This is a genomic window from Microbispora sp. CA-102843 (assembly GCF_050936215.1).
Lineage (GTDB): Bacteria > Actinomycetota > Actinomycetes > Streptosporangiales > Streptosporangiaceae > Microbispora.
Window position 1 is genome coordinate 7,408,965 of the sequence record NZ_JBNJNF010000001.1, and the last position, 226,225, is coordinate 7,635,189.

217 protein-coding genes, 1 tRNA gene, 1 pseudogene and 2 riboswitches (2 of these 221 only partly in view) are annotated in these 226,225 nt (G+C 71.3%); of the genes and pseudogenes, 80 read left to right on the forward strand and 139 right to left on the reverse strand.

Annotated features, from left to right (window positions below; all coding sequences use genetic code 11):
• A protein-coding gene (gene tsf, locus ACQEVJ_RS34265; protein ID WP_433108358.1) for a translation elongation factor Ts crosses the window boundary here: on the reverse strand, positions 1-481 show its 5' portion. 353 nt of this gene lie to the left of the window's left edge; 481 of the gene's 834 nt are visible here — the first part of the coding sequence; the start codon lies at positions 479-481; the stop codon falls past the left edge of the window.
• 193 nt (positions 482-674) lie between these two features.
• The gene (gene rpsB / locus ACQEVJ_RS34270) at positions 675-1,640 is read right to left on the reverse strand and encodes a 30S ribosomal protein S2 (RefSeq protein ID WP_433108360.1); all 966 of its coding nucleotides are present in this window, start codon (positions 1,638-1,640) and stop codon (positions 675-677) included.
• 369 nt (positions 1,641-2,009) lie between these two features.
• On the opposite strand from rpsB, the gene ACQEVJ_RS34275 reads away from it, so the two are divergent.
• Positions 2,010-3,422 (forward strand): WGR domain-containing protein, encoded by a 1,413-nt coding sequence (locus tag ACQEVJ_RS34275; protein ID WP_433108362.1) that lies wholly within the window; start codon positions 2,010-2,012, stop codon positions 3,420-3,422.
• Between the two features lie 47 nt (positions 3,423-3,469).
• Here the strand turns inward: ACQEVJ_RS34275 and ACQEVJ_RS34280 are convergent, their stop codons facing one another.
• Positions 3,470-4,951, reverse strand: a complete 1,482-nt coding sequence (locus ACQEVJ_RS34280; RefSeq protein WP_433108364.1) for a CoA transferase — start codon at positions 4,949-4,951, stop codon at positions 3,470-3,472.
• 311 nt (positions 4,952-5,262) lie between these two features.
• On the opposite strand from ACQEVJ_RS34280, the gene ACQEVJ_RS34285 reads away from it, so the two are divergent.
• From ACQEVJ_RS34285 to ACQEVJ_RS34300, 4 genes are all read left to right on the forward strand, one after another.
• Positions 5,263-5,616: a YraN family protein gene (locus ACQEVJ_RS34285; protein WP_433108366.1), complete on the forward strand. Its 354-nt coding sequence runs from the start codon at positions 5,263-5,265 to the stop codon at positions 5,614-5,616.
• Position 5,617: 1 nt separating this feature from the next.
• Complete coding sequence (locus tag ACQEVJ_RS34290) at positions 5,618-7,294, forward strand: YifB family Mg chelatase-like AAA ATPase (protein ID WP_433108368.1); 1,677 nt, start codon at positions 5,618-5,620, stop codon at positions 7,292-7,294.
• Positions 7,294-8,565: a DNA-processing protein DprA gene (dprA, locus tag ACQEVJ_RS34295; RefSeq protein ID WP_433108370.1), complete on the forward strand. Its 1,272-nt coding sequence runs from the start codon at positions 7,294-7,296 to the stop codon at positions 8,563-8,565. The genes ACQEVJ_RS34290 and dprA overlap by 1 nt, the downstream gene beginning before the upstream one ends.
• A 351-nt stretch (positions 8,566-8,916) precedes the next feature.
• Positions 8,917-9,837 (forward strand): tyrosine recombinase XerC, encoded by a 921-nt coding sequence (locus ACQEVJ_RS34300; protein ID WP_433108372.1) that lies wholly within the window; start codon positions 8,917-8,919, stop codon positions 9,835-9,837.
• A gap of 51 nt (positions 9,838-9,888) precedes the next feature.
• Here the strand turns inward: ACQEVJ_RS34300 and ACQEVJ_RS34305 are convergent, their stop codons facing one another.
• The 10 genes from ACQEVJ_RS34305 to rpsP all read right to left on the reverse strand — a co-directional run bounded on the left by ACQEVJ_RS34305 (position 9,889) and on the right by rpsP (position 16,331).
• Positions 9,889-10,629 (reverse strand): M23 family metallopeptidase, encoded by a 741-nt coding sequence (locus tag ACQEVJ_RS34305; RefSeq protein WP_433108374.1) that lies wholly within the window; start codon positions 10,627-10,629, stop codon positions 9,889-9,891.
• Positions 10,630-10,699: 70 nt separating this feature from the next.
• Positions 10,700-11,023: a DUF2469 domain-containing protein gene (locus ACQEVJ_RS34310; RefSeq protein WP_433108376.1), complete on the reverse strand. Its 324-nt coding sequence runs from the start codon at positions 11,021-11,023 to the stop codon at positions 10,700-10,702.
• Positions 11,024-11,077: 54 nt separating this feature from the next.
• Positions 11,078-11,803, reverse strand: a complete 726-nt coding sequence (locus ACQEVJ_RS34315) for a ribonuclease HII (RefSeq protein ID WP_433108378.1) — start codon at positions 11,801-11,803, stop codon at positions 11,078-11,080.
• A 78-nt stretch (positions 11,804-11,881) separates the two neighbouring features.
• A complete protein-coding gene (gene lepB, locus ACQEVJ_RS34320; RefSeq protein ID WP_433108380.1) occupies positions 11,882-12,592 on the reverse strand; it encodes a signal peptidase I in 711 nt (236 codons plus the stop codon).
• 20 nt (positions 12,593-12,612) lie between these two features.
• Positions 12,613-13,467, reverse strand: a complete 855-nt coding sequence (lepB, locus tag ACQEVJ_RS34325; protein WP_433108382.1) for a signal peptidase I — start codon at positions 13,465-13,467, stop codon at positions 12,613-12,615.
• Positions 13,468-13,575: 108 nt separating this feature from the next.
• Positions 13,576-13,941, reverse strand: coding sequence for a 50S ribosomal protein L19 (rplS, locus tag ACQEVJ_RS34330; RefSeq protein ID WP_433108384.1), 366 nt, complete (start codon positions 13,939-13,941; stop codon positions 13,576-13,578).
• A 154-nt stretch (positions 13,942-14,095) separates the two neighbouring features.
• Positions 14,096-14,944, reverse strand: a complete 849-nt coding sequence (gene trmD / locus ACQEVJ_RS34335; RefSeq protein WP_433108386.1) for a tRNA (guanosine(37)-N1)-methyltransferase TrmD — start codon at positions 14,942-14,944, stop codon at positions 14,096-14,098.
• Positions 14,945-14,953: 9 nt separating this feature from the next.
• On the reverse strand, positions 14,954-15,472 hold the full coding sequence (gene rimM / locus ACQEVJ_RS34340) for a ribosome maturation factor RimM (RefSeq protein WP_433108388.1): 519 nt from the start codon (positions 15,470-15,472) through the stop codon (positions 14,954-14,956).
• A gap of 159 nt (positions 15,473-15,631) precedes the next feature.
• Positions 15,632-15,874 (reverse strand): RNA-binding protein, encoded by a 243-nt coding sequence (locus tag ACQEVJ_RS34345; RefSeq protein WP_079320659.1) that lies wholly within the window; start codon positions 15,872-15,874, stop codon positions 15,632-15,634.
• Between the two features lies 1 nt (position 15,875).
• On the reverse strand, positions 15,876-16,331 hold the full coding sequence (gene rpsP / locus ACQEVJ_RS34350; RefSeq protein WP_433108391.1) for a 30S ribosomal protein S16: 456 nt from the start codon (positions 16,329-16,331) through the stop codon (positions 15,876-15,878).
• Between the two features lie 266 nt (positions 16,332-16,597).
• Here rpsP and ACQEVJ_RS34355 point away from each other — a divergent pair, with 266 nt between their 5' ends.
• The gene (locus tag ACQEVJ_RS34355; RefSeq protein WP_433108393.1) at positions 16,598-17,233 is read left to right on the forward strand and encodes a DUF4232 domain-containing protein; all 636 of its coding nucleotides are present in this window, start codon (positions 16,598-16,600) and stop codon (positions 17,231-17,233) included.
• A 123-nt stretch (positions 17,234-17,356) separates the two neighbouring features.
• Here ACQEVJ_RS34355 and ffh read toward each other — a convergent pair whose 3' ends face one another.
• The 5 genes from ffh to ACQEVJ_RS34380 form a co-directional block, all read right to left on the reverse strand.
• Positions 17,357-18,904 (reverse strand): signal recognition particle protein, encoded by a 1,548-nt coding sequence (gene ffh, locus ACQEVJ_RS34360; protein WP_433108395.1) that lies wholly within the window; start codon positions 18,902-18,904, stop codon positions 17,357-17,359.
• Between the two features lie 126 nt (positions 18,905-19,030).
• Positions 19,031-19,582 carry a GTP-binding protein gene (locus ACQEVJ_RS34365; RefSeq protein ID WP_433113135.1) on the reverse strand — a complete coding sequence of 184 codons (552 nt, stop codon included), beginning with the start codon at positions 19,580-19,582 and terminating at the stop codon, positions 19,031-19,033.
• A gap of 7 nt (positions 19,583-19,589) precedes the next feature.
• Positions 19,590-20,024, reverse strand: a complete 435-nt coding sequence (locus tag ACQEVJ_RS34370; RefSeq protein ID WP_433108397.1) for a DUF742 domain-containing protein — start codon at positions 20,022-20,024, stop codon at positions 19,590-19,592.
• A gap of 3 nt (positions 20,025-20,027) precedes the next feature.
• Positions 20,028-20,456, reverse strand: a complete 429-nt coding sequence (locus ACQEVJ_RS34375) for a roadblock/LC7 domain-containing protein (protein ID WP_433108399.1) — start codon at positions 20,454-20,456, stop codon at positions 20,028-20,030.
• Positions 20,453-23,227 (reverse strand): sensor histidine kinase, encoded by a 2,775-nt coding sequence (locus ACQEVJ_RS34380; protein WP_433108401.1) that lies wholly within the window; start codon positions 23,225-23,227, stop codon positions 20,453-20,455. The genes ACQEVJ_RS34375 and ACQEVJ_RS34380 overlap by 4 nt, the downstream gene beginning before the upstream one ends.
• Positions 23,228-23,641: 414 nt before the next feature.
• On the opposite strand from ACQEVJ_RS34380, the gene ACQEVJ_RS34385 reads away from it, so the two are divergent.
• Genes ACQEVJ_RS34385 through ACQEVJ_RS34405 form a run of 5 tightly spaced genes read left to right on the forward strand, consistent with a single transcriptional unit; the run spans position 23,642 to position 28,084 of the window.
• Positions 23,642-24,625 (forward strand): ABC transporter substrate-binding protein, encoded by a 984-nt coding sequence (locus tag ACQEVJ_RS34385; protein ID WP_433108403.1) that lies wholly within the window; start codon positions 23,642-23,644, stop codon positions 24,623-24,625.
• Positions 24,622-25,395 carry an ABC transporter permease gene (locus ACQEVJ_RS34390; RefSeq protein ID WP_433108405.1) on the forward strand — a complete coding sequence of 258 codons (774 nt, stop codon included), beginning with the start codon at positions 24,622-24,624 and terminating at the stop codon, positions 25,393-25,395. The genes ACQEVJ_RS34385 and ACQEVJ_RS34390 overlap by 4 nt, the downstream gene beginning before the upstream one ends.
• The gene (locus ACQEVJ_RS34395) at positions 25,392-26,216 is read left to right on the forward strand and encodes an ABC transporter permease (RefSeq protein WP_433108407.1); all 825 of its coding nucleotides are present in this window, start codon (positions 25,392-25,394) and stop codon (positions 26,214-26,216) included. Before ACQEVJ_RS34390 ends, ACQEVJ_RS34395 begins: the two co-directional genes overlap by 4 nt.
• A gap of 12 nt (positions 26,217-26,228) precedes the next feature.
• Positions 26,229-27,074, forward strand: coding sequence for an ABC transporter ATP-binding protein (locus ACQEVJ_RS34400; RefSeq protein WP_433108409.1), 846 nt, complete (start codon positions 26,229-26,231; stop codon positions 27,072-27,074).
• A gap of 5 nt (positions 27,075-27,079) precedes the next feature.
• Positions 27,080-28,084 (forward strand): methyltransferase, encoded by a 1,005-nt coding sequence (locus ACQEVJ_RS34405; protein WP_433108411.1) that lies wholly within the window; start codon positions 27,080-27,082, stop codon positions 28,082-28,084.
• Positions 28,085-28,112: 28 nt separating this feature from the next.
• On the opposite strand, the gene ACQEVJ_RS34410 is transcribed toward ACQEVJ_RS34405, so the two are convergent.
• From ACQEVJ_RS34410 to ACQEVJ_RS34515, 22 genes are all read right to left on the reverse strand, one after another.
• Positions 28,113-28,676 (reverse strand): GTP-binding protein, encoded by a 564-nt coding sequence (locus ACQEVJ_RS34410; RefSeq protein ID WP_433113138.1) that lies wholly within the window; start codon positions 28,674-28,676, stop codon positions 28,113-28,115.
• Positions 28,677-28,683: 7 nt separating this feature from the next.
• Positions 28,684-29,121, reverse strand: coding sequence for a DUF742 domain-containing protein (locus ACQEVJ_RS34415; RefSeq protein ID WP_433108413.1), 438 nt, complete (start codon positions 29,119-29,121; stop codon positions 28,684-28,686).
• Positions 29,122-29,239: 118 nt separating this feature from the next.
• Positions 29,240-29,662, reverse strand: coding sequence for a roadblock/LC7 domain-containing protein (locus ACQEVJ_RS34420; RefSeq protein WP_433108415.1), 423 nt, complete (start codon positions 29,660-29,662; stop codon positions 29,240-29,242).
• A complete protein-coding gene (locus tag ACQEVJ_RS34425; protein ID WP_433108417.1) occupies positions 29,659-32,460 on the reverse strand; it encodes a sensor histidine kinase in 2,802 nt (933 codons plus the stop codon). The genes ACQEVJ_RS34420 and ACQEVJ_RS34425 overlap by 4 nt, the downstream gene beginning before the upstream one ends.
• A 359-nt stretch (positions 32,461-32,819) precedes the next feature.
• Entirely contained in the window at positions 32,820-33,377 is a 558-nt protein-coding gene (locus tag ACQEVJ_RS34430; protein WP_433108419.1) for a GTP-binding protein, read from the reverse strand.
• Between the two features lie 7 nt (positions 33,378-33,384).
• Positions 33,385-33,783, reverse strand: a complete 399-nt coding sequence (locus ACQEVJ_RS34435) for a DUF742 domain-containing protein (RefSeq protein WP_433113141.1) — start codon at positions 33,781-33,783, stop codon at positions 33,385-33,387.
• Between the two features lie 136 nt (positions 33,784-33,919).
• A complete protein-coding gene (locus ACQEVJ_RS34440) occupies positions 33,920-34,342 on the reverse strand; it encodes a roadblock/LC7 domain-containing protein (protein WP_076434898.1) in 423 nt (140 codons plus the stop codon).
• A complete protein-coding gene (locus tag ACQEVJ_RS34445) occupies positions 34,342-37,533 on the reverse strand; it encodes a nitrate- and nitrite sensing domain-containing protein (RefSeq protein WP_433108421.1) in 3,192 nt (1,063 codons plus the stop codon). Before ACQEVJ_RS34445 ends, ACQEVJ_RS34440 begins: the two co-directional genes overlap by 1 nt.
• A 269-nt stretch (positions 37,534-37,802) precedes the next feature.
• Positions 37,803-39,077, reverse strand: a complete 1,275-nt coding sequence (locus ACQEVJ_RS34450; RefSeq protein ID WP_433108423.1) for a glycosyltransferase — start codon at positions 39,075-39,077, stop codon at positions 37,803-37,805.
• Between the two features lie 20 nt (positions 39,078-39,097).
• Complete coding sequence (locus tag ACQEVJ_RS34455; RefSeq protein WP_433108425.1) at positions 39,098-40,102, reverse strand: polyamine ABC transporter substrate-binding protein; 1,005 nt, start codon at positions 40,100-40,102, stop codon at positions 39,098-39,100.
• Positions 40,103-40,474: 372 nt separating this feature from the next.
• A complete protein-coding gene (locus ACQEVJ_RS34460) occupies positions 40,475-41,014 on the reverse strand; it encodes a GTP-binding protein (protein ID WP_433108427.1) in 540 nt (179 codons plus the stop codon).
• Between the two features lie 28 nt (positions 41,015-41,042).
• A complete protein-coding gene (locus ACQEVJ_RS34465) occupies positions 41,043-41,402 on the reverse strand; it encodes a DUF742 domain-containing protein (protein ID WP_433108429.1) in 360 nt (119 codons plus the stop codon).
• Between the two features lie 15 nt (positions 41,403-41,417).
• Positions 41,418-41,837: a roadblock/LC7 domain-containing protein gene (locus ACQEVJ_RS34470; protein WP_433108431.1), complete on the reverse strand. Its 420-nt coding sequence runs from the start codon at positions 41,835-41,837 to the stop codon at positions 41,418-41,420.
• The gene (locus ACQEVJ_RS34475) at positions 41,834-45,259 is read right to left on the reverse strand and encodes a nitrate- and nitrite sensing domain-containing protein (RefSeq protein ID WP_433108433.1); all 3,426 of its coding nucleotides are present in this window, start codon (positions 45,257-45,259) and stop codon (positions 41,834-41,836) included. The genes ACQEVJ_RS34470 and ACQEVJ_RS34475 overlap by 4 nt, the downstream gene beginning before the upstream one ends.
• A gap of 230 nt (positions 45,260-45,489) precedes the next feature.
• Entirely contained in the window at positions 45,490-47,841 is a 2,352-nt protein-coding gene (locus tag ACQEVJ_RS34480; protein ID WP_433108435.1) for a [protein-PII] uridylyltransferase, read from the reverse strand.
• Between the two features lie 4 nt (positions 47,842-47,845).
• Positions 47,846-48,184: a P-II family nitrogen regulator gene (locus ACQEVJ_RS34485; RefSeq protein ID WP_030510869.1), complete on the reverse strand. Its 339-nt coding sequence runs from the start codon at positions 48,182-48,184 to the stop codon at positions 47,846-47,848.
• Entirely contained in the window at positions 48,181-49,497 is a 1,317-nt protein-coding gene (locus ACQEVJ_RS34490; RefSeq protein WP_433108437.1) for an ammonium transporter, read from the reverse strand. Before ACQEVJ_RS34490 ends, ACQEVJ_RS34485 begins: the two co-directional genes overlap by 4 nt.
• Positions 49,498-49,768: 271 nt before the next feature.
• Positions 49,769-50,701: a sigma-70 family RNA polymerase sigma factor gene (locus tag ACQEVJ_RS34495; RefSeq protein ID WP_433108439.1), complete on the reverse strand. Its 933-nt coding sequence runs from the start codon at positions 50,699-50,701 to the stop codon at positions 49,769-49,771.
• A 225-nt stretch (positions 50,702-50,926) separates the two neighbouring features.
• Positions 50,927-52,075, reverse strand: coding sequence for an imidazolonepropionase (gene hutI / locus ACQEVJ_RS34500; protein WP_433108441.1), 1,149 nt, complete (start codon positions 52,073-52,075; stop codon positions 50,927-50,929).
• Positions 52,076-52,128: 53 nt separating this feature from the next.
• Entirely contained in the window at positions 52,129-53,472 is a 1,344-nt protein-coding gene (locus ACQEVJ_RS34505) for a formimidoylglutamate deiminase (protein ID WP_433108443.1), read from the reverse strand.
• Positions 53,473-53,545: 73 nt separating this feature from the next.
• Positions 53,546-54,232 (reverse strand): SDR family oxidoreductase, encoded by a 687-nt coding sequence (locus tag ACQEVJ_RS34510; RefSeq protein ID WP_433108445.1) that lies wholly within the window; start codon positions 54,230-54,232, stop codon positions 53,546-53,548.
• Between the two features lie 40 nt (positions 54,233-54,272).
• The gene (locus tag ACQEVJ_RS34515; RefSeq protein ID WP_433108447.1) at positions 54,273-54,620 is read right to left on the reverse strand and encodes a hypothetical protein; all 348 of its coding nucleotides are present in this window, start codon (positions 54,618-54,620) and stop codon (positions 54,273-54,275) included.
• A gap of 38 nt (positions 54,621-54,658) precedes the next feature.
• Between ACQEVJ_RS34515 and ACQEVJ_RS34520 the strand changes: the two genes are divergently transcribed.
• From ACQEVJ_RS34520 to ACQEVJ_RS34530, 3 genes are read left to right on the forward strand one after another with little or no spacing between them, the layout of a single operon-like run.
• Positions 54,659-55,204, forward strand: coding sequence for a PadR family transcriptional regulator (locus ACQEVJ_RS34520; RefSeq protein ID WP_433108449.1), 546 nt, complete (start codon positions 54,659-54,661; stop codon positions 55,202-55,204).
• Positions 55,205-55,223: 19 nt separating this feature from the next.
• Positions 55,224-56,186 (forward strand): ATP-binding cassette domain-containing protein, encoded by a 963-nt coding sequence (locus ACQEVJ_RS34525; RefSeq protein ID WP_433113144.1) that lies wholly within the window; start codon positions 55,224-55,226, stop codon positions 56,184-56,186.
• Between the two features lie 28 nt (positions 56,187-56,214).
• Entirely contained in the window at positions 56,215-56,964 is a 750-nt protein-coding gene (locus ACQEVJ_RS34530) for an ABC transporter permease (RefSeq protein WP_433108451.1), read from the forward strand.
• On the opposite strand, the gene ACQEVJ_RS34535 is transcribed toward ACQEVJ_RS34530, so the two are convergent.
• The 6 genes from ACQEVJ_RS34535 to ACQEVJ_RS34560 form a co-directional block, all read right to left on the reverse strand.
• Complete coding sequence (locus ACQEVJ_RS34535; RefSeq protein WP_433108453.1) at positions 56,961-57,779, reverse strand: alpha/beta fold hydrolase; 819 nt, start codon at positions 57,777-57,779, stop codon at positions 56,961-56,963. The two genes, ACQEVJ_RS34530 and ACQEVJ_RS34535, sit on opposite strands and share 4 nt — an antisense overlap.
• Positions 57,780-58,072: 293 nt before the next feature.
• Positions 58,073-59,860, reverse strand: coding sequence for an ABC transporter ATP-binding protein (locus ACQEVJ_RS34540; RefSeq protein WP_433108455.1), 1,788 nt, complete (start codon positions 59,858-59,860; stop codon positions 58,073-58,075).
• A gap of 240 nt (positions 59,861-60,100) precedes the next feature.
• Positions 60,101-60,295 carry a hypothetical protein gene (locus ACQEVJ_RS34545; protein WP_433108457.1) on the reverse strand — a complete coding sequence of 65 codons (195 nt, stop codon included), beginning with the start codon at positions 60,293-60,295 and terminating at the stop codon, positions 60,101-60,103.
• A 78-nt stretch (positions 60,296-60,373) separates the two neighbouring features.
• The gene (locus ACQEVJ_RS34550) at positions 60,374-63,898 is read right to left on the reverse strand and encodes a serine/threonine-protein kinase (protein ID WP_433108459.1); all 3,525 of its coding nucleotides are present in this window, start codon (positions 63,896-63,898) and stop codon (positions 60,374-60,376) included.
• 70 nt (positions 63,899-63,968) lie between these two features.
• Positions 63,969-64,829, reverse strand: a complete 861-nt coding sequence (locus ACQEVJ_RS34555; RefSeq protein WP_433108461.1) for a hypothetical protein — start codon at positions 64,827-64,829, stop codon at positions 63,969-63,971.
• 44 nt (positions 64,830-64,873) lie between these two features.
• Complete coding sequence (locus tag ACQEVJ_RS34560) at positions 64,874-65,662, reverse strand: FadR/GntR family transcriptional regulator (RefSeq protein ID WP_433113147.1); 789 nt, start codon at positions 65,660-65,662, stop codon at positions 64,874-64,876.
• Positions 65,663-65,813: 151 nt separating this feature from the next.
• Here ACQEVJ_RS34560 and ACQEVJ_RS34565 point away from each other — a divergent pair, with 151 nt between their 5' ends.
• The 9 genes from ACQEVJ_RS34565 to ACQEVJ_RS34605 all read left to right on the forward strand — a co-directional run bounded on the left by ACQEVJ_RS34565 (position 65,814) and on the right by ACQEVJ_RS34605 (position 75,049).
• Positions 65,814-67,151: a glutamine synthetase family protein gene (locus ACQEVJ_RS34565; protein WP_433108463.1), complete on the forward strand. Its 1,338-nt coding sequence runs from the start codon at positions 65,814-65,816 to the stop codon at positions 67,149-67,151.
• The gene (locus ACQEVJ_RS34570) at positions 67,118-68,503 is read left to right on the forward strand and encodes an aldehyde dehydrogenase family protein (RefSeq protein ID WP_433113150.1); all 1,386 of its coding nucleotides are present in this window, start codon (positions 67,118-67,120) and stop codon (positions 68,501-68,503) included. Before ACQEVJ_RS34565 ends, ACQEVJ_RS34570 begins: the two co-directional genes overlap by 34 nt.
• 4 nt (positions 68,504-68,507) lie before the next feature.
• On the forward strand, positions 68,508-69,272 hold the full coding sequence (locus ACQEVJ_RS34575) for a 3-oxoacyl-ACP reductase (RefSeq protein WP_433108465.1): 765 nt from the start codon (positions 68,508-68,510) through the stop codon (positions 69,270-69,272).
• A gap of 9 nt (positions 69,273-69,281) precedes the next feature.
• Positions 69,282-69,971, forward strand: a complete 690-nt coding sequence (locus ACQEVJ_RS34580; protein WP_433108467.1) for a gamma-glutamyl-gamma-aminobutyrate hydrolase family protein — start codon at positions 69,282-69,284, stop codon at positions 69,969-69,971.
• Positions 69,972-70,034: 63 nt separating this feature from the next.
• Positions 70,035-72,185, forward strand: a complete 2,151-nt coding sequence (locus tag ACQEVJ_RS34585) for a peptidase domain-containing ABC transporter (protein WP_433108469.1) — start codon at positions 70,035-70,037, stop codon at positions 72,183-72,185.
• A 136-nt stretch (positions 72,186-72,321) separates the two neighbouring features.
• The gene (locus ACQEVJ_RS34590; RefSeq protein ID WP_185949397.1) at positions 72,322-72,474 is read left to right on the forward strand and encodes a hypothetical protein; all 153 of its coding nucleotides are present in this window, start codon (positions 72,322-72,324) and stop codon (positions 72,472-72,474) included.
• 10 nt (positions 72,475-72,484) lie between these two features.
• The gene (locus ACQEVJ_RS34595; RefSeq protein ID WP_179155182.1) at positions 72,485-72,640 is read left to right on the forward strand and encodes a hypothetical protein; all 156 of its coding nucleotides are present in this window, start codon (positions 72,485-72,487) and stop codon (positions 72,638-72,640) included.
• Positions 72,641-72,915: 275 nt separating this feature from the next.
• The gene (locus ACQEVJ_RS34600; protein ID WP_433108472.1) at positions 72,916-73,902 is read left to right on the forward strand and encodes an MvdC/MvdD family ATP grasp protein; all 987 of its coding nucleotides are present in this window, start codon (positions 72,916-72,918) and stop codon (positions 73,900-73,902) included.
• 49 nt (positions 73,903-73,951) lie between these two features.
• On the forward strand, positions 73,952-75,049 hold the full coding sequence (locus ACQEVJ_RS34605; protein ID WP_433108474.1) for a TIGR04500 family putative peptide maturation system protein: 1,098 nt from the start codon (positions 73,952-73,954) through the stop codon (positions 75,047-75,049).
• 67 nt (positions 75,050-75,116) lie between these two features.
• On the opposite strand, the gene ACQEVJ_RS34610 is transcribed toward ACQEVJ_RS34605, so the two are convergent.
• A complete protein-coding gene (locus ACQEVJ_RS34610; protein WP_433108476.1) occupies positions 75,117-75,923 on the reverse strand; it encodes a DUF4240 domain-containing protein in 807 nt (268 codons plus the stop codon).
• Between the two features lie 247 nt (positions 75,924-76,170).
• On the opposite strand from ACQEVJ_RS34610, the gene ACQEVJ_RS34615 reads away from it, so the two are divergent.
• The 5 genes from ACQEVJ_RS34615 (at position 76,171) to ACQEVJ_RS34635 (ending at position 82,039) form a co-directional block, all read left to right on the forward strand.
• Positions 76,171-77,043, forward strand: a complete 873-nt coding sequence (locus tag ACQEVJ_RS34615) for an AfsR/SARP family transcriptional regulator (RefSeq protein WP_433108478.1) — start codon at positions 76,171-76,173, stop codon at positions 77,041-77,043.
• 347 nt (positions 77,044-77,390) lie between these two features.
• Positions 77,391-77,488: riboswitch (glycine riboswitch) on the forward strand.
• A riboswitch (glycine riboswitch) is annotated at positions 77,489-77,584 on the forward strand.
• 42 nt (positions 77,585-77,626) lie between these two features.
• Complete coding sequence (gcvT, locus tag ACQEVJ_RS34620) at positions 77,627-78,718, forward strand: glycine cleavage system aminomethyltransferase GcvT (RefSeq protein WP_433108480.1); 1,092 nt, start codon at positions 77,627-77,629, stop codon at positions 78,716-78,718.
• Positions 78,715-79,107, forward strand: coding sequence for a glycine cleavage system protein GcvH (gene gcvH, locus ACQEVJ_RS34625; protein WP_433108482.1), 393 nt, complete (start codon positions 78,715-78,717; stop codon positions 79,105-79,107). Before gcvT ends, gcvH begins: the two co-directional genes overlap by 4 nt.
• A gap of 33 nt (positions 79,108-79,140) precedes the next feature.
• The gene (locus ACQEVJ_RS34630; RefSeq protein WP_433108484.1) at positions 79,141-80,514 is read left to right on the forward strand and encodes an L-serine ammonia-lyase; all 1,374 of its coding nucleotides are present in this window, start codon (positions 79,141-79,143) and stop codon (positions 80,512-80,514) included.
• 46 nt (positions 80,515-80,560) lie between these two features.
• Positions 80,561-82,039 (forward strand): hypothetical protein, encoded by a 1,479-nt coding sequence (locus ACQEVJ_RS34635; RefSeq protein ID WP_433108486.1) that lies wholly within the window; start codon positions 80,561-80,563, stop codon positions 82,037-82,039.
• Here the strand turns inward: ACQEVJ_RS34635 and ACQEVJ_RS34640 are convergent.
• On the reverse strand, positions 81,968-82,459 hold the full coding sequence (locus ACQEVJ_RS34640; RefSeq protein WP_433108488.1) for a hypothetical protein: 492 nt from the start codon (positions 82,457-82,459) through the stop codon (positions 81,968-81,970). The two genes, ACQEVJ_RS34635 and ACQEVJ_RS34640, sit on opposite strands and share 72 nt — an antisense overlap.
• Before the next feature lies 1 nt (position 82,460).
• Positions 82,461-83,192, reverse strand: coding sequence for a DUF6286 domain-containing protein (locus tag ACQEVJ_RS34645; RefSeq protein ID WP_433108490.1), 732 nt, complete (start codon positions 83,190-83,192; stop codon positions 82,461-82,463).
• Positions 83,193-83,393: 201 nt separating this feature from the next.
• Between ACQEVJ_RS34645 and ACQEVJ_RS34650 the strand changes: the two genes are divergently transcribed.
• Positions 83,394-84,569: an amino acid deaminase/aldolase gene (locus ACQEVJ_RS34650; RefSeq protein WP_433108492.1), complete on the forward strand. Its 1,176-nt coding sequence runs from the start codon at positions 83,394-83,396 to the stop codon at positions 84,567-84,569.
• Between the two features lie 95 nt (positions 84,570-84,664).
• Here the strand turns inward: ACQEVJ_RS34650 and ACQEVJ_RS34655 are convergent, their stop codons facing one another.
• The gene (locus ACQEVJ_RS34655) at positions 84,665-84,991 is read right to left on the reverse strand and encodes a DUF3618 domain-containing protein (protein WP_433108495.1); all 327 of its coding nucleotides are present in this window, start codon (positions 84,989-84,991) and stop codon (positions 84,665-84,667) included.
• A gap of 131 nt (positions 84,992-85,122) precedes the next feature.
• Between ACQEVJ_RS34655 and bcp the strand changes: the two genes are divergently transcribed.
• The 4 genes from bcp (at position 85,123) to ACQEVJ_RS34675 (ending at position 87,716) form a co-directional block, all read left to right on the forward strand.
• Positions 85,123-85,590, forward strand: a complete 468-nt coding sequence (bcp, locus tag ACQEVJ_RS34660) for a thioredoxin-dependent thiol peroxidase (protein ID WP_433108497.1) — start codon at positions 85,123-85,125, stop codon at positions 85,588-85,590.
• Positions 85,591-86,118: 528 nt separating this feature from the next.
• A tRNA-Leu gene (locus tag ACQEVJ_RS34665) sits at positions 86,119-86,192 on the forward strand.
• 76 nt (positions 86,193-86,268) lie between these two features.
• Positions 86,269-86,406, forward strand: coding sequence for a hypothetical protein (locus ACQEVJ_RS34670; RefSeq protein WP_433108499.1), 138 nt, complete (start codon positions 86,269-86,271; stop codon positions 86,404-86,406).
• Between the two features lie 101 nt (positions 86,407-86,507).
• Entirely contained in the window at positions 86,508-87,716 is a 1,209-nt protein-coding gene (locus tag ACQEVJ_RS34675) for an esterase-like activity of phytase family protein (RefSeq protein ID WP_433108501.1), read from the forward strand.
• 148 nt (positions 87,717-87,864) lie between these two features.
• Here ACQEVJ_RS34675 and ACQEVJ_RS34680 read toward each other — a convergent pair whose 3' ends face one another.
• Positions 87,865-88,296 carry a hypothetical protein gene (locus ACQEVJ_RS34680; protein WP_433108503.1) on the reverse strand — a complete coding sequence of 144 codons (432 nt, stop codon included), beginning with the start codon at positions 88,294-88,296 and terminating at the stop codon, positions 87,865-87,867.
• Between the two features lie 562 nt (positions 88,297-88,858).
• Between ACQEVJ_RS34680 and ACQEVJ_RS34685 the strand changes: the two genes are divergently transcribed.
• The 4 genes from ACQEVJ_RS34685 (at position 88,859) to ACQEVJ_RS34700 (ending at position 94,182) form a co-directional block, all read left to right on the forward strand.
• Positions 88,859-90,043 (forward strand): sensor histidine kinase, encoded by a 1,185-nt coding sequence (locus tag ACQEVJ_RS34685; protein ID WP_433108505.1) that lies wholly within the window; start codon positions 88,859-88,861, stop codon positions 90,041-90,043.
• A 123-nt stretch (positions 90,044-90,166) separates the two neighbouring features.
• The gene (locus tag ACQEVJ_RS34690) at positions 90,167-90,832 is read left to right on the forward strand and encodes a response regulator (protein ID WP_433108507.1); all 666 of its coding nucleotides are present in this window, start codon (positions 90,167-90,169) and stop codon (positions 90,830-90,832) included.
• 113 nt (positions 90,833-90,945) lie between these two features.
• Positions 90,946-91,689 carry an ABC transporter ATP-binding protein gene (locus tag ACQEVJ_RS34695; RefSeq protein WP_433108509.1) on the forward strand — a complete coding sequence of 248 codons (744 nt, stop codon included), beginning with the start codon at positions 90,946-90,948 and terminating at the stop codon, positions 91,687-91,689.
• Between the two features lie 3 nt (positions 91,690-91,692).
• Positions 91,693-94,182: an ABC transporter permease gene (locus ACQEVJ_RS34700; RefSeq protein ID WP_433108511.1), complete on the forward strand. Its 2,490-nt coding sequence runs from the start codon at positions 91,693-91,695 to the stop codon at positions 94,180-94,182.
• 132 nt (positions 94,183-94,314) lie between these two features.
• Here ACQEVJ_RS34700 and ACQEVJ_RS34705 read toward each other — a convergent pair whose 3' ends face one another.
• Positions 94,315-94,935, reverse strand: a complete 621-nt coding sequence (locus ACQEVJ_RS34705) for a TetR/AcrR family transcriptional regulator (protein WP_433108513.1) — start codon at positions 94,933-94,935, stop codon at positions 94,315-94,317.
• Between the two features lie 86 nt (positions 94,936-95,021).
• Between ACQEVJ_RS34705 and ACQEVJ_RS34710 the strand changes: the two genes are divergently transcribed.
• Complete coding sequence (locus tag ACQEVJ_RS34710) at positions 95,022-95,978, forward strand: alpha/beta fold hydrolase (RefSeq protein WP_433108515.1); 957 nt, start codon at positions 95,022-95,024, stop codon at positions 95,976-95,978.
• 126 nt (positions 95,979-96,104) lie between these two features.
• On the opposite strand, the gene ACQEVJ_RS34715 is transcribed toward ACQEVJ_RS34710, so the two are convergent.
• From ACQEVJ_RS34715 to ACQEVJ_RS34745, 7 genes are all read right to left on the reverse strand, one after another.
• Complete coding sequence (locus tag ACQEVJ_RS34715; protein ID WP_433108517.1) at positions 96,105-97,997, reverse strand: toxin glutamine deamidase domain-containing protein; 1,893 nt, start codon at positions 97,995-97,997, stop codon at positions 96,105-96,107.
• A 159-nt stretch (positions 97,998-98,156) separates the two neighbouring features.
• On the reverse strand, positions 98,157-99,947 hold the full coding sequence (locus tag ACQEVJ_RS34720; protein ID WP_433108519.1) for a molybdopterin-dependent oxidoreductase: 1,791 nt from the start codon (positions 99,945-99,947) through the stop codon (positions 98,157-98,159).
• A gap of 47 nt (positions 99,948-99,994) precedes the next feature.
• Positions 99,995-100,597 carry an RdgB/HAM1 family non-canonical purine NTP pyrophosphatase gene (gene rdgB / locus ACQEVJ_RS34725; protein WP_433108520.1) on the reverse strand — a complete coding sequence of 201 codons (603 nt, stop codon included), beginning with the start codon at positions 100,595-100,597 and terminating at the stop codon, positions 99,995-99,997.
• 29 nt (positions 100,598-100,626) lie between these two features.
• Positions 100,627-101,343 (reverse strand): ribonuclease PH, encoded by a 717-nt coding sequence (gene rph, locus ACQEVJ_RS34730; protein ID WP_433108522.1) that lies wholly within the window; start codon positions 101,341-101,343, stop codon positions 100,627-100,629.
• Between the two features lie 5 nt (positions 101,344-101,348).
• Complete coding sequence (locus tag ACQEVJ_RS34735) at positions 101,349-102,101, reverse strand: MBL fold metallo-hydrolase (RefSeq protein ID WP_433108524.1); 753 nt, start codon at positions 102,099-102,101, stop codon at positions 101,349-101,351.
• Positions 102,098-102,934: a glutamate racemase gene (gene murI, locus ACQEVJ_RS34740; RefSeq protein WP_433108526.1), complete on the reverse strand. Its 837-nt coding sequence runs from the start codon at positions 102,932-102,934 to the stop codon at positions 102,098-102,100. The genes ACQEVJ_RS34735 and murI overlap by 4 nt, the downstream gene beginning before the upstream one ends.
• Positions 102,935-103,020: 86 nt before the next feature.
• Positions 103,021-103,815: a thioesterase family protein gene (locus ACQEVJ_RS34745; protein WP_433108528.1), complete on the reverse strand. Its 795-nt coding sequence runs from the start codon at positions 103,813-103,815 to the stop codon at positions 103,021-103,023.
• 189 nt (positions 103,816-104,004) lie between these two features.
• Between ACQEVJ_RS34745 and ACQEVJ_RS34750 the strand changes: the two genes are divergently transcribed.
• A complete protein-coding gene (locus tag ACQEVJ_RS34750) occupies positions 104,005-105,645 on the forward strand; it encodes a DUF3352 domain-containing protein (RefSeq protein ID WP_433108530.1) in 1,641 nt (546 codons plus the stop codon).
• A gap of 96 nt (positions 105,646-105,741) precedes the next feature.
• On the opposite strand, the gene ACQEVJ_RS34755 is transcribed toward ACQEVJ_RS34750, so the two are convergent.
• From ACQEVJ_RS34755 to clpS, 5 genes are all read right to left on the reverse strand, one after another.
• The gene (locus ACQEVJ_RS34755; protein WP_433108532.1) at positions 105,742-106,689 is read right to left on the reverse strand and encodes a PLP-dependent cysteine synthase family protein; all 948 of its coding nucleotides are present in this window, start codon (positions 106,687-106,689) and stop codon (positions 105,742-105,744) included.
• Complete coding sequence (locus ACQEVJ_RS34760) at positions 106,690-106,968, reverse strand: MoaD/ThiS family protein (protein WP_433108534.1); 279 nt, start codon at positions 106,966-106,968, stop codon at positions 106,690-106,692.
• 260 nt (positions 106,969-107,228) lie between these two features.
• Positions 107,229-107,645 carry a Mov34/MPN/PAD-1 family protein gene (locus ACQEVJ_RS34765; RefSeq protein WP_433108536.1) on the reverse strand — a complete coding sequence of 139 codons (417 nt, stop codon included), beginning with the start codon at positions 107,643-107,645 and terminating at the stop codon, positions 107,229-107,231.
• A gap of 9 nt (positions 107,646-107,654) precedes the next feature.
• Positions 107,655-108,179, reverse strand: coding sequence for a DUF2017 domain-containing protein (locus tag ACQEVJ_RS34770; protein WP_433108538.1), 525 nt, complete (start codon positions 108,177-108,179; stop codon positions 107,655-107,657).
• Complete coding sequence (gene clpS / locus ACQEVJ_RS34775) at positions 108,179-108,466, reverse strand: ATP-dependent Clp protease adapter ClpS (protein ID WP_433108540.1); 288 nt, start codon at positions 108,464-108,466, stop codon at positions 108,179-108,181. Before clpS ends, ACQEVJ_RS34770 begins: the two co-directional genes overlap by 1 nt.
• A gap of 45 nt (positions 108,467-108,511) precedes the next feature.
• On the opposite strand from clpS, the gene ACQEVJ_RS34780 reads away from it, so the two are divergent.
• The 4 genes from ACQEVJ_RS34780 to ACQEVJ_RS34795 all read left to right on the forward strand — a co-directional run bounded on the left by ACQEVJ_RS34780 (position 108,512) and on the right by ACQEVJ_RS34795 (position 111,417).
• A complete protein-coding gene (locus ACQEVJ_RS34780) occupies positions 108,512-109,789 on the forward strand; it encodes a nicotinate phosphoribosyltransferase (RefSeq protein WP_433113153.1) in 1,278 nt (425 codons plus the stop codon).
• A 64-nt stretch (positions 109,790-109,853) separates the two neighbouring features.
• Entirely contained in the window at positions 109,854-110,426 is a 573-nt protein-coding gene (locus ACQEVJ_RS34785) for a nicotinamidase (protein ID WP_433108542.1), read from the forward strand.
• Positions 110,427-110,555: 129 nt separating this feature from the next.
• The gene (locus tag ACQEVJ_RS34790; RefSeq protein WP_433108544.1) at positions 110,556-111,206 is read left to right on the forward strand and encodes a hypothetical protein; all 651 of its coding nucleotides are present in this window, start codon (positions 110,556-110,558) and stop codon (positions 111,204-111,206) included.
• Positions 111,207-111,276: 70 nt separating this feature from the next.
• Positions 111,277-111,417, forward strand: coding sequence for a hypothetical protein (locus tag ACQEVJ_RS34795; RefSeq protein WP_433108546.1), 141 nt, complete (start codon positions 111,277-111,279; stop codon positions 111,415-111,417).
• Positions 111,418-111,607: 190 nt separating this feature from the next.
• Here ACQEVJ_RS34795 and ACQEVJ_RS34800 read toward each other — a convergent pair whose 3' ends face one another.
• The 7 genes from ACQEVJ_RS34800 to ACQEVJ_RS34830 form a co-directional block, all read right to left on the reverse strand.
• Entirely contained in the window at positions 111,608-113,365 is a 1,758-nt protein-coding gene (locus tag ACQEVJ_RS34800) for a DEAD/DEAH box helicase (protein ID WP_433108548.1), read from the reverse strand.
• A gap of 290 nt (positions 113,366-113,655) precedes the next feature.
• Positions 113,656-114,243 carry a hypothetical protein gene (locus ACQEVJ_RS34805; RefSeq protein ID WP_433108550.1) on the reverse strand — a complete coding sequence of 196 codons (588 nt, stop codon included), beginning with the start codon at positions 114,241-114,243 and terminating at the stop codon, positions 113,656-113,658.
• Positions 114,244-114,545: 302 nt separating this feature from the next.
• The gene (locus ACQEVJ_RS34810; RefSeq protein ID WP_433108552.1) at positions 114,546-115,139 is read right to left on the reverse strand and encodes a hypothetical protein; all 594 of its coding nucleotides are present in this window, start codon (positions 115,137-115,139) and stop codon (positions 114,546-114,548) included.
• A gap of 365 nt (positions 115,140-115,504) precedes the next feature.
• Positions 115,505-116,593 carry a hypothetical protein gene (locus tag ACQEVJ_RS34815; protein ID WP_433108554.1) on the reverse strand — a complete coding sequence of 363 codons (1,089 nt, stop codon included), beginning with the start codon at positions 116,591-116,593 and terminating at the stop codon, positions 115,505-115,507.
• 150 nt (positions 116,594-116,743) lie between these two features.
• Positions 116,744-118,015, reverse strand: a complete 1,272-nt coding sequence (locus ACQEVJ_RS34820; protein WP_433108556.1) for a M43 family zinc metalloprotease — start codon at positions 118,013-118,015, stop codon at positions 116,744-116,746.
• A gap of 71 nt (positions 118,016-118,086) precedes the next feature.
• Positions 118,087-118,347 carry a DUF3039 domain-containing protein gene (locus tag ACQEVJ_RS34825; RefSeq protein ID WP_030510937.1) on the reverse strand — a complete coding sequence of 87 codons (261 nt, stop codon included), beginning with the start codon at positions 118,345-118,347 and terminating at the stop codon, positions 118,087-118,089.
• A gap of 87 nt (positions 118,348-118,434) precedes the next feature.
• Complete coding sequence (locus tag ACQEVJ_RS34830; protein ID WP_433108558.1) at positions 118,435-120,000, reverse strand: DHA2 family efflux MFS transporter permease subunit; 1,566 nt, start codon at positions 119,998-120,000, stop codon at positions 118,435-118,437.
• A 135-nt stretch (positions 120,001-120,135) separates the two neighbouring features.
• Here ACQEVJ_RS34830 and ACQEVJ_RS34835 point away from each other — a divergent pair, with 135 nt between their 5' ends.
• Positions 120,136-120,777 (forward strand): TetR family transcriptional regulator, encoded by a 642-nt coding sequence (locus tag ACQEVJ_RS34835; protein WP_433108560.1) that lies wholly within the window; start codon positions 120,136-120,138, stop codon positions 120,775-120,777.
• Positions 120,778-120,792: 15 nt separating this feature from the next.
• Here ACQEVJ_RS34835 and ACQEVJ_RS34840 read toward each other — a convergent pair whose 3' ends face one another.
• Complete coding sequence (locus tag ACQEVJ_RS34840) at positions 120,793-121,800, reverse strand: leucine-rich repeat domain-containing protein (RefSeq protein ID WP_433108562.1); 1,008 nt, start codon at positions 121,798-121,800, stop codon at positions 120,793-120,795.
• A 289-nt stretch (positions 121,801-122,089) separates the two neighbouring features.
• Between ACQEVJ_RS34840 and ACQEVJ_RS34845 the strand changes: the two genes are divergently transcribed.
• Positions 122,090-123,499: a cellulase family glycosylhydrolase gene (locus ACQEVJ_RS34845; RefSeq protein ID WP_433108565.1), complete on the forward strand. Its 1,410-nt coding sequence runs from the start codon at positions 122,090-122,092 to the stop codon at positions 123,497-123,499.
• A gap of 87 nt (positions 123,500-123,586) precedes the next feature.
• Here the strand turns inward: ACQEVJ_RS34845 and ACQEVJ_RS34850 are convergent, their stop codons facing one another.
• From ACQEVJ_RS34850 to ACQEVJ_RS34860, 3 genes are all read right to left on the reverse strand, one after another.
• A complete protein-coding gene (locus tag ACQEVJ_RS34850; RefSeq protein ID WP_433108567.1) occupies positions 123,587-124,162 on the reverse strand; it encodes a YqgE/AlgH family protein in 576 nt (191 codons plus the stop codon).
• Positions 124,163-124,264: 102 nt separating this feature from the next.
• The gene (locus ACQEVJ_RS34855) at positions 124,265-125,674 is read right to left on the reverse strand and encodes an NAD-dependent malic enzyme (protein ID WP_433113156.1); all 1,410 of its coding nucleotides are present in this window, start codon (positions 125,672-125,674) and stop codon (positions 124,265-124,267) included.
• Positions 125,675-125,911: 237 nt separating this feature from the next.
• A complete protein-coding gene (locus ACQEVJ_RS34860) occupies positions 125,912-126,826 on the reverse strand; it encodes a co-chaperone YbbN (RefSeq protein ID WP_433108569.1) in 915 nt (304 codons plus the stop codon).
• A gap of 128 nt (positions 126,827-126,954) precedes the next feature.
• On the opposite strand from ACQEVJ_RS34860, the gene ACQEVJ_RS34865 reads away from it, so the two are divergent.
• Positions 126,955-127,461 (forward strand): DinB family protein, encoded by a 507-nt coding sequence (locus tag ACQEVJ_RS34865; RefSeq protein WP_433108571.1) that lies wholly within the window; start codon positions 126,955-126,957, stop codon positions 127,459-127,461.
• Positions 127,462-127,478: 17 nt separating this feature from the next.
• Here ACQEVJ_RS34865 and ACQEVJ_RS34870 read toward each other — a convergent pair whose 3' ends face one another.
• Positions 127,479-127,946 carry an Lrp/AsnC family transcriptional regulator gene (locus ACQEVJ_RS34870; protein WP_433108573.1) on the reverse strand — a complete coding sequence of 156 codons (468 nt, stop codon included), beginning with the start codon at positions 127,944-127,946 and terminating at the stop codon, positions 127,479-127,481.
• 66 nt (positions 127,947-128,012) lie between these two features.
• On the opposite strand from ACQEVJ_RS34870, the gene ACQEVJ_RS34875 reads away from it, so the two are divergent.
• Entirely contained in the window at positions 128,013-129,404 is a 1,392-nt protein-coding gene (locus ACQEVJ_RS34875) for a pyridoxal phosphate-dependent decarboxylase family protein (RefSeq protein ID WP_433108575.1), read from the forward strand.
• Between the two features lie 27 nt (positions 129,405-129,431).
• On the opposite strand, the gene ACQEVJ_RS34880 is transcribed toward ACQEVJ_RS34875, so the two are convergent.
• Positions 129,432-130,343, reverse strand: a complete 912-nt coding sequence (locus ACQEVJ_RS34880; RefSeq protein ID WP_433108577.1) for a hypothetical protein — start codon at positions 130,341-130,343, stop codon at positions 129,432-129,434.
• Positions 130,344-130,613: 270 nt separating this feature from the next.
• Between ACQEVJ_RS34880 and ACQEVJ_RS34885 the strand changes: the two genes are divergently transcribed.
• Entirely contained in the window at positions 130,614-131,186 is a 573-nt protein-coding gene (locus ACQEVJ_RS34885; RefSeq protein WP_433108579.1) for a hypothetical protein, read from the forward strand.
• Positions 131,187-131,298: 112 nt separating this feature from the next.
• Here the strand turns inward: ACQEVJ_RS34885 and ACQEVJ_RS34890 are convergent, their stop codons facing one another.
• Positions 131,299-132,993: an acyl-CoA mutase large subunit family protein gene (locus ACQEVJ_RS34890; protein ID WP_433108581.1), complete on the reverse strand. Its 1,695-nt coding sequence runs from the start codon at positions 132,991-132,993 to the stop codon at positions 131,299-131,301.
• Between the two features lie 206 nt (positions 132,994-133,199).
• Here ACQEVJ_RS34890 and ACQEVJ_RS34895 point away from each other — a divergent pair, with 206 nt between their 5' ends.
• Positions 133,200-134,930 (forward strand): S8 family serine peptidase, encoded by a 1,731-nt coding sequence (locus ACQEVJ_RS34895; protein ID WP_433108583.1) that lies wholly within the window; start codon positions 133,200-133,202, stop codon positions 134,928-134,930.
• 92 nt (positions 134,931-135,022) lie between these two features.
• Here ACQEVJ_RS34895 and ACQEVJ_RS34900 read toward each other — a convergent pair whose 3' ends face one another.
• A complete protein-coding gene (locus ACQEVJ_RS34900; protein WP_433108585.1) occupies positions 135,023-135,721 on the reverse strand; it encodes a response regulator transcription factor in 699 nt (232 codons plus the stop codon).
• Complete coding sequence (locus tag ACQEVJ_RS34905; protein WP_433108587.1) at positions 135,714-137,483, reverse strand: sensor histidine kinase; 1,770 nt, start codon at positions 137,481-137,483, stop codon at positions 135,714-135,716. The genes ACQEVJ_RS34900 and ACQEVJ_RS34905 overlap by 8 nt, the downstream gene beginning before the upstream one ends.
• Before the next feature lie 259 nt (positions 137,484-137,742).
• On the opposite strand from ACQEVJ_RS34905, the gene ACQEVJ_RS34910 reads away from it, so the two are divergent.
• Positions 137,743-139,101, forward strand: coding sequence for a serine hydrolase (locus ACQEVJ_RS34910; protein ID WP_433108589.1), 1,359 nt, complete (start codon positions 137,743-137,745; stop codon positions 139,099-139,101).
• On the opposite strand, the gene ACQEVJ_RS34915 is transcribed toward ACQEVJ_RS34910, so the two are convergent.
• Entirely contained in the window at positions 139,091-139,636 is a 546-nt protein-coding gene (locus ACQEVJ_RS34915; protein ID WP_433108591.1) for a MarR family transcriptional regulator, read from the reverse strand. The genes ACQEVJ_RS34910 and ACQEVJ_RS34915 overlap by 11 nt on opposite strands.
• A gap of 377 nt (positions 139,637-140,013) precedes the next feature.
• On the opposite strand from ACQEVJ_RS34915, the gene ACQEVJ_RS34920 reads away from it, so the two are divergent.
• Together ACQEVJ_RS34920 and ACQEVJ_RS34925 are read left to right on the forward strand one after the other, a co-directional pair.
• On the forward strand, positions 140,014-142,068 hold the full coding sequence (locus ACQEVJ_RS34920; protein ID WP_433108593.1) for a hypothetical protein: 2,055 nt from the start codon (positions 140,014-140,016) through the stop codon (positions 142,066-142,068).
• Positions 142,069-142,288: 220 nt separating this feature from the next.
• Positions 142,289-143,011: a DUF4230 domain-containing protein gene (locus ACQEVJ_RS34925; RefSeq protein WP_433108595.1), complete on the forward strand. Its 723-nt coding sequence runs from the start codon at positions 142,289-142,291 to the stop codon at positions 143,009-143,011.
• 45 nt (positions 143,012-143,056) lie between these two features.
• On the opposite strand, the gene meaB is transcribed toward ACQEVJ_RS34925, so the two are convergent.
• The gene (gene meaB / locus ACQEVJ_RS34930) at positions 143,057-144,070 is read right to left on the reverse strand and encodes a methylmalonyl Co-A mutase-associated GTPase MeaB (protein WP_433108597.1); all 1,014 of its coding nucleotides are present in this window, start codon (positions 144,068-144,070) and stop codon (positions 143,057-143,059) included.
• Between the two features lie 12 nt (positions 144,071-144,082).
• Positions 144,083-145,276, reverse strand: a complete 1,194-nt coding sequence (locus ACQEVJ_RS34935; protein ID WP_433108599.1) for an acetyl-CoA C-acetyltransferase — start codon at positions 145,274-145,276, stop codon at positions 144,083-144,085.
• A 105-nt stretch (positions 145,277-145,381) separates the two neighbouring features.
• Here ACQEVJ_RS34935 and mce point away from each other — a divergent pair, with 105 nt between their 5' ends.
• A complete protein-coding gene (gene mce / locus ACQEVJ_RS34940) occupies positions 145,382-145,804 on the forward strand; it encodes a methylmalonyl-CoA epimerase (protein WP_030510471.1) in 423 nt (140 codons plus the stop codon).
• 181 nt (positions 145,805-145,985) lie between these two features.
• On the forward strand, positions 145,986-147,287 hold the full coding sequence (locus ACQEVJ_RS34945; RefSeq protein ID WP_433108601.1) for a DivIVA domain-containing protein: 1,302 nt from the start codon (positions 145,986-145,988) through the stop codon (positions 147,285-147,287).
• Between the two features lie 93 nt (positions 147,288-147,380).
• Here the strand turns inward: ACQEVJ_RS34945 and ACQEVJ_RS34950 are convergent, their stop codons facing one another.
• The 3 genes from ACQEVJ_RS34950 to ACQEVJ_RS34960 all read right to left on the reverse strand — a co-directional run bounded on the left by ACQEVJ_RS34950 (position 147,381) and on the right by ACQEVJ_RS34960 (position 149,300).
• On the reverse strand, positions 147,381-148,151 hold the full coding sequence (locus tag ACQEVJ_RS34950) for an alpha/beta fold hydrolase (RefSeq protein WP_433108603.1): 771 nt from the start codon (positions 148,149-148,151) through the stop codon (positions 147,381-147,383).
• A 79-nt stretch (positions 148,152-148,230) separates the two neighbouring features.
• The gene (locus tag ACQEVJ_RS34955) at positions 148,231-148,962 is read right to left on the reverse strand and encodes an alpha/beta hydrolase (RefSeq protein WP_433108605.1); all 732 of its coding nucleotides are present in this window, start codon (positions 148,960-148,962) and stop codon (positions 148,231-148,233) included.
• 20 nt (positions 148,963-148,982) lie between these two features.
• On the reverse strand, positions 148,983-149,300 hold the full coding sequence (locus ACQEVJ_RS34960; RefSeq protein WP_433108607.1) for an ATP/GTP-binding protein: 318 nt from the start codon (positions 149,298-149,300) through the stop codon (positions 148,983-148,985).
• A gap of 212 nt (positions 149,301-149,512) precedes the next feature.
• Between ACQEVJ_RS34960 and nucS the strand changes: the two genes are divergently transcribed.
• The 7 genes from nucS to ACQEVJ_RS34995 all read left to right on the forward strand — a co-directional run bounded on the left by nucS (position 149,513) and on the right by ACQEVJ_RS34995 (position 155,404).
• Positions 149,513-150,187 carry an endonuclease NucS gene (gene nucS, locus ACQEVJ_RS34965; RefSeq protein ID WP_433108608.1) on the forward strand — a complete coding sequence of 225 codons (675 nt, stop codon included), beginning with the start codon at positions 149,513-149,515 and terminating at the stop codon, positions 150,185-150,187.
• A gap of 105 nt (positions 150,188-150,292) precedes the next feature.
• Positions 150,293-151,117: an ABC transporter ATP-binding protein gene (locus tag ACQEVJ_RS34970; protein ID WP_433108610.1), complete on the forward strand. Its 825-nt coding sequence runs from the start codon at positions 150,293-150,295 to the stop codon at positions 151,115-151,117.
• 67 nt (positions 151,118-151,184) lie between these two features.
• The gene (locus ACQEVJ_RS34975) at positions 151,185-152,027 is read left to right on the forward strand and encodes an ABC transporter permease (RefSeq protein ID WP_433108612.1); all 843 of its coding nucleotides are present in this window, start codon (positions 151,185-151,187) and stop codon (positions 152,025-152,027) included.
• Entirely contained in the window at positions 152,024-153,316 is a 1,293-nt protein-coding gene (locus ACQEVJ_RS34980; protein ID WP_433108614.1) for a sensor histidine kinase, read from the forward strand. The genes ACQEVJ_RS34975 and ACQEVJ_RS34980 overlap by 4 nt, the downstream gene beginning before the upstream one ends.
• 4 nt (positions 153,317-153,320) lie before the next feature.
• Entirely contained in the window at positions 153,321-153,938 is a 618-nt protein-coding gene (locus tag ACQEVJ_RS34985) for a response regulator (protein WP_433108616.1), read from the forward strand.
• 213 nt (positions 153,939-154,151) lie between these two features.
• Positions 154,152-154,760, forward strand: coding sequence for a TetR/AcrR family transcriptional regulator (locus ACQEVJ_RS34990; protein WP_433108618.1), 609 nt, complete (start codon positions 154,152-154,154; stop codon positions 154,758-154,760).
• 53 nt (positions 154,761-154,813) lie between these two features.
• Positions 154,814-155,404, forward strand: coding sequence for a cob(I)yrinic acid a,c-diamide adenosyltransferase (locus ACQEVJ_RS34995; protein ID WP_433108620.1), 591 nt, complete (start codon positions 154,814-154,816; stop codon positions 155,402-155,404).
• A gap of 30 nt (positions 155,405-155,434) precedes the next feature.
• Here ACQEVJ_RS34995 and ACQEVJ_RS35000 read toward each other — a convergent pair whose 3' ends face one another.
• The 23 genes and pseudogenes from ACQEVJ_RS35000 to thrC all read right to left on the reverse strand — a co-directional run bounded on the left by ACQEVJ_RS35000 (position 155,435) and on the right by thrC (position 178,351).
• Positions 155,435-155,833: a DUF2550 domain-containing protein gene (locus ACQEVJ_RS35000; protein ID WP_433108622.1), complete on the reverse strand. Its 399-nt coding sequence runs from the start codon at positions 155,831-155,833 to the stop codon at positions 155,435-155,437.
• 21 nt (positions 155,834-155,854) lie between these two features.
• Complete coding sequence (locus ACQEVJ_RS35005; protein ID WP_079320504.1) at positions 155,855-156,256, reverse strand: F0F1 ATP synthase subunit epsilon; 402 nt, start codon at positions 156,254-156,256, stop codon at positions 155,855-155,857.
• Between the two features lie 71 nt (positions 156,257-156,327).
• Positions 156,328-157,755 carry a F0F1 ATP synthase subunit beta gene (gene atpD, locus ACQEVJ_RS35010; protein ID WP_433108624.1) on the reverse strand — a complete coding sequence of 476 codons (1,428 nt, stop codon included), beginning with the start codon at positions 157,753-157,755 and terminating at the stop codon, positions 156,328-156,330.
• 1 nt (position 157,756) lies between these two features.
• Entirely contained in the window at positions 157,757-158,656 is a 900-nt protein-coding gene (locus ACQEVJ_RS35015) for a F0F1 ATP synthase subunit gamma (RefSeq protein ID WP_433108626.1), read from the reverse strand.
• Positions 158,657-158,659: 3 nt separating this feature from the next.
• Positions 158,660-160,309 (reverse strand): F0F1 ATP synthase subunit alpha, encoded by a 1,650-nt coding sequence (gene atpA, locus ACQEVJ_RS35020; RefSeq protein ID WP_433108628.1) that lies wholly within the window; start codon positions 160,307-160,309, stop codon positions 158,660-158,662.
• Positions 160,310-160,333: 24 nt separating this feature from the next.
• Positions 160,334-161,143 (reverse strand): F0F1 ATP synthase subunit delta, encoded by an 810-nt coding sequence (locus tag ACQEVJ_RS35025; protein WP_433108630.1) that lies wholly within the window; start codon positions 161,141-161,143, stop codon positions 160,334-160,336.
• Positions 161,143-161,691 (reverse strand): F0F1 ATP synthase subunit B, encoded by a 549-nt coding sequence (locus tag ACQEVJ_RS35030; protein ID WP_433108632.1) that lies wholly within the window; start codon positions 161,689-161,691, stop codon positions 161,143-161,145. The genes ACQEVJ_RS35025 and ACQEVJ_RS35030 overlap by 1 nt, the downstream gene beginning before the upstream one ends.
• A gap of 29 nt (positions 161,692-161,720) precedes the next feature.
• Positions 161,721-161,951: an ATP synthase F0 subunit C gene (gene atpE / locus ACQEVJ_RS35035; RefSeq protein WP_346226161.1), complete on the reverse strand. Its 231-nt coding sequence runs from the start codon at positions 161,949-161,951 to the stop codon at positions 161,721-161,723.
• A gap of 82 nt (positions 161,952-162,033) precedes the next feature.
• The gene (atpB, locus tag ACQEVJ_RS35040; RefSeq protein ID WP_433108634.1) at positions 162,034-162,825 is read right to left on the reverse strand and encodes a F0F1 ATP synthase subunit A; all 792 of its coding nucleotides are present in this window, start codon (positions 162,823-162,825) and stop codon (positions 162,034-162,036) included.
• Between the two features lie 132 nt (positions 162,826-162,957).
• Complete coding sequence (locus ACQEVJ_RS35045) at positions 162,958-163,173, reverse strand: hypothetical protein (protein WP_079320510.1); 216 nt, start codon at positions 163,171-163,173, stop codon at positions 162,958-162,960.
• A gap of 63 nt (positions 163,174-163,236) precedes the next feature.
• Entirely contained in the window at positions 163,237-163,710 is a 474-nt protein-coding gene (locus tag ACQEVJ_RS35050; protein WP_433108636.1) for a hypothetical protein, read from the reverse strand.
• A gap of 380 nt (positions 163,711-164,090) precedes the next feature.
• A pseudogene (locus ACQEVJ_RS35055) lies at positions 164,091-165,218 on the reverse strand (MraY family glycosyltransferase); the annotation flags it as partial.
• A gap of 63 nt (positions 165,219-165,281) precedes the next feature.
• On the reverse strand, positions 165,282-166,544 hold the full coding sequence (gene glyA, locus ACQEVJ_RS35060) for a serine hydroxymethyltransferase (protein ID WP_433108638.1): 1,263 nt from the start codon (positions 166,542-166,544) through the stop codon (positions 165,282-165,284).
• Between the two features lie 91 nt (positions 166,545-166,635).
• Positions 166,636-167,025, reverse strand: a complete 390-nt coding sequence (locus tag ACQEVJ_RS35065; protein WP_433108640.1) for a hypothetical protein — start codon at positions 167,023-167,025, stop codon at positions 166,636-166,638.
• Positions 167,022-167,291, reverse strand: a complete 270-nt coding sequence (locus tag ACQEVJ_RS35070) for a hypothetical protein (protein WP_433108642.1) — start codon at positions 167,289-167,291, stop codon at positions 167,022-167,024. Before ACQEVJ_RS35070 ends, ACQEVJ_RS35065 begins: the two co-directional genes overlap by 4 nt.
• Before the next feature lie 93 nt (positions 167,292-167,384).
• Positions 167,385-170,399: a hypothetical protein gene (locus ACQEVJ_RS35075; RefSeq protein ID WP_433108644.1), complete on the reverse strand. Its 3,015-nt coding sequence runs from the start codon at positions 170,397-170,399 to the stop codon at positions 167,385-167,387.
• Positions 170,400-170,543: 144 nt separating this feature from the next.
• A complete protein-coding gene (locus ACQEVJ_RS35080) occupies positions 170,544-171,191 on the reverse strand; it encodes an L-threonylcarbamoyladenylate synthase (protein WP_433108646.1) in 648 nt (215 codons plus the stop codon).
• A 66-nt stretch (positions 171,192-171,257) separates the two neighbouring features.
• Complete coding sequence (gene prmC, locus ACQEVJ_RS35085; protein ID WP_433108648.1) at positions 171,258-172,112, reverse strand: peptide chain release factor N(5)-glutamine methyltransferase; 855 nt, start codon at positions 172,110-172,112, stop codon at positions 171,258-171,260.
• 149 nt (positions 172,113-172,261) lie between these two features.
• Positions 172,262-173,308: a peptide chain release factor 1 gene (prfA, locus tag ACQEVJ_RS35090; protein ID WP_433108650.1), complete on the reverse strand. Its 1,047-nt coding sequence runs from the start codon at positions 173,306-173,308 to the stop codon at positions 172,262-172,264.
• Positions 173,309-173,415: 107 nt separating this feature from the next.
• The gene (gene rpmE, locus ACQEVJ_RS35095; RefSeq protein ID WP_139575864.1) at positions 173,416-173,634 is read right to left on the reverse strand and encodes a 50S ribosomal protein L31; all 219 of its coding nucleotides are present in this window, start codon (positions 173,632-173,634) and stop codon (positions 173,416-173,418) included.
• Positions 173,635-173,890: 256 nt separating this feature from the next.
• Positions 173,891-175,909 carry a transcription termination factor Rho gene (gene rho / locus ACQEVJ_RS35100; RefSeq protein ID WP_433108653.1) on the reverse strand — a complete coding sequence of 673 codons (2,019 nt, stop codon included), beginning with the start codon at positions 175,907-175,909 and terminating at the stop codon, positions 173,891-173,893.
• Between the two features lie 413 nt (positions 175,910-176,322).
• Positions 176,323-177,249, reverse strand: a complete 927-nt coding sequence (gene thrB, locus ACQEVJ_RS35105) for a homoserine kinase (protein ID WP_433108655.1) — start codon at positions 177,247-177,249, stop codon at positions 176,323-176,325.
• A 43-nt stretch (positions 177,250-177,292) separates the two neighbouring features.
• Positions 177,293-178,351 carry a threonine synthase gene (gene thrC / locus ACQEVJ_RS35110; protein WP_433108657.1) on the reverse strand — a complete coding sequence of 353 codons (1,059 nt, stop codon included), beginning with the start codon at positions 178,349-178,351 and terminating at the stop codon, positions 177,293-177,295.
• 187 nt (positions 178,352-178,538) lie between these two features.
• Here thrC and ACQEVJ_RS35115 point away from each other — a divergent pair, with 187 nt between their 5' ends.
• Positions 178,539-180,086, forward strand: a complete 1,548-nt coding sequence (locus ACQEVJ_RS35115; RefSeq protein WP_433108659.1) for a glycosyltransferase — start codon at positions 178,539-178,541, stop codon at positions 180,084-180,086.
• 78 nt (positions 180,087-180,164) lie between these two features.
• On the opposite strand, the gene ACQEVJ_RS35120 is transcribed toward ACQEVJ_RS35115, so the two are convergent.
• The 4 genes from ACQEVJ_RS35120 to ACQEVJ_RS35135 form a co-directional block, all read right to left on the reverse strand.
• Entirely contained in the window at positions 180,165-181,826 is a 1,662-nt protein-coding gene (locus ACQEVJ_RS35120) for a glycosyltransferase (RefSeq protein ID WP_433108661.1), read from the reverse strand.
• Positions 181,823-182,938, reverse strand: coding sequence for a glycosyltransferase family 2 protein (locus tag ACQEVJ_RS35125; protein ID WP_433108663.1), 1,116 nt, complete (start codon positions 182,936-182,938; stop codon positions 181,823-181,825). The genes ACQEVJ_RS35120 and ACQEVJ_RS35125 overlap by 4 nt, the downstream gene beginning before the upstream one ends.
• Before the next feature lie 120 nt (positions 182,939-183,058).
• Positions 183,059-183,928, reverse strand: a complete 870-nt coding sequence (locus ACQEVJ_RS35130; protein ID WP_433108665.1) for a polysaccharide deacetylase family protein — start codon at positions 183,926-183,928, stop codon at positions 183,059-183,061.
• Between the two features lie 82 nt (positions 183,929-184,010).
• Entirely contained in the window at positions 184,011-185,504 is a 1,494-nt protein-coding gene (locus ACQEVJ_RS35135) for a glycosyltransferase family 39 protein (protein ID WP_433108667.1), read from the reverse strand.
• A gap of 192 nt (positions 185,505-185,696) precedes the next feature.
• Between ACQEVJ_RS35135 and ACQEVJ_RS35140 the strand changes: the two genes are divergently transcribed.
• Positions 185,697-186,158, forward strand: a complete 462-nt coding sequence (locus tag ACQEVJ_RS35140; protein WP_433108669.1) for a hypothetical protein — start codon at positions 185,697-185,699, stop codon at positions 186,156-186,158.
• Entirely contained in the window at positions 186,152-186,514 is a 363-nt protein-coding gene (locus tag ACQEVJ_RS35145; RefSeq protein WP_433108671.1) for a GntR family transcriptional regulator, read from the forward strand. Before ACQEVJ_RS35140 ends, ACQEVJ_RS35145 begins: the two co-directional genes overlap by 7 nt.
• Before the next feature lie 47 nt (positions 186,515-186,561).
• Here the strand turns inward: ACQEVJ_RS35145 and ACQEVJ_RS35150 are convergent, their stop codons facing one another.
• Together ACQEVJ_RS35150 and ACQEVJ_RS35155 are read right to left on the reverse strand one after the other, a co-directional pair.
• Positions 186,562-187,584 (reverse strand): peptidase, encoded by a 1,023-nt coding sequence (locus ACQEVJ_RS35150; RefSeq protein ID WP_433108673.1) that lies wholly within the window; start codon positions 187,582-187,584, stop codon positions 186,562-186,564.
• A complete protein-coding gene (locus ACQEVJ_RS35155) occupies positions 187,577-188,173 on the reverse strand; it encodes a hypothetical protein (protein WP_433108674.1) in 597 nt (198 codons plus the stop codon). Before ACQEVJ_RS35155 ends, ACQEVJ_RS35150 begins: the two co-directional genes overlap by 8 nt.
• A 284-nt stretch (positions 188,174-188,457) precedes the next feature.
• Between ACQEVJ_RS35155 and ACQEVJ_RS35160 the strand changes: the two genes are divergently transcribed.
• Together ACQEVJ_RS35160 and ACQEVJ_RS35165 are read left to right on the forward strand one after the other, a co-directional pair.
• Entirely contained in the window at positions 188,458-189,024 is a 567-nt protein-coding gene (locus ACQEVJ_RS35160; protein ID WP_433108676.1) for a hypothetical protein, read from the forward strand.
• A 157-nt stretch (positions 189,025-189,181) separates the two neighbouring features.
• A complete protein-coding gene (locus ACQEVJ_RS35165; protein WP_433108678.1) occupies positions 189,182-190,315 on the forward strand; it encodes a Vgb family protein in 1,134 nt (377 codons plus the stop codon).
• Between the two features lie 77 nt (positions 190,316-190,392).
• Here the strand turns inward: ACQEVJ_RS35165 and ACQEVJ_RS35170 are convergent, their stop codons facing one another.
• The 4 genes from ACQEVJ_RS35170 to ACQEVJ_RS35185 form a co-directional block, all read right to left on the reverse strand.
• Positions 190,393-191,700, reverse strand: a complete 1,308-nt coding sequence (locus ACQEVJ_RS35170; protein ID WP_433108680.1) for a homoserine dehydrogenase — start codon at positions 191,698-191,700, stop codon at positions 190,393-190,395.
• 42 nt (positions 191,701-191,742) lie between these two features.
• Complete coding sequence (gene lysA, locus ACQEVJ_RS35175; RefSeq protein WP_433108682.1) at positions 191,743-193,149, reverse strand: diaminopimelate decarboxylase; 1,407 nt, start codon at positions 193,147-193,149, stop codon at positions 191,743-191,745.
• Positions 193,150-193,277: 128 nt separating this feature from the next.
• Positions 193,278-194,000, reverse strand: a complete 723-nt coding sequence (locus ACQEVJ_RS35180) for an anticodon-binding protein (protein ID WP_433108684.1) — start codon at positions 193,998-194,000, stop codon at positions 193,278-193,280.
• The gene (locus tag ACQEVJ_RS35185) at positions 193,997-194,665 is read right to left on the reverse strand and encodes a TetR/AcrR family transcriptional regulator (RefSeq protein ID WP_433108686.1); all 669 of its coding nucleotides are present in this window, start codon (positions 194,663-194,665) and stop codon (positions 193,997-193,999) included. Before ACQEVJ_RS35185 ends, ACQEVJ_RS35180 begins: the two co-directional genes overlap by 4 nt.
• A 128-nt stretch (positions 194,666-194,793) precedes the next feature.
• Between ACQEVJ_RS35185 and ACQEVJ_RS35190 the strand changes: the two genes are divergently transcribed.
• Complete coding sequence (locus ACQEVJ_RS35190; RefSeq protein ID WP_433108688.1) at positions 194,794-195,720, forward strand: zinc-binding dehydrogenase; 927 nt, start codon at positions 194,794-194,796, stop codon at positions 195,718-195,720.
• Between the two features lie 26 nt (positions 195,721-195,746).
• Here the strand turns inward: ACQEVJ_RS35190 and ACQEVJ_RS35195 are convergent, their stop codons facing one another.
• Both ACQEVJ_RS35195 and ACQEVJ_RS35200 read right to left on the reverse strand, forming a co-directional pair.
• Positions 195,747-197,768 carry a glycosyltransferase gene (locus ACQEVJ_RS35195; protein ID WP_433108690.1) on the reverse strand — a complete coding sequence of 674 codons (2,022 nt, stop codon included), beginning with the start codon at positions 197,766-197,768 and terminating at the stop codon, positions 195,747-195,749.
• A gap of 299 nt (positions 197,769-198,067) precedes the next feature.
• A complete protein-coding gene (locus ACQEVJ_RS35200) occupies positions 198,068-198,547 on the reverse strand; it encodes a hypothetical protein (RefSeq protein WP_433108692.1) in 480 nt (159 codons plus the stop codon).
• 201 nt (positions 198,548-198,748) lie between these two features.
• On the opposite strand from ACQEVJ_RS35200, the gene ACQEVJ_RS35205 reads away from it, so the two are divergent.
• Together ACQEVJ_RS35205 and treS are read left to right on the forward strand one after the other, a co-directional pair.
• Complete coding sequence (locus tag ACQEVJ_RS35205) at positions 198,749-200,437, forward strand: asparagine synthetase B family protein (RefSeq protein ID WP_433108694.1); 1,689 nt, start codon at positions 198,749-198,751, stop codon at positions 200,435-200,437.
• Positions 200,438-200,646: 209 nt separating this feature from the next.
• The gene (gene treS / locus ACQEVJ_RS35210) at positions 200,647-202,398 is read left to right on the forward strand and encodes a maltose alpha-D-glucosyltransferase (RefSeq protein ID WP_433108696.1); all 1,752 of its coding nucleotides are present in this window, start codon (positions 200,647-200,649) and stop codon (positions 202,396-202,398) included.
• Between the two features lie 4 nt (positions 202,399-202,402).
• On the opposite strand, the gene ACQEVJ_RS35215 is transcribed toward treS, so the two are convergent.
• From ACQEVJ_RS35215 to ACQEVJ_RS35225, 3 genes are all read right to left on the reverse strand, one after another.
• The gene (locus ACQEVJ_RS35215) at positions 202,403-204,676 is read right to left on the reverse strand and encodes an ABC transporter permease (RefSeq protein ID WP_433108698.1); all 2,274 of its coding nucleotides are present in this window, start codon (positions 204,674-204,676) and stop codon (positions 202,403-202,405) included.
• Positions 204,677-204,752: 76 nt separating this feature from the next.
• Positions 204,753-205,502 carry an ABC transporter ATP-binding protein gene (locus ACQEVJ_RS35220; protein ID WP_433108700.1) on the reverse strand — a complete coding sequence of 250 codons (750 nt, stop codon included), beginning with the start codon at positions 205,500-205,502 and terminating at the stop codon, positions 204,753-204,755.
• On the reverse strand, positions 205,499-206,005 hold the full coding sequence (locus ACQEVJ_RS35225) for a PadR family transcriptional regulator (RefSeq protein ID WP_079317111.1): 507 nt from the start codon (positions 206,003-206,005) through the stop codon (positions 205,499-205,501). The genes ACQEVJ_RS35220 and ACQEVJ_RS35225 overlap by 4 nt, the downstream gene beginning before the upstream one ends.
• Before the next feature lie 135 nt (positions 206,006-206,140).
• Here ACQEVJ_RS35225 and ACQEVJ_RS35230 point away from each other — a divergent pair, with 135 nt between their 5' ends.
• The 6 genes from ACQEVJ_RS35230 to ACQEVJ_RS35255 all read left to right on the forward strand — a co-directional run bounded on the left by ACQEVJ_RS35230 (position 206,141) and on the right by ACQEVJ_RS35255 (position 212,401).
• Entirely contained in the window at positions 206,141-207,403 is a 1,263-nt protein-coding gene (locus tag ACQEVJ_RS35230) for an ABC transporter substrate-binding protein (protein WP_433108702.1), read from the forward strand.
• Positions 207,404-207,405: 2 nt separating this feature from the next.
• Positions 207,406-208,731, forward strand: a complete 1,326-nt coding sequence (locus ACQEVJ_RS35235; protein ID WP_433108704.1) for an ABC transporter substrate-binding protein — start codon at positions 207,406-207,408, stop codon at positions 208,729-208,731.
• Between the two features lie 178 nt (positions 208,732-208,909).
• Complete coding sequence (locus ACQEVJ_RS35240) at positions 208,910-210,277, forward strand: ABC transporter permease subunit (RefSeq protein WP_433113159.1); 1,368 nt, start codon at positions 208,910-208,912, stop codon at positions 210,275-210,277.
• The gene (locus tag ACQEVJ_RS35245) at positions 210,274-211,161 is read left to right on the forward strand and encodes a carbohydrate ABC transporter permease (RefSeq protein WP_433108706.1); all 888 of its coding nucleotides are present in this window, start codon (positions 210,274-210,276) and stop codon (positions 211,159-211,161) included. Before ACQEVJ_RS35240 ends, ACQEVJ_RS35245 begins: the two co-directional genes overlap by 4 nt.
• Positions 211,162-211,348: 187 nt before the next feature.
• On the forward strand, positions 211,349-212,026 hold the full coding sequence (locus ACQEVJ_RS35250) for a uracil-DNA glycosylase (RefSeq protein WP_433108708.1): 678 nt from the start codon (positions 211,349-211,351) through the stop codon (positions 212,024-212,026).
• A gap of 24 nt (positions 212,027-212,050) precedes the next feature.
• The gene (locus ACQEVJ_RS35255; RefSeq protein WP_433108710.1) at positions 212,051-212,401 is read left to right on the forward strand and encodes a hypothetical protein; all 351 of its coding nucleotides are present in this window, start codon (positions 212,051-212,053) and stop codon (positions 212,399-212,401) included.
• Between the two features lie 144 nt (positions 212,402-212,545).
• On the opposite strand, the gene ACQEVJ_RS35260 is transcribed toward ACQEVJ_RS35255, so the two are convergent.
• The 4 genes from ACQEVJ_RS35260 to ACQEVJ_RS35275 form a co-directional block, all read right to left on the reverse strand.
• Positions 212,546-213,088: an MOSC domain-containing protein gene (locus ACQEVJ_RS35260; RefSeq protein WP_433108712.1), complete on the reverse strand. Its 543-nt coding sequence runs from the start codon at positions 213,086-213,088 to the stop codon at positions 212,546-212,548.
• An 11-nt stretch (positions 213,089-213,099) separates the two neighbouring features.
• Positions 213,100-213,267, reverse strand: coding sequence for a hypothetical protein (locus ACQEVJ_RS35265; RefSeq protein ID WP_433108714.1), 168 nt, complete (start codon positions 213,265-213,267; stop codon positions 213,100-213,102).
• Positions 213,268-213,349: 82 nt separating this feature from the next.
• Positions 213,350-214,291 carry a hypothetical protein gene (locus ACQEVJ_RS35270; RefSeq protein ID WP_433108717.1) on the reverse strand — a complete coding sequence of 314 codons (942 nt, stop codon included), beginning with the start codon at positions 214,289-214,291 and terminating at the stop codon, positions 213,350-213,352.
• 227 nt (positions 214,292-214,518) lie between these two features.
• Positions 214,519-215,451 carry an NADP-dependent oxidoreductase gene (locus ACQEVJ_RS35275; protein ID WP_433108719.1) on the reverse strand — a complete coding sequence of 311 codons (933 nt, stop codon included), beginning with the start codon at positions 215,449-215,451 and terminating at the stop codon, positions 214,519-214,521.
• Positions 215,452-215,591: 140 nt separating this feature from the next.
• Between ACQEVJ_RS35275 and ACQEVJ_RS35280 the strand changes: the two genes are divergently transcribed.
• Positions 215,592-215,999 (forward strand): winged helix-turn-helix transcriptional regulator, encoded by a 408-nt coding sequence (locus ACQEVJ_RS35280; RefSeq protein WP_433113162.1) that lies wholly within the window; start codon positions 215,592-215,594, stop codon positions 215,997-215,999.
• A 14-nt stretch (positions 216,000-216,013) separates the two neighbouring features.
• Here the strand turns inward: ACQEVJ_RS35280 and ACQEVJ_RS35285 are convergent, their stop codons facing one another.
• The 7 genes from ACQEVJ_RS35285 to ACQEVJ_RS35315 form a co-directional block, all read right to left on the reverse strand.
• Positions 216,014-216,982 carry a hypothetical protein gene (locus ACQEVJ_RS35285; protein ID WP_433108721.1) on the reverse strand — a complete coding sequence of 323 codons (969 nt, stop codon included), beginning with the start codon at positions 216,980-216,982 and terminating at the stop codon, positions 216,014-216,016.
• A 247-nt stretch (positions 216,983-217,229) separates the two neighbouring features.
• Positions 217,230-217,682, reverse strand: a complete 453-nt coding sequence (locus ACQEVJ_RS35290; RefSeq protein ID WP_433108723.1) for an NUDIX domain-containing protein — start codon at positions 217,680-217,682, stop codon at positions 217,230-217,232.
• Between the two features lie 47 nt (positions 217,683-217,729).
• The gene (erm, locus tag ACQEVJ_RS35295; RefSeq protein WP_433108725.1) at positions 217,730-218,506 is read right to left on the reverse strand and encodes a 23S ribosomal RNA methyltransferase Erm; all 777 of its coding nucleotides are present in this window, start codon (positions 218,504-218,506) and stop codon (positions 217,730-217,732) included.
• 239 nt (positions 218,507-218,745) lie between these two features.
• Entirely contained in the window at positions 218,746-219,705 is a 960-nt protein-coding gene (locus tag ACQEVJ_RS35300; RefSeq protein ID WP_433108727.1) for a GNAT family N-acetyltransferase, read from the reverse strand.
• Positions 219,706-219,841: 136 nt separating this feature from the next.
• On the reverse strand, positions 219,842-221,110 hold the full coding sequence (locus tag ACQEVJ_RS35305; protein WP_433108729.1) for a YibE/F family protein: 1,269 nt from the start codon (positions 221,108-221,110) through the stop codon (positions 219,842-219,844).
• Positions 221,111-221,247: 137 nt separating this feature from the next.
• A complete protein-coding gene (locus ACQEVJ_RS35310; protein ID WP_433108731.1) occupies positions 221,248-221,709 on the reverse strand; it encodes a hypothetical protein in 462 nt (153 codons plus the stop codon).
• A gap of 124 nt (positions 221,710-221,833) precedes the next feature.
• Positions 221,834-222,001, reverse strand: a complete 168-nt coding sequence (locus tag ACQEVJ_RS35315) for a hypothetical protein (protein ID WP_433108733.1) — start codon at positions 221,999-222,001, stop codon at positions 221,834-221,836.
• A gap of 13 nt (positions 222,002-222,014) precedes the next feature.
• On the opposite strand from ACQEVJ_RS35315, the gene ACQEVJ_RS35320 reads away from it, so the two are divergent.
• Both ACQEVJ_RS35320 and ACQEVJ_RS35325 read left to right on the forward strand, forming a co-directional pair.
• Entirely contained in the window at positions 222,015-222,233 is a 219-nt protein-coding gene (locus ACQEVJ_RS35320; protein ID WP_433108735.1) for a hypothetical protein, read from the forward strand.
• A gap of 21 nt (positions 222,234-222,254) precedes the next feature.
• Entirely contained in the window at positions 222,255-222,521 is a 267-nt protein-coding gene (locus tag ACQEVJ_RS35325) for a hypothetical protein (RefSeq protein WP_433108737.1), read from the forward strand.
• A gap of 154 nt (positions 222,522-222,675) precedes the next feature.
• Here the strand turns inward: ACQEVJ_RS35325 and ACQEVJ_RS35330 are convergent, their stop codons facing one another.
• Positions 222,676-222,903, reverse strand: coding sequence for a DUF397 domain-containing protein (locus tag ACQEVJ_RS35330; RefSeq protein ID WP_433108739.1), 228 nt, complete (start codon positions 222,901-222,903; stop codon positions 222,676-222,678).
• Positions 222,894-223,673, reverse strand: coding sequence for a helix-turn-helix domain-containing protein (locus ACQEVJ_RS35335; RefSeq protein WP_433108741.1), 780 nt, complete (start codon positions 223,671-223,673; stop codon positions 222,894-222,896). Before ACQEVJ_RS35335 ends, ACQEVJ_RS35330 begins: the two co-directional genes overlap by 10 nt.
• A 132-nt stretch (positions 223,674-223,805) precedes the next feature.
• Between ACQEVJ_RS35335 and ACQEVJ_RS35340 the strand changes: the two genes are divergently transcribed.
• Positions 223,806-224,276, forward strand: a complete 471-nt coding sequence (locus tag ACQEVJ_RS35340) for an ATP-binding protein (protein ID WP_433108743.1) — start codon at positions 223,806-223,808, stop codon at positions 224,274-224,276.
• 176 nt (positions 224,277-224,452) lie between these two features.
• Positions 224,453-225,046, forward strand: a complete 594-nt coding sequence (locus ACQEVJ_RS35345; RefSeq protein WP_433108745.1) for a hypothetical protein — start codon at positions 224,453-224,455, stop codon at positions 225,044-225,046.
• A gap of 56 nt (positions 225,047-225,102) precedes the next feature.
• On the opposite strand, the gene ACQEVJ_RS35350 is transcribed toward ACQEVJ_RS35345, so the two are convergent.
• Together ACQEVJ_RS35350 and ACQEVJ_RS35355 are read right to left on the reverse strand one after the other, a co-directional pair.
• Positions 225,103-225,459: a nucleotide pyrophosphohydrolase gene (locus ACQEVJ_RS35350; RefSeq protein ID WP_433108747.1), complete on the reverse strand. Its 357-nt coding sequence runs from the start codon at positions 225,457-225,459 to the stop codon at positions 225,103-225,105.
• Between the two features lie 11 nt (positions 225,460-225,470).
• On the reverse strand, positions 225,471-226,225 hold the end of the coding sequence (locus ACQEVJ_RS35355) for an N-6 DNA methylase (RefSeq protein ID WP_433108749.1). Its footprint extends 1,240 nt past the window's final position; only the last 755 of its 1,995 coding nucleotides appear in the window; the start codon falls outside the window, past its right edge; its stop codon occupies positions 225,471-225,473.

The window sequence follows — 226,225 nt, forward strand, 5'->3', positions numbered from 1 at the left end:
GCTGCGGGTCGGTCTTGTGCATGTAGGAGGTGATGAAACCACCCTCCAGCAGCGCGAACCGGCGGATCTCGATCTTCTCGCCGAGCGCCGCGTTGGCCTCGTCGAGCAGCTCCTTGACGGTCTTGCCGCTCAGCTCGGACTCGAGCAGCGTCGGCACGTCGGCGGGCTTGGTCGCGACGATGTGGGCGACGATGTCGGCGGCGAGCTCCTGGAAGCGCTCGTTCTTGGCGACGAAGTCGGTCTCGCAGTTGAGCTCAAGCAGCGCCGCGAGGGAGTCGCCCTCGTGCTTGACGGCGACCAGGCCGTTCGACGCGGTGCGGGCCTCGCGCTTGCCGACGTCCTTGGCGCCCTTCAGGCGCAGGATGTCGACGGCCTTGTCGAAGTCGCCCTCGGACTCCTCGAGCGCCTTCTTGCAGTCCATCATGCCGGCGGCGGTCAGCTCACGAAGCCGCTTGACGTCGGCCATGTTTACGGAAGCCATTGTCCAATTTCCTCTTCGGGACCCGGATGCGAATCGTCTGGGGGGTGGGCACCCGTGCCGGGCGCCCACCCGGTGAAGCCCTCGGCGCGGCGGGCGTCGCCCTACCGCACCGGAACCAGGTCGTTCCCTGGGAGATCCCCGCCGTCGCGGCCGGCCGGAGGCGCCGCGCTCGGCAGGGATCCGCAGTCGTTCGTCAGGCCTGCTCGCCCTGCGCGGGCTGCTCGGCGGCCGGAGCCTCAGCGGTCTCGGCAGCCTCGGCAGCCGGAGCCTCAGCGGTCTCAGCGGCCTCGGCAGCCGGAGCCTCGGCGGTCTCAGCGGCCGGAGCCTCGGCGGTCTCGGCTGCCGGAGCCTCGGCGGTCTCGGCTGCCGGAGCGGCCTCGCCGCCCTCGAGGAGCTCGCGCTCCCACTCGGCCAGCGGCTCGGCGGCGGCGACACCCGCGGGCTTCTCGTCACCGCGGCCGGCGCCCGCACGGGTCATGAGGCCGTCGGCGACGGCGTCGGCGATCACGCGAGTGAGGAGGCTGACGGCGCGGATGGCGTCGTCGTTGCCCGGGATCGGGTAGTCGACCTCGTCCGGGTCGCAGTTGGTGTCCAGGATCGCGACGACCGGGATGCCAAGCTTCTTGGCCTCGTTGATCGCGATGTGCTCCTTCTTGGTGTCCACGACCCAGACCGCGCTCGGGACGCGGGCCATGTCACGGATACCGCCGAGGGTGCGCTCCAGCTTCTCCTTCTCGCGGCGGCGCATCAGGAGCTCCTTCTTGGTGAGCCCGGAGCCGGCCACGTTGTCGAAGTCGAGCTCCTCGAGCTCCTTCAGCCGCTGGAGCCGCTTGTGCACGGTGGAGAAGTTGGTGAGCATGCCGCCCAGCCAGCGCTGGTTCACGTACGGCATGCCGACGCGCGACGCCTGCTCGACGATCGACTCCTGCGCCTGCTTCTTCGTGCCGATGAACATGATGGTGCCGCCGTGCGCGACGGTCTCCTTCACGAAGTCGTAGGCACGGTCGATGAACGACAGCGACTTCTGCAGGTCGATGATGTAGATGCCGTTGCGCTCGGTGAAGATGAAGCGCTTCATCTTCGGGTTCCACCGGCGGGTCTGGTGGCCGAAGTGGACGCCGCTCTCCAGCAGCTGCCGCATAGTAACGACAGGGGCCATGGTGATGGTCCTCCATGGTCGTGTGCCCTTGGGCACGGTCTCGGTTGGTCACGCGGGCGTCTTGCCCGCGCCCTGACGCCCCGGGCCGCTTTCACCGGACGCGGTCCGGACCGAGAAGGCGGCTCGTGAGTGGGCGTGCGAATTCGGCCCGCCTAGCAGGCCGTCGAACAGTCTACCCGGATCCGCCCCTTCAGTTGACCCTTGCCGGATCAGCACGCCGCCACACCACACGTCCTGGTGCGCGGCCGGCATGGGCGCACGGGCACGCGCCCGCCGACGGTGAAGCCGGACGCTCGCCGCGGATTGTCGCCGCCGTCCTCTAGCCTCCCGACCAATCGATCAAGCCGGTCTTAACTGGAGAAGGCGGACATGACCTACCTTGAGCTGTCCGAGGACGGCGGCGGAGCGCACAAGTTCTACGAGACCATCGTCTCCGGAACGCGGGTGACCATCACGTATGGGCGCATCGGCGAGGCGGGGCAGACCAAGGTCACCGACTTCCCCACCGAGGACAAGGCGCGGGCCGCGGCGGCCAAGAAGATCAACGAGAAGCTGCGCAAGGGCTACGCCCCGTCGGTTCGTGGCGTGCGCCAGCGCAGGCCGGTCACCCGCAGGACCATCGCGAGCACCCGCTCCACCGCCCGGCAGGCACCGGTCCTGTGGCGCTTCGACAGCGGCGCCTCCGCCTTCGGCATCTTCGTGGACGAGGAACGCTGCTGGGTCGGCAACCAGCGCGGCGACGTGTACACGGTCACCCACTCCGGCACCGTGACCGGCCGTTTCCGCCTGCCGGACGGCGTCAAGTGCATCGTGGCCGACGACTTCTGGATCTACGCGGGCTGCGACGACGGCAAGGTGTACGACCTCAGCGGCAAGGTGCCCAGAGTGGCCTACGAGATCGCCTCCGACGTCGACATCTACTGGCTCGACATCCACGACGGCGTCCTCGGCGTCTCCGACCGTGCCGGGCGGATCACCACGATCGACTACGAGGACGAGTTCCAGTGGGCGCGCACGGGCCAGGGAGACTACGCCTGGATGGTGCGGTGCGACGAGGACGCGGTCTACCACGGCCACTCCGGTGGTGTGGCCCGCTACGACACCTCCGACGGCGCCCTCGTCTGGCACACCTCCTCGGCCGACCAGGTGCTGTTCGGCTGGCAGGAGGAGGACGCCGTCTACGCCGCGACCGCTCGCCGTACCGTCCACCGGTTGGCCAAGAGCGACGGCCGGGTCGAGGCCGTGTACCGGTGCGACGGTCCCGTCTACTCCTGCGCGACCTCGCCGGAGGGCCGTTACGTCTTCGCGGGCGACAGCCACTCGTCGGTGTACTGCTTCGCCGCGTCCGGAGAGCGACTGTGGAAGCTCGGCACCGGCTGCGGATCGGCCTTCTCCATGCAGTTCCTCGACGATCGCCTCTACATCGTCACCACGGACGGATCTTTGGCCTGCATCGACGCGAGCGAGGCCGCGATCGCCGCCGCGCGTGGGGGTTCGGTGCCCGAGCCCGTCGATGTGAAGGCCGCCGCCTCGCTTCCGGTGGTGGAGCCTTCGATCGTGCTGGAGACCGTCAGCCACGCCGGCGACGGAGTGGTCGTGGAGTGCGTGCGCGAAGGTGAGCGGTTGCGCGTGCGCGTGACCAGCCCGGGCTACGAGGCGTGGAACGTGCAGTTCCCCAAGGACATCCGCGAGCCCGGCGCCCGCTACCTGGTGGAGGGCGTACGCTCCTCCGGCCGGGGTGGCTTCTACCGGACCTACGGCGAGATCAGGCGGCTGCTGTAGGCGCGGCGCGGCCGCGATCGTCCCGCGTCTCGGGCCGCCGGCCGTCGTCACGAGGACGGCGCCCATGCCGCGGGGTGCTCCCCCTCGCGGGGCGGCGGGCTCGTCCAGCGCGGCCGGTCCCCGTCGACGGCACCCGGTGGCGTCACGTAGGTGAGCGTGCCGAAGGGGCTGTCCATCGTCGCCAGCAGGTCCTCCACCCTGGGCTGCCGCACCCCCGCCCCGTCGATCCTGCCGAGATCGTCGAGCCACGCCGCGGTCCTCGCCAGCGACACCTCGACGTGCCAGGAGCCGCCCTCGGCCGCCCGCCTGAGCAGCGCGGCGACCGCGCCGAACGCGGCCAGGTAGCCGGTGCCGTGGTCGAGCGCCTGCGCGGGCAGCGGGCTCGGCCGCAGGCCGTCGCCGTTCTCGTGGGCGATCCCGCATGCCATCTGGACGAGGCTGTCGAATCCTCTCCTTGAGCCCCACGGCCCGCGCGCGCCGTACGCGGAGATGTCGACGCAGACGACGCCGGGCCGCAGGGCGGCGAGGTCGTCCGGCCCGAAGCCCCTGGCCCGCAGGGCCCCGGGCCGGTAGGCCTGGATGACCACGTCGGCCTGACGGACCAGCTCTCGCAGCTTGTCCGCCTCGGAACGCAGGTCGATGTGGCACGACCGCTTGCCGAACGCCGTCTCCACCACGAGCCCCGGCACTTCGGGCAGGTGCGCGGCGCCCACACGCAGCACGTCCGCGCCGTACGCCGCGAGCGCCCGCGCGGCCACCGGCCCGGCGATCACGCGGGTCAGGTCGAGCACCCGCACGCCGCCGAGCGGCCGATCCGGCCCGGCCGTGCGCCCCTTGCCGAAGCCGCCGAGTGCATGGCCGGCCCGCGTGCGGCCGGCCTCGCCGCTGCCGGTCCCGTCCCCGCCCGCCTGACCGTCCCCGTCAGGCAGCCGGGACACGCCGACGAGAGGAAGGCCGGCCAGCGCCCGCGCCTGGGGGTGCGCGAGCCACTCGGCCCTGCTCCGCATCGCCGCCGCACAGCCGCCCTGGCGGATCACCGCCTCCTCGATTTCCACCGCCGTGCGGCCGGCGCACACCCTGCCGACGTCCTCCTTGCCCGAGCCGGGCGGCAGCCCGAGCGCGCGTACGGCGGCATCACGGTGGTGGTCGAAGTTGCAGTGGAGCCGGACCCAGCCGTCCGAGGTGCGGTAGTCCCCCGACAGCGCGGCCCAGACGTCCATGGCCTTCCCGTCGGCGCGGAAATGCCGCTCGCTCTGGAAGGCCACGGCGGCGTGGCGGACATCGATCGTCACGTCCGGATCGCCGTGCGCGCCGCGAGACGGTCGCCGGCCGCCGGACCCTTCCTCGTCGCTCTCCCCGGTCATGGCGGCGTACGCCGCGACGGCGGCGGCCAGGGCGCCGGCCGAGGCCGCGGCCATCGCGCCGAGGGGAAAGACGGACGGCAGGACGGGGTCCTCGCCGGTGACCCGGACCTCGGGCAGGGCAATCCCGACGCCCGCGCCCAGCTCGCTGATCAGTTTCGCGGTCACTGCCGACTCCTCACTTCCGACGTGCTGCGGCGCCCGATGCCCGGCGGCGTGCTCCTTCACGGCGGAGCCGCCGCCCGCCTCCCGGGAACCGGGGCAAGTATCCGTGCCGGTCGCAGTCTGCCCGCGGCCGCCCTCCCGCTTCCGCTCCCGGCCTCGGCTGTGGATGACGAGAGCGTTCTCACCGGGCCCACCTGCGGTTTCCTCCGCCCGTCCACAGCGGCCGATTCGTGGCGCGGGCTTTTCCACAGAAAGAGGTTCGGTGGCACGGGCCGGGGGCCGCTTCGGCGAGTGTCTGCGCCGGAGGTGGTCCCATGGCGGCGAAGGATCGGCTGGGCAGGCAGGGTGAACAACTGGCCGTGACCTTTCTGACGGCGAAGGGCATGCGCATACTCGACCGCAACTGGCGCTGCGCGGAGGGCGAGGTCGACATCGTCGCCCGCGACGGCAACGCGCTGGTGATCGTGGAGGTGAAGACCCGCTCCGGGCGCAGCCACGGCACCGCCTTCGAGGCGGTGACCGGTGAGAAACTGCTGCGCCTGCGGACGCTGGCCGTCAGATGGCTGGCCCTGCACACGGAGCGTTTCGACACGATACGGGTCGACGTGATCGCGATCGAGCGGTTCGCCGGCGACTTCTCGCTCAGGCACGAGCGCGGGGTGGTCTGAGATGCCCGTCGCCCGGACCCACTGCGTCGGCCTCGTGGGCGTCACCGGACGCCTCGTGGAGGTCGAGGCCGATGTGGGCCCCGGCATCGCCGGAACGCACTTCATCGGGCTTCTCGACACCGCGATCAGCGAAGCCCGGGGCCGCGTGAGATCAGCGCTGATCAACAGCAGGTTCGCCTGGCCCGACGCACGGGTCACCGTGAGCCTGTTCCCGGCCACGTTGCCCAAGCGGGGATCGATCTTCGACCTCGCCATCGCGATCGCGGTGCTCGGCGCGGCCGGCGCCGTGCCGGCGCAGCGGATCGCGGCGCCGATGTTCCTCGGCGAGCTCGGTCTCGACGGGCGTGTCCGGCCGATCAGAGGCGTGCTGCCGGCCGCGCTCGCCGCCGCGGAGGCGGGGGTGCGCATGGTCGTGGTGCCCGCGCTCAACGCCGCCGAGGCCGCTCTCGTGCCCGATCTCACCGTGGTTCCCGTCGCCACTCTCGGCGAACTGGTGGGGTGGCTGCGCTCGAGCGACCTGCAGCGGCTTCCGGTGGTGGCGGACGCCGCCTCGCTCACGCAGGACGCCGAGCGTATCGGCCACGACGAGCGCACGGAGCACATGAAGCAGAGTGAGCACACCGGACACAGCGGGCACAACGGTCGCGCTGATCACCTCGATCACGCCGGGTACGCGTCGCGTCTGACGGGACCGTACGACGGCGACCGGGGCGTGCCGGGGCCGGACCTGTGCGACGTGGCCGGGCAGCCGATGGGCCGCAAGGCGCTGGAGGTGTGCGCGGCCGGAGGGCACAACCTCTGGATGCTGGGCCCTCCGGGGAGCGGCAAGACCATGCTCGCCGAGCGCCTGCCGACCCTCCTGCCGCCGCTCGACCAGGAGAAGGCCCTGGAGGTGTCGGCCATCCACTCGGTGGCGGGAACGCTGCCGGCGGGGCGTCCGCTGCTCACCCGGCCCCCCTTCATGGCCCCGCATCACAGCGCCACGATGGCGGCCGTCGTGGGCGGTGGGAGCGGAGGCGTCGTGCGGCCCGGAGCGGTGTCGCTCGCGCACCGAGGCGTGCTCTTCCTCGACGAGGCACCGGAGTTCGCGACGACTGTGCTCGACTCCCTGCGGCAACCCCTCGAGTCGGGAACGGTGACCATCGCACGGGCTGTCGGCACGGTCACGTTCCCCGCCCGGTTCATGCTGGTCCTGGCGGCCAATCCGTGTCCGTGCGGCCTGCAGGGAACGGTTGGACATCCCTGCAGGTGCACCCCAGCAGGCCGGCGCCGCTATCTCGACCGGCTCTCCGGGCCACTGCTGGACCGCGTCGACGTGAAGGTGAAGATCGGCCGGGCCACCCGCGCCGAGTTGCTCGCGGACCGGCACTTCGTGGAGACGAGCGCGACCGTGGCCGAGCGGGTGAGGCTGGCGCGCGAGCGGGCCGCGAGGCGGCTGGCCGGCACCCCCTGGCGCACCAACGCGGAGGTGTCGTCATCCGCGTTGCATCGTGACTTCCGCCTGCCCGACGCCGCGATGGCCCCGCTCCATCGAGGTCTCGACGTGGGCACACTCAGCGCACGCGGCCTGGATCGCGTGCTCCGCGTCTCCTGGACGCTCGCGGATCTCGCGGGCGATGACCGTCCGGGCCGGACCGAGACGTCGGCGGCCCTCGCACTGTGGCTCGGAGTGGATTGATGGAAACGACTGAGTTCTCCACCGCCGGCGACGCGCCGACCGGCGAGGCCGTCTCGCAGGCGGCGGGCGCCTCCGGCCCGGCCGAAGACGTTGGTGGCGCGGCCGGGCCCGAGGGGGCGGAACGGCTGGCCCGCGTGGCGATCATGCGGATGGCCGAGGCAGGCGACGCGGTGATGGGCCGGTTGATCGCCCGCTGCGGTCCGGTGGGCGCGATGGAGCAGGCGAGACGCGGCGTGCTGGACCCTGGCTTCGCGCGTGACGAGCGGGACCGCGCCGAGGCTTCCAGACGCCACCTGGATCTCGGTCGGCACGCGGCCGCATGGGCGGCCCGCTACACCGACCCGGCAGGCGACCTGGCGCAGGGCACGCGGCGAGGAGCGCGGCTCGTCGTTCCCGGTGACGTCGAATGGCCCACTCAGCTCGACGACCTCGGGGACGCACGGCCGTTCGGGCTGTGGGTGGACGGACAGGCGAACCTGCGGTTCTCCTGCCTGCGTTCGGTCTCCGTCGTCGGGGCCAGGGCCGCGACCGCGTACGGCACGACCGTGGCGGCCGAGTTCGCCATGAGTCTCGGCGGGCGCGGGTGGACGGTGATCAGCGGCGGCGCCTACGGGATCGACGGCGCCGCCCATCGGGGCGCGCTGGCCTCCGGAACGCCGACCGTCGTCGTGCTCGCCTGTGGGACGGACGTGTGTTATCCCAGCGCGCACGAGGACCTGTTCCGTGCCGTGCGCCGGCAGGGCGTGGTGATCAGCGAGTGGCCGCCGGGCGCGCACCCCACCCGGCTGCGGTTCCTCATCCGCAACCGGGTGATCGCCGCTCTGTCCCGGGGCACCGTTGTGGTGCAGGCAGCCGCGCGCAGCGGTGCGCTCAACACGGCCACTCACGCTTGGGGCCTGAACCGGCAGTTGATGGCCGTGCCCGGTCCCATCACCACCGAGGTCTCCACGGGCTGCCACGTCCTGATCCGTCAGGGCAAGGCCGTCTGCGTCACCTCGGCCGAGGAGATCATCGAGTTGGTCGGCTCCATCGGAGACGACCTCGCACCGGAGCAACGGGGGCCCGTGCGGCCTCGTGACGGCCTGAACGACGAGACCAGACGTGTGCTCGAAGCGATCCCCGCGCGCGGCGCCACGGGTCCCGCCGCGATCGCCGTCGCCGCCGGTGTAGACATCGGGACGGCAGTCGCCTGCCTCGGCGCTCTGGCCGCCGCGGGGTTCGTCGAGAACGTGGACCGAGGGTGGCGGCTGAGGCCTGCCGCGCGCCGATGAACGGGCGGCGCGCGCCAATGCGCGGGCTGCACCGCGCGCCGGTGCGGCCGTCGCTCCGGGATGAGACCGGTCGATAGCATGCGGATCGTGGCCGTGTCTCCTCCCCCACCCGGGGCCCCCTCCCACGCATCGGATGCCGTCCCGGGGAAAAAAGGACGCGGTGAAACAGGACACGGCGAAACAGGACACGGCGAAACAGGACACGGCGAAACAGGACACGGCCGGTCCACGTCGTCGCGGGGCGGCGACTATGAGAGTCACGGGCCCCGGCTCGCCCGCAGGGCGGCGTCGGCCGCACCCGCACCGGGCTGGGCCGGGCCGGGCTGGGCCGGAAGCGAGGGGAAGGACGTCGTGACAGTGGGCGAAGGGCAGGGGCTCGGGGAGTTCGACGCCGTCCTGGAGCAGTTCGAGCGGCATCTGCGTCTCGAACGGGACCTGTCGCCGCACACGCTCAGGGCGTATCTCGGGGACGTCTCCTCGCTGTTCGCGCATATGAGGACCGCCGGGCACGACGACGTGTCCGCTCTTGACGTCGCCCTCCTGCGCGACTGGCTGGGGGACCAGCACCAGGCCGGACGATCGAGGGCAACGCTGGCCCGCCGTTCCGCCTGCGCCCGGGTCTTCACCGCCTTCTGCCACCGGCGGGGATGGCTGGCGAGTGACCCCGGGTTGCTCCTCGGCACGGCGAAGGCCGAACGCCGGCTGCCGAAGGTGCTGGACCAGACCGAGGCCGAGGCCGTCTTCGCCACGCAGGGGCCGGGAGACGCCAGGGACCTGCGCGACCGGGCGATGCTGGAACTGCTGTACGCCACCGGCATGCGGGTGAGCGAGTTGTGCGGCCTCGACGTGGACGACGTGGATCGGGACCGCCGGACGGTCCGCGTGCTGGGCAAGGGGCGCAAGGAGCGGACGGTTCCCTTCGGGCTGCCCGCCCTGCACGCCCTGGACGCGTGGTGCGTACGAGGCAGGCCTTTGTGGGTTCGCGAAGGAAGCGGCCCCGCGCTCTTCCTCGGCGTCCGAGGAGGCCGGATCGACCAGGGCACCGTCCGGCGTGTCGTGCACGCCCGTCTGGCGCAGGTCGAGGGAACCCCAGACATGGGCCCGCACGGACTGCGCCATACCGCCGCCACCCATCTGCTCGAAGGCGGGGCCGACCTGCGATCCGTGCAGGAGATGCTCGGGCACGCCTCCCTGGCCACCACACAGATCTACACCCACGTGTCCATCGAGCGGCTGCGGGCCGCCTACCGCCAGGCCCATCCCCGCGCCTGAGCACTGCGCCTGAGCACCGCGCCTGAGCACTGGGCCTGACCACTACCCGCCTCAGACGGGCCAGCGGGGCAGAAGACGAACCTGCCCCAGGCCGAACAGGAGGAGCGGGTCCAAGTAAAGACGTCCGCGCAAGAGTCCCCAGTGCAGGCACGGGGCGGTGCAGTGGGCGGCGGCGTCCTCCTCGAGGATGCCGATGACCTGACCGGCCGCGACGACGTCACCGGGCCGGACCAGGGCGCGCACCGGCAGATAGGTGGTGCGCAGGCCATCGGAGTGCGAGATCGTCACGACCCCCCGGCCTGCGACCCGCTCCGCCAGACCGACGACTCCTGGTCCTGCGGCCACGACCTTCTCACCGGGCCGCGCGGCCAGGTCCACGCCCCGGTGCCCGGCCAGCCACCGCTGTGGGGGCGGATCGAAGCGCCTGATCGGACGTGTGGGCCCGGAAAGCGGCCACCGCCAGCGGGACGCCTTTCCACGCGGCCCCATCGGGCCCGGCGCTCGCCCGGCGCTGGCGACCGGCCCCACCGGCACGGCTTCCACAGCCCGGTCCGGCCCAGCCGGCACGGCTTCCACAGCCCCGTTCGGCCCGACCGGCGATGCGTCTGTCGGCCCGGCCGTCCTGACGCCCGCGGACCGGGACGCCGCGACCCCCACAGCCGCCGACGCCCTCGCCGTCAGGACGGCCGGCTCCATGGGACCTCTGGTCGCCACGGGCCGGACAGCGCCGGATGGCCGGGTGAGGGCGGCGGTCAGCAGGACCGGTACAAGCACGTACGCGACGAGACGCATGCCACGACGATGCGCCCCGAAGCCTCGCGCCGAGCGGCCGAACGCCGTTCTGGGGACAGACCGCGCACGATCAGCTCGAGAAGCCCTCCTTGGGCATCTCGAGGTCGGGCTTGGCCAGTTCCTCGACGTTGACGTCCTTGAAGGTCACAACCCGCACGTTCTTGACGAAGCGGGCCGGGCGATACATGTCCCAGACCCAGGCGTCCTGCATCTTCACGTCGAAGAAGACATCGCCGTTCTCGGCGGTGCGGACGTCGAGATCGACGGTATTGGTGAGATAGAAGCGCCGCTCGGTCTCGACCACGTAGGTGAACAGGCCGACCACGTCACGGTACTCCCGGTAGAGCTGCAGCTCCATCTCGGTCTCGTACTTTTCGAGATCTTCCGCGCTCATCCCGGTCCTCCTCTTCCGCTCCCCGTCGGGATCCCACTGTCGAGGCCGACCCGTTCAGACGACACCGGTCCCAACCTCATTCTCGCGCATGTCCTCATCCTGCCCCGTCCACAGGCCCCCGGCCGGGATTCTTGTCCCACGAGTCACCCTGGCCACCGTCACGAACGAGAACCGATGGTGGGGGCTCGGCCCGTGCCGGGCCAGGGCCTGCCGATGGCCAGGGGTCACATAACCCTTGTGCAGGGCGAAGCCGTACTGCGGGTAGGCCTCGTCGAGGCCGTGCATCATCCGGTCCCTCGTCACCTTCGCCACGATCGAGGCCGCCGCCACGCACGCGGCGACCTGGTCGCCCTTCCACACGGCCAGCGACGGCGCGGGCAGCCCGGCCACCGGGAAGCCGTCCACGAGGACGTAACCGGGAATGAGCCCCAGCCCGGCGACGGCCCGCCGCATCCCCGCGATGTTGCACTTGTGCAGGCCGCGCGAGTCGATCTCCTCGGGAGGGATCACGACCACGCTCACGGCCCGGGCGGTCGCCATGATCCGCTCGTAGAGGCGCTCGCGCACGGCCTCGGTCAGAAGCTTGGAATCGCTCAGCCCGTCGATCTCCCGCCCCAGCACGACCGCGGCGACGACCAGCGGCCCGGCGCAGGCGCCGCGACCGGCCTCGTCCACCCCGGCGACCGGCGTGAACCCCCGCCGGGCCAGGGCCCGCTCGTAGCCGTAGAGTCCGGAGTCCCGTCGTACGACACTCGGGCGCGGGCGATAGGCAGTTGTCATGACGACAAGCAGATTACGCCCCATTCGGGACCGGCGATACGGCCGGAACCATCGCCGACGGCAAAGCCGCAGGTGAGATCAGCGTACGACGGAGAAAGTGTCGGGCTGCGACAGGAACGAGATCCGGTTCAGCGGCCAGTAGCGCAGGAACGCCCGCCCGATGACGTCGTCCTCGGAGATCGTGCCCTGGTGCCCGTCGTCCGTGTAGAAGCGCGAGTCCGCCGAGTTGTTCCGGTGGTCGCCCATCAGCCACAGGCGCCCCTTGGGGACCTTGACGTCGAACTCCATGCTGGAGGGATGGACCCCCGGGTAGAGGTACTTGCCCTCCTCGTCCAGCGGCGTCCCGTTCACGGTGATGCGGTGCTTGGCGTCGCAGCACTTCACGTGGTCGCCGCCGACGCCGATCACCCGCTTGATCGTGTCCTCGCCGTCCCAGCCCTTGAAGACCACGATGTCGCCGCGCTCCACCGGCCCGAGCTTGTACGCGAGCTTGTTGACCACCACGTAGTCGTTGACCAGGAGCGTGTTCTGCATCGACTCGGACGGGATGTAGAACGACTGCAGCAAGAAGGTGTGGACCAGCAGGGCGACGACGACCCCGCCGAGGGTGTACATGAGGGTCTCCAGAAGGCCGGAGCCCTTCTTCTTCGCGGGCCGGTCCTTCTTCTCGCCGGCGGTCCGCTCGTCCTCGCCCGCCGGCTCCGCCGGTTTCTCCGGTTCCGCCGGAACGTCGTCCGCGGATCCGACCGGCCCGGCGGTGCCTAAGCGACTCTCGTCGGACTCTCCCACGGCTGCCTCCTCCGGCTTTGTCACGTCCTACGTCGCCTCACCAGCCGCCGGCGCAGGGTCACCAGCGGCACGGCCCCCGCGAAGCCCGCGACGAACGGCGCGGCCCCGAGGGCTGCCTGGAGCGCCGGCTGCGCGAACGTCTCCGGAATCGGCAGGATCTTGGCCCGGTTGAACGGCCAGACGATGACGAACGCGCGGCCGATCACCTTGTCGGCGGGAATGGTGCCGCCTCCCGGGTCGCCCATGTGCAGGCGGGAGTCCCAGGACACCGAGCGATGGTCGCCCATCACCCACAGGCGGTCCGGCGGGACGGTGACCTCGAACTCGCGCCCGGACGGCTCGTCGCCGGGATACAGGTACGACTTCTCGCTCAGCGGCACGCCGTTCACCGTGACCCGGCCCTGCTCGTCGCAGCATTTGACCTTGTCGCCCGGCACGCCGATGACCCGCTTGATGTAGTCCTTCTCCCCCGGCACGACCCCGAACGCGGTGCCGAGCCAGCGCAGCCCGGCCGCGATGGGGTTGGACGGCTCCTCGAGCTTCACCTCGGGGTCCCAGGAGTCCACGCCGGAGAACACGACGATGTCGCCGCGCTCGATGTCGCGTACGTGGTAGACCAGCTTGTTCACCAGCACCCGGTCGTTGATGAGAAGCGTGTTCTCCATCGACTCGGACGGAATGTAGAACGCCTGGACCACGAAAGACTTGATCAGCAGGGCCAGAGCGAGGGCGACCACAATCAGGACGGGCAATTCCCGCCAGAACGAGCCTTTCTTCTTCCCGTCCTCGGCGTTCTGCTTGACGTCTTCGGCGACCACGTCCACCCCGTCCTCGGCAGGGCGACGCGTGCCCGGCCCCTGTCCCTCGCTAGCCATCGCTGCTGAGCCTAGATGATGTCCACGACGGCGAGCGCCGAGGACACCGCATCACCGGCAAAAAGAAAGTGGCCCGCGCCTGAGGCACGGACCACGATCCCCACAGCCTTACTTGGCGGCCGGGTGCGCCTCGCGCTTCTCGCGGATGCGGGCGGCCTTCCCGCGCAGGTCGCGCATGTAGTACAGCTTGGCCCGGCGGACGTCGCCGCGGGTCACCACATTGATCTTCTCGATCACGGGGCTGTGAACCGGGAAGGTGCGCTCGACGCCGACGCCGTAGCTGACCTTGCGGACCGTGAACGTCTCACGGATGCCACCGCCCTGGCGGCGCAGGACGAAGCCCTTGAACACCTGGATGCGGGACCGGTTGCCCTCGACGACGCGGACGTGGACCTCCAGCGTGTCACCCGGGCGGAAAGCCGGTACGTCGCTGCGAAGGGCAGCCTTCTCGATCTCCTGGATCTGCGTGTGCATGGCGGCGGTTCCTCATTCACATGGGCACACGGAGGTCCACCCGGCCGGCCCGTGGGCTCGGCGACGAGGGGGACACGCGTGCTTGGCTTGATACGTCTTGTCTGCCACGTGCAGGCCGGGGACACCCGGCCACGCCGAAATAGGCAGCAGCGATTCAGTCTGCCACATCTTCCGGCGCCGCGCGAAACGCGGCGGCGGAACGGCCCTCTTCGGAATGCTCCTCGCGGCGCTCGCCGAACTCCTCGATGACGCGCCGGTCGTGCTTGTCGAGGCCGTCCCGGTCGAGCCGGGCGGCCAGTTCCGGCCTCCTGGCCAGCGTGCGGCGCAGCGCCTCGTCGCGCCGCCAGCGGGCGATCCTGCCGTGATGGCCCGACAGCAGGACCTCCGGCACCTCGTGCCCCCGCCACACGGGCGGCTTGGTGTAGACGGGACCTTCCAGCAGGTTGGCCATGGCCCCGGGCGCGAAGGAGTCGTCGGCGACGGAGCGCGCGTTGCCGAGGACCCCCGGCAGCAGCCTCCCCACGGCCTCGACCATCACCAGGACGGCCGCCTCTCCCCCGGCTAACACGTAGTCGCCGATGCTCACCTCGTCGGCGCGCAGCCGCTCGCCGTACTCGGCGACGACGCGGGAGTCGATGCCCTCGTAGCGCGCCGGGGCGAACAGCAGCCACGGCTCCTTGGCGTACTCCAGCGCCACTTCCTGGGTGAACGGCCGGCCGCTCGGCGTGGGGACGATCAGCCGGGGCAGCGCGTCCTCCCCGGAGGCGGCGCGCCCGTCCTCGATCACCGCGTCGACGGCCTCGCCCCAGACCTCCGGCTTCATCACCATGCCGGGGCCCCCGCCGTACGGCGTGTCGTCCACGGTCTTGTGGACGTCGTGCGTCCAGTCGCGGAGCTGGTGGAGGTGGATGTCGAGGATGCCGCGCTCGCGGGCCTTGCCCATGAGAGAGACGTCGAGCGGGGCGAAGTACTCGGGGAAGATCGAGATGATGTCGACGCGCATGTGCGGCCCCTACTCCGCCTCTGGGGCGTCGAGCAGGCCGGGCGGGGCGTCGACGACGAGGATTCCCTTGCCGAGGTCGACCTCGGGCACGAGCGCCTTGACGAACGGGACGTACGCCTCGTCGCGGGAGGGCCGGGCCACCACGAGCAGGTCCTGTCCGTGGTGCAGGACGTCGCTGACCTCGCCGACCCGCTCTCCCTCGGTGGTGACCACCGTCAGGCCGATCAGTTCGTGGTCGTGGAACTCGTCGGGGTCCTCGATCGGCGGCAGGTCCGCCGAGTCCACGACGAGCAGCGTGTCGCGCAGTGCCTCCGCGGCGTCCCTGCCCTCCACTCCGGCCAGGGTCAGCAGCAGGATCCCCTTGTGCCACCGCGCCCGCTCAACCGTCAGCGGACCTGCCGACGCCGGGTCGGTGACCAGCGTCGCCCCCGCGGCGAAGCGCAGATCGGGCTCGTCGGTGCGCACCTCGACCGTGACCTCGCCCCGCACACCGTGCGGGCGGCCGATCCTGCCCACGACTAGCTGCACTTGTCGCCTACCTCCGCTACCGCTCCAACGCGACTTCTACGCGACGGCCCGAACGCCACCGCCCGAACCGGTATGTCAAACCGCCCGGAAGAGACCGGTCCGAAGCCGAAAACACGCCGGGGGACCCCGGTGCGGGGTCCCCCGGACGCGTCGTTCGGCTCAGCGCGCCTCTTCCAGGTCAACCAGGTCGATCCGCACGTACTTGCCGTTCGACAACGCGTTCACGACGGTGCGCAACGCCTTCGCCGTACGGCCGCCGCGGCCGATGACCTTGCCGAGGTCGTCGGGGTGGACCCGGACCTCGAGAACACGCCCGGTGCGGATGCGCCGCGCGCGGACCCGGACGTCGTCCGGATGCTCGACGATGCCCTTGACCAGGTGCTCGAGGGCCTCCTCGAGCACCTCAGGCCTCGCCTTCCGGCTTCTCCTCCGCGGCCGGGGCCTCGGTGGTCTCTTCGGCCTTCACGGTCTTCTTGGCCTTCTTCGGCGTGGTGGCGGCGGCGGCGGTGTCACCCGAGAGCGACTCCTTGGCCGCGGCCTCGTACGCCGCGTGCCGGTCGGGCTTGGGCTCGGCGACCTGGAGCGGCGTGGCGGGGGCGGGCTCGCCCTTGAACTGCTGCCAGTCGCCGGTCAGCTTGAAGATCTTCAGAACCGGGTCGGTCGGCTGCGCGCCGACGCCCAGCCAGTACTGCACCCGCTCGGAGTTCACCTCGATGCGCGAGGGGTTCTCCTTCGGGTGGTACAGGCCGATCTCCTCGATGGCACGGCCGTCCCGCTTGCTCCGGGCGTCGGCGACGACGATGCGGTACTGCGGGTTGCGGATCATACCGAGCCGCTTGAGCTTGATCTTGACTGCCACGGGTGTGGTCTCTCCTGCATTAGAGCGTGGGTGAGCGGTGTCTCATCGAGTGGGGCACGACGGGAGCCCGCCCGAGGGACAGGCGCGACCGGCGGGGGTGAGAGGGCACCCGCCTAGTCACGATGTTCCAGCCTGACATTCTGCCAGATGATTCCCCATGCTCCGCAAAGGACGGCTCCGCCGCCGCCCCGATTTCGGCACGGATGCGCCCATGGCTCCGGAACGGACATGCGAACTGATCGGGCGGGCGGGCCGTCCAACCAGATATGCGAGTTACGAACAGGACCCTCACGGCAGGAGTTGCGGCCCTCGCCCTGCTGGCCGCCGGCTGCGGCACAAGCACCACGCCCGCCGCGGCCGCCGCTCCCCCGGCCAGGACGACGACCCCGCACACGACCACGACCCCGCGCGCCGCGGACACGGGACGGGCCACCGCCGCGGGCGCGGCGTCCTTCCGGTACGGCGCCACGGCACGAACCACGGGCACCGCCCCCGAGCGGTGCCGTACGACCGGATTGCGGGCCCGCGTGGGCCGGCAGGACGCGGGAGCGGGCAATCGCTACGCGCCGCTCGTGCTGACCAACACGTCGGCGAAGACCTGCTGGGTGTACGGCTTCGTCGGGCTCGTCCTCATCGACGGCCGGGGCGACGTGCTGCGTACGCGCACCCTCCGCGAGAGCGTCACCCCCCACCGGGTAACGCTGCGCCCCGGCGCGAGCGCGCACGCCCGGCTCCACTGGACCGTGGTGCCGAGCGGGCACGAGACCCGGTGCCCCGCCTCGGCCCGGCTGATGATCATCCCGCCGGACGAGGTGGCGCACCTGGAGGTCCCGTTCGGCGCGACGGTGTGCGACGACGGCAGGATCGACGCCACACCGATGGCCCCAGGCGCGAGCATCTGAAAACACAGCCGCGAGCCTCTGACGGCGAGCATCTGACAACACAGCGCGAGCATCTGAGAATCGGGCCTCTGACGGGACCGCGCCGCCGCCCGCCGGGGAACGGCGGGCGGGCGGTCCGGTGCGTCAGTTCTGGCCGGGCAGCTTCAGCTTCGACGGGTCGAAGCCGGGCGGCAGCTCCAGGCCGGGGGGCAGCTGGCCGCCGCCGAGGTTGCCCAGCAGGCCCTTGGGCACCTTCGGGGCGTCGTCCGGCGACGCGTTCGCGCCGGCCTTGCCGAGCGCGGCCTTGCGCGGGTCGCCGCTGACGCGGCGGCCCTTCTTGGGCTTCTGCGCCTTCTGCTTGCGCCCGCCGGGCATGCCGGGGATGCCCATGCCCTGAGTCATCCGCTTCATCATCTTCTGCGCCTCGAAGAAGCGGACCACCAGGTTGTTCACCTCGGTGACCGTCACACCCGACCCGTTGGCGATGCGCGCCCGGCGCGAGCCGTTGATGATCTTCGGGTCCTGGCGCTCGCCGGGCGTCATGGAGCGGATGATCGCCGCGATGCGGTCCAGGTCGCGGTCGTCGACCTGGTTGAGCTGGTCGCGCATCTGTCCCATGCCCGGCATCATGCCGAGCAGGTTCTTGATGGGCCCCATGCGGCGCACCATCATCATCTGCTCGAGGAAGTCCTCCAGCGTGAAGCCGTCCCCGGAGACGAGCTTGCCCGCCATCTTGGCGGCCTCCTGCTCGTCGAACGTCTTCTGCGCCTGCTCGATCAGGGTGAGGATGTCACCCATGTCGAGGATCCGGCCCGCCATGCGGTCGGGGTGGAAGGCGTCGAAGTCCTCGAGCTTCTCACCGGTGCTGGCGAACATGATCGGCCGGCCGGTGACGTGCCGCACCGACAGGGCGGCGCCGCCTCGGGCGTCGCCGTCGAGCTTGGTCAGCACCACGCCGTCGAAGCCGACGCCGTCCATGAACGCGCGGGCCGTGCTCACCGCGTCCTGGCCGATCATGGCGTCGAGCACGAACAGGACCTCGTCGGGGGTGACCGCGTCGCGGATGTCGGCGGCCTGCTTCATCAGCTCCTGGTCGATGCCGAGGCGGCCGGCGGTGTCGACGATGACCACGTCGTGCTGCTGACGGCGCGCGTGGTCCACCGACTGCCGGGCCACCTCGACCGGGTCGCCCACGCCGTTGCCCGGCTCGGGGGCGTACACCGCCACCCCGGCCCGCTCAGCCATGACGGCGAGCTGCTGCACCGCGTTGGGCCGCTGCAGGTCGCAGGCCACGAGCAGCGGAGCGTGCCCCTGGTCGCGCAGCCACCTGGCGAGCTTGCCGGCCAGGGTCGTCTTACCGGAGCCCTGGAGACCGGCCAGCATGATCACGGTCGGCGGGTTCTTGGCGTAGCGCAGCCGCCGCGTCTCGCCGCCCAGCACCTCGATGAGCTCGTCGTTGACGATCTTCACGACCTGCTGCGCGGGGTTGAGCGCCTGGGAGACCTCGGCGCCGCGGGCCCGCTCCTTGACCCGGGCCACGAAGTCCTTCACGACCGGCAGCGCGACGTCCGCCTCGAGCAGCGCGATGCGGATCTCGCGGCAGGTCGCGTCGATGTCGGCGTCGGAAAGCCTGCCTTTGGACCGAAGGGAGGAGAAGACCGAAGTCAGCCGGTCGGAAAGCGTCTCGAACACGTGTTTGGCCAGCCTCGAAGCGAGTGGACGGGTCGGTGAACCATCAGTCTCCCCAGACTATCCGCCCGCACGCCCTTCACGCCCGTGCCGCCGTGGCGAGATCGCCGGTCCGGTCCGTTCCCGCCCTCATCGGACCGCGCCCACGTGGGACGTCAGCGCGTGTTCGACGAGCGTGATCAGGGCGGTCTTGACCGATTCGCGGTCGCGGGCGTCGGTGCGGACGATCGGGACCCGAGGGGACAGCGTCAGGGCCTCGCGGAGTTCGTCCTCCCCGTGGGTGTACTCCCCGTCGAAGCCGTTGACGCCGACGACGAAGGGCAGGCGCGCCTCCTCGAAGTAGTCCACCGCGGGGAAACTGTCGGCCAACCGCCGGGTGTCGACCAGCACCACCGCGCCGATCGCCCCTTTCACCAGGTCGTCCCACATGAACCAGAACCGATGCTGACCCGGCGTACCGAACAGATACAAAATCAGTTCCCGGTCCAGCGACACCCGGCCGAAGTCCATCGCCACCGTCGTGGTCGTCTTGTACGGCACCAACCCCACATCGTCCACACCCGCCGACGCGTCGGTCATCACCGCCTCGGTCGTCAACGGGACGATCTCCGACACCGCCCCCACGAAGGTCGTCTTCCCCACGCCGAAACCCCCGGCAACCACGATCTTCGCCGAGGTCAGACCCGGGCTAGAGCCTGCGTAGTCCACTGAGCACCCTTTCCAGCAAGTTCAGATCCGGCTTACCGGCCTCCAACTGCGGCTGATGCACATGCACCAGCCCCTCCGCCGCCATGTCCGCGATCACCACGCGAACCACACCCAGCGGAATCCGCAGCAACGCCGACACCTCAGCCACCGACCGCACCTGACGGCACAGGGAGGCGATGGCCCGATACTCCGGGGGCCTCGTGGACAGGTCGTAGTGCGTGGTCGTGGCGGAGGAGACCAACGCCTCCAGCGCGAGTTGCATGCGAGGCGTCGTACGCCCGCCGGTGACGGTGAACGGGCGGACCGGGGACGCGGGCTCCTGGGGGATCGGGGCGCCGGGCTGCTGTCCCCACGGGTCCGCACCGGGTTCCTGACCCCACGGTTCCGCGCCCGGCGGCTGTCCCCACGGATCCATCCGTCACCTCCGGGGATACGACATGGCTTGGAGCTCGGCGCGGACCGCGGGGGTCAGCACCTGACCCGCCCGCTCCACCAGCAACGTCATCTGATAGGCCACCAGACCCAGATCGGAATCGGCCGCCGCCAGCACCGCAAGACAGGACCCGTCACTGATCGACATGATCAGCAACAACCCCCGCTGCATCTCCACCACCGTCTGCGTCACCGGGCCACCCTCGAACACCCGCGACGCGCCCTGCGTCAGACTGATCAACCCGGCCGCCACCGCCGCCAGCTGATCCGCCCGGTCCTTGGGAAACCCGTGCGAGTACGCCAGAGGCAACCCGTCGGAGGAGACGACGACGGCGTGCGCCGCGCCGGGCACAGAACTCACGAAATCATCGATTAGCCAGTTCAGGCCGCGTGCGCCCTGGCTCAACTCACTCATGCGCCGTCCCCTTTCGCGGTCGGATAGCCCTCGTCCTCACTCAGTTCGCCCCGAGCCACCGCCCGGCCCTGCCGTACGCCCTGCTGCAGGCTCGCCAGCCGACTGCGGGCCCGGTCGGGCGACAGGAGCGGCGGCGAAGGTGCGGGCGCCGCCGGCGCCGCGGCCGCGTCGGCCGAACCGGGCACCAGGTTGGCCTTCGGCACCCGCTTGGGCAGACCCGAGGCGGTGGTGCCGTCCGAGGCGGGCTTCTCCGCGGCCGCCGCCGCGGCCTGCCACCCGGCGTCCACCGACGGGGTGTGCTGCCAGCCGGATCCGGTGTCGGCGGCGGGAGTGCGCCGGAACCAGGCGGACTCGACGGAGGCGAAGATCGGCAGATACTCCTCGGCGGGCGGCCCGGCCTGTGCCCCGCTCTGAGGGACCGGGGCGCCGTGTATCGGACCGGAGATCGAGACCGGCCCGGTGGTCACCGGCGACGCCCCCGGGCCCAAGGTGACGGGCCCGGTGATCGTGGGCAGCGGACCGGTGGCCGCCTCGTCCGGCACCGAGTCGAACCGGCGTCCGCGCAGCCGCGTGAGCGGGTCCTGCGCGGGAATCGGCGGGGAGATGGACGGAGGAGCCGACGAGGAGATCGACGGGGAGGGCCCGCCCCAGGACGACTGGCCGGACTGGGAGCTCCAGGCAGGGGTGAAGGCGCCCGAGTAGGACTGCTGCGTATGGGCCTGACGGCCCATCAGGGTCTCCGGCATCAGGACCATCGCGGTCAGCCCTCCCCCGTCGTGCGGCCTGAGCTGCACCCGGATGCCGTTGCGCATGGCGAGGCGGCCGACCACGAACAGGCCCATGCGGCGGGACACCGAGACGTCCACGACCGGCGGGTTCGCCAGTCTCCAGTTGGCCTGGGAGATCTCCTCCGCGGTCATCCCGATGCCGGAGTCGGTGACGGAGATCATCACGCCTCCGCCGTCGATCCGGTTGCCCGACACGACCACGCGGGTGTCGCGGGCCGAGAACGACAGCGCGTTCTCCACCAGCTCCGCCATCAGGTGGATGACGTCGTTGACGGCCTGACCGGCGATCGAGACGTCCGAGGGGAAGTTCAGCACCACCCGCTCGTAGCCCTCGACCTCCGAGAGCGAGGCCCGCAGGACGTCGGTGATCTCGACGGGCTGGCTCCAGCGGCGCGCGGGCTCCTGCCCGGCGAGGACCAGGAGGTTCTCACTGTTGCGGCGCATGCGGGTGGCGAGATGGTCGAGCTTGAACAGGTTCCCGAGCCGTTGCTCGTCCTGCTCACCCTGCTCCAGCCCGTCGATCAGGGTGATCTGCCGCTCCACCAGCGTCTGCGTGCGCCGCGACAGGTTCACGAACATCGCGTTGATGTTGCCGCGCAGCTGGGCCTCGTCGCCCGCCAGCCGTACGGCCTCGCGGTGGACCTCGTCGAAGGCCCGCGCGACCTCGCCGATCTCGTCCGCCGACACCACCCCGATCGGCTGCACCTGCTGGGGGCCCGCCGAATCGGACTCGCGCAGACGCTGGACGAGGTCGGGCAGCCGGTGACCGGCGATCTCCAGCGCCTCGCCGCGCAGCCGCCGCAGCGGGCGTACGACCGAGCGGGCCATCACCGAGGTGATGAGCAGGACCACCAGCAGGACGGCGGCGACCAGGATCACGTTGACCGCGGCGACCCTCTGGTCGGACCCCTGGAACTCCACGCTGCGCGTGATCACCGAGCGGGCGAGCGCCAGGTTGACCTTGTGCATCTGGTCGCCGGTCTCGGTGATCGCGTCGAACCAGGTGTCCACCGCCTGGCCGCCGGGCTCGATCCGGCGCAGCGACAGGCCATCGCGGGTGAGGCTCAGGGCGAGGGCGCGCAGATATTCGGCCCGGTCGACCTTCTGGCCGGTGACGGTGTCCGAGAAGAGCTGCCGCTGCCCGGATGTGGCCTGCGCGAGGAACGCGTTGCGCTCGCTGACCTCACGGGCGCGGGCGGCGGTGAAGGCGTCGATCTCCGCGGTCTCGAACCGGTCCCGCACCAGCGCGGCGGCCAGCAGCGCGCGCTGCTTGGAGATCTCCTCCTCGGCCCGCGCGAGCGAGGCCATCGACTTGAGGCCGGCGATGACGCCCTCGTCCACCGCGCCCTGCACTGTCTCGTCGTAGAGCCGCAGCGCGTCGGCGACGAACAGCGAGTACTTGTCGATCGCGGGCAGGGCGGGGAGTTTGCTCTGCAGGATCGTGCCGCGCAGCGCGGTCAGCTCGTCGAGGCGGCCGCGCAGGCGGACGAGGTCGGCGCGGCCGATGTCGCCGAACGTGTCGCCCGCGGTCTCCGCCTTCGACCGCACCCGCTGCGCGGCCGCGTCGACCGCCGCCTGCTGGTCGTGGATCAGAGAGAGCATCGTGCCGCCGTGGCGGTCCAACGCCACATAGCGGGCCGTCAGGTCGCGTTCGAGCTGCAGCTCGTGGACGAAGTCGCCGATGCCGACGATCAGCTCGGCCACGTCCTGCACCCGCTGGTACTCGGCCGCGCTGCCGATCGAGGAGGCCACCCGCAGGCCGCCCAGCGTGACCGCGACGGCGGTCGGCACCAGGATCAACGCCAGCAGCCGGGTGCGCAGCCGCCAGTTCTTCAGCGCCAGCGGGCTGCCGGCGCCCTGCCCGGGCGGCTCGGGCCGCTCCGGGTGTTCCCCCTGCTCCGCCGCGGGCGCCCCGGAGCCGGCCGGCAGCGGGGGCGGCTTCCGTTCACTACGACGACCGCTCTCGACTGTTGCCGTCCTCACAGGTGCAACCTCACGCGGTTCTTCTAGATGGGATTCGGACCTATCAGTCGGGATACCTCCCACAAGACATCGGCAATTGGAGCATAAGGCGACGAGATAGACCAACCTGTCGAATCATTTAGCACGTTCCAAGCGATGAGACTTTCGTGCGACGATGCACAGAGAAGGCCTTTCCCGTGCATCGCCGGGCGCCGAGCAACATTCCCGAATGGGGTTCTGGACATGTAGCGGTCCAAACCGCCACACCCCAGGTTACGGGGCATAGTGGATTTACTGACAAGTTTGGTGACATAGGACTCTTAATCCTGTTATCTCGGTTTAAGTCCCGCTACGCTTCTCGCCCGTCGCCCGGTGCCGCCATCTGCCGCCATCTCCCGCCCGGGCGCCTTCACTTCCCCCACCTGAGGAGAATCCATGAGGCTGACGGGTCGCAGGACCGTCATCGGCGTCATAGCAGCGTTGACACTCACCGCCTGTGGCGGTGCGGGCACGGATACGGATACGGCAGCGGCCGGCAATAACGGACTGGAAAAAACCACCCTTAAAGTCGGCATTCTCCCCATCGCGGACGTCGCGGCGCTGTACATCGCAACGGAACGGGGTTTCTTCAAGGACGAAGGGCTGACCGTAAAGCCCGAAATTGTGCCGAGCACCGTCGTCGCCATCCCGAAGCTGGTGAGCGGCGCGGTGGACATCGCGCTCGGAAACTACTTCTCGGTGCTTTCGGCGCAAGAGGCGAAGATGGCGAACTTCCGCGTCCTCGCCGACACTTTCCAGGCGAAACCGGATGTCTTCGACATCGTGGTCAAGAAGGACTCACCAATCCAGTCCATCAAGGACCTCAAGGGCAAGAAGATCTCGGTCGCCTCGCTGAACAGCATCGGCACGCTCGCCGTCGACCAGACCCTGCGGGCCAACGGGCTGTCCCCCAAGGACGTCGTGTACGCGCCCATGGGCTTCCCCGACGCGCCGGGCAAGCTGGCGTCGGGCCAGACGGACGCCGCCTGGCTCACCGAGCCGTTCCTGACCGGCGTGCAGAAGGACATGGGCGCCCGGAAGATCGCCGACACGATGACCGGCGCGATGGCGGACTTCCCGATCGCCGGCTGGACCACGACCGAGCCCAGCCTGTCGAAGTACCCGAAGACGATGGCCGCCTTCCAGCGGGCGATCGTGAAGGCGCAGCAGATCGCCGACTCCGACCGCAAGGCCGTGGAGAAGGTGCTGCCGACGTACACGAAGATCACTCCTGACGCGGCATCGATCATCACGCTCGGCGCGTACCCGTCCACGCTGAACGCGACGCGCATCCAGCGGGTGGCCGACCTGATGCTGGAGTACGGCTACCTGAAGGCCAAGATGGACGTGAACCCGCTGCTGGTGCCGATGCCGCAATGATCCTCAGCAGAGTGGCCCGCGGCGCCGCCGGCGTCGCGGTCCTGCTCGTCGCCGCGGAGGTCGCCGGACGCACCGGCCTCCTGGACACCCAGATCATGCCCCTCGCGTCCACCGTGCTGGCGGGGACCGCCGGGCTCGCCGTCGATTACGAGTTCCTGCGCGACGTCTCGGCCACCGTCGAGGTGTGGGCCGAGGGCCTCCTCCTCGCCACCCTGCTGGCCGTGCCGGCCGGAGTGCTGCTGGGCAGCCTGCCGAGGGCGGAGACCGCGCTGCGGCCGGTGATCGAGTTTCTCCGGCCGATCCCCTCGGTCGCGCTGATCCCGCTGGTCGCGCTCATCGCGGCCGCCGACGGCGCGATGAAGGTCACGGTCATCGTGTACGCCGCCTGCTGGCCGGTGCTCGTCAACACGATGTACGGCCTGCACGACGTGGACCCCGTCGCCAAGGACACGATGCGGGTCTTCGGCTTCGGCCGCCTGGCCGTCCTGCTGCGGGTGACGCTGCCGAGCGCCGCCCCGTTCGTCCTGACCGGCGTACGGCTGGCGGCCTCGGTCGCGCTGGTGGTGGCGATCAGCGCGGAACTGCTCGCCGGCGGCGAGGGCGGCATCGGCGTCTACATCGTCAACGCCGGGTCCGGCTACCGGATCGACCTCATGCTGGCGGCCACGGTGTGGGCCGGGCTGATCGGCCTGGTCGTGAACGCGCTGCTGGTCCGGGTCGAACACGGCCTGTTCCGCTGGCACGCCGCGCGGGCGGGGGTGGCCCAGTGACGGACACCGCCGCGAACGGCGGCCGGTTGCGCGGGCTCCCCGGGCTGGCCGGGCGGCTGTGGACGGTGCCCGTCGTCGTCGCCGTGTGGGAGGCCGCCGCGCGCGCGGCGGAGTCCGTCTACTTCCCGCCGCCGTCGGCGATCCTGGCCCGGCTGCGCGAGCTGTGGTTCTCCGGGCCCCCGGCCCGCCTGTTTCTCAGCGACGCCGCCCTCGCCGACTTCCTGCCCAGCCTCGGCCGGATGTTCGGCGGCTGGGCGCTCGCCTGCCTGGGCGGGATCGCCCTCGGCGTGGCGATCGGCCGGTCCAGGACGCTGGCGGGCTACGTCGACCCGCTGATCGAGTTCGGGCGGGCGATCCCGCCGCCGACGCTCATCCCGCTGTTCGTCGTGCTGTTCAAGGCGGACACGCGGATGCAGGTCGCCACCATCGTGTACGGCGTGATCTGGCCGGTCCTGGTCAACTCGGTGGACGGCGCCCGCTTCGTGGACCGCCTCCACATCGAGACGGCGCGGGTCTTCGGCCTGTCGCGGACCGAGCGGCTCACCCGGGTGATCCTGCCGGCGGCGGCGCCGAAGATCTTCGCGGGGCTGCGGTTGAGCCTGTCGCTCGCGCTCATCCTGATGGTCGTCGCCGAGCTCGCGGGCAGCGCGACCAGCGGGATCGGCTACGAGCTGCTCTACACGCAGCAGAACTTCGACCTCCCGGGGATGTGGGGGACGATCGCGCTGCTCGGCGTCCTCGGCTTCCTCCTCAACTCGTCGTTCCTCGTCGTGGAACGGCGCACGCTGTCCTGGCACCGGCGTGCCGGGCGGACGAAGTGAGGTGACATCACCGTGCTCGACGTCGTCAACCTGACCCACACCTACGGCAGCGGCCCGGATGCCCACCGGGCGCTCGGCGGAATCGACCTCAGCGTCCCGGAGGGCCAGCTCGTCTGCGTCGTCGGCCCGTCGGGCTGTGGAAAGTCGACGCTGCTGCGGTCGATCGCGGGACTCGTGCGGCCGACCGGTGGCGAGGTGCGCGTCAAGGGCCGGCCGGTCACCGCGACGCCGGACGACCTCGCGGTGGTCTTCCAGGACTACAGCAGGTCGCTGTTCCCCTGGATGTCGGTCCGCGACAACGTGGCGCTGCCGCTGCGGCGGCGCGGCCTCGGCCGGACGGCACGCCGTACGGCGGCGGCCGAGGCGCTGGCGGCGGTGGGGCTGGAAAGCGCCGCGGCCAAGTATCCCTGGCAGCTGTCCGGCGGCATGCAGCAGCGGGTGGCCATCGCCCGTGCTCTCGCCTACCGTCCCTCGCTGCTGCTGATGGACGAGCCGTTCGGCTCCGTCGACGCCCAGACCCGCGAGGACCTGGAGGACCTCGTCCTCGCCGTACGCGGTCACCACCGCATGACGATCGTCCTGATCACCCACGACATCGACGAGAGCGTCTACGTCGGCGACCGGGTGGTGGTGCTGACCCGGGCGCCCGCCGTGGTCGCCGCCGACCTGCGGGTGGACCTGCCCGGCCCCCGCGACCAGATCGGGACCCGGGAGCTGCCCGCCTTCGTACACCTGCGGAGCGAGGTGAGCCGCCTGGTGCGCGGCAGACCCGAGTTCAGCATGACCCCGCCTCACATAATGCCGCCTCACATAATGCCGCCTCACATAATGACCCCCTCACATATGGAAAAGGATTAGTGGACGTGACAGAACCCAGCAACGTCGTGTGGGAGCTCCTGCGCGGGGCCTACCGGGCCGCGGCGCTCGGCGCGATCGTCGACCTCGACTGCGCCGGCCACCTGAAGGACGGGCCGCTCACCGTCGAGGAGCTCGCCGCGCGCTGCGGCGCGCACGCGCCGTCCCTCGCCCGCCTGCTGCGGACGTGCGCCGCCAGCGGGCTGTTCACCTCCGTCTCCCCCGGCACGTACGCCCTGACCGACGCGGGCCGGCTGCTGGTGGACGGCGTCCCCGGCTCTCTGCGCACGGCCGTCCAGACCAATACCACGCCCACGCTCTCGTACGGCATGCACAACCTGGCAACGACGGTGCGCGAGGGACGGTCGGCGTTCGTCGAGAAGTACGGCGTGCTCTACGACCACCTGGGGACCGACCCCGAGCTGAACCGGATCTTCAACGACTTCATGACCCAGCGGTCGCAGCCGATGGCCGACGGGGTGGCCGCGAGCTACGACTTCTCGTCGGTGAAGACGCTGGTGGACGTGGGCGGCGGCCGGGGCCACATCCTGGCGACGGCGCTGCGGGCCAACCCGCACCTGCGCGGAGTGCTGGTGGAGCTGGCGCACGTGCTGCCGGACGCGCGGGCCGCCTTCGACGAGTGGGGGCTGTCGGAGCGGGTGGAGCTCGTCGAGGGCGACTTCTTCGCGTCCGTCCCCGCGGGTCACGACGCCTACCTGCTGGGCAGTGTGATCCACAACTGGGACGACGAGGACGCGGCCCGGATCCTGCGGGTGGTCCGCGAGGCCATGAGCGACGACGGCCGGGTGCTGCTGGTGGAGATTGTCCTGCCGGACGACGACTCACCGCACTTCGGCAAGGACCTCGACATGCGGATGCTCGGCCTGTTCGGGCAGGGAAGGGAGCGCAGCAGGTCGGAGCACGACGCACTGCTGCGGGCCGCCGGGCTGCGACTGTCCGGCACCTATGACCTGCCGTTCCACGCCACCCTCATCGAGGCGGTCCGCGCCTAGACAGGTGACTCCCGAGCCGGGGGCCGCGTCAGGCGCGCCCCCAGCCGGGTACGGCGGCCCGCATGGTCAGCGCGTGTTCGACGAGCGCGATCAGGGCGGTCTTGACCGATTCGCGGTCGCGGGCGTCGGTGCGGACGATCGGGATATGCGGCGACAACGTCATCGCCTCACGCACCTCCTCCTCGGCGTGCGGGTAGTGCCCGTCGAAGCCGTTGACGCCGACGACGAAGGGCAGGCGCGCCTCCTCGAAGTAGTCCACCGCGGGGAAACTGTCGGCCAACCGCCGGGTGTCGACCAGCACCACCGCGCCGATCGCCCCTTTCACCAGGTCGTCCCACATGAACCAGAACCGATGCTGACCCGGCGTACCGAACAGATACAAAATCAGTTCCCGGTCCAGCGACACCCGGCCGAAGTCCATCGCCACCGTCGTGGTCGTCTTGTGCGGCACCAACCCCACATCGTCCACACCCGCCGACGCGTCGGTCATCACCGCCTCGGTCGTCAACGGGACGATCTCCGACACCGCCCCCACGAAGGTCGTCTTCCCCACGCCGAAACCCCCGGCAACCACGATCTTTGCCGAGGTCAGACCCGGGCTAGAGCCTGCGTAGTCCACTGAGCACCCTTTCCAGCAAGTTCAGATCCGGCTTACCGGCCTCCAACTGCGGCTGATGCACATGCACCAGCCCCTCCGCCGCCATGTCCGCGATCACCACGCGAACCACACCCAGCGGAATCCGCAGCAACGCCGACACCTCAGCCACCGACCGCACCTGACGGCACAGCGTGCTGATCGCCTGGCGTTCCGGGGTGAGCGTGGAGAGGTCCTGGTGCATCACCGTGGCGGAGGACACGAGTGCCTCCATGGCGAGCTGGAGCCGCGGTGCCGTACGCCCGCCGGTGACGGCGTACGGCCGCACCAGTGAGCTCTGCTCCGCCGGCGCCGGCGTCGGGACGGGGTTCGTGCCGCCGTACTGCCGGTGGGCGTCGTCCACCGGCGGATAGGCCTCGTTGTTCCAGCCGCCGCCTGCCACAGCGTCCTCCTGACTTCTCGCTCTCGCTCCGGAACCCGGCGGCCGCCCCGGCCGCCCCGCTCAGGGCGTGTTCCCCGATCTGTCCTCCACCGCGTGCCTCACTTCGCGGAGTCTTCCGTCACCGCGGGTGAGATGCCTGGAGCTCGGCGCGGACCGCGGGCGTCAGCACCTGACCCGCCCGCTCCACCAGCAACGTCATCTGATAGGCCACCAGACCCAGATCGGAATCGGCCGCCGCCAGCACCGCAAGACAGGACCCGTCACTGATCGACATGATCAGCAACAACCCCCGCTGCATCTCCACCACCGTCTGCGTCACCGGGCCACCCTCGAACACCCGCGACGCGCCCTGCGTCAGACTGATCAACCCAGCCGCCACCGCCGCCAGCTGATCCGCCCGGTCCTTGGGAAACCCGTCCGAGAACGCCAGAGGCAACCCGTCCGCCGACACCACCACGGTGTGCGCCACACCCGGCACGTTGTTCACGAAGTCCGTGATCAACCAGTTCAGGCCGCGTGCGCCCTGGCTCAACTCACTCATGCGCCGTCCCCTTTCGCGGTCGGATAGCCCTCGTCCTCACTCAGTTCGCCCCGAGCCACCGCCCGGCCCTGCCGTACGCCCTGCTGCAGGCTCGCCAGCCGACTGCGGGCCCGGTCGGGCGACAGGAGCGGCGGCGAAGGTGCGGGCGCCGCCGGCGCCGCGGCCGCGTCGGCCGAACCGGGCACCAGGTTGGCCTTGGGCACCCGCTTCGGCAGACCCGAGGAGGTCACCCCGCCCAGGGCCGGCTCACTGGCCGCCCTGGCCGCCTGCCAACCGGCATCCGCCGGAGACGACCAAGTCGTCTTGATGTCCGCACCGGTCTCGCCGTCGGAGTCGCTCTTGTCCGCCGGGACGTCGACCTTCTTGAACCAGTCCGACTCGACCGCGGCGAAGATCGGCAGGAACTCCTCCCCCGACTCCAGCGGCGAACTCCGCACCACCGGCAACGGGCCCGTGTTGTCGTCACCCTGCAGGGTGCCGGGCCAGGAACCGCCTCCCGGAGGAGGCAGGTGACCGGGCCAGGGCGTGTCCACCGGAGCCTCGCCGACATGACCCGGGCTGACGGGGGTGGTGTCGAAGGGGCTGAAATCGAACGGCCCGGACTCAAACTCGCTACGGGCGAACGGGTCGGGGTCGAAGTCCACGGTCTCCCGCGGGAAGGACTCGAACGGCCCACGCTCGAAGGGATCAGCGCCGGGAGTGCCCACGCCGGGCGCGTCCGCGCCGAACACCGGAGTACGCGGCGGATTCTCAAACGGCGTCGGACTGGCCAAGGCCGGCGCACCACCGAACACCGACGCCCCGAACTGCGGCCCGGTCCCAACCGCCGGCATCGGACTGGTCAGCTCAGGCTGCGGCATCCCCGGCACACCGGGGAACCCCGCACCGGCATTGGCCAGCAGCGCCTCAGGCAACAACACCATCGCCGTCAGGCCACCGGCGTCCTGCTGGCGCAACTGCACACGGATGCCATGACGCAGAGCCAGGCGGCCGACCACGAACAGGCCCATGCGGCGGGACACCGACACATCCACGACCGGCGGGTTGGCCAGCCGATAGTTGGTCTGAGCCAGCTCCTCAGGCGTCATACCGATGCCCTGGTCACTGACCGAAATGATCAAACCGCCGCCATCGATACGATTGCTCGACACCGTGACCTTGGTGTCACGAGGCGAGAAGGAAATGGCATTCTCCACCAGCTCCGCCACGAGGTGGACGACGTCGTTGACCGACTGACCGACCACCGACGCCCCGGCCTGCACCCGGATATCCACACGCTCGTAACTCTCGACCTCCGACAACGACGCGCGCACCACATCGACAATGGGCACCGGCTGACCCCAGCGACGCGCGGGCTCCTGCCCCGCGAGAACCAGAAGGTTCTCACTATTACGACGCATGCGGGTCGCCAGGTGGTCGAGCTTGAACAGGTTGCCGAGCCGCTGCTCGTCCTGCTCACCCTGCTCCAGCCCATCAATCAGCGAAAGCTGCCGCTCCACCAGCGTCTGCGTACGCCGCGACAAGTTCACGAACATCGCGTTCACATTGCTGCGCAACCGGGCCTCGTCACCCGCCAGCCGCACGGCCTCGCGATGCACCTCATCAAACGCCCGCGCCACCTCACCAATCTCGTCGCGGCCCACCACCTGAATCGGGGCGATGGGCGGGACCTCGGCGGCGTCGCCGGCCTCCCGCAGCTTCTGCACCGTGTCGGGGAGGCGGCTGCCGGCGATCTCCAGCGCTTCGCCGCGCAGGCGCCGCAGCGGGCGTACGAGCGAGCGGGCGACGACGGCGGTGACGAGCAGGACCGCGATCAGCAGGAGGGCGACGGCGGCGGCCACGATGATGGCCCGCTGCTGCTCGTCGTCCTTGAGCGACTGGCTCCGCGCCACGATGGAGGAGGTCAGCTTGGCCTCGACGGTGCGCATCCGGTTGATGGGCTGTGACATCGCGTCGTACCAGAGTTGGGTGTCGTCACGTACCGACAGGTCGAAGCCCTTGAGCGGGAAGCCCGCGTTGGCGCGGTCGAGCACCAGCGTGCGGATGAACTCGGCCTGGTCGACCTTGCCGCCTGTGACCGTGCTGTCGTAGTCGGCGCGCTCCTCGGCGGTGGCGCTCTTGCGGAAGGCGCGCAGCTCGCTCTCCTCGGCGGACACGGCGCCGAGGAAGTTCTGCAGCTGGGTCTGTTCGAAGCGGGTGACGGGCAGCACCGTGGTCAGCAGGCCGCGCTGCACGGAGGCGTTCTCCTTCGCGCGGGCGAGCGCGGCCAGCGTGACGGACGAGGCGGCGAGCCGGTCGTCCTGCGTGCTCTTGGCCAGCTCGTCCTGCAGGGCCAGCAGGGTGTCGATGACGAGGGTGTACTGGCCGATCACGGCGCTCGGCTGCAGGTTCCCCTGCATGGCCTGGTTCCCCTGCATGGCCTGGCTCCGCAGAACCTCCACGCCGTCGAGCTTGCCCATGATGTGGTCGATCTCGTCGGAGGTGCGGCTGCTCACCTTCGTCCTGACCTCGTTCGCCAGGTCCCGGACGGCGGTGGCCGCCTTGTCGGTGAGAAGGGTCTGCGCCTTGACTGCGGCGGTCGCCTTCGCCGCGTGGCCGCGCGTCGCGTTCCAGGCGGCCAGGTCGCGTTCCGACTGCAGCTCGTGGGTGAGGCCCGCGACCTTGTCCACGAGCCGCGCCAGGTCGCTGGTCTGCTGGTATTCGGACGCCGTGTTGACCGAGGTGACGACCCGCAGGCCGCCCAGCAGCAGCGCCGCCAGTGTCGGGATGAGGATCAGCGCCACGAGCCTGGAGCGCACACGCCAATTGCGCAGGAGGAATCGGCTTCCTTCTTCAGGCCTCCGCTCGGGAACCCCGGTCCCGGGGCTCTCATCGGGCCTGGGGTCTTGTGTCCTCACGGGCCTCGCAACCTCCACCGTACGTGCGCCCAGGGGGGAGCGCCTCGTCACTCATGTGGTTGCCGTGACATCGGAGACGTCCTGCGGGCAAGGGTAATTGCAGCACGCCGATTGCGTAGAGGCCAAGCAAAAGATCCTGCGCGAATGGCAGGAGAAAGCTCCTGAATGGGGATAATTAGCCAAGAACGGTGCCCGTCTTATTACCAGACTCTGTCCTTACGGCAAGCCGATGAAATACATCTCCTGCCGACCGACGGGCTTCAGGGCGTCCTCTCGTAGGCGGCGCGGAACGTCAGGACGTACTCCACCAGGCTGATGAGAGTGTTCTTCACCGCCTCGCGGGACCGGGCGTCCGTGCGGACGATGGGCACGTTCGGCGACAGGGAGAGGGCTTCGCGAATTTCGTCCTCCGCGTGGATGAATTGCCCCTCCCAGCCGTTCAGGGCGACCACGAACGGCAGCCGGGCCTCCTCAAAATAGTCAATTGCGGGAAAACAGTCCGCCAGTCGCCTGCTATCCACAAGGACGACCGCGCCGATCGCCCCTTTCACCAGGTCGTCCCACATGAACCAGAACCGATGCTGACCCGGCGTACCGAACAGATACAAAATCAGTTCCCGGTCCAGCGACACCCGGCCGAAGTCCATCGCCACCGTCGTGGTCGTCTTGTGCGGCACCAACCCCACATCGTCCACGCCCACCGAGGCGTCGGTCATCACCGCCTCGGTCGTCAACGGGACGATCTCCGACACCGCCCCCACGAAGGTCGTCTTCCCCACACCAAAGCCCCCCGCAACGACGATCTTCGTCGAGGTCAACCCCCGGCTAGAGCCTGCGAAGTCCACTGAGCACCCTTTCCAGCAAGTTCAGATCCGGCTTACCAGCCTCCAACTGCGGCTGATGCACATGCACCAGCCCCTCCGCCGCCATGTCCGCGATCACCACGCGAACCACACCCAGCGGAATCCGCAGCAACGCCGACACCTCAGCCACCGACCGCACCTGACGGCACAGCGTGCTGATCGCCTGGCGCTCCGGGGTGAGCGTGGAGAGGTCCTGGTGCATCACCGTGGCGGAGGACACGAGCGCCTCCATCGCCAACTGCACGCGCGGTGCCGTACGCCCCCCCGTCACCGCGTACGGCCGCACCAGCGAACTCCGCTCCCCCGCCCCTGAAGACGGGGCGGCGTTCGCGTCGCCGTAACGCCGGTGGGAGTCGTCCACCGGCGGATAGGCCTCGTTGTTCCAGCCGCCGCCTGCCACAGCGTCCTCCTGACCTGCTAGCTCTCACTCCGGACCTCGGCGACGCCGTGGCCGCCTCGCCTCAAACCTTCTCGCCCGTCCTGTTTCTCACCGCTCATCATCTCGGGTGGGAGGCCTGGAGTTCGGCGCGGACCGCGGGCGTCAGCACCTGACCCGCCCGCTCCACCAGCAACGTCATCTGATAGGCCACCAGACCCAGATCGGAATCGGCCGCCGCCAACACCGCAAGACAGGACCCGTCACTGATCGACATGATCAGCAACAACCCCCGCTGCATCTCCACCACCGTCTGCGTCACCGGGCCACCCTCGAACACCCGCGACGCACCCTGCGTCAGACTGATCAACCCAGCCGCCACCGCCGCCAGCTGATCCGCCCGGTCCTTGGGAAACCCGTCCGAGAACGCCAGAGGCAACCCGTCCGCCGACACCACCACGGTGTGCGCCACACCCGGCACGTTGTTCACGAAGTCCGTGATCAACCAGTTGATGCCGCGTGCGGCCTGACTCATTTCCCTCATCAGTCCTCCTTCTCACTGTCCTGGGCATCGGGCATGCCCAAAGCCGCCGCCCCGGGGTATCCCTGACCCTCCCCGGCCTCCCCGCGAGCGACCGCCCGGCCCTGCCGTACGCCCTGCTGAAAGCTGGAGAGCCTGCTGCGCACCCGCTCGGGCGAGAGCACGGGCGGGGGCGACGGCGGGGAAGCCGCCGCGGCGGGCTCCGCGGAGGGAGCGGGAGCCGTGGCCGAACCTGGCACCAGGTTGGCCTTGGGCACCCGCTTCGGCAGACCCGAGGAGGTCACCCCGCCCAGGGCCGGCTCACTGGCCGCCCTGGCCGCCTGCCAACCGGCATCCGCCGGAGACGACCAAGTCGTCTTGATGTCCGCACCGGTCTCGCCGTCGGAGTCGCTCTTGTCCGCCGGGACGTCGACCTTCTTGAACCAGTCCGACTCGACCGCGGCGAAGATCGGCAGGAACTCCTCCCCCGACTCCAGCGGCGAACTCCGCACCACCGGCAACGGGCCCGTGTTGTCATCGCCTTCGAAGGCGCCGCGGCCGGTCCGCCCGGGCCAGCCGGCGCCGCCGTCCTGCGGGGTGCCGGGCCAGGAGCCACCCCCCGGAGGAGGCAGGTGACCGGGCCAGGGCGTGTCCACCGGAGCCTCGCCGACATGGCCCCGGCTGAAGGGGTTGGTGTCGAAGGGGCTGGACTCGAACGGTCCCGAGTCGAAGTTCGTGGTCTCGAACGGCGTCTTGTCGAAGGCCGCCCGGTCGAACGGCCCGGACTCGAACGGGCTGCGAGCGAACGGATCGGACTGCCCGCCCTGTCCTGTCGCGCCCTGTCCTGTCGCTCCCTGTCCTGTCGCGCCCAGTCCTGCCGCGCCCTGGCCGAAGCCGCCGGTGTCGAAGGGGTTGCGGGCGAAGGGATCGGACTCGCCCGGCCGTCCCGCACCGCCCGTCTCAAACGGGTCGCGCGCGAACGGGTCGCCGCCGGCGCTCCGGCCCGGCGGCGGCTCGAAGGGGTTGCGGGCGAACGGGTCGGGGTCGAAGTCCACGGTCTCCCGCGGGAAGGACTCGAACGGCCCACGCTCGAAGGGATCAGCGCCGGGAGTGCCCACGCCGGGCGCGTCCGCGCCGAACACCGGAGTACGCGGCGGATTCTCAAACGGCGTCGGACTGGCCAAGGCCGGCGCACCACCGAACACCGACGCCCCGAACTGCGGCCCGGTCCCAACCGCCGGCATCGGACTGGTCAGCTCAGGCTGCGGCATCCCCGGCACACCGGGGAACCCCGCACCGGCATTGGCCAGCAGCGCCTCAGGCAACAACACCATCGCCGTCAGGCCACCGGCGTCCTGCTGGCGCAACTGCACACGGATGCCATGACGCAGAGCCAGGCGGCCGACCACGAACAGGCCCATGCGGCGGGACACCGACACATCCACGACCGGCGGGTTGGCCAGCCGATAGTTGGTCTGAGCCAGCTCCTCAGGCGTCATACCGATGCCCTGGTCACTGACCGAAATGATCAAACCGCCGCCATCGATACGATTGCTCGACACCGTGACCTTGGTGTCACGAGGCGAGAAGGAAATGGCATTCTCCACCAGCTCCGCCACGAGGTGGACGACGTCGTTGACCGACTGACCGACCACCGACGCCCCGGCCTGCACCCGGATATCCACACGCTCGTAACTCTCGACCTCCGACAACGACGCGCGCACCACATCGACAATGGGCACCGGCTGACCCCAGCGACGCGCGGGCTCCTGCCCCGCGAGAACCAAAAGGTTCTCACTATTACGACGCATGCGGGTCGCCAGGTGGTCGAGCTTGAACAGGTTGCCGAGCCGCTGCTCGTCCTGCTCACCCTGCTCCAGCCCATCAATCAGCGAAAGCTGCCGCTCCACCAGCGTCTGCGTACGCCGCGACAAGTTCACGAACATCGCGTTGACATTGCTGCGCAACCGGGCCTCGTCACCCGCCAGCCGCACGGCCTCGCGATGCACCTCATCAAACGCCCGCGCCACCTCACCAATCTCGTCCTTAGACGTGACACCGATGGGCTGGATATTGGTCGTTTCCGACATCTCACCGGAATCGCGCAACCGCTGGACGGTGTCCGGCAGCCGGTGACCGGCGATCTCCAGCGCCTCGCTGCGCAGGCGCCGCAGGGGCCGGGTGAGCGAGCTGGCGACGACGGCGGTGATCAGGAGGACCACGACCAGCAGCGCCAGGATGGCGACACCGGAGACGATGGCCCGTTGCCGCTCGGCTGCCTCCAGTGCCTGGGCCTGGGCGACCACGGAACCGGCGATCCGCTCCTCGACCTTCCGCATCCGGTCGATCTCCGTGCCCGTGGTGTCGAACCACAGGCGGACGTCGTTGCCCGGATTGGTCCGGTCGAGGTCCCGGATCGCCCGGTACTCGCGCAGCTGGGCCAGCGCCCCGGCTCGGAGGGAGTCGGCCTTCTCGACCTGCAGGCCGCGCACGGTCTGCTTGTAGAACTGGGCATCGGAAGCAGACGCCTCGGCCTGGAAGCTGGCGAGCTGGGTGTCCTGGGTCTTCCCGGATCCGAGGAAGTCCGCGAGGTCGTCGTAGTCGAGCTTGCCTTCGACGAGCGCGACCGTGAGGATGCCCTGCTGCCTGGACTGCTCCTCCTTCGCCTTGTTCAGGGCGTCGAGCGCGAGACTGTCGGCGAAGAGTCGTTCGTCGTTGCTGGTGGTCCCCACGTCCTCGTGCAGCGACGAGAGGGCCGCGATCATTCGGGTGTACATGCCGAGCGCGGCTCGCGGCGCCACCTCGCTGTCATCGATCAGCTTCCGCAGACCTTTTAGTCCCTGGAGCCATCTTTTGACCTCGGCCGCCTGGGTGCGAACGCGCAGCGGCTGGGACGCATCGAGGGTGGCCAGCGAGGCCAGCACCTTGCCGCTGGCCGCGTCGACCTGGCTCTGCTGCTCGGTGACCGTGCCGCGCCTGGACGGCCGGCGGTGGTCCGCGATGTACCAGGCCGTGTAGTTCCGCTCACGTGCGACCTTGTGCGTGAGGTCGTCGAGCTCGGCGACGAGGCCGGCCACCTCGGTCAGGCGCCGGTACTCGGACGCCGTACCGATCGCCTGGGTGAGCTGGACACCGGCGAACAGCACGCCGACCACGGTCGGCAGCAGGATCAGGGCGACCAGCCGGGAGCGCACCCGCCAGTTGCCCAGCCGCATAAACGAGGCGCCCGCACTCGGCGAGACCTCCGGAGCCGCGGACTCCGGCTCTCCCTGAACTCGACCATCTTGCTGGTCGTGCGTCCTCACTGCTTTCGCAACCTCTCGGCCTTGTTGCCGTTCTGCCGATCTGTGGCTTCCGTGACCCATGTGCTGTCGGAGATTTCACGAAGCGATGGCAATTGGAGCACACCATTACCAGATCGGCGAATAGTACATTTTGGTGGAATGCGTCCTAAATACGGCCAGCAGCGGCGGTAAAGGACACCTCACTTGGCGGCGATCTTCTCGATGACGTCCGCGGCCAGACGCAGACCGTCCCGTCGGCGGATCTCCCGCCCCGCATCCTCTACCCGGGCCCGCAACTCGTCGTCGCTGAGCAGCCGATCGATCGCTTCGGCCAACTCCTCATCCGCGAACCCGTAGGTGTCCAACCGGACACCGAACCCCATCTCCTGCACCCGCTGCGCGTTGTCGTACTGATCCCAGAACAACGGAAGCACGACCATCGGCCTACCGAAATGCACCGCTTCCGTCGTCGTGTTGTTCCCGCCATGGGTGATCACCAGATCAACCAACGGGATGATCTTCGTCTGCGGCACGAACTCCGCGCCCCACATGTTCGGCGCCAGCTCGATCTCAGCATGCAGCGGGCCCTTCGACACGATGTAGCGATGCGGCGTCCGAGCGAGCACATCGATCACCCGCCGCATCAACTCCACATCCGCGGAGCCCAGCGAGCCGAGGGAGAAGTACACCAGCCGCCCCTCCCCCGGGATGTCGGGCAGGGTGAACTCCCCATCGGTCTCCCGCACCGACGAGTCCAGCCGCGTCCACGACCCGTCCAACGGCCGCTGCTCGGTGTAGTCCAAGGCCTCCGGATACACGTACAGGTTGGCGTCCCCATCGTGGATGAACTCCAACTCCGGCAACGCCGGAGCCCCCTGCTCCACCACCCAGGCGTTGAACGCCTCCCACAGCCCCCGATGTGTCCGGTCGTACTCCGCCCGGAACTCCACCCACCCGGCCCCGTCGGCCGCGAGCCCCGAAAACGGCGGCGCCACCCCCGGCCCCTTGACCTCCAGCGGATTGCACGACACGACCCGCACGAACGGCACTCCCGCCGTCATCAACGCCGGGAACGTGATCACGTTGTCCTCCACGATCACGTCCGGCCGCACCCGCTCGATGATCGCCTTCAACTGCGGCTCGCAGTACCGCGCTCCGTCGATCAACGCCTCCCAGATAGGCTTGATCACCGTCTCGAGCTGCTCGGCCGTGCTCTTGCGATACTCCGGCGCCGTGTCGCGGATGAAGTCCTTCCAGAACTGCCCCGCGTCCTGCTCCTCCTCGGCCGGCGGCGCCAGGTCGACCAGATCCTCCTCGAAGCCCAGCGCCGAAAGCTTGCCCTTCCACGACGCCTCGGCGGCGAACACCACGCGGTGGCCGCGGCGGCGCAGCACGTCGCCGACCCCCACGCAGTTGTTCGTCGGCCCGTACGCGCTCTCCGGCATGAACAAGATCGTCAACCGATGCTCGGTCACGTCCACTCCCTGTAGAGATGTCACCGCTTGCCCGCGACCTCGGTCGCCAGGCGTGTGTACTTCGCCGAGTCCTGGCCGAGGTCGATGATCGACTCACCCTGGAGCAGGTCCGCGGGGGTCATCTTCAACGGCGGGTTCTGGGCGAGCAAGGCGGGGTCGACCTTGTCCATGGCCGCCTTGTTGGGGACCTTGTAGAGGATGTTCGCGGCCATCCAGCCGTGGATCTCCGGGTCCAGGACGTAGTTGATGAAGGCGTGCGCCGCTTCCTTGTTCTTGGAGCTCTTCAGGATCACCATCGTGTCGGCCCAGAGGTCGCTGCCCTCTTTCGGCACCACGAACTTGATGTTCTTCTCCGACGTCGGGCACCAGCCGTCCCATGCCTCGACGATGGCGGCCTCGCCGGACTTCAGCCGGTCGCCGAACGTGGTGTCGTCGTAGGCCAGCAGGTTCTTCTTCGCCTTGATCAGAAGGCTCTTGGCCTTCTTGAGCTGCGAGTCGTCGCTCGTGTTGATGGAGTAGCGGAGGTACTTGAGCGCCGGCAGGGCGAGCCAGCGCTCCGTGGTCATCATCGTGACCTTCCCGCGCAGCGCGGGGGGCGGATTGAGCAGATCGTTCCAGCTCGTCGGCGGGGTCTTCACCAGGTCGTCGCGGTAGCACAGCCCGGTCGTCCCCCACGTGTACGGCACCGAGAACTTGTTGCCCTTGTCGTAGGAGAGGTTGGCCGCCTCGGGGTAGAGGTTGGCCAGGTTCGGGATGAGCTCGGGGTGGAGGGGCTCGAGCAGACCGGCCTCGTTGAGCGCCTGCGCGTACTGCCCCGACACGAAGGCGACGTCGATCTCTTTGGCGGCACTGCTGTGGATCTTGGCCAACGCGTCCTCGTTGGTGTCGTGGAGCGTCACCTTGAGGTCGAAGCCGAGCTTCGTCTTCACCCGCTGCGGCAGGTCCTTCGGGCTGTATCCGTCCCAGATGGTGATGGTCAGGCTCTGCTTGGTGAGGTCGGCGTTGGGGTCGAGCGTGGCCGCCACCGATTCCGGGACCGCCTCGGTCGCCCCTGAGCCGCCAGAGCATCCGGCGAGCGTCAGAGCGAGACCGGCGGCCAAAACTGTGGACAGATGTCGGATATGCCGGTTTTGAGGCATGGCCTCAACTTTCTTCGGATTCATCCCTGAACCTGCGAGCAGCGGTCAAATGGGATAGGGGGCTTTTCGGAGTGGACATCAGCATAGATCATGGGTTGCCCGATATTGGCAGTACACCCAGGCTCGCGTAGATCTCCACAGATCGGCGACGCGGAGGGCGGGGCATCTTCGGCCGGCTCGCCGCGCACCGGGCGCCGTCGTCGAGCCGCCGGCAGCCCGGCCGTCCGCCGAACGGCCGGGATCCCACAGGCCCGGCCCTTAGTAAGCCCGGCCCCCATAGGCGGCGCGCACGGTCAGCACGTACTCGACCAGGCTGACGAGCGTGGACTTGACGGCTTCCCGCGAGCGCGCGTCCGTACGGACGACCGGGACGTGCGGAGGCAGCGACAGCGCCTCACGAACCTCCTCCTCCGCGTGGAGGAAGTGCCCCTCCCAGCCGTTCAACGCGACCAGGAAGGGAAGCTGGGCCTCCTCGAAGTAGTCGATCGCCGGGAAGCAGTCGGCGAGCCTGCGGCTGTCGACGAGCACGACCGCCCCGATGGCACCGCGGACGAGATCGTCCCACATGAACCAGAAGCGGTGCTGACCCGGCGTGCCGAACAGGTAGAGGATGAGGTCCTGGTCGAGCGAGAGCCGGCCGAAGTCCATGGCGACCGTCGTGGTCGTCTTGTTCGGCGTGAGTCCCAGGTCGTCGATGCCCGCGCTGGCGTCGGTCATCACGGCCTCGGTCGTGAGCGGCAGGATCTCGGAGACGGCACCGACGAAGGTCGTCTTCCCGACGCCGAACCCACCCGCCACGACGATCTTCGTCGAGGTAAGACCACGGCTAGAGCCTGCGTAGTCCACTGAGCACCCTTTCGAGCAGGTTGAGGTCTGGCTGTCCCTGGTTCAGCTGCGGCATGTGCAGGCGGACCAGACCCTCGTCGGCCATGTCGGCGATGAGCACACGGGCCACGCCGAGCGGGACTCGGAGCAGTGCCGAGATCTCCGCGACCGATCGTACGGAACGACATAGCATCATGATCGATTCCTGCTCAGGGCTGAGCAGGGAATAGTCATTGCTCTTCAAGGTCACCGATGATACGAGGGTTTCCATCGCCATGTGGTAACGCGGCTCGGATCGGCCACCGGTGACGGTGTACGGACGGAACAGAGGCTCTTCCTCTGTCCCGTCACGATCACGCATGGCCCTCTCCCATGGTCATCGCCGCGACGTCTGCAGCTCGGCGCGCAGCGCCGGGGTGAGCACCTGACCCGCCCGCTCGACGAGCAGGGTCATCTGGTAGGCCACCAGGCCCATGTCGCACGCCGGCGAGGCGAGCACGGCGAGGCAGGAGCCGTCGCTGATCGCCATCACGAGCAGCAGTCCCCGCTGCATCTCGACGACGGTCTGCGTCACCGCGCCTCCCTCGAACACCCGCGCGGCGCCGGCGGTGAGGCTGAGCAGGCCGGCGGCGACCGCCGCGAGCTGGTCGGCGCGGTCAGGCGGAAAGCCGTCCGATTGGGCCAGCCGCAGGCCGTCCGACGACACCACCACCGCGTGCGCCACGCCAGGCGTGCTGCCGACGAACTCGGTGATCAGCCAGTCGAACCTGCGTGCTTCCACGCTCAGCTCATTCACGAGCCCTCCTCCTCCTTACCCGACCCTTCGGCGAGACCTCCGGCCGCCTGGGCCCGGCCTCGCCTTACACCCTGCTGGAAGCTGGACAGGCGGTTGCGCACCGCCTCGGCCGAGACCGGGGGGCGCGGGGCGGCGGCGGGGGCGTCCGCGCCAACCGAGCCGGGCACCAGGTTGGCCTTCGGCGTGCGCTTCGGCAAGCCCGCCGCGGTCACACCGCCCAGCAGGGGGTCCCGGGCGCTCGCCGCGGCCTGGAAGCCGCTGTCGGCCCGGGATCGCCACCCGCCGGGGTTTCCGCCCTGCGCCTGCGGGGCGGGGGCGGAACCGGGCACCCTCGCGATCTCCCCGGTGCTCTCGCCCGGTGCCTCCGCAACCTTCTCCGCGTCCTCCTCCGCGCCGGTCCGCGCCGCGGGCGCGGCCTGCGGGCCGGTGTTGGAGGGGCGCCGGAACCACGCCGACTCGACCGAGGCGAAGATCGGCAGGAACTCCTCGCCCTGCTCCAGCGTCGACTCCTCCACCGACGGCAGCGGCCCGGTCGACGACACCGGCTCCTCGGCCCCGAAGGCCCCGAAGGCCCTGGATCCGCCGACGGACGCCGGCGTGCTCCCCGTCGGGGGTGAGAACGCGGTCGGCCCGGTGCTCGACGGGGAGAACGCCGTCGGCCCCGTGCTCGACGGGGAAGCCGGCTGCGGGAACGCGGTCGGCCCAGTGCTCGACGGGGAGAACGCCGTCGGCCCCGTGCTCGACGGGGAAGCCGGCTGCGGGAACGCGGTCGGCCCAGTGCTCGACGGGGAGAACGCCGTCGGCCCGGTGTCCGACGGCGAGAACGCGGTCGGCCCCGTGCTCGACGGGGAGAACGCCGTGGGGCCGGTGGACGCGCCCCGCTGCGGGAGTTCCGTCGGCCCGGTGGGCAGCGACGGCCACGAGTGCTCCGAGCGGTCGTCGCCGCTCCCGCTCGCGGCTCCGCCCTGTGATCCGCCCTGTGATCCGCCCTGTGATCCGCCCTGTGATCCGCCCTGTGATCCGCCCTGTGATCCGCCCTGTGATCCGCCCTGTGATCCGCCCTGTGATCCGCCCTGTGATCCGCTCTGTGGATACGCCGAGGGCCCGGCGTGCGCCGGTGGCCACGACGACTCGGACTGCTCGCCGAACGCCGGGCGGCGGGTGTCGCCGTCCGGCGCCCTCCTGGGCAGGCCCGGCATCGAATGCGGCCCCGAGTGCTCGGTGAACGTGCTTTCCCCGTACGTGTTCTCCGCGGGCGGCGCGTCCGCCGTCGGCGCGCCGAAGGCGGCGAACCCGCCCGCGCCGTTGCCGCCCGCCCCGATTCCGCTGAGTCCGCTTCCGCCGGGCCCGCTTTCGCCGGTCGCCGGGGTCCTGCGCGATCCGGCGCCGCCGCCCGCCGCGCCGTTGCCGGAGCTCCAGGGTTCGAACGAACCACCCCCCGGTGCGGAGCCGAGCGGGTTCTGCTCGGCGAACGCCTGCCGGGCCGGCAGTCCTGCCGCCGTCTGCCCGGGCGGAACGGAGGGACGCGGCATGACGGGCTGGTCGGCGTTGGAGATGAGCTGGGCGGGGAACAGCACCATCGCGATGACGCCCGCGCCGTCGCCCCGGCGCAGCTGCACCCGGATGCCGTGGCGCAGCGCGAGGCGGCCGACCACGAACAGGCCCATCCGGCGGGACACCGAGACGTCGATCGTGGGCGGCTCTGCGAGACGGCGGTTGATCTCCGCGAGCTCCTCCGGCGACATGCCGATGCCCGCGTCGGTGACGCCGAGCATCACGGCGCCGCCCTCGACGGGGCTGCTGGAGACGACGACCTTGGTGTTGCGCGGCGAGAAGGCGATGGCGTTCTCGACCAGCTCGGCCAGCAGGTGGACGACGTCGTTGGCGGCGTGCCCGGCGATCGCGATCGTACGCGGGATCCGGACGACGACCCGCTCGTAGTCCTCGACCTCCGACAGCGAGGCGCGGACCACGTCGACCAGCCGGGCGGGCTGGCTCCGCTTGCGCGGCGGCTCGTGACCGGCCAGGACCAGGAGGTTCTCACTGTTGCGGCGCATGCGCGTGGCCAGGTGGTCCAGCTTGAACAGGTCGGCCAGGCGCCGGCCGTCCTCCTCGCCCCGCTCCAGGCCGTCGATCAGCGAGATCTGCCGCTCCACCAGCGTCTGCGTGCGCCGTGAAAGGTTCACGAACATCGCGTTGACGTTCGCGCGCAGGCGGGACTCCTCCGCGGCCAGGCGCACGGCCTGCGTGTGGACCTCGTCGAAGGCCTGCGCCACCTCGCCGATCTCGTCGGTGCTGTCGACCGCGATCGGCTGCACGTGGGACTCGCGCCCGGGGTCCTCGGACTCGCGCATCTGCTGCACGATGTCCGGCAGCCTCCGCCCGGCGATGTCGAGCGCCTCCGCCCGCAGGCGGCGCAGCGGCCGGACCATCGACCGCGCGATGAGCACGGTCGTGGCGAGCACGAGCACGAGGAGTGCGAGGATCAGGCCGCCGGCGATGAGGGCGTTGCGCTGCTCGGCCGACTGCAGGTCGCGGGCGCGGTTCTGCACCAGCTCGGACACGCGGCCCTCGACGGCCGCCATCTGCTCGATCGCCTTCGTGCTGTCCTGGAACCACTGTTCCGCCCTGTCCCTGCCCCGGTAGCGGCTGAGGGACTGGTTCTGCAGGCCGAGCGTGAGTGCCCACGACTTGGTCAGCTCGCTGTTGACCACGTCCCTGTCGCCGAGGAGGGTGACCAGGCGGCTCGCCTCGGCCGCCGGGGCCTCGGTGTAGAACGTCGCCAGGTAGTTCTGCTGGCGCGACTGGGAGGCCAGGAAGTCCTGCAGCTCGAACGTGGTGAAGGTCTGGTTGCGCTCCAGCAGCTCACGGGTGAGGGTGGCCCGCTGCAGCGCCGCCTCCTCCTTGGCGTGGGCGAGAGCGCCGAGGGCGCGAAGGTTGCCCACGATCGCAGCGTTGTCGTCGTTGTTGCCCAGTTCGTCCTGCAGGCGCAGGGTGTTGGCGATCACGGCGCTGTAGTCCTCCGCCGCGCCGTTCTCGCGGATCCCCGAGAGGCTCGAGATACGGCTCGCGAGCTGCTGCGCCTGCTCTACGGCACGTATACCGTAGTCCGCGTTGATGTTCTTGAGGTCGGCCTTCACCTGCTGGACAAGGGGGTCGACCGCCGCGCGCTGCTGGGCGCGGGTCACCTCGGTCTCCCCGTCGATGTTGAACTTGCGCTTGCTGTTGCCACCCCAGACGAACAGGTCACGTTCGAGAGCAAGCTGCTCGGCCAGATCCCGCAGGTGCACCGAGTATTCCGCCGCCGACCTGGTCCGCTGGTAGGCCGTCAGGCTGTCGATCGAGCCCACGACGCGGACACCGGCGAGGAGTACGGCGACGATCGTGGGGGCGACGATCAGCGCGGTCAGGCGTGTGGGCACTCGCCAGTTGCGCGGCGAGAGACGACTCCGCCGCCTGCGGTTATCGGTATTCGACTGCTCCATGCTCACCGGCCCCGCCATTGTTCGGCCTGCCTTCACGCGTCTGGACAGCATGAAGTGACACAGCTGTATAAGCGGGGACAATTCGACCACAAGGTCACGACGGCGAGCGGCCCTACCCCTGCCGCAGCACCCCAATTGTTACCAAGAGGTGAGGATCGGTACCCGCCTCATCTGAGGGCGGCGAGCACGTGCTCTCGCACCTGGATTCGCTGCTGCTCATCGAGTATGGGACGGCCTGTGCGATCCGCCACATAGAAGACATCCACCGCTTCTGCGCCCAGAGTCTCCACACGCGCGGCGCGTACGTCAAGACCGCATTCGCCGAACGCACGGCCGATCCGCCACAGCAGGCCGGGTCTGTCGTGCGCCCGCACCTCCACCACGCTCGCGGTGAGCGACGCGTCGTCCACCAGGGTGACCCGGGGCGGCGCGACCGGCACCCTGGACGGGCGCATCGACCTCGCCCGCCGGGCCAGGCGCTGCTCGATGTCGAGCCGTCCCGCCAGGACGAGGCGCAGGTCGGCCTCCAGCGTCGCGGGGTCGGGCGGCGTGCCGTACTCGGGGACGACGACGAACTCGATGACGGCCGTCGATCCTGCGGACGCGGCGGAGGCGGAGCGGACCGCCATGCGGTGCGCCGCGAGCACCCCGGCCGCCCGCCACAGCAGGCCCGGCCGGTCGGGCGCGACCACGGTGACCGCGCTCCCGTTCACGCGCACCGCGCCGCCGCCGTGCCGGGCGAGCGCCGCCTGATCGGGGGAAAGGGCCGGCGCGGGCGCCGGCGGCGTGCCGGACAGCACCGACCGCACCCGCCGGACCAGATCGGAGACCAGGGACGCCTTCCAGGAGTTCCACGCGGCCGGGCCGGTTGCGTTGCCGTCGGCCACCGCCAGCGCGGACAGCAGTTCGAGCACCTCCCTGGACCCGACGGCCTCCGCGACCCGGGAGATGGTGACCGGGTCGTCCAGGTCCCGCCGGGTGGCGGTCTCCGGCAGCAGCAGGTGATGCCGCACCACGGTCGAGAGGATCTCCACGTCCGCCGGGGGCAGGCCCATCCGGGTGCCGATGTCCCTCGCGACGATCTCGCCCGTGGTGGAGTGGTCGCCAGGCCAGCCCTTGCCGACGTCGTGCAGCAGCGCCGAGATCAGCAGCAGGTCGGGGCGGGACACCTCGCGGGTGAAGGCCGCGGCCCCTGCCGCGGTCTCGATGAGGTGCCGGTCCACCGTGTAGCGGTGGACCGGGTTGCGTTGAGGGCGGTGCCGTACGCGCTCCCAGTCGGGGATGAGCTTCACGAGCACGCCGGCCTGGTCGAGCTCCTCCCAGACCGGTACGGCCGCGCGCCCCGCACCGAGCAGGGCGACCAGCGCGCCGCGTGCCTCCGGGGGCCACGGCACGGGCATCTGCGGCGACTGGGCGGCGAGCGCGGAGACCGTCGCGGGCGCGAGCGGCAGCCCGGCCTCGGCGGCGGCCGCGGCCGCGCGCAGCACGAGCGTGGGGTCGGTGCGCGGTTTGGCGCCGCGGGCCAGCACGACCTCGCCGCCGTGCTCCACGACACCGTCGGCGAGCGGCCGGCGTCCCCGGGGCGCGGGACCCGTGAGCAGCCGGTCGACCGTCCGCCAGGTGGCGTCGAACGCGTGGGAGATGGTCCGGCCCGCCTCGGCCAGGCGGCGCATCAGCGCCTCGGCGTCCAGCAGGCCCAGCGTGCCGGCGACCGCGTCCTGCTCCTGGAGCACCAGGCGGTCGGTGCCGCGCGCGGTGACGAGGTGCAACCCGTGCCTGATGTCCAGCAGCAGTTCGTACGCCTCGCGGACCCGCGGGCCGGGGGCCGAGGCGACCCAGGCGGCGGCCACGGCCTGCATCGCCTGCACGTCACGCAGCCCGCCCCTGGCGTCCTTGATGTCGGGTTCGAGCAGGAAGGCCAGCTCGCCGCCGGACTCGGCGCGCTTGTCGGCCGACGCGCGCAGTTCGGCCAGCCTGCGCCGGGAGTCCGACCGCCACTCGGCGAGCACGGTCTCCCGCACAGTTCTAGTCAGCTCGGGGTCCCCCACCACGTGCCGCGCCTGGATCAGGCCCAGCACGGCCTTGAGGTCCTCCCTGGCGACCTTCACCGCCTCGTCCACCGTACGGACCGAGTGGTCGAGGCCGATCCCGGAGTCCCAGATGGGATACCAGATGCGGTCGGCGATCCTCGCCACATCGTCGCGGCCGTCGTGCAGCAGGACCAGGTCGAGGTCGCTGCCCGGGGCGAGCTCGCCCCGCCCCAGGCTGCCGACCGCGACCAGGGCGACCCCGCTGATCCCGTTGGGTCCGGCCCCGCTGTGCCCGATTCCAATGGGGCCGGTCCCTTGGGAGGCGGCGGGGCCGCGCTCGTCGGGGAAACCGCCCTTCCCTCCCGATCCCCCCTCCCGCGCGTACGGCCGCGTGGCCGCCGTGCGGAACAGATCGGTGAGCCATCTGTCGATGTCCGCGGCCCGGTCCTTGCGTACCGCGGCGAACGAGCGCGCCTCCCCTCTCATCATCCGGTTACAGCGCCTCCGGCCCGCGCTCCCCGGTGCGGACCCGGACGACCGTGTCCACGGGGACCGACCAGACCTTGCCGTCGCCGATCTTGCCGGTCTGGGCCGCCTTGACGATGACGTCGATGACGTCCTCGGCGTCGTCCTCCTCGGCGAGGACCTCGACCCGGACCTTGGGCACCAGGTCGACCTGGTACTCGGCGCCGCGGTAGACCTCGGTGTGGCCGCGCTGCCGGCCGTAGCCGCTGGCCTCCGAGACCGTCATGCCCTTGATGCCGAACTGCTCCAGGGCGGCCTTCACGTCGTCCAGCTTGAACGGCTTGATGACTGCGGTGATGAGTTTCATGCGTCGACCTTCTTCGCAGGCGCGGGCACGGGCCCGTTGACGGAGGCCACTCCCGAGGAGTGAACGGTGCCGAGGTCGTACCCGGTCTCGGCGTGGGTGGTGATGTCGATGCCGGTGACCTCGTCCTCCTGGTTGATCCGGAAGCCCATCGTCTTGTCGATGATCTTTCCGATGACGTACGCCATGATGAAGGAGTAGAGGCCGACCGCGACAGGACCGAGGACCTGCACGCCGAGCTGGGAGATCGGGCCGCCGTAGATGAGGCCCTCGTTCTGGCCGTCCGCGAAGGGGTAGCGGGCGATGATGCCGAGCGAGACCGCGCCGATCGCGCCGCCGACCAGGTGCACGCCGACCACGTCGAGCGAGTCGTCGAAGCCGAGGCGGTACTTCAGGCCCACCGCGTACGCGCAGACCGCGCCGGCGATGAGGCCGAGCACGATCGCCGCCCACGGGTCGACGAAACCACAGGCGGGGGTGATGGCGACGAGGCCGGCGACCGCGCCGGAGGCGACGCCGAGGGTGGTGGAGTGGCCGTCGCGCAGCTTCTCCACGAGGATCCAGGCGCCGGCGGCGGCCGCGGTGGCGACCTGGGTGTTCATGAACGCGAGACCGGCGGTGCCGTCGACGGCGAGCTCGGAGCCTGCGTTGAAGCCGAACCAGCCGAACCACAGCAGGCCGACGCCGAGCAGCACCAGGGTCAGGTTGTGCGGCCGCATCGGGTCCTTGCGCCACCCGGTCCGCTTGCCGAGCACCAGCGCGAGCGCGAGGCCGGCGGCGCCCGCGTTCACGTGGACGACCGTGCCTCCGGCGAAGTCCTCGATGCCGAGGCTGGCCAGCCAGCCGCCGCCCCAGACCCAGTGGGCCACGGGGAAGTAGACGAGCGTCGCCCAGGCGATGGCGAAGACGACCCACGCGCCGAACTTCGCCCGGTCGGCGATCGCACCGCTGATGAGGGCCACGGTGATGATGGCGAAGGTGAGCTGGAAGGCCGAGAACACCAGGCTCGGCATACCGGTGCCGTCGTCCTTGGTGGCCGTGTCGATGAGGCTCTGCAGCCCCAGGGCGTCCCCGCCGCCGATGAGCTTGTTGACGAAGTTGTCACCGTCGCCGAAGGCGTCGAAGGCCAGCGAGTGGCCGTACAGGACCCAGGCGATGGTGACGGTGATGATGCTGACGAACGACATCATCATCATGTTCAGGACGCTCTTCGCCCTGGTCATGCCCCCGTAGAAGAACGCGAGCCCGGGGGTCATCAGCAGCACCAGAGCGGTGGCTGTGATCATCCAGGCGGTGGTGCCGGTATCGATCTTCACCGACGCGGCCCTCCTTACATTTGGCGTGTGGCCGGTTATCACTCCCTCAGTGGCTTCGCTCGGGGCACCCTCGGCCGGCTGGCGCACTGACGTTGGCCACAGCGTGTTCTTCCACGGTTTCAGCCCACGACCATGCGTGTTTCACATGTGTGAAACTCGCCGCCGACGTGTTTCGGGCCGGTTTCGGATGTGCTCGGAACGACAAAACGCGCACCCGAAGGGGTGCGCGTCGTCACGGCCGGGGTCACCGGCCACCGTCGGGCGCCGCGGGCTACGCGGCGCTGGCCATCTTGCGCAGCCGCACCAGCGCGTCGCGCTCGAGGCGCCGGGCGCGGTCACGGCCGATGCCGTAGCGCTCCCCCACCTCGGTGAGGGTGTGCTCGCGGCCGTCCACCAGGCCGTACCGCCAGCGCAGCATGTCGCGGATCTGGCCCTCCAGGCCGGTCAGCCACTGCTCCAGGCGCTCCTTCTCCAGCGTGGCCATGGCCTGCTGCTCGGGGTCCGCCCAGGTCTCGTCGGCGATCATGTCGCCGAGCTCGGTCTCGTCCTCGTCGCCCACACCGAGCTGGAGGGAGACCGGGTCGGAGGCCCAGCGGCGCAGCTCCTGCACCCGCTCGATCGGCAGGTCGAGCACCTCGGCGAGGTCGGCGTCGGTCGGCTCGGCGTCGAACTCCGCCAGCATGTCCCTGCGCACCCGCATGAGCCGCGTCATCTGCTCGCCCGCGTGGGTGGGCAGCCGCACCGGCCGCGCCTGCTCGTGGATCGAGCGGCCCACCGACTGCCGGATCCACCAGGTGGCGTAGGTCGAGAACTTGTACCCCCGGCGGTAGTCGAACTTCTCCACCGCGCGGACCAGCCCGAGGTTGCCCTCCTGCACCAGGTCGATCAGCGGCATTCCCCGTCCGGAGTACTTCCTCGCGACCGCGACCACGAGACGCAGGTTGGCCTGGATGAACTCGTCCTTCGCCCGCCGCCCCGAGATCGCGATGCGCTCCAGCTCCTCGTCGGCCGCATCCGCGATCTTCGGCTCGGGCCGCCCGGCGTCGAGCAACTGCTCGGCGAACAACCCCGCCTCGATGCGCTTGGCCAGCTCGACCTCCTGCTCCGCGGTCAGCAGCGGGACACGGCCGATCTCGGCCAGATACGTCCCCAGCAGATCCCGGTCAGAGACGTGCTGTTCCTGCGTCCGATTCCCCGTCGCCATCCGATGGCACCTCGTTCCGCCGCCGCGATATGCAATATGTGAGCCGGCGAACCGGACGTGTCCGCCCCGCTCGGCACGGCCCCCGGCTTCCTGCTCCCTGACCCGCACAACGGCCGGTCCGAGGCAAAGATTCCCCAAATAGATACGACCCAGGAATGGTTTCGTTTTCCTCCCCAAGGAGGATGCGAGGCCAGGAAAAAAGGCGATTACCCAGGTTACGAGGGCTCAAACGAGGCGGCGCCCCATCCGCCACACCTGCGCCACCAGCGGCACTCCCGGCCGGTAGGCGAGGTGGACGTACGACGGCGCCTCCAGGATGACGAGGTCCGCGCGGGAGCCCTCGGACAGGGTGCCCACGTCGGTGCGCCGCAGTGCCCGCGCGCCGCCGCGGGTGGCCGCCCGCACGGCCTCCAGCGGCGTCATGCCCATCTCGCGTACGGCCAGGGCGACGCAGAACGGCATCGAGGTGGTGAACGAGGAGCCCGGGTTGCAGTCGGTCGCGAGGGCCACGGCGACGCCCGCGTCGAGCAGCCGCCGCGCGTCCGGGTAGGGCGACCTGGTGGAGAACTCCGCGCCAGGCAGCAGGGTCGCGACCACTCCGCCGGCCGCGAGCGCGTCCACGTCGGCGTCGGTGAGATGGGTGCAGTGGTCGGCCGAGGCCGCCCCCATCTCGCAGGCCAGCCGCACGCCCGGCCCCGGTCCGAGCTGGTTGGCGTGGACCCTGAGCTGCAACCCGGCCTTGCGGCCCGCCGCGAGCACCTCCCTGCTGTGCTCCTCGCCGAACGCGCCGCGCTCGCAGAACACGTCCACCCACTTGGCGTACGGCGCGCACGCCTCCAGCATCGGGCCGGTCACGAGCTTGACGTAGTCGTCGGCGGTCGTCTCCGGCGGCACGACGTGCGCCCCGAGGAATGTGGTCTCCTCGGTGAACTGCCGGGCGATCTCCAGGCTGCGGCGCTCGTCCTCCACGGTGAGGCCGTAGCCGCTCTTGATCTCGAACGTCGTCGTGCCCTGCAGGGTCATCTCCGAGACCAGCAGCGCGGTCGTGGACACCAGCTCGGGGATGGTGGCCCGGCGGGTGGCGGCGACGGTCGAGCGGATGCCGCCCGCGGTGTAGGGCCGTCCGGCCATCCGCGCGGCGAACTCCTCGGTGCGGTCGCCGGCGAACACCAGGTGCGCGTGGCTGTCCACGAACCCCGGGATGACGGCGCGTCCCTCGACGTCGACCCGCTCGTCGGCGGGCGGGGCGTCGGCGGTGCGCCCGATCCACCGGACCACGCCGTTCTCCGCGACCAGCGCCGCGTCCTCGATCTCCTCCCGCTCGGGGTCCGCCGTGTACAGCAACCCGATCCCCGTGAAAACGACTGATGTCATGCCGCTCGGCCCCACGTCTCCTGATCCTCGCCACCCCGCGAAGGGAGCAAACCTCACCGGTGCAGCGGGGCGAGCGCGTCGCGCAGCAGCGCGCCCACGTCCCCGAGCACGTGCCGCCCGTCCTCCACGATCCGCCGCCCGCCGGCGACCACCGAGTGCACGTCCGCCGAGGTGGCGGCGAACACCACGGACTCCACCGCCGACGCCTTGGTCGCGCCGGCCGTACGGACCGAGTCGAGCCGGACGGAGACGAGGTCGGCCCAGGCGCCGGGCACCAGGCACCCGGCGTCGGGGAAGCCCAGCGACGCCTGCCCGGCGGCGGTCGCGGCGTGCAGGAGCTGGGCGGCGGGCCAGTGCCCGCGCTCGCCGGTGACCAGCCGCTCGTCCAACTCCACCGCCCTGGCCTCCTCGAACAGGTCGATGACCGCCTGGCTGTCGGTGCCGAGCGTGACGGGCGACCCGGCCTCCAGGAGCCTGCGGGCGGGGCCGACGCCGTCGGCGAGGTCGCGTTCGGTGGTGGGGCACATGCACACGTGGGTGGTGGAGCCGCCGAGCAGCGCCACGTCCACGTCGGACAGGTGGGTGGCGTGGACCGCGGTCGAGCGCGGCCCCAGCGCGCCGTGGTCGTGCAGCACCTGGACGGGTGTGGCCGAGTAGACCTCGACGCACGCCTCGTTCTCGGCCGGCTGCTCCGACACGTGCACGTGCAGCGGCCCGGTGTGCCGGTGGGCGAAGTCGACGACGACGTGCATCTGCTCGGGGGGCACCGCGCGCACGGAGTGGATGGCCGCGCCGATCTCCACGTCCTCCTCGCCCTCGTGCGCCCGGGCGAGGTCGTCGGCCCTGGCAGCCCAGCGCTCGGCGTCCCCGTCTCCGAAGCGCAACTGGGGGCCGGCGAGCGCGTCGCCGATGCCGCCGGTGAGATAGCAGGTGTCCAGCAGGGTGATGCGCAGCCCGGCCCGCCTGGCCGCCTCGACCAGCGCGTGGCCCATCGCGTTCGGGTCCGCGTACGGCCTGCCCCCGGGGCCGTGGTGCAGGTAGTGGAACTCGGCCACGGTGGTGATCCCGGCGAGCGCCATCTCGGCGTACGTCGCGGTGGCCAGGGCGAGGTAGCGGTCGGGGTCGAGCGCCTCGGCGACCGTGTACATCCGCTCGCGCCAGGTCCAGAAGCTGCCGCGGCCGGTCTGGGTGTGGCCGCGCAGGGCGCGGTGGAAGGCGTGCGAATGGCAGTTGGCCAGGCCGGGCACGGTGAACCCGGCCAGCCGTACCGCCCCCGGGGGAGGCGGCACCTCGGGCCTGATCTCCACGATGCGGCGGCCCTCGACGCCGACGACCACGCTCTCGACGACCTCGCCGGGCGGCAGCCACGCCATCTCGCACCAGTAAGTCACGTGCACCGGTCCTCCAGGTGGGCGGGGTGGCGGTGTTGCCACTCTAGTGAACGTCCGTCCCCCGCGCCTCGCGCGGCCGTCAGCGGGTGGGCCCCCCAGCCGGCCGTACGGTGATCTCGGTGACGTGGGCGTCGGGCGTGGCCGTCAGCGCGGCCAGCACGGCCCGCGCCACCGATTCCGGCTCCAGGTATCTTCCCGGCTCGTAGGGCCCTCCCTCCTGAGCGCGGATGCCTCTTTGCATATCCGTGCCCACCCGCCCGGGGAAGATCGCGGTGACCCGGACGCCGTTGGCGTGCTCCTCCTCGCGCAGCGCGTCGCCGAACGCGCGCAGCGCGAACTTGCTCGCGGCGTAGGCGCCCCAGTTGGCGTTGGCCCGCTGCCCGGATCCCGAGTTGATCAGCACGACGTGCCCGCGGGCCGCCCGGAGGGCGGGCAGCAGCAGCCGGGTCAGCTCGGCGACCGCGATGACGTTGACCTCCATCATCCGCCGCCACTCGCCGGCCGGGGTGTCGGCGAGCCGCCCGACACTGGCGATTCCCGCGCTGTGGACCAGCAGGTCGAGCCGGTCGATCCCCTCCACGTCTGCCGGGGTGAGCTCGGTGAGCTCCACCGCCCAGGGGCGGGCCGCCGGCAGTTCGGCGCACATCGCGTCGAGCGCCGTGCCGTCCCGCCCGCCGAGGAAGAGCTCGTACTCGGGGGCGAGGGCACGGGCGATCGCCGCCCCCACGCCCCGAGAGGCGCCGGTGATCAGAGCCGTGGGTCGCATGGACCTCACGATAGGCCGTCCGGAGGATCTTGCGCGCACTTCACCGCTGCGGGCGCAGTGTCTCAGGGGTGGGACGCTCCAGGGTCAGGGCGTAGAGGTGATGCGGGTAGCGGTGGTCGGCCGGGCGCACCCGCACCTCGTCTGCGGCGGCCTCCAGGATCACGCAGCGGTACCACTCGCCGTTCTCGAGGAACTCCCACTGCCCGGCGAGCACGTCGAGCCCGGCTCGGCGCACCTCCTCCTCGGCCCGCTCGTACGGCCCGGCCGCGCCGATGGGATAGCCGAAGACGGTCACCGCCTCCCACTCCTCGCCGGCCCGGCGGACGTACCCGAGCAGAGCGCCGTCGTCGTCCCTGCGGATCTCATGCCTGTCTGTGTCGAGGTTCACGGTGGCCACCATACTCAAATTTTTATATAAATTTGAGTATGACATCGACGCGTGTAATGATCCTCGGCGTGCTGCTGGACGGGCCGCTGCACGGATACGAGGTGCGCAAGACGCTCGAACTGTGGGGCACCCAGCACTGGGCCAACATCGCCTTCGGCTCGATCTACCACGCGCTGGGGAAGATGGCCCAGGAAGGCCTGCTTGAGGTGGTCGGCGACGGCGGACCTTCCGACGGCGGGCGCGGGCGCACGGTCTACGCCATCACGCCCGAGGGACGGGCCGAGTTCGACCGGCGGCTGCGCGAGCACTGGTCGGAGATCATGCCGATCGTCGACCCGTTCCAGGTCGCGCTGACGTTCATGGACCGGCTGCCGAAGGCCGACCTGCTGGCGGTCGTACGGGAGAGGACCGAGCGGCTGCGCGTGGGGTTCGCGAGCTTCGAGCGGGCCCGTAACGCCAAGCGGGCGGCGGACGCCCCGCGGCACGTGGACGAGTGCCTGGCGTTGAGCGCGGCCGAATACCGCGCCCAACTGGAGTGGCTGGAACGGGCCGTCGAACGCATCGAGCGTGACGACATCCCCTGACCGGCGAGGAGCCGAAATGATCATTGAAGCGCGAGGATTACGCAAGACCTACCGCCCCCGGGGCCGCCGCGGCGGCCGGGCGGCCGAGCCGGTGGAGGCCGTGCGGGGCGTCGACCTCGACGTCGCCGAGGGCGAGATCTTCGGTGTGCTCGGCCCGAACGGCGCAGGGAAGACCACGACGATCCGCATGCTGGCGACGCTGGTGGCGCCCACCGGCGGCACCGCGACGGTGGCCGGGCACGACCTGCTGACCTCCCCCGAGCAGGTGCGGCGCCGCATCGGCTACGTCGGACAGGCCGGCGGCGTGGACGAGAACAACACGGCCAGGGCCAACCTCCTGCTCGCCGCGCGGGTCAACGGACTGACGGCGGCCGAGGCCGCCGCCCGCACCGGCGAGGTGCTCGCGGCGTTCGACCTGGCGGGCCTGGCCGATCGGCCGGCCCGCACCCTGTCGGGGGGCCAGAAGCGCCGTGTCGCGATCGCGCTCGGCCTGGTCCACCGGCCGCCGCTGCTGTTCCTCGACGAGCCCACGACCGGGCTCGACCCGCAGAACCGGGCCAACCTGTGGGACCAGATCAGGGCGCTGCGCGACGGCGGGACGAGCGTCCTGCTCAGCACCCACTACCTGGACGAGGCCGACGCGCTGTGCGACCGCCTGGTCATCGTCGACCACGGGCTCGTCGTCGCGGCCGGGACACCCGCGGAACTCAAACGCGAGATCGCCGGCGACGTGGTGTCCCTGCGGGTGTCCGACACAAGCGGGGCGGCGGAGGTGCTGGACGGCCTGCCGTACGCGAGAGAGGTCAGGGCCGACGGCGACCTGCTGCGCGTCTACCTGGACGACGGCGAGCGGGCGCTGCCGCACCTGCTGGCCACGCTCACCGAGCACGACCTGGCCCTGGAGTCGGTCGCGCTCGACCGGGCCACGCTCGACGACGTCTTCCTGCACAAGACCGGCCGCTCGCTCCGCGACGCCGCCTGAGCCCTCCCACCCCCCGAAAGGCGGAACCATGCTGAAGCACACCGGCCTGTTCCTGGCCTACGAGTTGCGCAACACCGCCCGCAACCCCGTCTGGCCGCTGTTCGGCCTCCTCCAGCCCGTCCTCTATCTGCTGCTGTTCGCCCCGCTGCTGGCCGGCACCATGCCCGGCGTGCCGGGCGAGCGGACGCTCGCCATGTTCACCCCCGGCGTGATGGTGATGATCGCGCTGTTCGGCTCGTTGTTCGTCGGCTTCGGCATGATCGCCGAGGTCCGGACCGGGGTGCTCGAACGGCTCGCCGCGAGCCCGGCGAGCCGGCCGGCCATCGTCCTGGGCCGGACGCTGCGCGACATGATCGTGCTGGTCGCGCAGGCGGTGCTGATCATCATGGTGGCGCTGCTGATGGGCATGCGGCCCAGCCTGCCGGGCGTCGCCCTGATGCTCCTGCTCATGGCCCTGACCGGCCTGTTCGCCTCCGGCCTGTCGTACGGCCTGGCCCTGGCCGTGCGGGACGAGAACGGCATGTCGCAGATCCTGCAGTTCTTCGCGCTGCCGCTGATCCTGTTCACCGGCATCCTCCTGCCGATGTCCCTCGCCCCTCACTGGATGCGGACCGTGGCTCAGGTCAACCCGCTCTATCACGCGGTCGAGGCCGGGCGGGCGCTGTTCGCCGGCGACCTGGGAGGCGGCCACGTGGCGCTCGCGTTCGCCCTGATGGCGGTGCTCGCGGTGCCCGCCCTGGCGTGGTCGGTCCGCTCCATGCGCCACCTCGCCGGCTAGCTGCTCTTGAGGAAGGCCAGCAGGTCGTCGTTCAGGGCGTCCTTGTGGGTCACGAACAGGCCGTGCCCGGCGGTGGGGTACTCCTTGTAGACCGCCCCGGGGACGAGGGCGGCCGTGCGGCGGCCGGTGACCTCGACCCGCGCCGACATGTCGGCGGCGCCGTGCACGACGAGCGCGGGGACGGTGATCTCGCGCAGCCCGGGCCGGTGGTCGGCGTGGTAGAGCGCCTCGAACAGCCGCGACGTCGCCCACGGCGAGGTCGACAGGCACTGCGCGAGCGTCCAGTCGACGAGCGTCGGGGAGACGTCGTTGCCGAGGTGCGTGGCGAACCACACCTGCGCCTGCCGCGCGAACCACTTCGGCCGGTCGGTCGCGAACTGGGCGAGCGTGGCCCGCAGCGCCTCCTCTGGGGCGCCCTCCGGGTTGTCCGCGGTCCGCTTGAGGAACGGCAGCACGGCGGAGACGAACGCGACCCGGGCGACCCTGTCCTCACCGTGCCTGGCGAGGTAGCGGGCGATCTCGGCGCCGCCCGCCGAGTGCCCCACCAGGGTCACGCGGTGCAGGCCGAGGTGCTCGATCAGGGCCGCGACGTCGTCCGCCAGGGTGTCCAGGTCGTAGCCGGTGGAGGGCCGGTCGGAGCGGCCGTGCCCGCGCCGGTCCAGCGTCACGCACCGGTAGCCGTGCTCGACGAAGAACGGAAGCTGGTACTCCCACATGTCGCTGTGCAGCGCCCAGCTCGCCAGGAAAAGGATCGGCTCACCCTGCCCGTAGTCCTCATAGGCCAGCCGCGTGCCCTCAACGGTCTCGAAGAACATCCGCACTCCTCGGGTCTCGGTCGAACACCCCCGAGCCTGGCGGAACGCGTCAAGAAGATCGATTACGTGAGAGGTAAGCGGCGGGGCGCCCGGCCCACCGGCCGGGCGCCCCGCCTCCGACCCGGGTCACCGGACGCGCCCGCACGCGCGATGGCTCCGGCAACCGGGCGGTGGTGAAGGAGAGGTTACGCACCTGCGACGTTCCCGGTTCCCGGTCGAAAGAAGCTGTGGCCCGGTGTAAGGGCTGCTCACGGCTTCGCCATCGGCGTGTGCGGAGATCGTGGGCCCGCCGGTCAGGACGAGACGAGGAACTGCGTGGCGGCGAGCTCGCGGTAGAGCTCGTCGGCCGCGACCAGCTCGTCGTGCGTACCCCAGGCCCGCACGCGGCCGGCCTCCATCACCACGATCCGGTCGGCGCCGGTCACGGTGGACAGGCGGTGGGCGATCACCAGGACCGTCGTCTCGCGAGCCACCTCCGCCACGACCTCCCGCAGCCGCATCTCGTTGACCGCGTCGAGCTGGGAGGTCGCCTCGTCGAGCAGCAGCAGCCTGGGCCTGCGCAGCAGCGCCCTGGCGATGGCCACCCGCTGCCGCTCTCCGCCCGACAGCAGGATGCCGCGATGGCCGACGGGCGTCTCCAGTCCCTCGGGCAGCCGCTCGACCAGGTCGTCCAGGCGCGTACGGGCGAGGGCGCGGGCGATCTCCTCGTCGGTCGCTCCGGGCGCGCCGAAGACGAGGTTCTCCCGCAATGTCCCGGCGAGCACGGGGGCGTCCTGCTCGACGTACCCGAGCATGGCCCGCAGCTCGCCGAGCGGCCAGTCGCGGATGTCGCGTCCGCCGACGACGATCGTCCCCTCCTGCGGCTCGTAGAACCGCTCGATGAGGCCGAACACCGTCGACTTGCCCGCCCCCGAGGGGCCGACCAGCGCGGTCATGCCGCCGGTCGGCACCTCGAACGTCACGTCGTAGTGGACCACCGGCCGGTCGTCGCCGTACCTGAAGACGACCCCGGAGAAGGTCACCCCGACGGGCTCGCCGTCCGACCGTACGACGGGTGCGGCGGCGGGCTCGGTGCGCAGCGTGGTGATCTCCTGGATGCGGGTCACCGCGGCCAGGCCGTTCTGGATCTGGGTGAGGCTCTGGATGATCTGGCCGATCGGGGAGACCAGGTAGAACAGGTACAGCAGGAAGGCGATCAGGGCGGAGATCTCCATCTCCCCCGACGCGACGCGCGCGCCGCCCACCCCCAGCACCGCGAGGAACGCGAGCTGGACCGACATCCAGGCGCCGATCCCGGCCAGCGAGGTCCACGCGGCGGCGGCCACGCCCCGGTCGCGCGCCTCGACGGCCGCCGCGCCCACCACCGCGGTCTCCCGCGCCTCCGCGCCGCTGGCCTTGACCGTACGGAACGCCTGGAGGGCGCGGTCGAGCATCGAGCTCATCTCGCCGAGCGCCACCTGCGCCTGGAGCGAGGCCCGCCGGATGCGGGGGGCGATGGCCACGCCCATGAGGGCGACCACGCCTACGACGGCGAGCGTCACCCCGAGCAGCAGGCCGTCCATGATCGCCATCATCACGGCGGCGCCGAGGAACATGAAGACCGCCCCGACCAGGGACGCGAGCGCGTCCGTGCACACGGCCCGCAGCAGGGTGGTGTCGGAGCTGACCCGCGAGAGCAGGTCGCCGGGCTTGAGCCGGTCCACGTCGGAGACCGTGAGGCGCAGGATGCGGTCCACCAGGCTCCGGCGCGAGCCGAGCACGATCGTCTCGCCCATCCGCTCCAGCAGGAACCGCCCGGCCGCCGAGATCAGCGCCCCGGCCAGGACCGCGACCGACAGCCCGAGCACCGGGCCTGCCAGCGTGTCGCCCGCGCCGAACGCGTCGATCACCCGCTTGGCCATGACCGGCATGGCGAGCCCGGCGAGGCTGCCGACGAGGCTGAGCAGGCCGCCCAGCAGGAGCGCCCGCCGGTGAGGACGCACCTGGTCGAGCAGCACGCGCCAGGAGGCGCGCTCCCCCAGAGATGCCTTCAGCCCTGGGACGGGTTGACCGCCGTCAAGGCCGTCGCCGTCCGTCGCCAATGAAGCCCCCTTCGCGCGAACCCGGCGTGCGATCTTCCGGAGACCCTAATTCACCGGAAACGCCGGTGCGCGCGGGGTTTCGAGGTGCCTCAATCAGTCCACGACGGGAGACAGGCCGGTGTTCAGGAACTCGGCCGGCGCCGCGACGATCTCCGCCGGCGGGGCTTCACGGGGGCGTCGGGAAGGCGGAAGACGTGGTCACCACCTCAGAATCGCCCGCGCACCCACCGTGATCATCCCTCAACCGGGCACCCCGTAGAACAGGCGGATCTCCCGGATGGTGTGCATGATCTCGTACCACGTCAGGCACAGGTCGGCCTCGGCCTCCTCACCGCGTGCCTCCGCCGCCATCAGCCGGTCCCCCGTCAGCAGCGCAGCCTCCCGTTTGAGCTGTGCCGCCATCCGTTGGAACACGAACCGCTCGCGAGATTCCATTGCCGCCCCTCCCGCCCCCCAACAGCCCTTACATAGCCTTAAATACCCACAGAACCGGCCGAAATGCTCACTGGGCGATCAGCACACGTCCCGGTAGGGCGTCCCTGGCAGGTAGCGCGCCCATTCCTCCCTGGTCAGGGTCCGCCCGGCCCGCGCGCACACCTGACGCGCCACGAGCTCCCCGTCCACGGGCATCTCGAACAGGTCCCCGCTCTGGTCGGCGACGTGCAGACGTGTGCCGTCGGCACTGAAGGCCAAGGTCAGGCCGAGGTCGGAGAGCAGCGGGACGGCCCCGCCCAGCCGCCGCCCGGCGCGCACGTCCCACAACTGCACCGTCCCGGCCTCGCTCACCGTGGCGAGGACGTCGCCCCGGGGGGAGAAGGCCAGCGCGTCGATCCGCTCCATCGTCCCGTGCAGCGTGGGCGGCACGGGGGACGGGCCCCTGGTGTCCCAGAGGAAGATCCGGCCCGTGATGCCACCCACGGCGATCAAATCGCCGGCGGGACTGACCGCGAAGGACTCGGAGGGGATGAACGCCTTGCCCCGCTGCCGGCCCGTGGCCGCGTCCAGGATCCGTCCGTCGGCGCAGACGATCGTCCGCCCGTCGGCACCGAAGGCGATGGTGCCGGTCTGCCGGTCGAGCGGAACGTTCACGACCAGGTGACCGGTGCGCGCGTCCCACTCGAGCAGGCGGCTCCCCCGCATGACGGGGCCGTTGTCCGCCTGCGTGAGCGTGGCCGCGAAGCGCCTGCCGTCCGGGCTGAACGCGTCGCCGTCCACCATCAGGCCGCGCGGCACCCGGTAGTCCCACAGCGGTCTGCGGCCGGCGACGTCCCAGGCACGCAGCCGGTCGAGGGTGTCGTTGCCGACCACCATGGTCCGGCCCGTACGGTCGAAGACCGCGTCTCCCCAGTCGGCCGTTCCCTGCAGTGACCCGGCCGGTCGCCGCCGGGACACGTCCCACAGCCCCAGGGGGCCGGACTCCTCCGGCTCCGTCGCCAGCCAGCGGCCCTCGGCACTCAGCCAGGTGCGGAAGATCCGGCCCGGCGGGCGGACCGGCTCGGCCCGCGGCCGGATGTCCAGGCTGACGACGGCCTCCTCCAGGAGGTAGCGCATGGTGTGCCCGTCGGGGTCGAGGCGGACGTCCGCCACGTCGTCCTCGGCCCGGTAGGCGAACACCTGCCGGTGGTCGCGCACCCGCCAGACCCTGATGGACCGGTCGGCGAACCCCGCAAGGTAGCGCCCGTCGGCGCTGAACCGCAGGCCGGCGTTCATGGCGTTGGCGGGCTCGTTGGCCCCGCTCTCGGTCCAGGGCCAGTCGTCGTCCCCCGCCTCGGTGATGCGCCGGCCCGTCACGGCCGAGACGAGGGTGATCTGCCGGCCCCCGCAGGCCAACAACGCGCCGTCCCGGCTGAAGGCGACGGTCCCCAGCTTCCCGGGGCAGGCTCCCCGGAACCGCGGGTCGCGGTCCTGACCGGGCATCCGCCGCACGTCCAGCCTGCCGGTCAGCGGATCGAGCAGCGCGGCCATCCGTCCCGAGCGCGGCACGACCGGCAGGTCGTCGGGCCAGCCGCCCTCCGCCGCCCGGCCGTACGTCCGCCCGTTCGCGAGGTCCCAGACGAAGCCGTTCGTGTCCTCAAGCACGGCGACCTTCGACTCGTCGTCCGTGAACCTGATCCCCCCCGCCGATCGCGCGCCGGGAACGGCGAGCTCGGCCCGGGCCCGGCCGGCGGCCAGGTCCCACACCCTCGCCTTGGTCGTGGTGAGCATCGCGACGTACCTGCCGCTCGGGCTGAGCGACACGTCGAGCAGGGGGTCGGAGCGCAGGCCCGGCACCGGGATCCGCCGGAGCAGGCGCCGGCCCCGCACGTCGTGAAGGCTGATGCCGTCGTCCGACACCGTGACGGCGGTGCGCCCGTCCCGGCTCAACGCCTGCAGCCCGCCGCCCGGCGGGCGGTAAACCGCGATCTCCGGCTGGTAGAGCGAGGACATCAGGCTCGACCTGGCCTCGGAGCCGCCGTCGAGGCGCCAGGCCGCGACGCTCAGCAGCATGGCCGCGACGGGGTCGGTGGTCCGCAGGGTCCCGGAACGCAGCGCCGCCTCCCGGCCGTTGGCCTGGTCGCGCTGCGCGGTGATCCGGTCACGTTGCTCGGCGATCCGGCTGCCCTGGTAGGCGGCCAGGCCGCCGCCCGCGAGGGACAGCGCGAGCAGCAGGGCCAGGGCGGCCGTGAGCAGGCGGCGGCCACGGGCACGCCGTCGGGTCAGCGCGGCCGACGCGTCGAGGAACTCGCGTTCCAGGGCGTTCAGGGCGAGACGCCGGCGGCCGGTGGCCGCCCAGCCCACGGCCGCGTCCAGGCGGCCGCCCTGCATGAGGTCGGCGGGACGGCGGCCGGCCGCGGCCCACTGCCGGGCCCGCAGGCGGATCTCCGCGTGGACCGGCAGGCCGTCCCACTCGTCGGTGAGCCAGGCCCGCAGCCTCGGCCAGGCGCGCAGCAGCCCCGGGCGGGCGAGGCCCACCTCGCCGTCCCGGCGCGACAGGACGTAGGTGAACACCCGGAGCACCTCGCCCGATCCGGGCGGCAGCTCGTCCTCGCCGGCTCTGCGGGTGGCGAGCTCGCCCTCCGGGCCCACCGCGACCAGCCGGAGGAAGATCTGCGGCACCAGGTCCCGCTCCGCGAGGCCGAGCGCGTCGTACGCGTCCTCGGCGAGCGCGCCCAGGGCGGGATCGGCCTCGCCCTCCGCGTGCACCGTCCGCGCCGCCCGGCTGCCCTCCGCCAGCAGCCGCGCCGTGTCCACCCGGGAACCCCCGCTGATCAAGGCCATCAGCAGGTCGCGGGCGGACGGGCGGGTGGCCGGTTCCTTGACGAGGGCCGCGCCGACCAGCGGGCGGAGCGGCTCGGGCAGCACGGACAGGTCGGGATCGGCCGACAGCACGCGATACATCACCCCGCCCAGGCTCTCCGCCCGGAACGGGTCCTCGCCCGTGGCGGCGAACAGCACGATCCCACCCCAGGCGAAAACGTCGGCGGCGGGGCCCGCGCGCTGCCCGGTGAACACCTCCGGCGCCATGTAGGTCGGCGTTCCGGCCACCAGGCCGGTGCTGGTCAGCGACATCTCCAGCGTGCGCGCGACGCCGAAGTCGATCACGCGGGGGCCGTCCGGGCCGAGCAGTACGTTGTCGGGTTTGAGGTCGCGGTGGACGACCCCCGCCTCGTGGATCGCCGTCAGCGCCGTGGCGATCGCGGTCGCCAGCCGGTGCAGGCCGTCCCCGGCGAAGACGTGCCCCTCCTGCACGGCCCGGCGCAGGCTCCGCCCCTCGACGTACTCGCTGACGATGTACGGCCTGGGCCCGTCCAGCTCGGCGGCGATGACCGGCGCGGTGCAGAACGACGCCACCCGCCGGGCGGCCGCGGCCTCCCGGCCGAACCGCTCCCTGAGCTCAGGATCCCCCGCGGCGTCGCCGTGCAGCACCTTGACCGCCACCCGGCGGCCGTGGCCGTCGTAGGCCTCGTAAACGACGCCCTGGCCTCCGGAGCCGATCCGCCCCGACAGCCAGTAGTCCCCCAGCCGCTCCGGATCCTCGGGCAGCAGCGTCCCCGCCATCGCTCACCTCCCGCCGGGATTGGACGCGGGCGGGGACGCCCAGGTTCTGCCGGGATTATGCCGATGATCCTCAGCGGGCCGGGGGCCGGCCCGACCGCCAGTGGCGCCCGGTGTGGTCCGTCCCCGGCCGGGGCCGCGGGGACGCGACCCGCCGCCGGTGGTGCCGGGCGGGCAGCGCGGGCGCGGGCAGGTCGTGGCGGCCGGAGACGAACTCCTGCACCGCGATCTTCGCCCGGATGACCGGACGGCGCCAGCGCTCCTCCCGGTGGATCGCCTTGGCCATCAGGCGCGGCCGGGGCCGCCTCGCCCGCTCCGAGTAGCACCAGCGGGCCCACGGCGAGCCGGGACGGGCCACCCGCACCGCCCCCACGTACAGCAGCGGCGGCACGAACAGTCCCAGCAGGCCGCTCCAGATCTTTCCTTTGAGCAGGGTGATCATGGCGAAGACGAGGTTGACGAAGAGGAACGCGGGGGCCGTCCAGCGGCCTCCGCCCTCCGCGCCGTTCCAGGCGAGCGGGCGCAGCCCGAGCAGCAGCAGGCCGGTCGCCGCGATCGCCACGAAGACCGCGTCCACGGAGGTGCGGCCCTTCTCCTGCCAGTAGACGTCGCGCAGGTGCAGGATCAGCGCGAACTCGTCGAGCACGAGGGCGGCGCCCACGCCGAACACGGCGGCGGAGAAGGAATACCACCCGGTGGACACGCCGGAAAGGACCAGCCCGGCCACCCCGCCGAGCAGCGTGAGCACCACGCCGAACACCACGTGGTGGATGTGCATCTCGCCCACGCTGACGTTGCCGAGCCACCGCACCCGCGCCCTGATCAGCCGTACGTTCACCCGCGTGAAGACGAACGCCGTGATCAGCGCGACGAAGAAGCAGAACAGCGGCAGGCGGTGCGCCTCGACGATGCGTTCCCGGAACCAGTCGGCCATCAAGCCATCCCCCGGTTCCCGATGCTACGACGCGACGGGAGTGGTCAGGCGAGAAAGCCGCGCAGCAGGGCCGCCGTGCCCTCCAGATGCTCGGCCACCGCCCGTTCCGCCGCCTCGGGGTCGCCGTCCAGGATCGCGGCGGCGATGGCGGCGTGCTGGACCGCCGCGTGCTCGATGTTGGGCCGCAGCACGGGGATCGCGTTGAGCAGGTCGGTGACCCGCAGCCGGGCGTCGGCGCAGGCGGCGGCCAGCAGCGGCGAGCCGGTCAGCTCCGCGATCGCCAGGTGGAACGCGATGTCCATCCGGCGATAGTCGGCCGGCGCCGCGTCGTTCACACCGGCCAGCCGGGCGGCCAGCGTGTCCCGCCGCCGCGGGGTCAGCTCGGTGGTCGCGAGGACCCGGGCCGCCCCGCATTCGACGGCCATCCGGAACGTCAGCGCGTCCTCGAGATCGTCTTCACCCATGCGGGTGACGGCCCTGCGCAGGTCGCCCTTGCGCGGGCTCGGCGGCCGGTAGACGACGAAGGCCCCGCCGTACCGGCCGCGCCGTACGTCGAGATAGCCGGCCTCCTGCAGGGCTCGGATCGCCTCGCGCAGCGTGACCCGGCTGATGCCGAGCCGGGTGGCCAGCTCGCGCTCCGGCGGCAGTTTGCCGCCGTGCGGGACGACGCCGAGCTTGATGGCCTGGAGCAGACGCTCCACGGTCTCCTCGAACGCGTTGCCCGCCCGCACCGGCCGCAGCAGCGACACCGCGCCGGTGATCCCCACGGCCCCGGCGGGCTCGGCGGGAGTCCGGGGGCCGGAGACGGACGCCTCCGCCGGGGTGATCTCCATGCGCATCGTCCCTCCACCCGTCGCCGCGGGCCCCCCGTTCCTGGATCGAGGTTAAACCCCCCGGACATTGTTGACGACGAGGGGAACATGGTGCTTGCATGCCCTCAATGGTCTGATTCCAGACTTTTGGACGGGAGGCACCGTGCTCAGCGTGGAGCGACTCCGCGATGACGTCGAAGCGGGCCGCGTGGACACGGTCCTGCTCGCGGTCACCGACATGCAGGGGCGGCTGCAGGGGAAGCGGCTGTCGGCGCGGTACTTCCTGGAGGAGGTGCTGGACCACGCCGCCGAGGGCTGCAACTACCTGCTCGCCGTGGACGTCGACATGAACACCGTGGACGGCTACGCCATGTCGTCCTGGGAGCGCGGCTACGGCGACTTCGTCATGCGGCCGGACCTGTCGACGCTGCGCCGGGTGCCCTGGCACGAGGGCACCGTGCTGCTGCTGGCCGACCTGGCGTGGGAGGACGGCTCGGACGTCGTGGCCTCCCCCCGGCAGATCCTGCGCCGCCAGCTCGCCCGGCTCGCCGAGCGCGGCTGGACCGCGTACGTCGGCACCGAGCTGGAGTTCGTCGTCTATGACGACAGCTACGAGCAGGCCTGGCAGCGGGGCTACCGCGACCTGACCCCGGCCAACCTCTACAACGTCGACTACTCGCTGCTCGGCACCTCCCGCATCGAGCCGCTGCTGCGGAAGATCAGGCTCGGCATGGAGGGCGCCGGGCTGTACGTCGAGTCCGCCAAGGGCGAGTGCAACCTCGGCCAGCACGAGATCGCCTTCCGGTACGCCGACGCGCTGACCACGTGCGACAACCATGTGTTCTACAAGAACGGCGCCAAGGAGATCGCCGCCCAGGAGGGCAAGTCGATCACGTTCATGGCCAAGCCGAACCAGCGCGAGGGCAACTCCTGCCACATCCACATCTCGCTGCGCGACGCCGACGGCACACCCGTGATGGCGGGCGGCGAGCCGTACGGGCTGTCGGAGACCGGGCGCCGCTTCGTGGCCGGGCAGCTCGCGGCCATGCGGGAGCTGACCCTGCCCTACGCGCCCAACGTCAACTCCTACAAGCGGTTCGTGCCCGGCAGCTTCGCCCCCACCGCCGTCAAGTGGGGCGTGGACAACCGCACCTGCTCGCTGCGGCTGGTCGGCCACGGCCCCTCCCTGCGGGTGGAGAACCGGGTGCCGGGCGGCGACGTCAACCCCTACCTCGCGGTCGCGGCCATGATCGCGGCGGGGCTGCGCGGCATCGACGCCGGGCTGGAGCTGGAGGAGCCGTTCGGCGGGAACGCCTACGACTCCGGGGCGGAGCGGGTGCCCGCCACGCTCCGCGACGCCCTGGCGCTGTGGGAAGGCTCGCCGATCGCGGAGGAGGCGTTCGGCAAGGACGTGGTCGAGCACTACGCCAACAACGCGAAAGTCGAGCTGGCCGCCTTCGACGCGGCGGTCACCGACTGGGAGCTCTATCGGGGGTTCGAACGGCTGTGAAGATAGTCAATCCGGCGACCGAGGAAGTGATCGCCGAGGTCGAGATGGCGGACGCGGCCGAGGTTGACCGCGCGGTCGAGCGGGCCGCCCGGGCCTTCCCCGCCTGGCGCGCGATCGCCCCGGGCGAGCGTGCCCGGCTGCTGCGCCGCTTCGCGCAGGTGGTGGAGGACCACGCGGAGGAGCTGGCGCGGCTGGAGATCACAGGCGCCGGCCACACGGTGGGCAACGCCCGCTGGGAGGCGGGCAACGTCCGCGACGTGCTGAACTTCTACGCGGGCGCGCCCGAGCGCAACCACGGCAAGCAGATCCCGGTGCCCGGCGGGGTGGATGTCACGTTCGCCGAGCCGCTGGGCGTGGTCGGGATCATCGTGCCGTGGAACTTCCCGATGGTCATCATGACCTGGGGAGTCGCCCCGGCCCTCGCCGCCGGTAACACGGTGATCGTCAAGCCGGCCGAGTGGACGCCGCTGACCGCGCTGCGCCTGGCCGAGCTCGCCCTGGAGGCCGGGCTGCCCGAGGGCGTGCTCCAGGTCGTCCCGGGAGAGGGTGAGGTCGCCGGCGCCCGGCTGGTCGAGCACCCCGACGTACGGAAGATCGTGTTCACCGGCTCGACCGAGGTCGGCAGGCTGATCGGCGCCAAGGCCGCCGGGCAGGTCAAGCGGGTGACGCTGGAGCTGGGCGGCAAGAGCGCCAACATCGTCTTCGCCGACTCCGACCTCACCCGGGCGGCGGAGTCCGCCCCGATGGCGGTCTTCGACAACTCCGGCCAGGACTGCTGCGCCCGCTCGCGCATCCTGGTGGAGCGTTCCGTCTACGACGACTTCCTCGCACGGCTGTCGCAGGCCGTCCGCGAGGTCAAGGTCGGCGACCCGAACGACCCGGCGAGCCAGATGGGCCCGCTGATCAGCGCCGAGCACCGGGAGCGCGTCGCGTCGTTCGTCACCCAGGCCGACGTGTACGCCGCCGGGTCGTGCCCGGGCGGGCCCGGCTACTGGTTCCCGCCCACCGTGCTGGCCGGATCGTCCTCGGAGTCCTTCCGCAGGGCGTTCACCGACGAGATCTTCGGGCCCGTGGTGTCCGTCGTGCCGTTCGAGGACGAGGCCGACGCCGTGCGGATCGCCAACGACACGGCGTACGGCCTGTCGGGGTCGATCTGGACCCGCGACGTGGGCCGGGCGCTGCGCGTGGCACGGGCCGTCGAGGCGGGCAACCTGTCGGTCAACTCGCACTCCAGCGTCCGCTACTGGACCCCGTTCGGCGGCTTCAAGCAGTCGGGCCTCGGCCGGGAGCTCGGCCCTGACGCCCTGTCGGCCTTCACCGAGACCAAGAACGTCTTCATCTCCACGGAGTAGATCAATGCAGCGTTTGCAGGACCGCGTCGCCGTCATCACCGGGGCGGGCAGCGGCATCGGGCTGGCCACGGCCCACCGGTTCGCCCAGGAGGGCGCCAAGGTCGTGGTCGCCGACCTCGACGAGGAGGCCGGCGCGAAGGCGGCCGGTGAGGTCGGCGGCCTGTTCGTCAAGGCGGACGTGGCGAACGAGGACGACGTGGCCCGGATGTACCGGACCGCGTTCGAGGAGTTCGGCAGCGTCGACATCGCGTTCAACAACGCGGGCATCTCGCCGCCGGACGACGACTCCATCCTGGAGACCGGCATCGACGCCTGGCGCCGGGTGCAGGAGGTCAACCTCACCAGCGTCTACCTGTGCTGCAAGCACGCGATCCCGTACATGCAGCGGCAGGGCAAGGGCTCGATCATCAACACCGCGTCGTTCGTCGCGGTCATGGGCTCGGCCACCTCGCAGATCTCCTACACCGCCTCCAAGGGCGGCGTGCTCGCGATGAGCCGCGAGCTGGGCGTCCAGTTCGCCCGCGAGGGCATCCGGGTCAACGCGCTGTGCCCCGGACCGGTGGACACCCCGCTGCTGCGGGAACTGTTCGCCAAGGACCCCGAGCGCGCCCAGCGCCGTCTCGTCCACGTGCCGATCGGCCGTTTCGCGCGGGCCGAGGAGATCGCCGCGGCGGTCGCGTTCCTCGCCTCCGACGACGCGTCGTTCATCACCGCCTCGGAGTTCCTGGTCGACGGCGGCATCTCCGGCGCGTACGTCACCCCGCTGTAGGAGTTGCAGATGGCCCGTCCCGTCATCGGCGTCACCTGTTATGTGGAGCCGGCGAAGTTCACCGTCTGGGACATGCCGGCGGCGCTGCTGCCGTACATGTACGTCGACCACATCGCGCGGGCGGGAGGCCAGCCGGTCATCCTGCCGCCCGCCGGGGAGCCCGCCGCGCTGGCCGGGCGGCTGGACGGGCTGATCATCGCGGGCGGGGGCGACATCGACCCCGCCCGCTACGGCGCGCCGCCCGCCGAGCAGACCGGATACGTCCGGGAGTTCCGCGACGAGGCGGAGTTCGGGCTGATGGAGGCCGCCCTGCGCACCGGCCTGCCGTTCCTCGGCATCTGCCGGGGCCTGCAGGTGCTCAACGTGGCGCTGGGCGGCACCCTCCACCAGCACCTGCCCGACGTGGTCGGCCACACCGCCCACTCCCCCGCCCCCGGGACGTTCGGCCGCCTCCCCGTACGGCTCTCGCCCGGGCTGGCCAAGATCTACGACGGCGAGGACCTGACGCCCGCCCACTACCACCACCAGGCGATCGACCGCCTGGCGGACGGGCTGGAGGTCACCGCCCGCTCGGACGACGGCACGATCGAGGCCGTCGAGGTCACGAGCGCGGCGTTCGCCCTGGCCGTCCAGTGGCACCCGGAAGCCGACGAGGACGGCCCGCTGTTCCGCGCTCTCGTCGCCGCCGCCCGCCGCTGACAGCCCAGGATTGAAGCCGGTCACAAGCGATGGACAAGCCTCCTGGCCGACACTTCGTGGACCATGAGGCTCAATCGCGGCAGAGTACCCGTCGTCCACCAGCGCACCCCCACCGAGTGCGGCCCCGCCTGCCTCGCCATGGTCCTGGGCGCGTACGGACACCACGTGGAGGTGCGCGAACTCGGCGAGGAGATGGGCGTCGGCCGTGACGGCACCTCCGCGCTCACCCTGGTCAGGGCGGCCAGGCGGCGGGGGCTGGAGGCGCGGGCCTTCTCCCTGCCTCCCGAGGGGCTGGCGCACGCGCCACTCCCGGCGATCGCGCATTGGAAGGGCGACCACTACGTCGTCGTTGAGGATCGCAGGCCCGGCGCGGTCACGGTCGTCGATCCCGCGACCGGCCGCCGTCGCGTCACCGACGCCGACCTCGCCCGGGACTACAGCGGCGTGCTGCTCGTCTTCACCCCGGGCGCCGAATTCCGGAGGACCGGGCGCCTGCGCCGGGGCCGCTGGTGGCGGTGGCCGGCCGCCGTCGCCTTCGCCGGCCGCCGGCGGCTGCTCGCGCTGCTGGTGGCGCTCAGCGTCGTCATGCAGGCGTTCGGCTTCGCCCTCCCCGCGCTGACCGAGCTGGTCGTGGACCGGGTGCTGCCGGACGGAGACCACGACCTGCTGGCCGTCGCGGGCCTCGGGGTGCTGGGCTTGGTCGCCGCGTACGGACTGGTCCGGGCGCTGCGCGGATACGCCATGGTCGCGCTCAGGGTGAGCGCGGACGGCGAACTGGTCCGCGTCACGGGCGAACGGCTCCTCGCGGCGCCCTACCGGTTCTTCGCGCTGCGCGGCTCCGCCGACCTGGTCAATCGCGTGCTGGCGACCTCCCTGATCCGGGAGGTCCTCACCAACCAGGTGACGCTCGCCTTCCTGGAGGCTCCGCTGGCCCTGGGATACGTGATCGCGATCAGCGCGCGCAGCCCGCTGGTCGGCGGCTGCCTGGTCGCGTTCGCCCTGGCCCAGGTGGGCCTGCTGCTCCTCACCCGCCGCCGCGTCGGCGACCTGACCCACCGCGAGACGGAGGCCCGCAACGACCTGCAGAGCAGGCTGATCGAGGGCCTGCGCGGCATCGAGACGGTCAAGGCCTCCGGCTCCGAGCCGCGGATCGCGGGCAGATGGGCGACGGCCATCGCCGCCGTCGCCGAGCGGTCGGGAGGAAGCGGCCGGGCGCATTCCCTCCAGGACGCCCTGCTCGGGACCCTGCAGTTCGCCGCCCCGCTCGCCCTCGTATGGGTGGGCGCCCGCCAGGTGGCGGACGGAGAGCTGACGCTCGGCGGGATGCTCGCGTTGCAGGCCCTGGCCGGCGCCGCGCTGGCCCCGCTGAGCTCGCTGGTCACCGGTCTGCAGGCCGTGCAGTCGGTCCGGCCGCACGTGGAGCGCCTGGCCGACGTGTGGCACGCCGAGCCGGAGCCCGTTCCCGCCGCCCCGGTCACCCGTACGCTCACGGGGCGGATCGAGCTGGACGGCGTCTGCTTCCGCTACGGCCCCGACAGCCCGTGGATCCTGCGGGACGTCACCGTCGCCATCCATCCCGGGCAGAAGGTCGCGCTGGTCGGCGCCTCCGGATCCGGCAAGACCACCCTGGCCCGGCTGATCCTCGGGCTGCTCGCGCCCGCAGAAGGCGAGATCCGCTACGACGGCGTGCCCGCCGCCGCCTTCGATCCCGGCGCCCTGCGCCGGCAGTTCGGCGTGGTGCCGCAGGAGCCCGTCCTCTTCAACGGGACGATCTTCGACAACATCGCGCTCAACGTCCCCACGGCCACCCGGGAGCAGGTGGAGCGGGCGGCCCGGGCGGCCCGCGTGCACGAGGAGATCGCGGCCATGCCGATGGGCTACCACACGCTGCTCACCGACGGCGGCGGGCTGTCGGGCGGGCAGCGCCAGCGGCTCGCGCTCGCCCGCGCCCTGCTGTCGGAGCCGAGGATGCTGCTGCTGGACGAGGCCACGAGCCACCTCGACACCGCGACCGAGGCCGCGATCGAGGAGAGCCTGCGCGGCTTCGTGGGCACCCGCGTCGTCATCGCCCACCGGCTGAGCACCGTGCGGGACGCCGACCTCATCCTCGTGCTGGACCGGGGCCGGATCGTGGAGGCGGGCGGCCGGGACGAGCTGCTCAGCCGGGACGGGCACTACGCACGCCTCGTCGCCGCGCAGCGGCTCGGCACCTGACCTTCATGAACTGCGGGTAAAGCAGGTCACAAGTCGCTTACCTCCGTCACGCAATCCGGTTCCAAGGCGATCAAGACAGGGTCTGGGACACGGGGGAGCCGCTTCCGGCTCCCGACTCGACCGAAAGGAGAAGGCCATGAGCGGACAGCCCAAGACCGAGCTGCGGGACCTTTCCGAGGTGGGCGCCGAGCTGGACGAGAGCCGGCTGGAGGGCGTCACCGGCGGGATGAGCGACCCCATGGCCGCCCGGACGAGGTCCGGCGCCGGCTACGACGACTACCTGTGCTGAGGGAGCAATCATGAAGGTTCGCACCGTCATCGCCGCCATCGAGGCTGTGGGCGAGGAACTGGACGAGGAGCGCCTGCGCGGCGTGACCGGCGGCCAGGCCCCGGAGTTCGACAGGAGCGGCTGCTACGCCGACAACATGTGCAAGTACGACGACATTTCCCTCTGACGCTTGCCCATGACACCACAGGGTGACCACACCGGGTTGATCACGCTGTGACGCACAGGGTGGGAGCGCCGCTCCGGTGGCGCTCCCACCCGCCATGCCCCGTCGATTCAGGCCGAGCCGATTCAGTCCCCTCCTGGAAGCCGCCGCTTCTGCGTCCCGTCCGAAGCCGCTCCGGCACGACGCGGCAAACGCCGCCGTGAGGGGTCGCGGGGCACGGCGCGGGTGATCGCGCACGACCCGCTCAGGTCTCTTTGGTCACGTCGAAAGGCCCTCCGTTGCGCCCTCCTCACGTTCTCGTCCTCACCAGCGAGGACGACCCGCACGCCGAGCGGGTCTGCGGTCTGCTCGCCCGGCGCGGCGCGCGCGTCAGCGTCTTCGACCCCGGCGACTTCCCCGTCTCGGCGAAGGTGGACCTCGGCTACGGCGCCGGCCTCGGCACCCGCCGCATCCTGCGCGGCGACAAGGAGACGATCGACCTCGACACGGTGTCCGCCGTGTGGTGGCGCCGGCCGACTCCCCCTCGCGCGCACGCCGAGATCGTCGATCCGGCGGTCGCCGCGCACACCGTGCAGGAGTGCAAGAGCCTGCTCAGCGACCTGTGGGAGCACCTGCCGTGCCGTCAGGTGCCCGCCCGCGAGTCGGTCTTCCGCCGGTCCGGCCAGAAGGCCTCCCAGCTCGCCCTGGCGGCGGAGCTCGGATTCGCGATCCCGGAGACGCTGATCAGCACGGACGCCGAGTCGTTCCTCGACTTCCACGACCGGCACGACGGCCGGATCATCACGAAGGCCTTCCACGTCCCGCTCGTCGAGGGCGTCGCGGGCGGCCTCACCGCGACCCGCCTCACCGAGCCGGTGTCGCCCCGCGACCTCGCGTACGCCGACGGCCTGCGGTTCTGCCCGGTGATCGTGCAGGAGATGGTGCCGAAGCGCTTCGAGCTGCGCGTCACCATCGTCGGGCGGCAGATCTTCGCCGCCGAGATCCACTCGCAGGCGTCCAACCGATCGAGCCTCGACTGGCGGTACTACGACACCCGGACCACCCCGCACCGGCCGCACCGCCTCCAGGAGGAGATCGCCGACCGGTGCCTGGCGCTGATGGACCGCCTCGGCCTGCTGTACGGCGCCGTCGACCTGATCGTCACGCCGGACGACCGTCATGTCTTCCTGGAGGTCAACCCCAACGCGCAGTGGCTGTGGGTCGAGAACATGACCGGTCTGCCGATCAGCGAGGCCCTCTGCGACCTCCTGCTCGAACCGGCCTGACGTCCCCGCCGCGAACGAGCCCGACAGATTTCGCTCAGAGGAGCCCGACATGCCGCCGCACAGTGGTGTTCACCGTGTTGTCCTTCCCCCTGCCGGCCTGCTGGCCGGCGTCCTGGCGTACCTCCGCCGGATCAGCGACCTGGAACCCGCCGAGGCCAGGCTCCTGCTGGGCGACCTGCGGGCGGAGCACGAGGGCACGCCGATGCGCCTGGTGTGGCAGCGCGACCATCCCGGCGGCGGCTGTCACTACGACATGCTGATCCCGGTGGGAGACGGCACGGTCTCGGTCGCCTTCGCCCCCGACCGCGCGCTGCCCTGGCCGCTGCGGGGCAGCCGCAACTCCGGCGAGCAGGTCGTCGTCCGGGTCAACGGCATGGAAGTCGCGATGGAGCAGGCCATGGCGGTGCTGGACGAGCTGTGGAGCGACGCCTCTCAGGCGAGCCGGCTGGTCGACGCCGCCCTGGTCGCGCAGGAGCTGGCCGACGACCCCGTGGACCTGTCCGCCGCCGAGTTGCAGGACGCTCTCGACGCCTTCCGGCGGGCCCGGGGGCTGCTCACGGTCGAGGCCACCCGGGCGTGGATGGCCGAACACGGCCTCGACCACGCCGGCCTGGAGCACATCGTGGCCCAGGAGGCCGGGATCGCCCGGCTGCGCCGGCGCGTCGTCGGCGACCGCGCCGGCGGCCTTTTCAGCGCCGGCCCCGGCTCCTATGAGCGGCTGTGCGTGCTGTCCCTCCGCTATCCCCGGCTGGAGGCCGCCCAGGCCGCCGCCGCCCGGCTGCGGGACGGCGGGGCCGATCCCCTCGCCTCGGCCGCCGCCGAGACGCTCGACCACGGCGCGGACGCCCGCCTGCGCCGGCTGTTCCGCGCCGAACTCGGCCCGCGGGCGGCGAACGCCGCACCCGGTGACGTCCTCGGCCCGTACGGACCCGACCCCGTGGTCACCCACGTGGTGGAGGTCAGGCCCGCCGTTCTCGACGACGCCACCCGGCGAGGGATCGAACAGCGGCTTTTCGAGGAATGGCTGGCCGATCGGCGGCGCGAGGCCCACGTGGAGTGGGTGTGGGGCGACGCCCGGCGCACCGACGCCGTCAACCAGGCCATGCGGGCCCCCGCGACCGGAGGCGACGCCGCCGCGGCCCGGTGAGCGCCGGACCCCCGCCCCCCCCAGGTCAGCGGGAACAGCTCAGCGGGAACAGGTCAGCGGGAACAGCTCAGCGGGAAGAGGACGGAAGCGGTGGAGGCGGCGTCATGTCCAGCGCCCGGGCGATCGCGCCCATGATGCGCGTGCCCTCCTCCACCGCGAGCGCTCTCAGTCCCGCGGCGTCGCTATCGCCGAAGTAGGAGCGGCCCATCCTGAACTCGGCCCTGGCGATCGTCCTGCCGCGCTCGACGTTCTCGAGGCCCCTGTCGGCGTTGACGGCGACGCCGACCTTGATTTTGCGCAGCCCAGTCTGGCTCCACCAGGCGCGCCATTCGGCGGAGTCGTTCAGGGCCCGGTCCAGCGCGTGGGCCGCGTTCTCGTACTGTCGCGGCGCGCTCTTCCAGGCCGAGCCCCGGCGTGTGTCGTACCACCGTCCGTCCGCCGGCAGTCCGGACAGCAGAGGGTCGAACTCCTCGTACCAGTCCAGGCCCGCGACACCCCACAGCACGGTCGCGACGACATCGACGAGCAGTTCGGTCTCCCCCGCGTCCCACTCCTCGCCCTCGGCCACCGCCGGATCGGCGAGCACGGCCTCGTACCGCTCCCGCCCGGCGGCGACCACCGCGTACAGCAGGTTCTCGTACGCGTCCCCGACGAGTGGGATCGGCGGCCGGCCCTCGTCGCTGACGTCGGGAACCGGACGCCCCTCAAGAGGGAGTCCGGTGAGCGCACGCACCTTTCCGGCGAGACGCGCGCAGAAGGCCTCCACCTCCTCCGCGCCCAGCGACGACAGGCGTTCGCCCAGCAGATCGGCGCCGTCTTCGTCGACCACCCCGTCGAGCGTGCCGATCAGCTCCCAGAAATCCTCGTCCGTCATAAGCCGTACCTCCCCGGGCCGGCGCCGCCCCGCGCCGATCATCGCGTAATCGGCGTCACACTCTCACATCGCCGGCATGGACAGTCGGCGCGAGCTTGATCTGTAACCGATTTCATTTGGCTTATCGGCGTATCGGAGCGCGCCGGGCCGGCATTGCGGCTCCCAGGGCGGCGTTTATGTGCTCCGTAGCGACGGACATAGAAACGACATATTTTTGACGCAAGCCGTCGGAGAGAGATATGGTCAAATGGCGATCAAAGCCGCGTCGTCGGCGCGTTCACGCTGCTTTCGTGCGAGGGGAACCGTGTTATACGCCGTGCTCGGACCGTTCCTGGCCATGAAACCCTCGGGGGACGTCATCGCCGGGCTCGCCCCGAGGCACCGGCAGCTACTGGCACTGTTCCTGCTCAATCCGAATATCGCGGTTCACCGGGACAGACTCATCGATCTGTTGTGGAATCACTGTCCCACTAAATCGGCGCCGCGGAATCTTACCACCTACATCGCACAGATGCGGCGGCGGCTCTCGCCGCGCGACCCCGACCTTTCTCCGCTGCACACCGTGGAGGGCGGGTACCTTCTTTCCGTCCCGCCCGGATCCGTGGATGCTGCAGTATTCAACCATTTCGCGGCACATGGCAGAATCGCTCGCGACAATGGCGATTACCACAATGCGGCGAGGATGTTCGAGAACGCGCTGAGCCTGTGGCGGGGCGACGCCCTGCTCGGCATGACGCACGTGGACGAGCTCTCCGGGTGGGCCGAACGGCTCGACGAGGACCGGCGTGCGGTGACCGAGGACCTCTTCGACGTACGACTGGCGCTCGGGCACCACCACGAGATCGTCGGCGGCCTCGCCCAGTGGGCGAGGCGCCATCCGCTGCGTGAACGGCCGCATCGGCAGCTCATGCTGGCGCTGCACCGGTCGGGCCGCACCCACGACGCCTCGGCGTCCTACCAGCGACTGCGCCGCACCCTGGTCGACCGCCTCGGCACCGAGCCGTCCCCCGACACCCAGGCCCTCCACCAGCGGATCCTCACCGGCGACGACCCTTCGTCCGCCCTGATGCGTCTCCGTGCGGGGCATCGGCCGCCGCGCGAATCCGATCACGCATTGTGATCCGGCGACCGAGCAGATCCTGGCTCGGCTCACGGCCGATGGAAGATCGGCCACGGATGTGGTGCGGGAAGCCATCAGGCTCGCCGACCGCCTCCGCTGGCCGGAGCAGGCCCGCGCGGACGCGGAAAGACTCGGCAAGGATCCGGACGACTTGGCCGAGGTCCGCGCCATTCGCCGCGAGCTTGGCCATCCCGCCGTAGGTGCATGAAGGGGCTCTCCACCCCGCAGCTTCGAGTCGAAGGACGAGATGCCCGCCGGCCTGGGGACGGATACCCCGATCGGGGGAATCGGGGCGATCCAGCCGGTTACGGGGATGGCGGCGAACCACTAGGCTTGCAGGACACCGGTGATCCCGTGCGGGAGAGCGTCCTGGCATCCGGTCAGGGCCCCTGAAGGAGCAAGCCCTCCCCGCGAACCTCTCAAGGCAAAGGACCGTGCGGGCCAGGTGACCTCTGGAAAGAAGGCCGGAAGGCCTCGCCGAAGGTGAAAGTCCGGCAAAGATCGGACGAAGCTCTCAGGCGCCGATGACAGAGGGGGAGGATGCCCGATAGTCAAACGCAGCATCCGTCCTTCCGAGGTGCGCATGTCCCGATCCACCCCGCTCCGCGGGGTCCACGAACGCCTTGGCGCGACCCTGACCGACTTCGCGGGCTGGCAGATGCCCCTGCGCTACGGCAGTGAGTCGGCCGAGCACAACGCGGTGCGCACGGCCGCGGGGCTGTTCGACCTGTCCCACATGGGGGAGATCTTCGTCGTCGGCGCACAGGCGGGCGAGGCGCTCGACCGCGCTCTCGTGGGGCACCTCAGCGTCCTCGCGCCCCGCCGCGCCCGCTACACGATGATCGTGAACGAGACCGGCGGCATCCTCGACGACCTCATCGTCTACCGCCTGGACGAGGACCAGTACATGGTCGTCGCCAACGCCTCCAACTACGCCCTCGTCGCCCGTGAGCTCGCCGACCGGGTCCGGGGATACGACGCGCGGGTGACCGACCGGTCGGACGAGTACGCGCTGGTCGCGGTGCAGGGCCCGCGCAGCGCCGAGATCCTGACCGCGCTGACCGACGCCGACCTCGACGATCTGAAGTACTACGCCATCCTCCCCGGCGTCGTCGCGGGCACGCCCGTCCTGATCGCACGCACCGGATACACCGGCGAGGACGGCTTCGAGCTGTTCGTGCTGAACGAGCACGCCGTGCCGCTGTGGGACGCCCTCACCGAGGCGGGCAGGGACGCCGGGCTCGTCCCCGCCGGGCTGTCGGCCCGCGACACGCTGCGCCTGGAAGCCGGCATGCCGTTGTACGGCAACGAGCTGAGCGCGGCGATCACACCGTTCGACGCCGGGCTCGGCCGGGTCGTCCGCTTCGACAAGCCCGGTGACTTCGTGGGTAAGGCCGCCCTCGAGCGGGCAGCGGAGAACGGCACCAGGCGGCGCCTGGTCGGGCTGGTGGCGCGCGGCCGCCGGGTGCCCCGGCACGGCTACCCGGTCACCCGGGACGGCGCCGTCGTCGGCGAGGTGACCAGCGGCGCCCCGTCGCAGTCCCTCGGCCGCCCGATCGCCATGGCGTACGTCGACGAGGACGCCCTGGAGAAGGGTGGCCTGGCCGTGGACATCCGGGGCAGCCAAGAACCGGTCGACGTCGTCGATCTGCCTTTCTACAGGAGGAGCAAGTGAGCACCATTCCGGACGACCTGAGCTACACCAAGGAACACGAGTGGGTGGCCGGGATCGAGGACGGCCTCACCGTGACGGTGGGCGTCACGGCGTACGCGGCCGAGCAGCTCGGCGACGTGGTTTACGTGGAGGTGCACCAGGAGGTCGGCGCCACGGTCGCGGCCGGCGACGCGGTCGGCGAGGTGGAGTCCACCAAGTCCGTGAGCGACATCTTCGCCCCGGTCGGCGGCGAGATCGTCGAGATCAACTCGGCCGTCGCGGACAACCCCTCGCTGGTCAACTCCGACCCGTACGGCGAGGGCTGGCTGTTCCGCGTGCGCGTGGAGGAGGAGCCGGAGGACCTGCTGTCGGCCGCGGAGTACACCGCGCTGACCTCCGGCGAGTCCTGACGGCCACCGGAGACGCGTGAAAGGCGACGGTCAATGGCGATCAGCGTCTTCGACCTGTTCAAGGTGGGCATCGGGCCGTCCAGCTCCCACACGGGCGGCCCGATGGCGGCGGCGCACAAGTTCGCCCGCGGGCTGCACCAGGACGGGCTGCTGGAGAAGGTCACCCGGGTCGAGGCCATCCTCTACGGCTCGCTCGGGCTGACCGGCAAGGGCCACGGCAGCGACAAGGCGGTCCTGCTCGGCCTGTCCGGCGACAAGCCCGAGCTGGTCGACGTCGACACCGTCGACGAACGGCTGGCGGCGATGCGGGCGAGCGGCACGGTCTCGTTGTACGGCGTGCACGAGATCCCGTTCGTGGTCGGCGAGGACCTCGTCTTCGAGCGCAAGCTGTCGCTCCCCCACCACCCGAACGGCATGCGGTTCACGGCGTACGCCGACGACGCCGTGCTGCGCGAGAAGGTGTACTACTCGGTCGGCGGCGGCTTCGTGGTGGACGAGAACGCCACCGGCGCCGACCGGATCAAGCCCGACGACACGGCGCTGCCGTACGCCTTCACGACCGCGCACGAGCTGCTCGCGCACTGCGCCGAGACCGGCCTGTCGATCTCCGGCCTGATGATGGAGAACGAGAAGGCCTTCGGCCGTACGGAGGAGGAGATCCGGGCCCGCCTGCTGCACCTGTGGGCCGTCATGGCCGAGTGCGTACGGCGCGGCACCAGCCGCGAAGGCGTCCTGCCGGGCGGCCTCAAGGTGCGCCGCCGGGCCCACCAGCTGTACCGGCGGCTGCAGGGCGAGGCCGACGGGACCGACCCGCTGCGGGCGATGGACTGGGTCACGCTGTTCGCGCTGGCCGTCAACGAGGAGAACGCCGCGGGCGGCCGGATCGTCACCGCGCCGACCAACGGCGCCGCCGGCATCGTCCCGGCCGTTCTGTCCTACTACATGCGTTTCCTTCCGGGCGCCGACGAGGACGGCGTCGTCCGCTTCCTGCTCACCGCGGGCGCGATCGGCGTGCTGTTCAAGGAGAACGCCTCCATCTCCGGCGCGGAGGTGGGCTGCCAGGGCGAGGTCGGCTCGGCCTGCTCGATGGCGGCGGCGGGCCTCACCGAGGCGCTCGGCGGGACGCCGGAGCAGGTCGAGAACGCCGCTGAGATCGGCATCGAGCACAACCTGGGCCTGACCTGCGACCCGATCGGCGGTCTCGTCCAGATCCCCTGCATTGAGCGCAACGCCGTCGCCTCGATCAAGGCGATCGCCGCCGCCCGCATCGCGCTGCGCGGCGACGGCCGACACTTCGTGTCGCTGGACAAAGCGATCAAGACGATGCGCGACACCGGCAGGGACATGCTCGACAAGTACAAGGAGACCTCACGCGGCGGCCTCGCCGTCAACGTCATCGAGTGCTGAGCCTCGCGCCGCCGGCGAGCGCGGCGGCGTCTCGAATGTGACGCATGTGCGGCTCACCAATATCGTGGTGCCTTCCGGCGAGGAGGAGGGCCGTCACGTGAGGTGGCGCGAGGCGCTGCGCCCGCATCGGGCGTTCCTGGTGGTGCTGGCGGCCGGGGTCGCGCTGCGCGCGCTCGCCGTGCTCGGCTACCGGCCCGTGCTGTGGTTCTGGGCCGACTCCTTCGCCTACCTCAGCTCGGCCCTGGATCTGCGGCCGCTGCCCTCGCGGCCGTCCGGCTACTCGCTGTTCCTGGCGGCGCTGAGCCCGCTGGGGAGCATCACCGCCGTCGTGATCGTCCAGCACCTGCTCGGTCTCGGCATGGCCGTCTGCGTGTACGCCGTGCTGCGCCGCCGCACACGGCTGCCTGGCTGGGGAGCGGCGCTGGCGGCGGCGCCGGTGCTGCTCGACGTCCACCAGATCCAGCTCGAACACCTCGCCATGGCGGACCTGCTGTTCACCGCACTGGTCGTGGCCGCCGTGACGATCCTGCTGTGGCGCCCCAGGCCCGGCGCGTGGTCCGTCGTCGCCGCGCTGCTGCTGCTCGGGTGCGCCACGGTCACCCGCACCCTCGGGCTGCCCCTGATCGCGCTGGCGCTGCTGCCGGTGCTGCTCGCCGGACGCTGGAGGACCGCGCTCGCCGGACTCGCCGCCGCGTCAGCCGTGCTCGGCGGGTACGCCGTCTGGTTCCACGACGCCCACGGGTCGTACGGGATGGGCGGCAGCAGCACGTGGCTGTGGTCGCGCACGATGACCTTCGCGGACTGCTCGGTCATGAAGCCGCCGAAGGAACTGGCGGTGTTGTGCCCGTCGGAGCCCCGGCTCGCCGCGCCCGCCTACATCTGGGCCGCCGACTCGCCCATCCAGCGGGTGAAGAAGGACAAGGAGCAGCTGGCCGGGGAGTTCGCCTCGCTGGCGATCCGCAGCCAGCCCCTCGACTTCCTGGCGACCGGTCTGCACGACGCCATGTGGGCGTTCGAATGGGACCGGAAGGTCTACCCCGCCCCGGGCACGCAGAGCGCGTACGTGTTCCCCGCCTCGGTGAAGCCGTTCACCTCCAAGGTGGCCTCCGGCGGCCGTACGGCGACCGAGCTGACCACCGCCTACCAGGGGAGCTCCGGGGACACGAAGGTGGCCGAGCCGTTCGCGGGGTGGCTGCGCGCCTACCAGGAGCAGGGCTTCCTGCGCGGGCCGCTGCTGGCGGCGGTCCTTCTGGCCGGGCTCGCCGGGCTGGTGGCGCGGCGATGGACGGCGCTGCTGCCCTGGGCCGTGGCGGCGGTCCTGCTTCTGCTGCCGCCCCTGATCGCCGCCTTCGACCACCGCTACGTGGTGCCCGTCGTGCCGCTCGCCTGCCTGGCCGCCGGGCTCGCCCTCGGCACGAAGGCGACCCCCGCGCCGTGGCGTCGGGAGGGGCGGTCAGCGGCGGCGGACGTGCAGACGGACGACCGCAAGCGCGTCGTCGCGGCCGACCGCGCGGCGAACGCGTGAGATCGCCGACTCGTCCAGCCGCCTGATCACCTGCCGCAGGTCGGCCGGCTGCCGGAGCGACACCGACACCCGCAGCCTGCCGTCACGCACGAGCCTGACCGAGATGCGGCCGATCCCGTCGATTCCCTTCAGCGCCACGCCGAGCATGGCGATGCCGGCACCGGTACGGCTGCCGACCCGGCCCCAGCCGAGCGCCATGAAGAGCCAGCGGGTCGCGACCAGGGCGAGCACCATGGCCACCCCCGCCAGCAGGGGCAGCGCCCACGGCTTCCCGTCCACCACGCTCGCGTCGGCCACGCTCTCGTCGATCAGGGCCGCGCCGGGCCGCCCGCGCGCGGCGGCCAGCAGGCCGAAACCCCCCGCGACCAGCGTGAGGCCCACCAAACAGAGCCCGAGGCGGTTCCCGCGTCGCGGACCCATGTCAGCCCCCTCTCCTGCGCAGCCGTACGACCACCTCCTGGCGGGACCGGACGCCGAGGCCCGACAGCCGGTCCCCGACCGCCGCGCCGACCTCGCGCAGCAGGGCGCCGGTCGTGTCCGCGTCGGCCACCACGGCGACCTCGATCCGCCTGCGCAGGATGTGGACGTTAGCCCGCCGGACGTGCTCGACCTCGCGGGCCGAGGCGGCGAGCGTCCGGCGCAGTCCGGCGCGGGTCAGGCCCATCGCGAGCAGCGGGTCCTGGCATTCCAGGGGCATGAGCCTGGGACGGCCGGGGACGAGCGCGAGGGCCACCAGTCCCGCCCCGCAGACGATCATTCCGACCGCGGCGACCGGGACGACGGGGTCGGCCGGCGTGAGGTTCAGCAGCCGGGGCGGCAGCCGCCAGGACGGGGACACCCCGAGCATGACGGCGACGACCACAGCGGTGATCGCCCAGCCGAGCAGGGCGATCACGGCGGCGACCACGACGGCGGCCGGAGTCCGGCCCGGCCGGAGGACGCGAACCGCGCTCCGCCGGCCCGCCGCGGCGTCCCTGCCGCTCGTGTCATCCATGCCGTACGTGTCGCTTCCGGCGCCGTCGGCGCCTTCTCCACTGCCTGCGCCCTTGGCGCCCTTGCCGCCTTTGCCGCTTCCGGCGCCCTTGGCGCCCGAGCCGCTGCCTTTGGCGCTCCTAGCCGACGAACCCGCCAGGATTCCCTGCACGACGCTCATCAGCCGTTCACCCTTCCCGCTCACCGCGCCGGGTCCGCTCGGTAGTCACCTCACCATGGGTACACGGAGCGGCGGCGGGACGGGCGGGTCACCCGCCGCCTTGCGCGATCATGGCGGCTGCACGGCGGAGATTTTGCCCGGGCACGGTTAACGTGAACAGCGCTCATGTATTTCCCGGCGCTGCCGTACTAGGCTGCGCCCATGGACGACCGACAGCGCCTCGACCAGGCGACGGCCCACCTGGAGCCGCCCTTCGCCGTCCTCGACATGGACGCGCTCCGGTCGAACGCGACCGCCATGGTGCGCCGGGCCAGGGGCAAGCCGATCCGGGTGGCCAGCAAGTCGATCCGCTGCCGGGCCGTGCTAGAACGGGTCCTGGCCATGGACGGCGTCTCGGGCGTCATGGCCTTCACGCTGCCCGAGGCGCTGTGGCTGGTGTCCACCGGCCTGCGGGACGTGCTCGTGGCCTACCCCACGACCGACAGGACCGCGCTGCGCGCCCTGGGATCGGACGAGGTCGCGGCACGCGAGATCACCGTCATGGTGGACTCGCCCGAGCATCTCGGCCTGATCGAGAGCCTGCGCCTCCCCCACCGGATCCGGGTGTGCCTGGACATCGACGCGGCGTTCGTGGCCTTCGGCGGCGTGTTCCGGGCGGGCGCGCTGCGGTCGCCGATCCGCGAGCCGGAGCAGGCCGCCGAGATCGCCGCGTACATCGCCAAGCGCCCCGGGCTGCGGCTGACGGGACTCATGGCGTACGAGGCCCAGATCGCCGGAGTGGGAGACGACGTTCCGGGACCGTACGGCCGCGCGGTGCGCTGGATGCAGGAGCGGTCGCGCCGCGAGCTGGTCGTGCGGCGCGGCCGGATCGTGCAGGCCGTACGTCAGGTCGCCGACCTGGAGTTCGTCAACGGCGGCGGCACGGGAAGCATCGAGAAGACCGTCGCCGAGCGGGCGATCACCGAGGTCGCGGCGGGCTCGGGGTTCTTCCATCCCCGGCTGTTCGACTTCTATCGGGGCTTCACCGGCCGTCCGGCGGCGCTGTTCGCCCTGCCGGTCGTGCGCAAGCCGGCTGCGGACGTCGTGACCGTGCTCGGCGGGGGCTACCCCGCCTCCGGGGCCCCCGGGCCCACGCGGCTGCCCCAGCCGTACCTGCCGGCGGGGCTCAGATATCACCCGGACGAGGGGGCGGGTGAGGTGCAGACGCCCCTCCTGGGCGAGGCGGCGGCCGACCTCCGTCTCGGCGACCGCGTCTGGTTCCGCCACGCGAAGGCCGGGGAGCTGTGCGAGCGCTTCGCCGGTCTGCACCTCCTCGAGGGCGACCGGGTGACCGAGGAGGTCCCGACCTACCGCGGCGAGGGCAGGACCTTCCTCTGATCGCCGGCCCGGCCTTGTGATCGTCCCTTTGGAAACGTGGACGCCGCCGTGAATCGCGTCACGGCGGCGTCGTCCCGCGGCGGGTCAGCGGCGGATCAGCGGGAGCGGCGGCGCAGCAGCACGATGGCCGCCCCCACGACGACGACCACGCCGATCCCGATCAGCACCGGAGCGATGTTGGGCGCCGGGTACTCCGCGGGCTGCTCGCCCTCGCCGTCGGCCGGGGCGTACGTGCGCGGCCCCAGGACCATGTCCTCCATGGACGCGACGAAGTCGCGCGCGTTGGCCTTCGCCTTCTCGACGCCGCGCTCCGCGACCCGCTTCGGGCTCACCCGGTCCGCGATGGCGTCGACCGTGCGAGCGAGCTCCGCCCGCGTGCGCTCGATCTTCCGTTCCAGCGCATCGGGATCGGTGTCCGCCATGCGATCCCCCTCCTGTGGTATCCGTGTGCGATCAGTCTGCCAGGTCCGGCGGTCGCCCCGCACAGCGGCTGAGCCGGTAGTTTGGACGCTTGCCCGCCGATCGCCGCGGGTCACCTTTTCCGGAGGACGTGATGAGCAAGCTCCAGCCCGGCGACGCCGCGCCGGACTTCACCCTGACCGACGCCGACGACAACGAGGTCTCGCTGGAGTCGTTCCGCGGCAAGCGGGTCATTCTGTACTTCTACCCGGCGGCCATGACTCCCGGGTGCACCAAGCAGGCCTGTGACTTCCGCGACAACCTCGGCTCGCTGACCGAGCAGGGCTTCGTGGTGCTGGGCGTGTCCAAGGACAAGCCCGCCAAGCTGCGGCAGTTCCGCGAGCGCGACGCGCTCACCTTCCCGCTGCTGTCCGACACCGGTCTGGACGTGCACAAGGCTTACGGCGCGTACGGCGAGAAGACGAACTACGGCAAGACCGTGATGGGCGTCATCCGCTCCACGTTCGTCATCGACCCCGACGGCAAAATCGAGAAGGCCCTCTACAACGTGAAGGCCACCGGTCACGTCGCCCGGCTCACGAAAGAGCTGGGGATTTCCTGACATACCCCTTTCGCCACGCTCCCGGAATTGTCGGCGCCGGCCGATAAATTCCGGGGCATGGCGAAGTACAAGTACACCGCGGAGCTGCTGGCCGAGGCCGCAGCGAAGGCGGCGAGCATCGCTGACGTGTTGCGCTATCTCGGCATCCCGTGGTCGGGAGGCACCCACGCCCACATCAGCCGCCGCCTCAAGCACTTCGGCATCGACACCTCCCACTTCCTCGGTCAGGCCCACAGACGGGGACAGACGTCGCCGCGACGGAGGCTTCCGGCGGACGTGCTGGTCCTGAACCCTTCGGGCGCCGCCCGCGAGAAGCCGACCAAGCTACGACGCGCGCTGCGCGAAGTGGGAGTCCCCTACCGCTGCGCAGACTGTAAGATAGGCGGCACTTGGCACGGCCGGCCGTTGACATTGCACATCGACCACATCAACGGAAACTGGCTGGACAACAGAAAAGAGAATCTAAGATTTCTCTGCCCGAACTGCCATTCTCAGACGGAGAATTTCGCAGGGAAGGGAAGAGGAAAAGGGGTCGTAGTCCAACGGCAGGAGACCGCGGCTTTAGGTGCCGTACAGTGCGGGTTCGAATCCCGCCGGCCCCACAGAAATTCAAGTGAAAATAACGGCGCACCGAATTCAGCGGAAGAGAGCGATTCTCGCGGCAGGAAGAGTGCGCCCGTGAAGATGGCCGTGATGGTCGCGGCGGACGACCTCGCCTTCCTGGAGCGTCTCATGGCCACACAGGGCACCCCGTCGCGGTCGTCCGCCATCCGCACGGCCATCGCTCTGCTCCGCGCCCAGAGCGAGCGGGAGTGACCGTCGCAGGGAGTTCCCGCGCGCTCGGGGCGGCTCAGTTGTTCGCCCGTGGCCGCCTGGTGTTGGGGCTTTTGTCACTCGATGTCCCTACCGTGCCCGCCATGAGACGCTTTTCGATCACCTTGGGCGCCGCGGCTCTGGCCGTGGGGTTGACCTCGTCCGCGCTGTCCTCCCCCGCGCTGGCCACTCCTCGGCCTGCGGACTTCGGCCAGGCGACACTCACGGGTTTCGCCGTCCTGCCTGCCCAGACCTTCGTCCCCGGCAGCGAGCCCTCGGGTTCGGCCATCGGGGCCGGGCCGTTCAACGGCATCGCCGCACCCTTCCCGGGGCAGCCCGTCCAGGGCTTCAGCGGAGTCGTCAAAAGAGCTGACGGCACCTACGACGTGCTGTCCGACAACGGCTATGGGAACAAGGCCAACAGCGCCGACTTCCTGCTGCGCGTCCACCGCGTCAAGCCCGATCTCAGGACCGGGAAGCTGGAGGTGCTCGGCGGGTTCAACCTGAGTGATCCGGACAGGCGCGTGCCGTTCGCCCTGACCCGGACGGACCGGGTGCTCACCGGCTCCGATTTCGACGTTGAGTCGATCGTGCGGTCGTCCGACGGCACCTACTGGATCGGCGACGAGTTCGGCCCGTTCCTGCTGCACTTCTCGTCCTCCGGGCGGCTCCTCCAGGCCCCGATCCCGCTGCCCGGCGTGATGGCGCCGGAGAACCCGAACCTGAACGGCGGGCAGCCCAACATCCGCAGCAGCAAGGGGTTCGAGGGCATGGCCCGGTCGGTCGACGGCCGCCGCCTCCACCCGCTGCTGGAGGGGACGGTGGACGGCGACACGCCCGGCGACCTGCGCATGTACGACTTCGACCTGCGCACGGGCAGGTACGGCGCGACCTGGTGGACCTACCGGCTGGAGTCGCCCTCGAACGCCATCGGAGACGCGATCGCGGTGGACGACCACCGCTTCCTGGTCATCGAGCGGGACAACGAGCAGGGTGACGCCGCCGCGTTCAAGCGCATCTACCTGGCCGACGCCGCGGACCGGGACCACGACGGCCACATGGACAAGACCCTCGTCGCCGACCTGCTGAACCTCGCCAACCCGAAGGGCATCGGCGGCTTCGGCCGGACGTTCCGCTTCCCTTTCCAGACGATCGAGGACGTGGCCCTGCTCGACGACCGCACTCTCGCCGTGCTGAACGACAACAACTTCCCGTTCTCGTCCGGCCGCACGGCGGGCAAGGCCGACGACGACGAGTTCATCACCGTACGGCTCGCGCGGCACCTGCACGCCGACCGGCGCGCGCTCCAGTGATCGGCCGGGCGACGAACCCGGGCACTGTCATCGCCCAACCGCACGGATTGCTAACCGCAGCGATCCCGTAGGCCGTGAAAAGGCACAGGAAAACCCGTAGGCGCGCGCCGGCCCCTCCGCCGGCGCGCGCCTACCGGGAAGCGAAGCCTCAGCCGGGCCCCTGGCAACGCACTCCGGCATCGGTTTGCCTGCACCAGGGGGGCAGAACCCCGTCCTGGGACTGCGGCGCGTCCTGACCGTAGCCGCGGGGGAAGAAACGCTGCCGGTCGGCTCCGGCGTCCCAGCTCGTCGCCGCGTCCACCCGGTCCCAGACCATGCCGGTGACGGCCACGATGCCACCGCCGAGGAGCGCCCCGACGAGCGCGGACGCGACGCCGACGGCGACGAGTTGCCCGGTGTGTCCGCGGGGCAGCCGAGCCGCCAGACGCGTGGGGAAGCCGGGCCGTGGGGCCGACGCGAACCGCGGCCTCGGGTCCTGCCAGCCCGGGGCGTTCCATCCCGCGCCGCCGGGGCCGAAGGCATAGCCGCCGCCGGTCGGAGGCGCGCTCCCGGGTCCCGGTCCGGGCCGGCCCGGGCCCACGGGGCCTGCCCACGTCGATTGCGGCCCTGCCGCGCCATGCATGTTCCCCGGGCCGGTCCAGGGCGAACCCGGTCCTGCGGCCCCAGGCGTGCTCCCCGGGCCGGTCCAAGTCGAATGCGGCCCTGCGGCCCCGGGCATGTTCCCCGGGCTGGTCCAGGCCGATGTGGGATTCCTCGGAGGCGGCGGTGGCGCGGGCGGCCCGCTCGGCCCGGCCGGCGCAGGTGACACGACCAGCTCGGTCCCGGCCGGCCCGGTCTTCGCGGCCGGCCCTGCGGGCTCCGCCGATCCGTTAGTCGCGGTCGGTTCACTCGACCCGGCCGGCCCGGTTTCCGGCTCCGGGCGCGGGCCGCGCGGCTCGTCCCCTGCGCCGCGCGACGCCGCGTCCTGATCCGCCATCCCAATCTCCCTTTACCCGCTTCACAGAAGCGTTCCCGGGGACAAGGATGCGCCGTGATCCGTAAGAACGGCGTAAGCGCGGCGTCCGGCTGCGACCTGAGTCGTACCGCCGTATCCGTCGCAAGGGTGAGACCTTCCTGAGCAGCCGATACATATGGTTGGGTACGTGTTCGGCAGACTGCGCGCCTGGACCCGGCGCCACAGCAAGCTCGTCGACGCGCTCACGGTCTCCCCGCTGGCGCTGTTGAGCCTGATCACCGTCGAGGCGTTCAGCCGGGCCGGCTCGCTCGGGGCGCGGCAGGCGGGGGTGCCCGGGCTGCTGCTGCTGTCGGCCGCGCTCATCGTTCCGCTGACCTGGCGCCGCGACCACCCTCGCGAGGTGTTCGCGGTGGTCGCCGCCGTCAGCTTCGTCCAGTGGCTGCTCGACATCGTCGTCCTGCCCGCCAACATCGCGGTGCTCGTCGCGCTGTACGGCGTCGCCTCGCGCTGCACGCTGCGGTGGGCGCTGGCCGCCGGAGCGGTCGCCGAGTTCGGGCTGCTTCTGGCGATACTGCGCGAGTCACCCGACACCGGGGGGCGGGCGTGGCTGTCGTCGTCGGCCTTCATCGTCGCCGTCTGGATCGCCGGGATCTACGCCAACACCCGCCGCCGCTACGTGGAGGGCCTGGTCGAACGCGCAGAGCGGGCCGAGTGGGAACGCGACCAGCAGGCGCGCATCGCGGCGGCGGCCGAGCGCGCCCGCATCGCCCGCGAGCTGCACGACGTGGTGGCGCACAACGTCAGCGTGATGGTCGTCCAGGCCGACGGCGCGGGATACGCCCTCGACGGCGACCCCGAGCAGGCGCGGCGCGCGCTGCAGGCGATCTCGGCGACCGGGCGGCAAGCGCTGGCCGAGATGCGCAGGCTGGTGGGCGTGCTGCGGCAGGACGCCGGCAGCCCCGCGGAGGAGTACGCGCCGCAGCCCGGCGTCGCCCAGCTCGGCGACCTGATCAGGCAGGTCAGGGACTCCGGGCTGCCGACCGAGTTCACCGTGTCCGGCACCGCGCAGACCCTGCCCGAGGGCGAGCAGCTCGCCGTCTACCGGATCGTGCAGGAGGCGCTGACGAACACGCTCAAGCACGGCGGTCCGGGCACGCGAGCGTGGGTGGAGATGACGTACGGCAGGGGCGAGATCGAGCTGAGGATCAGCGACGACGGCAGGGGCGCCTCGGCGCCGCGCATGGTCGGCGGGCACGGGCTGATCGGCATGCGGGAGAGGGCGGCGATGTACGGCGGAAGCGTCGAGGCGGCCCCCCGGGCGGGCGGCGGGTTCCGGGTGGTCGTCCGGATTCCTGTCGGGGTGGCCGCGTGACGTGGCCCTCCCCCGAGCACGGTGTCCGGCCGTACCCGGACCACGGTGACCGGCTTTCTCCCGACCGCGTACGGTTACGGGGATCACGGGGATCGCAGCGATGACGAGCGGAGCGGAGCGGCAGTGATACGCGTCATGCTGGTCGACGACCAGGAACTGGTGCGGACCGGGTTCCGGATGGTCCTCGGGGCGCAGCCGGACATCGAGGTCGTGGGCGAGGCGGCGGACGGGCTTGCGGCCGTCGAGACGCTGCGTGCGCTCGAGGCGGACGTGGTCCTCATGGACGTCCGCATGCCGCGGATGGACGGCGTGGAGGCGGCCCGGGTCATCTGCGCCGCGCCGGACGGCCCCAAGGTGCTGATCCTTACGACGTTCGACCTCGACGAGTACGCGTTCGCCGCGATCAAGGCGGGCGCGGCGGGGTTCCTGCTGAAGGACGTGCCACCGGCCGAGCTGATCAGCGCGATCCGGTCGGTCCACTCGGGGGACGCGGTGGTCGCGCCGAGCACGACCCGCCGCCTGCTCGACCGCTTCGCCGTGCTCCTGCCGGAGGGGGACGCCCGGCGGCAGGACACGGGCGTGCTGACGGCGCGGGAGCGGGAGGTGATGGTCCAGGTGGCCCGCGGCCTGTCGAACTCCGAGATCGCGGCGCGGCTGCATCTCGCGGAGGCGACCGTGAAGACCCACCTCGGCCGCATCCTGGCCAAGCTACGGCTTCGCGACCGGGCCCAGGTGGTCGTCTACGCGTACGAGACCGGCGTGGTCTCCCCCGATCATCCGCGGGGCTGAGACCGGACTACCTCAGAAGTCGCACACGTCCCGGCGGGACCGTCCCGGGGCCGCACGCCGAGAACGTCCGCGAGGCCGAGGAAACGCCCTGATCACGGCCATAGCGTGGGGTCATGACCACAACAACCCAGGTTCGCACCGCGGTCGTCGCGCGGGGACTGACGAAGGTGTACGGAGAGGGCGACGCGACGGTGCACGCGCTGCGCGGCATCGACGTCGGTTTCGCCGCGGAGGAGTTCACCGCGATCATGGGGCCCTCGGGCTCCGGCAAGTCCACACTGATGCATTGTCTGGCCGGATTGGACACCGTGACGGACGGGCGGGTGAGCATCGGCGGCGTCGAGATCACCGGTTTGAACGACAAGCAGCTCACGCTCCTGCGGCGCGAGCGCGTCGGTTTCATCTTCCAGGCGTTCAACCTGCTGCCGACGCTGACGGCCGAGCAGAACATCCGGCTTCCGTTGGAGATCGCGGGCCGCCAGGCCGACCAGGCGTTGTTCGACCGCGTGATCGAGACGGTCGGCCTGCGGGACCGGCTCAGGCACAAGCCGAGCGAGCTGTCGGGCGGCCAGCAGCAGCGTGTCGCCGTGGCGCGGGCGCTCATCAGCAAGCCCGAGGTGATCTTCGCCGACGAGCCGACCGGCAACCTCGACTCGCGCAGCGGCGCCGAGGTGCTGGCGTTCCTGCGCAGGTCCGTACGCGAGCTGGGGCAGACGATCGTGATGGTGACCCACGACCCCGTGGCGGCGTCGTACGCCGACCGGGTGGTCTTCCTCAGGGACGGGCTGCTGGTGAGCGAGGTCCAGCGGCCGACGCCGCAGACCGTGCTCGACACGCTGATGGCGCTGGAGGCCTGAGCCGTGTTCAAGACCACCCTCACCGGGCTCCTGGCGCACCGCCTGCGCCTGGTGCTCACGTCCCTGGCGATCGTGCTCGGGGTCGGCTTCATCGCGGGCACGTTCGTGCTCACCGACACCATAGACGCCGGGTTCTCCCAGTCGTTCGCCGCGGACGCCGACAAGGTGGACGTGGTGGTGTCGCCCAAGGACGACGCCGAGCGCGACGTCAACCTGCCGGAGAGCGCGCTCGCCGCGGTCAGGGCGGTGCAGGGCGTCAAGGACGCCCAGCCGGTGGTTTCCGGGGACGCGCCGCTGATCGGCAAGGACGGCAAGGTCGTGGGGGACTACCCCACCGCCGGGGTGTCCATCCCGGCCAGCCGCATCAAGATCACCTCCGGTAGGGCCCCCACGGCCGCCGGCGAGGCGGTGCTCGACAAGAACACCGCCAAGGCCCAGGGGTTCGCGCCCGGAGCCACCGTCACGGTGCTCGACCGGGCCGGCAAGCAACAGAAGTTCCAGCTCGTCGGGATCTTCGACGTGGGCCTCGACCAGAACCTCGCCTACCGGGGAGCGGTCGCCTTCACCCCCGACACGGCGCGGCGCGTCACCGGGACCAAGGGCTTCACCGAGATCGACGTCGTCTCCTCCGGCCCCTCGCCGGAGAGCCTGCGTACGGCCGTCGCGGCGGCCGTGGGCGACGCGAAGGTCGTGACCGGGCGGGAACGCGCCGACGAGGTGGCCAAGCGCAACCACATGGACACGTCCTTCATCCGGCTGGGCCTGCTGCTGTTCGGCGCGGTCGCGCTGCTCGTCGCGGCGCTCGTGATCTACAACACCTTCAACATCCTGGTCGCCCAGCGGATGCGCGAGATGGCGCTGCTGCGTTGCATCGGCGCCACCAAGCGGCAGGTCTTCGGCTCGATCGTGCTGGAGTCCGCCGTGGTCGGCCTGCTGTCGTCGGTGCTCGGCCTGCTGACGGGCCTCGGCCTCGGGGCCGCCGCGGTCGCCGTGCTGAGGGCCGTCGGAACGGACATCCCCACGGGCACGGTGAGCCTGTCCCCGCTGACGATCGCCGTCGGCATGTGCACCGGCGTCGTCGTGACGATGGCCGCCGCCCTGCTCCCGGCGCGGCAGGCCACCCGTGTGCCGCCCGTCGCGGCGCTGCGCACGCAGGTCGAGGAGCACACGTCCCGCACCGGGGTCGTACGGGTGGTCGTCGCCGCCCTGATCACGGTCGCGGGGGCCGGCCTCACCGTGGCGGGCGTGCTGCAGAAGCCGGGCCAGGCGGCGCTGCTGACGGTCATGGCGGGCGGCGTTCTCGTGTTCTTCGCGGTGCTCATCCTCGGCCCGGTGATCGTACGGCCGCTGAGCGGGCTGGCCGGCTGGGTGCCGGCGCGGCTGTTCGGCGTGCCGGGACGGCTCGCCGTGGACAACTCGCGCCGCAACCCCAAGCGGGCGGCGACCACGACGGTGGCCCTGACCGTCGGCGTGACGCTGATGACGTTCATGGCGGTCCTGACCTCCACGGTGCGGACCACCGTGAGCGGCCAGCTCGACCAGCAGTTCCCCGCCGACTACATCCTGTCCGCACAGACGGGCACGATCCCCCGCTCGGTCGCCGACACGCTGCGCGCGAGCCGCGACCTGGCCGCGGTGACCGAGTTCCGCGGGAAGAAGGCCAAGGTGAACGGCCGCGAGTTCGAGGTGGGCACGGTCACCCAGTCGGCCATCGGCACCGCCATCAAGCCGGAGGCGTCGTCCGGCACCATGGACGGCTTCGGCGCGGGCGAGGTCGCGGTGGCCGACTACGTGGCTCAGGACCTCGGCGTCAAGGTGGGCGACGCCGTGACCGTCGCGTCAGGCGGGCAGAGGACCTCCCTCAAGGTGGTGGCGGTGCTGAAGGCCGACGTGTCCCTGCTGCCGCCGTTCACCATGGCGGAGCAGGCGTTCGAGCGGCACTTCGGCAGGGTGGACGACGCGCAGGTCCTGGTGAACGCCGCCGACGGCGTGGCCCCCGAGCGGGCACGCAAGGTCGTGGACGAGGCCACGGCGGCCTTTCCGGCGGTCAAGGTCGGCAGCACCACCGAGATCCGCGGCCAGTTCGACGAGGCGATCGACTCGATCCTCATGATCGTCACCGGGCTGCTGGCCCTCGCGATCGTGATCTCACTGCTCGGCATCGCGAACACGCTGTCGCTGTCGGTCCACGAGCGCACCCGCGAGTCCGCGCTGTTGCGCGCCCTGGGCCTGACCCGGCCGCAACTGCGGGGCATGCTCTCGGTCGAGGCGCTGGTCCTCGGCCTGGTGGGGGCGATCGTCGGCGTGGTCCTCGGCACCGTGTACGGCTGGGCGGCGACGGCGACGCTGACGGAGAAGGTCTCGTTCCAGCTTCCGATCGGGCAGATCCTGATCTTCATCGCCGCCTCGGGCCTGGCCGGAGTGCTCGCCGCGGTGCTGCCCGCCCGCCGTGCGGCCAGGGCCTCGGTCGTCGGGGCGCTGGCCGCCTCCTGACCGCCGCTCCCCCGGCCTCGTCCGGGCCGGTACGGCGGTCGCCCGGGCCGCCCGCACGAGCGGGCGCCCCGGGCGGCGGTCCGGAGCACGCGGAATCTTCCGCCGCCCCGCCCGCACGGCGCCTGAGGATCGTCACCCGGAGACCTGCGGCGAGGAGGGAGAGTCGGAGCCGGTCGGGGCAGGCAGGATCCGGCGGAGGTGGTGATCGACGATCGCGGCCGCGTCGTCGACGCCGAGTTCACCGAGCAGCACCCCGTCGGCGAGGCCACGCGCGAGACCGAGCAGTGCGTGCGCCTCCGCGCCGGGATCGACGTCCGGGGCAGGGCCGGAGGCCGCGAGCAACGCGGCGATCTCGCGATGGACGGCGTCGCCGCCGGCACGATAGAGGTCGCGGATCTCCGGATCGGCGACGGCCCTGCTCAAGAACGCGTGCCCGGCGAGCAGCGGGACCACAGCGGTCGCGCCCAGTCCGACGACCGCAAGCAGCACGCGCCGCAGCGTGTCCGCCGGGCCGCGGGCGTCCCGGACGGCCTCGCGAACCTGGCGCTCGATTTCTCCCCTCAGGACGTGGGCACTGGCGCGCAGCAGATCGGCCTTCCCGGCGAAGTAGTGCTGCACGAGTCCCTTGGAGACGCCGGCCTCCTGTGCGACCTGCCCTATGGTCACTCCGGCCAGGCCGTCTCGCGCGCACAGCCTCAGCGCCGCCTGCGCGATCTCCTCCCGCCGAGCCGCGTGGTCGACCTGCTTGGGCATGACTCGCCCCCTCTTTCGCGATACGAACGTATCGTGATATCAGTACAATATGATCGTACTGCCAAGGGCGAACGGAGGACCCGTACGTGAACGACCTCGTGCGGCCCAACATCGGAGCCGAGTTCCGCCGACGGCGCCTCGGGCACTTCCGGGACGCGCCGGCCTACGCGCGCTACCGGCGGATCTACGACGGGGCCATGGCCGACCTCCCGGCGCCCGACGGGTTCCAGGACGTGCCGACCGGCTTCGGGACCGTGCGCGTCTACCGCTTCGGCGCGGACGGCGCCGATGCCGGAACGCCGCTCCTCCTGCTACCGGGACGCACCGCGTCCACCCCGATGTGGGCGCCGAACCTCGCCGGCCTCTCCGCCTCTCGCCGCGCCGTCTACGCGATCGACCTACTCGGCGAGCCCGGCCTTTCGGTGCAGAGCAGGCCGTTCGCGAGCGCGGCCGACCACGGCGTGTGGCTCGCGGAACTCCTGACCGCGCTCGGCCTCGACCGGACCCACCTACTCGGCGTGTCGATCGGCGGGTGGACCGCCTTCCGGCTCGCCATGCACGCCCCGGAGAAAGTCGCCTCCTTGAGCTTGCTCGATCCCGCCTGCCTGTTCGGCCGGATCACCTGGAAGGCGGTCGCCGTCTCGCTGGGAACGTTGGGGCCGCTCCCTGAGCCGTGGCGCCTGCGCTTGCTGCGCTGGATCTCCGGCGGAGCCGACGTCTCCGGCGATGAGCCGGCCGCCGCCCTGATCTCCGCCGGGATGCGGGACTTCGCCGCCTTCCTGCCCCCGCCGACGTACCCCTCGGACGAAGAGGTCGCCGCCGTCGACATCCCGACCCTCGCGGTGATCGCCGGGCGCAGCATCATCCACCATCCAGGCAGGGCCGCGGAACGCGCCCGCCGACTGCTCGCCCGAGGGGTCGTCGAGCTGTGGCCGGACGCCTCCCACGCCGTCAACGGTGAGTTCCCTGAGCGGGTCGCCGCCCGTGTCCTCGCCTTCATCGATCGGCTCGACGCGGACGACGTCCTCCACGGCCGCCACTGACCGTCGCCGTCGGCGGGCCCGTGCTCAGCCGGGCCGGGGGATCCGCACGACGCGGGCCGGGGCGGCGAGTGGAGCGGACGCGGCGCCGCTCACCGGCGCCGCTTGGGAGCCCTCATTCGCGGGCCGTCACAGGCGGCGGCCCTGGCGGTCGATCACCACCGCGAAGACCCCCGTGACGTCCTCGTACGGCGGTTCCACGGCCATGTGACCCCGCTGGGCGTCGATCCACAGGACCTCGCCGCGGCAGTTGACGGCGTTCCACGCGTGGCTGCCTCCCCCGGCCCAGCGGGTGATGAGGACCGCGGCGGCACCGTGGCCGCCGAAGATCAGCCGCTGCGCGATGGCCACGTACGCCCGGCGGCCGTGGCCCACGTATTCGAAGCGGTGCCCGAGCCACTCCTCGGCGCGGGCGACGCCTCCGGTCTCCCCGGTCAGCAGCGGGCGGCCCGACCCGTCGTACTCCGGCTGCCTGCGCGCCGCCACGACGGCCTCGCCGTGCCAGGTGGACATCACCGACAGCGCGCAGTCGACGGCGTTGTTGGACCTGAACGCGTCCTCCGTCGGGCCCTCGGCGTTGATCAGGCGGATCCAGGTGCCGCGCGGGTCCGGGAAGCGCCCGCTCACCGCCTGCACGAGGCTCACCTGGCCGTCCGGGTCCGCCTCGGCCAGGCCGCCGGGCCTGCCGTATGGGCGGGTCTCCTCCAGCCGTCGCGGGCGGCCCGGGCCGTCCAGCCAGTCGCGCTCGGTCTCGTCGTGCAGCACGGCCGACCAGAAATCGTCGGCGTCCGCGAGGTCGCCCACCTCCGGACCGTCGTCCACGGTCCCGCCGGACGCCTCCTCGTGCCACTCGTCCCGGCCCGTCCCTGCCGCCCCGAACCCAGCCCCGAACGCCTCCACAGGCGCCGTGTCGCAGGGCGGCCGGCCCTGTCCGACCCCGGCGACGGTCCCGTTCGGGTGTCCGGAACGCCCTGCCTCGGCCGCGGCCCTGTCCGGCGGCGCGGGGATTCTCGGCGCGGGCGCGGTCTCGGCGAGCCACTCGTTCTGCCCGGTCCGGTAAACGACGTCGTGTCCCGCCTCGGACAGCGGCTCACCCGGCCGATCGCCTTCAACGGTCGCCACGGCCGTCATGGACTCGTCCTCCGCCGCGTCGTCCCGCGTCCCGACGGCGGCGATGTCCTGGTGATCCTCGGGCTCGGCCGGGTCCTCGACGTCGTCCTCGTGCTCGGCGTCGTCGGCCCCGACCTCGGCGTCGTCCGCCTCGATCCCGGCGGCCCGGCGCTCCTCCACGGGCGCGAGGTCGCCCGAGTCACGCGAGCCGGACTCCCCCGAGCCCAAGTCACGCGAGCCCAAGTCACGCGAGCCGGAGTCAGGCGAGCCCAAGTCAAGCGAGCCCAAGTCACGCGAGCCGGAGTCAGGCGAGCCCGAGTCGGGCAAGTCCGAATCGGGCAAGCCGGACTCCCCTGAGGCGCACTCTTGTAAGGGCGACGGCGGGCCGTCGAGTGCGGCGTCGGCGGCGGTCCCCGCGGCGGTTTCTCCGGCGGTCTCCCCGGCCGCCGCCTCTTCCGCCGTCTCCCGAGCCTCTCCCGCCTCCTCAGCGTCCTCGAAGTCCCCGAACTCCTCGAACTCCCCGAACTCCCCGGAATCCTCGGTGCCTTCCGGGTCCCCGGTGTTCCGGGTGTCCCCGGCGTCGCCGGGCATCGCGGCGGGAACGGCTTCCCGAGGGTCTGGCGACTCTGCTCCCCGGGAGTCTGACGACTCTGCTTCCCGGGGGTCTGGCGACCCGGCGCGGCGTCCGGCCGGCGCCCCCAGGCCGTGGCCCCCGCGTCTCCCGTTCTCGCCGTTCCTGGCGGCCGGCACCACCGGCATGGTCACGGTGTCCACGCCCAGCGGCAGCGCCGCGAGCCGCACTTCCAGGCGGCGGTCCTCCAGCGAGGGAGCAGGCGCCTCGGCGGCCTGCTCGTAGTCCCGCCATCGCCGGCCGTCGGTCGTCACGACCGGGTTGTACACGCCGGTCGGCAACCGCCACCTCGCATGCCGGCGTGCCCGTTCCTGGTTCACGCGCTTGGCCCCCCTCCTCGCGCACATCAGGGTGCCGATGGTAGAGGCGGGCCGTCCGAGGCACGGCCGGTTTTCCCAACTCCAGACCCGGCTCTCCACCGGGAGACCGGGCGGGGCCGGTCAGCGGGCCGTGACGGTGACGGTGTGGAGGCCGGTGGCGCCGTCGGGAGCGGGCGGGGCCTCGTCCGCGGTCTGGGTGTAACCGGTCGCGTCGGTGGCCCGCACGGAGATCGTGTGCCGGCCCGGCGTCAGGTCCAGGTCGAGCGACCACTGCCGCCAGGTGTCCGGGCCGGGGACGTCGGCGAGCCTCGCCTGCCGCCACGCGCCGCCGTCCACCCGCACCTCGACCGCGTCGACGCCGCGGTGCTGGGCCCACGCGACGCCCGCCACGGTCGTACGGCCCGCCGTGACCTCGTCGCCGTCACGTGGCAGATCGATCCTGGACTGGGTCTTGATCGGGCCCCGGGGGGCCCAGCCGCGCGGCGTCCAGTAGGCCTCGTCCCGGTCGAACCGGCTGACCCTGATCTCGGTGACCCATTTCGTCGCCGACACGTATCCGTACAGTCCGGGCACGACCTGGCGGACCGGGAAGCCGTGGGCCTCCGGGAGCACCTCGCCGTTCATGGCGACGGCGAGCAGCGCGTCGCGGCCGTCCATGACCACGTCGACCGGTGTGCCGCAGGTCCAGCCGTCCTCGGAGACGCTGAGCAGCATGTCGGCCTCGCGGCGGATCCCGGCCTCGCGCAGCACGTCGGCGAGCCGGGCGCCGAGCCAGCGGGCGTTGCCGGCGTAGGGACCGCCGACCTCGTTGGACACACAGGTCAGCGTGACGTCCGCCTCCATCAGGGGGCGTTTGAGCAGGTCGGCGAAGGTCAGCTCGACCGGCCTGTCCACCAGCCCATGGATCTTCAGGGTCCAGCGGGCCGGGTCCACCGACGGCACGACGAGCGCGGTGTCCACGCGGTAGAACTCCGCGTTGGGCGTGACGAACGGCGCGAGGCCGGGAATCCGCAGGTCCGCTCCGGCGGGGATCGGCGCGGCCGGACGCGCCGCGCGCGGCAGCATCCTGGCCACGCCGCGCCGGGCCAGCTCGGCGTCCTTGCTGCTCGACAGCAGCCATCCGCCGAGGCCGGCGACGCCCGCCACCGCGACGCCCGCGGCCGCCCCGGTCAGGAGCCTGCGCCGGTCGAAGGCGTACGGCGCGGAGCCTGGTCCCGGGCCCGGCCTCGCTCCCGCTCGCATGACGGGCGGCACGGCCGGGCCGGGCTCCGCCGCGTGGCTCTCCGCCAGCACGCTCGCGTGCCGATTCCCAAGCCCGCTCTCCCCCGTGCTTTTCCCCGTGCTTTTCCCCGTGCTTTTCCCCGTGCTCTTCCCGGTGTTCTCCGCCGGCACGGGCGCCGCCAGGGGCGTTTCGCTCACGCCCTGGTCGGCGGCCCGGCTGGCGGCCACGTAGTCCTCCTCGCCGCTGCCCATGGCGCGGCGCGTCAGGCGCGACAGGGTCCAGGCGCCGGCCGCGGCGCCCGCGATCGAGGGCAGGACGTGCGCCGCCCCCGCGTCCGGGCGGGACAGCACAGCGGCGGCGCCGACGAGGCCGAACAGGGCCAGTCCCAGCGTGCCGTACGCCGTCCGGCGGCGGGCGAGCAGGCCGAGACCGGCGGCGACGAGCGCGAGCACGACGACGATGCCGCCGAGCAGGACCGGCTTGTCGTTGGAGCCGAAGGTGCGGATCGCCCATTCCTTGAGGCCGGCGGGCGTGGCGTCGACCGCCGCGCCGCCCACGGCCACGACCGGAGCGGCTCCGGGGTCGATCAGGCCGGCGACGATCTGGGCCGCTCCGAGCGCCACCGCGCCGGCGACGAGGCCGGTCAGCGCGGCCGCCCAGGCGGGCATGCGGGTGCCTGCAGCGTTCACGTTCCGAACGCTACGCCCGCCCACCCACTGGGGGTCTTACGGCGGTATTACGAGACGACCTCGGCGATCACGGGGGCGAGCGCGCGGAACGCCTTCCCCCGGTGGCTGATCGCGTCCTTCTCCTCGGCCGACATCTCGGACGTGGTCCGGGTGTCGCCGTCCGGCACGAAGATCGGGTCGTAGCCGAAGCCGCCCGTGCCGCGCCGTTCGCGGATGAGGTAGCCGTGCACGGCCCCCTCCACCACGTGCTCCTCTCCCGTCGGCAGCGCGAGCGCGGCCGTGCAGGCGAAGTGGGCCTGGCGACGGCCGTCCGGCACGTCGCCGATCTGCGCGAGCAGCAGGTCGAGGTTGGCGTCGTCGTCGCCGTGACGGCCCGACCAGCGGGCGGAGAAGATGCCCGGCATGCCGTTCAGCGCCTCAACGCACAGGCCGGAGTCGTCGGCCACGGCGGGCAGGCCGCTCTGCGAGGCGACGGCGTGCGCCTTGAGCAGCGCGTTCTCCGCGAACGTGAGGCCGGTCTCGGCCACGTCGCCGATGTGCGGGAACGCCTCAAGGCCGACGAGCTCGACCGGCACACCGGCGTCGGCGAGGATCCGGCGCAGTTCGACGATCTTCCCGGCGTTCCGGGTGGCCAGGACCACCTTGTTCATGCTGTCGTCCTCGCTAGTGTCCACAGTGTTCAGGAGAGGGCTTCCATCTGGAGACGGGTGAGCTCGGCGCACCCGGCGGCGGCCAGGTCGAGCAGGCCGTTGAGCGCCGTCCGGTCGAACGGCGTGCCCTCGGCGGTGCCCTGCACCTCGACGTAGTCGCCCCTGCCGGTCATCACCACGTTCATGTCGGTCTCGGCCTTGACGTCCTCGCTGTAGTCGAGGTCGAGCATCGGCTCGGTGCCGACGACGCCGACGGAGACGGCGGCGACCGAGTTCACCAGGGGGTCGCCGGGGCACATCCGGCGCTGCCGCATCCAGGCGATCGCGTCGGCGAGGGCGACGTACGCGCCGGTGATGGCGGCGGTGCGGGTGCCGCCGTCGGCCTGCAGCACGTCGCAGTCGAGCAGGACGGAGTTCTCCCCCAGGGCCTTGTAGTCGACGCAGGCCCGCAGGGACCTGCCGATCAGCCGGGAGATCTCGTGGGTGCGCCCGCCGATCTTGCCGCGGACCGACTCGCGGTCGGTGCGGGTGTTGGTCGACCGGGGCAGCATGGCGTACTCGGCCGTCACCCAGCCAAGACCGCTGCCCTTGCGCCAGCGGGGCACGCCGCTTTCCACCGTCGCGGCGCACAGCACCCTGGTGCCCCCGAACTCCACCAGCACGGAGCCCTCCGCATGGGCGAGCCAGTTCCGGGTGATGGTCACGGGGCGAAGCTGGTCGGAACTACGACCGTGTGAACGAGCCATACGGGTCACCCTAGGTCATACACCGCCCCGCTCCGCGCCAACTCCATCGGGCCGGCGAAGCCGCCGCGCGAGGCGTCCTCCAGGATGCGGGACTTGTCATACCACGGGACGAGATGAGTGAGGACGAGCGCGCCGGCCTCGGCGCGGGCGGCGTGCTCGGCCGCCTGCCTGCCGCTCAGGTGCAGGCCGGGAGTCAGGCCCGGCTCGTCGAGGAAGGACGCCTCGCACAGGAGCACATCGGCCTCGTGGGCCAGCTTGATCAGTTCGGCCGACTCGCCGGTGTCCGCCGAGTACGCGACGGAACGGCCCTGGTGGGTGACGCGGAAGCCGTAGGTCTCCACCGGGTGGTTCATCGGGGCGGCCGTCACCTCGAACGGGCCGACGTGCCGGGTGCCTGGCGACAGCCGTACGAAGTCGAAGGAGTTCTCCAGCACGGGCTCGTCCGGCATCGCGTACGCCGCGTTGAGCCGCTTGGAGGCGCCGGCGGGGGCGTGGACGGGCAGCTTCGGCAGCGGGCCGTCCGGGGTGTAGGTGCGCACCACGTGGTAGGCGCACAGGTCGAGGCAGTGGTCCGCGTGCAGGTGGGACAGGAGGATGGCGTCGACGTCGTAGAGCCCGGCGTGCCGCTGGAGCGCGCCCAGCGACCCGTTGCCGAAGTCGAGCAGCAGCCGGAAGCCCTCGGCCTCCAGCAGGTAGCAGGAGGACGGGCTGTCGGGGCCGGGGAAGCTGCCCGAGCACCCGATGATCGTCAGCTTCATCGCGAACTCCCTACGCCGGTGACGTCGCCGAGGCCGGAGGCGGTCCGCTCCACCGACTGGAGCTCCGGGCCGAGGAAGCGCTGCCCGAGCCGTTCGAACAGCGCGGTGTCGCCGGTCGCCCGGAAGCGGTGCCCCGGCTCGCCCGCGCCGTTGGACAGCCCCCGGTCGTGCAGGATGCGGTAGACGTCCTTGGCCGTCTCCTCCGCGCTGGACACCAGTGTGACCCCGTCCCCGGTGACGTACGAGAGGGCTCCGGTGAGCAGGGGATAGTGCGTGCACCCGAGGATGAGCGTGTCGCAGCCCGCGTCCTGGATCGGCTTGAGGTAGCCCCTGACCACCTCGATGAGCTCCTCGCTCATCGTCTCGCCCCGCTCGACGAACTCCACGAGCAGGGGGGCGGCCACCGCGACCAGTTCGACGTCGGGGGCGGCGGCGAAGGCGTCGTGGTAGGCCATCGACTCGATGGTGGCCCGCGTGGCGATCACGCCGACCCTGCCGTTCCTCGTGGCCCGCACGGCCCGCCGGGTCGCGGGCTGGATCACCTCGACGACCGGGACGTCGTAGCGCTCCCTGGCGTCCCTGAGCACGGCCGAGCTCGCGCTGTTGCACGCGATGACCAGCATCTTCACGTCGTGCTCGACCAGGTGGTCCATGACCTCCAGCGCGTATGCGCGGAGCTCGGCGATGCTCTTGGGCCCGTACGGCTGGTGGGCCGTGTCGGCCACGTAGAAGATCGATTCGTGGGGCAGCTGGTCGATGATCGCCCGAGCGACCGTCAGGCCGCCCACACCGCTGTCAAAGATCCCGATCGCCCTGGTGTTGTCCTCCGGCACGCTTCCCAAGGTTAGGGGACTGATCCCCGCCGCTGACGGTAAGAATGCTCACACCGCGCGCCGGGCGGCGGGGAATGCGACGCGGTTCAGCCGCGGCCGAGCCGCGCGAGCTGGCGCGACTGGGCGACCAGCCGGCCCGCCGAGTCCCACACCTCGACCTCCTCGTCGAACCAGCCGTCGCTGATCAGCCGTCCGCCGCCGATCAGGGTCAGCCACCCCGGCGCGGGCAGGGCCCGCAGGTGCCAGGTCAGCTCCACCGTCGGGGCCCATCCCCGCGCCCCCGCCGAGAAGACGACCGGCGGCAGCGCGTCCACCGCCAGCGCCAGCACGTACGGGTCGGGGTCCTGCGGCTCGGCCAGCCGGAAGTACGCCCGCGACTCGGGTCGTCCGGTCGGCGCGCCGGTGAGCCAGCCGATCGTGGGCGGGTCGAACGCGAGCTCCATCTGGGCGCTGAAGTTCATGTTCGACTCGGGCTTGGGTACGGGCAGGCGCACGCAGTCCGCCAGGTCCGGCATCGCGGCCGACGGGCCGTCCGCCCAGTCGGGGGCCGCCTCCCCGTCCAGCGTCGCGGTCGTGACGAGCAACTCGATGAACGACTCGCCGTCCTGGACGAGCCGCGCCCGGGTCATCGCCGCCGTACGGCCCGTCTTGAGCGGCTCCAGCAGCACCCTGGCCGGGCCCGGCCGGGCCACCCGCAGGAACTGGGCACTCGTGGAGACCGGGTGCGCGTGCGGCGAGGCGTCCACCACGGCCCGCAGGATCGTGGCCATGAGGTAACCGCCGTTCAAAGGCCCTCCGATGGAGTACCCGTCGTCGAGACACACGTCGTAGGTGATGTCGTCGACCCGGATGGCCTGCGTCGCCTCGTCGAACTTGGTCATGCGCCCCTCGCCGCTCTACCGAATATTGTTCTGCTCATTACTCTAGCGTGGCACTCTGGCGGACCGCACGGTGGACTCGCCGCGGTGGGCCGGCACTGCGCTCGCGGTCAAGCGGGCTGCAAGCGCGCCGCTACCGGCCGGGCCTAGCTTCGTGAGGTAACCGACGACGACGCCTGTGAGTGAGCCCCCATGTCCTCCGACACGCCTCCCAAGGATCCCTGGCACCCCCGCGACGAGCAGGATCTCGACCGCACCATCGCCTATCGCGTTCCCCGCGCCGCCGCGAACGAGGCGCACACCGTGCGGCTGCCGTCCTGGACGGAGCCGGAGGAGATGGGCTTCGGCACCGTGCCCGGCCCGCCGTCGCCTCCGGACCGGGGACGGCGGGGGCGCGGCTGGATCCTCGCGCTGGTGGCCGCCGTGCTCGTCGGCGTGGTCGGCGGCGGCGGCGTGTGGGCCGCCTCGAAGCTCAGCGGCGGCGGCACGCAACCGCAGGACGTGCTGCCCGCGAACGCGATGGCCTACGTCCGGCTCGACCTCGACCCGTCGGCCGGGCAGAAGCTCGCGTTGTTCGGCATCGCCCGCAAGTTCTCGGCCACTCGCGACTCCTTCGGCGGGGACGACCCGCGCAAGGCCCTCGTCAGCTCGTTGCAGAAGGACGACCCGGATCTCTCGAAGGTCGACTACGCCAGGGACGTCGAGCCCTGGCTCGGCGACCGCGTCGGCCTCGCCGTGCTCCCCTCGGACAAGGGCGGCGACCCCGTCGGGGCGCTCGCCGTACAGGTTAAGGACGAGGCGGCGGCCCGGACCGGCATCGCCAAGATGGGCCTCGGCGACGGCAAGGGCGGCCTGGCGTTCCGCGACGGGTACGCCATCATCGCCACGAGCCAGAAGCTGGCCGACGAGTACGCCAAGGCCGCGCCGCTGTCCGGCGAGCCCCGCTTCGCCGGCGACCTCGACGCGCTGGGCGAGCAGGGCGTGCTGTCGTTCTGGATGGACGTGGAGAAGGTCGCGGACGCCGGCTGGAGCGAGATCGCCGACACGCCCGTGCTGCGGCAGATCAGGGGCATGCGGTTCGCCGGCGCCCTCCGGTTCTCCGGCGACTACGCCGAGATGGCCGGGATCACCCGCGGCGGAACGGCCGCGCCGGTCGGAGCCGAGCCGGTGAAGATCGGCGAGCTGCCCGCCTCCACGGTCGCGGCGGCCTCGATCTCCGGCCTGGGCGACCTGCTGCGCGAGCAGTGGCCGTCCATCGAGCAGGCGGCGATCAGCTCCGGCAGCACGAGTGGCTCGGGCGGCTCGGGCGGCGACACGGTCAGGCAGGTCCTCGACGAGGCGCGGACCCAGTACGGCCTGTCCCTGCCGGACGACCTCGCGACGCTGCTGGGCCGCACCCTCACGCTCGCCCTGGACGAGCGGGACCTCGACGGCGCGCAGCCCCGGGTCGGCGCCGTGATCACGACGGACAGCGCCAAGGCCCGCGACGTGGTGGACCGGGTCAAGGGCTACCTGAACGGCCTGGAGAGGTCCGCCGACATCGCCACCGCCGGGGGCGACGGGCGGTTCGTGATCGCGAGCACCCAGGAGTACGCCGACGCGCTGAACGGCGGCGGCACGCTCGGCGAGAGCGAGACGTTCCGCCTGGCCGTCCCGGACGCCGCGAACGCCACCTACGCCGTGTACGCCGACCTCGACCGGCTGGAGAAGCTCTACCTGGACGGCCTGAACGGCCAGGAGCGCGCCGACGCCGAGAAGCTGCGGGCCGTCGGCCTGAGCGGCACCCACGGCAAGGACGGCTCGACCTTCACACTCCGGGTCGTGTTCAACTGACTTCAGACTCCGGCTCATCCCGCCCGAAACGGAACTCCGGCCCACCCATGCCGGAGCGGGCGGGGTGAGCCGGTCGGCCTTCCGGCCGGTGCGGTGTCAGGCCCAGAGCTGACCTTCGAGCCGGTCCTCCGCCTCGTCGAGGGTGCCCTCGTACGCGCCGGTGGACAGGTACTTCCAGCCGCCGTCGGCCACGATGAACACGATGTCGGCCCGCTCGCCCGCCTGGACGGCCTTGCGGGCCATGCCGATGGCCGCGTGCAGGGCGCAGCCCGTCGAGATGCCCGCGAAGATGCCTTCCGCGGCCAGCAGCTCGCGGGTCCGGCGCAGCGCGTCGGCCGACGTCACCGAGTAGCGGGTGGTCAGCACGGACGCGTCGTACAGCTCGGGCACGAACCCCTCGTCCACGTTGCGCAGGCCGTAGACCAGCTCGCCGTAACGCGGCTCGGCGGCCACGATCTTCACGTCCGGCACGTGCTCGCGCAGGTAGCGGCCGACACCCATGAGCGTGCCGGTCGTGCCGAGCCCGGCGACGAAGTGGGTCACGGTCGGCAGGTCCGCGAGGATCTCCGGCCCGGTCGACTCGTAGTGGGAGCGCCAGTTGGCGGGGTTGCCGTACTGGTAGAGCATCACCCAGTCGGGATGCTCGGCCGCGAGGCCCTTGGCCACCCGCACCGCCTCGTTGGAGCCGCCCGCGGCCGGCGAGGAGATGATCTCGGCGCCCCACATGCGCAGCAGCTGGCGGCGCTCCTCGGAGGTGTTCTCCGGCATGACGCAGATCAGCCGGTAGCCCTTGAGCCGGGCCGACATCGCCAGCGAGATGCCGGTGTTGCCGGAGGTCGGCTCCAGGATCGTGCAGCCCGGCGTGAGCAGCCCGTCCTTCTCGGCCTGCTCGATCATCCACAGCGCCGGCCGGTCCTTGACCGACCCGGTCGGGTTGCGGTCCTCCAGCTTCGCCCAGATCCGGACGTCGGGGGACGGCGAGAGCCGGGGCAGACCCACCAGCGGGGTGCGCCCGACCGAGTCGATCAACGAGTCGAAGCGCATCTAGCGCGCTCCGCCCGCGACGGCCGGGAGCACGGTCACGGTGTCGCCGTCGGCGACGGGGGTGCCGAGCCCGCCGAGGAAGCGTACGTCCTCGTCGTTGAGGTAGACGTTGACGAAGCGGCGCAGCCCTGACTCGTCCATCAGCCGGTCCTTCAGGCCGGGGTGGCGCGACTCCAGGTCGCCGATCAGCTCTTCGAGGGTCGATCCCTTGGCGTTGACCGCCTTGGCGCCATCGGTGTAGCTGCGGAGGATGGTAGGAATACGGACCTCGATAGCCATGTCGGCTCAATCTCCTTGATCAGTGGTCGTCGTTATGGTGGGCGTCCACCTGCTCTGAACAGGGGCAGGCGGGCGGCGATTCCAGCGGTCTTCTTCCCTGGCGCGCCGGCAGGCGGCCAGGTTCAGCGACAGTCGTAGACGACGACAGACGGCGTGTGCGCGAAAAGGAACGCCTGAACAGGAGATTCCGGGCGTACCCGGCGCGATAGGACAGCCGGTGACGACACGGGACGAGCGTCATCGTTAGCCATGGTTCAAGTTTAACCGTACGCCTCTACGATCTTGACTTCCTCCTCCGTCACGACGCCGTCCACGATCCGGTAGGACCGGAAGGGCGCCTCGTCCTCGGAGGCGGTCGACACCAGCACGTAGTGGGCGTCGGGCTCGGAGGCGTAACTGATGTCCGTACGGGAGGGGTACGCCTCGGTGGCGGTGTGGGAGTGGTAGATCACGACCGGAACCTCGTCGCGGTCGTCCATCTCCCGCCACACGCGGAACTGCTCCATCGAGTCGAAGCGGTAGAACGTCGGGGAGCGCTCGGCGTTCTCCATGGGGACGAACCGCTCGGGACGGTCGGACCCGGCGGGCCCGGCCACGATGCCGCACGCCTCGTCGGGGTGGTCGGCCCGGGCGTGGGCCACGATCTTGTCGACCAGTTCGCGTGAGATCGTCAGCATGCGGGCAACCTACCAAAGCGCCCTGACGAGGGTGTCCTGCAGGTAGGTCAGCCAGTCGTAGGTCACGAACGCGGGATAGCGGGGGTCGTCCTCGGACATCGAGGCGATCTCCTCGTGGACCTCCTCGGTGACCTCCAGCCGCACGCCGAGCGCGAGGCGGACGTCGTTGATCGCCCGCAGCCACGCCTGCCCCTGCTCGGCCGTCAGCGTCAGCCGGCCCGGCTCCGCCGTCTCCAGCAGCGTCGTCGCGTCGGCCCGCTTGCCGTCGCGCAGCGTCGCCTCCGTGTAGCGCCGGAACTCCTGCGCCGCGTCCTCGTCGTCCGCGTACGCCGAGGGGAACAGCCGCGCGAGCACGGGGTCGGCCGGCGGGGCCGCCGAGCCGATGCCCAGGGCGCGCTCCAACGGGTCGTCGCCGGTGGTCCCCGGCTCGACCAGGCCGAGCACCTGCGACACCAGCGAGCGCAGGATCGACACCTCGCCCGCGTCGAGCTGGACGGTCACCCCGTCGCGCGTCGCCCTGAATCCCGTGCTCATCACTTGTCCTGCTGGACGGTCGCCCACAGGCCGTAGGAGTGGAGGATCTGCACGTCCCGCTCCATCTCCTCCCGGGCGCCGCTGGCGACGACGGCCTTGCCCTTGTGGTGGACGTCCATCATCAGCTTCTCGGCCTTCTGCTTGGGATAGCCGAACACGGTCTGGAAGACGTACGTGACGTACGACATCAGGTTGACCGGGTCGTTCCACACGATCGTGAGCCACGGCAGATCGGGGCGCACGTCCGACGACGGACGCTCGACCTCGGTTGGAGCTGTGCTACCCACGTACCCATCCTGCACCACGACCGTCGTAGTCTTCGACACGTGCGCATGACCACGGGCACGGCCCTGCTGACCGACCAGTACGAACTGACGATGCTCCAGGCCGCGCTCGCGAGCGGCGCGGCCCATCGGAGGGCGGTCTTCGAGGTGTTCGCCCGGCGGCTGCCCGGAGGACGGCGCTACGGGGTGGTGGCCGGCACCGGGCGGTTCCTCGACACGCTGGAGGACTTCCGCTTCGAGGAGCAGGACATCGAGTTCCTGTGCTCCTCCGGGATCGTGGACGAGCCCACGGGCGAGTTCCTCGCCGGCTTCCGCTTCTCCGGCAACGTGTACGGCTACCGCGAGGGCGAGGCGTTCTTCCCCGGCTCACCGATCATGGTGGTGGAGGGGACGTTCGCCGAGGCCGTGCTGCTGGAGACCGTAGCCCTGTCGATACTCAACCACGACTGCGCGATCGCGGCGGCCGCCTCCCGGATGGCCCAGGCGGCCGGCGCCCGGCCGCTCATCGAGATGGGCTCGCGCCGCACCCACGAGTACGCCGCGGTCGCCGCCGCCAGGGCCGCCTACCTGTGCGGCTTCGCCTCCACCTCCAACCTCATGGCCGGCCACCTGTACGGCGTGCCGACCGCGGGCACCGCCGCCCACGCGTTCACCCTGCTGCACGACTCGGAGGAGGAGGCCTTCCGGGCCCAGATCGAGTCCCTCGGGCTCGGCACCACCCTGCTCGTGGACACCTACGACGTGGCGAAGGCCGTACGGACCGCGGTGGAGCTGGCCGGGCCGGACCTCGGCGCGGTGCGCATCGACTCCGGCGACCTCGCGGTGGTGGCGGTGGAGGTGCGCCGCCTGCTCGACGAGCTGGGCGCGAGCCGTACGCGGATCGTCGTCACCAGCGACCTGGACGAGTTCGCGATCGCGGCGCTGGCCGCGGCGCCGGTGGACGCCTACGGCGTCGGCACCGCCCTGGCCACGGGCTCGGGCCATCCGACGGCCAGCCTCGTCTACAAGCTCGTCGCCAGGGAGGACCGCACGGGACGGCTCCAGCCGGTCGCCAAGGCGTCCGTCGGCAAGCCGAGCGTCGGCGGGCGCAAGTGGGCCTACCGCAGGACCAGCGGCGGCACCGCGACCGCCGAGGTGATCACCCGCGAGCCGGTGGAGACGGAGGACCGCCCGCTGCTGGCCGAACTCGTGCGGGACGGCAAGGTCGTCGGCCGCGAGACCCTGGAGGCCGCCCGCGACCGTCACCGGGCGACTTTGGCCGAGTTGCCACTGGAGGCCTGCAGCCTCTCCCCCGGAGACCCCGCAGTCCCTACTATCTTCAAGTGATCGCGGGGGACCGGCGCATGAGGACGACGCCGGTCCTCCGCGATCGCCACTGTGAGGTGACCCGTTGAAGACCGCACTCATCGTCGTGGACGTGCAGAACGACTTCTGCGAGGGCGGCAGCCTGCCGGTCGGCGGCGGCGCCGAGGTGGCCGCCGCGATCAGCCGCCACGTCCACGAGCACGCGTACGACCACGTGGTCGCCACCCGCGACTACCACGTCGATCCCGGGGCCCATTTCGCGGCCCAGCCCGACTTCGTGGACTCCTGGCCGGCGCACTGCGTGGTCGGCACCCCCGGTGCCGGCTTCCATCCGGCCTTCGACACCGCGAAGGTCGAGGAGGTCTTCAGCAAGGGCGCGCGGCAGGCGGCCTACAGCGGGTTCGAGGGCGCCACCGCGGACGGCGTCGGCCTGGCCGCGTGGCTGCGTGAGCGCGGTGTGGAGTCCGTGGACGTCGTCGGCATCGCCACCGACCACTGCGTCCGGGCCACCGCCCTCGACGCGGCGGCGAACGGCTTCGCCGTACGGGTCCTGCTGGACCTGACGGCCGGCGTGGCCCGCGAGACGACGGAGTTGGCGCTCGCCCGCCTCACCGAGGCCGGGGTGGAGCTCGCCGGGGAGCCCGTCCTCCGCTCCTGATCCGCGGGCCGGCCACTCGGGCACCGGGCCGCCGGGGACACGCGCGGGATCGGACGTCAATGACTTCACCACGAAGCGTCACGGGTGTATTACCTAGAGCGACGACCCCTTCGTGGATTGGCGGCCCCGATGTTCGCGTTCCTGCTCGGCCTCAGCTGGCTCGTCCTGACCCCGGTCTGCGTCTGGCTGCTCTTCGGCCGCGGCCACCGGGGCGCGCTCCGCGCCACGGGCGCGCTGACGCTCGCGGCCCTGCAGGCGATCACGATGGTCGTGGGATTCACCCAGAGGTCCGCCCGGGTCCCCGCCCAGACGGTCGCCGTACGCGACCCGCGCGCCGATGCCGACCGGCCGGCAGGCGTCCAGGCCGTGCAGACCCCCCGAGGGGCGGCGGCCGCGACACCGTCTCCGGCACCGACACCGACACCGACACTGGGCGGCCCTCCCGCCTGCGATTCCCGCATCCCCAACCCCGAGGCCGTACGGCTGTCGTTCCAGGGCAGGGCCCTGCACGGCCTCACGGTGTACTGGCCCGCGGCGCCCGCGCAGTGCGACACGGCGACGGTGGCCGTTCACCAGGCCGGGCACCGGCTGCGCATCTGGGTGCACGAGGGCGCCGAGGCGAGGCAGCGCGAGGGAGCGCACAACGTTCCCGTACGCGTGGAGCAGGGCGTGGCCTCCCTCAGCCTCCAGCTCGCCCCGGCCACCCGGCATCACCGGCGTTACGTGGCGATCAACGGCCACACGGGCGACAAGATCCCGTTGCGCTCCCGCATCTCGTGAGGCCGTTCATCGACTACGAGTGGACGGATCGGGTCGACGCCATGGCCGACCACATGGGCAGGATGGCGAGTTGAAGAAGACGATGTTCAACTCGGTCCTGACCCGGTTGGAGGACCTGTACGCCCACGTCCGGATGAGCAACCTCGTCAATCCCCCGGAGCGCCACCGGGCGGAGCCTGCCGAGGACGGACCGGTGGAGCGGTCCGCCTGATCGACGCGCTCCCCGGTCCGAACCGAACTCCGGAGCACCGCGGGCGAGCCGGTAGCCGCCCGTCAGGCCGGGGACGCGGGGCGTGTCTCCGCGGCTCCTCCTGATCTCCTGCTTTCACCAGGGCGAAAACCCAGGGCGGCACGCCGCCCTGGGTCTCGCCAGACCACGCGGAGGACCTACGACGGCGGCGTCACCTGCGCTGGGTGGCCCACTTGCGGATCATCGCGATGCGTTCGCGGACCTGCTCGGCGGTGGCCTGGGCGATGGCGGGGCCGCCGCAGGCGCGGCGCAGCTCGGCGTGGATGACGCCGTGCGGCTGACCGGTGCGGTGGTTCCACGCGCCGACGAGGCCGTTCAGCTCCTTGCGGAGTTCGGCGAGCTGCTCGTGCGGCGCGAGGGCGGGGGCGCTGTCCTCGCTCCCCTTCTTGGTCCTGCGCTTGGCCGCCTGCTGGTCGGCCTGGCGCTTGCGCAGCAGTGAGGCCACCTGGTCGGGCTCCAGCAGGCCGGGAAGGCCGATGAAGTCCTCCTCCTCGGGCGAGCCGGGCGCGGCGGCGGTGCCGAACTCGCCGCCGTCGAACAGCACCCGGTCGAAGGTGGCCGACGCCTCCAGCGTCTGGAAGGGCAGCTCGTCGCCGAGCGCGTCGGGCTGCTTCTTCTCCTGCTGGGCCTGTTCGAGCAGCAGGTCGTCGAGGCCGTCCTCGTCTCGGCGGCGGCCCAGCACGTGGTCACGCTCGGCCTCCATCTCGCCCGCGAGGCCCATCAGGACGGGCACCGAGGGCAGGAACACCGACGCGGTCTCACCCCGCTTGCGGGCGCGGACGAAACGCCCGACGGCCTGGGCGAAGAACAGCGGGGTCGAGGTGCTCGTGGCGTAGACGCCGACACACAGCCGGGGAATGTCCACGCCCTCGGAGACCATCCGGACCGCGACCAGCCAGCGCCGGTCGGAGGCGCCGAAATCCTTGATTTTCTTGGACGCGCCCGGGTCGTCGGAGAGCACGACCTCGGCCCCTTCCCCGGTCACCGTGCGGATGTGCCGGGCGTAGGCGCGCGCCGACTCGTGATCGGAGGCGATGACCAGCCCGCCCGCGTCGGGAACGCCCCGCCGCACCTCGGTGAGACGCCGGTCGGCCGCGTGGATGACCTGGCGAATCCAGTCGCCCTTCGGGTCGAGGGCGGCTCGCCACGCCTGCGAGAGCTGGTCCTTGGTCAGCGGCGTGCCGAGGGTGGCGGCGATCTCGTCGCCCGCCCGCGTGCGCCACTTCATCTCCCCCGAGTACGCCAGGAAGATGACCGGCCGGACGACGCCGTCGCCCAGGGCCGGGCCGTAGCCGTAGGAGTAGTCGGAGACGCTCCGCATCGCCCCCTCGCCGTCCTCGACGTAGGTGACGAACGGGATCGGGCTGTCGTCGGACCGGAACGGCGTGCCGGTCAGCGCGAGTCGTCTGGTCGCGGGCTCGAACGCCTCGCGGACGCCGTCGCCCCACGACTTCGCGTCGCCGGCGTGGTGGATCTCGTCGAAGATCACCAGAGTCTTGCGCGCCTCGGTGCGGGCCCGGTGCAGCGCCGGATGCATCGCGATCTGCGCGTACGTGACCGCGACCCCGACGTAGTCGCGCGAGGTGGCGCCCTGGCTGTTCTTGAACTCGGGGTCGATGCTGATCCCGACCCGGGCCGCGGCGTCGGCCCACTGCCGCTTGAGGTGCTCGGTGGGGGTGACGATCGTCAGCGCGCGCACGACTCCGCGGCTGAGCAGCTCACTGGCGATCCGCAGCGCGTACGTCGTCTTGCCGGCGCCGGGGGTGGCGACGGTCAGGAAGTCGCGCGGCTCACGATCGAAATAGAGGTCGAAGGCCTGCTGCTGCCAGGCGCGCAGCTTGGGGGCGGTGCCCCAGGCGGCTCTGTCGGGGTAGGACGGGGAGAGGTGGGACGCGGCCGAAACGCTCAACGACGCCTCCCCGAACTCGTCAGCACACTGGTGTCTCTATCGGTTCGCTCCCTCACAGTGCCCTCAGAGTAGCCCGCCCGACCGACAAGACGTGCCGCCCACACGCAGGGTGGTCCGAAATAGCCGGGTGTGGCACTGGCCACATCGTCCGCCGCGGTCCCGCTCCGCCCCTGGGGAATCGGCGTCGCCCTCCCCCGGCACCGGCAGCACGACGACGAGGGCGGACGCCCTCGGGAGCCGATGAGCCCCGAGGATCGCCCGCCCTGTTCGTCACCCGGCAGGACCGGCCGTCACCCGGCGGGCAGCCGTGTGGGGGCGGTGCAGTTGACGGTGCTCAGCGGGATCTCGCCGTACGCCAGGGAACTGGCGTCGGTGGCCCGCGAGACCGTGCAGTCGCTGCGGTGGATCGAGCCGTCCGCCTTCCGGACGATGACCCTCAGCAGGCCCGCGGGGTCGCCGGTGTTCGGGAGCAGGATCGGCTGGAGGCTGCTCCCGGTGAGCGCGAGCGGCGCGCTGGGCGGCGCGGTCAGGGCGATGTCGTACACGAAGCCCTTGCCGAACACCGAGGAGAGGTTGACCCAGCGGTTGTTGTTGGCGTCGTAGACCCACGGAATGCCCCGCCGCGCGGACCCCGTGTACTCGTTGCTCCGCGTCGGGAGAAGCTCGCCGACGACGGTGTTGAAGTCAGGGGCCGTGAACTCGGTGCGGCTGTTGAAGGCCGTGACGATGTTCGTCGCGTCCAGGCGCGGGTACGGGATCTTCTGGTCCTTCTGCCCCGCCGGGTTGGTCGCCGCCTGGGTGGCGGGGGTGCTCTTCGCCGAGGCCGCGCTCGCCGCGACGGCGCCCGACAGCGCCACGGACGCGCAAGTCACCGCCACCGCGGCGGACCGCAGCATCAGGCGCCCGGCGCCACGCGAACCAGAGGCCGAGTCGCTCCTACGAGTAATCAACTGACTTTCCCCCATGGTGAGAATTCGTCTTTCAGGTCACCGCGTCTCCGGGCGAAGGAGCCCGGAGCTGCCTCTCGCGAAGAAGAGGGCTCGCGGCAGATATCAGGCGGGCACTGTCAGGCGGCGCCGGACGATCGCCGCGGCCGCCTTTGAGGTCTTTCTTCGGGCCTTTTCCTGACGGGCGGCTATCGCCCGCCCTGGAATCGGCGGTGGGCTCGCCGCGTCCACCGTCACAGACGGGTCGGGGCGGTGCAGTGGCTGGCGACCAGCGGAAGGGTGGAGGCCCCGCTCGTGTTGGAGACGCTGCAGTCGGAGTAGTAGAGGCTGCCGTCCGCCTTGCGCACCGTGACCCTGAGCAGCCCCACGGGAATCCCGCTGGTGCCGAGCCGGGTCAGCACACCGCCGGTGAGCGAGAAGGCGGTGTTCGGTGAGGGGGCCAGCGTCACGTCGTACAGGTAGCCCGGGGAGAACACCGAGGTGAGGTCGGCCCAGTCCGTGCCGTCCTGGACGAAGACGCGGCCCCTGCGCGCCGAGCCCGTGAACGTCGTCGAGCTCGTGGGTGCCACGGAGCTCGCGCCGATCGTGAACGTGGTGATGACGTTCGCGCTGTCGAGACGCGGGTAGGGGATGGGCTTCTTGTCCTTCTCCCCCGCCGGGTTGGTCGCCGCCTGCGTGGCGGGGGTGGTCTTCGCCGGGGTGGCATTTGCCGCGATCGAGCCCGACAGCCCCACGGTCGCACAGGTCACCGCCGCCGCGGCGGACCACATCAGCAGGCGACCGGCGCCACGCGAACCAGAGGCGGAGCCGCTCTTATGAGAAACCAATTTGATTTCCCCCCAAGGTGAGAATTGGTCTTTCGGGTCACCGCGTTTTCGTGCGATGCGACCTCGAAGATACCTGTCCGGGGAAACGCGGGCAGCGCGCCACTTATCGGATGGCGGCAAACAGATGTCACGCCTATCTCAAAGCCGTTCCGGCGATACCGGAATCTCCCGCTATATCGGTGCCGAAGGGCCGAGACATGGCCGACGCGCCTTTATGGGCATTCGACGGCACGGGGGCGGCGAAGCGCCGGGTCGAAATGCCCGCACCTATCCTGCTTCGACGGCTAATACGCCGTTGAAGCTTTCACAAGGCCGGCGGGCGCCGTCGCCGAATGGCGTACGGGAGGAACGGACCACGCGCGGACTCAGCGGGCGCCCCACATCAGGCCCTCGATCTCGGCGCGCGACTGGGGACGGTCGGGATGGGCCAGCCCGAGCAGGACCGTGCTGCCGCCGTCCGGCCGGGTCAGCAGGGTCACCCGCATGAAAGCGGGCTCGTTCACCACGTCGGTGTACTCGGCCCGGACGGCCCGCGTGTGCCCGGGCCGCCCGCCGACGGTCACCGCGCGGTCGTCCAGCACCTCGACCTTGTCTCCGTGCAGCAGCAGCCGCGTGTAGAGATCGCTCAGGTCGATGACGGCCGAACGCAGGTTGGGCGGGTCCACCGGGTCGCCGGGGCGGGCCATGACCGTGGCGCTGTCCCCGTGCGCGGCGACGGAGGTGAAGCCGGTCACGGGCGCGACCACGCCCTCGCGCCACTCCGGCGGCAACGTGTAGGCGACCCCGGCGATCTGGTCGTGGATCACCGTGGGAGGCGCGCTCTCGGCCCGGTGCAGGACCGTGACCACCACCGCGCCGATGACGGCGGCCGAGCAGACCAGCGCGAGCCCGCCGACGAGAAGGCGCTTCAGCCACCGCGGCATCGGGCGGGGAGGCGTGTCCGGCGCCCGGTAGCGGCGAGCCGAGGGGGGCAGGTCGTCCTCGGGCTCCGGCGACTCCAGGCCCAGTGAGGGCCAGGCCGGGCGGTCCGCCTGGCTCCGCTCCGCGACCGGCGCGCCGTACGGACGGGTGAAACCCCCTTCGGCGCCCCCCGTCGCCTCGGGCCGCTCCGATGAGCGCGCGGCTCCCCGCCCCGCCTCGTCCGTCCCCGGCATCCGGTAGGGGCGGGTGGTGAAGCCGCCCCCGGCGCCCCGCGGCGTCTCGGAAGGCGCCGGCCCCTCCTCCGTCACGTCGCCTGGCAGGCGATACGCACGGGTGAAGCTCTCCTCACCGAAGTCCCGGTCGGCTTCAGGGCCGCCGTACGGCCGTGTGGGCCACTGGGGGGACGCTGACGGCGTGGAGGACGACCGCGGCGACCCGCCCGGGGCGCCGTACGGGCGGGTGGGACCCTCCTTGGACGGCGGGGACTCCTCCTCGGCGGGGGGCCAGACCCGGCGCATCCACTGGTCATCCACAAAGCCTCCCCGGGCGGCCTGGCCGGGCGCATGGGACGTAACCGGCGAGCGTCTCGGCGCTCAGGGCCGGGCGCGAGGCTTCGTGACCATGAACGCTGCTGTGGAGTTACTCACACCCGCGCCGCCACGTCAACGGCTCCGGCCGATTCGTCATCGCCCTGTTCCTCCTGGGGATTCCTCATCGCCCTGTATGTCGTCGGCCGGCTTCTCAGGGCCCTGTGCGGCGAGGCTCGGCACGGGGCCCTCCCCGCCGCCGTCCGCGGCGGCCCCCTGAAGCCCCGCGGCGGCCTTCTGCAGTCCCGCGTCGGCTCCCTGCGGCGCCGGGCGGCGATAGGCGTCCCACATCTGGTGGACGCGTACGCCCTGGCCCGCGGTGAACTCGCGCATGCAGCGGTCCTGGGCGTAGTCCATGAAGTTGTGTATCGGGTCGCCGCCGGGGGCGGGGCAGGTGTCCTTCTTCGGGGGGCAGCCGGTCGTCGGGTACGCCTCGGCGGGGGTGTCGTCCACCGAGTCGCCCGGGGCCTTGCAGCCGTTCTCGAAGGTGTGCAGCAGGCCGAGCCAGTGGCCGATCTCGTGCACGGCCGTGAAGCCTCTGGCGAAGTCGCGCAGCGGGCCGCCGGGGACGCTCCGCCAGTCGATCACCACGCCGTCCAGCACGGGCTCGTCGTCGTACCAGTACGGGTAGGTGGAGTAGCCGAGCACGAGCCGGCTCAGCTGCGCGATGTACAGGTTGAGCGTCTCGGGACCCCCGACCCGCAGCTTCTTCTTCATCGGCTCCTCGTAGCCGAGGGGGTCGCGGAACCAGCTCCGGTTGTCGGTGTGCGTGATGCCCTTGAGCTCGAAGCGCACACCGGTGTCGGCCCCGCCGTACCCGCCGGAGTAGGCGGTGTTCAGCACGGCGATCTGCCGGGAGACGGCGGCGTCGGGCAGGCCGAGCGCGTGGTCCCTGATGATGTGCACCCACACCGGAACGGTGATCCGCTCGACGGTCCCGGGAGCGCTCGGCCGGCCGTTCGCGGCGCTCCCCGGTCGCGCTGTGACCGCCGGTGGCGCCGTCTCTCGCCGCTGCGCCGTGCCCCCCGGCTGCGCTGGGCTTCCGGGCTGCGCCGGGTCTCTGGGCTGCGCCGGGTCTCCCAGCGGCGCCGTGCCGAGCCTGCGTGCCAGGTCGGCCGACATCCGGGCGACCTCGTCCGGCCCCGGCTCACGCGGCTCCAGGGCGTGCGTGAGCGCGCCCACGCCGTGCCGGCGCTGCGGAGCGGCGTGGCGGGCGAGGCAGGCGTCCGGCCGGGAGGCCGGCGATCCGCGCAGCCCGATGCCGGTGAGACCACCGGTCGCCCGGGAGGCGGCGGACGCCGGGGCGGCGCAGGCGCCGCCCAGCGCGTAAAGGCATGCAAGGAAGACGGCGATGGGTCGCCGAACCATTCGTTCCCCCGATACGGCTGGTCAGAAGGCAGACCCTAGCCGTCGGGGAGGCGATGATCCCGTATCGACACTCACTCGCCGGACGGCTCGCCCTTGGGCAACCCCTCGTAGATCTCCTTGCACTCCGGGCAGACCGGGTACTTCTTCGGGTCGCGGCTGGGCACCCAGACCTTGCCGCACAGGGCCCGCACCGGCGCACCGGTCACGTAGCTCTCGGTGATCTTGTTCTTGTCGGCGAAGTGCGAGAAGCGCTCGTGGTCACCGTCGCCGTGCGAGAGCCGGGGTGTTACGTCGCTCTCGGGAAGAATCTTCGTGCCGCTCACGGATACCAAGTCTACTGAGCGAGCAGACACCCCCCGGCCCGGACGCGCGTACGGCCCCCGCCGGGGTGGCGGGAGCCGTACGGAACGGGCCTGGCGTCAGCCCATGTGGACCGGGGCGCCCTCGGTCTTGCGCCCGGCCTTGACGAACAGGGCCAGGGCCGCCGCGACGAGGGCGACCGCCGTGCTCACGACGAAGCCGAGGTGCAGGCCGTCCATGAAGGACAGGTGCGCCGCGTCGGCCAGCGTCTTGGCCACGGGGCCGGTCAGGCCGGGCGGGGCCTGCCCCACCGAGGCCAGGGCCTTCAGGCCCTCCATCTGGGCGGGCGGGACGGCGGCCGCCGCCGGGCCGATGTACCCGGGCAGCACGTCGGCCACCTTGGCGGACACGATCGCGCCCAGGATGGCGGTGCCGAGCGCGCCGCCGACCTGCATCGCGGAGTTCTGCACGCCTCCCGCGACGCCGCTCAGCTCCTCCGGCGCGTTGCCCACGATGATCTCCGTGGCGCCGACGAACACCGGCGACAGGCCGAACGCGAGCAGCACGAACGGGATCGCGCTGTCGGCGAAGGCGGCCTCGACGCTGAGCCGCGACATGAGGAACATCGCGAAGGCGCTGATCACCATGCCGCCCGCGATGGTGATCCTCGGACCGAGCTTGCCGATGAGGATGCCCGCGATGGGCGAGGCGACGATCATGCCGGCGCTCATGGGCAGCATCCGCAGGCCGGAGTCGAGCGGTGTGAGCCCGTGCACGCCCTGGAAGAAGAACGTGAGGAAGAACATCGCGCCGAACATCGCGAACGACATGAGGATCATGAGGACGGTCCCGATCGAGACCGAGGCGTTGCGGAACAGGCTCAGCGGCAGCAGCGGCTCGCTCGCCTTCGACTGCCAGAACAGGAACACGGCCCCGACCACCACGGCGGCGGCGAGGAAGCCGAGCGTCTTGGCGTCGCCCCAGCCCCACTCGGGGGCCTTGATGATGGACCACACCAGCGCGAACATCGCGCCGGACAGCAGCACGACACCGAGCCAGTCGACTCTGGACAGCATCTTGGCCTTGCTCTCCCGCAACGCCCACAGCCCGAACGCCAGGGCCGCCACGCCGACCGGCACGTTGATGAAGAACACCGACTGCCAGCTCACGTTCTCCACCAGGAGACCGCCGACGATCGGGCCGGCCGCACTCGACAGGCCGATGATCGCACCCCACGCGCCCATGGCCATGTTCAGCTTCTCACCGGGGAACGCCGATCGGAGCAACGCGAGCGCGGCGGGCTGGAGCAGCGCGCCGAACAGTCCCTGCAGCACGCGCAGCGCGATCAGCATGCCGATCGAGGACGACAGACCGATGGCGAGCGAGGTCAGCGCGAAGCCGACGACGCCGATCAGGAAGACGAGCTTGTGCCCGAACAGGTCGCCCAACTTGCCGGCCGTGATCAGGAAGACCGCCAGCGCGAGCAGGTAACCGCTGGTCACCCACTGCAGGTCCGCCAGCGTCGCCTTCAGCTCGACCTGGATGACCGGGTTCGCGATCGCCACGACCGTGCCGTCGAGCATGACCATGATGACGCCGAGCGAGACGGCGAGCAGCGTGAGCCATGGATGCCCCTGGCCTCGTCCTGGAGGCGCGTCGGCATCCACCGATACGGCTTGAGTCATGGAGATTCCCCCTTAGCACCACTGTGTCAACCTGCAGCAATTTATGTCAGTCGATGACAGATGACAAATCCTTTTATCCGACATACGGTGACATCTGAGAGTTTGTGAACCGGCAGTTTCGAGGAGGTGACCGCCGTGGGTCTACGCGAGCGCAAGAAGCAGCGGACGCGGGACGCTCTGATCGACGCGGCCCTCGATCTCTTCCTCACCAGGGGCTACGAGGCGACGACGATCGACCAGATCGCCGCCGAGGTGGAGGTCTCGCCCAGGACCTTCTTCCGGTACTTCGCTTCCAAGGAGGACGTGGCGCTCTCGCTGACCGCCGACGAGCAGCGGATGCTCCTCGCCGAGCTGGCCGCACGCCCCGAGTCGGAGTCCCCGTTCACGGCGCTGTGCCAGGCGATGCGCTCGTTACTGCAGATCCTACGAGAGGCGGATGGGACGGAAGCAGGCAGGTACCTGCGTTGCCAGAAGGTCGTGCACTGCACGCCCGCCCTGCTGGCCGGGACCATGCGGCTGGTCAAGGAGAACGAGCGCAAACTGGTCGCGGAGGTGGCCCGCAGGCTCGGAGCGGACCCGTGCGACCTGCAGCCGCAGTTCATCGTGTCGGTCTTCGTCAGCGTGGCCCTCGCCTGCTTCGACGAGCGCACGCAGGACCCCGCCGCACTGGCACGGCGGCTGGAGGACCTGCTCGCGCTGGCCGAGCGTTCCCTGTGTCCCGGCTGGGACCTGCCCGTACGCACCGGGGCGGCCGAGCCCGCCTCGACCGCGGGCTGACGCCGCGGCACGTCCTCACAGGAGCACGACGCACCCGCGCTCGCGCAGCGGGCGGACGCAGGCGGGGACCTCGTCGAACTTGATCCAGCGCAGGTCGAGCTTCTCCAGCCGCGGCAGCTCCGCCAGCCCGCCGGGCAGCGCGGTGAGGCGGGTCGCCCGCAGGTCGAGGTGGGTCAGCTCCGTCAGGCGTACGACGGAGTCGGGCAGCCGTTCCAGGGGGTTGCCGCGCAGGTCCAGGTGACGCAGCGCGCGCAGCCCTCCGATCGCCTCGGGCAGCGCGGCGAGGCGGTTGTTCCTGAGGTGCAGCTCGCGCAGCCCGCTCAGGCGACCGATCGTCTCCGGCAGCGCGGCCAGCCGGTTGTCGTGGACGCGCAACTCGTGCAGGCCGGTCATGCCGCCGATCGTCTCCGGCAGCGCGGCCAGCCGGTTCTCCGCGAGGTTGAGATAGCCGAGCCGGTCGAGCCGTCCCAGCGAGGCGGGCACCGACGTGAACCCGTTGTCGCTCAGGTAGAGGTAGTCCGTGAGGCCGGGCAGGTCGCCGATCTCCGCGGGCACCTCGCGCAGCCGGTTGTGCCCCAGGTCGAGCATGCGCAGCTCGCGGAGGCGGCCGAGGCCGGGAGGAAGGTCCGCGATCTCGTTCTCCGCCAGGTTGAGCGACCGCAGCCGGCTCAGCCGCCACAGCGCGTCCGGCACCGCGGTCAGCGCGTTGCGCCCGGCACTGAGGTGTTCGAGCGTGGCGAGACGGCCCAGTTCGGGCGGGAGGGCCCCGATCCGGTTGCCGTAGAGCAGCAGGACCAGCAGCCGCTCCAGGCGCCCGATCCAGCCGGGCAAGGTCGTGAGCGCGTTCCCGTCGAGGTCGATGTGGCGCAGCGTCGCCATGTCGCCCACGGCCGCGGGCAGCGACGGCAGCCCCGCATCGGGCGCCACCAAGGCGACGGGCACACCACCGGCGAACCGGACGGCGCCCGGAGGCGCCCAGCCGGGTTCGGACACGCGGAGATCGGGCACGCGAGGATCGGGCACGGCAGCCGACTGTACAGATCACCCGTCCGCCCCGGCACATCCCGCGGCCGCGACCGGGGCCGGAGGAACGGTGTGGCGACTGAATGTTTCATCGGGATGACGCGGCCCAGGTGAGGGCCCGCGGCGGGAGATCGCGCTGGTCCGGTGGCACGCCCTGCCGAACCGGTTCAGTGAAGGCAGGCCCGTCGATGACCACGCGAGAGCCGTCTCCTGTACGCCCCCGGCTCCCCCTGCCTATCGTGCGTGAGGCGCTCCCCAAGGCGTCGTCTCCCCCCACCCGAGGTACAGAATGAGAACACGTTTCATCGCCGCGGGCGCGGCCCTCCTCGCCCTCCTGATGTCGGTGATCGCGATGACCCAGACCGCGCAGGCCGCGACCGGACTCCACGTCAGCGGCACGAAGATTCTCGAAGCCAACGGGAACCAGTTCGTCATGCGGGGCACCAGCCACGCCCACACCTGGTACGCGAGCCAGACGAGCTCGTTCGCGAACATCAAGTCCCTGGGCGCGAACACCGTCCGCGTCGTGCTGAGCGGCGGCCGCTGGACGGCCAACTCGGCGAGCGACGTCGCCAACGTCATCTCACTGTGCAAGCAGAACCGGTTAATCTGCGTGCTCGAGAACCACGACACCACCGGCTACGGCGAGCAGAGCGGCGCGTACACGCTCGACCAGGCGGTCGACTACTGGGTCGGCCTCAAGAGCGTGCTGACCGGCCAGGAGAACTACGTCGTCATCAACATCGGCAACGAGCCGTACGGCAACAACAGCCCGTCCGCCTGGACCAGCGCGACCAAGAGCGCGATCAGCAGGATGCGGGCGGCCGGATTCCAGCACCTGCTGATGGTCGACGCGCCGAACTGGGGGCAGGACTGGCAGTTCGTCATGCGCGACAACGCCGCCTCGGTCTTCGACAGCGACCCCCAGAAGAACACCGTCTTCTCGATCCACATGTACGGCGTCTTCGACACGGCGGCCGAGATCACCGGCTACCTCCAGGCGTTCCAGACCGCCGGCCTGCCCCTGGTGATCGGCGAGTTCGGCAACATGCACTCGGACGGCGACCCCGACGAGGACACGATCATGTCGCAGGCCCAGTCGCGGGGCGTCGGCTACCTCGGCTGGTCCTGGAGCGGCAACGGCGGCGGCGTCGAATACCTGGACCAGGTGACGAACTTCAACGTCAACCAGCTCACCTCGTGGGGCCAGCGGCTCTTCAACGGCGCCAACGGCATCAAGTCGACCGCCAAGGAGGCGACGATCTACAGCGGCCAGCCGCCGGTGAGCCCGTCCCCCAGCCCGTCCGCCTCCCCCAGCGCCTCCCCCAGCGCCTCCCCCAGCGCCTCGCCGAGCGCGTCCCGGAGCCCGAGCCCCAGCCCGTCCCCGAGCGGCGGCGCCAAGGGCTGCTCGGCGACGTACACGGTCACCAACCAGTGGGACGGCGGCTTCCAGGGTGAGGTGACCGTCAAGGCCGGCTCCAGCGCCGTCTCCGGCTGGACCGTGACCTGGACGTACGCCAACGGCCAGACGATCACGCAGGTGTGGAACGCCACGGTGACGTCGAGCGGATCGTCGATCAGCGCCAAGAACGTGAGCTACAACGGCGGCCTCGGCGCCGGAGCGTCCACCTCGTTCGGGTTCCTCGGCTCCTGGAAGGGCACCAACTCGGTGCCGGCGGTGAGCTGCACCGCGAGCTGAGACGCGGCGTGTCACTCATGGCCGGGCGCGCTCGCCGCGCCCGGCCTCCGCGTGTCGCCGCGTGGCCCGGCGGGGCGTGCCGGGGAATCAGTTGAGCAGGGGATCGTCGGGGAAGGTGGCGACCAGTGAGAGGTCCCCCTTCTGCCTGCGCAGCACCGTGCGCCACAGCGTGGCCGGGTTCGGGTGGAAGGTGTCCCCCGGCTCGGAGTCCACGACGTACCAGGCGCCCTCTTGGAGCTCGTTCTCGAGCTGCCCCGCGGTCCAGCCCGCGTAGCCCGCGAAGATCCGCATCTGGGAGATCTCCCCTGCCAGGATCTCCGGAGGCGCGTCGAGGTCCACCGTGCCGAGGCGCGAGACCGCTGCCCTGCCCTGCAGCCGGCGCCAGCCCAGCGGCTCCTCGCCGCTGAGCACGACGGCCAAGGCGAGCGCGCTGTCCGTCTGCACCGGGCCCCCCTCGAACAGCACCGGAGGACCCGTGACCAGAGCGTCCCAGGAAGGTAAGACCTGGGTCACGGCGATCTCGCTGGGCCGGTTGAGCACCACACCCAAGGTGCCGCCGTCCTCGTCGTGCTCCAGGACGAGCACCACGCTACGCCGGAAGTTGGGGTCGTCGAGCAGTGGCGTCGCTACAAGCAACCCGCCGACGTAGATCGCCTCCGCCATACATCCCATCATGAGGGAGGATTGCGGATTCGTGTACGCCGACCCCGGTTTGCCGCGTCATATTACTTAACGTGATGGCGACGTCACCGCCCGAGAATCGACCTAGGCCTCGGTGAAGCCGCGCGCCTTGCCGCCCGCCGACTCCCGTACGGCCGCCGCCACCGCGTTGGCCACGTCGGGGTGGAAGACGCTGGGAATGATGTAGTTGGGACCGAGCTCCTCGCTCGTCACGACCGCGGCCAGCGCGCGGGCCGCCGCGAGGAGCATCTCCGGCGTGACGCCGTCCGCCTGGGCGTCGAGCAGGCCGCGGAACACGCCCGGGAACGCCAGCACGTTGTTGATCTGGTTGGGGTAGTCCGACCTACCCGTGGCCACGACCGCCGCGTGCTCGCGGGCGTCGTCCGGGGAGACCTCCGGCTCGGGGTTGGCCAGCGCGAACACCACCGCGTCCTTCGCCATGGCGGCGACGTCGTCCCCGGTGAGGATCCCCGGCGCGGAGACGCCGATGAAGACGTCGGCGCCCTTGACCGCGCCGCGCAGGTCGCCGCCGTACCCCTCGCTGTTGGTGTGCTCGGCGATCCAGCGCAGCGAGTCGTCGAGGTCGTCGCGGCCGAGGTGGACCGCCCCGCGGAAGTCGCAGACGACGACGTTCCTCGCTCCGGCCGCCAGCAGCAGGCGCAGGACGGCGGTGCCGGCCGCGCCGGCGCCGGCCATCGCGATCCGCACCTCGGAAATCTCCTTGCCGACGACCTTCAGCGCGTTGGTCAGCGCAGCGAGCACGCAGATGGCGGTGCCGTGCTGGTCGTCGTGGAAGACCGGGATGTCGAGCAGCTCACGCAGCCGCCGCTCCACCTCGAAGCAGCGCGGCGCCGAGATGTCCTCCAGGTTGATGCCGCCGAAGCCCGGAGCGATGGCCCGCACGGTCGCGACGATCTCGTCCACGTCCTGGGTGTCGAGGCAGATGGGCCAGGCGTCGATGCCGGCGAACCGCTTGAACAGGGCGGCCTTGCCCTCCATCACCGGCAGCGCGGCGGCGGGGCCGATGTTGCCGAGGCCGAGGACGGCCGAACCGTCGGTGACGACGGCGACCGAGTTCCGCTTGATCGTGAGGCGGCGGGCGTCCTCGGGGTTGCGCGCGATCGCCAGGCTGACCCGCGCCACGCCCGGGGTGTACGCCATCGACAGCTCGTCACGGTTGCGCAGGGGGACCTTCGACTGCATCTCGATCTTGCCGCCGAGGTGCATGAGGAAGGTCCGGTCGGAGACCTTGTGGATCGCGACGCCCTCGACCGCGCCGAGACTGTCCACGATCGCCTGCACATGGTCGGCGTCCTTGGCCGCGCACGTCACGTCGATGCGGAGCTTCTCGTGACCGGCGTTGGTCACGTCGAGGGCGGTCACCACGCCGCCCGCGTTCTCCACCGCGTGGGTGAGCAGGCTGACCGCCTTACCCCCTGCGGGCACCTCGAGGCGCACGGTGATCGAGTAGGACACGCTGGGCACGGTGGCCACGTCTATCCGCTCCTTTGCGGGGTGTTGCCTGGCCGTGCTCGCCCGGCTGCTCCAGTGGGGCGCGGCCTCCGCGTGGCGGCCGCGCTCGCGCATCCGGCTGGACGGCTCATGGGTGCTATCCATCGTGCCATCCCCAGCGGGGTGTTTCAGCCCGTGCCCGTGCTCTTTCGTCACGCGCCGCGCCCGGCCCGCGCGCCGCCGTGCCGTCGGGGCCGGGCGAGCGCGGGCGGGAACCGGTCAGAAAAGCGCGCTCGCCAGCGCTCTGCGCGCCCGCGACACCGACGGGTCGTCGGCGGGCAGCGCGTCGAACAGCCCCAGCAGGTGGACCCGCACCTTGTCCCTGTCGGCGCCCCGGCTGCGCCGCACGAGCGCGACGAGCCGATCGAACGCCTCGTCCACCTGGCCGTTCACCATCTCCAGGTCGGCGACCTGGGTCTGCGCGTCCACGTCGTCCGGGCTCTCGGCCGCCCGGCGCAGCACGTCGGCCGGGTCGAGGTCCTGCGTGCGCCGCAGCAGCCCGACCCCCGCGAGGCCGATCTTCGCGCCCTCGTCCGACGGCGACCTCGCCAGCAGGCGCTCGTACGCCACGGCCGCGGCGTCCAGGTCGCCCTTCTCCACGGCCTGCTCGGCCGCCAGGAGCTCGGGGTCGACCGGCGGCTCGTCGGGCTGGCCCTCGCCCGGCGCGGCCGGCTCCACGCCGAGCTGCTCGAACACCTGCGCCAGTGCCTGCCGGAGCTGCGCCTCCGGCAGGGGGCCCTCGAACAGGGGCATGAGCTGCCCCTGGAAGGCCAGGTAGACCGTGGGCACCGCGCGCATCCGCAGTGCCTGGGCGAGCTGCGGGTCGGCCTCCACATCCACCCTGGCCAGCACCCACGCGCCCGCCGCCTCCGCGGCCAGCTTCTCCATCACGCCGCTGAACTGCTGGACCTGCTCGGCCCTGCGCACCGTCGCCTCGACGATCACGGGAACGCTCAGGGAGCGCTCCACCACGTCGGCGTTGAAGGTGGCCGAGGTCACCTCGATGACGTCCGCAGAGGCGGCTCCGGACGGCCCGGCGGCCTCACGCCGCGCCTGCGCCTCGAATGCCTGCTTGCGCGCGCCGAGGTCCACGGCGCCGTAGAGCGATCCAGGTCGAGAGAACTCCGCTGCCATACCCCCAATCCTGCCGTACTCGCCCGCGTGATCTGTGCCATCCCCGCTGTCTTCCTCCGCGATCGGGGCGGATCGGCGCCCGCCATAGGGTGAACGGCGCACGATCGCCACATTGGAGGGAGCAGGACATGGCAGTGGAACGCATCGGTCCGCCGAGCATCGCCGGTGAGCGCGAGATGCTGCGCGCGTTCCTCGACTACCACCGGGCCACGCTCGCGCTGAAATGCGACGGCCTGTCGGACGAGGAGCTGCGGCGCAGGTCGATGCCGCCTTCGACGCTCTCGCTGCTCGGCCTGGTCAGGCACATGGCCGAGGTCGAGCGCACGTGGTTCCGCCGTGTGATCGACAAGGAGGACGTGCCGCTCGTCTGGTCGGAGGAGGGCGACTACCAGGCGGCGTACGACGCGAGCGGGTCCACCGGCGCGGAGGCGTTCGCCGCCTGGCAGGCGGAGGTCGAGCACTCCCGCAGGATCGAGCGGGCGGCCGAGTCGCTCGACGTCACCGCCTACCAGCCCCGGTGGGACGAGGAGGTGTCGCTGCGGCTGGTGATGCTGCACATGATCCACGAGTACGCCCGGCACAACGGCCACGCCGACTTCCTGCGCGAGGGCGTCGACGGGACCGTGGGCGTCTGAGACCGGGCCCCGGCTCTTCAGTTCACCGGACCCTGGACGGTCCGGCGCTCGGTACGGAAGATCAGCGTCGTCTCCAGGTGCACGATCTCCGGCCGGACCAGGATGCGCTCGAGGATCAGACGGTGCAGGTGATCGGCGTCGGGCACCGCGACGTGCACCAGGAAGTCCTGCGGGCCGGCCACGTGGAACAACGCGATCGTCTCCGGGAGCCCGAGCACGAACGCCCGCAGCGGGTCGACCAGCTGGCTCGTGTGGGGCCGCACGCGCAGCGCCAGCAGCGCCTCCAGCGGCCGTCCGAGCGCCTGGGTGTCGACCTCCGCGCGGAAGGCCGTGATCAGGCCGCGCCGACGTAGCGACCGCACGCGTTCGAGAGCGGTGGACGGGGCGACGCCGACCCGCTCGGCGAGATCCTTGTTGGGCAGCCGCGCGTCCTTCTGCAACAGCTCCAGGATCTTCCTGTCGGTCGAATCAAGTTCGGCGCTCACGGCCTCTTTCCTTCGTCGATTCGGCTTCTGTGGCGGACAGACGTCCGACAGAGCCATCATCCCGGCATGACCCCGAATCACGCCTGGGACATCGACGACTTCGTCCACGCCGCCGAGGTGACCGTGCGCGGGCTCGCCGCGTACGTGCGGGAGAGCCAGGACGGGGCGGCGCCGGTGATCCGCCGCAGGCCGCCCGGGGAGCTGGCCGGACGGCTCGGGCTCACCCGCTGGATCCGGGAGGGCGGCATGACCCCGGAGACCTACCGGGAGTGGCTCGACGCCTATCTCGCGGAGGGCACGCGGCTGCACCATCCGGCCTACCTCGGCCATCAGACGGCCGCGCCCGACTTCCCGGCCGCGCTGGCCGACTTCGTCCACGGCGCGATCAACAACCCCATGGCGATCTACGAGATGGGGGCCGCGGCGGCGACGGTCGAGTTCGAGGTGCTGCGCTGGATGCTCGGCAAGGTCGGCTTTCCCGAGGGCGGCGGCGTGCTCACCCACGGCGGGTCGCTGGCCAACCTGACCGCGCTGCTCGCCGCGCGGGCCGCCGCCGCGCCGGACGCGTGGACCGAGGGCGTGCCCGGCGATCTCGCCCTGCTCGCGCCGCCGTCGGCGCACTACTCGGTCACCCGGGCGGCGGCGATCCTCGGCCTCGGCGAGCGCGCGGTCGTGCCGCTCGACGTGGACGACCTGGGCAGGATCGACGTGGCCAGGCTGCCCGAGGGGCTCGACCGGGCGCGGCGGGCCGGCCGCCGGCCGATGGCCCTGGTCGCGGCCGCCTGCGCCACCGGCACCGGCCTGTACGACGACCTGCGGCCCATCGGCGAGTTCTGCGCCGAGCAGGGCCTGTGGTTCCACGTGGACGGCGCGCACGGAGCGTCGGCGCTGCTCAGTGAGGAGCACCGCCACCTGCTCGACGGCGTCGAGCTGGCCGATTCTGTCATCTGGGACGCGCACAAGATGCTGCGCACCTCCGGCCTCGCGGCGGCCGTGCTCGTCCGGCGCGAGGGCGACCTGGACGCCGCGTTCCGGCAGCGGGCCAGCTACCTGTTCTACGGCGACCAGGGGTTCGACCTGATCGGCAGGGCCGTGGAGTGCACCAAGGCCGCGCTCGGGCTGAAGGTCTTCCTCAATTTGGCCTGGCGGGGTGAGCGCGGCCTCGGCGAGCACGTGGCGCGGCGGTACGCCACCGCGCACCGCTTCTGGGAACTGGCCCGCGAGCGGCCCGGCTTCCACTGCCCGTACGAGCCGGAGAGCAATATCGTCTGCTTCCGGTACGGCGACGGCGACCAGGCCGCCATTCGCGAGACCCTGCTGGAGGAGGGCTCCTTCCACCTGACCTCGGCCGAGCTCGGCGGCGTACGCCACCTGAGGGTGACGGTCATGGCCCCGGCCACCGACGACAAGACCCTCGAAGCCCTCCTCGACCGCGTCGCCGCACTCGGGCGTGTCTAGAAGCCTTGGATCACACGAGCGTGGTCGTCAGCGGGAGAAAAGGTCGATGATCTCGTGGCCACGGCGGGTGCGCCGGATCCACACCTCGCGCCCTCTGCGCTCCCTGCAGACCAGCCCGGCCGCCTCCAGACGGTCGCAGTGGTAGGTGATGGCGCTCGGGACCGTACCGGCCAGCGTGGCGAGTTGACCCATGGTCGTAGGCCGGGCCAGCGACGACAGCAGGCCGGCGCGCGCCGGCCCGAGCATGGAGGCCAGCTCGTCGGCCGCTCGGCGCGCGGGATCGGCCCCGAGCCACAGGGCGTCCGCCCGCGGGAGCGGGTAGGCGATCCAGACGTAGCCGGGCAGGTCGAGGTTGAGGATCGTGGCGTCGGGCCCGGAGAGCATGGGCACGAGCACCAGCCTGCGACGGCCGAGGTCGTACCGCGCGGGCTCCTGGTCGCTCATCTGCAGGCTGCCGTCGGCGAACCTGATGCGCTCGCTGAGCGTGCCGAGGAGCGCGTCAAGCGCGCCGCGCACCACCGCCGTACCGACCCGCTCGACCTCCCGGTCGAGCAGCGGCTGCGCTCGCTCCCACAGAGGCCTGATCGCGGACCAGACGTCGGAGACGGCGCTCGCGTACCCGTTCAGCCACCGGCGCGGCCGCTCGGCGGCCCACCTCCAGTGCTCGGGCACGCGCTCCGGCCCGTACGCCTGCTCCATGTCGTCGAGCAGCGCGTCCGGCCGCATGTCGAGCAGCCAGGCGATCTGGGACTCCACGGAGGCGTCCGCGACCGGCGGCAGCGGGACGATCGTGTCCGGCGCCACGGAGTGGCCGGGCGCGCCGAGCGGGCGACACGCCTGCCGGCCCTCGGCGCCGACGGACTCCCGGATCCTGCGCCGCCACCCCTCCGGCAGTCCCCGCCGCCGCGCGGCCACCGCGTCCACCAACAGCGACAGCACCGACACCTGCGGCGAGACCGCGACAGAAACCCCCGGGCTGGGGCAGAGCCGCAATTCGCTCCACGTCTCCGCGCGTCGCACCTTTCCCCCGAGGCACTTCTTCCACTACGTAAAGGCACACCCTAGCCAAGCCGACCGGAACCCTTCTGAAGTTTCAAAGATTCGCGAAACCACCGGGGACGTCGCTTCCACGTTCGTTGAAATGGCCGGGAACCCGGCCGCACACAGCCCAAGCTGACCGAACGTTGAAATCTTGGGAAAGGACAGCACATGTCTATTCGGCTCGGCGGGCGCACTGCCACCTTCGGTCTCGCGCTGGCCCTCGCCGCCTCGGCGTCGGCCGCGGTCGCCGTCCCTGCCTCAGCCGCCCCGTCGTCGGCGACGGCGGCCGCATCGAGCACGTCTATCCAGAAGGTCCGGCTCTACGAACTGACGACCAAGGGCGACCAGGGCTTCTTCTACACGGCCAACCAGGCGGAGATGGAGCAGGCCGTCACCAAGCACGGCATGCGGGTGACCCAGACGCCGCTGTACTACATCTCCCGTACGGCCTTCCCCGGCGGCAAGCCCATGTGGCGGCTCCGCTACACGATCAAGTCGTCCTACCTGGTCACTGGCTCCCCCCAGGAGCGCGACCGGCTGGTCGGATCAGGCAAGTTCGTGAACGACGGCATACTCGGATACGCGGCCGAAGACGGCTGCGCCGCCGGCACGACCAAGGTCTGGCGTCTGAGCGACAACGGCAAGTGGCGTCTGGCCGTAGAGTCGCACATGATCAGCATCGTCAACAACGAGCCCGGCTGGAAGCTCGACGGCCGGGCCCTCAACCACTTCATGTCGTGATCGCTTTCCGGCCGCCGGCTGAGCCCCGGCAGCGCGCCGGGGATGCGGCGGCGGTCCGGCCGGAGCCTGTTCCCGGGACGTCAGGGCGCAGGCCGTCCCGGGAACGTCCGCGTCAGAAGGCGGCGGGCTCGGAGTAGGTGCCCCACTCCTCGCGCAGGACGTCGCAGATCTCGCCCAGCGTGGCCTCGGCCCGTACGGCCTCCAGCATGGGCGGGATCATGTTGTCGTCGCCCTTGGACGCGGCCCGCAGTGCGGCCAGCGCCGCGTCCACGGCCGCCTGGTCCCGCGCGGCGCGCCGCTCGCCCAGCACCCTGCGCTGCTCGACCTCGACCTCGTGGCTGATCCGCAGGATCTCCAGCGGCTGCTCCACGGTCGCGGTGTGGCAGTTCACGCCGACGATCCGCTTGTCACCCTTCTCCAGCTTGCGCTGGTAGTCGAAGGCCGACTCGGCGATCTCCGACATGAACCAGCCGTCCTCGATGCCCCGCAGGATGCCGGCGGTCATCGTGCCGTCGCCGCCCATCTCCCGGATCCTCGCGAAGGCCTTCTCCGCCTCGGCCTCCAGCCGGTCGGTCAGCGCCTCGACGTACCAGGAGCCGCCCAGCGGGTCGACGACGTTGACGACCTCCGTCTCCTCCATGATCACCTGCTGGGTCCGCAGCGCGATCTCGGCGGCCTTCTCCGACGGCAGCGCGAGCACCTCGTCCAGCGCGTTGGTGTGCAGCGAGTTGGTGCCGCCGAGCACGGCCGCCAGCCCCTCGATCGCGGTGCGGACGATGTTGTTGTCCGGCTGCTGCGCGGTCAGCGACACCCCCGCCGTCTGGGTGTGGAAGCGCAGCCACTGCGCCTTCTCGGTGCGCGCGCCGTACACGTCGCGCATCCAGCGGGCCCAGATGCGCCGCGCGGCGCGGAACTTCGCGATCTCCTCGAAGAAGTCGATGTGCGCGTCGAAGAAGAACGACAGACCCGGCGCGAACACGTCCACGTCGAGTCCGCGCGACAGGCCCAGCTCGACGTAGCCGAAGCCGTCGGCGAGCGTGAAGGCCAGCTCCTGCGCGGCCGTGGCCCCGGCCTCGCGGATGTGGTATCCCGATACCGACAGCGGCTTGTACGCGGGGATCTCGGCGGCGCAGAACTCCATCAGGTCGCCGATCAGCCGCAGGTGCGGCTCGGGCGCGAACAGCCACTCCTTCTGCGCGATGTACTCCTTGAAGATGTCCGTCTGGAGGGTGCCGTTCAGCTTCCCCACCGGCACGCCCTGCCGCTCGGCCGCGACCACGTACATGCAGAAGATCGGTACGGCGGGCCCGCTGATGGTCATCGACGTGGTGACCTCGCCGAGCGGGATGCCGTCGAACAGCAGGTCCATGTCGAGGGCCGAGTCGATCGCCACGCCGCAGTGGCCCACCTCGCCGAGCGAGCGGGGGTCGTCGGAGTCGCGGCCCATCAGCGTCGGCATGTCGAACGCCACCGACAGGCCGCCGCCCCCGGCGCCGAGGATCATCTTGTAGCGCTCGTTGGTCTGCGTGGCGTTGCCGAACCCGGCGAACTGCCGGATGGTCCAGGGGCGGCCGCGGTAGCCGGTGGCGTACAGGCCGCGCGTGAAGGGGAACTCCCCCGGCCAGCCGATGCGCTCCAACCTGGGGTCGTCCCCGGGCGGCCCGTAGACGGGGTCCACCTCCAGCCCCGACAGGGTCCGGAACTCACGGTCCCGCTTGAAGGCGGCGTCGTACCGCGCCTGCCAGCGGGCCCTGCCCGCCTCGATGGCCGCCGCGCTCACCTGCGCACTCGTCGGATCCGGCTCCATGCACCCCTCCCCGGGTCTCACTCTTCGAGAAAATACTAGGACGTCCTAGTAAATTCGGCTACCGCCGCCCCCGGATGTCACGGAACTGACCAGCCGCATTCCCGGCAGTCATGTCACACGTTGGTCGCGAATTGTCACGGACCTTTGACAGAGCCAGGAAATCTTCAAACATGGTCAGCGCCCTTGAAGTCCACACGGAGGTGGATGTGAAGCGCTTGACAGTCGTCGCCGCGACCGCGGCGATGGTGGCGGCAACCCTCGCCACACCAGCGCAGGCCGTACCGGCGGCCGCCGGGTCGGCGGCCCAGACCGAATACGTGGTTCTGTACAAGGAAGGCGCGGCCGCCGCGGACGCCCAAAAGGCGATCGAAGCGGCGGGCGGCAGCGTGCTCAAGGCGAACGCCGAGGTCGGGGTGGCCACGGTCAGCAGCACCAACCCCGACTTCGCGGCCGCCCTGCAGGGCGCGGCGGCCATCGAAGGGGTCGCCCGCAACCAGGTGATCGGCAGCGTGCCCGACGACGCCAAGGCGTCCGCCGCCGCGAAGAAGGCCCTGGCGCGGGCCGCCAAGAACAACGCCGTGGAGAAGGAGGGCCGGGGCGGCAAACCCTTCAAGTGGGGGCGCAACGTCAAGGACGAGCCGCTGGCCGACCTGCAGTGGGACATGAAGCAGATCCACGCGGACCAGGCCCACAGGTTCGAGCAGGGGGACAAGGGCGTCCTCGTCGGCATCCTCGACACCGGCGTCGACGGCTCGCACCCCGACATCGCGCCGAACTTCGACCGGAGGCTGAGCCGGAACTTCACCGTCGACCTGCCGGCGGACGCCAACGGCACCGAGATCGACGGTCCCTGTGAGAGCGACCCCGACGGCTCCTGCAACGACCCGAACGACGTGGACGAGAACGGCCACGGCACCCACGTCGCCTCGTCGATCGCCGCGCCCATCAACAAGCTGGGCATCTCGGGCGTCGCTCCGAAGGTGACGATCGTGAACCTGCGGGCCGGCCAGGACTCGGGCTACTTCTTCCTCCAGCCCACCGTCGACGCCCTCACCTACGCGGGCGACGTCGGCGTCGACGTGGTCAACATGAGCTACTACATCGACCCGTGGCTGTTCAACTGCGCCGACAACCCGGCCGACAGCCCGGAGGAGCAGGCCCAGCAGCGGCTGTACATCGCCGCCACCCAGCGGGCGATCAACTACGCCCACGCGCACGGCGTTACGGTCGTCAGCGCGGCCGGCAACGAGGCGATCGACTACACCAAGACGAACGTCGACAGCGGCAGCCCCGACTACGCCGGTTTCCCCGGCCAGGCCGTCAGGACCCGGACCATCCCCCCGTCCTGCGTCTCACTGCCGGCTGAGGCCGAACACGTGATCTCGGTCTCCTCGACCGGCATCAGCAAGCGGAAGGCGTACTACTCCAGCTACGGCAACGGCTACATCGACGTGGCCTCGCCCGGTGGCGACGTCTACGACACCCCCGGCAACACCAGGGACGTCACCAAGGCCACGCTCTCGGCCTACCCCAAGGCGCTCGCCGTCGCCAACGGCGAGATCGACGAGAACGGCGACCCGACCGTCGACTACGTCGTGAAGGACTGCAAGGGCTCCGTCTGCGGCTACTACCAGTACCTTCAGGGCACCTCGATGGCCTCGCCCCGCGCGGCCGGCGTCGCGGCGCTGATCGTCAGCCGGTACGGCAAGCACGACCGCGCCCACGGCGGCCTGACGATGGACCCCGACAAGGTGGAGGCGATCCTCAAGGGCACGGCCACCAGGACGGCCTGCCCGAACCCGCCCGCGTTCACCTACACCCGCATCCTGCCGAGCGGCTCCACCGTGACCGCCACGCACACCTGTGAGGGCGGACCGTCCGGCAACGGCTTCTTCGGCACGGGCATCGTCGACGCCCTGCGCGCCGTCGGCCGCTGAGCTGAGTTGACCGGTGGCGCACCCGTGCGCCTACCCCGGGCCGGTGACGCACCCGTGCGGTGTGCGTCACCGGCCCACCCAGGCGGCGCGGATCAGGAACCGCCGAGATAGGCGAGGACCGCGGCGACCCGGCGGTGGATGTCCGGGCTGGCCTCCAGCCCCAGCTTCAGGAAGATCGAGTTCACGTTCTTCTCCACGGCGGAGATCGACAGGGACAGCGCCCGCGCGATGCCGCCGTTGGACCTGCCGCGCGCCATCTCGCGCAGCACGTCACGCTCCCGGGGCGTGAACGCCTCCTGCTCTCCTCGTACGGCGCGGCGCGCCAACAGCCCCTCCACCACCTTGGGGTCGATGACCGAGCCGCCTGCGGCGACCGAGCGGATCGCACCGAGCAGCTCGTCGAGGTCCCCCACCCGGTCCTTCAGCAGGTACGCGAGGCCCTCGGTGCCGCCCCTGAACAGTTCGAAGGCGTAGATCGAGTCGGCGAACTGCGACAGCACGACGACGCCGACGCGGGGTGCGGCCGCGCGGATCCGGTGGGCGGCGTCGATCCCCTCGAACCCCGGCCGCCAGCCCTCACCCGGCATGCGGATGTCGGTCACGACCACGTCGGGACCGAGCCGCCTGGCCGCGTCGACCAGCTCCGCCGCGCTCCCCAGCGCCCCGACGACCGCGACCTCCCCCGAGCTCTCCAGCAGCTGCCGGGTGCCCTCCCGTACGAGGTAGTGGTCGTCGGCGACCAGGGCGCGCAGCCTGCGCGGCTCCCTCCCGGCGGCGGGGCGTTCAGACATTGGCGGTCACCCAGGCGCGCACCCGCGCTCCCTCTCCGGGCCCGGCCGTCGTCTCCAGCCCTCCGCCGAGCGCCGCCATGCGGTCGGCCAGCGTGGCCAGTCCGCGGCGTGCCACGGCCCGTGGGTCGAACCCCGTCCCGTCGTCGGTCACGGACGCCTGGAGCCTGCCGGCGTCGTGCCAGAGCCGCACCTCGATCCGCGACGCCCCCGCGTGCTTGAGCGCGTTGGCGATCGCCTCGCTGACCACGAAATACATCGCTCCCTCGATCTCGTCCGGGAACCTGCGGGTGCGCAGGGCCGGGTCGGCCGTCACGGTGGTCGCGACCGGCAAGGCCGAGCACCGCCCCTCGACGGCCTCGACCAGCCCGCCCTGGCTCAGCACGGAGGGATGAATGCCGGCCGCGAGGTCCCGCAGGTCCGCCAGCGCCTGGCGCGCCTGTTCCCGCAGCAGGGCCAGGGACTCCGCCCCGCCGCCCGTCGCGCGGGCCAGCTCCAGCCCCGCGATCAGTGCCACGAGCTGCTGCTGCACGCCGTCGTGGATGTTGCGCTCGATCCGCCGCCGCTCGGCCTCCTGGGCGTTGACCAGCCGGGCGGCGAGCGCCGCGCTGCGGATCGCGAGCCCGACCGGCACGGCCAGGGCCGCGAGCAGCCGCCGGTCGTCGCGGGTCAGCCGCCCCGCCGCCTTGGGCCCGCAGGTGATGCGCCCCAGCCCGGCCGGGACCGTGAGCACGGCGTCGCCCCGCTCCTCCCCCGCCACGACGCGGGTGCCGTCCGCCAGCTCGACGGCGGCCCACCGGGCGTCCAGGCCCGCCCGCACCGCCTGTGCCAGCCTGCCGAGCTGCTCGACCGGCTCGGCTTCCTCCAGGTCCGGGCCCAGGCGGGACAGCAGTTCGTCGACCGTCGGCCGGACGTCGAACACGAGGTAGAGACGCGAGCCCCTGACGCCGACCCGGATGTCGAGCAGGTCGTGCCGCAGCACGGCGGCGCCGATGGCGGCCGGCAGCGCCCCCACCACGCCCAGCACCCCGACGACGTCGGCGGCGTCGTACGTTTCCGATACTCCCGCGACCGTGATCACGATGAAGGCGCCCAGGTTGGCCAGCAGGCCCGCCACCATCCAGCCGAGCCGGCCCCGCTCCGCCGGATCTCCCCGCCACAGGCGGGTGAGGAGGCCGCCCAGCACGACCAGCGCCAGCAGGAAGGCGACCAGCTGGCCGACCGACGCCAGCAGGACGGTGACGAGGCCGAGCGGTCCCCGTAACCCCAGGGGGTTGGCGTGCTCGACCTCGTCCGGATAGCCGACGGGCATGAACAGCACGCCCAGCCAGTACGCGGCGATCGCCGCGGCCGCCGTGACCGCGACGACGCGCCAGCGCCGTGACGGCAGCCTCCCGTCGGGGAACAGGAGCGGCACGAACACCCACGACAGGCCGTAGAAGACCGGGAACCCCGAGCTCAGCACGGCGGCGACGACGATCGGCCAGTACGGATCCGGACCGAGCCGGGTCAGCAGGCCGATACCGAGTCCGCCGAGCCCGAAACAGTCGGCGGTCGCCAGCAGCAGCCAGCCGTAGGCATTGTCCGGCCGCCGGGCCGCGATCAACCAGCCGAGGGCGGGCGGGAGCAGGGCGATCACCATGAACGCCCACTGCGACGCGGGGGCCGGCAGCCCCGTCTCCAGCAACGCGCCGGCGACGATCCCGGCGGCGGCGACGGCGGCCATGCCCGCCGCGAGCGGCCGGACCGCTGCCGTGGACTTCATGGCAGGCATCCTGACGGGCGCGCGCGTCCACCGTCTATGAGGTTGTCCTCACATTCGGTGCGGCTCCCCGCATCCCGAAGGCCGGGGGCTCGCCACCTATCGGGACGGGAGCCGTGATCGTTAGCGTGAGATCACGTGGACGCCCACCGCCGCGGCGAACCGCCGACGGCCCCGCACCCGGGCGCCGCATTCCCTACCGCGAAGGAGCTTTCTCGTGCCGATCGCGCCGAGATCGATGCGCACCAGGACGATTCCCCTCATGAGCGCGGCACTGGCGGTCACCGTGACGACCACCGCCGTGCCCGCCGCCGCGGCTCCCGCTGCCGTCAGCGCCGGTGCGGCGCTCGCCACGTCGGCGCCCACCTCCGCCCCCACACCGGACATTCCGAACTCACCGGTGGGCGAGCAGCTTCGCTGGCTCCTGGCCGCGGTCGCCACCCTCCCGGTCCCGGAGGACCAGATCAAGGCGCACTTCAGCGCCGGTTTCCTCGCGCAGGTTCCCCCGGCCCAGCTCAACGAGGTCCTGAAGGGCCTGGGCGGCCTGCGGCTCGACTCGCTGGCCGACGTCACGCCCAGCTCCCTGTCCGGGGTGGTCACAACGGGCCAGGGACGTCTACAGCTCTCCATGTCCGTCGACGGCGACGGGAGGATCGCCGGGCTCCTGTTCGGCCCGGAGCAGCGCGAGGCGCCGCGGAGCTGGGCCGAACTGGACAAGCGCCTGCGTACGCTCGCGCCCCACGTGGGGTTCCTGGCCGCCGAGGTCCGCGCGGACGGCAGGTGCCGTCCCGTGCACACCGTCGCGCCGGGCGCCCCCCGGCCGCTCGGATCGATGTTCAAGCTGTACGTGCTGGGCGCGACGGCCGAGCAGGTCAAGAAGGGCCGGCTCTCCTGGGACACGCCCCTGACCATCCGGCCCGAGCTGAAGAGCCTGCCGAGCGGCACCCTCCAGGACCGCCCGGACAACAGCACGGTCTCCGTACGGGAGGCGGCCAAGCTGATGATCTCGATCAGCGACAACACGGGCGCCGACCTGCTGATCGACAAGGCCGGCCGCGCCCGGGTGGAGGCCCAGGTGCGCGAGTGGTCCGGTCACGCGGCGCTGAACCTGCCGTTCCTCACGACCAGGGAGCTCTTCCTCCTCAAGGGCGCGGACTACCCCCGCCTCGCGAAGAAGTACCTGTCGCTCGACCGTTCCCGGCGGTATCGCTATCTGACCACGACCGTGGGCCGCACGCCCCTGACCGAGGTCAGGCCGTGGGACAAGCCGAGGGAAATCGACAGGGTGGAGTGGTTCGCCTCACCGCAGGACGTCTGCCGCGCCTTCGCGGGCCTGTCGGCGCTGAACACGCCGCCCCTCGACGAGGCCATGTCGGCCAACGACGCCGGGCTGGGGCTCGACGCCAAGGCCTGGCCCACCGTCTGGTACAAGGGCGGCTCCGAACCCGGCGTGCTCTCCATGGGCTTCCTCGCCCGTGACGCCGGGGGCAGGACGTATGTGGTGACCGCGCTCACGAGCGACCCCCGCACCGCGCTGGACGAGAACGCCGCCGCACCCGAACTGCTGGCCCTCGTCCGGGGCTCGTTCGCGATGCTGGCGCAGGGCCGCGTCAGGAGCTGAAGTCACCCGCGGCGACGCGCAGGGTCCTGAGCAGGCCGAACATCTCGCCCAGCTCGGCGTCGTCGTACATGCCCATGCAGAAACCCGCGTTCATCAGGTCGGCCGTGGCCCGCCGCACGATGTCCCGGCCCTCGTCGGTGATCTCGGCGAGCACGCCGCGGCCGTCCCGCGGGTTACGCATGCGGCGGACCAGGCCGGCCCGTTCGAGGCGGTCCACGGTGTTGGTCACGCTCGTCGGGTGCACCATCAGCCGCTCGCCAATCTTCGACAGCGGCAGCGACCCGGCCCGGCTGAACGTGAGCAGCACCAGCGCCTCATACCTGGCGAAGGTCAGGTCGTACGGCTTGAGCAGCGTGTCCAGTTGCGCCAGCAGGATCTGATGGGCTCTCATGATCGAAGTGACGGCGGCCATGGCGGACGACGGCCCGAACGTCGAACGCCAGGTCTCTGCCGCCCGCTCGATCGGGTCGAACGGGAGCTTGAGCGGCCGGGGGCCACCCGTGGGCGGCGGCTCTGAGCTGGGCGGAACGGACACAGCGATATACGGTAGCGCGACGCTGTTGATGATCGACCAGCGCACTGAGCGTAACCGGATTCATTCCTTGACCCCAGAACTCCCCCCGTGCGGGTCACGCTCCGTTATGGTTGCCACGTCGAAAGGTGAGGCGGCGGCAAACCCGGCGGCACGGGGAACCCCGTCTGCTAGAGGACGTCTCGCGGACGGGGGTCCGCGGGGGACGCGTCCGACGGCGGACGAGGCGAGGCCGGCCGGTGAACCAGCGCCACGGGGAACGGCGTGGGTTCGCGCACCGCTCACACAGACACGGGGGAGATTCTCAATGGACAGCATCGCTGTCCCGGCGCCGCATGCGCGCCGGACTTCGGTGGCGTGGCCGGGGGCCGCGCCCTGCTGTGGGTGAGCATAGGGGCGGTTCACGCGGTGAGCTGAGACACGGCGCGCTGGTCGCGGCGACCGTGCTGTTCGTGCTCGCGCTCGTCGCCGCGTGGAGCGTCCTCATTCCCGGTTTCATGGACTGGGACGACATAGTGGCGGCCGTCATCGGCTCGCTGCGCCTGACGGGGCCGCTCGGAGCCGCGTTCGCGGCCTGGGTCGCGTTCCGCAGGCGCCGCGCGGAAAAGGGCCGTGTCCTGACGCCGTGGCGGGCCGCCAGGGCGCCGCTGTCGATCATCGCGGTCGTCACCGGCTCCTTCGGGGCCACCGTGCTGCTGCTCGGGCTGCGCGCCGCGCTGACCGGGCAGGGCGGGCCGCTGCTGCCCGGCGGCCTCGCGATGTCCGTCGCCGGGCTGGGGCTGTACGTCGTGGTCGGCTGGATCCTGGGCTGGCTCGTGCCGGTCGTCGTCGTCCCGCTGATCGCGGGAGCCGGCACGTTCGGGCTGTTCACCTGGCTGGCCACCGGGCCCAACTGGGCCGACCGGCTCGCGCCCGCCACCGGGGAGGCGTACGACCTGCTCTCCGGCGTCAGCGAGACCGCCTACGCGGACCAGACGCTCTGGCTGCTGGGCCTCAGCACCGCGCTGCTCCTCGGGTGGGTGGCCCTGGTGACCCGGCGGACGCTGGCGCTGGCCGCCGCGGTGATCGCCGTGCTGGCCGCGGGAACCGGCGCGGCCCGGCTCGTCACCGTGCCGCGGACGATGCCCGTGAGCGAACGCTTCGTCTGCCAGGAATGGCCGATCAGCGTTTGCGTGCATCCGGCGCTGCGCGGGGGCCTGGCCGAGCTCGCCACCGTGTTCACCGCGCTCGCGATAAAGCTGGACGGGACGCCGGCCGCCTTCAAGAGGGTCGAGCAACGGGCGTACGGCGAGGAGGACCCGGCCGGGCCGGGAGTGGTCGTCGTCCACATCGACGACCTCGGGTCGGGGTACGCCCAACGGGCGGCCGCCGAGTTCCTCGACCGCCTGGCCCGCCCCTGCCCGGGAACCGTGGCCGCGGGTTACCGGGCCATCGTCGTCGCCTGGCTGCGGAGTGTCTCGCTGCCCAGCGGACCGCTGCGCGAGCACCACCAGGCGGCCATCTGGTTCTCCGAACTGACCGACGGACAGCGGCACGACTGGCTGCGCATGTTCTACTCCGACTTCGTCTCCTGCGGCCTGCAGGCCAAGCACTTCGGCGGCGGCACCCGGCCCGCCGACCCCGTCGCGTCGAGCTATCCGGTGAACCCCACCCCCGCGTACGCGCCGGACTACCCGGTCGAGCCGACGCCTCCGGGCACGGCCGTCGCCACCGGCCTGCCGACCGGCCCCGACCCCGGCTGGGAACGGGACACGGACCCGCGTGGCGGCGAGACCGGCCCGGGATGGACCGGCCCGAGTCCGGCCGCCCCGGTGTGGCCGTCTCCCGCCGCGAGCCCCGCGGGCCAGGACCCGGCGGGGCAGGGTTCGATAGGCCAGGGTCCGATGGGCCGCCCGGGTTATCCGGATTCGTGGGACACGCCGAGCGGCGAAGCCGCCCGGAGAGGCGGTCCCTGGGCCACCGGCCCGGGACGGTCGCCGCACCCCTGGCGGCCCGGAAGGACCGGCAGGCCCGGTGACACCGCGTCCCCGGACCGGCAGGGTGAGCCCGGCGGCGTCGGCGCGAGCCCGGCACCGATGCAGAACCGGCCCGGCCGCCCGCAGCCCGGCGTGCAGGAACGGCCCGGCGGCCTGGGCGCGAGCCCGTCACCCGTCCAGAACCGGCCCGGCCGCCCGCAGTCCGGGGCCTCACAACCCGGCCGTCTCAAGCCCGGCGGCCAGGTCCCCGCCCGCGACGTGCGCTCGACACGCCCCGCACGCCCGGGACATCCCGGACGCCCCGGGGGACGTGACGGCGGTCGTGACAGTGATCGTGACGGCGGTCGCACGGACCGCGCCCGGCCTGCCACGGGCGACACCGACGTCCCCGACACGAGCCCCCAGGACGACCCCGGCGTGGCGGGCGTACCCGGCGCGCTCCTGGCCCCCGCCGCATAGTCCGCGTACCGCGAGGGGCGGAACCGGGCGCGGCAGGCCGCCGGACGCGCTGCGGCGAGCCGCGTCCGGCCACCGGGCCGGGGCGGAAGCCCGGCGACGGAGGCCCGTCCGGCCAACGGGCCGGACGAAAGGCAGGTTTGGGAGGGCCGAAGCCCGGCCTCCAGGCAGAAATGATCTTGCCGAACGTGAGATCCCGGGAATACCGGGAAGATTCCCTCTCGTGGACCGTCAGACCCGTCCCTCGTTCGCGCCGGCCGACTCCGGCGCCGCCGCCACCGACGCCACGACGAGCGCCGGGGCCCCCGCACGCCGCTCCCGGCGCGGCTGGCGGGTGCTCGCCGGCCTGCTGTTCGTGGTCCTGCTGCTCGTGGTCGGCGCCCGGCTGACCTGGTCCTGGCTCAACCCGCTGGGCGAGCAGACCATCGACCGCAGCGGCCCCGCGCTGCTCAGGTCCGTGCAGAACCTGAGCCGCTTCGAGGCCGCGACCGGCGAATTCCAGGTCATCGTCGACCTGGAGAAGGACGCGAAGTTCCTGCCCGACGCGATCAAGGGCAGCCGCACGCTCTTCGTGGGCGCCGGCAACGTGGACGCCTACGTGGACTTCTCCACGCTGCCCAAGGACGCCTTCACGGTCTCCCCCGACCGGACGACCGTCACGGTGCGGCTGCCGCACGCCGAGCTGGAAAAACCCAACCTCGACAACAAGCGGTCGTACGTCTTCGCGCAGGAGCGGGGCATCTTCGACCGGATCTCCGACTTCCTGTCGTCGTCGCCGCAGAACCAGCAGGAGCTCTACGTGCTGGCCGAACGGAAGATCGCCGACGCGGCCGCCGCCAGTGACCTGCGCTCCCGTGCCGACCAGAACGCCAAGGCCATGCTGGAGGGCATGCTGAAGTCCCTCGGCTTCACGACGATCACGGTCAAGTACGCCGGGGAGCCCTGACCCGTCGGCCGCCGCGATGCGAGAGCCGTACGGGCCGGGCTCGGCTCAGCCCAGCGCGGCGATGAGGTCGTCGGCGGCGGCGTAGGGGTCGGTCTCCGCGCCGAGCAGCCGCTCGGCGAGCGCGTCGAGGCGGTCACCGTGGAGCACGGCGAAGCGTGACCGGAGCGTGGCCAGCGCGATGGCCTCGATCTCGTCACGGGCCCGGGCCAGCCGCCGCCTGCGGGCCTCGCCGGACTCCTCCAGGTATGCCTGGTGCTTGTCCAGCGCGGCCAGCAGGTCGTCGGCGCCCTCGCCCTTGGAGGCGACGGTCGTGACGATCGGGGGCCGCCACGGCGCCTCGATGAGGCCCGTCATGTTCCGCAGCTCCCGCACGGTCGTCTGGACGCCGTCGCGGTCGGCCTTGTTCACCATCAGGACGTCGGCGACCTCGAGGATGCCCGCCTTGGCGGCCTGCACGCCGTCGCCCATGCCCGGGGCGAGGATGACGACGGTCGTGTCGGCCAGGCGGGCGATCTCCACCTCGGCCTGCCCGACACCGACCGTCTCGACGAGGATCACGTCACACCCGGCGGCCTCCAGCACGCGCAGCGCCTGCGGCGTGGCCCACGCGAGCCCGCCCAGGTGCCCCCGGCTCGACATGCTGCGGATGAAGACGTCGGGGTCGGTCGCGTGGTCCTGCATGCGTACGCGGTCGCCGAGCAGGGCGCCGCCGGTGAACGGGCTGGACGGGTCGACCGCCAGTACCCCCACCCGGCTGCCGCGCCTGCGGAACGCCCGGATGAGCATGCCGGTCGAGGTCGACTTGCCGACGCCGGGAGAGCCGGTCAGGCCGATGACCCTGGCGGTGTACGGCCGGGCGGTGCCGGTGGCGAGCTCGGCCATCGCCTCGCGCAGCGCACGGCTCGCCCCCACGGGCGCCGCCTGGTCTCCCCCGGCGGAGCCGGTGGCCTGCGCGGCGTTCTCGGCGTTCTCGACCGCGTTCTCCACCAGCGAGATCAGCCGCGCCACCGCGCGCGGCCGTCCCATTCGCGCCTGTCCGACAAGCTCACGGACGTCCACCTGCGGCTCCGATCAGGCGCCGGCCGCGGGAACCCGGATGATCAGCGCGTCGCCCTGGCCGCCGCCGCCGCACAGGCCGGCCGCGCCGAGGCCGCCGCCGCGCCGCTTCAGCTCGTGGGCCAGGGTCAGCACGATCCGGGCGCCGGACGCGCCGATCGGGTGGCCGAGCGCGATGCCGCCGCCGTTGACGTTGATCCTGTCGAGCGGGACGCCGAGCTCCTTCGCCGACTGCAGCACGACCTGGGCGAACGCCTCGTTGATCTCCAGCAGGTCGAGGTCGTCGACGGTCAGGCCCTGCTTGGCCAGCGCCTGCTTGATGGCGTTGGCGGGCTGGGACTGCAGCGAGTTGTCCGGCCCGGCCACGTTGCCGTGCGCGCCGATCTCGGCCAGCCATTCGAGGCCCAGCTCCTCGGCCTTGGCCTTCGACATGACGACCACGGCGACGGCGCCGTCGGAGATCTGCGAGGCCGATCCGGCCGTGATGGTGCCGTCCTTGGTGAACGCCGGGCGCAGCTTCGCCAGGGCGTCGACCGTGGTGTCCTTGCGGATGCCCTCGTCGGCGGAGAACAGGACGGGGTCACCCTTGCGCTGCGGCAACGGCACCGGGACGATCTCGTCGTCGAGCAGGCCCTTCTCCGTGGCCTCGGCGGCGCGCTGGTGCGACCGCGCCGAGAACTCGTCCTGCTCCTCCCGGGTCAGGCCGAGCCTGGCGTTGTGGTGCTCGGTGGACTCCCCCATCGCGATCTGGTCGAACGCGTCGGTGAGCCCGTCGTAGGCCATCGCGTCGAGGATCCCGGCGCTGCCGTACTTCACGCCCTTGCGCAGGCCCGGCAGCAGGTGCGGCGCGTTGGTCATCGACTCCATGCCACCCGCGACGACGATGTCGAACTCGCCCGCGCGGATGAGCTGGTCGGCCAGCGCGATCGCGTCGAGGCCCGAGAGGCAGACCTTGTTGATGGTGAGGGAGGGCACGGTCATGGGGATGCCGGCCTTCACCGCCGCCTGGCGCGAGGGGATCTGACCGGCCCCGGCCTGGAGCACCTGCCCCATGATCACGTACTGGACCCGGTCCGGGGAGACGCCCGCCCGCTCCAGCGCCGCTTTGATCGCGATCCCGCCCAGCTCGACGGCGGACAGGTCGGAGAGCGAGCCGAGAAGCCGTCCGATCGGTGTACGTGCTCCGGCGACGATGACGGAACCAGACATTGGGACCCTCCACTGCGAGATCGGGGCGACGGTGCCACCATACCCAGGAGTAGTACGGCCGCCCGGAGGCGGGCGGCGGGACGGGAACGGCGAGGGGAGACGGCGATGCTGCTGCGAATCGACCATGTGGGCGTGGCCTGCCACAACCTGGAAGAGAAGATCGAGTTCTACGAGTCCGTCTTCGGTCTGACCGTCGTCAGCCGGGAGGTGAACGAGGAGCAGGGCGTCCGCGAGGCCATGCTGCACGTGGCCGACGGCGACCAGGGCGCGTCGTACGTCCAGCTCCTCGAACCGCTGCACCCCGACACCGCCGTGGGCAAGTTCCTCGCCAAGCGGGGCGAGGGCGTGCATCATATCGGGTATGGCGTGGCGGACGTCACCAAGGCCCTGGAAGAGATCGGGGCGAAGGGCGTGCGCCTGATCGACGAGCGGCCCAGGCACGGGTCGATGGGAGCCTCGATCGCGTTCCTGCATCCCAAGGACGTGGGAGGGGTTCTCACCGAGCTTGTTGAGACGTCCAGGCGCTAAGTAAACGCAAGAAACGTTCATACGTAACAAGTCGCGCAGAAAGTCGGAGGGGACCTCCAACGCGGCAGTACCGGAGTACGCTGGCGTACCACCGGACGTGGACGCCATACCGGCTTCCCCGCCTCGGAACCGACCCCCCGTCCGGCCCCTGTAGCCGTCTCGACAACCAGGATCGAGCCTCATGCAGTCCGACATCGACGCCCAGCTCAACAACTTCTTCGAGGACGCCCCATCTCGCGAATTCGACGTGGTGCTCCGGGGTTATGACCGGCACCAGGTCCACGACCACCTGAAGACTCTCGACACCGAACTGCGTCAGGCCAAGGAACAGGTCGGCGCCCTCCAGCGGGAGCTGTCCGACTCGCAGCGCCAGCTGCAGGAGCAGGAGCGGCCGACCTACTCGGGTCTCGGCGCCCGCATCGAGCAGTTGCTCAGGCTCGCGGAGGAGCAGGCCACCGAGCTCGTCCAGGCGGCCAGGTCGGAGGCGAACGAGATCCGCGCCGCCGCCAAGGTGGACGCCGCCGACCTGCGGGCGGCGGCGGAGAACGAGGCGGCGGAGAAGCGGGCGCTGGCGACGCGCGAGGCCGAGGAGATGCGCAGCACCGCCGAGCGCGACGCCGAGGAGATCCGGTCGACGGCCAGGCGTGAGGCGGACGAGCTGACCGCCACCACCGAGCGCGAGGTCGCCAAGATCCGCGCCACCGCCGACCACGAGGTCGCGGAGAAGCGGGCGGACGCCGAGCGCGAGATCGCCAAGCTGCGCACCACGACCGAGCGCGAGGTGGCCCAGCTGCGGGCCTCGACCAAGCGCGAGCGCGACGAGGTGCTCACCACGGCCAAGCGTCAGGCGGACGAGATGCGGGCCCAGGCGCAGCGGATCCTGGAGGAGTCGGAGGCCAAGCGCGCCCAGGACGAGGCGGAGTTCGAGATCCAGCTCGCCGCCCGCCGCGAGGAGGCCGAGCGCCAGGAGGCCGAGCGGCACGCCACCGCCCAGGCCAACACCCAGAAGCTGGTCGCCGAGGCCGAGCAGCGCGCCGCCACCGCCGAGCAGCGGGCCGCCAAGGCCACGCAGCAGGCCGAGCAGACCCGCCGTGAGGCCGACACCCACGCCAAGCAGCTGCTGGCCAACGCACGCAAGAACGCCGACCAGCTCGTGTCCGACGCCAAGTCCAGCGCCGACACGATCGTGACCGAGGCCAAGAACGAGGCCGAGCGCACCCGCACGGCGATGCAGCGCCAGGTGGACGAGCTCACCCGCCAGCGCGACAGCATCACCAGCCACCTCGCCCAGCTCCGTCAGCTGCTCGGCGGCGCCCCGCTGCCGGGCATGGACTCGGAGCCGGCGCCCGTCACCGCGGCCCCGCCGAAGCCGGCCCTGTCGGCTCCGCCGGTCGCGGAGAAGCCGGCCGTGCCCGCCACGCCGGCCGTCGAGCCGATCAGCTCCACCAAGAGCGACGACGACGCGGAGTGGTGGCAGGAGTAGCCGCTGGCACACATTCGGGGAGTCTGTGACGGCTGAAGGAACGGGGCCCGGCACCGCCGGGCCCCGTTCTCGTGTCGGCGTTCCCGCCCCGGCTCAGTCGAGGGACTTGACGAACTCCGCGACGACGCGGTTGAACGCCTCGGGCTGCTCGATGGCGGACAGGTGGCCCGCCTTCTCGATGACGGCGAGCCGGGCCTGCGGGATGGCCTCCACCATCGCCTGGGCGTCCGGGAGCGGCGACAGCTCGTCCTCGTCGCCCACGACGACGAGCGCGGGAACGGTCAGGGACCGCAACGTGCCGAACGCGTCGGGCCGCGCGGCCATCGCCCGCTGGGCCCACGCGACGGCCGCGGGAGGCGCCGCCTGGACGAGCCCGCGGACGCGCCCGAGAACCATCCCCCTGCGCTCCCTGCTGGTCGCGCCGAGCATCGGAGGAAGCGACTCGGTCACGAGGATGCCCGTGCCGCCTTCCAGGACCGCGGCGGCGATCCGCTCCCTGTTCGCCCGGGCAGGCTCGGGGTCGGCCTGGGCCTTGGTGCCGGCGAGGATCAGGCCGCGTACGCGGTCCGGGTGGCGGCGGCACAGCGCCATCGCCACGTAGCCGCCCATGGACAGGCCGCCGATCACGGCCCGGTCGACACCCTCCTGGTCGAGCAGGTGCGCCACGTCGTCGGCCATGAGGTCGATCGAGGGCTCGTCGTCGCCGAGCACCGTGCCGCCGAAGCCGCGCAGGTCCGGAGTGATCACCCGGCAGACGGGCGCGAGGCCCTCGCGCTGGGCGAGCCACATCGCGGAGGACAGGGGGAACGCGTGGAGCAGGACGACTGGCAGGCCGCTCCCGGCGGAACGCGAGTAGAGCTGCATCAGGTCACGGTAACGCGCCGCGGGCCCGCCGCCGCCGTTCGTCACCGATTCGCGACCCCAGCCGGCCCGCCCGTCCCGCTCAGGCCGTGGTCGGCAGCGGCGCGGCGGCGGGGTTCACGCGCTTGACGATCTCGTCGAGCACGATCCGCACGTACGGCTCGCCGACCCACAGATGCTTGGCCCCCTCCACGCCGACGACCTCCGCCTGCGGCGCCGCAGCGAACCGGCGTACGGCCTCCTCCGGCCGCAGGTAGTCGTCGTGCTCCGGCACCAGGGCCACCAGCGGGCGGCCGAACTCGCCCCAGGCGGCGAGGTCCTTCTCACCGGCCCGCTTCAGCGGCGGCGACAGCAGGATCGCGCCCCGCACGATCGGGTCGCGGCCCCACTTCAGCGCCAGCTCGGTGCCGAACGACCAGCCGAGCAGCCAGGGATTCGGCAGATCGTGGAAGTCGGCGTACTCCAGGGCGGCGGCGACGTCCCACCGCTCTCCCTCGCCGCCGTCGAAGGACCCCTGGGAGGTGCCCCGGTCGGAGGTCGTGCCCCTGGTGTTGAAGCGCAGCACCGCGATGTCGGCGAGCGCGGGCAGCCGGTAGGACGCCTTGCGCAGCACGTGGCTGTCCATCATCCCGCCGTGGGTGGGCAGAGGATGCAGGCAGACCAGCGTCGCCACCGGCGGCCGGCTCTGCGTCGATGAGCCGCCCTCCGGGCTCTCCGGGAGCGCCAGTTCGCCGACGAGGGTCAGCCCGTCGGCCGTCTGCAGCTCGATGTCCTCGCGCCGGGCAGGCAGCACCGTGGACGCCCTGATGTCCATTCCCACTCCGAAAGCTCGTGTCAGTATCGGCTGCGGCCCGGACCCCGGTTGGCCCGGTTGCGCCAGCACGCGGTGTGCCAGTGCCGCCGCTCGTCCTCTCCCCCGGACCAGGCCGGCCAACTCACCACGTGCGGCAGCCCGGGCCTGATCTCCTGCTCGCACCCCGGGCACCGGTACGCCTTGCCCTGGGCGGCGCCGGAGACGTTGCGGACGACCCACTCGCCGTCGTGCGCGCTCTCCACGCGGTCCACCCCGGCCACCTGAGGGCCCACCGGCCGTACGGCACGGCCGTCCTGGCGTTCGAACGGGCCGCGGCGGCGGGCACGGCGGGGACTCACGGCGGGCATCCTTCCGGGGGACTCATGTCAGGCAGAACGGGAGATGACGGCCCATTCTTCCAGCATCGGCTCAGCCGGCGTACGCGCGGATGCCCCGGACCCCGGCCGTGCCGAGCCGCCGGGCGACTCCGGGCGCCTTCGGCGTCCGCGCCATGCCGGACAGTGTCCCAGAACGCCTCCGGACCTCCGTAACCCCGGTAGGGTTGGCCCACATGCGGCTGGTCATCGCGCGGTGCAGCGTGGATTACGTGGGACGGCTCACCGCCCATCTCCCCATGGCTCCCCGGCTCGTCCTGATGAAGGCGGACGGCTCGGTCTCCATTCATGCGGACGACCGGGCGTTCAAACCCCTGAACTGGATGAACCCTCCCTGCAAGGTCCGCGAGGAGACGATCGACGGCGTGCTCACCTGGTCTGTCGTGCACGGCAAGACCGGCGAGAAGCTCGTACTGACGATCGAGGAGGTCCTGCACGACTCCAGCCACGAGCTGGGCGTCGATCCGGGCCTGCGCAAGGACGGCGTCGAGGCGCACCTGCAGGAACTGCTCGCCGAGCACATCACCACGCTCGGCGACGGCTGGACGCTGGTGCGCAGGGAGTACATGACCGCCATCGGCCCCGTGGACATCCTGTGCCGCGACCACCTCGGCGGCGCCGTCGCGGTGGAGATCAAGCGGCGCGGCGACATCGACGGCGTGGAGCAGCTCACCCGCTACCTCGAACTGCTCAACCGCGACCCGCGCCTGGCCCCGGTCAAGGGGATCTTCGCGGCCCAGGAGATCAAGCCGCAGGCCCGCGTGCTCGCCGCCGACCGCGGCATCGAGTGCGTGACGCTCGATTATGACGCCCTGCGCGGCATCGAGCCGGAGAACCCCACGCTCTTCTGAGCCCGGCGGCGTGGTCGCGAGCGAGGCGTTGTCCTCCGAACGGAGGACAACCGGTTCCTTCGGCCGTTGGTGTCCCACGAGCCGTGCGGACGCGAGTCTTGAGCCATGACGACAGCGGTGAGAGTACGCGGGCTGACCAAGCGCTATGGCGACGTGCAGGCGGTCGGAGGCATCGACCTCGACATCCGGACGGGCGAGGTGTTCGCGATCCTCGGCCCCAACGGGGCCGGAAAGTCCACCACGGTGGAGATCCTGGAGGGCTACCGGCACCGGGACGCCGGTGAGGTGAGCGTCCTGGGCACCGACCCGGGCCGGCCGACGCGCGAGTGGCGGTCCCGGGTCGGCGTGGTGCTCCAGACGGCCAACGACGTGGCCGAGGCGACCGTGCGGGAGACGGTCCGGCACTTCGCGGGCTACTACCCGAACCCGGCGGACCCGGACGAGGTGATCGAGCGGGTCGGCCTGACCGACAAGGCCGGCAAGCGGATCAGGCAGTTGTCCGGCGGCCAGCGCCGCCGGGTGGACGTGGCGCTGGGCGTGATCGGCAACCCCGAGTTGCTGTTCCTGGACGAGCCGACCACCGGCTTCGACCCTGAGGCGCGCCGCCGGTTCTGGGAGCTGATCCAGGACCTGGCCCACCGAGGGACCACGATCGTGCTGACCACTCACTATTTGGACGAGGCCGAGGCCCTGGCCCACCGGGTGGCGGTGGTCGCCCGGGGCCGGATCGTCGCCGAGGGCACCCCCTCGACCCTTGGCGGGCGGGCCACCGCCAAGGCCACGGTCCGCTGGGCGGGCGGTTCGGTGGAGACGGACACCCCGACGCGGACGGTACTCGAGCTGACCCGCCGGTTCGACGGCGAGATCCCCGAACTGACCGTGACCCGGCCCACCCTGGAGGAGACCTACCTCCGCCTGATCGAGGACTGACCCCTCCCCGGAACCCCGGCGCCCCGCCGCTCCGACCTCATCCCAATCAGTAGAGGACTCATCCCCCATGACCGAGATCGCCGCACCCCCGGCCGCCGCGGCCGCCCCCGTCCGGCTGCCCTCCACTGTCCGCGTGGGACTGTCCCGCGCGGCCCTGGAGACCCGGATGTTCTTCAGGGAGAAGGACGCGGTCCTGTTCACCTTCTCGTTCCCGATCATCCTGCTGGTGATCTTCGGGTCGATCTTCTCCGATCAGGTGGAGGGGACCGGCCTGAGCGTCTCCCAGCTCTACGTCGCCGGGTTGATCGGCTCGGCCACCATGACGGGCTTTCAGAACCTCGGCATCGGCATCGCCATGGACCGGGAGGACGGCACGCTGAAGCGGCTGGCCGGGACGCCGATGCCGCCCGCGGCCTACTTCATCGGCAAGGCGCTGAACACCCTGCTGGTGTCCTTCCTTCAGGTGGCCATTCTGCTGGCCATCGGGGTGGCGATGTTCGACCTGGAACTGCCTTCGGCGGCCTCGAGCTGGCTGACCTTCGCCTGGGTGTTCGTGCTCGGGGTGCTCGGGTCGTCGCTGCTCGGCATCGCGATCAGCAGCCTGCCCCGGTCGGGCAAGAGCGCGGCCGCGGTGATCACGATGCCGTTCGTGGTGCTGCAGTTCGTCTCGGGGGTGTTCATCCCGATCAGCCAGCTTCCCGAGACGCTGACGCGGATCGCCTCGATCTTCCCGCTCAAGTGGATGTGCCAGGGTTTCCGCTCGGTCTTCCTGGGTGACGCGGGTGCCACACTGGAGCTCGCCAAATCGTACGAACTGGGCCGCATCGCCCTAATCCTGGGCGCCTGGGTCATCGGAGGGCTGGTGCTGTGCCTGACGACCTTCCGCTGGAAGGGACGGCGCGACGGATGAGCGGAACGGTGGACGGGCCGCCCGGGTACGCGCGGCCTCTCCGCTTGTTCACCCCCCGGTCCCCGGACCCCGCCGGACCCCATGTATGGCGGCGGCTGATCGGCTGGGAGGTGCTGCTCGTCATCTCGGCCCTGCTCCCGGCCGCGTTCATCGCGATGGAGGGGCACCTCCCCTTGTGGCAGCGGGTCCTCGCCACCGGATTGCTGGCGGCGATCCCCCTCCTCTACCTGCTGCTCGGCCGGGCCGCGATCAGGAACGACGACAGGCGCCGGGGCGTCGTCTACCTCGTCCTGCTCTTCGCTTTCTTCACCCCGGCCGCGTTCATCGAGCCCTCGGCGTCGTTCTCGCTCTTCGGACTCTGCCCGCAGTGCTTCATGGTGCTGCCGGCGCGCCGGGCGATTCTCGGGGTGATCGCGTTCAACCTGCCGCTGACCGTTCGCTACCTGATCGGGGGCGGCGAGTGGACCTCGGCGTTCAACTTCCTGACCATCACCACCATCGTGATCTTCTTCTCCGCCGTCTTCGGCATCTGGATGGAACGGATCATGGAGCAGAGCGAGGAGCGGGCCGCGCTCATCCAGGAGCTGGAGGCCCAGCGGGCCGAAGTGGCCCGGCTCTCGGCCGAGCACGGGGCCATGGCAGAGCGGGAACGCCTGGCCGGGGAGATCCACGACACCTTGGCCCAGGGATTCACCAGCATCATCATGCTGCTCCAGGCGGCCGAGGCACAGCCGGACCCGGCCCGCCATCTGGCGCTGGCCGTACGGACCGCACGGGAGAACCTGGCCGAGGCCCGAGCGCTGATCAGCGCGCTCAGCCCGGCGCCACTGGACGGCCCGAGCCTGGACGAGGCGCTGCACCGGCTGACCGACCGGCTCGGCGAGGAGACCGGGATCGTCACGGGCTTCTCGGTCACCGGCGAGCCCCGCCCGCTGCCCCGCCCGGTGGAGGTGGTGCTGCTCCGGGCGGCCCAGGAGGCCCTGGCCAACGTGCGCAAGCACGCACAGGCGAGCCGGGCCGAGGTCACGGTGGCCTACGGCCCGGAGTCGGTCGTGCTCGAGGTCCACGACGACGGGCGCGGCTTCGACCCCTCCCCCACGGACGGGTACGGCCTGCGCGGGATGCGCGCCCGCGTGGAGCAGGCGCGCGGCTCCGTCACGGTGACGAGCGCGCCCGGCGCCGGCACCGTCCTGGAGGTCGCCGTGCCTGCCGGACCCGTCGCCCTCACCTCGCCTCTCCCCGGCCTTCCCGGCCGCACAGATCCCCTTCCCGCCCACCCCGGAGTGTGACCAGATGCTGCGCCTGATGATCGTCGATGACCACCCCGTCGTGCGGGAGGGCCTGCGCGGAATGCTGGAGTCCGACCCGCGGGTCACGGTGGTCGGCGAGGCCTCCTCGGGAGACGAGGCGGTCGTCCGGGCCCGGGAGCTCACACCGGACGTGATCCTGATGGACCTGCGCATGCCGGGCGGCGACGGGGTCAGCGCGATCTCCCGCATCCTCGCGGACCGGCCGGACAGCCGGGTGATCGTGCTCACCACGTACGAGACGGACCAGGACATCGTCAGGGCGGTCGAGGCCGGCGCCGCCGGATACATGCTCAAGGACACCTCCCGGGCGGATCTGCTGGCCGCGATCGTCTCGGCGGCGCGGGGCGAGACGGTGCTGTCGCCGTCCGTGGCGACCCGGCTGGTGACCCGGATGCGGGCGCCGGCGACCGAGACGCTGTCGCGGCGTGAGACGGAGGTGCTTGCCCTGGTCGCGCGCGGACTGACCAACGCCGAGATCGGCAAGGCGTTGTTCATCAGTGAGACCACCGTGAAGACGCATCTGCTGCGGGTCTTCACGAAACTCGGTGTCTCGGACCGCACCGCCGCGGTGACGACCGCCCTGGCGCGCGGGCTGCTGTAATTGCCGATGCAATTGCAGCGCGGTCTGTGTATCCCAATTGGTAAGCGTGCTGACCTCTTGACGGCCTTGTCAAGCTAATGGCCGTCTTTGGCATAGCCCGAAAGTGCTTATTTCTCAGCACTTCCACAAAAAGGATCTTGCGTTCATAATGGGGACTTCTGGGGGGACCATGACAGGGTGAGGTGAAAAGTGGCGGGACGGGACTATCGGGGGATGTCGGCTGCCGAAAGGCTTGCAGACAGGAGGGAAAGGCTCATAGCGGCCGCCTACACCCTGTTCGCCCAGCCCGGCTTCCACGCCACCACCATCGAGAGGCTGTGCGCGACCGCGCGCATCTCCAATCGCGCCTTCTACGAATGCTTCTCCAGCCGCGAGGACCTGATGCGCGCGGTTTACGAGCGGTGCATCGGAGAGACCTTAGCGTCGGTTACCGAGGCCATCGACACGGCCCCACCCACACTGGACGACCGTATCGTCGCCGGCATCGCCGAATACATCCGCTTCGTCACCAAGGACGTGCGGCGCGCCCGTTTGATGCACCTGGAGGTACGACGGGCGGGCAACGTGCTCAGCGGCGCCCGTCAGCAGGCGGTGGCCTCGTTCACCAAGGTCATAGAGTCCTCGGCGCAGGTCGCGGAGCGCATGCCTCCCCTCGACCTGCACCTGCTGGCGCTCGGCCTCATCGGCGCCATCACCGAGTTACTCATCGAATGGGTGATGACCGAACCGTCCCCGCCCTCGGAGCAGCTGGTCGAGACCGCCGTGTACATCTTCCGCCGCACCTTCACCTCCGACGGCCCCCTGACGGCCTCCACCCAGTGACCCGTGGCGGCCTCCGCCCGGTGAAACAGGGCGCGGCGACTACGCTGAGCGGCATGACCCGAGCCGACAACGACAAGCCGGTCGTCCTGTCCAAGATCTACACGAAGACGGGCGACGACGGCACGACCGCACTGGGCGACATGAGCCGCACCCGCAAGACCGACCCCCGCCTGACCGCCTACGCGGACGTGGAGGAGGCCAACGCCGCCATCGGCGTCGCTCTCGCCACCGGCGGCCTGTCCGAGGACGTCACGGCCGTCCTGAGCCGGGTGCAGAACGAGTTGTTCGACGTCGGCGCCGACCTGTGCACCCCGGTCGTCGAAAGTTCTGAATTCCCGCCGCTGCGCGTCGAGGAGCCGTACATCGCCTGGCTGGAGGAGCAGTGCGACCGGTTCAACGCGGAGCTGAAGCCGCTGCGCAGCTTCATCCTGCCCGGCGGCGCACCGGCCACGGCCTTCCTCCACCTCGCCCGCACGGTCGTACGTCGGGCCGAGCGGTCGGCCTGGGCGGCGCTGGAGGCGCACGACGACGTGAACCCCCTGACGACCAAGTATCTGAACCGCCTGTCCGACCTGATGTTCATCCTCTGCCGCGTGGCCTCCGCCGGCGACGAGATCCTCTGGAAGCCCGGCGCCACCCGCTGAGCACAACCGAGGGGCGCGCTGCGGCAAACGTCACGCAGCGTCGAGGTGGGCGCTGGGCGGAGCGGACTCCAGCCAGGCGAGGAAGCCGGTGAGGGCGTCCTCGCTCATCGCGAGGGACAGCGGGCCGCGCTCGGCCGAGCAGACGACGGTCCAGTAGCCCGCGGGCCCCTCACCCGTGTCGAGCATCCTCCGGCTGGAAACAGTGAGGCCGCGCCTCGCGATCGCGTGGCGCGGCCTCAGACCGAGTCCCAGGAACGGAATCCAGTGGAGCTCTCCCCCTACGTAGCGGGCGACCCCGCTCTTCCAGCCCCCCTGGCCGTCCCGTACCCGGCAGACGATCGTGCCCCGGGCCCGTGCCAGCACGAAGCCCCGGATGACGAGGAGCGCGGCCACGGCGAAGACGCCCGCGAGTATCTCAAGCGCCGCCAATGCCGCCCTCCTCCTGTCGTGTCAGACCTCTTCGCCGGCCGCCCGCAGCCGGGCAGCCGCACGCTTGGCCTGCAGCCGTGCGTCCGCGTCCTCCTGGTCGGCCTCGATCGAGGCCTGAGCACGCTGCAGCGCGTCCTTGGCCCGCGCGACGTCGACCTCGGAGCCGAGCTCGGCCGCCTCCGCCAGGATCGACACGTCGTTGTCGGCGACGGAGATGAATCCGCCGTGCACCGCGGCCACGAGGTCGCCTTCGTCGCCGCGCTTGACGCGCAGCACCCCGCCCTCGACGAGGACACCGAGAACGGGAGCGTGGTTCGGCATAATACCGATCTCGCCGTCCACGGTCTTGGCAATGACCATGTCGGCCTCGCCCGTCCAGATCTCACGTTCCGGCGAAACGACGCCCACGCGAAGCTTTGCCACTTCTCAGCTCCCTTTCGACGGACGCCTGTACGGCCCGGCCACGGCCGTGCCGTACAGGCGTCGAAGGCGTCCTAGCGCTCGAGTTCCTTCGCCTTGGCGATGGCCTGCTCGATGCCGCCGACCATGAAGAAGGCCTGCTCGGGCAGGTGGTCGTACTCGCCGGCGCACAGGCCCTTGAACGAGGCGATGGTCTCGTCCAGCGGCACGAACTCGCCCGGCTGGCCGGTGAACGCCTCGGCGGCGTACATCGGGTGGGACAGGAACCGCTCGATGCGGCGCGCCCGCTGAACGGTGACCTTGTCCTCTTCGGAGAGCTCGTCGATGCCCAGGATGGCGATGATGTCCTGCAGTTCCTTGTACTTCTGCAGGATTCGCTTGGTCTCCTGGGCGACCGCGTAGTGCTCCTCACCGATGATCTGCGGGTCGAGGATCCGCGAGGAGGAGTCGAGCGGGTCCACCGCGGGGTAGATGCCCTTCTCCGAGATCGGCCGGGACAGAACGGTCTGCGCGTCGAGGTGCGCGAACGCGTTGTGCGGCGCCGGGTCGGTGATGTCGTCCGCGGGCACGTAGATCGCCTGCATGGAGGTGATCGAGTGGCCGCGGGTGGAGGTGATGCGCTCCTGGAGCACGCCCATCTCGTCGGCGAGGGTCGGCTGGTAACCCACGGCGGACGGCATGCGGCCGAGCAGCGTGGACACCTCCGAACCCGCCTGGGTGAAGCGGAAGATGTTGTCGATGAACAGCAGCACGTCCTGCTTCTGCACGTCGCGGAAGTACTCCGCCATGGTCAGAGCGGACAGCGCCACCCGCAGACGGGTGCCCGGGGGCTCGTCCATCTGGCCGAAGACGAGCGCGGTGTCCTTGAGGACGTCCGCCTCCTCCATCTCCAGCCACAGGTCGTTGCCCTCACGGGTGCGCTCGCCGACGCCCGCGAACACCGAGGTGCCCGAGAACTTCAGCGCCACGCGGCGGATCATCTCCTGGATCAGAACGGTCTTGCCGACGCCCGCGCCGCCGAACAGACCGATCTTGCCGCCCTTCACGTACGGCGTGAGCAGGTCGATGACCTTGATGCCGGTGGGCAGCATCTCCGTACGGGCCTCGAGCTGGTCGAACGCCGGGGCCGGACGGTGGATCGGCCAGCGCTCGTTGACCTCGATGGAGGCCTTGGGCGCGTCCAGCGGCTCGCCCAGGGCGTTCCACACGTGGCCCTTGACGGTGTCGCCGACCGGCACCGAGATCGCGGCGCCGGTGTCGCTGACCGCCGCGCCGCGGACCAGGCCGTCGGTGGGCTGCATGGAGATGGCCCGGACGATGTTGTCGCCGAGGTGCTGGGCGACCTCCATCGTCAGGGTCTTGGTCTCGCCGGCGAGCTCGACGTCGACGGTGAGCGCGTTGTAGATGTCCGGCATGGCCTCGACGGGGAACTCCACGTCGACGACCGGACCGGTGACGCGGGCGACACGGCCCACGGAGGTCTCAACAGTCTGTGCGGTCATTTCACTCTTTCCCCGCTGCGGCGTCAGCCAGCGCGTTCGCGCCACCGACGATCTCGCTGATTTCCTGGGTGATCTCGGCCTGACGCGCCTGGTTCATCTGCTGGGTGAACACGCGGATGAGCTCGTTGGCGTTGTCGGTGGCCGACTTCATCGCGCGGCGCCGGGCGGCGTGCTCGGAGGCGGCCGACTGGAGCAGCGCGTTGTAGATGCGCGACTCGATGTAGCGCGGCAGCAGCGAGTCGAGCACGTCACCGGCCGTCGGCTCGAACTCGTAGTAAGGCGGGATGCCCTCCGGGGGAGTCTCCGCCTCCTCGACCTCGAGCGGCAGAATCCGCTTGACGATCACGTTCTGCGTCAGCATGGAGACGAACCCGGTGTAGACGACGTGGATCTCGTCGATCCCGTCCTCCGCCTTGAACGCCGTGATGAGCGCGTCGGCGATCTCCTTGGCGTTGGCGTACGTCGGGCTGTCGGAGAAGCCGTCCCACTCGCCGAACATCTCCCGGCTGCGGAAGCGGTGCCAGGTGATGCCCTTGCGGCCCACGACGTACGGCTTCACGGTCAGGCCGCGCCCGGTCAGGTGGCCCTTCAGCGCCTCGGCCTCACGGAGGATGTTGGCGTTGTAGCCGCCGGCGAAGCCGCGGTCGCTTGTGACGATCAGGACGCCGGCCGTGGCCGGCTGCTCCTTGGCCACCGTGAGCGGGTGGTCGACGTTGGTCGTGTTCGACAGGACCGCCGACACCGCGTGGGTGATCTCCCGCTCGTACGGCACGGCCGCCTGCATCCGCTGCTGCGCCTTGACGATCCGCGACGAGGCGATCAGCTCCTGCGCACGGGTGATCTTCGCGGTGGACTTGACCGACTTGATCCGCCGCCGCAGCTGTCGAAGCTGGGCACCCATGGGTTACTTCGCCTCGACCTTGCGAACGTGCTTGACGACCTTCTCCTGGCCGACCTCGCTGGCGTCCAGCGCCTCCACCGGCGCGTCGTTGACGAGCAGCTCACCGCTGGAGGTGGTGAAGCCCTTCTTGAACTCCGTGATGGCGTCCTTGAGGGCGGTCACCGTGTCGTCCGTCAGCTCCTTGGTCTCGCGAATGCTGTCGAAGACACCCTTCTGGGCGGTGCCGAGGTAGTCGAGGAACTCGGCCTCGAAGCGGCGAACGTCCTCGACCGGCACGTCGTCCAGCTCGCCGGTGGTGCCGGCCCACACCGAGACGACCTGCTTCTCGACCGGGAACGGGCTGTACTGCGGCTGCTTGAGCAGCTCGACCAGGCGGGCGCCGCGCTCCAGCTGGGCGCGGGAGGCCGCGTCCAGGTCGGAGGCGAAGGCCGCGAAGGCCTCCAGGTCGCGGTACTGGGACAGCGACAGACGGAGCGTGCCGGCCACCTTGCGCATGGCCTTGACCTGCGCGGAACCGCCGACTCGGGAGACCGAGACACCGACGTTGATCGCCGGGCGGACACCGGCGTTGAACAGGTCGGTCTCCAGGAAGCACTGGCCGTCGGTGATGGAGATGACGTTGGTCGGGATGAAGGCCGACACGTCGTTGCCCTTGGTCTCGATGATCGGCAGGCCGGTCATCGAGCCGCCGCCCATGTCGGCGGAGAGCTTGGCGCAGCGCTCCAGCAGACGCGAGTGGAGGTAGAAGACGTCGCCGGGGAACGCCTCACGGCCCGGCGGACGACGCAGCAGCAGCGACACGGCGCGGTAGGCGTCGGCCTGCTTGGTCAGGTCGTCGAAGACGATCAGCACGTGCTTGCCCTGGTACATCCAGTGCTGGCCGATGGCCGAGCCGGTGTACGGGGCGATGTACTTGTAGCCCGCGGGGTCGGAGGCCGGAGCGGCGACGATGGTGGTGTACTCCAGCGCGCCCGCCTCCTCGAGGCGGCCCCGCACCTGGGCGATCGTGGAGCCCTTCTGGCCGACGGCGACGTAGATGCAGCGAACCTGGCGGCTCGGGTCGCCGGAGAGCCAGTTCTCCTTCTGGTTGAGGATGGTGTCGACCGCGATCGCGGTCTTGCCGGTGCCGCGGTCGCCGATGATCAGCTGACGCTGGCCGCGGCCGATCGGCGTCATGGCGTCGATCGCCTTGAGGCCGGTCTGCAGCGGCTCCTTCACCGGCTGGCGCTGGACCACCGACGGGGCCTGCAGCTCGAGGGCGCGGCGGCCCTCGGCGGCGATCGGGCCCTTACCGTCGAGCGGGTTGCCCAGGGGGTCGACCACGCGGCCGAGGAAGTCGTCGCCGACCGGCACCGACAGGACCTCGCCGGTGCGGCGGACCTGCTGGCCCTCCTCGATGCCGCTGAAGTCGCCCAGGACGACCGCGCCGATCTCGCGGACGTCGAGGTTCAGCGCCAGGCCGCGGGTGCCGTTCTCGAACTCGAGCAGCTCGTTCGCCATCGCCGAGGGAAGGCCGGAGACATGGGCGATGCCGTCCCCGGCGTCGACGACGGTCCCGATCTCCTCGCGCGCGGCACCTTCCGGCTCGTACGCCTGGACGAAGCGCTCAAGGGCGTCCCGGATCTCGTCCGGCCGGATCGTAAGCTCCGCCATCTCTTTCTTGTCTCCCTATTCGCCTCAGCCGGCCAACCGGCGGCGGACTTCTTCGATACGTCCGGCGATCGTGGTGTCGATGTAGTCGTCTCCGACTCTCACGGAGAACCCACCGAGCACCTCCGGGTCCACCTCGACGTTCAGGTGGACGTCTCGCCCATAGGTGGCTCGCAGCCAGGCCGCGAGCCGCTGCTTCTGCTGCTGCGAGAGCGGCACCGCGCTGCGGACCACGCCCACCAGGCGCTCGCGCGCCCGCGCGACGATCCAGCCGAACTCCTCCAGTGCCGTCTCCAGGCTACGTCCCCGCGGGTGCACAACCGCCTGCGTGACGAGCCGCACGGTGGAGGGGGCGGCCTTCCCGCCGAGCAGCGCGGCGAGCAGGTCGCGCTTGCGCTCGGCCGGGACGGCCGGGTCGCTGAGCGCGCGGCGCAGCTGCGGGTTGGCGGCGAGGATGCGACCGAAGCGGAACAGCTCGTCCTCGACGTCGTCGAGGCGGCGGTCCGACTCGGCCTCGGCGGCCGCGGACATCACGCCGACGCGCTCCAAAGCGTCCGGCAGGTCGCCGGCCTTGGACCACTTGGCCCTGACCGCGGCGACCGCGATCTCCAGCGTGGCGTCGCCGACCTTGCCCTGCAGCAGGGAGCGCAGGACGCTCTCCTTCTGCTCGGCCGGGCGCGAGGGGTCGGAAAGACCCCGCCGCAGCCCGTGCTCGCGGTCGAAGAGGTCGGCGACGGCGAACAGCTCCTCGGCGAGGGCACCGAGGTCGGCGGTCGCGGCGGCGATGTTGAACCGCTCCTCGACCTCCGTCAAGGCGGTCCTGCTGAGGCCGCGCATCAGCGGACCGCCTCCGGACGGCCCTCGAGCTCTTCGAGGAACCGGTCCACGATGCGGCGCTGGCGGGCCTCGTCCTCGAGCGACTCGCCGACGATCCGGCTCGCCAGCTCGGTGGACAGACGGCCGATCTCACCGCGGAGCTGGGTGATCGCCTGCTGGCGGTCGGCCTCGATCTGGGCGTGGGCCGCCTCGACGATGCGCCGCGCCTCGGCCTGGGCCTCCTCGCGGAGCTCGGCCTTGATCGCGGCGCCCTGCTCCCGGGCCTCCTCGCGCAGGCGGGCCGCCTCCTGGCGGGCCTCCGCGAGTTGCGCCCGGTACTGCTCCAGAGTGCGCTGGGCTTCGGCCTGGGCGTCCTCGGCCTTCTTGATGCCGCCCTCGATAGCCTCGGTCCGCTCGGCCAGCGTCTTCTGGATGCGCGGGGTGAGGATCTTTCCGACGACGAGGAAGACGACGAGGAAGGCGAAGCTGCCGACGACCAGCTCGTAAGCGTGCGGGAGGAGGGGGTTCTCCGCCTCCTCGGCCGCCAGGAGCGTAGCTGCCAGAGTCATAGGTGCAGCCTTCCGTCAGAGTGGGTACGTCAGCTCGTGGGGTAGATGAAGGGGGCGACGAGGCCGATGAGGGCCAGCGCCTCGGTGAGGACGAAGCCGAGCAGCATGTTCTGCCGGATGAGGCCGTACGCCTCGGGCTGGCGGGCGATCGCCTGAACGCCCTGGCCGAAGATGATGCCCACGCCGATGCCGGGGCCGATGGCGGCGAGGCCGTAGCCGATGGCGCCAAGGTTGCCGGTGACAGCAGCGAGAACGCTCATTGGTGTTCTTCCTTTACTGGTCGGCCGGTGAGTGCTTCACCGGTCAGGTCTACGTCGAAAGGGCGGGTCTCGGGGGAATCCGTCAGTGGTCCGCGTGCAGTGAGTTGCCGATGTACATGGCGGCCAGCAGGGTGAACAGGAACGCCTGCAGGAACTCGATGAACATCTCGAAGCCGGTCATCGCGATCGTCATGACAACGCCGACGACACCGAGACCGGCACCGAGCGGGGTGGGCTTCTCGAAGAGGAACCAGAAGCCGACCATGCTGAAGAAGGCCAGGATGAGGTGGCCGGCGAACATGTTCGCGAAGAGTCGGACGGCGTGCGTGAAGGGCGCGATGATCAGGTTCGACAGGAACTCGATCGGCGCGAGCAGCACGTAGATCGGCTTCGGCAGTCCGGGCGGGAACATCATGTTCTTGAAGTAGCCGCCGAGGCCCTGGTGCTTGATGCCCAGGTAGATCTTGATCACGTAGATGGTGACCGCGAAGACGATGGGGAACGCGATGTGCGACGCGACCGGGATCTGGATCAGCGGGATGACGCCGAAGAAGTTCCACAGCAGGATCAGGAAGAACAGGCTGAGGAGCAGCGGCATCCACCGCTCGGCGTCCTTGCCCAGGAACGGCCGGGCAACCTGGTCGCGGACGAACTGGTAGCCCATCTCGCCGATGTTCTGCATGCCCCGCGGCACGAGCTTGGGGTTGGCGAAGGCGCTCCACGCGAGAGCCGACACCACGATCGCACCGAAGATCGCCATCAGGACTGGCTTGGTCAGCCAGTACGGCGCGCCTTCATAGAGCGGCGGGAAGTTGAAGATCGACGGTCCCGGCGCCGTGAAGTTGTCACCGGCGACGAGCATGAGGGGGGTCACTTGGCCACCTCGCCTACCTGCTCGGGGCCGAATGCCCGAAGCATGTGCTTGTTCGTCCGTTCGCTACGCTCGCGCACGGGCGTTCCCTTCAACGATTGGATCAACAGAAGAGCGTGGGAAGTGGGCCGGCTGTCAGCGGCCGTACTTCAGATAGACGAGGTAGGCAGCCAGCCCGACCCCGAGAATGACGCCTATGGGGATGAACGCGTGCACGCCGGTCCACCAGCTCAGCAACCAGCCAAGGCCGCCCCATACCAGGATCCCGGACAGCAGATAGCTCGGGACCGACCAGGCGGCGTCGGCAAAGTCGCGGCCGTCGGTCTCGGGCCTGCGCTCCTGTTCGCTCATCGCGGGCACGACGATAGCAGGAGCCATGCGGACTAGTCATATCGGGCTGCCCCGTACGCATGGTCATCCGCGACCCTGCCCGGGAACCTTCGCCTCAGGCTCCACATAAAGCATCTTCAATTTCATGAATCCGCGCATCTCACCGACGGTCCAGGCGAGCGTGCAAGCGATGACGCTCAGCGCGAACACCCGGGAGTCGAACGCGGTCGTGCCGTCGAAGACGTTGAGCATCGCCATGATCGCGAGAATCTTGACGACATAGCCCACCACGGCGGCCGTCATCATCGCCATGGGCGACACCCGGCCGGCCCAGGAGACGACGGCCAGGCCGACGGTGAAGAAGGCGGCGACGAGAACGAGACCGATGCCGGCGCCCAAAGCACCCTTCACACCGGTCGTGAACACCGCGACGACGGCGGCGACGAGACCGACGATCAAGGTCGGCACGGCGGCGCCCTTGAGCACGCGCACGTCGTTGGCCTGCATCGGGACTCCAGAATCGGTTGTCAAACGAGCGATTGCTACCTGCTGGGGCATTGTTGGCCTCGCCCCTTGCTAGTGAAAGCTATCACAAGCCCCGGAGTGCCACCTTTACCTGGCGTTTCGGGTCGGCGTCGACCTGCGGGGACGGCTCAGCGGAAGGTCCCGGTGTCGGCGCGGGAGGTAGTGGGAGGGACGTCCGGGGCACCCGGGGCGCCCTGACCGGGGTAGGGATTCCGACCCTGCGCCGGGAGCCTGCCCGGGACCGCCTGGCCGGGGGCGGCGGGAGCGGCCTGACCGGGAGTGACCGGCGGGGCGGGCGGGGGGACGACGGGGAAGACGAGCGTGTCGTGCTCCGTCGTCCCGCGCCTGGCGGAGCCGGGGCCGGACGAGCGGCTCCCGGCCGGACGCGCTCCGATCTTCTGGTCGCTCTTGTGGTCCTGTGTCGCGATGCGGCGCGATCGCCACCGTGGCAGGCCCATGATCACCAGCACCGCGACCGCGAGCACGATCGTCAGCGGGAACACCATGAGCGGCACGCGGCCGATCGACAGGCCCACGATCGCGAAGGCGAACAGGAACGTCCACGCGTACATGATCAGCACGCTGCGCCGGTGGGAGTGGCCGATGTCGAGCATCCGATGGTGCAGGTGGCCGCGGTCGGGGGCGAACGGGGACATCCCAGCCGATGTCCGCCGGACGACCGCCATGATCAGGTCGGCCAGAGGGAGCACCACGACCGCGATCGGCAGCACCAGCGGCAGGATCACCGGGAACCGGTTGAGCTTGCCGACCACCGCGTCCGGCTCGACCGACGACAGGCTCGTGATCAGCGAGGTGGCGAGCAGCAGGCCCAGCAGCATGGCGCCGGTGTCGCCCATGAAGATCTTGGCGGGATTGAAGTTGTGTGGCAGGAAGCCCGCGCACATCCCGATGAGGATCGCCGCGATGGCGGCCGTCCCGTTGATCCGCGAACCGCTCGCGGTCTGCTGCAGCACGATCGAGTAGGCGAAGGTCGCCATCGCCGCGATCCCGACGATCCCCGCGGCCAGGCCGTCCAGCCCGTCGACGAAGTTCACCGCGTTGATCACGACGACCACGATCATGATGGTGAGGATCGTGTGCAGGGTGGTGTCGAGGGCCTGGGAGCCGCCCATCGACTGGGGCATCGGGAGGAACTGCAGGTACACGCCGAAGTAGACGAGCAGCCCGCCGGCCGCGATCTGGCCGCCCAGCTTGACGAGCGCGTCCATGCCGAGCCAGTCGTCCAGGAAGCCGGTGATGACGATCAGGCCGCCGGCCGCGAGGAGGGCGATCACCGTCTGGCCCGTCTGGCCGCTGTCGAACGCGCTGCCGACGTACGGCAGGTTGCTCGCCACCAGCAGCGCCGCCGCCATCCCGCCGAACATCGCGAGCCCGCCCAGGCGTGGGGTGGGCACCGTGTGCACGTCCCGCTCCCGCACCTCGGGTGCCGCGCCGATGCGCAGCGCGAACGCCCTGACCGGCGGCACCAGCAGGTACGTCACCGCGGCCGCCACGAGCGCCAAGAGGAGATATTCGCGCACGGACCTAGTTTCCTGGATAGGCGGATCGGTTGTGACGGGCAAAAGACACAGATCGCCCTATCCCTAACGGGGATATGCCGGATGCGTCGCGGTCAGCCCCTTTACCCGTTCGAGGATCGACGTTATCGCACCCGGCTGCCGGATGGCCCGGACGACGAGAGACGCGATCTCCCTCATTTCCGCCGCGCCCATGCCCTGGGTGGTCGCGCAGAGCGTGCCGACCCTGATCCCGGAGGTCACGGTCGCGGGCGCCGGGTCGTACGGGATCGCGTTGTGATTGAGCAGGATGGCGGCCTCGGCGCAGCGCCGCTCCGCCTCCGTCCCGCTCACCCCTGTCCCGCGCAGGTCGACCAGCGCGAGGTGGGTGTCGGTGCCACCCGACACCGGGCGCAGCCCCTCGGCCGCCAGTCCCTCCGCCAGTGTCCTGGCGTTGTCCACCGCCGACGCCGCGTACGCCCGGAACTCGGGGCGCAGCGCCTCGCCGAACGCCACGGCCTTGGCCGCGACGACGTGCATCAGCGGCCCGCCCTGACTGAACGGGAACACCGCCCGGTCGATGCCCGACGCCAGTTCGTCTGTGCACAGCACCCCTCCCCCGCGCGGGCCGCGCAGCGACTTGTGGGTCGTGAAGGTGACGACGTCCGCGTACGGCACGGCCGACGGGATGGCCCGGCCTGCCATCAGGCCGATCTCGTGGGCGACGTCCGCCAGCAGCCAGACTCCGGCCTCGTCGGCGATGGCGCGGAAGGCGGCGAAGTCGATCAGCCGGGGATATGCCGTGGCCCCGCAGACGATCACCCGGGGCCGGTGGCGCAGCGCCAGCTCCCTCACCTCGTCGTAGTCGATCGTCTCGGTGTCCCGCCGCACGCCGTAGGAGACGACGTGGAACCATCTGCCGGAGAAGTTGACCTTGGACCCGTGGGTGATGTGGCCGCCGTGCTCCAGTGCGAGCGCCAGAACGGTGTCCCCCGGCTGCAGAAGAGCCGCGTACGCCGCCAGGATGGCCGTGGTGCCGCTGTAGGGCTGCACGTTGACGTGATCTGCCCCGAACAATCGCTTGGCCCGCTCTATGGCGATCTGCTCGGCTCGGTCGGCCACCTCGCAACCGCGGTAGTACCTGTGGCCCGGGTAACCCTCGGCGTACTTGTCGTTGAGCACCGAACCGAGCGCGGCGAGGACGGCGGGCGAGGACAGATTCTCGCTGGCGATGAGCTGGAGCCCTCCGCGCAGCCTGGCGACCTCGTCGAGCAGCACCTGGGCGACGTCCTGGTCCTGCGCGGCAAGCCGGGCGAAATCAGGCCCGTAGAACGGCTCCGGACTGTCCATGGAACCGGCTCACAATCCCGTGGCGGTCTTCGCTCCAAGAGTAGACCGCCCGAGGCCTGCCGCGCGGGCGTCGTTGCTGGTCAGGAGATCGTCAGGAGGTGAAGGCGTGCGGCGCGCCGGCCTTGCCCGGAATCCAGCGCGGCGTGTCCGCCGCCTGGTCGCTGATCGCCGTCAGCACCGCCTGGCGGTACATCCCGAGCCGGTTGCGCCACTCGGCCAGGTCCTGGACGTACCGCTCGGCGACCGGAGCGTCCCACACGTCCCTGCTCCGCGCCATCTCGTACGGCTTGTCCAGAGACTTGGTGAGCTGGTCCATCAGCGGGACCACCTGCAGCCACAGGTCGACGAGCTTCTGGTACTCCGGGTTGAACACCCAGCCCGTCGGCTGCCCGCCGGGCGAGAGCAGGTCGGTGCTCGACGGTGCCGGCGGGGTCTCCCCCGGCTGCAGCGGAGTCGGCGCCGGCGGGTCGACGTAACTCACGATCGCGCCTCCTGTGCGAAGCCGGCCAGCACGCCGGCGTTGGTCATCGCGTGCCCTGCCCCGGGCCCCCCGGCCGGCTCAGCCTCCTGCGGCCCCACGGCCCGGAGCCACACGGAAGCGGTCCGCGTGAGGCGGGCCTTGGCGTCGCCTGGGGAGGTGTCCGCCGTGCTCACGGCATGCCCGGGGACGGCCCGCGCGGCGCCGCGGCTCACGGTGCCGGGGGCGCCGTCGTCCGGCTGCCGCGCGGCGCTGCCGACATGCCTCACCTGCCCGGTTACGGCCGATCCGGCAGCCTCCGGGCTTCGCCGGGCTCCGGTCCGAGACCGATCCCGCCCGAGCGGGGACGTCGCTCGCACGCGTCACTTCTCCGGCTTCTGGATGACGACTTCGACGGCTTCGACGCGGCCTGCGGCCCCGTCGGGCTCGATCTTCCTGTCCACCCAGTCGCCCTTGCCCCACTCCCCTTCCGGGACGCCGACGTCCGGCATGTCCACGGGCTCGATGTCCCGATGGTGGTCCACCAGCATGCGCGACACGGCCTCATCGTCGGAGTGACGGGCCGGGTAGGTGAGCGCGTCCCCGGGCTGCGCGGCGGCGAGCGATCGGGGATCGGGAGCCGGAGCCTGGCCGGTGTCCCTGGTCCCCGCCGTTCCGCCGGTCTCCGCGCTGTACGTCCCCGCGTCATGCGTTGCCGCGCCATATGAGCCATGGCCATGCGTTCCCGGGCCATGCCTCCCCGCGCCGTGTGAGCCATGACCATGCGTACCCGTGCCGTGCGTGGCCGTGCCGTCTGTACCTGGGCCATGCGTTCCCGCACCGGCCCCGGCTGCCCCGGTCGCGCCCGCAGCGGCATCGTTGTCGCACACTCGCCCGCTCGTACCCGCCGCGCCGTCGGCCCTGTCGCTCACACCGGTCGTCCCGGTGTGGCCCGTCGCGCCATCGCCACCGGCGCCCGTCGTGCCCGCGGCCCCTGCCGTTCCGGCCGTGTGGCCGTCTCCGGCCGCCGTCCCCGCCGCGTGCAGGTTGCCGGTGACCGTACCGGTCGCACCCGCCGCGTGCGCGGTGCCGGGAGTGTCCACCGCCTGCAAACTGCCGCTCACCGTACCCGTCGCGCCCGGTGCCGCGGGCGCTGTGGGTGCCACGTCGGCCGTGCCCGTGGCACCGGCCGTCCCGGCCGCGTGAGCCGTGCCGTTCGCCGCGTTTGTCCCCGCAGGTGCCGCGGGCGCCGTATCGGCCGTGCCCGCCGTGCCCGCCGGGTGCGCGGTCGCCCCTGGCGCCGCAGGCGCCGTACCGGTAGCACCGGTCGCAGTCGCCGGATGCGCGGTCCCGGTCGCTGCGGCGGCGGTGCTCGCCGGTTGCGCCGTGCCGGTGGCCGTTCCAGCCGTACCTGCCGCCTGCGCCGCACCGCCGGTACCGCCGGCACCGGCCGTGTCCGCCGGATGCGCTGTCGCGGCGGCCCCAGGCGCCGCGGGGGTTGCCGTCGCGTCGGCAGTGCCCGGGGTGCCGGCCGCAGCGGTCGTACCAGCCTGCTGATGGGTGCCAGTCGCCCCGGGCGCCGCAGGCGCCGCATCGGCGGTACCGGTAGCACCGGTCATAACCGCCGAATGAGCGGTCCCATTCGCCGTGGCGCTTGCGGCGGTGTCGCCCGTGTACGCATGACCTCCGGCGCTCGCCGCCACCGCGCCGTGGCTGGTGGTCCCCTGCACGGCGCTCGGGTCGCCCGCCGCGAACGGATCGCCAGAGAGGTTGTCGGCAGGCGTGCCGACGTAGGCACCCATGGGATCGCCGGGCGCGAGGCCGGGTTGCGGAGGCTGGTTCGCCGCCGGGTTGGTCGGCTCGGCGGGCGGCACCAATCCGGGCGGCCCGTCCGGGTGCGCACCGGTGCCGCTTGCCGCGCCGGGCATGTCGATCGGCTGGGCCTGCACGGTGCTGGGCTGGTTCATCGGGGTGCTGACGACCTTGACACCGTCGACGACGGTCACCTGCCGACCGGCTGGGTCGATGTCGTCCGGGTGATCCTTGCCGGGAGTGTCGTAGATCGCCGAGTCGTTTCCGCCTGTGGAGGGCTGCTCACCGGCCGCTTTCGAATCGACCGGCGTCCCCTGCACCGCGTTCTGGTCCTGCCCTTGGGCGACGGGTTGTTGCCGGCCACCGTCGGACTGGCTCTGACCGGCGCCCTGGCTGTCGCCGACCGTCTGGGCGTGGCTCGTGCCCTGATCCTGGCCCACGACCTGATCGCCGCCGGCCGACTGACCCGGCCCAGCGGGCTGGCCCTGGCCCACATCCCGGCTGTCGCCGACCGTCTGGGCGTGGCTCGTGCCCTGATCCTGGCCCACGACCTGATCGCCGCCGGCCGACTGACCCGGCCCGGCCGGCTGGCCCTGGCCCACACCCTGACCATCGCCGGTCGGCTGACCCGGGGCGGTGGGCTGGTGAGCCTGACCGGAACCGCCGCCGGTCGCGCCCGCGTCGCCGGTGCCTCCCACGGCGCCGTTGGCGCCGTTGGCGCCGTTGACGCCCGCCTGGGCCGCACCGGTGGCCGGAGGCGTGCCCGTGCCTGTGCCTGTGGCGGTACCGGTGGCGTCGGCGGGGTGGGCCGGACCGTGCGTCGAGGAGGGCATCTGGGCGAGAGAACCCTCGACCGTGCCGTAGGAGGGCTTGTCCGCGAGCTTCCCTCCGGCCACGCCGCGACCCCCGCCGTCGCCGTTCGCGCGGGTCGCGCCGTCGGCGGCGCTGTGCGCCCGGTGGGACGTCTCACCCTTCGCGGCCGTGCCGGAATCGCCCGAACCGTGAGCGGCCGACGACGTGCGGGTGGCGTCCTGCTTGTCGTGGGCCGCCTTCCCCTCGGCCTTGCCCTCGGCCTTGCCCTCGGACTTGCCGTCAGGCTTCGCATCCGCCTTGCCGTCGCCCTTGGCATCCGGCTTCGCATCGGTCTTGCCGTCGGTCTTGTGGTCGGACTTGTGCTCGTCCGTCTTCGCGTCGGCCTTGTGCTCGGACTTGCCGTCGGTCTTGTGGTCAGCCTTGTGATCGGGCTTGGCGTCGCCCTTGTCTCCCTGCGGCGCCGGATCGTCGGCCGGCGCGGTGGTGTCCCTCTCCTGAGTGAAGGAGGCGCCGTGGGCCGTGGGAACCTTGCCCGTGCTCTGCTGTTTCTCCTTCTTCTCCAGCAGGGTCACGCGGTTCGTGACGTCCTTGACCATCGTCGAGCACGCGTCGGCGACCTGCGTCGGCCGGTGGGTCACATGTACGGAGACGCCGGCCGTACGCGTCAACTGGGTGACCCGGGCCTCGACGCCGTCCATCTGCCTCGCGGCGTGCTGAACCTCCGACAGCAACTCACGGACGAGCTTCGGATCCATCCCGTCGAGCTTGGCCATGGGCGCGCCTCCACAGAGATATCGGCGCACTTCACGGTAGCCGGGGTGGCATCAGTAAAGAAGCCCGATAGCCAGACGGCATCGATCGCCCTGATCAGAGCCGTGACGACGTCTCACCATCCGAGACGTGCGCCCGGATCGCGGTCACTCCTCGGTCGCGAGGTATCCCACGAGGCCACGGATCTTGTCCACGGGGATCGCACCCTTGCGCAGCACCCGGGGCACGGCGGTGGTCAGGTCGACGATCGTGGACGGCACGTTGTCGTCGCAGGGGCCGCCGTCGAGATAGACGGCCACCGAGTCGCCGAGCTGCTCCTCGGCCTCGTCCGCCGTAGTGGCCGGCGGGTTGCCGGACCGGTTGGCACTGGAGACCGCCATCGGGCCGGTCTCCTTGAGAAGGTCCAGCGCGACCGGGTGCAGCGGCATGCGGACGGCGACCGTTCCCTTGGTGTCGCCGAGGTCCCACGACAGCGACCGGTTGGCCCTGAGAATGAGCGTGAGCGGCCCGGGCCAGAAGGCGTCCACCAGGTCCTGACCGTACGTCCCGAGGCTCTCCACGAGGGCGTTGGCGGCCCGTACGGTGCCCACGAGGACGGGCACGGGCATGTCCCTCCCCCGGCCCTTCGCCTCCAGCAGCGCGTTGACGGCGGAAGGGGTGAAGGCGTCGGCGCCGATCCCGTACACGGTGTCGGTGGGAAGCACCACGAGCTCGCCCCGCCGTACCGCCGAGGTCGCCTCGGCCAGTCCGGTCATCCGCTCAGTCTGGTCGGCACAGTCAAACCGTCGGCTCACGAAGCCATCCTTCCACGTGTTCCGCCCGGCTCCGCCGCCGCGTGGCCGCTCGCCGGGCCGTTCGAGTCAGTCCTGGGTCAGCCGGGCCGTGACGAACCTGTCCCGGCCGGTCAGGTCCTGGCGCAACCGGACGTCGCGCCAGCCGTTCTCCTCGGCGAACAGCCAATAGACGGCGTTGCCCTGCTGGTCGGCGTGCTCGACCACGGCGAACCCGCCCGGCCGCAGCAGCCGCCGCGCCGTGCGCTCGACTGCTCTCACCTCGTCCAGCCCGTCCTCCCCCGACCCGTACAGGGCCCGCGAGGGATCGTAGTCGCGCACCTCGGGGTCGCGCGGGATCGCTCCAGGCGGGATGTACGGCGGATTGGAGATGACCAGGTCCACCTGGCCGTTCAGTTCCGGCAGGCAGTCGGCCAGATCCTCCGGATGCAGGGTGGTGCGGCCCTGGCCGTGTTCGAGGATGTTGCGCTTGGCCCAGCCGTACGCCACGGGGTCGATCTCCACGGCGTGCACCTGCGCCAGCGCGACCTCCTGCGCGATCGACAGCGCGATGGCCCCGGAACCGGTGCCGAGGTCGACCACGACGGGAGAGGCGACGTCCATCTCGCGCAGCCGGTCGATCGCCCAGCCGGCCACGACCTCGGTCTCCGGCCTGGGCACGAACACGCCCGGGCCCACCTCAAGGGAGAGGTAGCGGAAGTAGGCCCGGCCGGTGATGTGCTGCAGCGGCTCGCGTGCCTCGCGCCGGGCGACGCCCTCCCAGAACCGCGCGTCGAAGTCGGCGTCCTTGATCGTGTGCAGCATGCCGCGCGGGATGCCGTGCACGAAGGCCGCGATCTCCTCGGCGTCCGTTCGCGGTGACGGCACTCCCGCCTCGGCGAGCCGGGCGGTGGCGAGGGCGATTTCGTCGAGCAGGAAGGTCATGATCTCTACAGCACGGTTGTCGCGGCGTGGCCTGGGGACCGCCGGTCGCGGGCAGGCGTACCGCCGGGGCGACTCACGGTCGCACATAACCGGTCCCGCACGTCCATCACCGCTTCTCCCATCGTCCCCTCATCAGGTTCGCCGCCGGCTCACGAATGAGCGGCCAGCTTCTCCGCGAGTTCGGCGTCGAGCAAAGCCTGTATCACCGCGTCGAGATCGCCGTCCAGGACTTGGTCCAGGTTGTAGGCCTTGAAGCCCACGCGGTGATCCGAAATGCGGTTCTCCGGGAAGTTGTAGGTGCGGATCCGCTCGGAGCGGTCGACCGTACGCACCTGCGACTTGCGCTCGGCCATCGCGGCCGCCTCGGCCTCCTCCTGCGCCATCGCGAGCAGCCGGGCGCGCAGGATGCGCAGCGCCGACTCCTTGTTCTGGAGCTGGCTCTTCTCGTTCTGGCAGGAGACGACGACGCCGGTCGGCAGGTGGGTGATCCGCACGGCCGAGTCGGTCGTGTTGACGCTCTGGCCGCCGGGGCCGCTGGAGCGGAACACGTCGATGCGCAGCTCGTTGGGGTCGATCTGGACGTCGACGTCCTCGGCCTCGGGATAGACGAGCACTCCGGCCGCCGAGGTGTGGATGCGGCCCTGCGACTCGGTCACCGGCACCCGCTGGACGCGGTGCACGCCGCCCTCGAACTTGAGCCGCGACCAGACGCCCTCCCTGCCCTTGATGGCGACGGTGACGTCCTTGTAGCCGCCGAGGTCGGAGTGCTGCGCGTCGATGACCTCGGTCTTGTAGCCGATCCGTTCGGCGTACCTGAGGTACATCCGCAGGAGGTCTCCGGCGAACAGGGCCGACTCCTGGCCGCCCTCGCCCGCCTTGATCTCCATGATGACGTCCTTGTCGTCGTTGGGGTCGCGCGGGACCAGGAGACGGGTGAGCTTCTCCTCCAGCACCGGGATGCGGCCCTCGAGTTCGGCCGCCTCCTCCGCGAACGCCGAGTCCTCCGCCGCGAGCTCGCGAGCGGCAGCGAGGTCCTGCCGTACGCCTTCGAGCTCCCGGTACGTCACGACGATCGGCGTGAGCCCCGCGTAACGCTTGCCGTACGTCCGCGCCTTGCTCTGGTCGGCGTGCACGGCGGGGTCGGCGAGCCGCAGTTCCAGATCCGCGTACTCACTCATGATCTCGTCGAGGTTCACCGCACGCTCCTTTGCTCAAGCTCCTCGGTAAAGGCCGTAATCGCCAAGAACGCCGACCCGGAGAGGCCCCAAGAGAGGGGCGCCCCCGAGCCGGCGTCCTGGAGGAGCTACTTGCTCTGGGCCTTCTTGCCGAAGCGCGCCTCGAAGCGCGCCACCCGGCCACCGGTGTCGAGGATCTTCTGCTTGCCCGTGTAGAAGGGGTGGCAGGCGGAGCAGACGTCGGCGTGGAGCACGCCGTTCTTGGCGGTGCTACGCGTGGTGAAGGTGTTCCCGCAGGTGCAGGTCACCTGGGTAACCACGTACTCCGGGTGGATGTCGGGCTTCATGTCTTCAGTCCTAACGCTAGGCGCGGTCGCCGGGTCGCTCCGTCTGTCACGGCCTGCGCGCATCGGCACACCTGTGATGCGCGGCGCGGGAACCGGTACCGCTGCGGTTCGGCTACCAGTGTGCCAGATCCTCCAACCATCCCAGGCCATGGGCTATTCCCGGGGCCGGCCATCGTGGCGGCACGGTGCGGCGGATCAGCGGAGCACGCCGACGCCCCGGACGGCGCGGCCGTCCGGGGCGTCGGTCGAAAGGGCGTCAGTCGCGGTCGTTGCTGACCGTGGTCTTCTGCACCTGGAGCAGGAACTCGGCGTTGGACTTGGTCTCCTTCATCTTCTCGAGAAGGAGCTCCAGCGCCTGCTGCATGTCGAGGGCGTGGAGGACGCGGCGGAGCTTCCAGACGATGGACAGCTCGTCCTTGGCCATGAGGATCTCCTCCTTGCGGGTGCCGGACGCGTCCACGTCCACCGCCGGGAAGATGCGCTTGTCCGCGAGCGACCGGTTGAGCTTGAGCTCCATGTTGCCGGTGCCCTTGAACTCCTCGAAGATGACCTCGTCCATCTTGGAACCGGTCTCGACGAGAGCCGTGGCGAGGATCGTCAGCGAGCCGCCGTTCTCGATGTTGCGGGCGGCGCCGAAGAACCGCTTCGGCGGGTAGAGCGCGGTCGAGTCGACACCACCGGACAGGATGCGGCCGCTCGCGGGCGCCGCGAGGTTGTACGCGCGCCCGAGACGGGTGATCGAGTCGAGCAGGACGACGACGTCGTGGCCCAGCTCCACCAGCCGCTTGGCCCGCTCGATGGCGAGCTCGGCGACGGTGGTGTGGTCCTCGGCCGGACGGTCGAATGTCGAGTGGATGACCTCGCCCTTGACCGACCGCTGCATGTCGGTGACCTCTTCCGGACGCTCGTCTACGAGGACGACCATCAGGTGGCACTCGGGGTTGTTGTGGGTGATCGCGTTGGCGATCGCCTGGAGCACCATGGTCTTGCCGGCCTTGGGCGGCGACACGATCAGGCCGCGCTGGCCCTTGCCGATCGGCGAGACGAGGTCGATGATCCGCGTGGTCAGGACGTTCGGCTCGGTCTCCAGGCGCAGGCGCTCCTGCGGGTAGAGCGGCGTGAGCTTGTTGAAGTCGGGTCGCTGGCGGGCCTGCTCCGGGTCCATGCCGTTGACGGTGTCGAGACGGACGAGGGCGTTGAACTTCTCGCGCCGCTCACCGTCCCTCGGCTGCCGGACGGCGCCGGTGATGACGTCGCCCTTGCGCAGGCCGTTGCGACGGATCTGGGCGAGCGAGACGTAGACGTCGTTCGAGCCCGGAAGGTAGCCGCTGGTCCGCACGAAGGCGTAGTTGTCGAGGATGTCCAGGATGCCGGCGATCGGGATCAGGACGTCGTCCTCGCTGATGACCGGCTCGTTGCCCTCGAAGCGGTCGCGCCCGCGGCGGCCGCGCTCGCGGAAGCGGCCACGGCGCCCGCGGGCGTCCTCGCCCTGCTGGTCGCCCTTGCCGTCGGAGCGGCTGTCCGTACGGCTGTCGCCACGCCCGTCGGAGCGGCCGTCGCCACGCCCGTCGGAGCGGCCGTCGCCACGCCCGTCGGAGCGGCTGTCGGAGCGGTTGTCACCGCGGCCTTGCTGGTCACGGCGGCCCTGGCCACCGTCCCCCGCGTCGGCGGCGCGCTGGTCACCGCGCTGGTCACCGCGGCTGTCGCGCTCGCGGCCCCTCTCGCCCCGCTCGCCCCGCTCACCGCGCGTGCGGCGCTCGCGGCGGTCGCCGCGTTCGGGCCGCTCGGCGCGGGTCTCGGACTGGGCGGCCTCGGCCTGCGGCTCGGCGACGGCGGCGACGCCGTTCTGCGCGGCCTCGGCGGCCACGGCCGGCGCGGCCTCGACCACGGGACGCTCCTCACGGGCCGCGACGGCGGGCTCGGCAGCGGGCGTGGCGGCGGGCGCGGCCTCGGGTGCGGGCGCCGCGGCGGCGCGGGAACGTTCCCGGCGGCCACGGGCGGGGCGCTCTGCGACGGCGGGCGCTTCGGCGGCGGCCTTCGGCTCGGCCGCGGTCTCTCCCGATCCGCCCTGCTTCTCCTGGATGGCCGCGATGAGCTGGCTCTTGCGCATCCGTCCGGTCCCCGTGATGCCGAGGCTGGTCGCCAGGGCCTGAAGCTCGGGGAGCACCATGCCAGCCAGGCCGGTGCCGGAGCGACGTCGCGGACGGGCCGGGGCGGAAGTGGGGGTGTCGCCGGCGGCCTTGCCGTCGGAGAGGAGTTCGGTGGTGTCGCTCAACTAAGGGTCCTTCCCAGGGGTCGGGCGCCAGAATCGTGCGTCCAGGCGTCCCGGTGATGCGACCCGGCGGGACAGACCGGGTCGGGCTTCGCGAATCTCATGTGTCGATGACCCTCGGGATTCGCGAGCGGTAGGTGCCCGGGGGCGATCCCCCGGATTGCCGCCACCGACCAGATGTCTTGGTGGTTCGAACGCGCATGTCTCCGAGAACGCCGCCTCCGGCCATGCCACCCGAGGGTGTGCCGACTGGAGGAAACGGTTCCGGGGAAATCGCCCTGCCCGCGTCGAAGGACGCAAGGCGAAGTGCAGCGATGTGCGAATGACAAGCACGCACCCAACACGGGGGCACCTGGTGCGGCTATCAGCCTAACATCACCAGCGCGCACAGCTATTCCCTGAAGGTCGAAGAAGCATCAGCGTGTCTCGGGAAACCGAACGTACGCACCAAGCGGGTCGACGTTCATTGGCTGGATGTGCCAGTCATTACCCACTTCTGGCGCGATCAAATCCTTGGTGTCCCGTGTCGTCAACGCGAGAACCGTCGGACCGGCCCCCGAGACGACGGCGGGCACCCCGGCCTCGCGGAGCCGTCGCACCAGTTCTGCGGTGCGCGGCATCGCGGGCTCGCGGTACCTCTGGTGCAGGCGGTCTTCGGTGGCGGCGAGCAGGAGATCCGGTTCCGGTCTCTGCGTGAGCGCCGCGACGAGCAGAGCCGCCCGCCCCGCGTTGGCCGCCGCGTCCGAATGCGGTACGTCCTTCGGCAGCAGCCCCCGAGCCTCCTCCGTGGACAACCGGAAATCCGGGATCAACGCCACCGGCCGGACGTCCTCGTGCGGAGTCAGTTTCACCATACTCGCCGCCCCCGACTGGTTCGTCCAGGCGATGGTGAGACCGCCCGCCAGGCACGGCGCCACGTTGTCGGGATGCCCCTCCAGCTCGGTGGCCAGCGCGAACACCTCGGCGTCCGGCATGTCCCCCGCGCCCCGGCCGCGTACGAGGGCGCGGGCCGCGAGGATGCCGGCGCAGATCGCCGCCGACGACGAGCCGAGCCCCCGCGCGTGCGGGATCCGGTTGCGGCAGCGCAGCGCGATGCCGTCCGGCTGGGCGAACCCCATGCGGTCGAACGTGGCGCGCATGGTCCTGACGACGAGGTGGCCCTCGCCCTCGTCCAGCTCACCGGCGCCCTGGCCCTCCACCGCGATCCGCACGCCGGGCGAGGCGGAGATCTCGGCCTCCACCTCGTCGTACAGGTCGAGCGCGAGGCCGAGGCTGTCGAAACCGGGGCCGAGGTTGGCGCTCGTCGCCGGCACGCGGACGACGACGCCGTGACTGTCCGTCAATTCGTCACCTGAACCCTTTGATGGGCGGGAATGAGAAAACCGGTCAGGCGAGTCCCAGCGCGGCCGCGGCGGCGTAGGCGTCGATCGGGATCGTCACGGGCGCCGGGGCGCCGGAGATGGCCCAGTCGGGGTCCTTCAGGCCGTTGCCGGTCACGGTGCACACGACCCGCTGCCCCGGCGTGAGCAGGCCCTGCTCGTGCGCCTGGAGCAGGCCGGCGACGCTCGCGGCGGAGGCGAGCTCGACGAACACGCCCTCCTCCTGCGCGAGCAGCTTGTACGCCGCGGCGATCTGACGGTCGGTCACGGCCTGGATGTCGCCGCCGGACTCGTCGCGCGCGGCCTCGGCGAGCCGCCACGAGGCGGGGTTGCCGATCCTGATCGCCGTGGCGATCGTCTGCGGGTGGGTCACGGGGCTGCCCCCGACCAGCGGCGCCGCGCCGCTCGCCTGGAATCCCAGCATTCGCGGCCGCTTGGTGGCCACGCCGTCGTCGGCGTACTCCTTGTAGCCCATCCAGTAGGCCGAGATGTTGCCGGCGTTGCCGACCGGGATGCAGTGGACGTCGGGCGCGTCGCCGAGCGCGTCGACGATCTCGAAGGCCGCGGTCTTCTGGCCCTGCAGGCGGTGCGGGTTGACGGAGTTGACCAGCGCGATCGGGTAGGTCTCCGCGAGCTTCCTGGTCATCTCCAGGCAGTCGTCGAACGAGCCCTCGACCTGGAGCAGCTTCGCGCCGTGGACCAGCGCCTGGGCGAGCTTGCCCATCGCGATCTTCCCGCGCGGCACGAGGACGGCGCAGGTCAGCCCGGCCCGTACGGCGTAGGCGGCGGCCGAGGCGCTGGTGTTGCCGGTGGACGCGCAGATGACCGCCTGGGCGCCCTCCTCGACGGCCTTGCTGATCGCGACGGTCATGCCGCGGTCCTTGAAGCTGCCGGTCGGGTTGAGGCCCTCGACTTTGAGATGGACGTCACAGCCCGTGATCTGGGACACCCGCCTGGCCGGGACGAGCGGCGTACCGCCCTCGAGCAGGGTCACCACGGGCGTCGTCGTGGAGACCGGCAGACGGTCGCGGTACTCCTCGATCAGGCCACGCCAAGCCCTGAACATTGGTCGCTCCTCCCACGCGCGTAAACGCGTGTCACCAGGGGTATCGGTCACCGAGTCTACGGCCAACCGTTTGACGTGCGGACTCCGTTGTCCACCAAATGGACATATTGGGCGCCACCTTAGGGAAGTGTCAGCGGGTTTCGCTACTGTGGAGCGGCCCTTTGACCATCGCTGTAGAGGACGAGGATTGGCCCACCTGACGGGCGTGGAGCCCCGGCCGAAGATCCGCCACAACGACTACTCTCCGCTCACGCCGCCGCCCATCGGCGGCTGGACGCCCACGCTCAGCGCGAGTGTCGTCATCCCCGCGCACGGCGGGCAGCACCGCCTCGACCTGACGCTGGCCGCGCTGGCCGCGCAGACCTATCCCGCGCATCTCACCGAGGTGATCGTGGTGGACGACCGCAGCGACCCTCCGCTGCGCCTGCCCGATCTGCGGCCCGAAAACACCCGCGTCGTGGTCGTCCCGCCCGGCGGATGGGGCGCCGGGCACGCGATGAACGCCGGCATCGCGGCGGCCGAGGGCGAGATCGTGCAGCGTCTCGACGCCGACATGGTGATCTCGCGGGAGCACCTGGAGGCGCTGTTCCGCTGGCACCACCTCACCGACTACCTCGTCACCATCGGCGGCAAGAAGTTCGCCGAGGAGCCGGCCCTCACCCCCGCGCAGGTCCACGAGGCCGTACGGCACGGCTCCCCCGAGGACCTGTTCGGTCCGTCGGCGCTGGTGTCCAGCTCGACCGAGGAGACCATCCGCCGCCTCGACGGCCTGCGGGCCAGCAAGAACCCCTACCAGGTCTGCACCGGTCCGACGGTCTCCCTGCGGCGGGCCCTGCTCGACGAGGTCCGGGGCTTCGATCCCGAGGTGGTGCGCGGCCAGGACACCGAGTTCGCCTACCGGCTCGCCCAGGCGGGGGCGGTGTTCGTCCCCGACACGGAGGCCCGCGCCGTGCACCTCGGCCTGCCCGCCCAGCGGGGCGAGCACGGCAAGTCGATCGTCCGGCTCGTCGAGACCCACCTGGCGCACCGGGTCCCGCTCCGCCGCGACCTGCGCAAGGAGCCCGGCCGGCGCTGGCTCGTGCCGTACGTCGAGGTCGTCTTCGACGTGACGGGGGCGGACGAGCGGCGGATCGTCGCGGCGGTCGACGCGGTGCTGCGCGGCACGCTCACCGACGTGGCGGTGACGCTGGCCGGCCCCTGGTCGCCGCTCGAAGGCGGACGCAGGTGGGCGCCGGGGACCGAGGCGTTCGACCTCGCCCTGGTGCGGGCGGCGTTCGGGCACGACGCGCGGGTGCGGTTCGCGGAACGGGCGGCGCCGACCGCCGCGCCCGTCCCCTTCCGCTACACGGCGCCCGTCGACGCCCCGCCGGCTCCGGCGCTGCTGGAGCGGGCGGTCAAGGCGATGCTGGAGGAGCGGATCGGACTGCTGGTCCTGGACCTGCCCGGCGGGGGCACGGCCACGCTGGAGCGGACCGAGGCCGTCGCGCGCGCCCGCCACCTCACCGCGCCGGGCGAGGAACCTGCCGACGTGATCGCCGAGACCCACGGCGTACGGCGCGCCGCGGCGAGCGAGTTCGAGGAACTTCCCAAGGCTCCGGCGAAACCGGCCGCGCCCGCCGCGCCGCAGACCACCCAGAAACCGGCGGCGGCACACACCCCGCAACCGGCCGCGGCCCAGGCCCCCCAGCCGGAGGCCGCGCAGCCGCGCCGCCGCGGCCTGTTCCGCCGCTCCTGACCCATCCGCCGGCCGGCCCCCGGCTCCGCGACCTGCGGCCGGGAACCGGCGTGTCACGCGAGGGCGGGGCGGGGGCGGTCAGGTCTTCTTGAACGTGAAGGGCCGGGTGAGGCCCCGGGCGATGCCACGCAGGCCTCGGTCGCGACGCAGCGCCGAGACCTGCCCGCGCAGCGAGGAGACCTGCCTCCGGAGGGTGCCGATCTCCCGGCGGAACTCGACGGCGGACTTGCGCCACCGCGCCGCCTCGTCGCGCCATTTGGTCACCTGTCCGCGCAGCCGCTCGACCTCCTTGGTCAGCCGCTCGACCTCGGCCTGCGCCTGCACCCGCCTGCGATACGCGGTGCGGGGGTTCAGGTACGCCGGGGCCTGCGCGGCGGGCCGGAAGCCGAAGGTCTCGCCGTCGACCCAGTAGGTGCCGAACATCTCGTCCACGACGTCGTCGGGGTCCTCGCCCTCCTCCGCGACGAGGGCGGCGCGGGAGAAGGCCTCGGTGCGTTCCAGGCGGGCGGCGGTGACGCCTTCCGCGCCCTCGGCCAGGAGCACGCTCACCAGCCCGCGATCCCGCCCGCGCAGCACCTCGATCAGCCGGCCGAGGCTGTCCTCCTCCGGCACCCAGCCGGGCGGGATGCGCACGCGGTATGGCGACTGGGTGTCGGAAACCGCCGTGGCCAGCCGCACACGGCCCTCATGGGTGTAGTGGGCCCGCAGCAGCACGAGATCCAGGCGCGGGTCCTTGAGCGGCGCGCGCTGCTCGGGCGCGAGCTCGTCCCACGGGCCGGTCAGCACGACGGCGAGGTCGGTCACCGTGCCGGCCAGCACGCCGTCCACGGTGGCCCTGACGTCGTCGTACGACCCCGCGGTGGCGTCCACGAGGACCTCCGCCTGCGGGACCTTCCACTGCCGGGAGGGATGGGTGCGCAGCCACCGGTAGCCCGGGACCCGGTCGGTGACCAGGGCGTGGCTGACCCGGCTGACCGGCGCGCTGTCGCGCATGCGCATGGACGGGCCGAGGTGATAGGCCCTCGCCTGCGGGTCGGGGATGAAGACCGCGCCCGCCTGTGCGAGCCGGTAGCCCATCTCGGTGTCCTGACCGAGGATCATTTCGGGGTCCATCGGCCCGGCCCGCTCGAACAGCCGGGCGGAGACCGACGACGCGCCGCCGATGTGGATGCTGAACGGCCGCGGCGAGCGGGTCAGCCCCTCCGACCGCTGCACCAGGTCCTCGATCCAGGCGTGCGGCTCCGCCGGCTCGAAGAGCTTCGCCAGGTCGTCGGTGCCCGCGACGTCGGCGGGGTCGGGCAGCGGGGCGGTGGTGAAGCGCAGGTAGGAGGTGATCGACAGATAGGGCGCGAGGTGGTGCCAGCGCATGTGCGCCTCCACCTCCTCAGGTTCGGGGACGACGTCGGAGTCCATCCAGTGGATGACGTCGCCCGTCGCGGCGGCCAGGCCGGTGTTGCGCGCCCGGGCCCGGCCCGGCGTCGCGCACACCAGCAGCCGCGTGTCGCGGGGCCGGATCTCCGGAAGGCGTAGCGGCGGCTCGCTGCCGTTGTCGACCACGATCACTTCGAGCAGATCTGCCGGGTATGTCTGCCTGGCCAGCCCGGCGAGCGTGAGGTCGAGCTTGGCCTGATCGGTGTACGCCGGGACGACCACGCTGACGCGCAGCCGGGGCGTCCACGACGACCCGAGGGCGGGCGGCTGGAGGACGGTGTAGTCGTTTCCCCTGATGCGTGGCGTCATGGCGCTTCCAGAATCACACTCGGGCGAAAGCCGCGCCATTGGTTCGCGGCGACTCGCAGGAAGTGGGCAAGAGGAAGGTTCCAGGTGTGGTCGGCGCTGACCGATCGCCGCAGGACGTAGCCCAGGCCGTGGGTGCGGTAGACACGGCCGCCGGCCGCCTCGACCGCGTGCACGAGGTGCGCGTCCTCCCCGCGGTCCAGCGGCCCGAAGCCGCCGACCTGTTCGAAGAGCTCGCGGCCGAGCAGGATCGTGCCGCCCGCGACGTGGTCGGCCCACACCTCGCTGCTGTAGTCGACGCGGCGGATCGTCGTGTGGAGGGGCTGGAGGTAGAAGAACTCCGGCGCGGTCCCCACCAGGTCCGCGCCGGAATAGGCCATGGCCAGCAGCAGGTCGGCCAGATGCTCGGGGCCGTACCAGTCGTCGTCGTCCCATTTGGCGACGATGCCGGTGGACGCCCGTGCCGCCGCCGTGTTGAGCACCGTCCCGAGCGGCGCGTCCGGCTCGGCCTCGATCAGCGTTAGCGGATGGGGGAACTCCTCGACCGCCTCGCGCACCCGCGTGGCCGGGAACCCGTGCAGGGCGACGACCGCCTCCAGGCCGACGCCGCGCTGGCGGGCGAGCTGCCGCAGCGCGTGGCCGACGTAGTGGGGCCGCCGGGTGGCCATGACGACGGTCACCGGGGCGAGGCGGGTGCCGACGCCCCCGGCCCGCAGCGCGTGCCTGCGCAGGAGCACGCTGTGCTCTTCCCTGCGCAGGTCGGCGACCGACTCGGGTCTGCCGTCGCCGGCCTCGGGGGTCCAGGCCGCGGCCAGGCCGGCGAGCACGGGATCGGCTTCACGCACCCACCCCGGCGGGTCGTGGCAGGTGAGCGGCACCCCCGCGGCGGCCAGGCCGGCGACCGCGTCCAGCGCCTCGGCTACAGGCTCCGACGGCCACTCCACCCGCAGCCCGCGCAGCGGCCGGAGGGCGGCGACGTCGGCGGCCGGCGGGGGGACGGCCAGCGGCCGGCCTCCGATCGTCCATCTGCCGTCGCTCCAGGACAGCGCCGCGGTCTCCTCGGTGGGGCTGCGCGTGAAACCGTACGGCGAGCACATGCCGGTCGTCACCGTCACGGTGTCCCTCCCGCGCGTCCGTTTTACAGGCTGTGAACTTTTATCAGCCGAACCTTGTGAATCCCTGTGACCGTCGTGGTCAACCTGACGACTCGCTGTGACCTGGCGCGGCAGACGGGATCACGGGACGGGCGTCACGCCTCCGCCGACGACGTCGCCCAGCGTCCTCACGTCGATCTTCTTGGCTTTCCGCTGCTGGGCCACCCAGTCGATGAAGGCGGCGAACTCCTTGGGCGCCGTCGCGTACTGGTCCCGCGGGTCGTTCTTGATCTCGTGGAAGACGAAGGTCACCATGCCGGGGTCGCTCTCCCGCTGGGCGCGGGTGACGAACTCCCGCAGCGTGCGGGCCGTACGCGGCAGGCGGGTCTGGCTCGTGGCGCGTACGGCGGCGGGGTCCGCGGGCGGGATCGTCTCGGTGACCGGGCAGGCGCGGCAGCTGTCCGGCCGGTACAGGCCGTTGATGTCGCGCGCGCTGTTGTAGCCGCAGCGCATCGCGATCTGCTTGCTCGACTCGTCGAAGTCACCGAACGGATAGGCGAACGACCGCACGGCGAAGCCCATCTTCAGCAGCGCCCGCCTGTCGTCGCAGATCTCCGTCTGCTGCGCGGCGTCGAACGCCTCCGGCAGATGCGGATGGTGGAGGGTGTGGCCGCCGATCTCGTGGCCTTCTTTCGCGATGGCCCGCAGCGCGGCCACGCTCAGGAAGCCGCGCCTGCCGAGGCGGCCGCTGTTGACGTAGAAGGTGCCCTTGAGGCCGCGCCTGCTCAGCATTCCGGCGACGGCGAGGTGATCGGCCGTGCCGTCGTCGAAGGTGAGGACCACGGTCGGCACCCCGGCCGCCCGCGTTTTCTGTTGAGCCACGTGCGCGGAAGCCGCCGCCTGCGCGGGGACGGCCGAACCGGCCGTCGCCGCGGCCGGGTGCTGGAGTCCCGCGATCGACGCCGCGGCGACGAGACAGGCCGGCAGGAGTCTCTTCACCGTAAGTCGCATGAGGAGAAACTTTACTCATAATTGGCAATTACTCTTGCGCGTGATGTCCAACCGTAATGAAACGGTCCAGGACGCGGCACCCTCAGCCCTTGCCGCGCACGCGTTCGAACAGCGCGACGGTCAGACCCGGTAGCTCCGCGGAGTGCCAGGCCGTCGAGAGGCGGTATCCGGCCGCGCGCACGGCGGCCACCTTGGGGATCTTCTTCCCCGTCAGCCCGGCCTGCTTCGTCCCCCGCCAGACCACCCAGACCCGGCGATACCCGGTCAGGGCCTCGGCGAGGTCGTCCCGCTCCACGTACTCGAAGGCCGGGCCCGGCCCCCTGAGGAGCACGTCCTCGGGGAGGCCCTCGCGGCCGTAGTAGACGAAGCCGGTGCGCAGCCGGCTCTGGCCGTACACGATGGCGTCGCCGGTGCGCTCCCGCGCCCGGATCACGCCGAGCGCGCCGGGGAAGTCGTCGTAGTGGCCGTTGCGCTGCCGGTAGTCGGCCTGCGCGGGCACTCCCAGCAGCGCCGCGACCAGTACGACCGGCGCGCAGACCAGCGCGAAGGGGACGGGGGCCAGGCGGATCGAGGCCAGGGCCACGCCTCCCGCCAGGGCCAGGGCGGGCGCCGCGACGAACACATAACGGTCCACGTAGGCCGGGGTCACCAGCGCGTCGATCACGAGCAGCAGCACCGGCGGGAGGACGAGCCAGCCGCCGACGAGGACGCCCCAGGGGATCGACCTGCGCAAAAGGATCACCACCCCCACGACGGCGAGGGCGAACAGCGGCGGCCCGGCGAGATCGGAGCCCGCCGCGTGCTTGGGGAACTTCAGCAGCACGTCGGGCCCGTGCGGCTGGATCCAGCTGATCGCGTGCCGCTCGCCCCAGCCCACCAGTGCGAGGACCGCGGGGGGAACGCACCCCACCGCCGTCGCGGGGACGATCCTGGTCAGGAACGTACGGCGGGGCAGGGCGAGCAGGGCGGCCAGGAACTGGGCCGGGAGCACCAGGACCGAGAACAGGTGCGTGCAGCCGAGCAGCGCCACCGACGCCGCGTACCAGCGGACCTGTTTCCAGCCGACGGTGCCGCTGGACGCCTCGGCCACCCGGTGCAGCGTCCAGGCCGAGACGACGGCCGCCGCCGCCGCGAACGCGTACGGCCGGGCGTTCGCGCCGTGGTAGGACACCGACGGCAGGACGGCGAACAGCGCCGCGGCCAGCACGCCCGCCCGCGGACCGGCCAGCCTGCGGCCGAGGTCGGCCAGGAAGCCCGCCGCCACACCGGCCGCGAGCGCCGAGGGCAGGCGCAGCCACCACTCGGCCTCCCCCAGCCATGACCAGACATGGATGAGCAGGTAGTAAGGGAGGAAGTGGCCGTCGATCTGCTGCACGAGCTCCCACAGCCCGCTCAGCGGCCGGGCCACCGCGGCGCTGTAGGTCGCCACCTCGTCGGCCGACAGCGACGCCGTGGTGCCGGAGATGGCGACGCAGGTGGTCAGCAGGCCCGCGAGCAGCGGCGTCCAGCGGGGCCAGTCCCTCGCGCCCGCATCCGTCCCCTGGCCGGACGTCCGGACCGCCTCGCCCGTAACCACGCTTCCCCCCACAGAACTGATCATTTCGGCCACACCAAGGACATCGAACACGCACGGACGCACGGATCGGCAGGCCGTTATCCGATCGAGTCATTGCCCCGCCGGCCTCGTGAAGCCATCCGTTCCGGACATGCCGGGCTCCACCGTACGAGATCTCAGTGGGGACTCCATCGCGGCGGGGACGGTGTAGCAGTGACGGCGCTGATCGACTCCGCGGGGCCCGCGGCCCTGCCGGCGTGGGAGGTTCCGGCCGAAATCGCCCTCACCCTTCTCGGAGGCGCCGCGGGCTGGTGGCTGTCGGGTCCCCTGCCACCCGCGCCCGGCGCGCGCACCGCACCGCCCCCGGGGGTGCCCCTGCTGCCGCTCGCGCCGGCCCAGCGAGCCGTGTACGCCGTGTCCGCCTGGCATCCGCGCTCGCCTGTACCGTACGACCAGGTGCTGTTCGCCTCGGTGCGACCGCGCACGTCCGGCATGCGCACCGGCGGCATGATCGGCGGCAGCAGGGGATGGGGATACGTGAGCGGCCGTGGTCCGGTGCTGGCCCTCCGGCTCACCGACGGCCGGGAGTTCCTGTACTCGACCCGGGACGCCGAGACGGCCGCCGCGCTGGTCAACGCGTCCCTCGCCCGCGCCAGGGGAGGCGCCGGGTGCTGATCGTCGTCGATCCGTCCTCCGCCCAGCCCCTGGCCGACCAGGTGGCGGCCTCGGTGCGCGCGGCGGTCGCCAGGGGCGCGGCGGTCCCCGGCGACAAACTGCCCTCAGCGCGCGCCGTCGCCGCCGCGCTCGGCATCAATCTGCACACGGTGCTGCGCGGCTACCAGCAGCTTCGCGACGAGGGCCTGGTCGAGCTGCGCCGGGGCCGTGCGGCGACGATCACAGAGCTCGGCGCCGAGGGGGGTCGCCTGCGCCTGCGCGAGGCGGCCGAGGAGTTCGCCGGCGCGGTCCGCCACCTCGGGGCCTCGGAGGAGGAGGCCCTCGACGCGGTCCGCAGAGCCCTGGCCGAGCGCTGATCGGCCCCTCGCCCGCCGTATCGACGCCGACCGCGACGCCGGGCCGGTCAGGCCGCTTCGCCGTCCAGGGGGCGGCGGCGGAACCGGCGCAGGCTCACGACAAGGAGGACCGCGGCGGCGACGGCCGCCGCGGCGCAGGCGGCGAGGACCGGCACGCTGGGGTCGTCCTCCGCCGCCGCCCGTTCTCCGGCCGCCGGGAAGGTGATCGCCCCGGTGGACGTACGGCTGACGCGGCCGCTGCGCAGGGTGAGCCGGAACCTCCAGGGCCCGGCGGGCAGGTCGTGGCCCAGCAGGACGGTCACCTGACCGTGGCCGCCGGGAGGCAGGGTGGTGGCGCGGGTGCTGCGGAACGGCCCGGCGCTGAGCGCGCTCGGCCCCTCCGACAGCCGCACCTCGCCCTCCAGGTCGACGGCGCGCTCCCCCGTGTTGCCGACCTCGGCCACCAGCCGCGGCTGCCCGTCGTCGGTGCGCCCGGCGGTCACCTCGCCGATCCTGAAGCTCGTCGGCGGTTCGCCGCCCGGGCCCACGTCAAGGTAGGTGCGGACGCCCACCCGGTTGACGAGCGCGATGTTGCCCGACGGGCCGGGCGAGGCCGAGGAGATCTCCGCCCAGATGACGGCGTAGCGCTCGCCCTTGGAAGCCGTGGGCGGCACCGCGACGGTGGCCGTCACCGGGACGTGGCCGTGCGGCGGCAGGTCCACCGCCGTCCGGTCGAGCGTGATCCAGGAGGTCAGCTCGTTGGCGGTACGCGCGGGGGCGAACGTGAAGCCCGCGTCACCGACCCGGGCCGCGGCGGGATACAGGTTCACGTGCTGGCGTTGGGACGAGGTGCTGAAGACCTCGAGACGCCGGGTGAACGTCGTGCCGGGATTCACATGGTCGACGATGAACGCGTGTGAGCGCGGGTCGTCCAGGCGGTTCTCGGGGATCTCCAGCAGCCGGATGCCGAACCTCTCCGGGCGGTGCCGGTGTGCGTCGCCGGCGGCCGCCGCGGGTGCGACGACCGCCGCGTGCAGCACGATCGCGAGCAGGCCGGAGGCGATGACCCTGCGGGCCGAACGGTCAGGCAACGGAGTGGTGCACCGTGCCGGTGTAGGTGCCTGCCACGGCCTGGGCGGGGACGTTGACGACGATGGTCGGGTCCCACGTCGCGGAGTTGTCGCCGGAGCCGCTCGTCTTGCTGAACGCGGTGCGGGTCTGGTCCAGCGACTGGGCGGCCGCCGCGTTCGCCTGCCCCGGCACGAAGGTGCCGGTGCCGGTCGTGGCCGTCGCCGCGCCGGACCAGTAGAGGACCGCGGTGTTGGGAACGGTCTCGGCGGCCGTGCCGCCGCCGGTGGTGAAGCCCCCAGAAGCGGCCGACACCGTGGCCACCCACGTCGCGGTGAGCGCGGCGCGCTGGTCGGACACCGTGACCGGACCCAGCAGGCCGCTGATCTGGCCTCCCGGAGCGCCGCTGCCGATGTTCACCGGACCGTCGGGCACGGTGATCGTCAGGCCGTCGGGGGCGTTGACGGTGAAGGTGACGGTGGTGGGACAGGTGGTCGACGCCGGGCAGGTGGCCGCTCCGGCGGGCGACACCGTGGACGCGATCGTGAGCGCCGCGACCAGCGCCAGTCCCGCGACACCCGCCGACGGCGCGGCGACACTCCTCTTGCCCATCTGCCGATCTCCTCCGTGGATGCGATTGCCCCGTAAGGGCCGCGGTCGGTGACATCCTGGCCGGTCCGAGGCGTACGACAGGGTTGTTCCGCCGGCGTCTGGACACCCTTTGTGATCAGATGACGACCGGCGGAGACGCGGGGCCCGATGTCCACGGTTGCGTAGGGTCCCGGCGCGGCGACAGCGACAGGCCACCCCCGTGCCCTAGCCTGCCGTGGGTCGTTCACAGGCAAGATCGGCCGCGCCGCGGCGGAACGACGGCACGGCGACGAGGAAGGCCATACGTGCGGCAGGTCGGTGCGGGCGCGACAGTGACGGCGGCGCTGGCCGCGTCGATCGCTCTGCCGGTCGCACCGCCCGCCGTGCCCGGCCTCGCGCCGGCGGCGCGGGCCGGCACGGGAATGACGCTGGTCCCCCTGCGGGACGACACGCTGACGATCACCGTGCCCGGCTCGGTGAACCTCGGCAGCGGCTCCCGGAGCAGCGCGATCAGCGCCTCGATGGGCACCGTGACCGTGGCCGACTTCCGGCCCGGAGTTCTGTCCTGGACGGCGACCGTGTCGGCCACGAACTTCACCACCGGCAGCGGCACGCCCACGCAGACCATCACGACCGCGAACGTCGCCTACTGGTCCGGGCCGGTCACCGGGTCGTCCGGTGCCGGCACCCGCAACCCCGGCCAGCTCACCGCGGCTCAGCAGGTGCCTCTCAGCTCGCCGGTGACCGCCTTCAGTGGGCGCAAGACGGTGGGGCCGATGTCGACGAACTGGCAGCCCACTTTGGTCATCACCATCCCGGCCAACGCCGCCGCCGGTGTCTACACAGGGACCATCACTCACTCGGTCGCCTGACCGCCCTCGATCCACGCAGGAGTTGGGGGTCCCGTGACCCGCCACGGACGCGGCGGATCGGCGGCCGGTCAGGCAGGTCGGACATAGTGAGGCCCGCCGGGCCGGCGGTGCGGCTTCCGGCCGGCTTCTCGTGTCGCTCCTCAGCCGAAGGAATGCCATGCCCCGCTTCTCACGACACCTCCGCCGCCCGCTCGCGGCGATGGCGCTGGCCCTGGCCACGGCCGCGCCCCTGCTCAACGGCCTGCCCGCCGGTGCCGCCGCCGCGCCTGGCGAGCGCCCGAAGCCGCCGCCGCCGTTGGTGCGAATCTGCCAGAAGCTGAAGCGGATGCCGGAGCACCGGCACATGCGGTGTCCCGTCCACCCGCCGCGCCCGCCCGCCAGGTCGTCCGGCTCCGGCGACGCGGCGCGGGTCCCCACGGTCTCGGAGATGGACACCCCGACCAATACGGCCGGGCCCGTCGGCATCACCTCGGGTCCCGACGGCGCCCTGTGGTTCACCGAGAACTACGCCGGCAACATCGGACGCGTCACCACTGACGGCGACTTCACGGAGTACGCCGTGCCGACCGACGACGCCGAGCCGGGGCACATCACCACCGGACCGGACGGCGCCCTGTGGTTCACCGAGGCGAACGGCGGCAAGATCGGGCGGATCATCACCTCCGGTGTCGTCACCGAGTACGCGCTGCCCGACGCGGGGTCCTACCCCTGGGGCATCACCGTGGGCCCCGACGGCGCCCTGTGGTTCGTCGAGACGATCGGCAACAAGATCGGGCGGATCACCACCTCGGGGACCATCACGGAGTACACCCTGCCGACCAGTGACGCCTACCCGATGCGGATCACGACCGGGCGCGACGGCAACCTGTGGTTCACCGAATCGTTCGTCGGCAAGATCGGCCGTATCACCCCGGACGGGGACATCACCGAGTTCGCCATCCCCTCCTCGGGGGCGACGCCCATAGGGATCACCACCGGGCCGGACGGCGACCTGTGGTATGCCGACGCCAATGGGAAGGTCGGCTCCGTCACCACGGACGGCGACTTCACCGAGTACTCACTGGACGACCCCAACGCCTTCCCCTGGGGCATCACCAGCGGCTCCGACGGCAGGCTGTGGGTGACCGAGCAACTCGGCAACGCGGCGGCCGGCGTCACCACCGCGGGGATCATCATCGAGTACAACATGCCGACCAGCCTCGCCGGGCCCTTCGACATCACCAGTGGGCCCGACGACAACGTCTGGCTCACCGAGAACTACGTCAGCCAGATCGCGAAGATCACCCTTTAGACCGACGGCAGGCGGCAACAGGCACTCCCGGGTGGAACACCCGGGAGTGCCTTCAGCTGTAGCCGCCGCTCTCGGCGTCAGGGCGTGTCGTCGCCCTCGACCCGCATGACGCTCGCGACCGCGCGGACGATGTTCAGATCGCGCAGGTCCTTGATCGTGCCCGACAGGGCGGCGTCGCTGGCCCGGTGGGTCACCAGCACGAGCTGGGCGTCGTCGCCGCGCCCTTCCTGCCGCACCGTCTGGATCGACACGTCGTGCCTGGCGAAGATGTCGGCCACCCGGGCGAGCACACCGGGCTTGTCCGCGACGTCCAGCGACACGTGGTAGCGGGTGACGCTGTCGCCCATCGGGTGGACCTTGAGGTCGGCGTACGTCGACTCCTCCGGCCCGCGGGTGCCGGCGATGCGGTTGCGCGCCACGGCGACGATGTCGCCCAGCACGGCGCTGGCGGTGGGCGCGCCGCCCGCGCCCGCGCCGTAGAACATCAGCCGCCCGGCCGACTCGGCCTCCACGAAGACGGCGTTGTACGCCTCGCGCACACCGGCCAGGGGGTGCGACCTCGGGATCATGGCGGGGTGCACCCGGACGCCGACCGACCGGCCGTCGTCGGAGCGGGCGCAGATGGCCAGCAGCTTGATGACGTACCCCATGCCCTTGGCCGAGGCCACGTCGGCCGCGGTGATCTCCGTGATGCCCTCGCGGTGCACGTCGGCGGCCGTCACCCGGCTGTGGAAGGCGATGCCGGCCAGGATCGCCGCCTTGGCGGCGGCGTCGAAGCCCTCGACGTCGGCGGTGGGGTCGGCCTCGGCGTACCCGAGCGCCTGGGCCTCCTCCAGGGCGTCGTTGAACGAGGCGCCGGTGGAGTCCATCTTGTCGAGGATGTAGTTGGTGGTGCCGTTGACGATGCCCAGCACGCGGCGCACCCGGTCGCCGGCCAGCGACTCGCGCAGCGGGCGCAGCAGCGGGATCGCCCCGGCGACGCTCGCCTCGAAGTACAGGTCGGCGCCGTTCTCGCGGGCGGCCCTGTGGATCGTCGCGCCGTCCTCGGCCAGCAGCGCCTTGTTGGCGCTCACCACGGACTTGCCGTGCGCCATGGCGGCGAGGATCAGCGACCTGGCGGGCTCGATCCCGCCGATCACCTCGACGACGATGTCCACGTCGTCGCGGGTGACCAGGGCCTCCGCGTCGGTCGTGAGCAGGGCGGGGTCCACGTCGATGTCCCGCTTGCGCCCCAGCCTGCGCACGGCGACGCCGGCCAGCTCCAGCGGGGCGCCGACGCGGGCGGCCAGATCGTCGGCCTGTTCGCGGAGCAAACGCACGACCTGCGCCCCGACGACGCCGCAGCCCAGCAGCGCGACCCTGAGCGCCGGTTTGGCTTTACTCACGACCCCTCCTCGCTTCGCCGCCGGACTGTCCGGGACGGCCGCTCACAGCTGCCCCCTGAGCAGGTCGTCCTCGGTCTCTCTGCGGATGATGACCCGCGCCTGGCCGTTGGACACCGCGACGACGGCGGGCTTGGGCAGATAGTTGTAGTTGTTGGCCAGCGACCGGCAGTAGGCGCCGGTGCCGGCGACGGCGATCAGGTCGCCGGGGGCCAGGTCGCCCGGCAGGTACAGGTCGCGCACGACCATGTCGCCGCTCTCGCAGTGCTTGCCGACCAGGCGCGACAGCATCGGCGCCGCCTGGCTCACGCGGGAGGCGAGCACGGCCGTGTAATCGGCGCCGTACAGGGCGGTGCGGATGTTGTCGCTCATGCCGCCGTCGACGCTCACGTAGGTGCGCAGGCCCTCCACGTCCTTGACCGTACCGGCCTCGTAAAGGGTCACGCCGGATACTCCGGCGATCGAGCGGCCCGGCTCGACCGTGAGGCGCGGCACCGGCAGTCCGGCCGACTCGCACACCTTCGTGACGATCTCCCGCAGGCCGTCCGCGATGACCTTGACGTCCAGGGACTCATCGCCCACGACGTAGGGGATGCCGTATCCGCCGCCGAGGTCCAGCTCGGGGAGCACCACGTCGTGCTCCTCCTTGATCTCGACCAGCAGCCGGGCCAGGCGGCGGGCCGCGACCTCGAAACCGCCGGTGTCGGTGATCTGCGACCCGATGTGGGAGTGCAGGCCGACCAGTTCGAGCTGCGGCAGCGCGAGGATGCGCCGCACCGCCTCGGCGGCGGCGCCGCTGCTCAGCGACAGGCCGAACTTCTGGTCGTCGTGAGCGGTCGCGATGAACTCGTGGGTGTGCGCCTCGACGCCCACGGTCACCCGGATCATCACCTTCGGCCGCACGCCGTGCTCGTCGGCGAGGAAGCCGAGGCGGGCGATCTCCTCGTACGAGTCGACCACGATGTGGCCCACGCCGGCCTGGACGGCCTTCTCCAGCTCGGCGAGCGACTTGTTGTTGCCGTGCATCGTGATCCGCTCGGGCGGGAAGCCCACGCTGAGCGCCACGGCGAGCTCGCCGGCGCTGCACACGTCGAGGCCGAGGCCCTCCTGGTCGATCCAGCGGGCGATCTCGCGGCACAGGAACGCCTTGGCGGCGTAGTGGACCTCGCCGTCGTGGAAGGCGGACCGGTACTCGCGGCAGCGTGAGCGGAAGTCCTCCTCGTCGATGACGTACAGAGGCGTGCCGAACTCCTTCGCCAGGTCGCGCACGTCGATTCCGCCGATCGTGACGGCACCGTCGGCCCTGCCGGACGTTCGCGGCCAGATGGCCGGTTCGAGCGCGTTGAGGTCGGCGGACACGTGCGGCGGACGCTCCTCGGGGTGCCCGGCGGTCACGGCGACGATCGTTGAGGCGGCGTGCAGGTCGCCGGCGGGATGGGCGAATCGACTCACCCGAACGAGGCTAGCCGACCCTGAGATTCACTCGCGCCCGCTGTTCATCCTGCGAGACGGACCGGACGGAAGATATTCAGATCCGCAGGTCATCGGCGACAGCACTTTCAGCCATCCGATGGTTTTGTTCAGATTTTGCCGGGCGGGGCGACACCGAGCTCCGCCAGCCCCTCGCCGAGCACCCGGCGCACCGCCTCCCCCATCCGCACCCGGGCCGCGTGGACCTCCGACGGTGCCTCGTCGCCCCTGGGGATCGGGGACGCGCGCTCGACCGCTGCGTGGTAGACCTCGGCCAGCCGTTCGAGGTACGCCGCCCATCCCGGATCGCGACTCTCCCTCCTGCTCGGCAGCTCGGCCAGGACCCGCAGCACGGCCCGGTCGAACGGGCCGTCGAGCAGCTCGGGCCGTGCCGCCGCGCCGGTCGGCACGCCGAGGTCGCGCGCCCATCGCTGTACGGCTCCCGCCCGCACGTACGCGTACCGGACGGCGAAACCGGGGTTGTCCCAGGTGCGCGGGAAGTCGGGCCACGGCGCCGCAGCGCCCGCTTCCGGGCCCGTCGCCGGCGGGGAACCCTTTGCCGGTGGGGACACGGCGAGCGGGGCGGCCAGGACGTCGTGGACGATCTCTCCCGGCGTGGCGACGCCGATGACCAGGAAACCGTTCGGCCGGACGTCCACGCGCCGCACCCCTGGCACCGCGCGCAGCCGTACGGCCAGCCGCTCGGCCGCCTCGCCCGCGGGCTCCGCCGTCCCCCGCAGCGCAGCGGTGGAGACGAACCGCGCCTCCCGCTCCCACGACCCCTGGGGCACGGGCGGCGCGCCGAGCACGTCGCGGAGCGCCTCCATGATCATGGCGCGGCCGGGCCGTCCTTCGGCGCGGCGGTCAGCGTGAGGCACCCGGGGATCGCGGCGAACGCCTCACGCAGGCGCGCGGCCAGATCCGCGGACGTGGGCTCGCCCGGCATGGACGTCCAGGACTGAAGGGCGCCGTGCCAGGCCGCGACGAGCATGTCGAGCACGAGCCTCGTCCGCAGGTCGTCCGCGCCGCCCAGGTCGAGGCGACGGCGCATGATCGCGAGCGCCTCACGGGTGGTGCGGTCGCAGAAGTGCAGACCCTGCGCCCCCACCGAGGGGGTCCGCGCGGCCAGCCGCTCGCTGAGCCGGACCTGGCGCGCCCAGCCGTCGGAGGCCATCCGGCCGACGGCGGCGAGCAGGCAGTCCTGCACCACCTCGATGACGGGGCGTCCGGCGTCGGGCTCCCACCGCTCCAGCTCGTCGAGGAACGCCACCCACATGTCCTGCGTGGGCGTCAGCGCGACGTCCTCCTTGCTGCCGAAGTTGCGGAAGAAGGTGCGCTTGGAGATCTCCACGGCCGCACACAGATCGTCGAGGGTCGTTCCCTCGAAACCCCGCTCGGTGAACAGTTCCAGGGCCGCGTCGACCAGCGCCCGGCGGGTGCGCAGCTTCTTGCGCTCGCGCAGGGGGAGCTGGTCGGCCGGGACGGCTGTGGTGGTCATCGCGGTCAGTCTAGCCGGGCGCGAGATGCTCCTTGATGGCATATGCCACTGAGTGGCATAGTGAGCGCCCTCGATGATTTCGCCACCGAGTGGCAACCGAGTGGCACCTTTCAACGAAGGGACATCCCATGCGCGCTCTGCTCGTCGACAGGTCCGCGCCCGCCGGCCTGAGGCTCGGCGAGGCTCCGGACCCCGAGCCCGCCCCTCATCAGGCACTGGTGCGGGTGACCGCGACCTCGCTCAACTACGGCGAGGTCAGTTCCGGCATCGAGAACGCCCCTGACGGCTCCGTCGCGGGATGGGACGCGGCCGGGGTGGTCGAACGGGCCGCCGCCGACGGATCCGGCCCCGCCGCGGGAACCCCCGTCGTGACGCTCGGCGTCGACGGCGCGTGGGCCGAGTATCGCGCCGTGGACACCTCTCTGATCGGCACGCTCCCGGAGAACGCCGACCTCGGCGCGATGAGCACGATCCCGGTGGCCGCCACCAGCGCGCTGCGCGCCCTGCACCGGCTCGGCCCCATCCTCGGCAGGAGGGTGCTCGTCACCGGCGCCACCGGCGGGGTCGGCAGGTACGCCGTGCAACTGGCCCGGCTCGGCGGGGCCCATGTGGTCGCGTCCACCGGCGATCCCGGGGCGCACGGCGACGGCCTTCGGGCGCTCGGCGCGCACGAGGTGGTGGACCGGCCGTCCGCCCTCGGCGACCCGGTGCACGGCGTGATCGACGTGGTGGGTGGGCGCCTGCTCGTGGAGGCGTACGACAGGCTGGCCGAGGGCGGCACCCTGGTGGCCGTCGGGCACGTGACCGGCGAGCCGGAGACCTTCCCGTTCGGCGCGCTCTTCGGCGACAAGGGTCATGACCGTTCGATGGTCACGTTCTTCCTGCTCGCCTGCGGCGGGCTCGCTCCCGACCTCACCTGGCTCGCCGGGCAGGTCGCGTCCGGCCGTCTCGATCCGGGGATCTCCTGGCGCGGCGGCTGGGAGAAGGCGCAGGAGGCGGTGGCGCTCCTTCTCGGCCGCCGCCTCCACGGCAAGGCCGTGCTCGACCTCGGGTGACTCCCGGAGTGATCAGACTGGAGTGATCAGAGCAGGGCGAGGGGTTCGGCCGGGACGTATCCCTCCATACGCGCCGAGCCGAGCAGCGAGCCCTCCGCGGAGTCGCGGACGCAGACGTAGGAGTAGCGGTCGGCCGAGTAGACCCGCACCCCGTCCGTACGGCACTGCCGCATCAGGACCTCGCCCCACTCCTCGGAGACGTCGGCGAAGCCGAGGTCGGTGAGGATCTGACGGCGGGCCAGGACGGTGCCGCCGGCCACCTCGGGCAGGAACCGGTGCTCGGCCCCCGGCTGGCGCAGCAGGGTCGCGCCGGTCGCCGGCAGGTGGGCGTAGAACGACGCCTTCCCCAGCACCTCGGCGTCGGTGGAGGCGAAGTGCCGCACGAGGTCGGCCAGGTAGTGCTCGCCGTACAGGTCCCTGGCGTCGAGCACGGCCACGTAGTCGCCGTCGGCGAGCCTGATCGCGCGGTCGAGGGCGGCGCCCCGGGTGACCGGCTCCTCCGTGGCGCGGACCACGACGTCGAGGTCGGAGCACGCCTGGCGGACCGTCTTGTCCACCAGGCCCGTGTCCAGGCCGTCCGCCACGATCACGATCTGGCCGGGCCGCTCGATCTGACGGGTGACCTGGGCGAGCAGGCGGTCCAGCTCCGCCGGGTCGGAGATGGCGGTGATCGCCGAGATCACACCGCTGCCCCGCACGCTCGGCACGCCGAGGGTGTCGAGGATCGGGTCGAGCAGCGGGGTGACGCCGGTGCGGGCCCGCCAGGCGAGATGGGCCTCCCTGTCCAGCCGTCCGGCGTCGGCCATGAGGATCTCGGCCGCAGCGAGGATCTCCTCGCCCTTGGCCCCGGCCCGCACCTGGAGCACCGGGGTGCCGCAGGCCGCGACCTCCCCTATCACCCGCGGCTCGGCGTCGGCGCCCGCGATCACCAGGGCCGGCTGCCGGTAGGCCGTCAGCACGTCGTCGTACGTCGTCGTGTCGTCGCCCTGCCCCGCCAGCTGCTGCCACGCCGCACCGCCGGCCGGAGGGGTGACCGTGCCGAGGGTGACGATCTCCCCGGTCCTGCCGCCCTCGGCGGGGATGGGGTTGTGCACGCGGGGCTGGATCGCGTGCGGGAACACGCCGACCCGGTCGTGCCGCAGCGCCGAGCGCCACTCGCGGGCCCGGGCCTCGGTGGTGGCCAGCACGTACTCGAAGTGCTCGGCCGCCGGCACCGCCCGCGACACCGAGCCGCCGGAGTGCCAGAAGACCGTCTTGACCCCCCGCTTGTGGCAGGCCGCCACCAGGTCGCGCAGCGCGCGCGTCTCCCCGGCCAGCGCCTCCAGCCAGCGCCCGCCGTTGCCCTGCCAGGGGCCGGGCTGTACGGACTCGACGAACAGCACGTGCGGCCGCTGCTGGTCGAGCATGGCCTCCCAGTTGTCCGGGCCGAAGTTGGTCACCAGCCGCCACTCGTACCGCAGCAGCGCCTCGGTCTGCCGGTCCACGATCGCAGCGACCGTCATGTACGGCCGGGCCGTCGGGCCCTTGGGGACCGCGAACGACTCGGCGAGCGGCGCGGAGACCTGCGGGGCCCTGGGCTCGGGCGCGGCGGGGGCCGCCTTCACCTCGGGGGCGGCGGGGATCTCGGGCTTGAAGTCCGAGCGCTTGGGCGCGGGGCGCTTCCTGACCGGCGCCTTGAGCGTCCTGGCCACCGTGCCGGGGTTCTTGCTGTGGATCGCGTCGCCGAGTTTGCTCCACCGGCTGTCCTGGAGCGAGGCGAGCTTCCAGTTGGCGACCTCGGTCTGGTACTTCTGCTCCGCGAGCTGCTTGGCGAGCTGCGCCTTCTGCCGCTCGACCGTCTTCAGCCGCGCCTCGGCCTCACGCATCCTGGTCAGGGCCTCGGCCTCCGAGCGCGCCACCTCCTCCAGCCGCCGCTGGTAGTCGGTGATCAGCCGGGCGAGCTCCGCCGCGCCGGACGCCCGCTCCACCGCCTCTGCCAGCGCCTGCCGCAGCGCCGCCGGGTCGCTCCGCTCGGGCTGTCCGGCTGCCGGCTCGCTTACCTCGCTCATAGGGGGTGACTCCGCGGTAGACCTTCAGGACCAGAGTCACAATATTCGCAGAACGCCCTGATCGCTCTCAGGCAGAGGTGAGACCTCGTCCATCTCGTCCGCCGCATCCCCGGCGACCCACCGCCCAGCGAGACCCCGGCCAGATCATCGCGGCCCCTGCGACCGATTCGCCACAAGGCCAGCGACCAAACAACCAGCGATCATGCGACCGTTGAGGCAGCTCTACCTGCGGAAATGCCATCGTCACCTGTCTGTGAGCGCGGTGCCCGCTGCCGGCGGTGCCGGAGAATCGGCGGGGTTCAGGCGCACAAGTGATTCGCACTCTCGAGGAACTCGTTCCAGGTGTACAGATCGTCCTTGTCGCCGATGTACACCTGGCCGGGCCGGAGTGAGGCCGCATCTTCCAGCTTGAAGGTGAGCTGGCCCACGATCGCCTCCTTCCCCCCATCAGGACTGGCCTCGACGTAGTAGGTAACACCGGGACGGAGATGAGGATCGCCTGAAACTAATCTCCAGTCCGACGACGGCGAATCGAGGTCGAGCGTCACGGAACCCTTCCCGACCCGCGTTGTGCTGAACTTGGCGACACGCTTCCAGGACTCGTGCACCAGAATGGTCACGGTCAGCAGGTGAGGCGTCCTTCCGCACCAGGCGACGGACACGCTCAGGCCACCGTCCTGCGATCGCGTCAGCCCCACATTCCCTACCTGGTTCTGCACGCAGCCGGCGAGACCGGACGTCACGGCAAGCACCAGGATGAGGCGCAGGACCGCTTTCATCAAAGCCACACCTCTTACCGTTTCCCCCGTCAATCAGGTCTGCTTCGATCTCACCAGTCCGGCAGGCCGCCGCAAACGGAGGAAACCGTTTCGTTACAGCCGCCATCCGACGGCGCTCTCGTCGGCGGCTGTGACACGCTCCGGTCCCTTGGGCGGCTGGGAGGTCCGTAGACTCGGCTGGGGTTCAAGGGAGGGCAAACCGTGCGCAAGGGTGAGTGGCCGCGATTCCAGGCCAGGCCGTACGTCTGCGGGGCCGTCGGGCCCTTCCAGCAGGCAACACTCGACCTGCTGGCGCGGTCGGGGCCCGCCGTCCAGGCCGTGCACACGGCCCCGGAGGCCGCGCTGCTCACGTCGGCTCCCCTGGCGCCGTACGCCACGGATGAGAGGGCGACCGCCTACGCATGGGGCGGCCGGCTGCCGGAGACGGGGGGCGAGCCCCGGGCGAACGCGTGGCTGCGGGTCGCGGAGACGTACGAGACCCCGGGCCTGGTGGACGAGCCCGACACGGTGAGCCTGCACACGGGCGGTCTCGGCCTGGTCGACGTCTACTACCTCCAGGACGGCGACGCCGTCTACTTCTCCTCGCTGATCGAGCCGCTCCTCGCGCTGGCCCGGCGGCCGTACGAGGTGAACTGGGAGGCGTGGGCGGCGATCCTCACGCTCACCTACCCGCTGCTCGAGGACACGCCGTACCGCCAGATCCGGCGCCTGCCCGGCGCGACCGCGCTGACCTGGTCGCGCCGCGAGCGCAGGCTGCGGGTCGACCGGCGGGCCCCGCGCTGGGTGCGGGAGGAGCCGGTGGACCGGGGCGTCACGGGCCACGATCTGGTCGCGCTGCTGCACGACGCGCTCAAGCCGTACGAGCGGGTGCTGGTGCCGGTGAGTGGCGGCTACGACTCGCGACTGCTGGCCAGCGTGGCGATGGACAGGAAGATGGACGTCGAGTCGTGGACCACCAGTCCAGACGACGGGCTGGACAACGACATCGACTTCGCCCGCTACATCACCCGTGAGCTGGGCATCCCGCATCGGATCATGCCGCAGGAGCCGGCCGCCTACCCGCAGGAGGCGCTGTGGGCGGCCCGGCGCCTGGAGTTCCTCACCAGCCACCACGCGTGGTACTCCCCCTTCGCCCGCGAGGTCCACGGCGCGGGCCGGGCGCTGGTGGACGGCCTGGCGGGCGGCCCGCTGATGAAGAACTTCCTGATCACGGCGGACGCCGTCGGCGCGGGGACCGGCGCGTCCCGCCGCGAGGCGCTGCTGAAGGCACTGGCGACCGGCGACGCCCACATCCCCGTGCTCGGCGAGGCCGCCTCCGCGTGGATGGACGACCGGGTCCGTACGGCGTTCACCCGGGCGACCTCCATGCTGCACGGGCACCGGGCCGAGCTCCCGTTGAGCGTGCTCCACACCCGGACCGTGCGGGGCATCGCCCGGTCTCCGGTCAACCTCGTCGGCCCCGAGGCGACCCCGGTCTTCCCGTTCCTGCACCCGGAGTTCTTCGACGCGGCGCTGTCGGTGCCGGTCGCCCGCAAGGAGGGCGGCAAGTTCTACCGGGAGGTCCTCCGGGCCGCCAACCCCCGCGTGGCGGCGCTGCCCTCGACCAACACCCCACTGATGCCGAACCGCCGGGTGCCGCTGCGCTCGAACGGGCCGGTCGCCCGCGAGTGGAACCACCGGATGCTGGTCAAGGCCGCGCGGATCCCCGGGCTGATGTCGCCCCAGATGCTGGACGCGATCGCCGGCGGGCCGGACGCGCTGACGGCCTTCGGGTCGTGGAACTCGCGGTTCTGGCTGCGCGCCCTGGTGGCGTTCGGGGCGTGGCTGGCCGACTACGAGGACGTGCTCGGCGACCTCACCCCGCCCTGGTCGGCGCCGTCGGGCGGGTAGCCCGCACAGTCGTGGGGCGCGTCTGTGCGGTAGCAGTACGTGATCACTTGAAAACAGGTAAAAACTGCATGTCAGACCGGCGTCAGCCTTTTCGGTCAGACCACTTCTAGTGGTAGTTTTGGTCAAATAGAGCCAAACATCATGGCGTGAGCTTCAAAGCTCGGGTGTGACCTGACAACGCGCTCCCTCTTTCCTCAAGCGAGATCCAGATGAACGCTGCTGCGCCCTGCCCTGACCCTGTTCCCGGGTCGTTCGGCGCCTCCACTGGTGCGTCCTCCGGCGATCTGCCGGAGATCACCGACTTCACCTCTCAGGACCCGCGCTGGTACAAGCGCGCGGTCTTCTACGAGGTACTGGTCCGCGGCTTCAAGGATTCCAACGGCGACGGCACCGGCGACCTGCGCGGGCTGATCGAGAAGCTCGACTACCTCAACTGGCTCGGGGTCGACTGCCTCTGGCTGCTGCCGCTCTACGAGTCCCCGCTCAAGGACGGCGGCTACGACATCTCCGACTACCTCAAGATCCTTCCGGAGTTCGGGGATCTCGGGGACTTCGTGAAGCTGATCGAGGCCGCGCACGAGCGTGGCCTGCGGGTCATCACCGACCTGGTCATGAACCACACCAGCGACCAGCACCCGTGGTTCCAGGCGTCCCGCACCGACCCGGACGGCCCGTACGGAGACTTCTACGTCTGGTCGGACGACCCGGACAAATACTCGGGCGTCCCCATCGTCTTCGTGGGCACCGAGGAATCGAACTGGACGTACGACCCGGTGCGCAAGCAGTACTACTGGCATCGGTTCTTTCACCACCAGCCCGATCTGAACTACGACAACCCGGCCGTCCAGGAAGCGATGATTGAGGTCCTCCGCTTCTGGCTCGACCTCGGTGTGGACGGGTTCCGGCTGGACGCGGTGCCGTACCTGTTCGAGCGCGAGGGCACCTCCTGCGCCGGGCTGCCGGAGACGCACGACTACCTCAAGAAGATCCGGGCAGAGGTGGACCGGCTCTACCCCGACCGGGTGCTGCTCGCCGAGGCCAACGGCTGGCCCGAGGACGTGGTCGAGTACTTCGGCGACCCCACCACGGGCGGCGACGAGTGCCACATGGCCTTCCACTTCCCGCTGATGCCGCGCATCTTCATGGCCGTGCGCCGGCAGAGCCGCGAGCCGATCTCCGAGATCATGTCGCGCACCCCCAAGCTGCCGGAAAGCGCGCAGTGGGGCATCTTCCTCCGCAACCACGACGAGCTGACGCTCGAGACCGTGACGGAGGAGGAGCGTGACTACATGCACGCGGAGTACGCCAAGGACCCGCGCATGCGCGCCTACCTCGGCATCCGGCGGCGCCTGGCCCCCCTGCTGGAGAACGACAGGGACCAGATCGAGCTGTTCACCGCGCTGCTGCTCAGCATGCCGGGCTCGCCGGTCATGTACTACGGCGACGAGATCGGCATGGGCGACAACATCTGGCTGGAGGACCGCGACTCGGTCCGCACGCCGATGCAGTGGACCCCAGACCGCAACGCCGGGTTCTCCGGCGCCGACCCCGGCCGGCTGTACCTGCCGATAGTCATGGACCCGGTGTACGGCTACCAGTCGGTCAACGTCGAGGCCCAGACCAAGAGCGAGTCGTCGCTGCTCCACTTCACCCGGCGGATGCTGCAGATCAGGCGGGAGCACCCGATCTTCGGCACCGGCAGCTACACCGAGCTGTGGTCGCCGAACCCGAGCGTGCTGGCCTTCCTCCGGGAGGAGGGCGACGACGTGGTCCTGTGCGTCAACAACCTGTCGCGCTTCGCCCAGCCGGTCGAGCTCGACCTGCGGCGCTTCGCCGGGGTCACCCCGGTCGAGTGCCGCGGCGGCGTCTCCTTCCCGAAGGTCGGCGACCTGCCCTACCTGCTCACCCTGCCGGGCTACGGCTTCTACTGGCTGTCCCTGCGGAGGTCCCCGGACGCCTGAAGGCTCAGCGGGCGGTGACGGGCACCTGTGCCCGCGCCGCCCGCCTGGCGGGGATCAGCGCCACCAGCAACGCGGCGCCGATCGCGATCAGGAGGGTCGCGGTGAGCATGCCGGGCGTCGGGGCGCGGCCGATGCCGGCGCCGACGCCGCTGCCCCGGCCCTCCAGGTCGATCAGCCACCGCGACCAGGACGCCCCCGCCGCGGCCCCCAGCACGACCCCCACCGCCGCGGGCAGGCCGGTGGCGGTGACCAGCGTGGCCATCACCTGGCGGGGAGTCAGGCCCATCGCCTTGAGCACGGCCAGGTCGAAGACGTGGTCGCGCAGCCCGAGCGCGCTGGCCGTCAGCAGGCTGGCCAGCCCGATCAGGGCCAGCACGGCGACCAGCGCGACGATGATCACCCGGATGACCGCAAGCCGGTCGGCCGGGTTCACGGCCTGGGCCACCTCCAGCCCCTGCCCCTGCAGGCGGGCGCGCACCTGGGCCGCGTCGGCACCCGGCCGCAGCACCAGGGCGTAGAACTGGGGCGGCAGCGCGTCCTTGGCCGCCAGGCTGTCCACCCCGAACGACAGCACCTCGCCGTCCTGCTCGGGCTCGACCACCCGGCCCACGATCCGCACGATCAGCGGGGTGCCCCCGATCGTCATGCGGACCCGGTCGCCGATCTGTACGCCGAGGAGGTCGAGCAGGCCCTGCCCGGCGACCGCCTCGCCCCGGTCGGCGAACATCCGGCCCTCCACCACCGGGAAGGGGTACGGGTCGGAGGACAGGCCGAGGGCCCTGGTCCGCACGGTCCTCGTCTGCCAGGGGACGAGCGCGTCGAGTTCGGCGCCCGGGTAGGCCGCGACCACGTCCTGATCGGCCATCGCGCGCTGGCGCGCCTCCTCGGCGGTCAGCTCGCCCGGCCGGATGGTCAGGGCCGCCGCCTGGCCCACGCTCTCCGGGTGGCGGATGAAGTCGTCCAGGGTCGTCCAGCAGCCGAGCCCGATCGCGATCATCATCATCGGGATGGCGACGCCGCACACCGTCAGCGCGGCGGGCGTCCTGCGGGTGAAGGCGTCCCTGGCGCCGAGGACGAGCGCGGGCGGCAGCCGTACGAGCAGGGCGACCCGGGCCAGCCGCGACAGGTGCCCGCGCGGCGGCGCCGCCGGGGCGGCCGGGATCGGCGGGGTGCGCCCGCCGCGCCAGGCCGGGATCAGCACCGCCACCAGCACCATCAGCGACGTCCCCACGATGATCGCGGCGAGGGGGCCGGCCGACAGCGGCACGACGACCGTCTCCCCCATGGCGTACGCCGTGATCAGCCGGGCGACGACCGCGCCGGCGGCGATGCCGAGCAACCCGAGCGTGCCGTGCTCGGCGACGAGCATCCGGACCACCTGGCCCCGGGTGAACCCGAGCGACTTGAGAGTGGCGATGTCGCGCAACTGGATCAGCACCCGGCCTCCGGCGGCGTTGGCGAGCGCCAGCGCGGCGGCGACCAGGCCCGCGCCGCCGAACAGCGCGAGCAACAGGCCGAGCAGCCGGTTGTCCAGTTCCATGGAGGCCCGCACCTCGCGCCAGGTCGTCACCCGCTGCACCTGGTTGCGCAGCGTGAAGACGGCCCTCTGGACGACGAGATCGGTGGCGGCGGGGTCGGCCAGTCGCAGCCCGGTCACGGTCTCGGTGCGGCCGGGCGCGGGCTCGACCACGCTCAGCGTCTGCGCGAGCGTCCAGGCCAGGCCCGGGGTCCACTCCGGATAGAACCCCTGGTCACCGCTTTCCGCCAGCCCGGCGACGGTCAGCGTGTGGGTCGCGCCGTTCAGTCCGGTGACGGTGAACGGGCTGCCCGGTCTCAGGTCGAGAGCGCGGGCGAACGACCGTTCGACGACCACGCCGTTCGGGGTGCGCACGTCGAGCCAGCGGCCCTCACGCAGGAGCGGGCGGGCCACGGCGGGGAGGGCCGCCGGCGTCTCCTGCAGGGTGATCGGCACCCGCCGGCCGCGGGCGACCAGCGTGGCGGGCGCGCTGCGGTAGGGCCCGGCGACGTCGGTCACGCCGTTCAGGCGGCGCAGCGCGGAGACGTCGGGGACGTCCTTGCTGTGGATCCAGATGTGCGCGCTGTTGCTGCGCTCGAACAGGCCGCGCCAGGGGTTGGTGCCGTCCTCCAGCAGCGTGGCCGCGATGATCAGGGCGGTGACGATCCCCGCCACCGCGAGGACCGTGAGCGCGGCCTGGCCACGGCGCGCCCGCAGGTCCGCGCGGATCCACCGCAGCTCGGCGGTCCTCGTCGTGATCAAGCGGCCCCCTCGTGCCGGTCCGGGCTTTCCGAACTCGTCGGACGTGTGGCCGGGGGAGCATGGTGGCCGGACGATCTCAACTGCGCAGCTCCACGACGTCTCCGGCCGCCCCCAACGGGCGCCGGCGCGACTTCGGGATCGCGCCGTCGTCGACGATCTGACCGTCCAGCAGGCTGACGACGCGGTCGGCCATGCTCGCCACCCGGGCGTCGTGGGTGACCAGCACGATCGTCTGGCCCTGCCCGTGCACCTTGCCGAGCAGGCGCAGCACGTCGCGGGTGTTGCGGCTGTCGAGGTTGCCGGTCGGCTCGTCGGCCAGCAGCAGCCGGGGCTGGTTCGCGAGCGCGCGGGCCAGCGCGACCCGCTGCTGCTCGCCCCCGCTGAGCTGCGCCGGCGACGCCTCCGCGCGGTCGGCCAGGCCGAGCTCGCCGAGGAGGTACTCGCGCCGTTCCCTGGCCTGCCGGGGCGAGACGCCGCCCAGCAGCGCGGGAAGCTCGACGTTGTCGGCCACGGTCATGTTGGCGACCAGGTTGAAGAACTGGAAGACGAAGCCGATCTTCTCCCGGCGGAGCACCGCCCACCCGCTCTCCGAGAGCGTGTCGGCCCGCCTGCCGTCCAGCCAGATCTCGCCGCTGGTGCGGGTGTCCAGGCCGCCGAGCATGTGGACGAGGGTGGACTTGCCCGACCCGGACGGGCCCATGATGGCGACGAACTCCCCCGCCTCGACGGTCAGGTCGACCCCGCGTACGGCGGGCACGGGCAGCCCGCCGGTCTGGTAGATCTTCACCAGGTTGACGGCCTGTACGACGGGAGCGTCCACACTCATGGCAGGTCCTCCTGGCAGCGTTCGAGCCAGTCGAGGTCGGCCTGCAGGTGGAGCATGGCCCCCTCGATGAGCAGCAGCGCGACGCGGTTGGCCGGGTCGGTGCGCTCGGCCAGCTCGCGGAGGTCTCTCATGAGCGCAAGGTAGTGCCGTCGCTGCCGGTTCACCAAGGCCATGCGGTCGGACAGCCCGGTCATCGGGGCCAGCACGAGCTTCATGAAGAACTCGTCGCGCACCCGGGGGCCCTCGGTCGGCTCCTCGACCCAGGTCTCCAGCGCCTCCCGGCCGGTGGCGGTGATGTAGTAGACCTTCTTGTTCGGCCGGTTGGCCTGCTCGACGTCGACCGACCGGACGTACCCGTCCTTCTCCAGCCGGCCCAGGGTCACGTAGATCTGTCCGATGTTGGGCGACGGGTAGGCATCGCCGAAGATCGTTTCGAGTGCCTGTTTCAGCTCGTATCCGTGGGCAGGTTCCTTCGCAAGGAGCGCCAGCAGCGACTGCCGCACGCGCCCACCCCCAAGCCGTATCGAGCAGTTATCGGAGCGTTACGGGCTAATCCGTTGACGCTCACATTATCGCTATGCATAACATGCATGCACCTACCTAACACGTATGTAACTCGGTTTTCACACGGAGGCCACATGGTTCGCCGAGCCGTTGCCGTTCTGGCCACCTTCCTGGTGGCCGGGTGCGCGGGGCTCGCCGACACCGGCGCCAAGTCCGCTGTGGGCAGCGATGGCACCGGGCCGATCACGCTGGCGATCGGCAGGGACACCACCGCGTACCTCCGCCCACTGCTGGACCGGTGGAACCAGGCGCATCCGGACGAGCCGGTGTCGCTGCTCGAACTGCCCGAGGCGGCCGACGAGCAGCGCGCCCAGATGGTGGCCAACCTGCAGGCGCACAACGACGTCTACGACGTGCTCGCGCTCGACGTGATATGGACGGCCGAGTTCGCCGACGCCGGCTGGATCGTGCCGCTCGACCGCAGCCTGTTCCCCCTGGACAAGCTGCTCAAGGGCGTCGCGGACACCGCCATCTACCGCGACAGGCTGTGGGCCGCGCCGTACACCAGCAACGCCGGCCTGCTCTACTACCGGTCGGACATCCTGAAGAAGGAGCACCTGAAGCCGCCCAAGACCTGGGCGGAGCTGCGCGAGCAGGCCTCCCGCCTGAGCGCGAAGTATCACATCGGGGGATATGCCGGGCAGTTCCTGCCGTACGAGGGGCTGGCCGTCAACTTCGCCGAGGCCGTCCAGTCGGCGGGCGGGTCGATCCTCGGCCCGGACGCCCGCACGGTCACGATGGACCTCGGCAGCGCGCGGGCCGCGCTCGACTTCCTCGTCGGCGGCGTCAAGGAGGGGTGGATCCCCCGCGAGGCGCTGACGTACAAGGAGGAGGAGTCCCGGCTCGCCTTCCAGGAGGGGCGGCTGCTGTTCGCCCGCAACTGGCCGCACGCGTACGGACCGGCCGCCCACTCGAAACTGGCCGGGAAGTTCTCGGTGACCCGGCTGCCGGGCCTGAACGGGCCCGGATCCAGCTCTCTGGGCGGCTACAACCTCGCCATCAGCGCCTTCTCCAAGCGGCAGAAGTCGGCACTCGACTTCATCCGCTACTTCACCGGCCGGGACAACGAGCGGCTCGTGCTCACCGAGGGCTCGTTCCCCCCGGTGTGGACGGAGCTGTACGACGACCCGGAGCTCATCGAGCGGTTCCCCTACCTGCCCGTGCTCAAAGAGGCGATCGTCTCGGCACGGCCCAGGCCGGTCACCGCCGACTACAACCAGGTCAGCCTGCTGATCTCCAGCGCCGTTTCCGGCGCGCTCACTCTCGCCAAACCCGTAGACGAGACCGTCGCCGACCTGAAACAGGGGCTTGGCGAGGTCATCCAGTTCGGAGGATAGATATGCGCAAACTCCCCCCCATCATGGTCGCGTGCCTCGCTCTCGCCGCCGCCGCCGCGTGCGGCAGCGACTCCGGCAACGAGCCGGCGCCCGCGGGCAGCGCCTCGGCCGCCGGCGGCGGCGCCAAGCCCCTGGAGGGTGTGAAGGTCGAGGTCGCCGCGAAGTGGACCGGCGACGAGCAGGCCAACTTCGAGAAGGTGCTCAAGGCGTTCGAGGAGAAGACCGGCGCCAAGGTCACCTACGCCTCCACCGGTGAGGACACCGGCGCCTACCTCGGCCCCCGCATTCAGGGCGGCAACCCTCCGGACGTCGCGATCCTGCCGCAGCCGGGCCTGGTGCAGCAGTACGCCGACGAGAACGCGCTCAAGCCGCTGTCCGCCGAGGTGCAGGCGCAGATCGACCAGAACTACACCCCCTACTGGAAGGAGCTCGGCTCCGCCAAGGGCCAGGTGTTCGGCGTGCTCGTCAAGGCGGCGCACAAGTCGCTCGTCTGGTACCGCCAGTCGGCCTTCGACGACGCCGGCGCCCAGCCCGCGTCCACCTGGGACGACCTGATCAAGAACGCCCAGACGCTGTCCGACTCCGGCGTCTCGCCGTTCGCGCTGTGCGCCGCCTCCGGCTGGACGCTGACCGACCTGTTCGAGAACGTCTACCTCTCCACCGCGGGCCCGGAGAACTACGACAAGCTCTCCAAGCACGAGATCCCGTGGACCGACGCCTCGGTCAAGACCGCCCTGGAGAAGCTGGCGCAGGTCTTCGGCAAGAAGGAGTTCATGCTCGGCGGCTCGTCCGGCGCGCTGCAGACCGACTTCCCGACCTGCGTCACCCAGGTGTACGCCCAGAAGAAGGCCGCGATGGTCATCGAGGCCGACTTCGTCGCCGCGTCCCTCGGCCAGTCGGGCGCCAAGGTCGGCGAAGAGGCCAAGATCATGCCGTTCCCGAAGGCGGGCGACACCGCTCCGGTCATCCTCGGCGGCGACGTCGCCGTGGTGATGAAGGACAGCAAGGGCGCGCAGGCGCTGGTGGAGTACCTGGCTTCCAAGGAGGGCGGCGAGGTCTGGGCCAAGCAGCCCGGCTACCTGTCCCCCAACCGCAACGTCTCGCCCGACAACTACCCGGACGACCTGACCAAGCAGCTCGCCCAGACGATCATCTCGGCCGGTGAGTCGGTGCGGTACGACATGTCCGACCTCGCCCCCAGCGCCTTCGGCGGCACCGACGGCAAGGGCGAGTGGAAGGACCTGCAGGACTTCCTCCGCGACCCCTCCGACGTGAAGGGCGCGCAGGAGAAGCTCGAGGCGGACGCCGCCAAGGCCTTCAAGAAGTAAAGGAAGGACGGCCGTGACCGAACGGTTGGACGGCCCGCAGGCCGCCGGCGGCGGAGACTCCGCCGCCGGGGCCTCCTCCGGCCCGAGCGAACCCCCCGCAGATCCTTCCTCCGACTCCCCCCAGCCGGGAGCGGCCCTCTCCGGCTCCGACGCCGACACCCCGGCCGCCTCGGGCTCCCTGACCGCTTCCGAGGAGCCACCGGCGGGTCCGGCGGCGGCCCCGCCCGGCGCGGTCGCCACGGCGGGCGCGGCGAAGGCGCCCGTGCGCCTCGGCCCGCCGCCGAGGCTGGCGGTGACGTTCCTGCTGCCCGCGCTGCTGCTGCTCGCCGCGTGGGTGATCTATCCGATCGTCTACTCGATCTGGCGCAGCCTGTACGACTCGACCGGCGACCGGTTCGTCGGACTGGGCAACTACCTCTCGATCTTCACCGACTCCTCGACGCTCACCACGATCAGGAACAACATCATCTGGGTCGTGGTGGCCCCGATCATCGTCACCGCGCTCGGTCTGATCTTCGCGGTGCTCACCGAGCGCATCCGCTGGGCCACGGCGTTCAAGCTGGTGCTGTTCATGCCGATGGCCGTCTCCCTGCTCGCCGCCGGGGTCATCTTCCGCCTGGTGTACGAGCAGGACCCGGACAAGGGCGTGGCCAACGCCATCATCACCACCGTCCACGACGCCTTCTCCTCCAGCGCGGGCTATCCCGGCGCACGGCCACGGGAGAACGACCAGGCGCCCGCGGTCGTGCAGGACGGCGCCGTGGTGACGAAGCAGGAGGTGCAGGCGGGCACACCGGTGCTGATCCCGCTCGTCGGCCTGAACCAGGACGCGGTGAAGGGCACCGCGCCCGCCAAGGCCGCCCCCGGCGGCGACGGCCTGAGCGGCACCGTCTGGCTCGACGTCGTCCGCGGCGGCGGAGGCACGCTGAACCAGATCGACCCGCAGGAGAAGGGCCTGGCCGGCGTCACGGTCGAGGCGGTCTCCGGCGGCGCGGTCAAGGCGACGACCGAGACGGCCGCCGACGGCACGTTCCGCTTCTCCGGCCTTCCGGCCGGCTCCTACGTCGTACGGTTGCCGCAGTCGAACTTCACGGCCCCGTTCAACGGGCTCACCTGGCTCGGGCCGGGACTGATCACCCCCGCGATCATCGGCGCGTACATCTGGGTGTGGGCCGGATTCGCGATGGTGCTGATCGCGGCCGGGTTGTCGGCGATCCCCCGTGACGCCCTGGAGGCGGCCAGGATCGACGGCGCGACCGAGTGGCAGGTGTTCCGCCGGATCACCGTGCCGCTGCTGTCGCCGGTGCTGCTCGTCGTCTTCGTCACCATGATCATCAATGTGCTGAAGGTCTTCGACCTGGTGTTCATCATCGCTCCCGGCTCGGTGCAGCCGCAGGCCAACGTGATCGCGCTGGAGATGTGGCGCGTGTCGTTCGGCGGCGGCGGCAACCAGGGCCTGGGCAGCGCGCTGTCGATCTTCCTGCTCGTGCTGGTGGTGCCGTTCATGATCTTCAACATCCGCCGGTTCAGGAGGGACGAGGGATGACGACCCTGGCCGAACCCCGGCACGCGCAGCCGGTCGAGCGCGGCCTGTTCACGCGGGCGGTCGACCGCCTCGGCGGCGGCCTGGTCCAGGTCTTCATGATCCTGGTCGCGCTCTTCTGGCTGCTCCCGACTCTCGGGCTGCTCGTCGTCTCGATGCGCGGCGAGACCGACAACAACTCCTCCGGCTGGTGGACGCTGTTCACCAAACCCGCGCAGATCACGTTCGACAACTACTCGAACCTGCTCGCGTCGGGTTTCGGCTCGTCGTTCTGGAACACCGTCCTCATCACGGTGCCGGCGACGCTGCTGGTGATCGGCATCGCGGCCATGGCGGCGTACGCGTTCGCCTGGATCGAGTTCCCCGGCAGGGACATGGTGTTCCTCGTGGTCATCGCCCTGCTGGTCGTCCCGGTGCAGATCGCGCTGATTCCCATCGCCAAGCTGTACGGATTCCTCGGGATCTTCGGCTCGATTCTCGGCGTCGTGCTGTTCCATGTGGCGTTCGGCCTGCCGTTCGCCATCTTCCTGCTGCGCAACTTCTTCGTGGGCATTCCGCGCGAGCTGCTCGAGGCGGCGCGGATGGACGGCGCGCCGGAGTGGCGGATCTTCGCCACCGTGGTGTTCCCGCTGGCCAAGCCCGCGATCGCGTCGCTCGGCATCTTCCAGTTCCTGTGGGTGTGGAACGACCTGCTCGTCGCGCTGGTGTTCGCCGACACCGAGAACCAGCCGATGACGAAGGCACTGCAATCCCAGATGCGGCAGTTCGGCACGAACGTGGACATCCTCGCGCCGGGCGCGTTCCTGTCGCTCATCATCCCGCTGGTGCTGTTCTTCGCCTTCCAGCGGTATTTCGTGCAGGGCATGCTCGCGGGCTCGGTCAAGTGACCGGCCGGAGGCCCCGAGTCGTCTGGGGCCTCCGACCGGCATCACCGGGGTCGACACGGGAAATATCCCGTGTGTGGCGAACCGTGCCGGAAGGGCGTCGGATGCCCGCTTCACGGGGGTAAGCGGGCATCCGATCTTTCCGCCGCCGGGCCGTACGGGGGCCGAAAAGCCGATAGAGTGCGCGGACATGTCAGGACGTCCGTTGCACGAACTCGTGGAAGCCGGATGGGCCGAGGCCCTCACACCCGTGGCCGGGCGCATCGCCGCCATGGGCGACTTCCTCAGGCAGGAGATCGCGGAAGGCCGCCAGTACCTCCCAGCGGGGGACAACGTGCTCCGCGCGTTCCAGCAACCGCTGGGCGAGGTCCGGGTGCTGATCGTCGGCCAGGACCCCTACCCCACCCCCGGTCACCCGGTCGGGCTGAGCTTCTCCGTGGCTCCGGACGTACGGCCGCTGCCGGGCAGCCTGGTCAACATCTTCAAGGAGTACACGGCCGACCTCGGCCACCCGGCGCCGTCGAACGGCGACCTCACTCCGTGGACCGAGCAGGGCGTGCTCCTGCTCAACAGGGTGCTGACGGTGATGCCGGGCAAGCCCGCCTCCCATCGGGGCAAGGGCTGGGAAGAGGTGACCGAGCAGGCCATCAAGGCGCTGGTCGAGCGGGGCGGGCCGCTCGTGGCGATCCTGTGGGGTCGCGACGCCCGCAACCTGCGGCCAATGCTGGGGGACGTGCCGTGCATCGAGTCGGCCCACCCCAGTCCGCTGTCGGCGCGCAGCGGGTTCTTCGGCTCCCGTCCGTTCAGCCGGGCCAACGCCCTGCTGGAGCAGCGGGGCGGAGCGCCGGTCGAGTGGAAACTGCCGTGACGGCTTGCCGATAGGATCACCACCATGAGCGATGGAACGGACACCGGTCGCTACCTGCGGCTCACCGTCGACCTGGTGGTCGAGGTCCTCGATGTCGACGCGCTGCAGGCGGCGGCGCTCGCCGAGATCCGCGACCCCCAGGCCGAACTGGACGACGCCGAACGGCAGGAGCAGATCGAGCTGGTCAACTCCGACGAGACGGGCGCGGCGGCCCTGCAGTGGCTGATCGAGCCCGACCACGTGCTGGGCCTGGTCGAGCACGTCGCCGAGGTCGAGCCGCGGGAGGCGATGCTCGGCGTGGAGCCGTCGGAGGGCGTCCTGGAGGACGAGGACGGCCACGACCACGACCACGACGAACCGGGCCACATCCACTGAGGCCGGCCGGCAAGGACGCGTCGGGCCGGCCGTCGGCCGGACCGGCGCGTCCTTGCCGATCCTCTTACGCGGGCCGGCTGGTCGTGCGCTGGTAGTGCGCCGCGATCTCGTCGCTGGTGGCGAGCCGGACGGCGTCCGGACCGCTCACACCGGCTGAAGAGGCTGGTGGGGTCCGGCCGGCGGCTCGACCCGTATGGGGTCGCCGGGCCGGACCTCGCCGCCCGCGACGACGATGCCCATGACCCCGGCCTTGCGCACCAGGTTGCCCTCCTCGTCCCGGTCCAGCACGGCCTTCATCAGCCCGTGCTGGAAACCGTCGAGTTGCACGCAGGGGTTGCGCAGGCCGGTCACCTCGACGACGGCCGTCTCGCCGAGATGCAACCGAGTCCCGGTGGGCAACGCGAGCAGATCCACGCCCCTGGTGGTGACGTTCTCCCCCATGTCCCCCGCCCGTACGGCGAAGCCCGCCCCGCGCAGTTCGTCGTGCAACTCCGCGTGGATCAGGTGCACCTGGCGGAGGTTCGGCACGCTCGGGTCGCGGGCGACCCGCGACCGGTGCTTCACGGTCACCCCGGCGTGCGCGTCCCCCTCGACGCCCAGGCCGGCCAGCAGCCGGATCGACTCCAGCGGAGTCTTGCTGAAGGTGTGGGTGGCGCTGCGGCTGACCGCCGTCACTCTGCTCGTCATGTCTCCTCCTCTTAGGCAGATGGCTCCATTCCGCGCACGAGGGCGAGGAGGCGGTCAAGCAGATATTCGTCACATGGAGCCTGCTCACCGACCCACGCGATCGCGTTGACCAGCGTGAGGGGGCCGGCCGTCTCGATGTCGCCGGGCACCGCGCCGTCCAGTTGCGCGCGTTCGAGCATGCTCGGCCCCGCGCGAACCGCACAGGGCCGATCGAACGTGCGTAGGTGACTCTTCCGGGGCGGCCTGGCCGGGCGGAACCGGTCAGGAGCTGAGGACCTCCTCGCGCCGCCGGGTGAGGGAATCCTGCTGGCGGGTCAGCTCGCCGCAGCGGGCGGACACCTGGTTGACCATCGCCGCGACCCACTCGGCGACCTCGCGCACCGCCTCCGCCGTACGGGCGATCCGCTGGTGCTTGATGGCGTCGGTGATGATGTTGTCGAAGAAGACGTCGGCGAACCAGCGGGTGTCCACCTTCGGCAACTGGGGCGCGGCGTTGACGCCGATGTCGGCCAGCTCGCGGGAGAACCGGTCGAGCGCACCCTGCGCGTGCCAGGCGGCCTCGTCGGCCTGACGCAGGTGCCCGTGCTCGACCATGTCGGCGAAGCCGCCGTTGCTGAACATGTCCCAGGTCGAGGCGCCGCGGGCGCTGCCCAGATGCCGCAGGACATAGCCGACCGCCTGGCCCGCCGCCGCCCCGGCCTGCTGCGCCTCCTGGTGCTCGCGCAGGTCGGCGCTCACGTTCGCCAGCCGGGCGGCGATGTCGGCCAGCTCCCGCCCGCGCGGATCGCCCGACTCGACCAGCATCCGTTCCTTGCGGGCGAGCAGCACCTCCAGCTCGTGATGCGGGTTGCCGAGCTCCGCGAGGGCCTGGTCGGTGGTGCGCAGGTCGCCGGTGAGCCACTCCAGGCGGGTGCGCTGGCCGGTGACCCGCTGGCGGGCCGCCGCCGCCTCGGCCCGTTCCCGGGCCAGGCGCTCCTCCTTGCTTCCGGTCAGACCCGCCAGGAAGGCGCCGAAACCGCCCTGTTCCAGCTTGGCGACGTCGCGATCCTCCTTGGCGAGCTGCCGCTCCAGGTCCGCGAGCATGCCACGGACCTCCTCGATCTGAGTCAGGAGAGTGGCACGCTGCCGGGTGAGCTGGTCCCGGCGCCTGGCGCGATCCCGCGCGTCCCGGATCTCGTCGTCGATAGCAGCGAAAAGGGTCACACTTCACAGACGTCCGATAGACGCCCAAACGTTCCCGCCCAGGTCCAGGCGGGCCGCCGCGGCACAGCCCGCCCGCCCAGGTCCAAGCGGGGCACCGCGGCACAGCCCGCCCGCCCAGGTCCGGGCAGGGCACCGCGGCACAGCCCCCCGCGCAGGTTCGGGCGGGGGCCGCGGCACACTCCGGCCCCCCGGCCACCCTCGGCCCGCCCCGCCGGCCGATCGTCTGGTCAGGGGACCAGCACGATCTTGCCGGTGGTCCTGCCGGTCTGCCCCAGCTCGTGGGCCTTCGCCGCCTCGGCCAGAGGCACGATCTGATCCACGTGCACCCTGAGCCGGCCCGCCTCGACAAGAGAGGTCAACTGGGTCAGATCGTGCGCCGAGGGACGCACGGACACGACCTGGAGACGGATGCCGAGTTCGGCGGCCCGCTGCGGAGTGATGCCGGGGTTGCCGCCGATCGCCGCGACCAGCAGGCCGCCCGGCCTCAGGGCTGCCGCGGAGCGCTCTCCGTACTCCCCGCCCAGCAGGTCGAAGACGATGTCCACCGGCCCGGCCGACGTCACGAAGTCCTCGGCGGTGTAATCGATCAGGGTGTCGGCGCCCAGACCGCGCAGGAACTCGTGCTTGGCCGCCCGCGCCGTGCCGACGACATGCGCCCCCCGTGCCTTCGCGATCTGGACCGCCAGGTGGCCCACGCCTCCGGCGGCGCGGTGGACGAGCACCCGGTCGCCCTCCTTGACCCGGGCGATGCCGACCAGTGCCTGCCACGCGGTGAGACCGGCCAGCGGCAGCCCCGCCGCCTCCTCGACCGTCAGTCCGGCAGGCCTGCGGACGATCTCGTTGGGCGAGGCGAGCACGTAGTCCGCATACGCGTTGCCTGCGGCGGGAAAGCCGATCAGCCCGAGCACCTCGTCCCCCGGTGAGAACGCGGACACCCCCGGCCCCGCCGTCTCGACCACTCCGGCCACGTCCCACCCGACGGTGAACGGGGGCTCGCCGAGCAGCGGAAAGGCTCCCGCACGGACCGCGGAGTCCACCGGGTTGTAGCCCGCCGCCTCCACCTTGATCAGAACCTGCCCCGGGCCCGGCTCCGGCCGGTCCACCTCCGTCACCCGCAGGACGGACGGCTCGCCGAAGGCCGACTGCGTGACGACTCTCATCGTGTTCTCCCCACTTGCCGCATTCGTGGAAGGCGCCGCCTCCAACGGCGACGCTTCCGTCGTCGCGACCAATCGTGGACGAGAACGGTATCCATATGAAAGAAGGCACCTTTGCGATATATAGGTACCTTGTGGAAACCATGTCACGGCTGCTGCCCCGAGGCGCGGCGGACGCGTACCTTCGGGACTGCGCCTCCCGCAAAGTCCTGGACAGCATCGCGAACAAGTGGACGTGCCTCCTGGTCGACGCCCTGCGTGACGGGCCGGTCAGGTTCGGGGCGCTGCGGCGCAGGCTTGACGGGATCACCCAGAAGAGCCTCACCCAGACGCTGCGGAGCATGGAGCGCGACGGGATGGTCATCCGGACCATGTATCCCACGATCCCTCCCCGGGTGGAGTACGAACTGAGCGAGCTGGGACACAGCCTGGTAGCACTGATGGAGGGCATCCGGATCTGGTCCGAGGAGCACGTCGGCGAGATCATGGCCTCTCGGGCGAGCTTCGACAGCCGGGCGGCCGAGGAGCCGAAGCCCGTCACACCGGCCTGACCACGCTCGAAGGGTCATGCGACCAGTAGGCCGGGGGTGTGGTGCGGGTGGTGGCTCCCGTCGTGACCGCCCGGCAGGCGGAGCCTGAGGCAGGAACGGGCGGCGGCGGCCGATGTGAGGCGCACGCCCAGCAGTCCGCTCTCCTCATCCGCCATGCCGGACGGCGACCCGTACTCGGCGCCGGGAATGTGGACGGGCCCGCTCTCCAGATCCGCTCCGCCGGACAGCACGGCGTACTCCGTCCCCGCCACCCGGAGGCGGCGGGCGACGCCGCGGCAGGGCGACTGGGGGCCGGCGGACAGCCAGGCGAAGTGGCCCGCGAGCAGCGGCTCGGCCACGGTGCGCAGGACGGTGACCGCACACAGGCTGTGCGCGCAGGCGAGGCCGGTCAGTGTGATCTCCGGCAGACCGAAACGCCGCAGGCCGCGCGAGGTCGTCAGGAGGCACGAACAGCCCCCGCCGGCATCGGCGCCCGCGACGGCAGGTGCGGCAGCGCCGAGGCCGAGGGCGCAGGCGTGTCCCTCGTCGGCGCACGACACCCTCCAGCCCAGCCAGTCGTCGCCGAGGTGGAAGTCCTGTCGCTCCCCCGGGCACTCGGCGCAGTGGTAGACGGCCGCTCCCGTGAGCGGGTCGTACAACGCGCCCTGGTAGGCCTCCGCGATCCCGCGCGCGGCAGCCCGGGCGACCTGGGCGGCCTCGGGTTGTTCCTCGACGGGGGCGGTGCTCGTCACCACCACGTGATGACGGGCCCGTCTCACCCGTTTGAGGTCCTCGGCGCTCAGGTCCATCCGCCGCCACGGAGACCGCGTCGACCGGAACGCCTCCAGCGTCAGCCGGGGCGTGCCGAGCGCGTCCCTGGCGGCGCGCCGGTGGGACGGCCCCATCCGCCAGGGGACGATCGACGAGAGATCGGTCGGCGTACGGTCCGTGACGACGACGAAGACCGACGAGGTCTGCGCGGGCACGGGATAGGTGATTCGCATGGCTCCTCCTCCGCGACGTGCTGCACCTACAACCGCCGAAGCGGCCACGGGAAGTGCCGCAGGAGCAGCGGGCCCCGCACCTGCCGCTCCTCGCCACTGCCACAGGGGCACAGCCTGCGCGAATACGCCATCGCCCGTCCCACCCGAACGCCGCTCTGTGGACAGCCGACGACACAGAACGGGTGAATCTCCGCGCCGCATCGCCCTGGTCCACAGATCACCGGTCAACGACCTGTCCCGCGACCGCCTATCCGGCCTTGCCGAAGATCAGAAGCCGATGGGACTCCAGCGTCCCTTCCGGCAGGTCGTCCGGCGTGAACCACCGCGCCTCCAGGATCTCCTTGGGGTCGATCCTCATCGTGCCGCCCGCGAACTCGGCCTCGTACGCCACCTCGACCCGCAGCCGGTAGCCGCTCTTGAGCCGGACGAGCTCACCGACGCGCACCTTCAGACCGGTCTCTTCCCGCACCTCCCGGACGACCGTTTCCTGGAATGTCTCCCCCTTGACGGCGTAGCCGGTGGGCAGCCCCCACTGCCGGTCTTCCGGCCACAACCGATGCCGGAGCAACAGCACCCGCCCGTCCCCGTCGCGGACGACGCCCGTGACGCCGACCATGAACTTCGCCTGCGAGATCCACAGCAGTCGCCACTGCACCGAGCCGCCGATGCTCCGCCACAGCCGGGCGACCAGATCGTTCACGATGAGTCCCTTCGTCCACAGCGACCCCAGCAGCGAGAAGGACATCATCACAGGCCCGGTCGCCGGCGGTGTGTCACCTCCTGCCAGAGCGACGCCCACTGTCCGGCGGTCAGGTCCTTGGGCAGTGCGTGCGGCATCACCCGCGCGCCGCGCGCCCAGGCGCGTACGGTCTGGCGGTCCAGGCGTCCCGTGCGTTCGAGGATCTCCACGAGGCCGCGCCCGCGCCCGGTGAAGACCCGGCGCACGAGGTCCTGGTAGGGCCCCCGCTCGGCGACCAGGGGTACGGCCCTGCGCGTCATGGTGAGCAGGCCGCCGTCGACCGAGGGAGCGGGCCGGAACGACCGGGCGGGCACCCGCGCATGCACCTCGAACGCGTACCACGGCCACCAGGCGGCAGTCAGCATGCTGGCGCCGCCGACGCCGACCCGCCGCCGGGCGACCTCCCACTGGACCAGCAGCACCGCCGTCCTCCAGTCGGACGCCGCGAGGAGCCGCCGCATGATCGAGGTCGTGAGGTGGAACGGCAGGTTTCCGACCACCACGTGAGGATGCCGCGGAAACCGGAACCGCAGGATGTCGGCGTTGACGACAGTGACGTTCGCCGGGACGCGCCGGGCCAGCCGGCGTGCCCGTCCGTCGTCGACCTCGACCGCCGTCAGCGGCCTGCCGTAGCGGCTGAGGGGAAGCGTCAGCGCCCCGTCCCCCGCGCCGACCTCGACGATCGGGCCGGTTGTCCCGGCGACCAGTTCCCCGACGTGAGCGATGACCGTACGGTCGACGAGGAAGTTCTGGCCGAGCTCGTGCCGTCCGCTCTGATGAACCATGGAAGTGCTCCGCGAGTGCGCGATCGGAGCCGGGCAGCGCGAAGCGCCGCACCGGCGAGGACACCGATGGCGGCGGAGCCGTACGAGAGGAAGGATCCGCCGCTACGAGCGGCGGATCCTCGTGAAGCATGCGAAGCAGCACATGGGCGTCACCCTAGCGAGCACGACGGGAGGAGCCGCAAGCCATTTTCCGCGCGTGTCTTCTGCCGGACACCTTCACCCGCGTGGCGGAGACCGCCCTACTGCGACCCGCCTTCACTCCATGTCATGTCGATCCGCTGGCCGATGACCTCGTATCCGGCGCGGAGGAACGCCCGGGCCGTCGGGACGTTCCCGACGTCCGTGGCGGCCCGGATTCGCGGGACGCCCTGCCCGGCGAGGATCCGCGTCCCCTCGGCCAGCAGGTCGTCGATGTAGCCGTTTCCACGGTGGGCGGGCACGACCCCGATGTACGCGATTATCGGGTTGTAGTCGTTGCGCGCCGGGATGACGAATCCCACCGGTTCGCCGTCGGGTGAGGTGCCGATCCGCCACCACTCCCGTGGGCTTCCGTAGTGGGCGAGCTCGTCGTCGTAGTGCTGGGCCGCGGCCCGCTCGGCGGGCATTCGCGTGAGGTCGGCGCGGCTGTGGGCGTCGAGCGTGCCGTCGAGGACGAGGGTCATCAGGGCGACCAGTTCCTCCCTGCCGGCCACGGGCCGGAAGGTCAGCCGCCCACCCGGAGCCGCGATGGGAGTGCCTGGACGCCACTCCAGCCGCAGCCGTTCGACGAGCGGCCGGGCGCCGGCCCGCTCCAGCACGGTCATGCGGTCCTCGACTGCACGCCTCGCCTGCGCGTCGTCGCGCCACCGCGGGGGGACGAACGTGTTGTATTCCGGCGGGCGTACGCCGACCGGCAGCACCGCGGCGCTCGCGGTTTCGAACAACCGGGCCCCGGCCTCGATGCTCGCCGGTCCGGGCATGGTGTCGTCGAGGTCAAGGATGTCGAGCAGCGCCGGCGCCTCGCCCTCGCGCGGGGCCCACCAGGCCAGTCTGGCGACGAGGCGGTCGCCGCTCAGCGCCATCCACATCCACTCGGCCCGCCGGCGGCCGGAGGCGAGGTCGTCGTCCAGCTCGTCGTTCAGCAAGTAGGGCAGGCGGCGGAAGAGGTCGAGTTCCGTACGCCCCGCGATAGGGCGCATGATCAAGTCGTTGGGGTTCACTGCACTTCCTCAGGTGAGGCGTGCCCGCTCGCGCCCAGGGGTCAGCGTCCGGCCGTACCCCGGGAAGGAACCGGCACGACGTTCTCTGCACACATCGGCTCGTCCCTCCTCTCGTCGTCGAAGGTCCACGCCCGTTCTATCGGACGTGCCACTCGGCCGGCCAATCCTTTTCCGCCGCGGCACCAGCCGGCAAGTGGCTCTTCGACTCCTCTTCCGAACGCCGCCGGGGCGCCGCGAGGGCGGCCAGCGCGGTGGTCACGGGGACGGCCGCGATGAGTCCCAGCGTGCCGACGATGCTGCGGATGATCTCCTGGGCGAGGACGGGGTTGCGCAGCACGTCTCCGAGCGGCTGGTCGCCGACGCTGAACAGCAGCAGCATGGGCAGCGCGGCCCCGGCGTACGCGAGGACGATCGTGTTGATCACAGAGGCGATGTGGGCCCGCCCGACGCGGGCGGCGGCGCGGTAGAGGCGCCTGAAGGTGTAGCCGGGGTTGGCCACGGCCAGTTCCCCCACGGTGGCCGCCTGGGTGACGGTGACGTCGTCGAGCACGCCGAGCGCGCCGATGATGATTCCCGCGAGCAGCAGGCCCTGCCCGTTGATCCGGTAGTTGCTGTCGAGCAGGAACGAGCTGTCGTCGGTGATCCCCGCGAGGTGCGCGACGTCGATGGCGAACGCGGACAGCAGACCGGTGAGGGTGAGGCTGACCAGCGTGCCCAGCACCGCCATCGAGGTCGCGATCGTGAAGCCGTGAGTGAGGTAGAGGACCGCCAGCATGATCGCGGCGGAGCCCACGATCGCCACCAGGGTCGGCGGCTCACCCGCGAGGATCGCGGGGACGACGAAGGTCAGCAGCAGGACGAAGGTCACGGCCAGCCCGATCAGCGCGGTCAGTCCGCGCCAGCGTCCGAAGGCGACCACCGCAAGGGCGAACGCGGCGACGAACAGCCACAGCGGAGCGGACCGGTCGTGGTCCGACAGCAGATACTCGGGTGCGTCGAGCGCGCCGTCCGGCACATGGACCAGCACGACGTCCTCACCCACCGCGAACCGCTGCGCACCGGGGCCGGTGGGCAGCTCGGTGGTGACGGTCCGGCCCTCGTCGGGCCCACCCGCGATCCTGACGCGGGCGTCCCCGCAGGCATCGGAGCCCGGCGCCGCGGCCGGACCGGCCGCCTGCTCGTCCGGCACGGCGGGGCACGGCTTGGGGACGACATCGACGATCGTCCCGTTGACCTGCCGCAGCGAGGGCGAGGACGAACCGGATGGCCGGCCGTCGCCCGGCCACAGCCATATCAGGGCGGCCACCGTCACCAGGGCGACGGGAACGATGACGGCCAGCGTCGCCACCACGGTCCGGCGGGAAACGGGCGGGGCGGTCGTGCCGTGGCTGTGATTGGCGCCCATCTGGACGTACGTCTCCTCGCATCCGGGTCGTGCCGCACCGATGCTAAGGGAGAGGCTGTCCACCGCAGGCGCCGCCCGGCACCCGCTGGGCAGCGCCTGCGTCCGGCCCTACCGGGCCGTGGTGGGGACGTCCGGGGTCAGCCGCAGTTGCCCCACGTCAGGCGGCCACCGCTCGCGATCTCCCCGTCGACGCGCGTGTCGGCGACCGTGCCGTAGTACTTCACGCACTTGCCCTTGGCGTTCATCTTCACCGGGCCGGCGTAGTACTTGTACTTCTTCAGGTGGTCGATCTTCTCGGCCGCCCGCCCGTTGGGCAGCCGCACCATGAGCTGGGCGGAGGTCCTGGTGGGCGTGCCGACGTACGCCGACTTGATGGTGACGACGCAGTTCTGGCCCGTGGAGCGGTTGTAGAGCAGGTAGACCTTTCCGAAGACCTGCCCCGACGAGGTCTTCACCTTACTGCTCGCGACCTGGCCGAAACCGGAACCGCACACCCCCTCGGGGGTGTAGCCGGCGGAGATCGCGTATGCCGGGTTGGCGACGAGCCCTCCGACGGCCAGCGCCGCTGCGACGACGACCGTACTCGCGGACCTGCGCATACGTTGTCCTTTCCCAACCGTCGCCCTCCATCCGGGCGGCGTCCTGGCGATCATCCTTGCGGATCATCAACCAGGAGATGACCGAAACAGTCAAATTTGGGCAAGGCGAATCACATCGACGCCGTCAGGCCCGTGCCGCGAGGACGGCCTCCGCCAGCGCCCGCGCGGCCAGGGCGGGACGGGCGCCGGGCCGGGTGACGGCGTGGGCGAGCACGCCGTCGATGAGCACGAGGAGCTGGTCGGCGCCCGCGTCGGGAGCGGGGTGCCCGTGAGCGGGCCAGCTCCCGCGCACCGTCCTGTCCGGGGTGGCCCCGCATCACGCCGGCGGCGCCGCGGGCGCCCTCACCACAGCCCAGCAGGTGGGCGGGGCGCTGGGCGTCGGCATCATCGGCATCGTCTTCTACAGCGCCCTGTCCGGCGGCGTCACCGTGGCGTTCCAGCACGGGCTCGTCTACCTCATCGTCATCACCCTGGCCATCGCCGCTCTCGTCCAGTGGCTCCCGCGTGCCAGAGCCACGGCCTGACCGTCATTCGCAAGGAGAAACATGAACGACCTCAACGACCTGGCCCGCCGCTATGTGGCCGTGTGGAACGAGCCGGACGCCGCCGTACGCCGCGAGATGATCGCCCAGCTGTTCGCCCCGGACGCCGCCCACTACACCCCGTCCATCAAGGTCCACGGCCACGCGGAGCTTGAGGTGCGCATCGCCACGTCGTACGGCAAGTGGGTCGCGCCGGGCGCGTACGTCTTCCGGGTTGTGGAGAACGCGGACGGCACCACAGTGCGGTGCGCTTCAACTGGGAGATGGTGAGGATCGCATCGGGCGAGGTGGACTCGGCCGGGTTCGACTTCCTCACCCTCGATGAGGACGGCCGGATCAGGACCGACCACCAGTTCATCGAGAGCTGACCTTCCGCCCCGGCCCTCGCGTTACGCGTCGCCCCGGCGGGCGACGCGAGGGCCGGTCAGCGGCCCGGCTCGAACTCGCCGGCCTGGACGCCGAGGAGGAACGCCTTCCACTCCTCGGGAGTGAAGAACAGCGCGGGGCCGTCGGGGTCCTTGGAGTCCCGTACGGCGATCAGCCGGCCGCTCTTGTGCTCGGGTCCTCCGTCGACCTCCGCCACCTCGACGCAGTCGCCTCCGTTGCTTCCCGAGTAGCTCGACTTGCGCCAGCGGGCCCGGCTCAGGTCCATCTGTCCTCCACTGTTTTCCTGATGAGGTCGGTGGACATGTTCAGCGGCAACGCCTCGGTCCGGATCGCTTCGAAGCATTCGGTGGCTGCCGCGACGTCCTCATGGTCACTGGTAGTGAGGCCCCGGACGGCCGTCTCCATATAAACCAGGTCATTTCCCCCATTCAGCGTCGCAATGGAGAACCCGCCGAGCAAGCCCGAATGCATACCGTGTGGGACGACCTGAACGCTCAGCCTCGGGCTGATCATGCCCACGAGATGATTGAGTTGCTCGCGCATGACCTCCGGTCCGCCGATCGGCCGGTGCAGGACGGCCTCGTCGATGACGCACCGGAGAGTTGGCGACTGCGGGTCTTCCCGGCCGAGGATGCGCTGGCGCTCCATCCGTGCCGCCACTGCGGTCTCGTCTCCCGACAACAGCACGCGCGCGTACGTCTCGGTTTGGAGCAGGCCGGGGATGACGAGCGGCTGGTAGGTCCGGAGCGTGGTGGCGACCTGCTCTTTGTCGCGCCATTTGCCGAACCAGGAGGGGAACACCTGGCCCTTGCGCCAGTCGAGCAGGCGTCGCAGCGCCCCGCCGGTGGACAGGACCTCGTCGCAGCACTGCGCGAACTCCGGGCTCGCCGGGAGCTGACCGGTCTCGATACCGCTGATCAAGGACTCGCTGAAGTGCACCTTCTGGGCCAACTGGGTCTGGGTCAACCCCGCCGCCTGGCGGTAGTGGCGCAGCTCCCTGCCCCATATCGCCTGTGGTGAGTAGACATCGACCACAACGCCTCCTCGTGCCGGATTTCAACGACATGGACATGGTCTTCAAATGTTGTCCTTGGTAACGAAATCGATACTTACAGTAGTCGGATCTCGACAGTCTGGACGTGGATTTCCGAGACCGGGAGAACGCCGATGACCGAGGCAATCGCGGCCCGCACGGTGCTGGCCGAATATCGCTGCACGCCCGACCGGCTCGTCCCCGTCCTCGGCGAGAAATGGCTCCCGCGCGACATCCGGTGCGTCGCCTCGGCACGGCGGTTCGTCCGGGACGTGGCCCTCGACTGGAACGCGGCCGAGGACGTCCCGGAGGTCGCCGAACTCCTGGCGTCGGAACTTGTCACCAACGCGCTCACCCACGGCATCACCGGCACCATCGGAGGCTCGGCGACGAGCGCGGTCCGCGTCACGGTCAGCCGGGAGAAGGACCTGCTCGTCGTGGACGTCCACGACCCCTGCCCCACACTCCCCCGGTTGCGTCAGGCCCGTTCACTCGACCTGCACGGCCGGGGACTCGCGATCGTCCAGGCCTTTTCCCACCACTGGGGCTGGGCCCTCACCCCGTACGGCAAGTCCGTCTGGTTCCAACTCCTCGCCTGGCCCTGAAAGCGTCACGGCACGTCCGCAAGCCAAAGGGGACCATGCCGGAAGCGGGCGGCCCTCGGACACCCTCCGCGTCCAGTCGGGAGTCCCGGGCTGTGAAGGAGGGTTGGCTTCTCAGCTGTGTCTCAGGAGCGGTTCGGCAGTCTGATGTCCGGCCTTGAGTGCATGCGGAGGGAAACGTGGCAGTCGTGGAGCACGTGCGGGAGGTGGCGGCGAACAGAGCCAGGATCAGCGTCGTCCTGGGTGCGTGGGCCCTGTTCTACAGCGCTTATCGGGCTTACTACGCGCTGGGCGGAACCGTCGGCATGTTCGGCACGCCCGTCTCGCGCCCGCAGTGGTTGCTGATCAACACAGTGGGGGCGGTCATCCTGCTGATCGCCGCGGTGTTGCCGGTGGCGACGCTGCCGCTGTGGCGGCACCCGTACGGGCGGCGCGGCCTGCTGGCCCTCTGCTGGGCGGTGGCGGTGGGGTGCGTCATGCACGCACTGATCGATGTCATCCAGCGGGTGCTCAGCTTGGCCGGCCTGCTGTACATGGACCTTCCGTTCTGGGCGACGATCGACCGGCGCGCGGCCGATCTTCAGGATCTGCTGTTCAACGAACCGTGGTTCCTGGTCGAGGGGCTGCTGTGGGGCTGGCTCGCGGTGGTCAGCCTGGGCACGGGCACGGCCCGGCGTCGATGGCTGATGAGCGGCGGGATCGCGGTCGCCGTACTGACCGTGTTCGGCGTGCTGAGCGCGACCGGGGTGATCGGCACCTTCATCGTGATGTAGGCCTACCACGGCACAGTGGTCGCGTTAACCGCGCGGTCCGGGCGACGCCGGGGACGTCACGAGGTCAGTGGAGGAGCCTTCCTGGCCGAACCGCGATAGGTCTCGGGATCGTACCGGCGCTCGTTGTCGTCCAGCTTGGCGTTCGCGGCCTCGGCGAGGTCGACGCCCAGCGCGTCGGCGAGCCGGACCAGATACAACGTCACGTCCCCGAGCTCGGCGCGCACCCTGCGCAGGGCGTCCTCGTCGAGGTTCCGCGACTCCTCGGCCGTCAGCCACTGGAACTCCGCGACCAGTTCCCCCGCCTCCCCGGCAAGGGCCATCGCCAGGTTCTTGGGCGTGTGGAACCTCTCCCAGTCCCGGACGCGTACGAACTCGCGCAGCCGGGCGGCCAGGTGCTCCAGTTCACCGCTCACGGCACCCGACCCTACTCGTGGGGCCGTACCGCGCCGTGGGTGAGGCCGTCGGCCACCAGCCGGGCCAGGTCCTCGCCGAGCGCGGCCGCCTCACGGAGGGCCGACCGGAAATCGGCGAGGCGCCGGAACGCCTCTCCATACCTGCGTTGCTCCTCCATCGGCAGCAGCGGCAGCTCCGCACGCCGTACGTCCACCCGATAGCGCGAGGACATGGAGGTGTAGTGGCGGACGTTGACGGACGCGCAGAGGAAACCGGCGAGGAAGTCGGGGTCGAGCACCTCGGGATCCGGCCGCAGCAGGGACAGGTAGGGGCCGAGCAGGGCGTCGCCCTTCGTCAGCACCCGCGCGACCGGGGCGGTCACGACCTGTGGGACCACAACGTCGCCGGGCCGCGTGACGATCGGCCTCGCCCCGGCGTGCTCCGGGGTTCCCGTCGCGGTCCGGTCTTCGAGCACGTCCTCGACGGTGAGCACCGGCGCCCCCCGGGGAGGTTCCTCCCCCGGCCGGGCCGGCGTCTGCTGCTCCAGGACGAGCATGCCGCGCCGCACCAGCTCGGGCAGCGGGACCAGGGCGAGCTCGTCCGGTGGCGACGCCGCGACCGAGGGCATCGACCCGGCGATGGCCCCGAACAGCTCGGCGAGCCGGGAACGGGCTCCGGCGATCCGCTCCGGTGACAGGTCGTCGGCGGCCGTGGACAGGTAGCGGGCGGGGGTGAGGTCCACGTCCTCGTCGAGCAGGTCGACGAGCGGGACCGACCTGCTGACGC

Excerpts from the sequence above, each read along its gene's own strand:
- rpsB (WP_433108360.1), bottom strand. The coding sequence starts at position 1,640 with ATGGCCCCTGTCGTTACTATGCGGCAGCTGCTGGAGAGCGGCGTCCAC.
- ACQEVJ_RS34275 (WP_433108362.1), top strand. The coding sequence starts at position 2,010 with ATGACCTACCTTGAGCTGTCCGAGGACGGCGGCGGAGCGCACAAGTTC.
- ACQEVJ_RS34285 (WP_433108366.1), top strand. The coding sequence starts at position 5,263 with ATGGCGGCGAAGGATCGGCTGGGCAGGCAGGGTGAACAACTGGCCGTG.
- ACQEVJ_RS34290 (WP_433108368.1), top strand. The coding sequence starts at position 5,618 with ATGCCCGTCGCCCGGACCCACTGCGTCGGCCTCGTGGGCGTCACCGGA.
- dprA (WP_433108370.1), top strand. The coding sequence starts at position 7,294 with ATGGAAACGACTGAGTTCTCCACCGCCGGCGACGCGCCGACCGGCGAG.
- ACQEVJ_RS34305 (WP_433108374.1), bottom strand. The coding sequence starts at position 10,629 with ATGCGTCTCGTCGCGTACGTGCTTGTACCGGTCCTGCTGACCGCCGCC.
- ACQEVJ_RS34310 (WP_433108376.1), bottom strand. The coding sequence starts at position 11,023 with ATGAGCGCGGAAGATCTCGAAAAGTACGAGACCGAGATGGAGCTGCAG.
- ACQEVJ_RS34315 (WP_433108378.1), bottom strand. The coding sequence starts at position 11,803 with ATGACAACTGCCTATCGCCCGCGCCCGAGTGTCGTACGACGGGACTCC.
- lepB (WP_433108382.1), bottom strand. The coding sequence starts at position 13,467 with ATGGCTAGCGAGGGACAGGGGCCGGGCACGCGTCGCCCTGCCGAGGAC.
- rplS (WP_433108384.1), bottom strand. The coding sequence starts at position 13,941 with ATGCACACGCAGATCCAGGAGATCGAGAAGGCTGCCCTTCGCAGCGAC.
- trmD (WP_433108386.1), bottom strand. The coding sequence starts at position 14,944 with ATGCGCGTCGACATCATCTCGATCTTCCCCGAGTACTTCGCCCCGCTC.
- ACQEVJ_RS34355 (WP_433108393.1), top strand. The coding sequence starts at position 16,598 with ATGCGAGTTACGAACAGGACCCTCACGGCAGGAGTTGCGGCCCTCGCC.
- ACQEVJ_RS34370 (WP_433108397.1), bottom strand. The coding sequence starts at position 20,024 with ATGGATCCGTGGGGACAGCCGCCGGGCGCGGAACCGTGGGGTCAGGAA.
- ACQEVJ_RS34375 (WP_433108399.1), bottom strand. The coding sequence starts at position 20,456 with ATGAGTGAGTTGAGCCAGGGCGCACGCGGCCTGAACTGGCTAATCGAT.
- ACQEVJ_RS34385 (WP_433108403.1), top strand. The coding sequence starts at position 23,642 with ATGAGGCTGACGGGTCGCAGGACCGTCATCGGCGTCATAGCAGCGTTG.
- ACQEVJ_RS34390 (WP_433108405.1), top strand. The coding sequence starts at position 24,622 with ATGATCCTCAGCAGAGTGGCCCGCGGCGCCGCCGGCGTCGCGGTCCTG.
- ACQEVJ_RS34420 (WP_433108415.1), bottom strand. The coding sequence starts at position 29,662 with ATGAGTGAGTTGAGCCAGGGCGCACGCGGCCTGAACTGGTTGATCACG.
- ACQEVJ_RS34440 (WP_076434898.1), bottom strand. The coding sequence starts at position 34,342 with ATGAGGGAAATGAGTCAGGCCGCACGCGGCATCAACTGGTTGATCACG.
- ACQEVJ_RS34445 (WP_433108421.1), bottom strand. The coding sequence starts at position 37,533 with ATGCGGCTGGGCAACTGGCGGGTGCGCTCCCGGCTGGTCGCCCTGATC.
- ACQEVJ_RS34465 (WP_433108429.1), bottom strand. The coding sequence starts at position 41,402 with ATGCGTGATCGTGACGGGACAGAGGAAGAGCCTCTGTTCCGTCCGTAC.
- ACQEVJ_RS34480 (WP_433108435.1), bottom strand. The coding sequence starts at position 47,841 with ATGATGAGAGGGGAGGCGCGCTCGTTCGCCGCGGTACGCAAGGACCGG.
- ACQEVJ_RS34485 (WP_030510869.1), bottom strand. The coding sequence starts at position 48,184 with ATGAAACTCATCACCGCAGTCATCAAGCCGTTCAAGCTGGACGACGTG.
- ACQEVJ_RS34495 (WP_433108439.1), bottom strand. The coding sequence starts at position 50,701 with ATGGCGACGGGGAATCGGACGCAGGAACAGCACGTCTCTGACCGGGAT.
- hutI (WP_433108441.1), bottom strand. The coding sequence starts at position 52,075 with ATGACATCAGTCGTTTTCACGGGGATCGGGTTGCTGTACACGGCGGAC.
- ACQEVJ_RS34510 (WP_433108445.1), bottom strand. The coding sequence starts at position 54,232 with ATGCGACCCACGGCTCTGATCACCGGCGCCTCTCGGGGCGTGGGGGCG.
- ACQEVJ_RS34520 (WP_433108449.1), top strand. The coding sequence starts at position 54,659 with ATGACATCGACGCGTGTAATGATCCTCGGCGTGCTGCTGGACGGGCCG.
- ACQEVJ_RS34530 (WP_433108451.1), top strand. The coding sequence starts at position 56,215 with ATGCTGAAGCACACCGGCCTGTTCCTGGCCTACGAGTTGCGCAACACC.
- ACQEVJ_RS34535 (WP_433108453.1), bottom strand. The coding sequence starts at position 57,779 with ATGTTCTTCGAGACCGTTGAGGGCACGCGGCTGGCCTATGAGGACTAC.
- ACQEVJ_RS34545 (WP_433108457.1), bottom strand. The coding sequence starts at position 60,295 with ATGGAATCTCGCGAGCGGTTCGTGTTCCAACGGATGGCGGCACAGCTC.
- ACQEVJ_RS34550 (WP_433108459.1), bottom strand. The coding sequence starts at position 63,898 with ATGGCGGGGACGCTGCTGCCCGAGGATCCGGAGCGGCTGGGGGACTAC.
- ACQEVJ_RS34555 (WP_433108461.1), bottom strand. The coding sequence starts at position 64,829 with ATGGCCGACTGGTTCCGGGAACGCATCGTCGAGGCGCACCGCCTGCCG.
- ACQEVJ_RS34560 (WP_433113147.1), bottom strand. The coding sequence starts at position 65,662 with ATGGAGATCACCCCGGCGGAGGCGTCCGTCTCCGGCCCCCGGACTCCC.
- ACQEVJ_RS34575 (WP_433108465.1), top strand. The coding sequence starts at position 68,508 with ATGCAGCGTTTGCAGGACCGCGTCGCCGTCATCACCGGGGCGGGCAGC.
- ACQEVJ_RS34580 (WP_433108467.1), top strand. The coding sequence starts at position 69,282 with ATGGCCCGTCCCGTCATCGGCGTCACCTGTTATGTGGAGCCGGCGAAG.
- ACQEVJ_RS34585 (WP_433108469.1), top strand. The coding sequence starts at position 70,035 with ATGAGGCTCAATCGCGGCAGAGTACCCGTCGTCCACCAGCGCACCCCC.
- ACQEVJ_RS34590 (WP_185949397.1), top strand. The coding sequence starts at position 72,322 with ATGAGCGGACAGCCCAAGACCGAGCTGCGGGACCTTTCCGAGGTGGGC.
- ACQEVJ_RS34595 (WP_179155182.1), top strand. The coding sequence starts at position 72,485 with ATGAAGGTTCGCACCGTCATCGCCGCCATCGAGGCTGTGGGCGAGGAA.
- ACQEVJ_RS34605 (WP_433108474.1), top strand. The coding sequence starts at position 73,952 with ATGCCGCCGCACAGTGGTGTTCACCGTGTTGTCCTTCCCCCTGCCGGC.
- ACQEVJ_RS34610 (WP_433108476.1), bottom strand. The coding sequence starts at position 75,923 with ATGACGGACGAGGATTTCTGGGAGCTGATCGGCACGCTCGACGGGGTG.
- ACQEVJ_RS34615 (WP_433108478.1), top strand. The coding sequence starts at position 76,171 with ATGGCGATCAAAGCCGCGTCGTCGGCGCGTTCACGCTGCTTTCGTGCG.
- gcvT (WP_433108480.1), top strand. The coding sequence starts at position 77,627 with ATGTCCCGATCCACCCCGCTCCGCGGGGTCCACGAACGCCTTGGCGCG.
- ACQEVJ_RS34630 (WP_433108484.1), top strand. The coding sequence starts at position 79,141 with ATGGCGATCAGCGTCTTCGACCTGTTCAAGGTGGGCATCGGGCCGTCC.
- ACQEVJ_RS34640 (WP_433108488.1), bottom strand. The coding sequence starts at position 82,459 with ATGGGTCCGCGACGCGGGAACCGCCTCGGGCTCTGTTTGGTGGGCCTC.
- ACQEVJ_RS34645 (WP_433108490.1), bottom strand. The coding sequence starts at position 83,192 with ATGAGCGTCGTGCAGGGAATCCTGGCGGGTTCGTCGGCTAGGAGCGCC.
- ACQEVJ_RS34650 (WP_433108492.1), top strand. The coding sequence starts at position 83,394 with ATGGACGACCGACAGCGCCTCGACCAGGCGACGGCCCACCTGGAGCCG.
- ACQEVJ_RS34655 (WP_433108495.1), bottom strand. The coding sequence starts at position 84,991 with ATGGCGGACACCGATCCCGATGCGCTGGAACGGAAGATCGAGCGCACG.
- bcp (WP_433108497.1), top strand. The coding sequence starts at position 85,123 with ATGAGCAAGCTCCAGCCCGGCGACGCCGCGCCGGACTTCACCCTGACC.
- ACQEVJ_RS34675 (WP_433108501.1), top strand. The coding sequence starts at position 86,508 with ATGAGACGCTTTTCGATCACCTTGGGCGCCGCGGCTCTGGCCGTGGGG.
- ACQEVJ_RS34695 (WP_433108509.1), top strand. The coding sequence starts at position 90,946 with ATGACCACAACAACCCAGGTTCGCACCGCGGTCGTCGCGCGGGGACTG.
- ACQEVJ_RS34705 (WP_433108513.1), bottom strand. The coding sequence starts at position 94,935 with ATGCCCAAGCAGGTCGACCACGCGGCTCGGCGGGAGGAGATCGCGCAG.
- rdgB (WP_433108520.1), bottom strand. The coding sequence starts at position 100,597 with ATGAACAAGGTGGTCCTGGCCACCCGGAACGCCGGGAAGATCGTCGAA.
- rph (WP_433108522.1), bottom strand. The coding sequence starts at position 101,343 with ATGGCTCGTTCACACGGTCGTAGTTCCGACCAGCTTCGCCCCGTGACC.
- ACQEVJ_RS34735 (WP_433108524.1), bottom strand. The coding sequence starts at position 102,101 with ATGAAGCTGACGATCATCGGGTGCTCGGGCAGCTTCCCCGGCCCCGAC.
- ACQEVJ_RS34745 (WP_433108528.1), bottom strand. The coding sequence starts at position 103,815 with ATGACCAAGTTCGACGAGGCGACGCAGGCCATCCGGGTCGACGACATC.
- ACQEVJ_RS34750 (WP_433108530.1), top strand. The coding sequence starts at position 104,005 with ATGTCCTCCGACACGCCTCCCAAGGATCCCTGGCACCCCCGCGACGAG.
- ACQEVJ_RS34755 (WP_433108532.1), bottom strand. The coding sequence starts at position 106,689 with ATGCGCTTCGACTCGTTGATCGACTCGGTCGGGCGCACCCCGCTGGTG.
- ACQEVJ_RS34760 (WP_433108534.1), bottom strand. The coding sequence starts at position 106,968 with ATGGCTATCGAGGTCCGTATTCCTACCATCCTCCGCAGCTACACCGAT.
- ACQEVJ_RS34765 (WP_433108536.1), bottom strand. The coding sequence starts at position 107,645 with ATGCTGACGATCTCACGCGAACTGGTCGACAAGATCGTGGCCCACGCC.
- ACQEVJ_RS34770 (WP_433108538.1), bottom strand. The coding sequence starts at position 108,179 with ATGAGCACGGGATTCAGGGCGACGCGCGACGGGGTGACCGTCCAGCTC.
- ACQEVJ_RS34780 (WP_433113153.1), top strand. The coding sequence starts at position 108,512 with ATGACCACGGGCACGGCCCTGCTGACCGACCAGTACGAACTGACGATG.
- ACQEVJ_RS34790 (WP_433108544.1), top strand. The coding sequence starts at position 110,556 with ATGTTCGCGTTCCTGCTCGGCCTCAGCTGGCTCGTCCTGACCCCGGTC.
- ACQEVJ_RS34820 (WP_433108556.1), bottom strand. The coding sequence starts at position 118,015 with ATGGTTCGGCGACCCATCGCCGTCTTCCTTGCATGCCTTTACGCGCTG.
- ACQEVJ_RS34830 (WP_433108558.1), bottom strand. The coding sequence starts at position 120,000 with ATGACTCAAGCCGTATCGGTGGATGCCGACGCGCCTCCAGGACGAGGC.
- ACQEVJ_RS34845 (WP_433108565.1), top strand. The coding sequence starts at position 122,090 with ATGAGAACACGTTTCATCGCCGCGGGCGCGGCCCTCCTCGCCCTCCTG.
- ACQEVJ_RS34850 (WP_433108567.1), bottom strand. The coding sequence starts at position 124,162 with ATGGCGGAGGCGATCTACGTCGGCGGGTTGCTTGTAGCGACGCCACTG.
- ACQEVJ_RS34860 (WP_433108569.1), bottom strand. The coding sequence starts at position 126,826 with ATGGCAGCGGAGTTCTCTCGACCTGGATCGCTCTACGGCGCCGTGGAC.
- ACQEVJ_RS34865 (WP_433108571.1), top strand. The coding sequence starts at position 126,955 with ATGGCAGTGGAACGCATCGGTCCGCCGAGCATCGCCGGTGAGCGCGAG.
- ACQEVJ_RS34875 (WP_433108575.1), top strand. The coding sequence starts at position 128,013 with ATGACCCCGAATCACGCCTGGGACATCGACGACTTCGTCCACGCCGCC.
- ACQEVJ_RS34885 (WP_433108579.1), top strand. The coding sequence starts at position 130,614 with ATGTCTATTCGGCTCGGCGGGCGCACTGCCACCTTCGGTCTCGCGCTG.
- ACQEVJ_RS34890 (WP_433108581.1), bottom strand. The coding sequence starts at position 132,993 with ATGGAGCCGGATCCGACGAGTGCGCAGGTGAGCGCGGCGGCCATCGAG.
- ACQEVJ_RS34900 (WP_433108585.1), bottom strand. The coding sequence starts at position 135,721 with ATGTCTGAACGCCCCGCCGCCGGGAGGGAGCCGCGCAGGCTGCGCGCC.
- ACQEVJ_RS34905 (WP_433108587.1), bottom strand. The coding sequence starts at position 137,483 with ATGAAGTCCACGGCAGCGGTCCGGCCGCTCGCGGCGGGCATGGCCGCC.
- ACQEVJ_RS34910 (WP_433108589.1), top strand. The coding sequence starts at position 137,743 with ATGAGCGCGGCACTGGCGGTCACCGTGACGACCACCGCCGTGCCCGCC.
- ACQEVJ_RS34935 (WP_433108599.1), bottom strand. The coding sequence starts at position 145,276 with ATGTCTGGTTCCGTCATCGTCGCCGGAGCACGTACACCGATCGGACGG.
- mce (WP_030510471.1), top strand. The coding sequence starts at position 145,382 with ATGCTGCTGCGAATCGACCATGTGGGCGTGGCCTGCCACAACCTGGAA.
- ACQEVJ_RS34945 (WP_433108601.1), top strand. The coding sequence starts at position 145,986 with ATGCAGTCCGACATCGACGCCCAGCTCAACAACTTCTTCGAGGACGCC.
- ACQEVJ_RS34950 (WP_433108603.1), bottom strand. The coding sequence starts at position 148,151 with ATGCAGCTCTACTCGCGTTCCGCCGGGAGCGGCCTGCCAGTCGTCCTG.
- ACQEVJ_RS34955 (WP_433108605.1), bottom strand. The coding sequence starts at position 148,962 with ATGGACATCAGGGCGTCCACGGTGCTGCCTGCCCGGCGCGAGGACATC.
- nucS (WP_433108608.1), top strand. The coding sequence starts at position 149,513 with ATGCGGCTGGTCATCGCGCGGTGCAGCGTGGATTACGTGGGACGGCTC.
- ACQEVJ_RS34970 (WP_433108610.1), top strand. The coding sequence starts at position 150,293 with ATGACGACAGCGGTGAGAGTACGCGGGCTGACCAAGCGCTATGGCGAC.
- ACQEVJ_RS34975 (WP_433108612.1), top strand. The coding sequence starts at position 151,185 with ATGACCGAGATCGCCGCACCCCCGGCCGCCGCGGCCGCCCCCGTCCGG.
- ACQEVJ_RS34980 (WP_433108614.1), top strand. The coding sequence starts at position 152,024 with ATGAGCGGAACGGTGGACGGGCCGCCCGGGTACGCGCGGCCTCTCCGC.
- ACQEVJ_RS34985 (WP_433108616.1), top strand. The coding sequence starts at position 153,321 with ATGCTGCGCCTGATGATCGTCGATGACCACCCCGTCGTGCGGGAGGGC.
- ACQEVJ_RS34990 (WP_433108618.1), top strand. The coding sequence starts at position 154,152 with ATGTCGGCTGCCGAAAGGCTTGCAGACAGGAGGGAAAGGCTCATAGCG.
- ACQEVJ_RS34995 (WP_433108620.1), top strand. The coding sequence starts at position 154,814 with ATGACCCGAGCCGACAACGACAAGCCGGTCGTCCTGTCCAAGATCTAC.
- atpD (WP_433108624.1), bottom strand. The coding sequence starts at position 157,755 with ATGACCGCACAGACTGTTGAGACCTCCGTGGGCCGTGTCGCCCGCGTC.
- ACQEVJ_RS35015 (WP_433108626.1), bottom strand. The coding sequence starts at position 158,656 with ATGGGTGCCCAGCTTCGACAGCTGCGGCGGCGGATCAAGTCGGTCAAG.
- atpA (WP_433108628.1), bottom strand. The coding sequence starts at position 160,309 with ATGGCGGAGCTTACGATCCGGCCGGACGAGATCCGGGACGCCCTTGAG.
- ACQEVJ_RS35025 (WP_433108630.1), bottom strand. The coding sequence starts at position 161,143 with ATGCGCGGCCTCAGCAGGACCGCCTTGACGGAGGTCGAGGAGCGGTTC.
- ACQEVJ_RS35030 (WP_433108632.1), bottom strand. The coding sequence starts at position 161,691 with ATGACTCTGGCAGCTACGCTCCTGGCGGCCGAGGAGGCGGAGAACCCC.
- atpE (WP_346226161.1), bottom strand. The coding sequence starts at position 161,951 with ATGAGCGTTCTCGCTGCTGTCACCGGCAACCTTGGCGCCATCGGCTAC.
- ACQEVJ_RS35045 (WP_079320510.1), bottom strand. The coding sequence starts at position 163,173 with ATGAGCGAACAGGAGCGCAGGCCCGAGACCGACGGCCGCGACTTTGCC.
- ACQEVJ_RS35050 (WP_433108636.1), bottom strand. The coding sequence starts at position 163,710 with ATGCCCCAGCAGGTAGCAATCGCTCGTTTGACAACCGATTCTGGAGTC.
- glyA (WP_433108638.1), bottom strand. The coding sequence starts at position 166,544 with ATGGACAGTCCGGAGCCGTTCTACGGGCCTGATTTCGCCCGGCTTGCC.
- ACQEVJ_RS35075 (WP_433108644.1), bottom strand. The coding sequence starts at position 170,399 with ATGGCCAAGCTCGACGGGATGGATCCGAAGCTCGTCCGTGAGTTGCTG.
- prmC (WP_433108648.1), bottom strand. The coding sequence starts at position 172,112 with ATGACCTTCCTGCTCGACGAAATCGCCCTCGCCACCGCCCGGCTCGCC.
- rpmE (WP_139575864.1), bottom strand. The coding sequence starts at position 173,634 with ATGAAGCCCGACATCCACCCGGAGTACGTGGTTACCCAGGTGACCTGC.
- thrC (WP_433108657.1), bottom strand. The coding sequence starts at position 178,351 with ATGTTCAGGGCTTGGCGTGGCCTGATCGAGGAGTACCGCGACCGTCTG.
- ACQEVJ_RS35120 (WP_433108661.1), bottom strand. The coding sequence starts at position 181,826 with ATGACGCCACGCATCAGGGGAAACGACTACACCGTCCTCCAGCCGCCC.
- ACQEVJ_RS35130 (WP_433108665.1), bottom strand. The coding sequence starts at position 183,928 with ATGCGACTTACGGTGAAGAGACTCCTGCCGGCCTGTCTCGTCGCCGCG.
- ACQEVJ_RS35155 (WP_433108674.1), bottom strand. The coding sequence starts at position 188,173 with ATGGGCAAGAGGAGTGTCGCCGCGCCGTCGGCGGGTGTCGCGGGACTG.
- ACQEVJ_RS35165 (WP_433108678.1), top strand. The coding sequence starts at position 189,182 with ATGCCCCGCTTCTCACGACACCTCCGCCGCCCGCTCGCGGCGATGGCG.
- ACQEVJ_RS35180 (WP_433108684.1), bottom strand. The coding sequence starts at position 194,000 with ATGATCATGGAGGCGCTCCGCGACGTGCTCGGCGCGCCGCCCGTGCCC.
- ACQEVJ_RS35185 (WP_433108686.1), bottom strand. The coding sequence starts at position 194,665 with ATGACCACCACAGCCGTCCCGGCCGACCAGCTCCCCCTGCGCGAGCGC.
- ACQEVJ_RS35190 (WP_433108688.1), top strand. The coding sequence starts at position 194,794 with ATGCGCGCTCTGCTCGTCGACAGGTCCGCGCCCGCCGGCCTGAGGCTC.
- ACQEVJ_RS35195 (WP_433108690.1), bottom strand. The coding sequence starts at position 197,768 with ATGAGCGAGGTAAGCGAGCCGGCAGCCGGACAGCCCGAGCGGAGCGAC.
- ACQEVJ_RS35200 (WP_433108692.1), bottom strand. The coding sequence starts at position 198,547 with ATGAAAGCGGTCCTGCGCCTCATCCTGGTGCTTGCCGTGACGTCCGGT.
- treS (WP_433108696.1), top strand. The coding sequence starts at position 200,647 with ATGAACGCTGCTGCGCCCTGCCCTGACCCTGTTCCCGGGTCGTTCGGC.
- ACQEVJ_RS35220 (WP_433108700.1), bottom strand. The coding sequence starts at position 205,502 with ATGAGTGTGGACGCTCCCGTCGTACAGGCCGTCAACCTGGTGAAGATC.
- ACQEVJ_RS35230 (WP_433108702.1), top strand. The coding sequence starts at position 206,141 with ATGGTTCGCCGAGCCGTTGCCGTTCTGGCCACCTTCCTGGTGGCCGGG.
- ACQEVJ_RS35235 (WP_433108704.1), top strand. The coding sequence starts at position 207,406 with ATGCGCAAACTCCCCCCCATCATGGTCGCGTGCCTCGCTCTCGCCGCC.
- ACQEVJ_RS35245 (WP_433108706.1), top strand. The coding sequence starts at position 210,274 with ATGACGACCCTGGCCGAACCCCGGCACGCGCAGCCGGTCGAGCGCGGC.
- ACQEVJ_RS35250 (WP_433108708.1), top strand. The coding sequence starts at position 211,349 with ATGTCAGGACGTCCGTTGCACGAACTCGTGGAAGCCGGATGGGCCGAG.
- ACQEVJ_RS35255 (WP_433108710.1), top strand. The coding sequence starts at position 212,051 with ATGAGCGATGGAACGGACACCGGTCGCTACCTGCGGCTCACCGTCGAC.
- ACQEVJ_RS35260 (WP_433108712.1), bottom strand. The coding sequence starts at position 213,088 with ATGACGAGCAGAGTGACGGCGGTCAGCCGCAGCGCCACCCACACCTTC.
- ACQEVJ_RS35265 (WP_433108714.1), bottom strand. The coding sequence starts at position 213,267 with ATGCTCGAACGCGCGCAACTGGACGGCGCGGTGCCCGGCGACATCGAG.
- ACQEVJ_RS35275 (WP_433108719.1), bottom strand. The coding sequence starts at position 215,451 with ATGAGAGTCGTCACGCAGTCGGCCTTCGGCGAGCCGTCCGTCCTGCGG.
- ACQEVJ_RS35280 (WP_433113162.1), top strand. The coding sequence starts at position 215,592 with ATGTCACGGCTGCTGCCCCGAGGCGCGGCGGACGCGTACCTTCGGGAC.
- ACQEVJ_RS35285 (WP_433108721.1), bottom strand. The coding sequence starts at position 216,982 with ATGCGAATCACCTATCCCGTGCCCGCGCAGACCTCGTCGGTCTTCGTC.
- erm (WP_433108725.1), bottom strand. The coding sequence starts at position 218,506 with ATGGTTCATCAGAGCGGACGGCACGAGCTCGGCCAGAACTTCCTCGTC.
- ACQEVJ_RS35305 (WP_433108729.1), bottom strand. The coding sequence starts at position 221,110 with ATGGGCGCCAATCACAGCCACGGCACGACCGCCCCGCCCGTTTCCCGC.
- ACQEVJ_RS35310 (WP_433108731.1), bottom strand. The coding sequence starts at position 221,709 with ATGCGCAGGTCCGCGAGTACGGTCGTCGTCGCAGCGGCGCTGGCCGTC.
- ACQEVJ_RS35325 (WP_433108737.1), top strand. The coding sequence starts at position 222,255 with ATGAACGACCTCAACGACCTGGCCCGCCGCTATGTGGCCGTGTGGAAC.
- ACQEVJ_RS35330 (WP_433108739.1), bottom strand. The coding sequence starts at position 222,903 with ATGGACCTGAGCCGGGCCCGCTGGCGCAAGTCGAGCTACTCGGGAAGC.
- ACQEVJ_RS35340 (WP_433108743.1), top strand. The coding sequence starts at position 223,806 with ATGACCGAGGCAATCGCGGCCCGCACGGTGCTGGCCGAATATCGCTGC.